Consider the following 230,686-nt stretch of genomic DNA (forward strand, 5'->3'; position numbering starts at 1 on the left):
GCAAAATGGCACCGTGACGGCGTGGTTCAGCTAATCAGCGTGGCGAAACACCACGGCATCCTCGAAGAGGAAGCGCGCGAATGGGCCGAGAAGGAAGGGCTTTATCACGAGCACGGCGTGATCGAACGCGCCGCGCGACATTGCCTGGATAAAATCGACAAACCACCGGAATGGCTCACCCAACGTATCAAGCAGCAAGGCTAATCGAATCGCATACAATCGGATCACATGCAAAAAGGCCCTGCCGTTTGGCAGGGCCTGTCTTTTTGACCGAATCGTACAAACGATTCGCCGCACCCCGATCAAACACCGGGGTCAATGATTCAGATGCGGAAGTCCTCGAGCTTCTTGCCCTTGTTGAGCTCATCGACCAGCCAGTTGGGCCGCTTGCCGCGCCCCGACCAGGTCTGCGACGGGTTGGCCGGGTTCATGTACTTGGCCGGCAACTTCTTGCCCGCCTGCTTGCTGCCCTTCTCCAAACCAAAGATATCGGCCACGGTGGTATTGAGCTCGCTGGCCAGCGCCTCGGCCTCGCGGCGCAACTCCATGACGCGCTGCTTGCTGCGCTCGCGCAGGGCCTGCTCGGCGTCATTGACCAGTTTCTTCAGTTCATCGGCGGAAAGGTTCTTTACGTCGAATTGACTCATCTGGATAGGTACCCCTGAAAAAAGTAATGGCCGGAATGGGATTTACTCGAATCCACATTCTTTCCGGATAAAGCCGCGCTTTCCATGGCCCGGCCCAATGCTTCGAGAATCTAGCCCATTAAATCAAACAGGTCAACGCCTGACGAGTCATAACCGCCACCCCGTGAAAACCTCGCGATTACCTGAAAGGTTTCGGCGAAACCATCTCCTCATCGAAAACCGTGAAACGGCCTGCCACTTATTTTCGGTCAGAACGACGATTGTCACGACAAAATGCATTAAGTAGTCGGCCGGCAGATAGCCAAAAGGGCCGCAAGGCGACCCCTTAATAAAAGCACGGCATGTCTTATCTCGGTGTCAGCCGGCGCGCAACGTCACATCCGACGCCAGCCGCTCTGAGGACGGCACGATCAGGCAAAGAGATCGAGGACCAGGCGCCCCTGGATCGATTCCTCATCCCAGTCATCCGTGCCGTCGGCGCTGGCCATGGCCGTCTGGCCACTCTGAGCGCCGTCACCGGATTCGCCACCCGCGCCGCCCTGACCATTATCGTCGGCATCGGCCAGTTGCTGACCGAAATCGCTTTCCTGGCCGAGGCCGACCTCGACTTCGCTATTGGCGAGCCCCGCTTCCTGCAGCCACTCCTTTAATCGCGGCAGCTGTTGCTCGAGCAGGCCCTGGGCGGTGGCATTGGTTGCCGTCAGGGCAATACGAGTTTCATCGCCCTGGGTTTCGATGGCAATCTTCAGCGGCCCCAGGTCCGCGGGGCGCAACTCGATACTGGCCTTGGATACGCCCTTGCCGACCATCCACTGGATCTGCTGGCCCAGTTGCGCGGGCATCTGCGGATTTGGCGTACCGGCTGCGGCCTGCCCCGTGAATATGCCCCCCGCCGCGCTGCCGCCGGACGACATCGACGCCTGGCTGGTACCCAGGCCCGTCGACGCGGTCTGGACGGCACCGGACGCGAGATCCGCCTCGGAACGCGCCTGGCGCCCCTCCAACCCATTCAGCGACGACCAATGGGTCAACGGTACCCGCTCACGCTCAGCCTGGGATGGCTCGCGCCCGGTCAGACCCAGGGCGGCACTCACCGGCCCACCGGTCCAATCGGCGTCTCGCTTCGCCTCACTTCCAGCACCACCGACCAACCGGGCCGACTCGTTCGGCCGGCGGCCATTCTCGGCAAAGCGCCAGAAACCATCCCAGGATGACTGACCCTCGCCACGAGATGCCGCCAGACCCTGGGCGACTCGTGCCTCTCCGCTAGCGGCCGACTCCGCACGGCGCACGGCTTGCTCGAGTGCCTGCAACTGGCCGAGCAGACCCGGCGCCATGGCACCACCCTCGGACTGCGCATCGGCCAGACCGTCACGCAGTGCGGCCAGGCGCTCCGTCAAACCCTGCAATGCATCCGGCGACGGTGACGCGGCATTACCGATCGATTGACGCAAGCGGGCAAGGGCATCGGCCAACTCCTTCACCTGGTCGCCCAGTCCGGCCATCAAGTCATCCGGCACCCCACCGGCAGGGCCGGACGAGCCGGCGGCTACACCACCCCCACGCCAATCGGCGCCCGGCGACATGCCCAGACCATTGCCCGGACCATCGCCGGAGTCATCCCAATGGCCCTGCGCACCGCCATCTCCCGACGCGCCGTTCAGGCGGGCGCCACGACCGTCAAGCAGCCCGGCCAGTTCATCCAGTGCCGACTGAACCTCGCGACCGATCTCCGTGGTGGCCTTCTCACCCGACTGGGCCGCGCCCTGCGACCGGCCGGCAAGAACCTCGCGCAACTCGGCCAGTTGATCGGCCAACCCCGCGAGCGCCTGCTCGAAGTCGCCCCCATCCCCGCCGACACCTTGCCCGGCGATCGCCAGACTCTCCGACGAGGCAACCGCGCCGCGCGACAAACCGCCCTCACCGTCTGTCTTGAAACGCCCCTGCGCGGAGGCCATCAGGCGCGCGAACTCCTCGCGCCCACCGCCGCCAAGGCCTGCGGCCATCCGCCCGGCCTTGCCGTCGGCACTGCCCAGCAGGCGACCTAGCGACTCGATCGTCGTCTTGCCTTCACCGATCTGACTCATTGCATTCCCCCTGTTCCGCCCCCGCGCGCGGCCTTGGCCGCGCCGTGCTGATCCATCACCTGTTGCTCGGCCCGATCGGCACGCCGCCGGATCGAGTCGCGGTAGCGCTGACTCAGACGATCGACCGATTCATTGCGTGCATGCGCCTCACGGGAGTCGTTTGCCCGCTTGCTCAATTGTTCCTCGAGATCGCGGACCACCTTGCGCTGGTGCTCGATGGTCTCCTCGATCCGGGCCATGAACTGGCGGTAGTTCTGCAGCGCAAAGGCCCGGTTGCGGCCCTCGGCCGCGAATCCCAGATTGTTGGTGTATTCGGTGAAATAGCCTTCCAGGTCGGCAAGACGCTGGCGCTGCGCGTCCAGTTCACGCTGCGCCTCGCGCCGGCGGCGGCTGGCCAGGTCGGCCTGATGCCCCATCACTCGGCCGGCGTTGCCCAGGGACTTGAGTCGTTGTGCGTCACTCATGCTCGGCTACCCCACTCAATCGGAATGCAGCAGGTCGACCAGCGCATCGATGCTGGAAGCCATGTCCGCCGGCTCGTTCATGGGCTGCGACAGGAACGCCTCGAGGTCGGGCTGGATGTCGATCACACGGTCCAGCCGCGCATCCTGCCCACGGCGATAGGCGCCCACGGCAATCAGGTCGCGATTCTCGCGGTAGGTGGCTGCCAACTCCTTGAATCGCCTCATCAAGGATAGATGATCCGGGTCGACCAGCTTGGGCATCAGCCGGGAGATCGAGGCCTCGACGTCGATCGCCGGGAATCGACCGCGCTCGGCGATCTCGCGCGAGAGCACGATGTGCCCATCGAGGATCGCCCGCGCGGCATCGGCCACCGGGTCGTTCAGGTCGTCACCCTCGACGAGCACGGTGTAAAAGGCGGTGAGACTGCCCTGGCGGTTCTCGCTGTTGCCGGCACGCTCGACCAGCTTGGGCAGGTGCGCGAACACCGAGGGCGGATAGCCCTTGGTCGCCGGCGGCTCGCCGATCGCGAGACCGATCTCCCGCTGGGCCTGCGCGTAGCGGGTCAGCGAATCCATCAAGAGCAACACGTCGAAACCCTGGTCGCGGAAATGCTCGGCGATCGAGCTGGCCAGGTTCGCGCCGTGCAAACGCATCAAGGCCGAGCTGTCGGCGGGCGCGGCCACCACGACGGCTCGCGCTCGCGCCTCGTCATCCAGAATCTCGCTGACGAATTCGGCTACCTCGCGGCCCCGTTCGCCGACCAGCCCGACCACGATGATCTGCGCGCGGGTGTAGCGGGTCATCATGCCGAGCAGCACACTCTTGCCCACACCGGAGCCCGCGAAGATACCCATGCGCTGGCCGCGGCCGACCGTCATCAGGGCATTGATCGCTCGCACGCCGACGTCCAGCGGCTCGGTGATCTCGCGGCGCTTCAAGGGGTTGATCGGCCGGCCATGCAGGTTGACCGAGGCATCCCCGGTCAACCGCTCGCCGTCGTCGATCGGCCGGCCACGGGCGTCGAGCACCCGGCCGAGCAGTTGTTCGCCCATCGGCACGCGGCTGGCCGCGCCGAGGTTCTTGACCCGGCAGCCCGGACCGACGCCCTGGGTGGTCTCCAGTGGCATCAGATACGTTGCCTCCTCGGAAAACCCGACCACCTCGGCCTCGAAGGTCCGCCCCTGCGGGTCGGTCACCTCGCATTGATCGCCGATCAGTGCCGAGAGACCGCGGGCCTCCAGCGCCAGGCCCACCACGCGCACGATTCGCCCCTCGGAGGCCGCCGCCGGGGCATCCACCCGCGCGGTCGTCCCCATCAGGCGCCGCGCCCAGTTCAGCGAGACATCGGCACTGGGATCGCGCAGTCCGGGATCAGTCATCGTCGCGCTCCTCCGATCGCGGGGCATCGCTCGCGGGTGCCGAGTCGTGATCGGTACCCGGATCGGCATCCGACCCATCCGTCCGATCCGACGAGGTCTCGTTGGGTTGTGCCGGGGCCTCGGCCGGTTCGCCGGACCGATCGGATCCCGATGGCGTGGCGGCCGTTTCCGGGACGGGCTGGTCCGGGCCGGGGTAGACCCGACCGATCAGGTGATCGAGCGTGGCCGCCCAGCGATTGGCCAGGCTGGCATCCACCCGGGCATCGCCCGACTCGACGATCACCCCGCCGGCACTGACAGCGGCATCGGCGCGCAGATCGAGGCGCTCGAAACGCGCATCGTCGATCAGCTCGCGCAGGGCCGCCTCGTCGGCCGGTGCGCAGCGCAGGGTCACCGAACGGACCGATACCGGCAGGGCCGCCAGGGCCTCGCGGGCGATCGACGGCAGGCCACTGTTGTCGGCCTGGACCTCGCGGGCCACCATCACCCGGGCGATCTGGGTCGCCAGGGCCGTGAGCTGTTCGGTGACCTCGTCGTCGAGCAAGGCCAGCGGCCGCTCCAGGTGCGAGAGCCAGCCGCGCAGGCGGTTCTCGATTGCCTGGATCTCTTCACGCGCGGCGGCCAGGCCCTCCTGGTAGCCGGCATCGCGTCCCTTCTTCAGACCCGTCTCGTAACCGCGTTTCTCCGCCTCGGCTCGCGCCTCGGCCAGTTCCTCGGCGGTGGCCGGATCGACCTGGTCGCCCGCCTCCTCGACCGGCTCGGCGCTGAAATCCGGCAGCTCCCAGGCATCCACCAGCTCCTGCCAGTCGGTGGCCTCGAGCGGGCGGGTCAGGGTCGGGGCGTCGTCAGATGAACTCATCGCCACCTCCGCCACCCAGGGCGATCTTGCCTTCGTCGGACAACTGACGGGCAACCTGCAGGATTTCCTTCTGCGCGGCCTCCACGTCGGCCAGGCGCGTCGGTCCGAGCGTTTCGAGGTCGTCGCGCATCATCTCGGCGGCACGACGCGACATGTTGCCGAAGATCTTTTCCTTGAGCTCGGAATCCGCGCCCTTCATCGCCAGCAGCAGCTTGTCGGCCGGTACCTCTCGCAGCAGCACCTGCAGACTGCGATCCTCGACATCGACAAGGTTGGCGAAGACGAACATCAGGTCCTCGATCTGGGTACCCAGTTCCTCGTCAGTCTCCTTGACGCGTCCCATCAGCTCCTCTTCCACGTTGGATTCGAGGAAGTTCATGATGCCGGCGGCGATCTTCACGCCGCCGACCTTGGAGGACTTGCCACCCTGGGTGCCGGATGCCTGACGCTCCATGATGTCGTCGAGCTCCTCGAGGGCCTGGGGGGATACCCCCTCGAGGTGGGCGATCCGCAGGACGATGTCGGTGCGGGTGTTCTCCGGCAGCATCTGCAGGATCTCCGCGGCCTGGTCGCTTTCCAGGTGCGAAAGCACGATCGCGATGATCTGCGGATGCTCGTAGCGGATGATCTCGGCGATCGAACGCGCGTCCATCCACTTGAGAAATTCGAGGTTGCGGCGATTGCCCTGCGACGAGATGCGCTCGAGCAGACCCGCCGCCTTGTCCTCGCCCAGCGCCCGGTTGAGCACATTGCGGATGTAGTCATTCGAGCCCAGGGCGAGGCCGGTCTGGTTTTCCAGGTCGTCGGAGAATTCGTCGAGCGCCGCCTGGATCTGCGGGCGGGTGACGTTCTTCAGGACCGCCATGGCCTGGCCGATCTTCTGCACCTCGCGCGGGTCGAGTTGACCGAAGATGTGTGCCGCGGACTCCTCACCCAGCGCCATCATCAGAATGGCCGCCTTTTCCGGCCCCTTGAGGCCGACGAGCGGGCTTTCCTGCGGGAAATTCGTGTCGGGTGACTGGGCCATGGGAAATTAGTTCTCCTCGTGGGTCCACTGCTTGATGACCGCAGCGACCGCCTTGGGATCGTGGTTGACGCTCTTGCGCAGCTGGCGCAGCTTGTCGGTGTAGCTGGCATTGCCGATCAACTCGGGGACGTTGGAGAGGTCATCCTCGTCGTATTCCTCTTCCTCGGCCCGCGCGCGGCGCTCGTCCGGGTATTGCGTCGGCATAGTGTACTGCGGGCCCTGCTGTCCGGACTGATCGCTGAGCTCGGTCGACGTGACGACGCGCTCGCGACGGCTCTCGGCGAGCATCTTCAGCAGCGGACGGGCCACCAGCAGGAACACCAGCAGCATTGCCAAGCCAATGCCGGCATTCTTCAGGGTGCTCCAGAACCAGCCCTGCTCCCAGACCGGCGTGGTCACCGGCTCGATGTCCTGGTCGACGAACGCGAAGGTGCTCAGGGTGACTTGATCGCCACGAGCCTCGTCGATACCCACCGACTGGGCCACCAGCGCTCGCATCTGTTCCAGGCGCTCGGTTCGGGCCTGGGCGGCGGCTTCGGCGGCCGCCTCGTCCTCGGCATCGGCCGGGGCACCACTGCCGGTGGCGTTCTCGTCGAGCAAGACGGCAACGCTGAGCTTTTCGATCTGCCCACTGGCGAATTGGGTATGCTCGATATTGCGATCGACGTTGTAGTTGCGCGTCTCGTTGCGATCGCTGTCGATCGGCGTCTGCACCAGCGTCTGGAATTCCTCGACCGTCAGGTCCTGCGGCGGAGCCAGGCCGCCCTCGCCGCCATCCGGGTTGACCTCGCCGCCGCCCGGCGGTTGGTTGGCAATCGCGCCAGGCACCCCCACGACGCCCTCGCCTCCACCCAGCGAACGGATGGTCTCGTTGACCTGCTCGCTCAGCAGGATGCCCTCGCCGGGCCCATAGGTCTGGCTGGTGCCCTCGCGGCGCGAAAAGTCGATATCCGCCGATACCTGGGCGCGAACGCGATCCGAGCCGACGATTGGCGCGAGCAGCGACTCGATCCGCCGAGCGTAGGCTTGTTCAAGATTCTGACGGTACTGGAACTGGCGGCTGGTCAGCCCCATGCCCGCGGCATCGTCACTTTGGTTGGTCAGCAGGTTGCCCCCCTGGTCGACCACGCTGACGTTGTCGGGGGACAGGTCGTTGATGCTGGAAGCAACCAGGTGGACGATGCCGTTGACCTGACCACGACCGAGGCTGCTGCCCCCCTTGATGTCGACCACGACCGAGGCGGTCGGCGTCTTGCGATCGCGCACGAACACCGATTTCTCGGGCTGGGCGATATGCACGCGGGCGGCACGGACGGCGCCGATCGTCTGGATCGACCGGGCCAGTTCGGTTTCGATTGCACGCCGGTAGCGCGCCTGTTCGATGAACTGGCTGGTACCCAGCGACTGGTCCTGGTTGAGCATCTCCAGCCCAGTACCATCACCACCCGGCAGGCCCTGCTGCGCCATCAGCATGCGAATCTCGGGCAGTCGGTCGGCACCCACCATCACCGTGCCGTCGTTGGCCAACTCGTAGGGCTCGCCCGCGGCCTTGAGTGCATCGACCACCTCGGCGGAAGACTGGGTATCCAGCGACTGATACAACGGCACCATCGACTTGCCGCTGCCCCAGAGAAAGAAGCCGACCATGAACGAGATCACCGCCGCCAGCGCGATCAGCAGCAACAGCTGACGGAAACTTGACGACTGCGTGAACGCATCCATCTGCCGGATCCAGCGCGGGCTCTCGCCGCTGCCGGTCGGGGTGGTGGTGATAGCAGAACCTTGGGCCATGACGTTTTGTCCGAATCAGGAAAATACGGGTGAAGGGATAGAACGAAGCATTACAACGGCATGTTCATGACCTTCTCGTAGGCCTGAACCAGTCGATTGCGCACCTGCAAAGTCGCCTCGAAGGCCACGGAAGATCGTTGCGAGGCGAGCATGACCTCGGTGAGCGTCACCTGATCGTCACCCGCCTGCAGGCGGTTCTTGAGGTCACCGGTGGTCTGTTGTGCCTCGTTGACCTGCCCGACCGCCTGGGTCAGGGCATCGGCGAAGTTGGTGCGCTCGGCTTCGTTGACGCCCTGCGCGGCCGGATTGATCGCCTCCGGGCCTGCCGGGCGCTGGGTGGCTGCGGTACGCAGCTGCTGCATCTGGGAAAGGATCTGATCGACTGACATGTCGTTGCCGCTCATGGACCCACCTCGTTGACTGTCGCGGATTGACTTGCGCAGTCACTTGCACGAGGTGTGCCAAAAGGGCGAAGGAATCGACCGGTCGCGGCTCAGCCGAGCTGGTACTTGCGCATCTTCTCGACGAGCGTGGTGCGACGGATCCCCAGCAGCCGGGCGGCACGGGCAACCACCGCGTCGGCCTGAGCGAGCGCCGCTCCAATCCAGGCCCGCTCGATGGCTTCGAGTTGGCCCTTCAGGGAGATGCCGTCGTTCGGCAGCGTCAGGTCACAGTCTTCGACCTCCTCCTGAGTCAACGGCAGCCGCGGACCGATGTTCTCGGTCAGCGACCAGATGCTGCGCGGGTCCGGGTCAAGTCGTTCGGCTGGCGCAGCCACGCGAGCGGCGGTCGGTTCGCCCGAGGGGGCGTCGGGCACGGGCTCCGACGGAGCAAGGTGCTGCAGGTGCGGGGGGAGATCGGCGACCCGTGCCGGGCGGTCGCCCGCGACGATGCCGATCCGTTCGAGCACGTTGGCCAGCTCGCGCACATTGCCGGGCCAGTCGTGCCCTTTGAGCACGGAGATCACGGCGTCGGTCAGCGTGGGGGCCGGACGGCCATCGCGGTGCAGCCGCTCGACCAGTGCCGCGGCGATCTCCGGCAGGTCGTCGCGCAGTGCGCGCAACGGCTGCGTCTGAATGGGGAAGACATTGAGGCGGTAATAGAGATCCTGGCGGAACTTGCCCTCGTCGACCATCGAGAGCAGATCGCGGTGCGTCGCGGCGACGATACGTACGTCGGCATCGAACGAGGTGCTGCCCCCGACGCGCTCGAACTTTCGCTCCTGGAGCACACGCAGGATCTTGACCTGCATGGAGAACGGCATGTCGCCGATCTCGTCGAGAAAGATGGTGCCGCCCTGGGCCAGTTCGAAACGCCCCTTGCGCTGGCTGATCGCGCCGGTGAAGGCCCCCTTTTCGTGACCGAACAGCTCCGATTCGAGCAAGTCACCGGGGATGGCCCCGCAGTTGACCGGCACGAAGGGCTTGTCGGCGCGCTCGGAGAGCATGTGGATCATCCGGGCGACCACTTCCTTGCCCGTGCCGGTCTCGCCCAGGGTCAGCACGGTGGCATCCGTCGGCGCCACCTGGGCCACCTCGCGGCGGACGGCCTCGAGTGCCGGGCTGCTGCCGATCAGGCCACGCTTTTCATGACGCAGTCGCTCGCCGTGCCAGCGGCTTTTCATCGGTGCGAGTACCGCCTGCAACGTGTCCAGCGACACCGGCCAAGGCAGTTGGGCCGCCGGCGGCACCGGCGGGACGCCGCCAAGCTCACCCATCACCACCCACGGGGGCTGGGTGGTTGAATCGGTCGCCTCCACCGCACCATCGGCGGCGAACGTTACTCGGCACATCGGCTCATCGGGCCCGGACGGCTTGGGGCCGAAGTGGGTGTCGAAACCGAGCAGCGTCAATTGCTCGTTCAGCAACGACGCCTCGGGCGCCTTGCTGTCAATCCAGCAAAGGGGTTGCGGCCGCGGCATGCTCTTCTCCTGGGTGCTCGGCGGTCAATCGCCGCCGATTCTTGTTGTTTTTTGTTTGTTTTTCCGAGCAAACTGTCGCGCTCGTCCCATGCATGCCCCCCCCTAGCGGAGCGGCCATGACAATCGGCGAGCGAGAAAGTTCCCGAAAAAATTATCTTGCCCCCAGTGGCATGTCAAAACATTGTCACTCTCAAAGAAATTCCGTGAGCTCCCCCTGTAGCTTGTGAGCGACACCGGCTCGTCCTACCATCGACAGGAGCCTCGGCGCACCCAGCCGGCAACCGCCCCCGACCGGAGCCTGCATGAAGATTCTCAAGGTCGAACAGCCCGGTCAGACGACCACCGCGGGGCCGGTCCTCCGCCTGGAGACGGGGCAACGCCTGGCGGCCATTTCGCTGTCGGATGCCCGCCCCGGAGAGCGCGCCATGCTGTCCGTGGCCGGCGGGCAGCTGCAGGTCACCACGCAACACCCGTTGAAGGCCGGTCAGGCGATCGACCTGGTGGTCACTCGACTCGGCGAACAGGTTCACCTGCGGCCGCTCGGACCTCCCCCTGACCCGCGCCAGCTCGATCAGGCGCAGCTGACCCGCAATCTGCTGCAGGCGCTCGCCCGCCTGCCAACCAGCGGCGCGAGCATCGCAACCACCCCAAACGTCGGCCCGAACTTGGGGATGTCACCGACCACTCCCGGCACAGGCACCGCACCAGCCACCCCTCCCGGCAGCCCGACCCAAGCGCCGAGCGGCTCGTCAACGGGGAATGCACCGAACACACTGCGACCAGGCACCCCGCCGAATCAGGCAATGCCCCGGCAGGCCAGCGGCGCCAGCGGGCCCACCGCCGCGTCGATCCCGGCGTCGGTCTTTCAGGCAACTCGATCGAGCGGCGCGGCCGGGCCCACCGAATCGCTGATGCGCGCCGCACTCTCTCAGACGAGCACGACCGGGAGCCAGCCGACCACAGCGGCGAACGCCCCGCCCCCGGGGCAAGCCACGACAACGGCACCAGCGCAGACCATCCCGCCGGGGCTTAATGGGCTGCTGCCACTGCTCTCGGCGCTGCGCGAACCGCGGCTCATCCAGGGGCTGGTCGCCGGCTGGCTGGCCACGCCCACCAATCCCGCCAAACAACCCAACCCGCTGGCCGGGGTAGGCGGGCCGATGCCGACACCCGCGGGTCAGGGATTCGTGGAAACCCCGCTGGGCACCCTGCTCCAGCAAGCTGCCCGCAGCCTGCGCAGCCAACCGGATCTGGCACCGCGTGACCCCGCCGCCCGACAGGCCACTCTCGAATTCATGCAACGACTCGGCGAGCAGGTCGAGCGCAGCCAGTTGGCCACCGCCCTCTCCCAAGGCGCGGCCGGCGCGGCGGCCGGCACCCAGACCGGCCCCAACCAGCCCACCTGGTTGCTGGAGATCCCGCTGCAACTCGCCAACGAGGCACACACGCTGCGGTTGTCGATTCGGGAAGAAGATCACTCGGGCGAGGCGCACATGGGCGGGGGACGCTGGCGCATCGACCTGGCGATGGAGTGGCCGCAACTCGGCCCCCTGCATGCCGCGCTGGTCATGCAGGGCGAGCAGATCGATGTCGACCTGTTTGCCGACCAACCGGAGACGGTACCCGTGCTGGAAACCACGCGCCCGACACTGGCCCGCGCGCTGGCCGACGCCGGCTTCACGCCCGGACGCCTGGGCGCATACCCCGGCCCGCCACCGTCCAGCGCGCAGGCCCGACTGGAGCCCGACACGGCGACGGCCGCCGGTGATTCCGCCCCACGGGGCTTTCTGAGCGAGCAGGCATGAACGACCCGGACCAGGGCAACGCAGACAAGCACAATCGCCCGTCATCCGGCCCGCGGCGGGCGATTGCGCTGTCCTACGACGGCACCGACGTGCCGCAGGTGGTGGCGACCGGGCAGGACGAGCTGGCCCGACGCATCATCGAGGTGGCCCGGGAGTCCGGCGTGCCGGCCGTCGAAGACCCGATGCTCGCCCGTGCGCTGGCCGAGATCGATCTGGGCGAGCACATCCCCGAGGCACTGTTCCGCGCCGTGGCCGAGGTGCTGAGCTATGCGCTCTACGTCAACGACCGCCACGAGGAAGTGCTGCGACGGGCCCGCGAACGGGGCGAGGAGAACGACGGTCGATCCTGATCCGGATCGCCGGGATCAAGGGGCGTCACCACCGGCGTTGAAAATCGGTTACGCACGAAAAAGCCCGCCATGCGAGGCGGGCTTTTTCAAGGCTATGGTGGGGTGACTGATGGGATTCGAACCCACGACCACCGGAATCACAATCCGGGGCTCTACCAACTGAGCTACAGTCACCATCGAAAGGCAGTTGCCGTTCGTGCAGGTGCGCTTATGGCGCGCCCGGCAGGACTCGAACCCGCAACCCTCGGCTTAGAAGGCCGATGCTCTATCCGGTTGAGCTACAGGCGCAAGTTTCGGCTAATTCACTGGTCGGAGTGGAGGGATTCGAACCCCCGACCACCTGGTCCCAAACCAGGTGCGCTACCAGACTGCGCTACACTCCGTTCGCCGTCATCGCGCAAACGCGCCTCGTCCGCCGGAGCGGTTCGACCCGTGCCGGTGACGAAGGTGCGCCATGATAGGCATCGACCGGGGCCAAGTCAATCGCCCCGGGCAGCCTCGGTCGACGGTCAATAGCGACCCGCGCGAATCAAGCCGCCCAGCCCACGATCGTCCAGCGCCTGGTTGAGCAGGGTACGGATCTCGGCCGGGCGTTCGCAACGCATGGCCTGCTCGAGCAGCGCCTGGGCGTCGGCGTGCGAGAAGCTTCGGATTACCCACTTGATGCGCGGCAGCGAGCCGGCACTCATCGACAGCGAGTGAATCCCCAACCCCAACAGCAGCACGGCACCGAGCGGATCACCGGATAGCTCGCCGCAGACGGCGACCTCGCACTTCTGTCGCGCACCCGCGGCACAGACATCGCGAATCGCGGCGAGCACCGCCGGGTGCAGGGCGTCGTAACGTGAGGCGACGCGCTCGTTGTTGCGGTCGATCGCCAGCAGGTACTGGGTGAGATCGTTGGTGCCGATGGAGAGAAAGTCGCAGCGACTGGCCAGCGCATCGGCCTGGTAGACCGCCGAAGGCACCTCGATCATCACGCCGATCTTGGGCCGCTGGATCTCGCCGATCTCCTCGGATACCTCATCGTATGCCTGCGCGATATAGGCCAGCGACTGGTCGAGCTCCTCGACCGCCGAGATCATCGGCAGGAGGATATGCAGGTTATTGAGCCCCGCCGAGGCCTTGAGCATCGCCCGGATCTGGGTGAGGAAGATCTCCGGGTGGTCCAGCACCAGCCGGATGCCCCGCCAGCCGAGAAAGGGGTTGTCCTCGCGGATGGGGAAATACGACAGCGGCTTGTCGCCACCCACGTCGAGCGTACGCAACACCACCGGCTTGCCGGCAAACGTCTCGAGCGCCTCGCGATAGATATGCGCCTGCTCTTCCTCGCCGGGGAACTGCTTGCGGATCTGGAACGGCACCTCGGTGCGGTACAGGCCGATGCCCTCGGCGCCGACGGTCAGCGAGGGCGCCATGTCCGAGAGCAGGCCGATATTGACGTGCATGGCCACGCGCACGCCATCACTGGTCAGCGCCGGCTCGTCGCGCAGGGCGGCGAGCTCTTCGGTCAGCTCGGCCTCCTCGCGGGCCAGCCGTCGCATTTCCTCGCGCAGCGAGCCACGTGGGCGCACGACAACCAGGCCGCGGTAACCATCGACCACCACTTCCTTGTTGCGCAGACGCGAGATCGGCAGGTCGGAGACGCCCATCGCCGCGGGTACGCCCAGCGCACGCGCGAGAATCGCGAGGTGCGATGAGCCCGAGCCGGTCGACGAGACGATGCCCACCAGGCGTTCGGTGGGCACCTCGGCCAGATGCGAGGCGGACAGGTCGTTGCCGACCAGCACGATCTGGTCGGGCCAGTCGGTCGGACCGGCACTCTCGGCATGCAGCTTCTGCAGCACCCGGTTGCCCAGATCGCGGATGTCCTGGGCACGCTCGCGCAGGTAGGCATCGCTCATCTGCTCGAACACCGCGGCGTGCTCGGCGATCGCATCGCGCAACGCGGCGCCGGCCCACTGCCCGGCGCGGATATGTTGCTCGATCGCCTCGACCAGCGAACCACCCGACAGCATGCGGATGTAGGCATCGAACAGCAGGTTCTCCTCCTCGCTGCCCGACGCCCGCGCAAAGTCGATCTTGAGCTGCTCGAATTCCTGGCGGACGGCCTCGATCGCGCTGTCGAGCACGCCCAGCTCGTGGTCGATGTCCTCGACATCGCGATCCTCGACCATCTCCAGCGACTGCCCATCGGCCACTACCACCGCAGTGCCAAACACCACGCCCGGCGATCCCGGCAGCCCGCGCGCCGAGAAGGCCGAATCAAAGCCGCCCGGCTCGTTGCCGGTGCGCATCAGCTCACCGCTGGCCCGGGCGTGGCGAATGGCCGAGGCCAGCTGGGTGGCCAGGGTGACGACGAAGGATTCCTGGTCGTCGGAAAACCGGCGCCGCTCGCGGGCCTGGACGACCAGCACGCCCAGCACATCGCCGCGATGGATGATCGGCACCCCCAAGAACCCGTGATAGGGCTCCTCGCCGATATCGGTGACGAACTTGAAGGCCGGATGGAGCGAGGCATCCTCGAGGTTGATCACCTCGGCCCGGCGCGCGACCAGGCCGACCAGGCCCTCGTCGAGGGCGAGCGAGACCTGCCCCACCATCGACTTGTTCAACCCCTCGGTGGCCTGCAACACGAGGCTGGGCTCGACGGCCTCGGCCTCGTCGCCACCCAGCACGTAGACCGAGCAGACCGAGACGTCGAGCGCCGACTGTACCCGCCGGGCGATCAGGTCGAGCGCGGCCCGCAGATCGGCGGACTTGGAAACCTCGGTAACGATCTGGCGCAGTTCATCGAGCATCGCGATTCCCCGCCGTGGCCAGATCGGCCGATGAGTCCGGTCCACCGCCGCGGCGCTCGAGTTGCTCGGGCAGGCAGTCGTCCGGGCATTCGGCGGGCACGCCCTGGATGAAGGGCGCGAGCTGGTGCAGCGCCTGGAAATAGACGGTGCGCTTGAAGTAGATCACTTCGGGCAGGATCGACCAGAACGGGCGCCATTCCCAGCCGTCGAATTCCGGCTTGTGGGTGGCGTTGAGGTCGAAGGCGCTCTCGTCCGTGCGCAGGCGCAGGAGAAACCACTTCTGCTTCTGACCGATACAGACGGGGTGGACGTGACGACGCACCATGTTGCGCGGCAGCCGGTAGCGCAACCAACCACGGGTCCAGGCCATGACCGAGACATGCTCAGGCAACAGCCCGACCTCCTCGTGGAGCTCACGGTACATGGCCTCCAGGGGCCGCTCCTCGACATTGATGCCGCCCTGGGGAAACTGCCAGGAACGATGGCCGACCCGTTTGCCCCAGAAGACCTCGCCTCGCTGGTTGCACACGATGATGCCGACATTGGGTCGAAAGCCGCTACGGTCAATCACGATTCCACTCTTGCAAAAGTCAGTCGCCTGGAATGGCGGGACGTCGCGCCCCGCAGGGGTAAATCACCGTGTCGACAACAGGCCGTTGGTGATCACCCAAGTGGCATTGATTCTTTCACAAAACCCCGGGGCGATAAACCGACGCCGTCAGCCGGTCGGCGAACCTCGGCTGCAAGCCCCGCCCCTCCTCGATTTGCGGCCTCCTCAACCTTCGATGCGGCGGTTTGACGTCAGGCTGATTGCCGCTCGACAAGCGGCATTCCGGCGGATCGGGAAAAGCCGCAACGCCCGTTCCGGCGGGTCACCTCACCCGGCAAACGACTCGCCAAGTCAGGCACATATATCCCCGGGCCACGATCCGGTCATGTTGGGGTATCATGCGCGCCCGTCGACCCGGAACCCGCCGGGATCCAACGCGACCATGACGGCAGGCGCAGCGCGTCCTGCCGCCAGGAGGCCTTTCGTGAAACTCGCCATCTTCGACCTCGACAACACCTTGCTCGCCGGTGACTCCGATCACGCCTGGGGCGCCTTCATGACCGAACACGGCATTGTCGACGCCGACGATTACGCCCGGCACAACGACGAGTTCCTGCGCCACTACCAGCAGGGCACGCTCGACATCGATGCCTACCTGCGCTTCGCACTCGCCCCCCTGGCCGAGCACCCGGCCGAGGATCTGGAGGCCTGGCGGGCCGAGTTCATCGAGAGGGACATCCGGCCGCTGATCACCCCGGCCGCCCGCGAGCTGGTCGAATCCCACCGGCGCCGCGGGCACACCCTGATGCTGATCACCGCAACGAACGCCTTCGTCACCGGTCCGATCGCCGAAGTGCTGGAAATCCCGCACCTGCTGGCCACCGAGCCGGAACGCCGCAATGGCCGCTACACGGGCCGCTACACCGGCACGCCGACCTTCCAGCACGGCAAGATCCTGGCGTTGGAGGAATGGCTGGAGACCCAACAGGTGCGCCCGGAGGAGACCTGGTTCTACTCCGATTCGCGCAACGACCTCCCGCTGCTCGAGCAGGTCGACCACCCGGTGGCGGTCGACCCGGACCCGGTACTGCGCCGCGAGGCCGAGGCACGCGGCTGGCAGTTGCTGGCGCTCAACGTCGTCGAGGAAACGGCGGAATAGAACGAAAAACGCCCCCGGCATCGTACCGGGGGCGCAAAAGCCTGGCGTTCGAGGCGATCAGGCCGTCGGCAGGGTGACGCCGCGCTGGCCCTGGTACTTGCCACCCCGGTCCTTGTAGGAAGTCTCGCAGACCTCATCGGATTCCAGGAACAGCATCTGCGCCACGCCCTCGTTGGCATAGATCTTCGCCGGGATGGGCGTGGTGTTGGAGAACTCCAGCGTCACATGGCCCTCCCACTCGGGCTCGAGCGGGGTGACGTTGACGATAATGCCGCAACGGGCGTAGGTCGACTTGCCCAAGCAGATGGTCAGCACGTTGCGCGGGATGCGGAAATACTCGACCGTGTGCGCCAGGGCAAAGGAGTTTGGCGGGATGATGCAGACGTCGGAGTGCACGTCGACGAAGCTGCGCTCGTCGAAGGCCTTCGGGTCGACGATCGTGGTGTTGATGTTGGTGAACACCTTGAAATGGGTCGAACAACGCACGTCATAGCCGTAGCTCGAGGTGCCGTAGGACACCATGGGCACTTCGTTGCCCTCGCTGTCCCGGCTGCTGCGAACCTGTCCCGGCTCGAACGGCTCGATCATGCCGTGCTCCTCGGCCATTCGGCGGATCCAGCGATCGGACTTGATACTCATTCGGTCATCCCGTTGAAAAGGCGGCACCGTCGGGCTATCCCGCGGCAAAGCGCGTATGCTTGCGACAAAACAGCGGGTTGTCAACCGGGGCCGCCCAACCCGCCTGCCCCGTCTGGGCGCAACTTTTGCGGCTTGCGCCGGTCTGTTTGAAGGAACCTTTCGACATGCCGTTTCACTCTGAACAAGGGATTTTTCGAAACATGCAAGGCACTCTCCTCAACTTCCCACGTCTCTCCCCGTCGGCAATGAGCTCACGTATGGCGAGCCTGATCGCGGCGCTAGCCGTGGCCCTGCTTCTGGGCGGCTGCGCGAGCGCGCCGGCGACCCAGAACGGCAACAACAGCGCGGGCGAAAGCAGCCAGTCGAGCGACCAGAACGAGAGCTACGACAAGTACGAGACGACCCAGCAAGCGGTGGACTTCCTGGGCGGATCGGCTGAAGGGATCGCCCGCATGATCGACCGCGCCTTCGCGGATTACGGTCGCCCCAACGCCATCATCAAGGGTGAGGAAGGCGGCGGTGCGTTCATCGTGGGCCTGCGCTACGGGATGGGCGAATTCATGGCCAAGGCCGGCGAGAAACAGACCGTCTTCTGGCAAGGGCCATCGGTTGGCTGGGACTTCGGCGGTGATGCCGGCCGAGTGTTCATGCTGGTCTACAACCTGCCCAGCCCGGATTTGATCTTCCAGCGATTTGCGGGCGTCAATGGCTCGGCATTCGTCGTCGGGGGCGCGGGCATGCAGTACCTGCGCAGCCAATCGATCGTGGTCGCACCGATTCGCGTCGGTGTCGGTCTGCGGCTGGGTGCCGGCGTGGGTTACATGCAGTTCACGCAGGACAGGTCCTACAACCCGTTCTGACCCGCACCAGCGCACTTGCCTTAAAAACGCCGGCCCTTCCCCAGGAGGCCGGCGTTTTTCGTCCCGCGTAGCGCTCGGTCTTGCACCGTCCCCCGAATTTCACTATAAGCTAGATGATTACCCCAATTGCCAATACTTATTCTTGAGCCGACACAAGGAGACGTCCATGACGAACGAAAGACGCATCTTCCCTTCACTGCTCGTCGCCACCGTGCTGGGCGTCGTGGCCATGCCGGCCCACGCCGACGCCTCGACCGACGAGGCCGTCCAGGCACAGCTGCAGGACTACAAGGCGACCATGCAGGCCTTCGGCAAGACCCTCAAGGGTGAGCTGCAGGCGGCCATGAAGGAAGGCGGCCCGATGGCTGCGGTCCAGGTATGCAACGAGCGCGCCCCGGAAATCACCGCCGACATGAGCGCGGAAAGCGGCTACACCCTGCGCCGCACCAGCCTCAAGCCGCGCGCGACCGAGCCCACCGACTGGGAGCGCGTCGTTCTCGAAGACTTCGAGGCACGCAAGGCTGCTGGCGCCCCGGTCGATGAAATCGCCTGGCACGAGGTCAAGGAAGTCGACGGGGAGAAGCAACTGCGCTTCATGAAGGCGATTGCCACCGAGGGCGTCTGCCTGACCTGCCACGGCCAGGATGTCGACCCGAAGCTCAAGGCCGAGATCGATCGCCTCTATCCCGATGACCAGGCAACCGGGTTCGAGGAAGGCGACATCCGCGGTGCATTCTCCGTCACCGCCGCGCTCGAGGATTGACTTCCCTTTCTTCGCGGACGATCAAAGACAAAGCCCCGACGTGGCAACCACGTCGGGGCTTTTTCATGCCCGCAACCGATGGCCACCGATGGGCCGGATCAGTCTTCGGGCAGGTCGACGTCGTCGCTGTCGGGCACCTTGCCACCCGGCCCATCGGGCTTCTGACCACGACGTGAGCGTTGGTCGGATTCCGTCTCGTACTCCTCTTCCACCGAGTCGTCCTTCAGCAGGTGCACGTTGGCCGGCGGGGCCGTGCCGTCCTTGTCCACCCCGAAGAACAGCGTGGTATGCGGGAACGGGATCTCGATGCCCGCCTTGTCGAAGTACATCTTCACCAGGCGGTTGTACGCCCGACCGACGGACCACTGGTCCCCCGGCGTGGTCTTGATCATCGTGCGGATATTGACCGAACTATCGGCCAGCGCGACCACGCCCGGAATCTCGATCGGCTCGAGGATATGGGCCTTGAAGTCCGGATCGGCCGCCAGCTCGTCGAACGCCGCCTTGAGCTGGGCAATCGCATCGTCGATGTTCTCGCGGTAGGCGATGCCGTATTCGCCCTTGTGGTAGGCATACTCGCGCATGTAGTTCGAGACGATATCCACCGACGAGAACGGGATGACGTGCACGGTGCCCGACAGGTCGCGAATCGAGACCGACCGGATGGACAATCGCTCCGCGGTGCCAGTCACGCCGGCCACCGTGATCACGTCGCCGGTGTTGATGGCGTTCTCGATCTGGATGAACACACCGGTGATGACGTCCTGAACCATCTTCTGAGCACCGAAACCGATCGCCAGACCCAGCACGCCGGCACCGGCGAGCAGCGGCCCGATATTCACGCCCAGCTCCGAGAGGATGATCATCGCGGTGATGGTGACCAGGGCGATCGCGATGGCGTTGCGAAACAGGGACAGGAGCGTCTGCAGCCGCGCCGAGGGCATGCCCACGTCGCTGTTGAGCTTCGCCTCGATCAGGCCGGTGGCGACCAGCCAGACCAGCAAGGCGATGATCAGCACGATCGTGATGTCGATCACCGCGGCAAGCAACCACCGCCCGTTGTCACTGGCAAGCCAGGCAAACATGTCGACCAGGTGCCAAACCGACAGCACACCGAACACCGCAACGACCCCAATGACGATGCGCACGATCCGCAGGATCAGCGGCACGTAGGTATTCAACCGCAACTGCAGGGTAGGCATGCGCAGGAGCAGCCCCTCGGGCACCGGCACGCCACGCCCGATCCACTGGGTCAGCATCGCGGCGACGAAGATGGCCGCGCCGACGATAATGACGGTATTGAAAGTCGCCAGGACGACGAACGGCAAGGCCTCGCCCGGCCGGGTGATGGCCACGACGAACACGCCGGTCGCGTAAATCATGGCCAGCCAGTGCCAGCTGGCACCCAGCAGATGGAAGGCCCAGGAGGCGACCGGCTGGCGACTGCGCTCACCTCGCGCGACCAACGCGCCGCGCACCATGCCCCGCGCCTTCCACAGCCGGCTCCAGGTATAGGCCAGTGCCACCAGTGCCACGCCCCAGCCGACGGCGTTGGCCAGATCATCTCGATCGGCCAGCTCAATGGCCGGCACCAGCATGATTCCGGCGTAGCCGGTAAACCAGACCACACGCGAAAGCCAGCCGGACCAGAATCGCGAATCGTCCTTCGACAGCCGGAACAAGCGCAGCCCGGGTGACGCCGGTGCGAATGCCGTGCTCACCAGCAATCGGGCGACCTCGACCACGATAAAGGCCTGCAACGCCAGACCGAGCACGCTACCGGTGGTTTCATCACCATCGGCCAGCCACCAGACGCTCGCCTGTGCCGCCACGTAGGCCACCGCCAGAAACACAAACCCCAGCGCGAGGCTGGCGAGCACCGCCACCCCGGTGCGAAGGAGCCGATGGCGCGTACTCGCCGACTGCGCATAGGCATCCAGACGTCGCCAGATACCGCCGAGCAGCTGCCGGCCTATTGCCAGCACCAGGTAGGCGATAGCAAGCACCGCGACCGTCCGCCAGGCGATCTGCCCGACCGACACCCAGTCCACGTCCAGTCCGCCCTTCGCCAGGCGCGAGACCGAACCAGCCATGTCGGCCACGGTCCCCGAGACCACGTCCACGAGACCCGAGGCGATGCCGTCGGTGGCCCCCGAGGCATCGGTGGCCTGCTCGGACGAGTCGCTCGAGGACTCTCCCTCACCGGAAGACAGCCGCTCCAGCTCCGCGATCAGCTCGTCGCGCTTGGCCGGGTCCTTGAGCAATTCGACCAGACCCGCATAGCGGCCCTCACCACCGGCTTGCGAACCTGCCTCGGCGTCGGCCGACTGCGCCGCCGACTCACCCTGGCCGCCCGCCTGCTGAGCGAGTGCCGGGCCGGCGGCCATCAACAGCAGCGACAGCAGAATTCCCGGCCACCAGCGCCAGCGATGCGACAACGAGGTGGACAGATCGGCAGGAACAGATGACATCAAGTGCTTCTCCGGCATGGGTCGGTAACGGCAGCAAGCCTAGCAAAGGAAAACGCGGACGAACGCGCGCGAGGGGAATCGACGCCGCCCGATCGGGGTCGGGCAAATCAGCTCGCCCCGCCCTCGTGGAACCATTCGTGGATACGAGTGGCAAGCGTTGGCGAGACGCCGGGCACCTTGGCCAGTTCGGCGACGCTCGCCCCCTTGAGCCCACGGATACCGCCGAAATGCTTCAGGAGCGCCTGGCGCCGCTTGCCACCGACACCGGGAATGCGCTCGAGATCCGACTGCGTACGCGCCTTCTGCCGCCGCGCACGATGGCCCGTGATCGCAAAGCGATGGGCCTCGTCGCGCACCTGCTGGATCAGGTGCAGGGCCGGGTCGTGCGGACTCAGATGGTCCTCGACGTACAGCCCCGGCGAGCCCGCCAGTGGCTGGATCAGGCTTTCCTCGCCGGGTCGCCGCTCCGGCCCCTTGGCGACGCCGATGACCCGGACACGATTGGCGAGATCGCGCTCGGCGAGCACGTCGATGGCCTGGGCGAGTTGCCCCTTGCCGCCATCGATCAGCAGCACGTCCGGCAGCACGCCGGATTCGCGCACCGCGCGATCGAAACGACGCGTCAGTGCCTGATGCATGGCGGCGTAGTCATCCCCGGGCGCGACACCCTCGATGTGATAGCGGCGATACTGGTCCTTGCGCGGCCCCTCCGGGCCGAACACCACGCAGGATGCCACCGTCAACTCGCCTTGGGTGTGGGAGATATCGAAGCACTCGATGCGCTCGATCCCGTCCATGGCCAACCATTCGCCCAGCGCCTCGAACCGGCGCGTCAGGCCGCGCCGACTGACCAGCCGCTCGGCCAGCGCGATGCGTGCGTTCTCGCGGGTATCCTCCAGCCAGGCCTTCGCCTTGCCGCGTCGCGGCACCAGCAACTCGACGCGATGGCCGGCCTGCTCGGCAAACACCCGGGCCAGCCATTCGGCGTCCTCCGGCAGGTGGTCGCAGAGGATGCGCCGTGGCAGGTCGCGGTCGCTGTAATAGAGCCCCAGAAAGCCGCTGATCACCTCGCCCGGATCGGCGTCGGCCGGCACGTCCGGGAAAAAATGACGGGTACCCAGGTGCCGGCCATCGCGGATGGTGGCCACACCCACGGCGGTGGCGCCCTGCTCGCTGATCTGCGCGATCACGTCCGCATCCCCCGACATGCCGGTGATGCCCTGTTGCTGGCTGACCGCGCGCAGCATGCCGATCTGGTCGCGCAGGGCGGCGGCAGCCTCGAAATCCAGCGCCTCGGCGGCACGCTCCATGCGGGCCACCAGGTCATCGGTCAGCTTCTGGCTGCGCCCGGAGAGGAACGCCATGGTGTCCTCGACGTCCTGGCGGTATTCCGCCTCATCGACATAGTCCACGCAAGGCGCTTTGCAGCGCTCGATCTGGTACTGCAAGCAGGGGCGTGACCGATTCTTGAACACGCTGTCCTCGCACTGGCGGACCTTGAACACCTTCTCGAGCAGGTTGAGCGTCTCACGCACCGCCCCGGCCGAGGGATAGGGCCCGAAGTAACGCCCCGGGCGCTTGCGCGACCCGCGATGGTACGCCAGCCGCGGGAAGCGGTCGTTGGTGGAGACGTAGATCCAGGGGTAGCTCTTGTCGTCGCGTAGCAGGACGTTATAGCGTGGCCGATGGGCCTTGATCAGGTTACTCTCCAGGAGCAGCGCCTCGGCCTCGGTCTGGGTGGTGGTGATTTCCACCTCATGCACCTGCTCGACCAGTCGGCGGGTCTTGATCGCCGCCGGTGTGCCGCGGAAATAGCTGGAGAGGCGGTTCTTGAGGTTGCGCGCCTTGCCGACGTAGAGGATGTCGCCGTCGGCATTGAGGAAACGGTAGACGCCGGGGCGCTCGGTTACTGAGGCCAGGAAGGCCTTGGCATCAAACCGGTCGGTCATGGGAGCGGGGAAAGATCAGGCCGAAAGGACGGTGCGGCCGGCCTTGACCGCCAGTCGCAGCAGGTCGATGTCGGTGCTGACCCCGAGCTTCTCGTGGATGCGGGCGCGGTAGGTACTGATCGTCTTGGGACTGACGCAGAGCGCCTCGGCGATCAGGGAGTTGTTCTTTCCATCGAGGATCATGCGCAGCACCTGTTGCTCGCGCCCGGACAGCACCTCGAAGGGGTCTTCCTCGGCGCGACCGTTCTGAAGGGCGATCTCCTGGGCGATGCGGCTGGAGACGTAACGTTTCCCCTCGGCGGCCTTGCGGATGGCGCTGATCAACTCGTCAGGATCGGCATCTTTGGTGACGTAGGCGTGCACGCCGCAGTCGAGTACCTGGCGCGCCAGCGTGACGTCGGCCTCGGCGGTCAAGGCGACCAGACCGAGGCGCGGGTGGGCCTGGTGAGCGCGCTTGAGGCACTCGTAGCCGCCCATCCCGGGCATGTGGATGTCGCAGAGAATCGCGTCGATCGCCTCCGAACGCAGCTTGTCCAGCGCGCGCTCGCCGCTGTCGGCCTCGGCAACCACCTCGATGTCACGCACCCCGCCGATCAGGTGACTGATCGCAGCGCGCACCATCGTGTGATCATCAACAATCATGACCCGAATCATCGGCAACCCTTCGTCTTGGTGCGGACACGCCCGTATCGATCCCTCACCGTGCGTCCTGTCCAGCCCGGCAATCTTCCTCCAACCGGACCGAGTGTCCCGTCACGCGCCACCCGGAAGTAGCATCAATCAGCCGGCAATTTACCACTGACTGTAGGGATTTTTAACCAGCGAGACGTTGTAGTACCTGGCGTCATGTGACACCTCTTCGCCCAGCCACGCCGGGTGAGGGAAGGGCTGATCGACGTGTTGAAGCTCCACCTCGGCGACGACCAGACCGTCGTTCTCGCCGTGGAACTCGTCGATTTCCCACAACAGATCGTCTCGCGGCACGAAATGCCGGGTCTTGTCGATCACGGGCCCCGAGGTCAGGTGATCGAGCATCCGTTCGGCATCCGCCAGGGGGATCTCATACTCGAATTCGTCACGCGAAATCCCGAGGGTCCGGCTCTTGATGTTCAACCAGGCACGGCTGCCGGCAATGCGGGCACGTACCGACACCGGCCCCTGGTCGTTGAGATAGCCCTGCACCATGCGCTCGGAACGCTCGATCTCGTTGCGCCAGGCCTCGCTGGCCAGCAGGAACTTGCGTTCGATTTCCTTGGCCATTCGCGTCTCCGGAAGGTCGAAAGCGGATCAGTAGCGCAGCAGCGCCGAGCCCCAGGTAAACCCGCCACCAAAGGCCTCGGTAAGGATGACATCGCCGCGCTTGATGCGCCCGTCGCGCACCGCCACATCCAGTGCCAACGGCACCGAGGCCGCCGAGGTGTTGCCGTGCCGATCGACGGTCACCACCACCCGGTCCATCGACATGCCCAGCTTGCGAGCCGTGGCCTGGATGATACGGATGTTTGCCTGGTGCGGGACGAGCCAGTCGATCTCGTCCGGGCTCATGCCGGCGGCTTCCATGGTCTGGTCGACGATGCGCCCAAGGGTATTCACCGCCATGCGGAAGACCTCGTTGCCACGCATCTCGATGAAGGCGGTGCCGTCGGCGAGCCGCTCCGGGTCGGTGGTTTCGGGGTCTGGCTTGGTGGTGGTCAGCAGCGACTCGTAACTGCCATCGGCGTGGATATCGGTGCGGATGATGCCCGGCTCGTCCGAGGCCTCCAGCACCACCGCGCCGGCGCCGTCGGCGAACAGCACGCAGGTGTTGCGGTCCGACCAATTTACGATGCGCGAGAGCGTCTCTGCGCCGACAACCAGGGCGCAGCGGGCCGCACCGGTCTTGATGAACTTGTCGGCCACCGACAGCGCGTAGACGAAACCGGTGCAGACCGCCTGGACATCGAACGCCGGCGGGCCGTGGATGCCGAGCTTCTGCTGCAACAGGCAGGCGGTGGAGGGGAAGGTGCGATCGGGCGTGGTGGTCGCCACGATGATCAAGTCGACTTCCTCGGGCACGCGGCCGGCGGCCTCGAGTGCGCGTCGCGCGGCTGGCTCGGCCAGATCGGAGGTCAGCTGGCCTTCAGCGGCGATGTGACGCTGCTCGATGCCGGTCCGTTCGCGAATCCAGGCATCGGAGGTATCGACGATCTGCTCGAGGTCATGATTGGTCATGACCCGCTCGGGGAGGTAGCTGCCGGTCCCGGTGATGCGCGAATGGATCATCCGTCAGAGCGCTCCTGAAGCAGTGTCTCCAGCCGCTGGTCGATACGGCGCGGCACGTCCTTCTCGATCTCGCGCAGGGCGACGTCGAGCGCGTTGCCGAAGGCCTCGACACTGGCACCGCCGTGGCTCTTGATGACGATGCCCTGCAGGCCGAGCAGGCTGGCGCCGTTGTAGCGGCCGGGGTCGACGCGTTTTTTCAGGCGCGCAAGCACCGGCATCGCCATCAGGGCGGCCAGGCGAGAGAAGATGCCGCGCTTGAACTCCTGGCGCAGGAAGTGGCTGATCATCTTCGCCACGCCCTCGCTGCTCTTGAGCGCGACGTTACCGACGAAACCGTCGCAGACCACCACGTCGACGCCACCTTTGTAGATGTCATCGCCCTCGACGAAACCGATGTAATTCACCGGTCCCGCCTGGAGCCGTTCGGCGGCGCTCTTGACGGTATCGTTGCCCTTCATCGCTTCGGCACCGACATTGAGCAGGCCGACGCGCGGCGAGGGGTTGTCGTCAAAGGCCTCGACCAGCACGGAGCCCATGACCGCAAACTGGAAAAGGTGCTCGGCGTCGCAATCGACATTGGCTCCGAGATCGAGCACATGAGTGTGCCCGGACTCGTTCGGCAGCGCGGTGCAGATCGCCGGGCGCTCGATACCCGGCAGGGTCTTGAGCACGAACTTGGCCGTGGCCATCAACGCACCGGTATTGCCCGCGCTGACCGCGGCCTGCGCTCGACCATCCTTGACCAGATCGATCGCCAGCCGCATCGACGACGACTTCTTGGTGCGCAGGGCGATTGCCGGCGACTCGTCCATCGCGACCACCTGGTCGGCGTGGACGATTTCGATCCGGTCACGGTCGACACCGGTCTCGTCGGCCAGGTATCGCTCGATCGTGGCCTGGTCGCCGACCAGCAACAGCCCGTCCGACGGATGGCGCGACAGAAAACGGGCAGCGGCACGGACCGTGACTTCCGGTCCGTGATCGCCACCCATCACGTCAATTGCGATCTGGTTAGTCATCGATGCCCCTTGGCCGCGGGAAGCCCGCGCGTGACGACGCTGCCCGAATCACCGACAAGTCGGCGCGGACAGGCCGTGCCGCCCGACAAGCGGGCGGCACGCAGGCATTCGGCGAAGGAAATCAGGCGTTGTCGCCCGACTTGGTGACCACGCGACGGCCACGGTAGAAACCGTCCGGAGTGACGTGGTGACGACGATGGGTCTCGCCGCTGGTCGGATCGATGGACAGCTGGGTGCTCTTCAGGCTGTCGTGGGCGCGGCGGGAGTCGCGCTTGGCGCGGCTGACCTTGTTCTGCTGTACGGCCATGGTTTTCTACCTCCAAAATGATCAAGACGCGCCGGGGCGCGCCTGCTAACTTTCACGTTTTCCCTTTCCGTCGTGGCGTTACCGCCACGACACGAATTTCTTTTGCCCGGGGATCACTCTTTCCCCGGCCCCTTCTTCAACGCGGCCAGGGCCGCGAAGGGGTTGTCGTCGTCCTCGTCGACCGGCTCGGCCAGCTGACCCGACTCGTAAGGCCGATCGGGCGGGATCGGCCCGCAGGGTGTGTCATGCACCGGCATCAGGGGCACGGCCATCAGCAGCTCGTCCTCGATGAGATCGAGCAGCTTGACCCGCCCCTCGCGCCCGAGAATGACCGGCTCGGCTTGCGTCTCGACGTGTTCGGCCTGCTCCTCGCTGAACACGAAGCTCAACCGGGAAGAGGAGGCGACCGGCTGCACCACCGTCTCGCGGCAGCGGGCGCATTCCAGCGCCAACGACGCCTCGATAGCTATCTCGGCGGCCAGCGGATGCACCCCCTGGCCCTCGAAGAAACGTATCCGATACGATAGCCGACCGTCCTCGGGGGCTATGTCACGGCATCGAGTCAATGCCGAAAGCGGCAACTCGCCGGCCCACTCCTCACCCGCCCGGCACGCGGCGCGCACGTCCAGCGGCACGCTCAACTGCCTCACGTCCAACGGCTTGGCATCGGTCTTGCTGTCGTCAGTCGACATCGGCACCATCCTGCGCCAGTGGACCGGAACGCCCCACGGCGCCAACGGCCTTGCAAGCGGGAATCTTAATCCGCTAAGTTTACCGGCTTCTCACACTTTCGCCAAACACAATGCCGCTCCCCAAACCAGACCTGATTCTCGCCTCCGGCTCGGCAACCCGCCGCCACTTGCTCGACCGACTGCAGATCCCCTACACCGTCGACCCCGCCGACATCGACGAGACGCTGGCGGCCAACGAACCCGCCGAGCAGGCTTGCCGACGACTGGCGCGGACAAAGGCCGATCGGGTAGCCGGTCGCCACCCCGATGCCGTAGTACTAGGTTCAGACCAGATGCTGTCTTGGCGTGGCGGTCTGCTGGGCAAGCCCGGCGATGCCGAGACCGCCTGCCGCCAGCTCGCCGAGATCGCCGGCGAAGCCATCGCCTTCCACGTGGCGATCAGCGTCGCCTGCCCGGACGGACGGCGGCTCGACTGGCACGAAACCGTCGAGGCCCGCATGCGGGAACTGACTCACGGAGAGATTGCCCGGTATGTCGAGATCGAGCAGCCCTTCGACTGCGCCGGCAGCATGCGCTCGGAAGGCCTGGGCATCTGCCTGGTTGAGCGCATGGAGAGCCGCGACCCCAGCGCGATACTCGGCATGCCGATGATCGCCACCGCGCGCCTGCTGCGCGAGGCGGGCATCGACCCCTTGCACAGCGGCTGAGGACCGCCGCAGATAACGTTTTCCCGAACGCCACACGGTTGGCATCCCGCCCAATCCAACTTGAGCCTCGGCCGACAACGACACTGGCCGCCCTGCCCACCGGTTGTCGCCGGCAGGCGGGCCGCACTCATGCTCCGCGCGCCCAAGACACATCCGGCATTTGACGCCCCCAGCCCCGTGCAGTAAAAACACCGCTTTCCCAACATCAGGATAGCCACGTGACACTGCTCATCGCCGCCCTGCTCGGCGTCATTCAGGGCATCTTCATGTTCCTGCCCGTCAGTTCGACAGCCCACCTGGTGCTGACCCAGCACTGGCTGATCGAAAAAGGCCATGACCTGCCGCCGCCGGACAGCCCCGAGATGATCCTGTTCGACCTGGTGGTGCATGTCGGCACGCTGGTCTCGATCGTGGTGGTGTTCTGGCCCAGCCTGTGGCGCTTTTCGCACAACGCGGCGACCGGCGCCCTTCACTGGGCCTCGGCCGAGGGTCGACACGAAGGCATGCCCCTCTACGTGCGCTTGTTCCTGCTGGGGATGCTGTCGGTGCTGGCCACCGCGGTGATCGGTTTCGGGCTCAAGACCACCTTCGAGCAGGTGTTCGCCACGCCGGTGATGATCGCCTTCACGCTCACCCTGACCGGCATCCTGCTGTGGTGGACCGACAAGCTGGGGCCGCGCCGGCGCGGCCTCAAGGGCATTAATGCCAAGGTGGCCACCGTCATCGGCGTGGCCCAGGGCTTTGCGCTGGTCCCGGGACTGTCGCGCAGCGCCATGACCATCGTGTTCTCGTTGTTCACCGGCCTCAAGCGCCGCTGGGCCGCCGAATACAGCTTCTTCCTGGCCATCCCCACCATCCTGGCCGCCACCCTGGTGCAGAGCCTCGATGTCTGGGGCAACCTCGGCCTCAATGGCATTAGCCTGATGGCCATGACGGTCGGCTTCGTGGTCTCGGCGCTGGTCGGCATCGTCTCCCTGAAGCTGGTGGTCTACTTCCTCTACCGCGCCCAGCTGAAGATCTTTTCGTTCTATGTCTGGCTACTGGCCGCGGCCGTCCTGTTCGGCTGGATCGACCTGCCTACCTGACGCCCGCACACGACGTCCGATTGCTGCCAGCCTGTCAGCCACGCCTCAGGCCGACGGCCCAGTCCGTTCACCTCGCCCCGCCGGGAAGCCGGCGTGACGACCGGCGCTGGGCTGAAATCCAGCCCAAAGGAAAGCCTCAGTCGTCGGCGCTCAGTATCCCAGCCGCTTGCGCGCGATCTGGTGCAGCTCCGGTGTGGCCGCGGCACAGACCGTCGTGGTGTCCAGACCGACGCCCTTGCCTTCCAGGTCGGTGAACACGCCACCAGCTTCCTGAACGATGATCGACAGCGCGGCGATATCAAGCACGTTGACGTCCGACTCGACGATCAGGTCGATCGCGCCGCGCGCCAGCAGGTGATAGTGGTAGAAATCACCATAGCCGCGGGTGCGGTTGACCTCGGCGACCAGCGTCGCCAGGCCCGCCCAGCCGACCGGCTGCTTGGCCAGCGTCGACAGGTTGCCCACCGACAACGTCGCATCGGCAAGCGTGTCGATCTGACTAACCCGCGCGGCGCGATCCTTGAAGAACGCCCCGCCACCCTTCTCGGCGTAGGCGTACTCACCGAACACCGGCGCGCTGGAGACACCCAGGATGATCTCGTCGCCCTGCATCAGCGCGATCTGCGTGGAGAAGAACGGGTACTCGCGCACGAAGCTCTTGGTACCGTCGATCGGGTCGACCAGCCAGGTGAACTCCGCCTCGGGGCGAGTCTTGCCGGTCTCCTCGCCATAAAAACCGTGGTCCGGAAAGGCGTCCAGGATCACCGCCTTGATCGCCTTCTCGGTTTCCACGTCGGCGACCGTGACCGGCGTGGCGTCTTCCTTGATCTCGATCTCGACGTTCTGCTGCCAGTAGCGACGGACGACGGTTTCGGCGGCGCGGGCGGCGGCCAGCGCGGTTTCGAGGTATTGGCTCTGCATGACGCGTTTCCTGCTTTTACTCTGGATTTCGTGCCGGATGCCGGCGTGATGGCGGGCATTGTATACGAGACCCGCCTCCGTTCGGACGCAAAGCAAACCGGGCATCAACGACGCATGCCGCGCAACCACTTGAAGACGTTGATCAACGACGAAAGCGCCTGGGCCACGTAGGTGAAGGCCGCCGCGCGCAGGATGCGGCGCGCCGGGCGACGATCGGCGCGTTTCAGCAACCCCGCCTCCTTGAGCATCGGCAGGGCACGGTTGAAGCTCGCATCCAGCTCGGTGGGCAGCGTGGCCAGATGGGCGAACACCGGCACGGCCATGGTCATCACCCCGGCGGCAAACATCACCAGCCCGGCGAGCGGCCCCTTCTGGATCACCGAGACCACCGGGATGGCCACCAGGATCCAGCCGGCGATCCGCTGCGCCCACTGGGTACGCTCGACCACCTCCTGACGGCGCAGGAACGGCGGGTATTGTTCGGCATCCTGCAAGGCGTGCCCCACCTCGTGGGCCGCGACCGTGATCGCCGTCAACGAGCGTCCCGAGAAGTGGGCCGGCGACAAGCGCACCGTCCGGTCGGCGGGGTCGTAGTGATCCCCCGATTTGGTCTGCTCGACCTTGACGTATTCGAGGTGGTGCCGGTCGAGCAGGTAGCGGGCCAGATCGGAGCCGCTGAAATCGAATCGATCGGCCGGCTGGCTATGACGGCGCATGACCTGCCCCACCCACCAGCCGGGCAGGTAGGACAACGCGGCCATCAGGCCCAGACCGATCAGCAGACCGACACCCATCAATGCACCTCGAAAATCCGTCGTGAGCCGCGCGAGTGGAAAGCGCCGCGCAGCGAACGACGAGACATATCAGTTGGATAGGCGAGGAGCGAGCGAGCACGCGACGCAGCAATCGGGTGGCGCAACAGGTTTTTCGAGGTGCCCATTAGTCCTCCGGCCGCCCGCGGTCAATCTGATAGATCAAGTCGCCCGACTGCGCCTCGGCACCACTGGACAACTCCAGGTGCAGGAACTTGTTGATGCGATAACGCGTGATCACCTCACCGACTCCATCGAAAACACCCACGGCATAGCGGACCAGCAAATTCTCCCCGATGCGCTTGCCCACGCTCAACTGCGTGCCGCCCACCCCGTCATCGGAGGTCAGGCCGATCTCATCGAAACCGAACACGCTGTTGACCTGCTGGGCGAGGTCATCGCCCTGGCGAATACCCAACCCCGCGATGGCGTTAAGCAGCAGGGAGGCATCGGCGTCACTGCCGGCCGACAGCCGCCGCCCGGTGAGCAGCAGCGACAGGGCATCGCTGGGCGATGTCGGCGGCCGCGAGAATACCTCGGTCTCGGGCGATTCCAACTCGCCGGCAATCGACAGGCCCACCACCGTACCGGCATCGTCGTTGATCTCCCGGGTGGCGACCACGTCCAGACCCGGCGCGGTGAGTGGCCCGGTGAAGATCAGCCGGCCACGTTCCACCGCCAACGTCTGGCCGTAGGTCTCGTAACGCCCGTCTTTCAAGCGAATCTCGCCGAACGCACCGGGTGTTTCACCCGGGCGCACCCGCATCTCCAGCCCGCCCGTCAGGCGCGTGGCGAAGCCCTCACCACGCAGACTGACCTCGTCACCGAGAATCACCTCGATGTCACCGGTCAATGGGTAGGCCGCTCCCTGCTCCTCGGCCTCCTCGCCGACAATCACCAGGTCCTCAGAGTTGCCACGGGCATTTTCGGGCAACTCGCCAAGGTTGGCGATCGCCAAGGGCACGTGAATCGCCCCGCCCAGCTGACCGCCATCCGGCGCCAGGCCGATCGAGATCGCCGGGCGGGCATCCACCGCCAGCGTCGGCAGACGCAGTATTGGCAAGGCTTCGCCGTCCAGTTCGGCCTCCAGTCGCCAGTCGTCGAAGGCCGTGAGGTGGCCATCACCCTCCAACCGGATTCGCCCCCGGCTGGGCGGCGATTCGACCTCGTCGACACGGCGTGCCGAGAACACCGGCCGCGGCGGGGTCTCGGCCTCGCCCAGCAAATCGCCCGTCAGGCGCAGCGCCCCGTCGGGCTCGACCGACAGTTCCAGACTCCCGTCACGGTAATCCGTGCCGGTGGGCAGCGAGGCGAATGCCAGGTCCTCGCCCAGCAAACGCCCCGACAGCCGGGGAGCATCAAGCCGACCCGAGACCGCCAACCGACCACTCAATGCCCCGGCAAGATCGCTGATCGGCACGTCGAGCGGGCCGAACAAGCGATCGACCAGATCGAACAAGCGGGCCAGATCGGCCTCCTGAAGCGAGAGCGCCCCATCGAGCGCCCCATGCCCCAGGCCGGCCTCGCCCTGCCCGTCGAATACCAGCCAATCCTCGAGCCCGCCCTGCAGGGACGCCTCGACCCGTTCGTCAGCCAGGGAGGCCGTCATGCGGGTCTCGGGATAGGTAATCACTTCGCGATCCGCGTCGGTCTCGAGGTCGTCGCGACCGGTAAACCGAATCTCACTGGGCGGCAGGCGCAAGTCCACACTCGCCGACCGTCCCTCGCCCTCGACACGTGCCTCGGCATCGACCGACAGCCGCCCCGGCCACTGGACCGCAGCCCCCTCGTGCGCGGGCCACTGTTGCCACAATGCCTCCAGCGCCAGATCCCCAGCCAATTGCGCCGAGAGCACCTCCCCGGCACGCTCGCCAGACAGGCACAGCGCGCCGGCATCCTCGGTGGCAAGGCCCGTCACGGCAGGCTGCAGGCACAACGACCCGAGTCGCTGCGATGCAGGCCCGACCCACAGATCGGCCGGCGCACGCAGCCGCCAGGGGTGCCCGGCGGGCAGCCCCAGGTCCAGCCGGGTCAACTGCCCCTGCCACCCCATGCCTTGTGCCGCCTCTTGTTCTGCGGCTTGCTGCCAACCACCCCGCGCGCCCAGTCGCAACTCGACCGGACCGTCGACCTCCAGCGTGGCGCGATGCTCGGACGGACTCCCCTCCGCCGCGAATGCCAATCGATCGAACAGCGCCGCGCCCGTGTCCGGTGCAAGCACACCGGCATCCAGCGATATCTGCATGCGCCGCTCTGCCAACGGCGTCTGCCCGTCGGACGGGTCGATCACCGCCGTCGTTCGCGCCCGGTCGAGGGAATAGCCCGCCAGTCGCAATCCATCGATACGCGCGTCGAGCTGTCCTTCCGGAGCGAGGATCGGCCCTGAGGCAGCCAGCTCGACGTGTATGGCGCCACGGGCCGTTTCGGGCTGCAAGGGCGCCAGATCGACGCCAGGCAGCCGCTCGACAAGATCCCAGGGCAATGCCGCCAGATCCGGGACCGCGAGCTTGCCCTGCATGCCATCGAGTCGCCATTGCGCCCAGTCGGGAGCGAGATCCACGGCCCCGGAGGCATCCAGCACGGCGCCCGGCGCGGCGAGGTTCAACCGCTCGATCGCAAGCCGTCCTTCTTCCAGCGCGGCGCCAATCTCCAAGGTCACTGCCCGGCGCTGGTCTTCATCACGACGTTCGACCAGTTCCAGCCGGCCGTCCTCAAGACGTGCCCGAACGGTCGACAGCCACTCGGCGCCGGTCAGGGGTCGATTCCAATCCGGCAGTTCGGCATCGAGCCGACCGCGACTGGCCAGGTGTACCGGGTACGTCCCCTCCGTCCCGCCGGCGAGCGGCAGCGCGTCGATCCGCCAATCGGCGCGCAGGTGACGTTCGGCATCCAGCCGGCCATCCATACGCAACTCGCCACCTCCGGCCTCCCCCGACACCCGTGCCTCGGCCTGGGCGTCGTCGAGAAGCAGGTCGATATCCACGGCCTCGATCGACTCGCCGGCCAAGTCGCCTGACAGGCTTCCCACCGATAGCGATCCCTCGACCGGCAACCAGCCGTCGGCTGCCGCAAGTTCGGTATCGAGATCGAACGAGAGCGACCCCGGGGTGCCCGGCGATGCCCAGGCCGGATTCAGCGACTCGCCCCGACCGGTCAGCTCGACCCGTCCGATCGGCGACCACCCTGCCGTGCCGGAGAATTCCATTCGACCACCCAGCACGTCCGCAACCACCTGGTCGATCGTCAGCATTTCCTGATCAAGACGCAGTCGACCACAGAACGCGGCCGGCAGGCCGTCCGCCCCCATCCAAGCCAACCGAGGGTGCAATCCCATCTCTTCCAGGACATCGCCATCAAACTCGACCTGGCCGGACAACCAGCCCTGCGGATGATCGAGCAGCAAGTCGGCGTGCCCGATCAAGGGCATGTCCCCGGCCGGCTCCAGCGCCACGGCCGCGCGGCCATCCAGCCGAACGCCGTCGGGCAGGCGCAGGTCCAGTTCGTCGAGATCCACTTCCAGTCGCGGGCGCTCGACGCGGGCGTCCAGCAAGGCCGCCAGCCGTCCGCGTGGGACCTCGTAGCGCTGATCGCCCTGCAGGACCACCAGCCGATCGACGACCAGCCGCTCGACCGCAAGCGATATCGGCGGCAGGGAAAGGTCAGTCGGATCGAATGGCTCTCCCGCTGGGGCCGATGGATCGGCCGGCGGCAGGTCGATGCGGACGTCGCGCACGGCAAGCTCCGGAATACGCAGCCCCCTGCGCCACAAGGCCGCCGGATCGATCTGCAAACGGGCCTCACCGATGGTGGCGCTCGCCCCCTGCTCCGGTGCCCACTCGACTTGCTCGAGCACCAGCCCGCGCCAGACGGTGCCTCGGGACTCGCCAATCGACAGCGCCGGCAACTGCCGCTCGGCCTGGGCCAGGGCCCACTGCACCCCGCCGGGGGTGGCGGTAAGCCACCAACTGGCAACGGCCGCCAGGATTACCAACAGCACGGCCGACCAGCCGGCGATCAGCACCAGTCGTCGCACCCAGACCAGCGATGTCAGGAAGGCAGACGCCGTGCTCAAAACGCCGCCCCCAAACCGAGATGCAGCATCGGCAGGCCATCGCTGCCATCCAGAGGCTGGGCAATATCGACGCGCACGATACCCACCGGCGAGCGCCAACGTACACCCACCCCGGCACCGGTCTTGAGCTCGGCCTCGGGATCGGTGTAGGCATTGCCGCTATCGACAAAGGCGGCCAAATACCAGTCATCCCCGACCACCGGGAACATGGCCTCGAGACTGCCAGCGAGCAGGTACTTGCCGCCGATCAGCGTGCCGTCCTCGTCGCGGGGTGAAAGCGACTCGTACTCGTAACCACGCACGGAACGGTCCCCACCGGTGAAAAAGCGCAGCGAGCGCGGCATCTTGTCGAACTGGTCGGTCACGATCACGCCCGCCTCGGCTCGCCCGGCAAAGATCCACTTGCCCACCGGCAGGTAGCCACCGGCGAAGGCCCGGCCACGGACGAAACTGGCTGCCGAGGCGACCGGCTCGGCCGCACCCTGCAACGACACGTCAAACACGACGCCCTCGGCGGGGAACAGTGGGTCATCGAGTCCCTGGTACCCCAACCGGCCACCGACGATGGCAAAGCCGTTGGACTCGGGTGGGTCGTCACCGTAGCGGGTCCGATCGAGCAGGTACTCGGTAAACAGCGATCGCGTCCACCGGTCGGCCTCGCGGACCCACTGCACGCCACTGGCCGCTGCGGTGGTCACGATGTCGTTGTTGTCCTCGCGGGTGACCCGGGCGTAGATGTCATAACGTTCGCGCAGCGGATCGGCGGCCCGCGGAATGGTGTAACTGGTCTCCAGGCGCTGCTCGATCGCCGAGAGTTCGGTGCGGGCCGACCACTGGTGACCCCGCTTGTTGACGTAGCGCCGCTTGATGCCGGCGCCCACGCGCGGCCCGACATCGGTGGCATAGCCGGCGCGCAGTTCGTAGGAGGTGCGCGGGTTGCGGTAGGTGGTGATCTCGACCGGCACCTCGAGGTTCTCGCGCTGATCGAGCCTCGGGCGCACCGATACCGACTCGAAGTACTCGGTGCCGGTCAGGTTGCGGTTCATCGCCAACAGATCGCGGCTGGTGTAGGCCGCGCCGGGCGGAACGCCCGTCAGACGGCGGGCGAGTTCGGGCTCGAGAATGGACTGCTCGATCACTACCTCACCGAAGCGATAGCGCGACCCCGCCTCGAGCGCCAGGGCGATGCGCGCCGACTGCGTGGCCGGATCGACCACGAGTTCCCGCCGGGTGAAACGCGCATCGAGGTAGCCCAGTTTCTGCACGCGAGAGAGGATGCCATCGCGAAGGGCGTCATAAGCGGCCTGGTCGAGGGGCGATCCCTCCTGCGGACGTCGTTCGCTCACGAACTTGCTCACCGAGTCGATTTCGCGGATCGATTCGGGCAGATCGATGCTCACCGACTCGATCGTGGTGACCGGGCCGGCATCGATATCCAGCGCCGGATCACGGCATTCGGCTCGCCGCTGGATGGACGGACGAATGCGGGCGTTGAAGTACCCGTAGGCCTGTAACGCCTCTTCGGCCGCCTCGCTTGCCGCATCCAGGTAACGGCGGATATGGGCGGTGCTGGCCTCGCAGGAGAAGCCGATTCGAGGGACGGACAGGCCGACGTTGGTGATCAGGCGGCTATCGGACAGACCGGTCAGCTGAAACTGCGGGCTCGGGGCGGCCATCGCCGCCCTCGCCCCAAACAGCAACGACATGGCAAGCATCGCCAGGGCGAGCCGGGCCGCGCCTGGACGCGGCATGACCAACTACACCACCTCGGCGAGATCGCCATTCCGTTCCAGCCACGCGCGGCGGTCGGCGGCGCGCTTCTTGGCGAGCAGCATGTCGAACACCTCGATGGTGTCGTCGCCCTCCACCTTCAGCTGGACCAGGCGGCGAGTGGCCGGGGCGAGCGTCGATTCGCGCAGCTGGATCGGGTTCATCTCGCCAAGGCCCTTGAAGCGGGTGACCTGGATCTTGCCGCGGCGCTTTTCCGCCTCGATGCGATCGATGATGCCATCACGCTCGTGCTCGTCGAGCGCGTAGAAGGTCTCCTTGCCGATGTCGACGCGATACAGCGGCGGCATGGCGACGAAGACGTGTCCGGCATCCACCAGCGCGGGGAAATGCCTGAGGAACAGCGCCGAAAGCAGGGTCGCGATGTGCAGGCCGTCGGAATCGGCATCGGCGAGGATGCAGACCTTGCCGTAGCGCAGCTTGGTGAGGTCGTTCGAACCGGGCTCGAGCCCCAGGGCCACGGCGATGTCGTGCACTTCCTGGCTGGCGAGAACCTGGGCCGGATCGGTCTCCCAAGTGTTCAGGATCTTGCCACGCAGCGGCATGATCGCCTGGAAGTCACGCTCGCGGGCCTGCTTGGCCGAGCCGCCGGCCGAATCGCCCTCCACCAGGAACAGCTCGGTGCGCGAGAGATCGGTCGAGGAGCAGTCGGCCAGCTTTCCCGGCAGTGCCGGACCGCTGGTCACGCGCTTACGGGCGACCTTCTTCTCGCTCTTGATACGGTTCTGCGCCGACTCGATCGCGATCTGCGCGATCTTCTCGCCCATGTCCGCGTGCTGGTTGAGGTAGAGCGAGAGCGCATCCTTGACCACGCCGCTGATGAACGTGGCCGACTCGCGCGAGGACAGGCGCTCCTTGGTCTGGCCGGCGAACTGCGGGTCGTGCAGCTTGGCCGAGAGCACGAAGCGCACCCGGTCGAAGACGTCCTCGGGCGACAGGCGCACACCGCGAGGCAGCAGGTTGCGGAACTCGCAGAATTCGCGGATCGCCTCGGTCAGCCCCTGGCGCAGTCCATTGACGTGCGTGCCGCCCTGCAGGGTCGGGATCAGGTTGACGTAACTCTCGGTCAGGCCCTCGCCCGGCTCGGTGGCCCAGACCAGCGCCCAGGCGACCTCCTGGGCCCGCCCGCCGTCCGGGGCCTTCATGTGACCGACGAAGGCCTCCGACGGCAGCACCTCCTGGTCGGCGACACTTTCGAGCAGGTAGTCGCGCAGGCCGTCGGCGTAGCACCAGTCCTCGCGCTCGCCGCTGGCCGCGTCGGTCAGGCTGACCTTGAGCCCCGGGCAGAGTACGGCCTTGGCCCGCAGCACGTGACGCAGCCGGGCCATGTTCATCCGCGGCTGGTCGAAGTAACTGGTGTCCGGCCAGAAGGTGAGCGTGGTGCCCGTGTTGCGCTTGCCGACGGTGTCGATCACCTCCAGCGGGCGGGTCAGCTCGCCGTGAGCGAACTCGATCCGGTGCAGGTTGCCGTCGCGCTTGATGTCGACCACCAGCCGGTTCGACAGGGCATTGACCACCGACACGCCCACCCCGTGGAGGCCGCCGGAGAACTGGTAGGACTTGTCGGAAAACTTGCCGCCGGCGTGCAGCCGCGTGAGGATCAGCTCCACGCCGGAGATGCCGTGCTCGGGGTGCACGTCCACGGGCATGCCGCGGCCGTCGTCGGAAACGGACAGCGCGCCATCCTCGTGGACCACCACGTCGATCGCGCTGGCGTAGCCACTGATCGCCTCGTCGACGCTGTTGTCGATCACCTCCTGGGCGAGGTGGTTCGGCCGGGTGGTGTCGGTGTACATGCCCGGGCGTTTTCTCACCGGGTCGAGACCGGTGAGCACCTCGATCGAGCCGGCGTTGTATTCGGATCGTTCAGCCATAATCAACCGTGCATTCCCTGGGTGGTCGACGCCATGGCGGCCTGGCTGGCCGCCGACGTGCTGCCACGGACCGCCCATCGCGGCCCGCGGCATGAGGGTTCAAAGTGTACACGCCCGCCCGGGACCTGACACCGACCTTGAAAACCCGCCCGGCCATCACCATGTCAGGGCGCAGTCGAACCAACACCCACGAGGATCACCCGACCATGAGCGAAAGCGCGCACGTCTTTTCCGTCACGGCCCAGACATTCCACGAGCAGGTGGTGGAAGCGTCCCGGGAAACCCCCGTGCTGGTGGACTTCTGGGCGGAATGGTGCGGCCCCTGTCGTCAGCTGATGCCACTGCTTTCGCAGATCGTCGAGGACATGGACGGCCAGGTGAAACTCGCCAAGGTCGACACCGAGGCCGAGCAGGCGCTTGCCCAGCAGTTCGGCGTGCGCAGCCTGCCGACCGTGATGCTGTTCGTCGGCGGTCGGCCGGTCGACCAGTTCCAGGGCGCGCTGCCCGAGGGACAGATTCGCGAATTCATCGGTCGGCACGTGCTCTCGGAGATCGACAAGCTGCGCCGGGAGGCCCAGCAGGTGCGTGCCGCCGGCGCCACCGAACAGGCCATGGACCTGCTCAGGCAGGCCAACCAGCAGGAACCGGGGAACGTCGAGGTGCTGCTGGACATCGCCGACCTGATCGCCGAGCAGGGTGACCTCGACCAAGCCTGGCAGATCCTCGAATCCCTGCCCGCGGACACGGCGATGCGCGACGACGTGAAGGAATTCAAGGCCCGCATCGGCATGGCGCGCGCCGCCCAGTCCGGTCCGCCCGAGGACGAATTGCGCGCTCGCATCGAAAGCGACCCGACGGACTGCGAGGCGCGCGAGGCGCTCGCCGCCAAGCTCGCCATCCGCAACGACATCGAGGGGGCATTGGAGCAGAACTACCAGATCATGCTGCGCGATCGGGCCTACAACGAGGACGCCGGTCGACGCGGGTTGATCGACCTGTTCGAAATGCTCGGCGACAGCCACCCGCTCACCCGCCAGTACCGTCGCAAGATGTTCGGGCTGCTGCACTGACGTTCGCGCCGTCGCCTCAAAGCGGCATCTCCCCGTCCCGCTGACCTGGACTCCCGGCCATGCACAGCCATCACGACCACCCTGTCACCGATGCCGCCGGGCGGGCGCTGGGCATCGGCATTGCCCTGAACCTCGCCTTCGTCATGATCGAGGCGGTGGCCGGGATGCTCGGTCACTCCATGGCCCTGCTGGCCGATGCGGCACACAACCTCGGTGACGTGCTCGGACTGCTGCTTGCCTGGGGGGCCAATCGCCTCACTCGACGGCTGGCCTCCCGCCAGTTCAGTTACGGACTCGGCAGCAGCACGCTGCTAGCCGCGCTGATCAACGGCGTGACGCTGGCGCTGGTCTCGCTGTGGATCCTCTGGGAGGCAGGCATGCGGCTGGTTGATCCACCCGCCGTACATGGGCTTCTCGTCATCGGGGTGGCGCTCGCCGGCGTCGTGGTCAACACCGCGACCGCCTGGCTGCTCCTTTCGGGCCAGAAACACGATCTCAACCTGCGCGGCGCCTTCCTGCACATGGCCGCCGACGCGGCCGTCTCGGTGGCCGTCGCGATCTCCGGCCTGATCGTGCTGCTCACCGGGTTTGCACTGATCGACCCGCTGCTGAGCATCCTCGTCAGCCTGGTCATCCTGGTCCCGGCGGTCGGCCTGGTGCGCCGCTCACTGCAATTGGTGCTGCACGGCGTGCCCGAACAGGTCGACCTCGCCGAGGTCGAGCGGCACCTCGCCGCCCTGCCCGGCGTGACCGATCACCACCATTTGCACGTCTGGGCGCTGTCCACCCGCGAGACCGCGTTGAGTGTTCACCTGGTGATGCCCGAACCGCCCGATGACAGCGATGCGTTCCTGCACGAACTCCAGTTAGACCTGCGGCAACGCTTCCGCATCCAGCACGCCACGGTGCAGATCGAGCGGGGCAGTTGCCCCTGTCCGATAGACGCCTAGGGAAACTCTGCACGATTCGATGGCATCTCTGGCTCGCGGGTTTGTTCGCAATCGAGGCGCCGGACCGAAGGCGGGCTCATTGCCCGTCGAGGGACGGCAACGACGAGTGCGGGCAAACCCGCAAGCCCCGTCCGGGCGGGCCTCCAAGGGCCCATCTGCGGCGTTGCAGCCCTTGTAAAGGGGATGGCCCTTCATGGCGGACTGCGCCTTGCACCTGGACCCTTGGAGGTCCCGCAGAGACGTCATCGAATCGTGCAGAGTTTCCCTAGCGCAGCTGAAGGCGGTCGAAGAAGGCCTCCAGCGCCTCGCGCGCACACTCGGCATCCTTGTCGCCGCCCGGCGCGCCACTGATGCCCAGCGCGCCGATGGTCGAGCCGGCCGACTCGATCGCCACCGCCCCATCGAGCACGAGAATGCCGTCGACGTGGTTCATCTCCATGCGGATGTCTTCGCGGTTGGCGCGAAAGGCCCCCGAATCGATCCCGGCCAGGATCACCGCACGAGCCTTGTCGGTGGCGATCTGGCGGGTAAAGCGCGGCGCATGGGTCGCGCGCATCATCACCTGCGGGTCGCCGGACGGATCGACCACCACCGCGGTGACCGCGTAGCCCCGTCGGGTGCAGGCGGCGACCGCCTCCTCGGCGATATCCGCCGCCAGCCCCATGCCGATCCGGTCGCTCGTGACCACGTCCCCCGCCCCATCGGCATGATCCTGGGCCTGCACACAGGCACCAGCCAGCATGAGAACCGGCACCAACACTCGACCAATGGACACTCCCCTCATGGCAAAACCTCCGCTATGGTTGGGAACAACACATGGGTTTCAGCATAGCCGTCCGGCGCAAACGCGGAGTGACCATGGACGATCCCGATCCGACCGACCTCTCAGAAGACGCCCGCGAGGCCCTGCTCGCGCTACGCGAGATCGCGCCATTCGACCGCATCGACCCCGGCATCCTGGCCCGCTCGATGCGCGAGGGCCGCATTCGTCGACTCGAACGTGGAGAGGTGTTGCTGGAGCCCCGCATGGGGCCGCCCGAGACATTCTTCGTGCTGCTTTCCGGCCGCGTGGACGGTCTGGTCGAGGGCTCCGACGGGCAACCGGTCTGGTCGCTGAGCCGGGGCGACAGCTTTCCGCTGGGCGCGCTGATGGAGGGCCGTCCGGTCAGCACCCGCCAGCAGGTAGCCGAACCGGGTAAGGCGGTCACGCTGCCGGCCGATGCCTTCGAGCAGCTCCGGCGCGAGAGCGAGGCCTTTGACGACTTCTGCACCCGGCGCATCGGGCACCTGCTCACCCGCGGCCCGGTGGCCGAGGAAATCGACGACGGGGCCGGCCCTTCCGGTGCGCTGCTCGATCCGGCCACGCCGATCCGCGCCCGGATGGAGTCACGCACGCTGAAACTCGACGGCGACACCACGCTCGCCCGTGCAGCCCGCGCGCTGGAAGCCCACGGCGGCGAGGCGATCCTGGTCCATCTGGCCGACGGCTTTGGCATCGCCACGCTCCGGGATCTCGCCTTCCGCGGGTTGACCCGCCCGGCCGACACCACGCTCGCCGAGATCGCTACACGCGACCCGGTCGGCATCGATGCCGATACCTCGCTGCTCGAGGCGGCCGTCACACTGGCTGAACACGGATTTCATCACCTGCTGGTCACCGAGCGGGGCCGCGATGAGCCGCTGGGCGTGCTCGACGAAGGCGCGCTCTATCGTGTCAATGCAATGACGCCGGGCCTGCTGCATCAGCGCATCGGCCGCGCGCGCGACATCGAGGCGCTGGCCGGCATCCGCCACGAGGTGCCCGGCATCGTCGGCGCCCTGCTCGAATCCGGCTCGGGATTCGCCCCGATCAGTCGGATCGTCAGCGGCATCAACGATGCGATCACCCGACGCGTGATCGGGCTGACCTTCGAGGACGCCCCCCTGCCCGCGGAACTGGAATGGTGCTGGCTCACCTTCGGCAGCGAGGCGCGTTCGGAGCAGACCCTGGCCACCGACCAGGACAACGGTCTGGTCTTCGGCGGATCAATCGATCCCCAGGCGGCCCGCGATCATCTGTTGCCGCTGGCCCGCCGGGTCAACGAGGCCCTCGACCAGCTGGGCTACCCGCTGTGTCCGGGCAACATCATGGCCGGCAATCCGGACCTGTGCCTGTCGGTCGATGAATGGGACAAACGCTTTCGCGACTGGATCGACCAAGGCACGCCCGAGCACCTGCTCAAGGCGAGCATCTTCTTCGACGCACGCGGACTGGCCGGGAGCGAGTCGTTGTTCGATCGGTGGGCGAACGCCTGGCGCGAGCCGGCCAAGAAGAACAGCCGCTTCCGGCGCCAGCTTGCCGCCAACGCCCTGCGCAATCAGCCGCCGCTGACCCTGTTCGGCGGCTTTCGCACCCGTTCTCGTGGAGGTCAGCGCGGCATCGACATCAAGCTCGACGGCGCCACGCCGTTCGTCGATGCCGCCCGTATCGAGGCGCTGGCCCAGGGCTCGGCGGCCACGCGCACCGACCAGCGACTGGCCCTGGTTCCCGAACGCGCCCTGCCGGCCGAGGATCTGACCGCGGCCTACGACTTCATCCAGCGACTGCGACTGCGCCACCAGTACGCGCAGATCCAGCGTGGCGAGTCGCCGGACAATCTGATCGACCCGGACCGGCTCGACGGGCTCACCCAGCGATTGCTCAAAGAGTCCTTTCGCATCGCCCGCAAGCTCCAGCAGCATCTGGCCATCGCCTATCAACTCTGATGATGGGCGCTCAGTAAACGAAGGTTCCCTTTCCCCCCACGGTTCCAGTAGGCTTACCGTGCTCCGGGGTCCGGGCGTGGTGGGTGCGTGATACCCGCCAGGCCCCGACCTCGGCTGGTAGGGAACCTCTGCACGAATGCCATGCCACTCTGGCCTGGCGAGTCGTGCGTGATCAAGGCGCGATGTCGCCGGCGTGCCGGTGGCCACGTCAAGACATCGCAACGCGGAGCACGGGCGACTCGCCAAGCCCCGCAGGGCGCGTCTTGAGCCGGGCACCTGCTGCGTTGCCGTCCTTGACAAGGGAACCACCCTTGCGCTGCGGACGGCCGACTTGCATCTGCCCGGCTCAAGGCGCGCAGAGCGGTATGGCATTCGTGCAGAGGTTCCCAAGGAAGACATAAAACGTTCGGACTCAACCGAAACTCGAGGAGCCACTTATGGAGCAACGTTCCAATCGCGCTGATTACTGGCGTGCCAACCTGAAGGTACTGTTCGGCTGCCTGGCCGTCTGGTTCCTTGTGTCCTACGTATTCGGCATTCTGCTGGTCGATACGCTCAATCAGATCCACCTGGGCGGTTATCCGCTGGGCTTCTGGTTCGCGCAACAAGGCTCGATCTTCACCTTCGTGGTGCTGATCTTCTTCTACGCCTGGCGCATGAACGCCATCGACAAGAAATTCGGCGTCGCCGAAGACTGATAACGCAGGAGCCCAAGACACATGGAACTTCAGACCCTGATCTACCTGGTGGTTGGCGCCACCTTCTTGCTTTACTTCGTCCTCGCGATCGTCGCCCGAGCGGGCACCACCAGCGAGTTCTACGTAGCAGGCAAGGGAATCAACCCCGTCCTCAACGGCATGGCAACCGCCGCCGACTGGATGTCCGCCGCCTCGTTCATCTCGATGGCCGGCCTGATCGCCTTCAACGGCTACTCGGCCTCCGCCTACCTGATGGGCTGGACCGGCGGCTACGTGCTGCTGGCGATGCTGCTCGCGCCGTACCTGCGCAAGTTCGGCAAGTTCACGGTGCCAGAATTCATCGGTGACCGCTTCTACTCGAACACCGCACGCGTCATCGCCGTCATTGCCCTGCTGGTCATCTCGCTGACCTACGTCATCGGTCAGATGAAGGGCGTCGGCGTGGCGTTCTCGCGCTTCCTCGAGACCTCGGTCGAAGTCGGCCTGTTCGCCGGCATGGGCATCGTGTTCGTCTACGCGGTTCTCGGCGGCATGAAGGGGATCACCTACACGCAGATCGCGCAGTACGTGATCATGATTTTCGCCTACACCGTTCCGGCGATCTTCATCTCCCTGCAGCTGACCGGCCACTTCCTGCCGCAGACCGGCACCGGCGCCATGCTGACCGACGGCTCGAACCAGTACCTGCTGCAGAAGCTGGACCTGGTCCTGGTCGACCTTGGCTTTGCCGAGTACACCGGTACGCCGGACCTGATGAACACGTTCCTGCTCACGTTGGCACTGATGATCGGTACCGCCGGTCTGCCGCACGTGCTGGTGCGATTCTTCACCGTGCCGCGTGTCCGTGACGCCCGCAAATCCGCTGGCTGGACCCTGCTGTTCATCGCGATCCTGTACACCACCGCCCCGGCCGTCGGCGCCATGGCGATGTGGAACACCCTCAAGACCGTGCAGGACACCGACCAGATTGGCGCACCGGAGGGCAACCTGCTCTACGCCGAGCGTCCGGAGTGGATGAAGAGCTGGGAGACCACTGGCCTGCTGCAGTTCGAGGACAAGAACGGCGATGGCCGCATCCAGTACTACAACGACAACAACGAAGACTTCGCGGCCATGGCCGAGGAAGAGTACGGCTGGAACGGCAGCGAGCTGACGGTCGACCGCGACATCATGGTGCTGGCCAACCCGGAAATCGCCAATCTGCCCAACTGGGTCATCGCGCTGATCGCCGCCGGTGGTATCGCCGCCGCACTGTCGACCGCCGCGGGCCTGCTGCTGGCAATCTCCTCGGCGATCTCGCACGATCTTCTCAAGGGCGTGTTCATGCCGAACATCTCCGAGAAGAACGAGCTGATGGCCGGTCGGATCTCGATGACCGTCGCGATCATCATCGCCGGCTACCTGGGCCTCAACCCGCCGGGCTTCGCCGCCCAGGTGGTGGCGTTGGCCTTCGGTCTGGCCGCGAGCTCCCTGTTCCCGGCGCTGATGATGGGGATCTTCTCCAAGCGCATGAACAAGCAGGGCGCGATCGCGGGCATGCTGGCCGGTCTGTCCATCACCCTGCTGTACATCTTCTGGTACAAGGGCTGGTTCTTCATCCCGGACACCAACATGCTGCCGGATAACGCAGACAACTGGCTGTTCGGCATCAACCCGACCTCGTTCGGTGCCATCGGCGCGGCGATCAACTTCATCGTGGCGATCCTCGTCGCGAAGATGACGACCCCGCCGCCGCATGAGATCCAGGAACTGGTCGAGGACGTTCGCGTCCCGCGCGCCAGCTAATCACCCGACCGGCAATTGCCGGTCCGAAAAGAACAAACCCCGGGCTAAGGCCCGGGGTTTTTTGTGTCTGCCCGCTTCGTGAAGTGAGCGAGGAAGGTCAGCGCCCGCCGGCAATCACCCAGCCGGTAATCCCGGCGAACATCAGTATCACGCCTGCCGGGGCGAGCATCAGCAGATTCATGAACTGAAGCTTGTCCTCCTCACTGGTGAACACGATCGGCCCGAGCCCGCCGACCACGCCCACCGTCGAGAGGATGGCGCCGATCACCAACATGGCCTTCGACACCCGGGCGAAGCCGGGCTGACGCGAGGGCGCCTCGAAACGGTAGGGATCACCAATGCCCGGCTCGAACTCGTCGTCCGGGTGGTGGGTTGGTTTCTTCTCGGAAGGATCGGTCATCGTGGCACCCTGGTGCAGCGTTATGGAATTTCCACGCTGAGACATTGGCGATTCGCGCAGAGCCTCATCTGGAGAGGGAAATCCTAGCAGGGGCGGACCAATGCACCGAACCCCGGCGGGCGACCACGGCCTTTTTGCTAGACTCACCCATCATATTGCCCCGGCCGGACCGACGGAAAGACTATCGACCCGGTCGTGGACGCGAATCTCCCGTTAACCGCCCATCAGACACGAGGAAGAACACCGTGCTCGAATTCTCCGTAAAGAGTGGCGCCCCGGAAAAGCAACGTACCGCCTGCCTGATTGTCGGTGTCTTCGAATCCCGTCGGCTGACGGCAGCGGCGGAGACCATCGATCAGGTCAGTGACGGCTTTATCACCGCGATCACCCGACGTGGCGACATGGACGGGGAACTGGGAGACACCTTGCTGCTCCACGGCGTGCCCAATGTGCAGGCCGACCGCGTCATGCTGGTCGGTCTGGGCAAGGAGCGCGAGCTCGACACCCGCGGGCTGGTCAAGGCGACCCGCGCCGCTGTCGAGGCACTGCATCACCGTGGCACGGCCGAATGCGTCAGCCACCTCTCCGAGATCGACGTGCGTGGCAGCAGCATGGACCAGGTGCTGCGCCAGAGCATCGTTGCCATCGACGATGTCCTGTATCGCTTCGACGATCTCAAGACCGACCGGGATCTGGGCCCTCGCCGCCCGCTGCGCAAGGTGACCTTTATCCTGCCGACCCGTCGGGAGCTGATGGAGGCCGAGCGCTACGTGCGCGAAGCCACCGCCATCAGCAACGGGATGCGCATGGCCAAGAACCTGGCGAACATGCCGGGCAACCTGCTCACCCCCACTACGATGGCCGAGCACGCGCGCAAGATGACGGAGACTCATCTGCACCTGTCGGTCGAGGTGCTCGACGCCTCGCGCATGGAGTCCCTGGGGATGAACGCGCTGCTGGCAGTAGCCAAGGGGAGCAGCGAGCCGCCCAAGATGATCGTCATGGAACACATGGGGGCCGATGCCGACACCCCACCGATCGTGCTGGTCGGCAAGGGCGTCACCTTCGACACCGGCGGCATTTCGCTCAAGCCCGGCCCGGATATGGACCAGATGAAGTTCGACATGGGCGGTGCGGCAGCCACCATTGGCGTGATGTCCGCCGTGGCCGAGATGCAGCTACCGATCAACGTGGTCGGCCTGGTTCCCACGGTGGAGAACATGCCCGGCAGCGCGGCCCTCAAGCCCGGTGATGTGATCCGCAGCATGTCCGGCCAGACCATCGAGGTGCTCAACACCGACGCCGAGGGCCGGCTGATCCTCTGTGATGCCCTGACCTATGCCTCACGCTACAAACCGGCGGCCATCGTCGATATCGCCACCCTGACCGGAGCATGCATCATCGCCCTCGGCCGCCATCCGAGCGGGCTGTTGTCCAACCACGACCCCTTGGCCAAGGAACTGCTCCGGGCCGGTGAGGCGGCCAACGACCGCGCCTGGCAATTGCCGCTGTGGGACGAGTACCAGGACCAGCTCAAGAGCAATTTCGCCGACATGGCCAACATCGGCGGGCGCGAAGGCGGCAGCATCACGGCCGCAGCCTTCCTCTCACGCTTCGTCAAGGAACATCACTGGGCCCACCTCGACATCGCGGGCACGGCGTGGAAGGTCGGCGATGCCAAGGGTGCGACGGGTCGACCGGTCCCACTATTGGCGGAATTCCTGATGCAGCGGGCCAGCCAGCAGCAGGAAGGAAACGGCGGCGGGGCCGCCTAACCCAGGGACCGCCCACCAGACGCAGAACGCCCCCGGCATGGACCAACCCATGACCGGGGGCGTTTCGTTTCCGCCCGACAAATCCCTGCTTCCGAGTCGACTCAGCCCTCGGCCGCGGCCCGGGCGAGATTGCGTCGGCGCTGCTGGCGCTTCTTTTCCGGCAGGTTGTCGAACAGGCGATCACGCAGGGCGATAAAGAATCGCTCCACGTCCGGGATGCTCACACCCGGCACATCGATCTCGGCAAAGGTGCGGGCATAGAGCTTCTCGGCGCTGGTGCGAATCTCGTCGATCAACGGCAACGCACGCTCGGTCAGGCGGATGATCTTGCAGCGACGGTCCGTGCCGCACTGGACACGCTCGACCCACTCGTCACGTGACAACCGGTCGATCATCGCGACCAACGACGGCCCCTCGATACCCAGTTCTTCCGCCAGCTCCGACTGGATCAACCCCTCCGGGTACAGCGAGAGGATGGCCATGGTGCGCCACTTAGCCTGGCTCAGACCGTGATGGGCAAGCTCGTGATCAAGCAACTGGCGCCAGAGCTGATCGACACGGTGCAACAGCACCGGCACGCGATCCTCGGCACAGATGTCGAATTCCGTTTTCGTATCGGTCATGCGAAGCCCCTTGGTTACCTCGCCGATCTCGTTCAACCGGCAGCACCCCATATCTTGCCAGCCCCGCCGACTACCTCCAACTATTAGCCAGTTAACACATTGCCCATACAGATACTTAAAGGCCACCCGCTGCCAGATGGCAGGGGCGGCCAGGATCATCAGAAACTCACTGGATCAGGCGCGAGGCGTTGTCACTCGCCGAAAATCACGTCCGACGTCACCCCTTCGTTGGCGGCAAACTGCTTGAGCCGGCGCACTGCCTCGAGCTGAATCTGGCGCACGCGCTCGCGGGTGCAACCCAGCAGGCTACCCACCTGCTCGAGGGTCGCCGGCTCGTGGCCGCGCAGGCCGTAGCGGCGCATCAGCACCTCGCGCTGCTTGCCCTCAAGCTTGTCGATCAAGCGATCGAGCAGTTGCATGACGCCGTCGTCCTGCAGCTCGTCTTCGGGCAGTTGGCTATTCTCGTCGGGCACCATGTCGAGCAGGGAAAACTCGCCATCACCCTTGAGGGGACTGTCGAACGAGGATTCCCGCTCGTTGTAGGACATCACCTTGAGGACGTCCTTAACCGGCTTGTCCAGATGTTCGGCGATCTGTTCGGGACGAACATCGCCGTTCTGGCTCTGTGAAATCTTACGTGCGGCCCGGTTATAGGAATGCACTTCCTTGACCACGTGCACCGGCAGGCGAACGGTGCGGGCCTGGTTCATCAGTGCCCGTTCGATCGTCTGGCGAATCCACCAGGTGGCATAGGTCGAAAAGCGGAAACCACGTTCGGGATCGAACTTCTCCACGGCTCGCATCAAACCGAGATTGCCTTCTTCGATCAGGTCGAGCAGGTCGAGGCCCCGATTAATGTAGCGGCGAGCCAGTTTGATCACCAGCCGCAGGTTGCAGACGATCATCTTCTGACGGGCCCATTCCTCGCCGGCCTGGGCTCGGCGGGAAAAGTCGATTTCCTCGGCGGGGGTCAGCAGGCGCTCGGTTTCGACATCCTTGAGGTACAGGCGAACCGGATCCGGGGCCTCGGAGTCGGCCACGTTGAAATTGCGTGCGAACTCCGACGACCCAGCGGCACCGGCTTTGCGGGCCACACCAGGCGCGACCTCGGTTTCGGCCGGATTGGCGGCCAGCTCGTCCACCTTGGCGGGTTCGACCTGGGTAATGCTGTCGTGAACGATTGCCTGTGCCATGTCGTATCCCTCGCTTGATTGCGATTGTCGTTGAGTCAATCTGTGTACAACCTTTGCACAATCAATTGGAGCGATCAATCCCTAAGGAATCGAATAAAACAACATTTCAGTTTCGATATATTGAAACTTAAGCCGAGGAAGCACCTTGCGTGGTCGTACGCAAGCGCGCTTTGCACTGACGAATCAGCGCATATGTGTACAAGACGTGTACACCCCTCCCTCGATGATCAATCGCCGTCCCTGATGATTGCGACATGGGAATCGACAGGAAGTTTTCAAGCGTATCGGCCTTACCCACCGCGAAGCCATAAAACCGACGACCGGAAAGACAAGAAGACAAAAACGAGCGGGGAAGGCGAACGAGGGATGACCGCCTCGTATCGTGTGCTCCGGGCTTGAAGCGCCGATCGCGCGAGCACGTCGAGCGCAGTACGGCTCCTGAACGAGCCGTTATGGCAGGTAGCGCTCGGGGTCGACCGGCTTGCCCTGGCGCCGAATCTGGAACAAGAGATGACCGCCCTGGTCCGGCTTGCGGTGATCGCGGGGCCCGACGCGGGCGATGGTCTGCCCACGGCGAACCTGCTGCCCTTCCGAGACGGCGAGGCTCTTGTTGTAGGCATAGGCCGAAAGCCATTCGGCGTTGTGCTTGACGATGACGAGGTTGCCGTAGCCCGGCAGACCATCGCCGGAATAGACCACCTTGCCGTCGGCAGCCGCCCGCACCGGGGTGTCGATGGAAGCAGCGAGGATCACGCCTTTCTGGGAGGCCGAGCCCTCGGGGAAACGGTGCAGCACTCGCCCCTCCAATGGCCACTTCCATTCCACTGGCGAGGCAGCCGGAGTAGCGCGACGCGACCGGGAGTCGGTGGAAGCGGTTTTCACCGGCGCACTGGTGGTTGGGGCCTTGCTTGCCCGCCCAGCGCTCGCCCCGCCGCCCGGCGGGTTGAGCCGCAGACGCTGGCCAATCTTCAGGTGACGCGGGTTGGAAATACCGTTCCAGCGAGCCAGCCGCTGCCAGTCCACGTCGTTGGCCACGGCGATCGAATAGAGGGTGTCTCCGCCCTTGACGTAATACACGGGCTGGCCGCCCTCCCAGCTGCGGTAATCGGTGGGGGTGGCGCAGCCACTCAACCCAAACAGCCCGGACAGCAAGCTGACCACCAGCATCCGGCGCGCGCGAGACGAGAGGAGAAGGGGCCGCGGGGTACGCATGGGCTACATCAGCTGCCAGACACCGATGGCCATCAGCAGCAGCGCGACGAACAGCCACCCCAGCCATTCGATATAACGGCGCAACGTCGGGGCAATGCGAGGCCCCGCCCAGGCCACCAGACCCGACACGAGAAAGAAGCGCGCACCGCGTCCGACGAACGAGGCGACCACGAAACCGAGCGGATTCATCGTCAACGCTCCGGCGGCAATGGTGAACACCTTGTAAGGAATCGGCGAAAAGCCGGCGACCAGCACCGCCCAGAAACCCCAGTCGGCGAACCAGTCGCGTGCCCGATCGAAACCCTCGGCGTAATGCGACTCAGTCAGCCACGGCTCGATCGCCTCGATCGCCCAGAACCCGATCAGGTAGCCCAGCACACCACCAAGCACGCTCCCCAACGTCGCGATCAACGCAAAGCCCCACCAGCAGCGCGGCCGAGCAAGCGCCATGGGCATGAGCATGACGTCAGGAGGAATCGGGAAAAATGAGGACTCGGCGAAGCTCAGTGCCCCGAGCAAGGCTGGCCCCCGGCGATGGGCCGACCAAGCCAGGACACGGTCATACAGCGGGCCGAACAGCCTCATGGGCACCTCATGCCGACAGGTTCATGCCGGGGGTCGTCACGCAAGGGACCCCGGCAAAAGTGGAACGAACGAGACCAGATCGTACCAGCGCGTCTGGTACTCGTTATCGGCCATTCGCGTAATCACCGTCAGCTTCTGTCCGCCACCCTGGGCCCCGACCGGGATCACCAGACGCCCGCCGACGGCGAGCTGCTCCTTGAGCTCCGGGGGTACGGCATCCGGGGCTGCAGTCACCACGATCGCCTCGAACGGTGCCTGCGACGGCCACCCCTTGAAACCATCGCGATGCATGTAGCGGATATTGAGCAACCCCAGTGCACGATGTCGGGCCTTGGCCTGGTCGAGGAACGCGCCGATGCGCTCGACGGTAAACACCGACTGGCACAACTGGGCCAGCACCGCCGCCTGGTAACCCGAGCCGGTGCCGACCTCGAGCACGCGCGTCAGCCGGGACTCGCCGGCCATGACCAGCTCGGTCATGCGCGCGACGATGTAGGGCTGCGACAGCGTCTGACCCTGCCCGATTGGCAGCGAACAGTCCTCGTAGGAGCGCACGCTCTGCACCTCGTCGACAAAGGCCTCGCGCGGGACGGCAGCCATCGCATCGAGTACCGGCTGCGCACGAATCCCCTGCGACACCAACCGCTCGAGCATGGTCTGGAGCGCCCATTGGTAGTTCCTTCGGATCACAAACCGGCCCTCAGCTCAGCCATTGCTCGAGCGACGGCATCGCCTCGTGACGGGTCATGTCGAAGTGGATCGGCGTGACCGATACCCAACCGTCCGACAGGGCATGAAAGTCCGTGCCCTCGCCGGCATCCTCGGCCTCTCCGGCCGCGCCGATCCAGACGATCTCGCGCCCCCGCGGATCGGTATCCCTGACCAGCTGGCCGGAGGGGTGCCGGCGACCCAGACGCGTGGCGCGCACCCCGCCGATCTGATCGAGCGGCGCGTCCGGTACGTTGACGTTGAGCAGGGTGTACGCCGGCAGCGGGTGATTGCCAAGCCGACGAATCAGCCACTCGACCCAGTGCGCGGCCGAATCCAGGTACTCCGGGGCGAACGACTGGCAGGAGGCCGCGATGGCGGGTAGACCCAGCGCCCGGCCTTCGCTGGCCGCGGCGACCGTGCCGGAATAGAGCACATCGTCACCCAGGTTGGCACCGTGGTTGATGCCCGAGACCACCAGGTCGGGCATTTCGGGCAGCAACCCCTTGATGCCGAGGTGCACGCAGTCCGAGGGCGTGCCATCAATGACCCAGAGTCGCTCTTCGAGCTGGCGCGGACGCAGGGGGCGGGAGAGCGTCAAACTGTTCGACGCCCCGCTGCGATCGCGGTCCGGAGCGACGATCGTCACGGTGGCAAATCGGGCTAGGCGCTCGGCGAGTATGTTCAGCCCCGGGGAGAGATAACCGTCGTCGTTGCTCAGAAGAATATGCATGGATTGCTCGTTTCCGTTTCGTAAGCCACGCCCGAAAAGGGCGCGGCAGGTATTCCCGCAAGGATACCGTCTGCCGGTCGGCAATTCAGCCCGTCAGGGACGCCCTGTACGAATCGGCAATGGCACCGACCCTGAGCGGGGCGCTATCATGCGCCCATGAATGACGAGTCACGCATCGACCCCGAGGATCGCGCGCTGTTTCTCGACGCCGTCGGCCCGGTGGAGCCGGTCGAGGACGAGCGCGTCGAGCCCGAACGCCCGCGCGTCAGCACCCGCCCCCGACGGGATCCAGGTTTCGACGAAATGGTCGACGCCCTTGCCCTCAGCGATCTCGCAGACGCGCCCGAGCAAGGCGAACAGGTGCAGTACGTGCGCCCCGGGGTGCAGAAGACCATCCTGCGTAAACTCAAACGCGGTGGTTACAGCGTCTCGGCATCACTCGACCTGCACGGCCTGACCGTCGACCGTGCCCGTAACGAGGTGGCCGCCTTCCTCCGCAGCGAGCGTGGCGAGATGCGCCGTTGCGTGCGCATCGTCCACGGCAAAGGCTATCGATCCGCGGACGGCCAACCGGTACTCAAGACCCTGCTCAATCGCTGGCTGCCCCAGCGCGATGACGTGGTCGCCTTCTGCTCGGCTCCACCGCACGACGGCGGCACCGGCGCGCTTTACGTGCTGCTGCGACGCCTTAGCCCGGGCGACTGACGGGCGCGATCCGATCCCGGATCACTCGCCGCCAGACGGTCGAGAACGATCGACCTGGAACGGCAAGCGCAGCAGGTACGCGCCCTCCGTACTGTGAATGCTCAGATTGGCGCGCCAATCGCTGCGATCGGTGGTGCAGACCGGCAGGATGATCTCTTCACGGTACGTACCATCGGCCAGCCGATCCAGCCGGTAGGCATTGATGCCCATGTCCATGTCGACCATCTCGAAGTCCACCCGGATCTCTCCCACCGCCTGCGCCGCCTCGCCCTGCGGTAAGACCCGGAAAATCGCCTTCTCCAGCGGCACCACGGTCTCGGGCATGCGGACGAGAAACGAACCCAGTCCGTCGATCTCGATTTCGCAGCCCTCGCCCTTGAGCTGACAGCCGGTCGGTGCCGGCACCTCGGTCAGCGGACCGCTCACCGGTGTGTCGGTAGTTAGCTTGTCCGGCGCCCGCCCCCACAGATAGGTCAACACGCCCAGGATCAGGAGCGTGGCCACCATCCATTTTGCCTGTTTCATGCTCATGCGCGTCTCCACCGGGCGCTCAAAAGATCACTCGCGCCCCGACTCGTTATCGCTGGCGACTCGATGACCGGATCGCCAGCCGCTCCTGAGGCAACTTGAGTCAACATGGGTCGACCCTCACCAGAAGGCCGAGATCGACGCCACCCCGAAACCGCCTCGCCGCCAGATCCGCGGCAGGTCATGCGGCCCCATCCCGCCGAGGGCGTAGACCGGCATGGGCGCCAGGGCCGCCAGCTCACCGAAGCGTTCCCAGCCGATGCCGGTCGCCTGGGGATGCGTGGCGGTGGCCCGGACGGGCGAGACGGTCACCAGGTCCACCGCCAGCTCGCCCGCCCGCGCCATGGTGACCGAGTCATGAACCGCGGCCGTCACCAGACGCCCACGCGCCTGCCAGTCCGCCACCGTTTCCCGCGAGGTCGACAGCAGCCGGCGATGATTCAGATGAACGCCCACGCGCGCATCGAGTCCATCGAGACAGGCGTCGTCGCCCGACGGGTTGACCACCGGCCAGTGACCGGCGGCCAGGGCCGCCTCGGCAAGCGACGTCCAGGGCACGGCCTCTCCGTCCATCTCGGGGCCGGGACGCAGGTTGACCAGCATCGGGGCAGTGAACGACGACAGGCCCGACTCGACCCGCGCCAACCAGGCCGCCATGCCCTCGCGACCGAGCGACGGGGTAATTGCCAGGCAACGCGGCAAAACCAGCGCGTTGACCAACCCGCGGTTGGCGGTCGGCATGGTGGCCAGCCAGTCACCCCGAGTGTCCCGATCAAGCGGTTCGGCGAGCAGGGCCTGCCCTTCGACCGAGCGGGGGCGCCCCGTCCAGGCGGGGACCTCGAAGCCGATCAGTCGCAGACGGCGATCGGGATAATCCCAGTTGAGCGTGATCACCCGTCGGGCACGCCGCACCCGGATGCCGATTTCCTCGTCGAGCTCACGCACCAGCGCGGCCCGCGGGGTTTCGCCATGGAGGCGCTTGCCGCCGGGGAAGGCGCGCAAGCCGGCCAGGTGCTTGTCGTCGGGGCGAACCTCCGCCCAGACACGACCGTCCGGCTCGCGCAGCAGCCCCAGGACAATATCGGTCCGCGGCCGGTCCACCACGATCAGGAGCGGTACTCGGCGTTGATCTTGACGTAGTCGTAGGAGAAGTCGCAGGTCCAGACCTGATCGACGGCCGTGCCACGACCGAGATCGATATGCATGGTGATCTCGGGCTCGGCCATTACCGCGGCCGCCTCCGCCTCGACGTAATCCGGGTCGCGCCCGCCATCGACCACCACGCGCACGTCGCCCAGCCACAGGCTGACGTGGTCGACGTCGAGGTCGTCGATGCCGGCATTGCCCACGGCGGCGAGAATCCGCCCGAGATTGGGATCGGAGGCAAACAGCGCGGTCTTGACCAGCGGGCTGTGCGCAATGGCCTTGCCCACCAGCCGACACTCGGCCCGGTCGCGCCCACCCCTGACCTCGATGGTGACGAATTTGGTCGCCCCCTCGCCGTCGCGCGCCAGTGCCTGGGCGAGAAAGACCGCCACCTCCGCGACCGCGTCACGCAGCGCCACGTAGTTCGGATCGTCGATGCTCGAGACCTCGAGGCTGCCCTCCCGTCCATTGGCAATCAGCATGAAGGCATCGTTGGTCGAGGTGTCGCCGTCGACGGTTACCCGGTTGAAGCTCTCCTCAGTGATCTGGAGGAGCATGGCCTGCAGGACCGGCTTGGGCACCCGAGCGTCGATCCCCATGTAGCCGAGCATGGTCGCCATGTTGGGATGGATCATCCCGGAGCCCTTGGCGATGCCGGTGATGGTCACCGAGGCCCCGCCAATCACGCGGGTCAGCGACCGCCCCTTGGGGATGGTGTCGGTGGTCATGATTGCCGAGGCGGCGCGCAGCCAGTTGTCCTCGACTGCCTCGGCCACCGCCGCCGGCAGGGCGGCAATGATCTTCTCGGACGGCAGGGTCTCCATGATCACGCCGGTGGAAAACGGCCAGACGGCCAGATCGTCACACCCAAGCCGGTGGGCGAGCGTGTGACAGACGGCCTCGGCGCGCGCCATGCCGTCGGCCCCGGTGCCGGCATTGGCATTTCCGGTGTTGATCACCAGCGCGCGCGGAGCGACATCGCTGAAGCGACGCTCCCGGCACATGATCACCGGGGCGGCACAGTAGCGGTTCTGCGTGAACACGCCGGCCATGGTCGCCCCCTCGGGCAGCAGCATCACGGCCAGGTCATCCCGATTCGCCTTGCGCACGCCGGCCTGGGTGATCCCGATGCGAATGCCGGGAATGGGCTGCAATTCCCCGGCTGCCGGGGCGGTCAAACCAACACTCATGCCGTGTTCTCCTGAATCGCTGCGCCGCTCAACTACCAAAGGCCATGTTCAGCAGCTGGTTGGCCGAGGTACCGTTGAGCTGGAGATTCCCCTGTCGAAAGTCGACGGTGGTCGTGACCACGCCATCCTCGACATTGACCCAGCCCTGGGCGACCAACGGGGCAAGTTGCTCTTCGACGATGCCGACCTGCTGCCCCCGCGCCGCCGCGGACTTCTCCAGCAGGGCAATCGGCATCTCGAGGCTCCCCTCGATCACCAGCGCACTGAGCATCGCCATCCACATCATCGGGTTGGGCTCGCCCTTGCTCACGCCGGCCGGCAGTTCGGCGGCAAGCGTGATCTCGGTGTCACCCTCGGCGGTGGTGGCGCGCAACGGCTCGATGGCAATGCGCGGCCCGTGGCTCATCAGGGCAGGCAGTTCGGCGACCACCGCATCGCTGAGGGCCTTTTCGATCGACGCCCCGCGCGCCGCGAGCTCCTGCAGGGTCTCCATGCGCTCGACCAGCGCGCGCACCGCAGCGGCATCCAGTCGATCGACGGCGAGCCGCATCTCGGCATCACGGAACATTTCGTCTTCGATGACGGCCTCACCCACCTCGTAGGCAACAGCAAAGCCCCACTGATCCTCGTCTCGAGCCGAATCGAACCGCAGGATGAAATCCTCGACCTGACCCTGCCCATTCGCCTCGACAATCTCGAGACGATCGATCTCGAACCGGCCTTCACTGTCCCAGACGAAACCATCCTCGGCGACCTGTCCGGAGGCAATCAGGCGAAGCCCTTCGGTGACCATCTCCGAGCCGGTCTCGACGCCCCCGGCCTCGTCATCGACCGCCAGCCGTTCGCCCTCGAGGCGATAATCGAAGCGACCAGCGGCCGTCGTGTCGAGTTCGATGTCCGCCCCCGAAAAGTCGACACCGTCACGCTCCACTGACGGGATGCGACCGGTCGAATGACTGGAGCCAGTCGGGTAGAGGGCGGTGGCGAGGGTGAATTCGGCATCGTCACCGAACACCTCGGCCAGTTCATCGCGCAACTCGGGGTCGGTCGGTTCCCAGGTGGTATGAACGGTGGCGTACCGCCCGTCGATGCCAGGCATCTGGTCGATGCGATGCGTGAGCGTCACGCGCACCGGTTCCTGTTCGGGCAGGCGCAGCAGCAACTCGGACTCGGCACGAGACTCGAGATAACCGCGCTGGTACTCGGTCACCTCCAGTTCCAGCGCGTCACGCGTTCCCGGGAAGCCCTCGACCTCGGCCAGCGTGCGTTCCATCACATGCCCGGTGACGAACGGGGCGGCAGCCAGGATGGCCACCACCACGACTACCACGGCGAGAATCAGACGTTTCATTCCCTGTCTCCTGTCAGACGTTTCCGGACGGGCAGACCGCCCTCAGAGCTTGCCGCAGCAGTGCTTGTACTTCTTGCCCGAACCGCAATGGCACGGATCGTTGCGACCGATCTTGGGGTTATCGCGACGCACCGGGCGGGCGGGTGCCTCACCATCGGCCTCGGCCTGCCCCGACGGGCGAGCGGGAGCGACCGGCTCCTCGGGCTCGGCGAACGTCGAGACCGACTCGTGGCGGGTGCGCAACTGGCTGGGATCGACGCGGGGATTGTCGACCAGCTCGTCGAGCATGGAGGTGATGTCGTCCTGCTCCATGCCCTCGGGGGCAGCGATCTGCAGGCGGGTCAGCGTGCGGACGATCTCGTAGTTCATGTCGTCGAGCATCTTGCCGAACATCTCGAAGGCTTCGCGCTTGTACTCCTGCGTCGGGTTCTTCTGCGCGTAGCCACGCAGCCCGATGCTCTGGCGCAGGTAGTCCATCGCCGCCAGGTGGTCCTTCCATTGCGCGTCGAGCACCTGCAGCAGGACGCCCTTCTCGAACTGGCGCAGGTTGTCCTCGCCCACCAGCTTTTCCTTGGCCGCGTAATGGCGCTGGGCGGTATCGATGATCTTCTCCAGCAGCGTCTCGTCGTGGAGGTCGTCGTCCTCGTCGAGCCATTTCTGGATCGGCAGGTCGAGGCCGAAGTCCTCCTTCAGGTGGGCGGCCAGGCCCTCGACATCCCACATCTCCTCGAGCGCACCAAAAGGCACGTAACGACGGAACCGGTCGGCCAGCACCTCGCGGCGCATCGACTCGATGATCGGGCTGGTGTCGGTGGTCGCCATGACGGCACGGCGCTGCTCGTAGATGACCTTGCGCTGCTCGTTGGCGACGTTGTCGTAGTCAAGCAAGTGCTTGCGCATGTCGAAGTTGTGGCCCTCGACCTTGCGCTGGGCGTTCTCGATGGCGCGCGACACCCAGGGGTGCTCGATCGCTTCGCCCGGCTTCATGCCGAGCTTCTTCATCAGCCCGGAGACGCGATCGGAGGCAAACACCCGCATCAGGCTGTCTTCCAGCGAGAGGAAGAACCGCGTCGAGCCCGGGTCGCCCTGACGGCCGGCGCGGCCGCGCAGCTGGTTGTCGACCCGCCGGGATTCGTGACGCTCGGTGCCAACCACGTGCAGACCGCCGGATTCGAGCACTGCCTCGTGGCGTTGCTTCCAGGAGGCCTCGACCTCGGCCCGCTCTTCCTCGCTGGCATCCGACCCGAGCTCCTGGAGCTCCTGCTCAAGATTGCCGCCCAGCACGATGTCGGTGCCGCGGCCGGCCATGTTCGTGGCGATGGTCACCGCACCGGGACGACCGGCCTCGGCAATGATCTCCGCCTCGCTCAGGTGATTCTTGGCGTTGAGGACGTTGTGCGGGATGCCGGCCTTCTGCAGCGCCTCGGAAACGATCTCGGAGGCGTCGATGGAGGCCGTACCCACCAGGGTGGGCTGACCGCGGTCACGGGCCGCCTGCACGTCCTTGGTGATTGCGCCGTATTTTTCCTCGGCGGTCAGGAAGACCAGGTCACCGTGGTCGATCCGCTGGATCGGACGGTTGGTCGGGATCTGGATCACGTCCAGCCCGTAAATCTCGCCCAGCTCGCGCGCCTCGGTGATCGCCGTACCGGTCATGCCGGCAAGCTTGGGGTAGAGACGGAAGTAGTTCTGGAAGGTGATCGAGGCGAGCGTCTGGTTCTCGGGCTTGATCGTCACCCCTTCCTTCGCCTCGACGGCCTGGTGGAGGCCCTCGGACCAGCGCCGGCCGGCGAGCGTGCGGCCGGTGAACTCGTCGACGATGATCACGTCGTCGCCCTTGACGATGTAGTCGACGTTGCGCTTGTAGATCGCATGCGCCCGCAGGGCCGAGGTCAGGTGCGAAAGCAGCATGATGTTGTGCGAGTCGTACAGCGACTCGCCTTCCTCGAGCAGACCGGCCTGGATCAGCAGTTCCTCGGCCTTGTCGAAGCCCTGCTCGGTGAGGAAGGCCTGCTTGTTCTTCTCGTCGACGGTGAAGTCGCCGCGCTCCTCGTCGGTCAGCGGCGGCTCGTCGTCCTTGGGCTCCTCGCGCGCCTGGCGCTTGAGCTCGGGGATCAGGCCGTTGATGGTGTGGTAGGTCTCGGAGGAGTCCGCGGCCGGGCCGGAGATGATCAGCGGCGTGCGCGCCTCGTCGATCAAGATCGAGTCGACCTCGTCGACGATGGCGAAGACCGGCTCGCGCTGCATGATCTGCTCGGACGAAAACGCCATGTTGTCGCGCAAATAATCGAAGCCGAGCTCGTTGTTGGTCGCGTAGGTGACATCACAGTAATAGGCATCGCGCTTGGCGCGCGCGTCCATTCCCGGCACCACCGTGCCCACGGTCAGGCCGAGTGCGGTATAGACGCGCCCCATCCATTCGGCATCCCGCTTGGCGAGGTAGTCGTTGACGGTGACGACGTGCACGCCCTTTTTCGTGATGGCGTTGAGGTAGACGGCCAGAGTGGCAACCAGGGTCTTGCCCTCGCCGGTCTTCATCTCGGCGACCTTGCCTTCATGGAGCACCATGCCGCCAATCAGCTGGACGTCGAAGTGGCGCATGCCCATCACGCGCCGACTCATCTCGCGGCAGACGGCAAAGGCCTCGGGCAGCAGAGAGTCGAGGCTCTCGCCATCGGCCCAGCGCTGGTGGAATTCCTCGGTGCGTCCTTTCAGCTCGTCGTCGGACAGCGCCTGGGTCGCCTCCTCGAGGGCATTGATCTCCGTGACGCGTTTCCTGAGCTTCTTGACCTGACGGTCATTGCGCGTACCGAAAACCTTTGCTGCAAGCGATCCAATCATGTCCTATCCCGTGTTTCGACAAACCACGCCAATGCGGCGCGCGAAAAATGAGGAACCACCGTGGTCGTCGAGCACCCCGTCGGCCGCGCGAAACGCGACTGGCCTCGGGCTCGGCGAGGCGAAAAGGTGGCGGACCGAATCCGCAGGCAGTTCCTTGGTAAATGCGCTGAATCTTACGGCAGATGCGTGGATAATGATAGGCGGCGGGCCGTGCTTCGCGCCCGTCACAACCCCGTCACGAAAGGCCGCGCGATGAATCTCGAACGCTACCGCCTGAACAACCCCACGCTGGCCGGCATTCTCGACCGGGTCGCCCTGATCCGGGGCTACCAGGCCATCGTCGACGGGCTGGTGCCCGGCCGCTCGGGGATGAGCGTGCAGGTGCTCAATGTCAACGAACAGACGCTGACCATTGGCGTTCCCAGTGCGGCGGTCGCCAGCCGATTGCGTTTCGAGGCCCCCGACCTGCTTGCCCGACTGCACAAGGCACTCGAGGCCCACCCTGGCGCGCCGCGACCGGCGGACATTCGGGTGCGCATCACCTCGGGTCGCCCCCCGATGAGACCGAAGCCTCGCGACCATGATCGACCGGCCTCGCAGGCGGGCAGCCAGGCGCTGCACTACCTGGCCGAGGCACAGTCGGGCAATGATCTATCGCGGGCATTGGAGCGGCTTTCCCGAGCGATCAAGCCGACGCAGGACTGACCCAGCGTGCCCCCGGGTGGCAAGGCCGCCCTGCCCGCGACCTTGTTCAAAGCATCTCGGGCAAGAACTGGTCCCGGCGGTCAATGCGCTGACCGGAGACCATGAACACGCCGTCACCGGTGTAGTGGAGGGTCTCGGGGTAGACCGGTTCGGGCACAACGCGGGCGCGGACAACCTCGAAGACGAAGAAGTTGCGTGCCTCCACCAGGCGATCGTCGACCAGCCGACATTCGAAATTGGCGTGGCATTCGGCCACGTGGGGTGCGGCCACGGCCTCACCCGGTTCGGCAGTCAGATTGAAATGCTCGAACTTGTCGAGCACCTCACCGCGGGTATTGCCGACACCGATGACCTCGTCGACCAGGTCGGCCGTCGGCAGGTTGATCACGCACTCGCCCGAGCGGCGAACCAGGTCGAAGCTGTGGTTGCCCGCGGCAATCACGCAGCCGACCAGCGAGGGCGAGAACGCCATCACCGTATGCCAGCCCAGGGTCATGATGTCGCGCTCGCCGTCACAGGCCGAAGAGACCAACACCACCGGGCCGGGCTCCAGGTAGCGGCGGACCTTCTCCACCGGGAAATCGACTTTGTCCGGATTGCTCATGCCCGGACCTTAGATCAGGCAGGAGACGCATGCCCAGCGCCCAGCTTGGCCCTCAGAGGGCGTGCCAGTCGAAGGCGGAGGGATGGGATCGGGCCGGCAACCGCCCATTGCGCACCAACCCCTCGATCCGAGTGAAGACGTCGGCGCGACCGAAGGGCTTTTTCATGAAATCATCCGAACCGAGACGGTCGAGCACCATGCGGGCCATCGACTGCTCGTCGCCGCTGATCATGATGACCGGCACCTCAGCGGTCGCCGGGTCCTGGCGGAGTCGGCGTAGGGCGGCAAACCCGTTCATGCCGGGAAGCAGGATATCGAGGAAGATCAGATCCGGCGGGTACTGGCGCGCCAGTTGCAAACCGGATTCGGCATCGCCGGCGGCGATCGGTTCGTACTCGTTCTGGCTAAGCATCCGACTCAGGATCTTGACCACGGTCTTGGAATCATCGATCACCAGGATGCGGCATCCTCGCGGCGCCTCGTAACGGCGCCCGCGACGACGATCCCCAGACTTGCGCAGCCCCAACAGGCCGCTCATGCGACGCATGTAGCCCATGACACATCTCCTTGTGGTTGGTTGGCCGCACCGGCCTTCCAAGCCGGCGCGCGTTCGACGATCCTGTCGAAACAAATCGCGACGTAGTGTTACCCAAGCCGCTCACGCTGTCCACTCGGCGGTTGCCTAAATGGACAGCAAAAAAGACCCGGCTCACGGCCGGGTCTTCTCGTTTATTTAACCGATTTCCGATGCGTTTACTCGGCGATCTGCGCCGCCGGGCGGGAGAACGAGACCGGGGGCGGCTCCTCGTTCTCGAAGGTCACCACCTCGTAGGCCGACTCCTGGGCCAGCAGCGCGCGCAGCAGCTGGTTGTTCAGGGCATGCCCCGATTTGTGACCGGTGAAGCTGCCGATCACGCTGCAGCCGAGCAGGTAAAGATCGCCGATGGCATCGAGGATCTTGTGCTTGACGAACTCGTCGCCGTAACGCAGGCCGTCCTCGTTGAGGATGTGTTCCTCGCCGACCACGATGGCGTTGTCGACCGAGCCACCCAGCGCCAGGTTGCGCGAGCGCATCATCTCGAGATCGCTCATGAAACCGAACGTCCGGGCGCGCGCGACTTCCTTGACGAAGCTGGTCGAGGAGAAATCGATCTCCGCCAGGCGCGCCGACTTGTCGAGCACCGGGTGGTTGAAGTCGATCGACATCGCCACGCGAAAGCCTTCATGCGGGTCGAAGCGCACCCAGCGATCGCCGTCGACCACCTCGACCGGCTCGAGAATGCGGATGAAACGCTTGTGGGCGTCCTGCTCCTCGATGCCCGCCGACTGGATCAGGAAGACGAACGGGCTGGCACTGCCATCCATGATCGGCATTTCCGGGCCGTCGATCTCGACCACGCAGTTGTCGATGCCCAGCCCGGCAAGCGCCGACATCAGGTGCTCGACCGTGGAGATCTTCACCCCGTCCTGAACCAGCGTGGTGGACAGCTGGGTTTCGCCGACATTGAAGGCGTGACCCGGGATCGTCGCATCATTGCCGAGGTCGACCCGGTGAAAGACGATGCCGCTGCCGACGGGCGCCGGACGCAGGGTCAAACGGACCTGCTCGCCGGTGTGCAGACCGATCCCCGTGGCGCGGATGGTGTTTCGGAGTGTGCGTTGCTGAACCAAGATCGAAGAACCCAAGCCGGTAAATCGGGTAATTATCGCATGCTAATGGACGCAGAAAAACCGAACATTGCTGGGGGATTACCCGGCATCAGCCAGGCGCGCCCCCGAGATTTGCCGGAAATGCTCAAGGCGGCTGCGTCCGCGTCGCGACCCGTCACCCAAAAAGACAGACCCCCGGGGGTTGCCGGGGGTCTGTCACGGGGCAGTGACGAATTTTGACCGTCAGGCGAGCAGACGGTTCAACCGGCTGACGAAGTCGGCCGAATCGGCCAGCTTGCCGCCCTCGGCGAGCATCGCCTGCCCAAAAAGGACGTGCGCGATGTCGGCAAAACGCGACTCGTCGGACTCGCCCTCGGCCTGCTGGAGCAGGCGGTGGTCGGGGTTGACCTCGAGGATCGGCTTGGACTCCGGCATCGACTGCCCGGCCTGCTCGAGGATACGCTGCAGGTGGAGGCTGACGTCGCCCTCGTCGGTCACCAGACACGCCGGGGACTCGACCAGACGGCGCGAACGGCGCACGTCCTTCACCTCCTCGCCCAGGGTCTCCTTGAGTCGCTTGATCAGCGCTTCGTGTTCGGCCTTTTCCTCCTCGGACTCGTCTTGGTCTTCCTCGTCGACGTCGATCTTCGCCTTGGTGACCGACTTGAGCGTCTTGCCATCGAACTCGGTCAGGTGCGCCATGACCCACTCGTCGACGCGATCGGAGAGCAGCAGTACCTCGATGCCCTTCTTGCGGAAGATCTCCAGGTGCGGCGAGGCCAGCGCGGCCTGGTAGGAATCGGCGATGATGTAGTAGATCTCGTCCTGGTCCTCGGGCATCCGCTCGATGTAGTCGGCGAGCGAGACGGTCTCCTCGCTACTCGCACCATCATCCTGGCCTTTCGTGGAGGCAAAGCGCAGCAGGCCGGCGATCTTCTCCTTGTTGGCGACGTCCTCGCCGACGCCCTCCTTCAAGACGCGGCCGAAGGTCTGCCAGAACTCAGCGTACTTCTCGGGCTCGTTCTTGGCCATCTGCTCGAGCAGCGAGAGCACGCGCTTGACCGAGCCGGAGCGGATCGTGTCGAGCACGCGGTTGGACTGCAGGATCTCGCGCGAGACGTTCAGCGGCAGATCAGCCGAGTCGATCACGCCGCGCACGAAGCGCAGGTAGCGCGGCATCAGTTTATCGGCGTCGTCCATGATGAACACGCGCTTGACGTACAGCTTGACGCCATGGCTCTGCTCGGGCTCGAACAGGTCGAACGGCGCGCGCTTGGGGACGTAAAGCAAAGAGGTGTACTCGACCTTGCCCTCGACCTGGTTATGCGCCCAGGCGAGCGGCGGCTCCCAGTCATGCGAGGCGTGCTTGTAGAACTCGGTGTACTCCTCGTCCGTGATCTCGCTCTTCGACCGGGTCCACAGCGCGTTGGCATCGTTGACGGTGTCCCAGCGCCCCGGGGTCTCGGTCTCGTTGCCGTCCTCGTCCTTGTCGGTCTTGGGTGGCACCCACATCTGGACGGGGAAGTTGATGTGATCCGAGTACTTGCGGATCACCGAGCGCAGGCGGAAGTCGTCGGCGAATTCCTGCTGATCCTCGCGCAGGTGCAGGACGATGCGGGTGCCGCGCTCGGGCTTCTCGACCGTCTCGATGGTGTACTCGCCCTCACCGTTGGAGGTCCAGCGCACACCGTGTTCGGCGCCGACGCCGGCGCGACGGGTGATCAACTCGACGTGGTCGGCAACGATGAAGGCCGAGTAGAAGCCCACGCCGAACTGGCCGATCTGGTTGGCATCCTTCTGCTTGTCGGCCTCGAGCTGCTCGAGGAAGGCCTTGGTTCCCGAGTGGGCGATGGTGCCGATGTGCTCGACCACCTCCTCGTGATTCATGCCAATACCGTTGTCGTCGATGGTGACGGTCTTGGCCTCGCTATCGAAGGACACCCGCACGCGCAGGTCCTTGTCGTCCTCGTAGAGCCCGTCGTCGGCCAGCGCCTCGAAACGCAGCTTGTCGCAGGCATCCGAGGCATTCGAGATCAGTTCGCGGAGGAAGACCTCCGGGTTGGAGTACAGCGAATGGATCATCAGGCGAAGCAGCTGCTTCACCTCGGTCTGGAAGGCATGCGTCTGGGCTTGACTCATGAAAGCGGGTCTCCGTCTTGTCGCTCTGGGTTGTCTCTCGGGCTTCGAATTCGCTCGGGCGGCACCGACCGCCCTGGACGCCGTCGAGATAGGGGCATACCCGAGGATTTCAAGTGGACGCGGTTCAGCCGGCGGACTCGGGGGCGACCGCCGGTTTCCGAGAGCGACCCACATCGGCAGACCGCAGCCATAGCAGGCCGTCGTACTCCCAGACCTTGGGAATGGAGGTTCCAGGCATGGGCCAAGCCCTCCGCCTGCCCTCCAGTCGCGACAGCGCGGAGGCCTCGGACATGGGGGTCACGAACAACGGGTCAGCGAGCCTGGAAAAGCCCGCCTCCAGAAAAAGCGAAACCCCCGTCACCAGTGGTGCGGGGGTTCGTTTCATCGACCGGGGTCGAATCAGCCCAGACGCTCGCGGATACGAGCGGCCTTGCCGGTACGACCACGCAGGTAGTACAGCTTGGCGCGACGGACGTCACCGCGACGCTTGACGTTGATCGCGGCGATCTGCGGGCTGTAGGTCTGGAAGACGCGCTCCAGGCCCTCGCCGTAGGAGATCTTGCGCAGGGTGAACGAGGAGTTCAGGCCGCGGTTGCGCTTGGCAATCACGACACCCTCGAACGCCTGCAGGCGCTCGCGGTCACCTTCCTTTACCCGTACGTCGACGGAAACCGTGTCGCCGGGGCCGAATTCCGGCACCTCGCGGGTCATTTGCTCGGCTTCGATTTTCTGGATGATCTCGCTCATTTTCCGCCACCTGTTATCAATCGCGTGTCTGTTGGCTACCCGGGTTGTCATCGCTACCCGCGAGCCAGTGTCTTTCCAGTGCCGCCCGCTCGTTGTCGGTCGGCCCGTGTTGCAAAAATAGGTCCGGTCGTCGCCGGGCCGTGGTCATCAGCGCCTGCTCCGATCGCCACTCGGCGATTCGCCGATGGTCGCCGCTGGAGAGCACCGCGGGCACCCCGCGTCCTTCCCACTCCGGCGGCCGCGTGTAGTGCGGGTGGTCCAACCGGTCGGCCTCGAAGGAGTCTTCGACCACCGACTGGGCATCCCCAACCACGTCGGGCAAGCGCCTGGCGATCGCATCGACGACCACCATCGCCGCCAACTCGCCGCCGGATAGCACCAGGTCGCCGAGGGAATACTCGACGTCCACCCGGGAGTCGAGCAGGCGCTGATCGAAGCCTTCGTAACGGCCACAGACCAGCACCAGAGGCTGTTCTCGCTCGGCCCAGTCGGCGATCACGTGCCGGTCGAGCCTTTTCCCCTGCGGCGACAGGGCCACGACCAGCGGGCGCCTCGCGCCAGCCTCGTCGACGGCCGCATCAATCGCGCCGCTGATCGGACCGGGCTGCAGCAGCATCCCCGGCCCGCCCCCGAAGGGCCGATCGTCAACTCGACGATTGCGATCGGCCGACCAGTCGCGCGGATTGTAGCCCGTCACGGTCAGGCGTTCTTTCTCGATCGCGGCGCGGACCATGCCGCAGCGGTTCCCCGCGTCCACCAGCTCGGGGAACAGGGTCACCACCGAAATCCGCATCAGAAATCGGGGTCCCAGTCGACCTCGATTCGGCGGGCGTCGATATCGACTGCCCGGATAACCTCGTCAGGGAGGAAGGGAATCAGGCGTTCCCGATCTCCCTGCACGACCAGCACGTCATTCGCGCCGGTCTCCATGATGTCTCGCACCTCGCCCAGCACCTGGCCCGAGAGATGTACCACCTCACAACCCATCAGGTCACGCCAGTAGTATTCGTTCGGGCCAGCCGGCGGCAGCGCATCGCGCCCCACCAGCACCTCGGCCCGCGCCAGCGATTCGATTCCCGTCCGGTCATCGACCCCGGCCAGCTTGACGGTCACCCCCTTGGGATGGAGCGTCAGCTTTTCGATCTGCACCGGGCGCGTTTCGCCGCGCTCGGTGCGCAGGTAGACGTCGCGGTAACGCTTGATATTCTCGATCGGTCGAGTGAATACCTGCAGCCATACCCAGCCCTTGATCCCGTAGGGACGGCCCAGCTGGGCAATGACGACCGGATCGACCGGTCCCGTCGACGCCGTCACCGCTTACTCGGCGGCTGCCGTCGCCTGCTTCTTGCTCTGGCGGACCAGGGAAGCGACGCGCTCGCTGGTCTGAGCACCGCGCTCCTGCCAGAAGGCCAGGCGATCGAGGTCCAGGCGCAGGCGCTCTTCCTGACCACGGGCTACCGGGTTGAAGAACCCGAGACGCTCGACATACGAGCCGCTGTCACGTGCGTTGCGCTTGTCGGTGACGACGACGTGGTAGAAGGGCTTCTTTTTGGCACCAGTACGAGCCAGACGAATCTTGACCATAACGCTTAACGATTCCTGTTGGAGTAGTGACTGCCAGACTGCGTCGACAACGACGCCGACCATGCTCTTGGCCGATCTCGCAGCCTCGGCAATTCACCGAGGGAAATTCAAGTGGCGCGATTTTACGGATTTTTGCGCAGAAATAAAGACCTGCGACCCACCGATTTTCCAGCGGGCAGTTCGCATGCGCACCGTGATTGACGCTCAGGCGTCGTAGGGATCCCGCAGAACGATGGTTTCCTCGCGATCCGGGCCGGTCGAAATCAGGTCGACCGGCGTACCGGTCAACTCCTCGATACGACGGATGTAGGCACGCGCCTCTTCCGGCAGGCCATCGAGATCCTTCACGCCGACGGTGGTCTGCTGCCAACCGGGCATCGACTCGTAAATGGGCACGCAGCGCGAGTAGGTATCGGCGGAGAACGGTGCACTCTCGATGCGCTGACCGTCGATCTCGTAACCGATACAGATCCGCACCTCTTCCATGCCATCGAGCACGTCGAGCTTGGTCAGACACAGGCCCGACAGGCTGTTGATCTGCACCGCGCGGCGCAGCGCGACCGCGTCAAACCAGCCGCAACGGCGCGCCCGACCGGTGGTAGAACCGAATTCGTGACCGCGCTTGGCCAGTCGCTCGCCGATCGCGTCCTCGAGTTCCGTCGGGAACGGCCCGCCACCCACGCGCGTCGTGTAGGCCTTGGTGATGCCGAGCACGTAGTCGAGCTCGAGCGGTCCCACCCCGCTACCGGTGGAGGCACCGCCGGCAGTGGTGTTCGACGAGGTCACGTACGGATAGGTGCCGTGATCGATGTCGAGCAGCGTGCCCTGGGCACCCTCGAACATCAGGTTGCGACCCTCGCTGCGCATCCGGGCAAGGGTGCCGGGCACGTCACCAACCATCGGCGCGAGAATTTCGGCCTGGGCGATCAGGCGATCGAGCGTCTGCTGGAAATCGATCGGCTCGGCGCCGAAATAGTGACGCAATACGAAGTTGTGGTAGTCGAGCACCTCGCCGAGCTTCGCGGCCAGCCGCTCGCGGTGGAAGATGTCCTCAAGCCGGATGCCGCGACGGGCGACCTTGTCCTCGTAAGCCGGGCCGATACCCCGACCGGTGGTGCCGATCTTCTGCTCGCCGCGAGCATGCTCGCGCGCGGCGTCGAGGGCCACGTGATGCGGCAGGATCAGCGGACAGGCCTCCGAGAGCATCAGCCGGTCGGAGGCGGGGACGCCACGCGATTCCAGCTGCTCGATTTCCTCGATCAGGGCATCGGGCGCGAGCACCACGCCGTTGCCAATCAGGCACTTGACCCCTTCGCGCAGGATGCCCGAAGGAATCAGGTGCAGGACGGTCTTCTCGCCATCGATCACCAGCGTGTGACCGGCGTTGTGACCGCCCTGGAAGCGCACGACGGCGCCAACGTTTTCCGTCAGCAGGTCGACGACCTTGCCCTTGCCCTCGTCGCCCCACTGAGACCCGAGGACGACCACACTCTTACCCATGGTCCAATTCACCCGTTAGCTGCCAAGTTTGTGTCTGTCCGTCACCGACGGCCGCCAGTTGTGGCGCACCCTCGGGAATCGATTTGGTCGTGATCACGCGGTAGCCCTGCTCGCGCAGTTCGCCCACGGCCCGATCAAGGGCCACGTCGTTGAGCCGTGCCGGCGCGTAGACCGTCTGCCGCATGGGCGCCTCGTCCTCGCTCTGACCCAGCAGGTCTCGCAGGTCGAGGGAGAAACCCAGCGCCGGGCGCGATCGCCCGAACACCCGGCCGATGTCATCGTAACGACCGCCGCGGGCAATCTCCCGTCCCATGCGCGGCGAGTAGGCCGCGTAGACCAGCCCGGTCTGATAGTGATAGCCGTGCAGTTCGGAGAGATCGACCAGCACCTCGCCGGTGACACGGGCCTCGATCGCCTCAGCTACCGTCGCCAGCCGCTCGAGCGCCGCCTGCCCCTCGGCATCCAGCAAGCCCGTCAGGCGCTGCTTGGCCTCGTCGATCGTGGCCTGCCAGGGACCGTGCAGATCACACAGCGACTCGATCGCCTCGGCCAGCGGCGCATCAAGCGACCAGTCGACAAGCGTCTGGCGAATCTCGGGAACCGCCTTGCGGGTCAACGAGTCACGCAGCTGATCCTCACGACTCCCGTCGAGTCCGGCGGCGCGCACCAGCGCACGAAAGACCCCGACGTGGCCGAGGTCGAGCGTCATCGCCTGGCAACCACCCACTGCCAGCGCCTCGGTCATCAGCGAGATCACCTCGACGTCCGCCTCCGGGCCGTCGCTGCCGAACAGCTCGGCCCCTACCTGCATCGGCGCGCGCGAACCACCCAGCCCGTCGGTCTTGGCGCGGATCACGGTGCCGATGTAACAGAGGCGACGTTCGTCGACCGGCGGCAGGCTGTGGGCATCCATGCGCGCGACCTGCGGCGTCATGTCGGCCCGCACGCCCAACTGGCGACCGGAGAGGCCATCGGTGACCTTGAGGGTCTCGAGATCGAGATCCTCGCCGGTGCCGACCAGCAGGGTATCGATGAATTCAACCATCGGCGGCACCACCAACTCGTACCCCCAACGATCGAAGGTTTCGAGCATGCGGGTGCGAACGCGCTCAATGCGGCGTGCCTGCAGCGGCAGGACCTCGTCGATGCCGGCCGGCAGAATCCAGGGGGACTGATTGCTCATGCTGTTGCTGGTTACGCGTGTGTCGTGAACGGAAGGCCGAGGCGGGCACGGCACGGGGCAAAACCCGCGTATTGTAAACGCGGCACACAAAAAACCCCAGCCCGGGCTGGGGTTTCCTCAAGATCGGGACGAGGGCGACGCTAGCCCCAGACCCAGAGCGCCAGGCCGATCAGCAGCATGACCAGCGCGATGCCCCGCATGCGCGAGTCGGGCGTCAAGGCGATCTGCGCGACCGCCTGGCGATAGGTGCGCGGGCTAATGAACGGCAGCAACGCCTCGATGATCAGCACCAGGCCGAGCACCCGCAGCAGGTCGTCCATCATGCCGAATCGCCCCTATCGCGCCGGCAGCGCGTCACCATCTGCCGAGGCGTCCGACGACTCATCCTTGCCATCCGACAACTGGCCATCCGACGACTGGAAGTAACGGAAGAACGGGCTGTCCGGGCTGAGTACGAAGGTGTCGCTGCCGTTGGCGAAGGCCTTCTCGTAGGCTTGGATGCTGCGATAGAAGGCAAAGAATTCCTCGTCCTGGCCAAAGGATTCGGCGTAGATCTTCGCCGCCTCGGCATCACCCTCACCGCGAATCTCGTCGGCCTCACGCTCGGCCTCGGAGACGATCACGACACGCTGACGGTCGGCATCGGAGGAGATGCGCTTGGCCTGCTCCTCACCACGCGAGCGGATCGCCTTGGCCACGGTCGAACGCTCCTTCTCCATCCGCGAGTAGACCGACTCGCGCACTTCCTCCGGCAACTCGATGCGCATGATACGCACGTCGACGATCTCCAGACCCAGGCCCGAGATGTCCTCGTTGGTGGTCTCGATGACGTTGCGCATGAACAGGTCACGATCCCCGGAGACCACCTCGGCGATGGTCCGGCTGGAGATCTGGCTCTTCATGCTGTCCTTGACGATCTGGTTCAGGCGGCTCTCGGCCACGGATTCCTGACCACGGGTCGCCCGGTAGAAATCGGCCGGATCGGTGATGCGCCACTTGATGTAGTAGTCGACGATCAGGTTTTTCTTCTCGCTCGTCAGGAAGCGCTCCGGCGGAGTGGACAGGGAGAGGATCCGGGTGTCAAACAAGCGCACGGAGTTGACGAACGGCAGCTTGAAGTGCAAACCGGGCTCGAAGTCGGTCTCGATGATTTCACCCAGGCGGAACTTCACGCCCTCCTGGTATTCGGCCACCTGGAAGGTCGCGGTCGCGTAGAGGAACACGATCACGACGATGATCGGCAGCAGCAGGCGCGTCACCCAGTTCATTCGGACCCCCTGGTACGCAGACCGGAACGGTTGTTGTTGGAGCCGCCCGAATTACCTTCGAACGACGTGCCCGTCGAAAGCGACGGCACCGCCAGCGGCGCGCCACTGCGCAGATCATCCTGCATGACGCTCCCATTGGCGCCCGACGGCAGGTTCAGGATGTTGCTGGCATTGTCCGGGTCGACCAGGATCTTGTTGCCCTTGGCGTAGATCTCACCAAGCGTGTCGATGTACATCCGCTCGCGGATGATCGACGGGGCAATCTGGTAAGACGCCAGCAATGCATTGAAGCGCGCAGCCTCACCCTGGGCCTGGTTGATCACGCGGGACTGGTAACCCTTGGCTTGCTCGAGGATCTGCGCAGCGTCACCACGTGCTCGCGGTACGACCTGGTTGGCGTAGGCCAGCGCCTCGTTGATGTAGCGCTGCTCATCCTCACGTGCCCGGATGGCGTCCTCGAAGGCCGGCTGTACCGGCTCCGGCGGCTGCACATCCTGCAGGTTGACCGAACGGACGTTCAGGCCTGTCTTGTAGGACTCGAGCAACTCCTGCATCCGGGTGCGCACCGCATCGACAATCTCGACCCGACCGTCGGTCAGGACGTAGTCCATGCGGCTCGACCCGATGACCTCGCGAATCGCGCTCTGCATGACGTCCTGCAACGTGGCGTTGGGATCACGAACGTTGAACAGGAACTCGACGGGATCGCGAACGGTGAACTGGCTGGAGAGATCGACGTCGACGATATTTTCGTCGTTGGTCAGCACGGTCATGCTGAGCTCGCGGTCACGGTACTCATCGACGTTGACGGTGATCACGTCCGAAATCGGATACGGCGGGTGCCAGTGCGGACCGGGGCCGGCGGTACTGGTGTACTTGCCGAAGGTCAGCACAACGCCGCGCTGGCCTTCGTCTACGATGTAGATACCGGAAATCAGCCAACCGATCAGCACGACGCCGATGATCGCCAGGATCCCCTTCGACCCGCCGGCGTTACCCATGCCGCCACCACCGCCGAAGCGGTCCTTCAGGCGTCCAAGGGCATCGTCGATGTTGGGCGGCTTTCCGCCCCGGCCGCGCGGATTCGACCAGGGATCTTTACCGCCACCCGGCTCGTTCCAGGCCATGGGCTTCTCCAGTGATTGCCGCCGGAGAACCCGGCGGACATGGGTATTCGTTTCGTTCAGGACGTCCTTTCCGCCCGACGGGCAGAAAGCAGCGCCAAAGTGTAGTGGCCGGGGACGGGCGTGGCAACCGCCGCCGCGCCTGCAGTCAGTGACGAGGCTCGCGCGCGGCGAGGATCTCTTCGAAGGGCTCGGGCGGGGCCGGTTCGGGGCCGTCGACCACCATGTCGGCCAGTGCCGGCTCCTTTTTCAGCAACTGCCCCCAGCGAGCCACCGGCAGGTTGATCTCCAGGTGCCAGCCGCTTTCATCGACCTCTTCCTCCAGCACGGCGCCCTCACCCTGCAACTGGGCGTAAAGCCGGCCGTCGGCCATGGGAATGAACAGGCGACGCGTCACGCTACTGGGCTCGAGCCGCTCGGCGAGCGCCTCGCGCAGCTCGTCCATGCCACGACCATCCTTAGCCGAAACCCACACGCGGGTAGGCAACTGGCTGGCATCGCGGTCAACGCGTACTGCCCCGTCCTCGAGCTGGTCGATCTTGTTCATGACGGTCAGGCGCGGCATCTTCCCCGCGCCGATCTCCTCGAGCACCACCTCGACATCCTCGATCTGCCGGTCCCGTTCCGGCGAGGCGGCGTCCACCACGTGCAGCAACAGGTCGGCTTCGAGCGTCTCCTCCAGCGTGGAGCGAAACGCCGACACCAGTTCGTGCGGCAGGTGACGGATGAAGCCGACCGTGTCGGCAAAGACCACGGTCAGCTGCGGCGTCATCTCGACGCGCCGCAGCGTGGTATCCAGCGTGGCGAACAGCTGATCCGCGGCGAAGGACTCGGCCACCGTCATGGCGTTGAACAGGGTCGACTTGCCGGCGTTGGTGTAGCCGACCAGGGCCACGGTGGGCACGTCGGACTGCTGGCGCCCCTTGCGACCCTCAGCGCGCTGACGGCGCACCCGCGCAATCCGTTCCTTGAGCTGCTTGATGCGCCCGCCCAACAGGCGCCGGTCCATCTCGAGCTGGGTTTCACCCGGGCCACGCAAGCCGATCGAGCCGCCGCGCTGGCGTTCGAGGTGCGTCCAGCCGCGCACGAGCCGAGTCGCCAGGTGGTTCAACTGGGCCAGTTCGACCTGCAACTTGCCCTCGTGCGAGCGGGCCCGCTGGGCAAAGATATCGAGGATCAGGCCGGTGCGATCCAGCACGCGGCACTTGACCAGCCTCTCGAGGTTGCGCTCCTGCGAGGGCGAGAGCTGGGCGTTGACGATCACCAGTTCGGCCTCGTGTGCCGCGACCAGCTCCGCCAGTTCCTCGGCCTTGCCCTTGCCGATGAACAGGCGCGGATCGGGCGTCTGTCGCTTGACCTCGCTCTCGACGAGGATCTCCGCGCCGGCCGATCGGGCCAGCTCGCGGAACTCGGCCAGGTCCTCGTTGGAATCCACCGCCCGCTGCTCGACATGCAGCAGCACGGCCCGCTCCCCGCCTTGGTGGCGCTCGAAAAACTCCATCGGGGTTATTCGTCGCCCCCGCCGTCGCGGCCCTCACCCTTGGGCTCGGACTCGATATTTACCGGGCGGGTCGGCACGATCGTGCTGATCGCGTGCTTGTAGACCAGCTGGCTGACGTTGTTCTTGAGCAGGACGACGAAGTTGTCGAACGAGTCGATCTGACCCTGCAGCTTGATGCCGTTGCGCAGGTAGATGGAGACCGGGATGTGCTCGCGACGCAGGGTGTTGAGAAACGGTTCTTGCAGTGACTGGCTTTTGGCCATGGTGATTCCTCTTGTTGGTTGTCCGGCCTCTCGGGCCGGTCGGCCGTTCTCGGCGGCCTGTGCCCCAGTGCTACGGCTGCCGCGACGAGCAGGCAATGGCCGAAACAATGGGGATGCCTGTCGGCAATTCAATCAGTGGGAAGTGTAGGGGAATTCCCCGCCGGCGGCAGACCGGCTCACAGACCCCATCGACGCCTTGGCTCCACGCGCCGGATGCGCGACTCGTTCAAGATACCGGGACGTCGATAAAGTTCATTATGCGCGATTCGATTCGATCGGCCGCCAGGGCATCCATCGCCTCCCAGTTCGGGGCCGAACGCAACCAGGTGCGCTGGCGCTTGGCGAGTTGGCGGGTGGCCGTGATCGCCCGCTCGCGCATGGTGTCGAAATCCCATTCGCCGGCCAGGTGCGCCCAGGCCTGCCGATAGCCGACCGCACGCATCGACGGCAACCCCGGGTGCAGGTCGCCCCTCGCAAAGAGCGCCTCGACCTCGGCAAGAAACCCCGCTTCCAGCATCGCATCGAACCGTTCGGCAACCGCTCGGCGGGTATGGGCCGTGCTCGGCGGCCAGAGCGCCACCGCCAGCAATCGCTCGTCGGCCAATGGGGAGACCGGGGGGTGCTCTGTCTGCCAGTCGCTCAGGCTCTTGCCGGTGGCACGAAACACCTCCAGTGCCCGGCCGATGCGCTGCGGGTCGGTCGCGTGGATGCGGGCGGCCGCCACCGGATCGACCTCGGCGAGCTGGCAATGCATGGCCGGCCAGCCGATTGCCGCCGCCTCCTCGGCCACCGCCTCGCGGATGGCCTCATCGGTCGCCGGCAGGCGGGAAATCCCCTGCAGCAGCGCCTGGAAATACATCATCGTCCCGCCGACCAGCAAGGGCACGCGTCCGGCATCGCGGGCCGCGGCAATCGCGGCCACGGCATCGCGGCAGAACTGCTCGACGCTGTAGGTCTCGGCCGGGTCGCGGATATCCACCAGGGCATGCGGGTAGCGCGCCAGCAGCCCGGCCTCCGGCTTGGCGGTGCCGATATCCATGCCGCGATAGATCATCACCGAGTCGACCGAAATGATCGCCACCGGCAGCCGGTCGGCCAGGCGCATGGCCAGCGCGGTCTTGCCCGAGGCGGTCGGCCCGGCGATGGCCACGATCGGCAGGACGTTCGCGTCCACCGTCACTGCCCCCGCATGAACCAGCGATCGAGTTCCTCGATCGTCAATCGACGCCAGGTCGGCCGACCGTGGTTGCACTGGTCACTACGCTCGGTGCGCTCCATGTCGCGCAACAGGGCGTTCATCTCGGCCACCGTCAGGCGGCGATTCGCCCGCACCGAGCCGTGACAGGCCATGGTGGAAAGGATCTCGTCGATGCGATCGTCCACCACCGCGCGAGGCACGTCGTCCCCGGCCAGCGGTACGCGGCGCATCTCGGCCAGCATCTCGCGCACCAGCGTCTCGATATCCGCCTCGCGCAGCATCACCGGCACCTCGCGCACGCGGACCCGTTCGGGCCCGATCCGGTCCAGCACCACCCCGGCCGCGGCGAAGGCCTCCTGCCAGGTCGCGAAGGCCTCCGCCTCGACGGGCGATACCCCGAGGTCCACCGGCAACAGCAGGGGCGCGGCCGAGAGCGCCTGCTGGCGATAGCTTTGCTTGAGACGCTCGTAGGTGACCCGCTCGGCCGCGGCATGGGCATCCACGATCACCAGCCCGTCGCGATTGCGCGCCAGGATGTAGATCTCGCCCAGGTGGGCGACGGCATACCCCAGCGGGGGGATTTCGGCATCCTCGGGCAGTGGCTCAGCGACTCGGCTGCCCTCGCCCTCCCCGCTCCGACCTTGTTCGAGCAGGGAGAAGTAGCCCTGCGCCGAGCGCCCGCTTCCCGTCGTCGGCACGCCCATGGACGGGCGGGCCACCTCGCCGCCAAATGGCATACCGGGTGCCGACATCCCACTCTGATCGGGGTCGGCGATGCCTGACGACGCAGCACCACCCGGCGCCGCCAGGGCCCGATGCACCGACTGGAACAGGAAATCGTGCACCCCGCGGGCATCGCGAAAACGCACCTCGGCCTTGGTGGGATGGACATTGACGTCGACCGTCGCCGGGTCAAGGCGAAGGGAGAGCACGTAGGCCGGGTGCCGGGCGTGATGCAGCACGTCGCTGTAGGCGCGGCGAATCGCGTGCGCAATCAGCCGATCACGCACCACCCGGCCGTTGACGAAGAACAACTGCTGGTCGGTGGAGGCGCGAGCATACTGCGGGCTGGCCACGAGCCCCTGCAGCGAAAAACCGGAGGCCGACGCGTCGATCTCGCGCGCCTGCTCGAGAAAGCCCTGACCGAGCACGGCGGCGATGCGCTGGTCGACCGTCTCGAGGGTCACCGCCGGCAGGTCGAGCACCGGCCGCTCGTTGTGGATCAGACGGAAAGCCACGTCCGGATTGGCCAGCGCCAGCTTGCGCATCAGCTGATCGACATGGCCAAACTCGGTGCGTTCGGTGCGCAGGAACTTGCGTCGCGCGGGCACGTTGAAGAAGAGATCCCGCACGTCGACCAGGGTGCCGGCCTTCGCCGGCGTGGGCCGCGGCTCGTCGAAGACCCCGGGGGAAAGCTCCCAGCCGTGATCGGCATCACTGGTCCGGGAGACCAGTCGCAGGCGGGAGATTGACTGGATGCTGGCCAGCGCCTCGCCTCGAAAGCCGAAGCTGGCGACCGCCTCGAGATCATCCAGGTCGCGGATCTTGCTGGTCGCGTGCGGCGCGATTGCCAGGGGGAGCTGCTCGGGCGGCATGCCGTGGCCGTTGTCACACACGGACAACTGCTTGACCCCACCGGCAACCACCTGCACCTCGATCCGGTCGGCTCCGGCATCGAGGGCATTTTCCACCAGCTCCTTGATCACGCTGGCCGGGCGTTCGACCACCTCGCCGGCGGCGATCTGGTTGACGAGGGATTGCGGGAGGGCACGGATTTCGGCCATGAGGTCTCTGCGGCGAAAAACGGGCATTGTCGCCCGCGCCGTCGCGCCGAGACAAGCGCCCCGAACCGGGGCGGCCGATCAAAGCATCGCGTAGCGGGTGCCCTGCGGGGCGTGCGCCGTGTAGTAGTTGTTCACGCCCTCGAGGATCGACTGGGCGATCTGACGCTGATAGCTCGAGGAGCGCAGGCGTTCTTCTTCTTGCGGATTGCTGATGAAGGCGCTCTCCACCAGGATCGAAGGGATATCGGGCGACTTGAGCACGGCGAAACCCGCCTGCTGCACATCGTGCTTGTGCAGCTTGGCGATACCGCCGATGCGCTGGAGCACGCGGTCGGCGAAGTCGAGACTCGATTCCAGCGTCTTGGTCTGGGCAAGGTCGAGCAGCACGGAGGCGACATCCTCGTCGTGACCGGAAAGCGACGCGCCACCGACGAAATCGGCACTGTTCTCCTTGGCCGCCAGCCAACGGGCGGCCTCGGAACTGGCGCCGTTCTGGCTCAGGCAGTAGACCGATGCCCCCTTCGCCGAGGCAAGCCGGAAGGCATCGGCGTGTACCGAGATGAACAGATCCGCCTCGTGCCGACGCGCGATCTCGGTGCGCTGGCGCAACGGGATGAAGCGATCATCCTCGCGGGTCATGACGGGGCGCAGCCCGGGAGTCGCGGCAATCAGGTCGCGCAACTGCAGGCCGATATTGAGCACGATGTCCTTCTCGCGGGTACCTCGACGGCCGATGGCACCGGGGTCCTTGCCACCGTGACCGGGATCGATCGCCACCACGAGGTCACGGAACGCGCCGGAACCGGATTGCACCGCCGCTTCCTGTTGCGGCACGTCAGGGCGTTCGGCAATCACGGTGTCCGCGCCACCACCGTGGGGCAAATCAATGACCAGACGATGGGATCCACCGTCGGTGGGCGGCAGGATGATGATTTGCGGGCGCGCCCGCTTCTTGAGGTCGAACACCAAGCGCAGGTCATTACCGTTGCGCACCCCGACGCGCAGACCCTTGACCACCGGCGAGTCCGGGGTCGACGGCATGGAAACGTCTTTCAGATGGGTCGAACGCACGTCGATGACCGCCCGCGCCGGGTTGTCCAGCAACAGCGTGTCGAAGTCGACCGGTTCGGAAATGGCAAAGACGTAGCGGGTAAAACCTTCGTGGCGCCACGCCTGCACGCGGGAAACGTTGACGGCCCGACCGGCCAGCGCCGGCCCGGCAAGGGGAAGACCGAAGGCCGCCACCCCGGTACCGACCGCCGTGCGCAAAAAGCGGCGGCGCTCGGCATTCAGCAAGGCAAGCGCGTCACGGGCAGATTGGGATGAATTGTTCATGCTCCACCTCTGGCAACACAGCCCCAAGAACGTGTCGTTGCGACACTTGCCTACAGTGTGCGCCAAAAAGGGATTTTTTCAACAATTGCAAGAAGATAGCGCTGACTTCTTAACCCGAACCGAGAAGATCGATCACCAAATGTGGCGGCGTCGATCACCACAAAGCACAAGATGATGTGGTTTGGTCAACGTTGGAAAAACACCACACCCGGTCGGGAAACGTGCTTAGGTTGCGGCAAGACGCGCCAACCACGCCTCGCCCAATGGGCTTGACGCCCGACAGACGAGGTCGCGGTATTCCGGCCGATCGGCGCATCCCGAAAGCGAGATTTCGAGATCAGCGACCAACTCGCCATGGGCCTGGCTCAACCATTCCACCAGGAACAGGGCATGATCCGCCTCGTCGCGCACGCCGAGGTAGTCGAGTTCCTCGGGATCGGCCAGTCGATAGAGATCGAGGTGCAGGACGCGACTCGGACCGCCCGGCGGGGGCGTCACGTCGTAGGGCTCGACCAGCGTGTAGGTCGGGCTGCGAATGGTGCCGGTCACCCCCAGGGATCGCAGGAACGCCCGGGCAAACGTGGACTTTCCCGCCCCCAGCTCGCCGCGCAGCGACAGTAAACCGGCCGCTGGCGCCACGGCGGCCAGGGTGGCGGCTAGCGATTCGACCGCCATCTGATCGAGCTCGCGATAGCGGCGTTCGGTCTCAGCGCCCGTCATGACCCCGCCCCCGCGAGGAATCATCGCCGGATGCACAACCCCGCCGCCAGCACGTGCCGACCGGCTCGACCTGGCCGTTGAGCCGGGCGCGGATCACCCCGAAAAGGTCGCTGGCTGCCATGCCCCAATCGCCGCGTGCCTCGGCCTCGAGCTCACCCGCCTCGGCGTGCAGGCAGACACCGAACTCCATCGCGGCGAACCGCGGCAGCCCCATGCCGAGCAACGCTCCGAGCAGGCCGGCCAGCACATCACCCGTGCCGGCCGTCGCCAGTGCGGCGCTGCCTCGCTGGCAGACCGCGACGCGGTCACCATCGGCCAGCACGCTGCCGGCGCCCTTGAGCACCACGCCACATCCGAGCCGCTCGGCGATCGAGCGGGCCACCCCGAGGCGGTCGGCGTTGATGGCGACGGTATCGCATTCGAGCAACATGGCCGCCTCGCCCGGGTGCGGCGTGACCACCGCGCCGCGTTCACGCAGCGAGTTGGGGCCGAGCAGGCACAGGGCATCGGCATCCACCACCAGCGGCAAGGGGCAGTCGCGCAGGGCGCGCCAGACTGTCACCGCCCAGGCGTCCCGCCCCAGCCCCGGTCCGACCACCACGCTCGTCGCCAGGGAGGCCAGGCGCAGCACGTCATGGGCCGTCTCGACCCCGTGCACAATCAGCTCGGGTCGGCCGATATTGAGCGTGGCGGCATGATCGGGATGGGTGGCGACGATCACCTTGCCCGCCCCGGCACGCAAGGCCGCCTCGGCCGCCAGTCGCGCGGCACCGGGCATGCCTCGATTGCCGGCGGCCACCAGCACCGTGCCGAATCGACCCTTGTGCCCATCACGAGCACGCGGCGCGAACCGCAGCCCACCGTGCAACAGTTCGATCGACGTCTCGTCGGCCTCCGGCGGATAACCGAGATCGGCCAGCACCCGCTCACCACAGGCGGCCACCGCGGGTCCGGTCGTCAATCCCCGCTTGATGCCGAGAAAGGTCACCGTGCAATCGGCTGTCAGCGTGAGCGGATCGACCGCACCGGTATTCGCATCGACGCCGGAAGGCAGGTCCACCGCGATCACCCCGGGCCGCTCGGCACGAAAGGAGAGCATCGCATCCACGCGACGCAGAAAGTCCGCCGCCTCGCCCTCGATCGCCCGGGCGAGGCCGATGCCGAACAGGGCGTCGACCACCACGTCGGCTGCTCGCAGCGCCTCGTCGATGGCTGCCGACTCGGTCTGCACCTCGATTGCCGGCACGGCCGTCGACAGTGCCGCCCAGGCATGCGCGGCACTGTCGCGGAATGTCGGATGCCCCCAGCTAAGCAGATCGACCGTCAGACCGGCTTGTTGCGCCAGCCGGGCGATCACCAGCCCGTCGCCGCCGTTCTGGCCCGGCCCGATCAGGATGGCCAGGCGAGCCGCGCCCGGCCAACGGCGGCGCAACTCCGCGAACGCCGCCCCGCCGGCCCGATCCATCAGCCCATAGGCATCCACCCCACCGGCGAACAACGCCTGTTCGTGGGCCTGAATGCTCTCCACCGACCAGGCCCGAACGAGGGCCGGATCGACGACGGGGCGAATGAGCTGCGGGGCGGTGGTCGACATGGTTCAGTCCGGGGCGATCAGCCGAGGATGTCCGGGCGCGGCAGAAAGCCGAGTGCATCGAAGGCGCGCTGGAGCGTCGGCCGGGCCCGCTCGGCCGCGCGCTCGGCACCCTTGGCCAGTATCGCATCCAGCCCCGCCTCGTCGGCGCGGATCTCGCGATAGCGAGCCGTGATGGGCTCGAGATGGGCGATCACCGCCTCACCGGTCTCGACCTTGAGCTTGCCGTAGCCCTCGCCGGCCAGACGATTCTCGATCGATTCGATCGACTCGTCGCCGAAGATCGACAAGAGCGTCAAGAGATTCGACACGCCCGGCTTGTTCTCGGGATCGAAACGGATATCCATGTCCGAGTCGGTCACCGCCTTCTTGAACTTCTTGAGTATCTTCTTCGGCTCGTCGAGGAGTGCCACGTAGCTGGCCTCGCTGGGATCGGACTTCGACATCTTCGCGGTCGGGTCCTGCAGCGACATCACGCGCGCCCCGGCCTTGGGGATGAACGGCTCGGGCACGGTGAAGATGTCGCCGTAGAGCTTGTTGAAGCGCATCGCCAGATCGCGGGTAAGCTCAAGATGCTGCTTCTGGTCGGCGCCGACCGGCACGTGCGTGGCCTGGTAGAGCAGGATGTCGGCGGCCATCAGCACCGGGTAGTCGAACAGGCCGGCGTTGATGTTGGCCTGGTGGCGCTGCGACTTGTCCTTGAACTGGGTCATGCGCTCGAGCTCGCCCATGTAGGTGTAGCAGTTGAGCACCCAGCCCAGCTCGGCGTGCGCCGGCACGTGCGACTGGACGAACAGCGTGCTCTTGTCCGGATCGAGCCCACAGGCGAGATACAGGGCGAGGAAGTCGTAGCAGCGCGAACGGAACTCGGCCGGGTCCTGGCGCACGGTGATCGCGTGCAGATCGACCAGCATGAACAGCGCATCGTGCGTGTCCTGCATGGCCACCCAGTTGCGGATTGCACCGACGTAATGACTGATGAGCAACTGGCCGGAGGGCTGGATGCCGGAGAGCACCACCGGCGGCAAGGCGTTCTTGGACATAAATGTGACTTCTTGAATCGGGTGAATACGGCTGTTCCGGACCGGGCGGGAGAATCCTTCCGCCCGGCCGGGCAAAGGCGGATCATCATAGCAAAGGCCCGACACGGGTCGTCAGGGCTGCTTGCTGCTATAGAGTGAGGGCAAGCCCGCTGCCAGACGACCGAGAGAAGCCCATGACGCCAACCGGAAAGCCGCTCCTTTCGACTGGCACATGAATGCCGTACTTCGCCACAACCATCAAGCGATGGGACGCAACCGCAGAGGCCATGCATGACCGGTGATCAGGCGCTGCTGTTCGCGATCCTCGGCCTGACGCTGGCCGGATTCGCGTGGGGGCGACTGCGTTACGACGTGGTCGCCCTGCTTGCGCTGCTGGCGACCGGGCTGACCGGGCTCGTCCCGCCCGGGGCGATGTTCAGCGGGCTCTCCCACCCGGCGGTCATCACCGTGGCGGCCGTGCTCATCCTAAGCCGGGCATTGCTGAACGCGGGCGTCATCGACGTGCTAGCGCGGAGACTGACCCGGGTCGGCGACCGCCCGGTGGTCCAAGTGATCACACTGACCAGCGTGGTCGCCCTGAGCTCGGGGTTCATCAACAACGTCGGTGCGCTGGCGTTGTTCATGCCGGTGGCCGTATGGATGGCGCGACATGCTGGGCGGTCACCGTCGTTCCTGCTGATGCCGCTGGCCTTCGGCTCGTTGCTCGGCGGCACCCTGACCTTGATCGGCACCCCGCCCAACATCATCATCGCCGCCTACCGGACCGATACCGGCGCGCCAGCCTTCGGCATGTTCGACTTCCTGCCGGTCGGGCTGGCCATCACCCTCGTCGGGGTCGCCTTCATCGCGTTGATCGGCTGGCGTCTGACACCGCAGCGCGACCAGCCGACCGATGGCGGCGAACTGTTCGAGATCGAGAACTACCTCACCGAATTGCGCGTCCCCGAATCGAGCGCCTACGCCGGGCGAAGCGTGCACGAACTGATCGATTCGGTCGCCGACGAGACCGACGTGATGGTCACCGCCCTGCTGCGCGATGACGAACGCCGACGTCTGCCATCGACCTACGAGGTACTCAAGCCCGGCGATATCCTGCTGATCGAGGCCGATTCCGACGGGCTCGAGGCCCTGATCGAGGTCACCGGACTGGAACTGGCGGCCGGCGAATCGAGCGATTCATCGGAGGAAACAGACAAAACAGCCGGCGAACTGACCCTGACGGAGGCGATCGTCGCCCCGAATTCAAGACTGGTGGGAAGTTCGGCCGGCGCGCTGGATCTGCGCGAGCGCTACGGGGTGAACGTGCTGGCCGTCGCCCGGCAGGGCAAGCGACTGAAACAGCGCATCAACCAGATCCGGTTTGTCCCCGGCGACATCTTGCTGCTGCAGGGGCGCGAGGAAAGCCTGCCCGGCGCGATGAACCGACTCGGCTGCCTGCCGCTGGCCTCGCGCGGGCTGAACATTGCCCGCCCGCGTCGCGTCGCACTGGGTGCCGGCATCTTCGCTGCCGGCCTGGCGCTGGTCGCCTTCGATCTGCTGCCGGTCGCCACCGCGCTCGTCGGGGCCGCCGTGGCGATGGTGATCGCCGGGCTGCTGCCCTCCGACGATGCCTACCGGGCAATCGACATGCCGGTGATCGTGCTGCTCGCCGCGATGCTGCCGGTCGGCCAGGCACTAGAAACCACCGGTGGCTCAGCCATGATTGCCGAGGGCCTGCTCGGCATGGCCGACCACCTGCCGGCCTTCCTGATGCTCGCACTGCTGATGGTGGCGGTCATGCTGCTCTCGAACATCGTCAACAACGCCGCCGCCGCGGTGCTGGCCGCCCCGATCGCCATCCAGCTCGCGCAAGGCATGAACGCCTCGGCCGACCCGTTCTTGATGGCGGTGGCCATCGGCGCTTCCTGCGCCTTCCTCACGCCGATCGGCCATCAATCCAACACCCTTGTCATGGCGCCGGGCGGCTACCAGTTCGGTGATTACTGGCGCATGGGATTGCCGCTGTCCCTGCTGGTGGTGATCGTTGCCGTCCCCATGATCCTGTGGGTGTGGCCGCTGGTCGGCTGAGGTGGGCGACAAGACGAACGGCCGCCCTGCCACGCCCCGCCCCACGGCGCGCAGAGCGGTATTGCATTCGCGCAGACCTTCACTTATCCTACGCGGCCTTTGAATTGACCCGCCCGCGTGCCGGCCGCCGGAATGGCTCCGATCCCCTCGGTACGCGCGCAAACAGACGAGTCGCTCAGGAGACAATCATGGCCCGAGTTTGCCAAGTAACCGGGAAGCGCCCGGCGGTCGGTAACAACGTATCGCACGCGAACAACAAGACCCGGCGTCGCTTCCTGCCGAACCTGCACAAGAAGCGGTTCTGGGTAGAGAGCGAGCAGCGCTTTATCAGCCTGCGTGTTTCCAGCCACGGCCTGCGCACGATCGACAAGGTCGGCATCGAGACGGTCATCGCCGAGATGCGTGCCCGCGGCGAGAAGGTCTGAAACACCGCTCACCACCCCGTCCCGTCCGAAAACACGCTCGACAGGTAATACGACATGCGCGACAAGATCCGACTGGTATCCAGTGCCGGCACCGGCCACTTCTATACCACCGACAAGAACAAGCGGAACATGCCGGAGAAGATGCAGATCAAGAAGTATGATCCGGTAGTCCGCAAGCACGTCATCTACAAGGAAGCCAAGATCAAGTAAGGCGCCTGGTCGTCGCCAGACGACCGAGCCTCTCTTGACCGGCCCTTGATGGACCCCGCGAGGACGCCTCGCGGGGTTTCTTCGTGTCATGCCCGAACTACCGGAAGTCGAGACCACCCGCCGCGGCATCGAGCCGTTCGTCGTCGGTCAGCGCATCGACGGGGTCACCGTGCGTGACGCCCGCCTGCGCTGGCCGGTACGCGCGGACCTGGCCGCATTCCTCGCGGGTCGCCCGGTCCAGGCGGTCGAGCGGCGCGCGAAATACCTGCTGCTGCGCCTCGATGACGATGACCGGATACTGATCCATCTGGGCATGTCGGGCAGCCTGCGGCTGGATGATCCGAGCAACCCGCCGCGCAAGCACGATCACGTCGAATGGCGTCTCGACAACGGCAGGGCCTTGCGCTTGCATGATCCGCGACGGTTCGGCGCGGTGCTGACCGACCGGGTGGATGCGCCGCACGAGCGCCTGGAAAAGCTCGGCCCCGAGCCGCTTGGCCCGACCTTCGATGGCGCCTACCTCGCCACCCGGTTCGCCGGCCGGCGCGTGGTCGTCAAGCAGGCAATCATGAACGCCGCCATCGTGGTGGGCGTGGGCAACATCTACGCCTCCGAGGCGCTGTTTCTCGCCGGCATTCATCCCATGACCCCGGCAGGCCGGCTCGACCGCGACGAGTGTCACACCCTTGCCGCCGCAATTAGGCAGGTGCTCGCTGCGGCCATCGAACAGGGCGGCACGACGCTGCGCGACTTCCTCGCCCCCTCGGGCAACCCCGGCTACTTCCGCCAGACACTAAACGTTTACGAGCGCACGGATCAGCCCTGCCGACGCTGTGGCACCGCAGTCGAGCGCACCGTCCTCGGTCAGCGTTCGACCTGGTTCTGCCCAGCATGTCAGCCGGCCCGCGATTAGCCCGAAGCGGCAAGCTGACAGGTTCCCGCTTATTCCCCCTTGATCTCCAGCACTTCCCGCACGATCGCATCTACCTCCTCGGTATCCCAGATAATGCCGGCGTTCACCGAATAGTGAATGCGGCCGTCGGCGGCCACCAGGAACGAGGACGGGAAGGCGAAGGCATCGTACTTCGCGGCCACCTTGCCGTCCGGGTCGACCGGGACCGGGAAGGAGACATCGAAGTCCTGCATGAAATCGCGCAGGTGCTCGGGCGACTGCTTGAACGCGATCGCGTAGATCTTCAATTGATCCGGATATCGACTGGCCAGCCGCTCCATCGACGGGATCTCCTCGACGCAGGCCGGACACCAGGTCGCCCAGAAGTTGACGATCTGCACACCGTCGAAGTCGGGATCGAGGCTCTGGGGATTGCCTTCGAGATCGGTCAACTCAAAGTCCGGTGCCTCCTGTGGCTCGACCGGCTGCAACCCGGTCTGACGATCCACGGGGGTGGTCCGCTCCGGGTCGATCGGACGCACCTTGCTCGGATGATCGGCGGCCGCCAGCAGGGGCATCGACCGCAGGATGTCGCCGGGCAGCGCCTGAACGGCACGGGCCTCGGCCGGGTCGTCCATGACCCTCTCGAGTTGATCGAATGAGTCGAGCTGCGGCTCGTCGAGGTGCATGTGGTAGTAGTCCCGCACTCCGGGGATCACCTGGACGAACAGGTCGCTACCCGCCTGGAGGAAGCGTTCACGCAGATCGAGCAGGCGGTGTCGATACACGCCCCGCTCCGGCTGGAACAGCATCACCGGCAGGTTGGTGGCATCGATGATCGAGAACAGCTCCGGCTCTTCGCCCGCCACCGGCGCGCCTCGATACAGGCTGGGGAAGATCAGCACGGCGCCCGCCAGCGCATCGGGGTCGTTCGTGCGTTGCTGCCACCAGCGCATCCCGCGCAGGGTCGGCACGGCCATCCGGTCGGCGGCCACCACCACGGTGGGCCGGTCTTCCTCGACGGCCCGCCGAATCAGGGCACCGACCGGCTGTCCGTCGACATTGCGGACGTTGACGTCCGACCGCGGCAGAAACAACGAATCCATCACGTCGACCATCCAGACCGTCGCCCCACGCCGTGCCAGCGCATGGGCAACGCTGTCGGGCCCGGCCATGTCGCCGTACTGGTTGACGACCCAAAGCACCAGCGGGCTATCGGCGGACGGCCCCTCCGGCGGCTCGATCACCCGCACCTCAAGCTGCTCGCCGCTCTCGCCGAGGGGAATCGTCAGCTCCGCCCGGGCCCCGCCGGCCACCGCCAACAACAGGCCAGCCACGAGCCCCCCTTGCCACCACATGCGAACTCCCCACGTCATACTCGTACTCCGGGTCATTGCGCATCGCATCGCGCGGCGCGCTCTCGTACAATAGCCAACTGCCCGAAAACCCACGGGCGGAAAATCCTTAGCATGCTAGCAGTTGAACGCCCATGACACACTCGGCCCCCGCCGTTTTCGAAACGCAAATCGACGCCCTGGAACTGATCCATCGGGGCAAGGTGCGCGACCTCTACCGCATCGACGACGAGCGGATGCTGATCGTCACCACCGACCGGGTCTCGGCCTTCGACGTTATCCTGCCCACGCCGATTCCCGACAAGGGCCGGGTGCTCACCGAGATCTCGCGTTTCTGGTTCGAGAAGAGCCGCGACCTGGTGCCCAACCATCTGTGCGGGGCACAGGACCTCGCCGCCATCGTGCCGGACGAGGGACAACGCGCCCAGCTCGAGGGCCGCAGCGTGATCGTGCGCAATCTCAAGGCCCTGCCGATCGAGGCGGTGGTGCGCGGTTACCTGATCGGCTCGGGCTACAAGGACTACCAGGCCACCGGGGCGGTCTGCGGCATCAAACTCCCCAAGGGGTTGCAACTGGCCGACAAGCTGCCGGAAGCAATCTACACCCCGGCGACCAAGGCCGACGTCGGTGACCACGACGAGAACATCGATTTCGCCGAGACCGAGCGCCTGATCGGTCCGGAGATGGCCGCCCAGGTGCGCGACACCGCCATGCGACTGTACCGACTGGCGGCCGACTACGCCGCCAAGCGCGGCATCATCATCGCCGACACCAAGTTCGAGTTCGGCCTCGACGAATACGGCACGCTGCACCTGATCGACGAGGCACTGACACCGGACTCCTCGCGTTTCTGGCCGGCAGACGAATACCGCCCGGGCATCAGCCCGCCGTCGTACGACAAGCAGTTCATCCGCGACTGGCTCGAGACCCTCGACTGGGACAAGACCGCCCCCGGGCCGGCCATCCCCGATGAGATCATTGCCCAGACGCGCGAACGCTACCTGACCGCTTACCGCCGCCTGACCGGCGAGGACCTGCCGAGCATCGCATGATCACTCGAGATCAGTATCCGCGTGGCTGGGTGGTTTTGGCCACCGACACCGGTGTCGGCAAGACCGTCGTGTCTTGCGCGCTCGCCCGCCTGCTGATCGACCACGACCTGCTGCCGCGCATGCGAAAGCCCGTGGAAACCGGCTGCGAGGTCCACGACGGGGAACGACAGCCGGCCGACGGCATCGCCCTGCGCGAGGCCGCCGACGGACGCGAATCACTCGAGACCGTCTGCCCGCTCCGCTACCTCACCCCGGTCGCCGCGCCCGAGGCCGCCCGGCGCGAAGGCGAGACCCTGCAGTTCAAGCGCGACCTCGCCCCGATCCTCGATCAGGCACTGGCCGACCTGAGCACCGAGGAGCGCGTAATCGTCGAGGGCGCCGGCGGCCTGCTCTCGCCGCTGGCCGACGATGCGCTGAACGTGCGTCTGGCCGAATACACGCACCTGCCGGCGATCCTGGTCACCCCCGACCGGCTCGGCACCCTGTCGAGCACGCTGGCAGCCGCCGAATCCCTCGAACGTCGCGGCATCCCGCTGGCAGCCGTCATCCTCAATCGCCGACCACAAGACCCCAGCGACGACGACGCGCCAGACAACCACGCCTCGCTTGTCGAGTGGCTACCTCGGCTGGTGGCACACCCGCCCCCGGTACTGCGCTTTGACCAGGATCAGCAGTGCCTCGCCCCGCTGCTCCGCGGAGACACGTAAGCACGTCCAAACCGCCTAAACACGAAAGGCCGCGCCCAACGTAGGCACGGCCTTTCTTTCATGCAACGCCAAAGCGGCGTGTCACGCCATTCAGCGCACCACCAGCAGCGGCACGTTGGCCTTCATGATCATCTTGGTGGTGGTGCTGCCCAGCACGAGGTAGCGGATCGGGCTGTGGCCGTAGGCGCCCATGGCCAGCAGATCGATGTTCTTTTCCTCGATGTACATCGACACCGCCTCGTCGACCTTGCCCTGACGGATGGCGACCTGCGTGTCGAAGCCGGCCTTCTGCAGCTTGGTATTGGCCGCCTGGATCTTGTCCCAGTTGCCCTGCTTCTCCTCGCCCACCATCAGGATGTGCACCGGCAGACCCTGCAGCAGCGGGGTGTTCGCCGCCATCTCCACGAGCTTGTAGGCCGTCGGGCTACCGTCGTAGGCGATCAGGAAACTCTCGGGACGCTTGAACTCGAGCGGCGTGACCAGGGTCGGCTTGTGGATCATCGACAGGATGCCGGCGAGATGGCTGCCCACGTGCATGGCCACCGCGTCGCCGTCCTTGCCCTGCTTGCCGAGCACCAGCATCTGCATGGCGTCCTGGAGCTCGAGGATCACCTCGGTGATGTCACCGTTACGCAGCAGTTCGGCCGGCTCGTCGAAGCCGCGATCACGCGCCCGGGAGAGCACGTCGGCCAGCAACGCGCGGCCCCGCTCGCGTTCGAGCTTGCCGCGCTTTTCCTCCAGCTCGACCATCTCCTCGAGCAGCTTTTCGCGCCCGCCGAGGGTCATGTTGCCGGAAAGGTTGGTCTTGGCCGGGGCATGCGGGTTGTTGATCGCGTGCAGGAAGGTCAGCGGCGCGGCCAGTGCCTGCGCGGCCCAGACGGCGTAGTCGGTGACGGCCTCGGAGGAGCGCGAGCCGTCGATGCAGGCGAGTACCTGGTCCTTGTTGTCGGTCATGTTCTCGGTTCCCATGTCAGTGCCCCATCAGCTTCTCGGCGGCATCCGGATCGTTGTGCACGCCATGCTTGTCGACGATCGTGGCGGTGGCCTGGTTCATGCCGATGACCTCCACCTCGATACCTTCCCGGCGGAAGTCGACCACCACCTTGTCGAGCGCGTGCACGGCAGTGATGTCCCAGAAGTGCGCCTTGGACAGGTCGATCGACACCTTATCCACGTCGTCCTTGAAATCAAACGACTCGAGGAATTTCTCGGTCGAGGCGAAGAACACCTGCCCGACCACCTCGTAGGTACGATGACGCGGGTCGTTCTCGTCCTCGGACAGGCGCGAGGACACGTGCATGAACTGCCCGACCTTGTTGGCGAAGAACATCGCCGCCAGCAGCACGCCGGTGAGCACGCCATAGGCGAGGTTGTGGGTTGCGACAGTGACGATCACGGTCATCAGCATCACCACGTTGGTGCTCATCGGGTGCTTCTTGAGATCCCGGATCGAGCCCCAGCTGAACGTGCCGATCGAGACCATGATCATTACCGCGACCAATGCTGCCATCGGGATCAGGGTGAGCACCGGCGCCAGGAAGACCACCAGGATCAACAGGTAGATCCCGGCGAGGAAGGTCGACAGGCGCCCGCGCCCGCCGGACTTGATGTTGATCACCGACTGGCCAACCATCGCACAGCCGGCCATGCCGCCCATCGAACCGGAGACGATGTTGGCGATGCCCTGCCCCTTGCACTCGCGTGCCTTGCTGGTCTTGGTGTCGGTCAGCGTATCGAGCAGGTTCTGCGTCATCAGGGATTCGAGCAGGCCGACCACCGCGATCGCCGCCGAGTACGGCAGGATGATCATCAGCGTCTCGAGGTTCAGCGGGATGTCCGGGAACAGGAACACCGGCAGGGTGTCGGGCATCTCGCCCATGTCACCGACGGTGCGCACGTCGATGTTCATTAACCAGGCGATCAGCGTGAGTACCACGATGGTGACCAATGGCGAGGGGATCACGTTGGTGATCTTGGGCAGGCCGTAGATGATCAACAGCCCGGCCGCGGTCATGGCGTAGACGTGCCAGGTGACGTTGGTCAGTTCGGGCAGCTGCGCCATGAAAATGAGGATCGCCAGCGCATTGACGAAGCCGGTCATCACCGAATTGGAGATAAACCGCATCAGCCGGTCCAGGCGGATGTAGCCCGCCGCGATCTGCAGCACCCCGGCGAGTATCGAGGCGGCCAGCAGGTACTCAAGCCCTTGATCCTTGACCAGGGTGATCATCAACAGCGCCGTGGCCGCCGTGGCCGCCGAGATCATCCCCGGCCGACCGCCGGTGAAGGCGATTACCACGGCGATGGCGAACGATGCGTACAGCCCCACCTTGGGATCGACGCCGGCAATGATCGAGAAGGCGATCGCCTCCGGAATCAGCGCCAGGGCGACAACCAACCCGGAAAGGGCATCGCCGCGCATGTTGGAAAACCATTCCTGCTTGATGCGGTACCAGTTCATCGTGACTCTCTGTCCAGCGGGGTTCGGATACGACAGGATCGCCACTCCGCCAGGCTCGCCCGGTTCATCTTTCGCGATGACGACACGATGCCCTGGTTCCGCCATCGACGGGACACTGACCGCCCGACAGACCGGGCAGCAGATGACCATTCCGTGGCGCAATCGGGTTCGTAAGGACGAGTCGGACGAACGGCGGGAACGCCCTCGCGGTCGGATCGGAGGGCGGCGCAGTCCTGCAGACAAGGCCGCGACTCTACCAGACCAGGGACTTGCCTTCACCCGGAGAAGGGCCAGCCCGGGGGCTGGCAACGGCATCAGAAGCGGCGCACGAGTCCCCAGTTGATCGAATAGGCGTCATAACGACCGGTGGTCTGCGAGCGGTCGCTGTAGGAAACGCTCAGGCGGCTGTACCAGTCGCGGTAGATGCCGTTGATCAGCTCCACGGAGACGTCGGTACCGAACTCGTAATCCGACAGGCTGTCGTCGGTGTGCCACCCCGGGCTGAGCGAGACGTTCAACCCGTCGTCGTCGGAGAACTTCCAGTAACCCACCACCGTAAGCGCAAAGCGACGGTAGTTGGACGGGTCGTAGTAGCCGTTGTCGAGATCCTTGTCGTAGTCCTGCCAGTGCGCCGAGACACCCAGATCGAGGTTGAGGCGCTCGGTTCTGAGCATGGCCCGGTATGGGTTGACGAACAGCTCGTTGCGCCGATTGCCGTCATTGAGTCGGCCATGGGCCACTTCGGCATTGACGAAATGACGCAATGTCGGCTGCCACTGAATGCGAGCGCGATGATCCCGCATCGCCAGACCCATCGAGGCGGACCTGGGCGAGATGTCCCAGACGCGACGGGTGGCTGAGAGATCGACCCAGAGGTTATCCAGCGGGCGCAGGTCGGCATACAACCCGTAGAGACCCAAGTCACCACCCCCGCCGTCGATACTGGCCGCACCGACGTCCGCCCCGATCTCGAGCAACGGGCTGAAGCGGTGGCGCGCACCCACCCAGGCCTGTTCGATGTCGATCGAGGTATCGCCTTCCACCCCGACGAACGGGCTGCCTGCCTTCGCGCGGATATCACGGTGCTCGGCACGACCGTAGAGGTAGGTTTCCGGGGTCAATGACCAACGCCCCGTGACCGCGAGTCGACGCAGGCTGATGTCGTCGGCGTCGTCCCGCCAGGCGGCCTCGATGCCCACGTTGGAACGCAGGAAGGCGTGCGTGCTTCGGATCGCGTCGAGCGTGTCCTTGGACTCCGGGCGCAGGCGTTTGAGCGGCTCGAGGGCGGCAATGGCCTCGCTGTGGCGCGGCTCGCCGCGCAGGATCAGCATGCGGGTGTAGAGATGCTCATAGTCGTCGGGGTTCGCGACAAGCAGCTCATCGTTCAGCTCACGCGCCTCGGTCGGGCGATACGCCCAGGCCAACAAGCGGGCGCGCCGGGCGGCCCAGTCGTCGTCCTCGCCATGCACGTCGTGATAGTGGTTCAACGCCTCGGCGGCAACGGCATAATTACCGCGCCAGGTTTCCACCGTGGCGTAATCGAGCAGTGCCTCGGCATCGTCAGGATGCGAGGCGAGATAGTCCCGATACAGCGCCACCGACTCGTCGAGTTCGCCCATTCCGCCGAGTGCTCGGGCGTAGGCCTTCAGGTCCGACGACTCACCCGTGATGGCATGGACCCGGCGGTAAATCTCCGCGACGGCCGCCGTATCTCCGGCCCAGTTGGCCTGGCGGGCACAGGTCCGCAGGATGGCGACATCCTCGGGGGACAGGTCGGCAGCGGCGAGGCAGTGTTCGAGCGCTTGCTCCGGTCGGTCGGCCTGTGCCCAGGCCGCGCTCGCGGCCAATCGAAGGTCGGGCTCCTCAGGCTCAACCGCCACCGCCTCGTCCAGGGCCTCGGCCGCCGCCTGCGCTTGGCCGTCACGTGCCAGCACATCAGACAGGCGTCGCCATAGGTCGACTCGCTCGGGATCGGTCTCCAGCGTGCGTCGATAGATCTCGGCCGCCGCCCCCCAGTCCTCACGCATTTCGGCACTGATGGCGGCATCGGGCACAGCCTGAGCCCATGTCGCCTGCGGACCAAGGACGATAATCGCGCCCAGGGTGGCTGCTGCCAGATGTCCCGCCAGCCTTACCGAGAAACGGGACTGGCGGGGGAAAGGTGTCATTTGCGCCATTTTCTGTTCCCCGTAATCCAGAGATCCGTGGCGAAGCGCCCGATCGTGACCAGGTCGTACAAGAGGCTCGCGTAGCGGATCGGGGTCAGCAGGATGCCCTGAATGAATGCCTTGACGCGCCGCCCCTTCGAGATGGCGGTCAGAATCCCCACCGCGATGGCCATCTCCGCGATCAGGGTGACGATCAGAGGCTCCCACAATTTCAGCAAGAGCATGATCAGCAGTGCCGTCGGGAACGCGATCTTCTCGAAGGCGGCAAGGAACGGGATCCAGCCGGCGGGACGCCCCTCGCGTTCGGTATGGGCCACGCCGAACGGCTGGCGATAGGCCTCGCGGATCTGGCGACGAGCCACCAGTTCCTTCATGTCCGGATCGTGCTTTTCCCGGTAGCGGTGCCGCATGCGGCGTAGCAGTTTGAACGGACTGCCGAGCAGGCCGTCGAAGTAGTAGCAGCTTTGCAGAAACGACGACGACCACATGTAAATCTGCCGCGGCAGATTGCGCATCTCCGGCTCCAACGAATGGGCCTTAACGTCCTGCAACTGGATGTTGCGATAGCCCTCGTTCATGAGGGCAAAGCCAATGAAGATGTCCTCGGAATTGGTCAGGTCATCGCCCAGCACCGGCTCGTACTTGTCGAAGAGGTCCTTGATGTACTTGCGTCGATAGGCAACGGCACAACCCACCGGGTTGGTGATGCTGCCGAAGAACTCCATCTGACCGACATAGACAAACCGCTGCAGGAAGGCATAGAGCTGCTGGCGATAGAGGGCCGTCAGATTGCGGTTCAGTCGGTGCCACCACCCGCCCTGGGGCTGATACAGATCTAAATCCTCGTGCGCCTCGAGAAATGCCCTGATCGCCGGCTCTTCGATGCGCCGTCGCCGGTCCTTCTCGCGCGTGGGCAAGATCACCCCACAGGCGCTGGCGATTCCGACGCCCTTGTAGAGCTCCTCGACGGCACGAGCTATGTAGTTGTCCGAATCCAGATAGGTGTCGGCGTCGAGGATGAATTCGACATCCGCGTCGTACTCGCGCGACTGGCGCTTGATCGTCGGGGTCTTGCCGATCGGATGGTGGCGCTGGATGACCGTCAACGGCATTGCGTGATGCTCGGCGAAGGCCCGCGCATACTCGATGGTCCGGTCCGAGCTGCCATCATCGACCAGGATGATATTCCGCGGCTGCTTCGTTTGCCGTCGCAGCGACTCGAGTGCAAGCACCACATTGGCTTGCTCATTGAGGGCCGGGATGACCGCATCGACCACCGCATCGCGCCAGTCCTCGGCGGGATTGGGATCGGTCTTGTCCGGTCCGCGAAGCAGACCGATGATACTCAGAACCGCGCTCGGACTCAGAACGAAGTAGGGAGTGGTTGCCATGCGCCCTCCTCAGGAGCCTTCAGCTTGTCGCACCCGGGCGATCAGATCATCCAGGGTGGCATCCAATGTCCATTGCGGACGGTAATCAATTAGCCCATGCAGTCGCGTCACGTCCGGGCAGCGATGCGGGATGTCCACGTATTCCTGCCCGTAGGCCACCTCGTACGGAAGGCGCTCGATGCCCGAGCTCGAGCCGGCGCGCTCGATCACGCGATCCGCCAGGGCATTCATGGACAGCTCGTGCTCCCCGCCGACATTGACGATCAACCCTTGGGTGTTCGCCTGCCCGGCCAACTGGTCGAGCATCACGACGGTGTCGCGCACATCGGTGAATGCACGGCTCTGCTCCCCGTCGCCGAAGACCGTCAGGGGCTGGCCGGACACGGCCTGCGAGACAAACCGCGGCACCACCATCCCGTAGCGGCCGGTCTGCCGAGGCCCGACGGTATTGAACAGCCGGACCACCGTCACCGGGATGTCCTTCACACGCGCGTAGGACAGCGCGAACGCCTCGTCGGCAAGCTTGCTGATGGCGTAGTTCCAGCGTGGCGGCGCCTCCGGCTGGATGATCAGGTCCATGTCCTCGGAGAGCCGTGGGTCGATACGGGGGCCGTAGACCTCGGAGCTCGAGGCCACCAGCACCTGCGGCTTCCAACCGCAGCGATCGACGGCACGTAGCAGGCGTTCGCAGCCCGCGATGTTGGTTGCCATCACGCCGATAGGCTGTTCGAGCACCCGGAAAACCCCGACCACGGCGGCCATGTGGTAGACCCGATCGGCCCAGCCAACCGCCTCGCCCAACCCGGGCCAGGTGACGATATCGGCCTCGGTAAAACGGAAGTTCGGGGAATCGAGGTGCAGCGCGAGGTTGTCGCGGGACCCGGTGCTGAGATTATCGACAACATGGACCAGATCACCTTTGGCGAGGTGATGGTCCACCAGATGCGAGCCGATAAAACCGGCGCCGCCAGTGATCAGAACGTGCATCCCGAGCCTCCATTCATACCCGATTGCCGGGGTCGCACGGACAGCGAACCTTGCCATCCGGTTGAAAGTATAGTCGAGCCAACCGCAACCGTATGTAGTTTGCGCGCCACCGAACCGGTTCAACTGCCGGGGGTGGTTCGCCCTGCTATCTTCACTGACGACATGCGGCGTCAACCGGAACGCTGGCGCTACCCCGCCCACCCAATCCGCTTGGGACCAAGCTGACACGGCGTGGCGCAGACAACCCGAACCGCGAGGACCCACCCGATGACCGAACCGACCGTCAACCGCCCCGCCCTTGCGCTGTGGATGATCGCCAGCCTGACCGTGGCCGTCCTGCTGCTGTGGCTCGGCGCCGGTCTCCATCCGCCCGGTGCCGAGAGTGCGCGCACGCTGCCCGCCTCGCCTCTGACCGGCGCCATGGGGTTTGCCTTCCTGCTCGCCTGGGCGGCCTTTGCCTACGCCGCGTCGATCACGACTCCGCATCGGGGAGCCGAGCATGCCGGACTGTGGGCCTCGCTCCTCTTGCCGCTGGCCGTCGTGGTCCTGCTCGGCGCCGGCCAGTCCCTGATTGCCCTGCTGCTCGCGATCGTCTGGCTGGCAACGCTGATCTGGACGGGTTGGCAGCTTGCCCGCCGCGAGGCACTTGCCGGCATCATGATGATGCCGGTGATCGGCAGCGCGATTACCAGCATGCTGCTGTCTTTGACGCTTTGGGTACTACCCTGAAGCGCCACCGGGCATCCCTCGAACCGATGCTCCAAAAAGACGAAGGCCGCCAGATCCAGGATCGGCGGCCTTCTTGCCTTGTAGTTGGCGAACGCGTCAGTCTTCGCGCCAGTGCAGGTCGATCCAGCAGCGCGGCAATGGCTCGCCGGACGGAAACTCCAGATCCTCTTTCTCGAAGCTCTCCTCGTCCTGCATCTCCTCGCCCGCGTGCTGTCGGCCCATCACGCTCGGCAAGGCCGGATCAGCGAGCGTTTCCAGATCGATGATCTCGATCATGTCGTCGTTATCCTTGCGCTTGAGAAACATGCACCGCTCTCCTTGTTCTGGAAGTTGTCTGTAAACCGCTGCGAATCGAACTCATAGGCGTTCCGGCAAGGCAGCGCGGATTTCCTCCGGCGACCGGGCCGAGAAATCCTTGGGCTGATCGGCCACCAGGGCATCCTGCAGCCCCTTGCCCATCTCCACGCGCAACAGGCCGAGAAAGTCGGGTGCGGCCATCAGGTAGAACCGCTCCATCCGCCCCTTCTGCAGCGCTTGATCGAGCTCGGTGACCACCTCGCGAGCGAAGCGCTTGGCCTCCACGTCACGCACGCTGTTGGCCGGTTCATAGGCATGCATCGCATCGCCCTTGCGATCGGTGGTCGAACCCGGCCGGTCGGTCTCCAGATCCGCGTCCGACAATCGGGCCGCGGAATTGGACAAGGAGGTCACCTCCTCGAGCACCCCCTTGGGCGCGGGACGGCTGGAGGGATGCACCTCACTGCCGCGATAGGCCCCACTGTTGTCACGGACCGCGAGAAAACGCGCCCGAGCCTCATCGGCAACCACTACCCAGGTACTCATAGAGCCGACCTCCTTGCTATGTCGTGTTGACCTCCACGAGTGTATACGCAGATCTCGCCCCCTGCCGCGGGAACCCCGGCAAAGCGATCTCGTCCCCGCTGGGCCGGCCGGTATCGCCCACATGCGCGTCGATGTCCCGTCTCTCGACAGGCATGGTCCCAGCACAAAAAACCCCGCCGGATGGCGGGGTTGTCAGGTTCGGAAGGCATTGCCGGATCAGTAGAGCTGCGCCGGGTTGACCGAAGTGGCCCCGTCATCGACATACATGCCGTATTCCTTCATCGAGCCGTCGTACAGGGCGACATCATCGTTACCCATGATCTCGCTCGCTACGAACCAGACACCCGAGGCCAGGTTGCCCGAGTTGCAGTAGGCGATCGCCGCGCCACTCGGATCGAGGCCCTTGAATTCCATGATCGAGCGATAGCTGGATTCCGGCAGGAAATTGGCAGCGGCGCCATCGGCACGCACGAGTACGTCGGTCGGCAGGTTATCGGCGCCAGGCAGGTGGCCAGGCACGGTCTTGGACTTGCTGAATACGCCCAGGTACTGGTTCGGCGGGCGGGCATCCAGCAGCTGGACCTTGCCGTTGGAATCCACCGCCTGGCGCGTCTCTGCATACGTGGCGAGGATCTCGTCACGCTCGTCGGTCGCCACCCAGTCACCGGCCTCGATCTTCTCCGGCTGACCGGTACCGGCGTCAAAGCCTGCGGCCAGCCAGTTGGCCAGACCACCGTCCAGTACGGCCATGTCGTCATGACCGAAGTACTTCATCTGCCAGTACAGGCGAGTGGCCTTGGTGTAATCCGAGCCGGACAGACCCAGCGGCACGATCACCACCGTATCGTCCTTGTCCACGCCCAACGCCTGCACGAAGGATTCGAAGTCGGCCTTCTCGGGGATCAGCTTGCCGACCTTCTTGCCGTTTTCCATGCGCTCGACGCGCACCTTGCCCCAGTCGACGAACCGGGCGCCCGGCACGTGACCGGAAACGACGGACACAACTTTCTTTCCCTTGACGGTCTCGTACTTCGGCGCCATGGCAAACGCCTTTTCCGACCCGGCAATCTGCAGAACCGTGACCTGCTCAAGGTTGTCGTTCAGCCACTGCGGGTCAACCACCGGACCCGGCACATCCAGTGCCCAGGCCCCTTGCGCGATGGCCAGGGCAGCTGCCCCGGCAGGAACTGCGAGAAACCGCTTGAAATCCATATGACTCAACTCCTTCTTCGTGCATCAACAAACGACGCCAGCCGGCGCCGGAAAGGCCGCCCTCAACCGGGCGGGGAAATCAGTTGCGCTTGCATGGCCTCGAGTCGCCGTGACCAATCGGCCAACACCGCCTCCATATCCAACGGACACTCGCTCAGGACATGCCGGTCCCGATCGGCTAGCACCTCCGGATCGGGCCAACCGCCGGAATCGGTCGTCAAGGCACGATCGCGCGCCTCGAGCAATTCGCGGATCTGTGGCATCAGCAGTGCCACCAGGGACGTCAACCACCGCCCCACCAGCCACGATGGACGCGCCCGGTTGATCTCGAATCCGTTGGGCAATTGCGCCAGCAACTGCGCGGCGGGACGGACCGTTTCACCGGTCACCCACCCATTGGTCGTAAACAAGCGCTGCGCATTCCCCTGACGGTCCATCGACACCGCGACCACGTGCGCGAATCCCGGCTCGTCCTCGTCGGCAACGAACAAGTGGAAGTGGCCGTGTTCGTTGGAGGCCCACTCGGCCGGGTCATGCGCGTGATAGTAGAAACGCGCCCCACTGACCGGATCCCGGGCGTCATCCTGGGGAAAGTGCGCCCAGTAGTCGAAGCCCTCTTCCGGGTAATCCCGGAACAATTCGGTGAGAACGGTCTGGTTGTCGGCGGTCAGCGCCGACTGAATCGAGCGCCATTCATCACTGGCCGCCAGACCGGCGTCGAGCCAATCGTCGAGCAAGACATGGAAAGGCGCGTCACTCATCCAGACAACTCAGCCCGTGAGGGACACTCGGTCACTGACCGCCCGGCGCGCAGGGATTGCCGCCACGCCCCGACGGGGCGCAAGGATTGCCACCACGGGCTGAGGGCGCACAGGGGTTGCCGCCCCGAGCCGACGGCGCACACGGATTGCCGCCGCGCGCATCCGGAGCGCAGGGATTGCCGCCCCGAGCCGATGGCGCACAGGGGTTGCCGCCGCGAGCGTCCGGAGCGCAAGGATTGCCACCTCGGGCTGAGGGCGCACACGGATTATCGCCGCGAGCCGAAGGTGCGCAGGGGTTGCCACCGCGGGAAGACGGAGCGCAGGGGTTGCCCCCACGCGCGGAGGGGGCACAGGGATTACCGCCCCGGGTCTGCGCGGCGGCCGATAGCGGCAACATGGTGGTCGCCGCAAGCGAGGCGCCCACGGTGAACGCCATGGCCGGCATGGACAACTTGAGCGCGCGGCGAGCACGCGCTTGTCGGGCGATTTTCTTCGATTCCATCTAATCCACTCTCCTCTAACAAGGGCGGGCAGCCGGGGAGCCATCCCGCAAAATCACGTGGTGCCCCCGACTCAATCGCTGTCGGTGCGCCGCGCGGCGCTGGCTTCGCGACCCAGATCACGACCGAGTTCATCACTCTCGTCAGGGGCACGCCCTTCGGTGATGTCCTCGGCGGTGTACACACCGTGACTGCGCTGCTCGAGTGCACGACCAGCAAAGAAGCCGCCCGCCAGTACCAGCAGCATGGCCGCCACCACCAGCCACGGCGAGACGCCCAACAATTCCGGTACGGTGCGCGCCGATACCTGCGCCCCGTTGACCGCGGCCTGAATGAAATCGCTGTCGTAAACGCCGGCGAAGGCCCAGACACCGATAACCATGCCGAGCATGAACACCAGTCCGTCGATCCGACCACTACCGAGCCCGACCACGGAGGTGCCGGGGCAGTAGCCACCAATGGCGAAACCGGCGCCGATCAGCACGGCACCCAACACGGTGCCCCAGAGATACGTTTCGGCGACGTAGAAACCCTGTGCGCCGAAGGTGTTGTTCGCCTGCAGCAACAGGATGCCGATCGCCGCAACAATGATGGCCGAAAACATGACCTTGAATACCGACCAGTCGGTCAGGCGAAACTGGGCGGTGAGTTTGCAGGGGGAGCCAAAGCCGGCCTGCTCGAGCACGAAGCCGAACAACAGACCGGTGGCCAGTGCGGTACCCGCGGTGCCGTAATCCATTACCAAACCCTCCGCATCAACAGACTGATCAGGATCCCGACCACGAAGAACACGATCAGGAAGACGAAGCCAGCCACGCCCAGCATGGCGGTATTGGACAGGCCGACACCGCTGGTGCAGCCGGCCGCCAGCCGCGAACCGAACCCGGCCAGCAAGCCGCCACCCAGGGCCAGCAACAGACGCGGCGCGACCCCGATGCGACCCGAGCCACGATCAACCTTGACCCGGAAGCGTCCGGAGGAGACCGCCGCGAGGATGGCGCCGATCAGGGTGCCGATGGCGGCAACCACGATCCATGCCGCGAGCGGATTGCCCTGGGCCATCCCACCGAGGTAGGCGTTTTCACGGGTGGCCTCGGGCGCGACCTGAAGGCCGACCTCGGTGGCCACGCGGGCGAAGGCACCGGACGAGCCCATGCCGTTGCCCACCAGCACGAAGGTGAGCAAAACGACCAGGCCGAGCACTATGCCGGCAATAAAGGGGGGCCATAACGGCCGAACTTGGCAAGACATTCCCTGCTGGACCTCCTGGAATCAGCGATTGAAAAAACGTTCCCTGAAGGCCCGCCGATCCGACGGGCCTGTCGACATCAACCTTTAATGGGCGAGTCACCCCGCCATGGCCGCGGCCCGCTAGAAGGCAGCCGCTTCGGCCTCGAGAAACGCCAAGGACGCGTACTTGCCGATGTTCTCGTCGAAGCCATTGGTCACGCGGGCGTAGTACTGCACTCGGTCGTCCTCCAGTGCATATGCCTTGGCCTGATCCGGCCCGGCCATGTCCTCGACGGCCTTCTCGGCGGACTCGTAGATGCCCTGAAAGAAGATGCGGTTGTGTTCGATCAGATCGTTGGCCGGGAAACCGTGCGCCGGAATCCAGAAGGCGCCCGGCACGTTCTGTTCAAGACCGTCGAACGCCTTGAACGTCCCGAGGAAGCTGCCATCGTCCATAAAGGCGATGCGATTGTTCATCGCGATGTCGCCGACATGCACGATCTTCTTCTCCACCAGCTCAAGGCTGATGTCCGACGGGGTGTGAGCGGTGCCGTAGAAGTGGACGCGAATCGTGAGATCGCCGAAGTCGAGTTCGTCGCCGTGGCCGACCACCTTGTTCGGCGGGGTCACCACGGTGCCCTCGATCGCGTTGCCCGTGGAGCGCTCCATCAGGCTGACCCAGAAATCGCCCTGGTTGCTGCGGATGGCCGAAGCGGTCTTTTCGTGCGCGTAGATCGGCACGTCCGGGTTCTCGTTGACGAAGGCGTGGTTACCCAGCCAGTGGTCGCCGTGGTAGTGCGTATTGAAGACCGCCACGATGGGCTTTTCAGTAATTTCACGGATCTGGCGCAAGGCCATCCGGCCGATCTGCAGCGATGCACCGCTGTCGATCACCACGACGCCCTTTTCCGTAATCGCGAAAGTGACATTGCTCATCATCCCCTGGTTTTCCTCGGAGGGGAAACCCCAGGGCGAGACGATCACGTAGACATTTTCGGTGATCTCGGTTGCCGGGATGTCCGGCATCGGCGGCCCTTCGATCACCAGTTCTTCCTCGGCGAACACACGCGAGGACCACGCCAGGGGCGCAGCGGCCAGACCAGCGGTGACCCCGATGTTGCGCAAAAAGCGACGGCGCGTTGCCAGGAACTGCTCTTTGAATTCCATTGCCTTCTCCTCAAATGTGCCCGCCTTCGCCATCGGGGAACCCCCACGCCGGACCCGCCTTTCAAGGCGGCCGATCCGGGGGCGAGCAGGCCAAGTTTATTAGCTGTTTCTAAATAATGATCGCCGTGCCTCGAAATTTCAACGTTGTGGCGATCGACATTGTTGATCCGACGTCAGGTTTACTTCTGTCCACGATGTCGGGCAACTACACTATGATGCCTCATCAGTTTCCGGATAGCGGCGAATTCATGTCCTGCGCCAATCACGACCAGTGCATCGACGATGCCCTCGCCCGCGCCGAGGCGATCTGCGCGCGCTCCGGCGCCCGCCTGACCCCGATTCGGCGCGACGTCCTGCGTGAGGTCTGGTCCAGCCACGAGGCCACCAAGGCCTATGACCTGATCGAACGCCTCTCGAGGCACGGCGACCAGGTCAAGCCGCCCACGGTCTACCGGGCGCTCGACTTCCTGCTCGAACAGGGCCTGATCCACCGCATCGAGAGCCTCAACGCCTTCGTCGGCTGCGAACACCCGCAGGAGCCGCACCAGGCCATCCTGCTGATCTGCGATCAATGCGGCGACATCCTTGAGGAAGACAACCCGGCCGTGCGCGCCGCCCTCGACGAACTCGCCCACCAGACGGGCTTCGCCGCACGCTCGGCGGTAATCGAACTGCGCGGCCTGTGCCGGGCCTGCCGAACCGCCCATTAATCCCATCTCACCCCATCAAACGATCACACCGCATGAGCCCAGCGCCCAACGCCAAGACCATCGCCGCCCTGCGTCGCGACCAGATTATCGACTGCGAATTGCTCGGCCAGCGCCTGACCCTGCATTCCACCTGGGGGCTGTTCTCCCCGCGCGAGATCGACGCCGGCACCCGCCTGCTGCTCGAACACACCCCGATCCCGCCGGCCGGCAGCACCATCGTCGATCTGGGCTGTGGCTACGGCCCCATCGGGGCCACCATGGCCAAGGCCTGCCCGGACGGCCGGGTGATCCTGCTGGACAAGGACTTCGTCGCGGTCGACTACGCCCAGGGCAACCTGGGCCGCAATCGGCTGGCCAACGCCGAGGCCCGGTTGTCCAACGGCCTGTCGGCGGTGGATGGCGAGGGGTTCGATCGGCTCTACTCGAACGTGCCGGCCAAGGTGGGTAAGGAGATGTGGCAGATCATGCTGTTCGACACCTGGCGGGGCCTCAACCGCGGCGGCGAGGTCTGGTTCGTGTCGATCAACGGCCTGCGCGAGTACTTCAAGCGCACGATGAAGGAGCAGTTCGGCAACTACGAGAAGATCAAGCAGGGCAAGACCTACACCGTGCATCGCGCCGTGAAGGAATAAAGGCGGCAGGGCGGTTCGAACCTTCCTCCGGGACTCTCAGACCACTCGTTTGCGGATGCGATAGATCGCGTGCTCGCCGAACCAGTTGGGCAGTGCGCGCAGCAGTGGTGAGCTGCGGCGATTTTGATCGACCACGGCCCGGTCGAGGATCTCGATACCCAACCCCTCGCAGAGCGACTCGAAGTCGCGCAGGGTGCAGAGGTGAATATTGGGCGTGTTGTACCAGGGGTTGGGCAGCGCCTTGGTGGTCGGCATCATGCCCTGCACCCCCAATTGCCAGCGATTGCGCCAGTAACCCATGTTGGGGAAGGTGACGATGCCCTCCGAGGCGATATCCAGCATTTCCCCGAGCAGGCGCTCGGGATGCCGAATGGCCTGGATGGTCTGGCTGACCAGCACGTAATCGAAGCTGTGTGCGCCAAACCAGTCGCGTATGCCGTCATCGAGATCCGCCTGAATGATGTTCAGGTCGGCCGCGACGCCACGGGCAACCCGCTCGTCGTCGACCTCCATGCCCACCCCGCGTACCGAGCGCTCGGCAATAAGGTGGCGCAACAGCGCCCCGTCGCCGCAACCCAGGTCGAGCACACGGGCCCCTTCGCCAATCCAGCCGGTGACGATATCCCAGTCGGGGCGATTCATGCGCCTGTCTCCTCAGTCATGTTGCGGGCAATATTGTCGAAGTAGCCGCGCAGCACCTGGTGGTAGTAGGGAATCGGCATCAGGAACGCGTCGTGTCCCTGGTGCGCCTCGACCTCGGCGTAGGAGACCGACTTGCCCGTGGCCAGCAGCGCCCGAACGATTTCCTTCGAGCGCACCGGCGAGAAACGCCAGTCGGAGGTGAACGACACCACCAGGAAGCGGGCCGTGGCCGGCGCGAGCGCGGTGGCCAGGTCGTCATCGGCCTCGGCGGCCGGGTCGAAATAGTCCAGCGCCTTGGTCATCAACAGGTAGGTATTGGCATCGAAGCGGTCGACGAAGCTGGTGCCCTGGTAGCGCAGATAGGACTCGACCTGGAACTCGACGTCGAAGCCGTACTGCACCTTGCCCGAGCGCAGCTCGCGACCGAACTTGGCCCGCATGGCGTCATCCGAGAGATAGGTAATGTGGCCCAGCATGCGGGCGAGCATCAGGCCACGTCGCGGGATCACGCCGTGTTCGGCGTAGCGCCCATCGTGGAAATCCGGGTCGGTGATGATCGCCTGGCGCGCCACCTCGTTGAAGGCGATGTTCTGCGCCGAGAGCTTCGGCGCCGCGGCGATCACGACCGCGTGGGCAACCGCCTCCGGGTAGCTGATCGCCCACTGCATCACCTGCATGCCACCGAGGCTGCCGCCGGCGACCGCCGCCCAACGGGAAATCCCGAGCCGGCGCATCAGCGCGTGCTGGCTGTTGACCCAGTCGCGCACCGTGAGGATGGGGAAGTCCGGGCCGTAGGGTCGTCCGGTCTCCGGGTTCTCCGACAACGGCCCGGTCGACCCCTTGCAGCCACCCAGGTTGTTCACGCAGACGACGAAGAACCGGTCGGTATCGATCGGCTTGCCCGGTCCGATGGCGGTATCCCACCAGCCCGGCTTGCGGTCCTCGGGGCGGTGCCGGCCGGCGGCGTGATGGTCACCCGACAGCGCGTGGCAGATCAGCACGGCATTGTCGGCCCGCTCGTTGAGCTTGCCGTAGGTCTCGTAGACCAGTTCGTATTCCTCGATCCGGCGACCGCAGTCGAGCAGCAGCGGCGTGTCGATGTGCGCGGTCTGCGGCTCGACCAACCCGACCGAACCCGGCTGGTGCGTCGGGCCGTCGGCCGGCGGATTCTTTGCGGTGGATTCGCTCATCAACGTCCCCTTGGCATTCATCGCGTCGCGTTCAGCCCATCAGCAGGTTGCCGACTACCATCTGGGCGACCTGGATGATCAGCAGCACGGCCAGCGGCGAGAGATCGATCCCGCCGATCGGCGGCAATACGCGGCGAATGGGATCAACCACCGGGTCGGTGAGATCGGCGAGGAAGGCCACGCCGGGCGAGCGATCATTGCCCAGCCAGGAGGCCACCGCGCGCAGCAGCACCGTCCAGAAGAACAGGTTGGTCACCGTCAGAAACGTGAAATAGATCGTGCCGATGAACACCCCGGTACCGGTCATACCCACGCCCTGCATGGCGGTGATCGCCCAGACCATCAACGCCACCATCACCACGCCGAAGACCAGCGCGGCCAGATCGTGGCGACCGACCGGCTTGATCACCGTGCGCAGCGGGTTGAGTACCGGATCGGTGATCTTGACGATCGCCTGGGTGACCGGGTTGTAGAAGTTCGCTTGGAACAATTGCAGGAAATACCGGGCGAAGGCGACGAAGGCCACCAGCTCGAAAAGCACCCGGACCAGAAAAACGCTCGGATCCCCGAAGCTACCGCTCATTCAGAACTACTCGACAGGTTAATGGTTGGGGCCGGCAGGCCGGCCCGAAAACGCCCGGCTCAATCGACCGGATCAATCGACCGGATCAATCGGCCGCGCGATCGTCGACGTCGGCGGCCAGCTCCCGACTGCGGTCACGCGAGGCGCGAATCGCCCGGGCAAAGGCATCGCGCACGCCCGCCTTGTCCAGCGCGGCGATGGCCCGCTCGGTGGTCCCGCCCGGCGAACTGACCCGACGGCGCAACTCGGCCGGCGAGTCGTCTGCAGCCAGGGCCAGCTTGGCGGCACCGAAGACCGTCTCCAGGGTCAGCAGGCGGGCCACGTCAGGCGCCATGCCCATGTCCTCGGCGGCCGCCTGCATCGATTCCATCAGGTAGAAGACATAGGCGGGGCCACTGCCGGACAACGCCGTGACCTCGTCGATCTGCGATTCGTCGTCAAGCCACTGCACCACGCCAACTGCCCGCATCAGCGATTCGGCATCGCTGTGCTGCTCGCGGCTGACCGCCTCGGCGGCGAACAACCCGGCGGCGCCGCAGCCGACCATCGACGGGGTGTTGGGCATCGCACGCACGATCGCGGCATGGCCGTCGAGCCATCGGGCCAGGGCGGCTACCGGGATGCCCGCGGCAATCGAGACCACCAGCTGGCCCGCTGTCAGATGAGGGGCCAGGTCTTCGGCAACCGTCTGCATCACCTGCGGCTTGACCGCCAGCACCACCAGTTGGGCGCCGTCGATGGCCGCGTGGTTGTCCTCGGTCGTCTCCGCACCGAGCTGCTCACCCAGGGCGCGTCGCCGATCGGCATCGGGCTCGGCCACCACGATCGAGGGCCGGGCGCCGGCCGGCGCGTCCTTGAGCATGCCGCCAATGAGTGCGGCAGCCATGTTGCCGCCACCGATGAAAGCTATCCGCGAGGCATTCATTGTCTCACCTGCCCTGTGTGGGTGAATTCTGGACCCAGAAAAATAACACGAATGGCAACCACTGGCCGCGCGCCCTCAGGAATCGCGCTGACCGAACAACGCCGTGCCGACCCGCACGATGGTCGCACCCTCGGCGATCGCTGCCTCGAAATCACCACTCATCCCCATCGACAGGTCGGGCAAGGGCTCGGCCAGTGACGCGTTGAGCGCCGCAAGCTGACCGAAGGCCGCGGTATTCCCCGGTCGCGGGATGCACATCAACCCGCACAGGCGCAGCGTCGGGTATTCGGCACAGGCGGCGACGATGGCGGGCACATCGGCCGGGTCGGCGCCGGACTTGCTCTCCTCGCCGTCGACGTTCACCTGGATCAGGACCTTCAGCGGCGGCAGCGAGAGATCGCGCTGCTCGCCCAGGCGCCGGGCAACCTTGACGCGATCCACGCTGTGGACCCAGTCGAAGTGCGCGGCGATCGCGCGGGTCTTGTTCGACTGGATCGGCCCGATGAAATGCCAGGTCAACGACAGGTCGGCCAGCTCGGGCTGCTTGTCGAGGGCCTCCTGCAGGTAGTTCTCGCCGAAGTCGCGCTGGCCCAGCTCGGCCAGCGCCCGGATCGCCTCGACCGGCTGGCGCTTGCTGACGGCCACCAGCCTGACCTCGCCCGAACCGGCGGGACGATCGGCACTCGCCGCCTCGATGCGCTCGCGGATGCCGTGGTATGCGCTTTCTCGATTTCCCATCTTGCACCTTGTGCGTGTTCGTTTTACCTTGTCTGCAACGAAGGCCGAGCCGCGTCACTGCGGCGCTCCGGGCCTTCGGCAGGCACCACCAATGGACTTGTAACGGGGCCTCCCCCGCAAAGGACGATCGCATGGCCGAATCCCGAGATATCGACTCCCTGCTGATGTTCACCGTCAAGAACGGGGCATCGGACCTCCACCTCTCGGCCGGCGAGCAGCCCCGGGTGCGGATCGACGGCGACATCCGCAAGGTCAACGTGCCGGTAATGGACCACAAGGATGTCCATTCCATGGTGTACGACATCATGAACGACCGGCAGCGCAAGGAGTACGAAGACAACCTCGAGGTCGACTTCTCCTTCGAACTGCGCGGCCATGCCCGCTTCCGTGTCAACGCCTTTAACCAGAACCGCGGCGCGAGTGCGGTCTTCCGCACCATCCCGAGCAAGGTGCTCACCCTAGAGCAGCTCGACGCGCCGAAGGTCTTCCAGGACCTGTGCGACTACCCCAACGGCATCGTCCTGGTGACCGGCCCGACCGGCTCGGGCAAGTCGACCACGCTCGCGGCGATGATCGACTACGTCAACGACCATCGCAACGACCATATCCTCACGGTCGAGGATCCGATCGAATTCGTCCACGAATCGAAAAAATGCCTCGTCAACCAGCGCGAGGTCCATCGCGACACCCACAGCTTCAACGCCGCATTGCGCTCGGCGCTGCGCGAAGACCCGGACGTGGTCCTGGTCGGCGAACTGCGTGATCTCGAAACCATCCGCCTGGCCCTGACCGCCGCGGAGACCGGCCACCTGGTGTTCGGCACGCTACACACCAACTCGGCGGCCAAAACCATCGACCGGATCATCGACGTCTTCCCGTCGGCGGAGAAAGACATGGTGCGCGCGATGCTCTCGGAGTCCCTGCGCGCGGTCATTTCGCAGACCCTGCTCAAGAAGATCAGCGGCGGGCGCGTCGCGGCCCACGAGATCATGCTGGGCACGCCGGCGATCCGCAACCTGATCCGCGAGAACAAGGTCGCGCAAATGTACTCCGCGATCCAGACCGGCCAGGCACAAGGGATGCAAACGCTCGATCAGAACCTCAAGCAGCTGGTCTCGCGCGGCGCGGTTTCCAAGGAACTCGCGCGCGGCCGGGCAAAGAACAAGGACGACTTCAGATAGCGTGCCCAGCGCAATCGTTTGCACTCGGGCGGGTCGCAACGGCGCCGCAAGTGGCAACTCGTAACCTCGCCCGCCTCACCCACACATCTCCGCCATGCCGGCCAGTGCGGCGAGGCGGACAACGCAAGCCGGGAATTCTCGATGGACCGTCAGCAAGCAGCCAACTACGTACAAGCCCTCCTCAAACGGGCCGTTGAACGCGACGCCTCCGACCTGTTCGTCACCGTCGGCGCACCGCCCTCGGCGAAGATCGACGGCAAGGTCGTCCACCTGACCGATCAGAAGCTCTCGGTGGAAAACACCCAGATGCTGGTCCGCTCGATCATGACGGACAAGCAGGTGGCCCATTTCGAGGAATCCCACGAGGCGAACTTCGCCATCGCCCTGCCGGGGATAGCGCGCTTTCGTGTCAATGCGTTCATGCAGCGTGGCAGCGAGGGTATGGTCCTGCGGATGATCCGCTCGGACATCCCCAACTTCGACGACCTCAAGCTCCCCGACGTGCTAGGCGAGATCGCGATGACCGCACGGGGCCTGGTGATCTTCGTCGGCGCCACCAGCTCGGGCAAGTCCACGTCGTTGGCGGCGATGCTCGACTATCGCAACGAAAATTCGCGTGGGCACATCGTCACCATCGAGGACCCGATCGAGTTCGTCCACAAGCACAAGGGCTGTCTTGTCACCCAGCGCGAGGTGGGCGTGGATACCGAATCCTTCGCCGCGGCACTCAAGAACACCCTGCGCCAGGCCCCCGACGTGATCCTGATCGGCGAGATCCGCGACCGCGAGACCATGGACCATGCCATTGCCTTCGCCGAGACTGGCCACCTGTGCCTGGCCACGCTGCACGCGAACAACACCAACCAGGCACTGGACCGCATCATCAACTTCTTCCCCGAAGAGCGGCGTCAGCAGTTGTTGATGGACCTGTCGCTCAACCTCAAGTCGGTCATCTCGCAACGCTTGTTGCGCAAGGCGGATGGCGAGGGCCGGGTTCCGGCCGTCGAGGTACTGATCAACACCCCCCTGATCGGCGACCTGATCTTCAAGGGCGATGTCTCCGAGATCAAGGAAGTGATGAAGCGCTCGCGCGAACTGGGCATGCAGACATTCGACCAGGCCCTGTTCGACCTCTACGACAGCCACCAGGCCGACTACGACGAGGTCATCAGCAAGGCCGATTCCGTCAACGACCTGCGTCTGCGCATCAAGCTGGAAAGCAATCGCGGCCTGCCCAAGAGCCGCCAGGACGACTCCGAAGACGATCTCAAAGTCGAGGCCGACTGACCCGACCGCCAAGGGAAGCTCTGCTCGGCTCAAGACACGCAGAGCCTTATCGGATTCGTGCAGAGCTTCCCTAACTGAACAGGACCCAGCCCCATGAGCCAACTGAGCCTCGAACCCTACCTGAAGCTGCTCGCTGACAAGGAAGGCTCCGACCTGTACTTCTCCAGCGGGACCACGCCCGCGATCAAGATCCAGGGCGAGATGCGCTTTATCGGCAAGGACCGGCTGCGCGCCGGCCAAGTCGAGGAGCTGGCCCGCTCGGTACTCAACCAGCATCAGATCGACGACTTTCTCGAGAACCTGGAACTCAACGTCGCCCTGTCACGACCGGGCATCGGTCGTTTCCGCATGAACGTCTTCATGCAGCGCGGCGAGTGGTCGCTCGTGATCCGCTACATCCAGGCGGAAATCCCGCGCGCGGCCGACCTCAACCTGCCGATGGTGGTCGAGGACCTGATCACCGAACGCCGCGGCCTGATCCTGGTGGTCGGTGCGACCGGCTCGGGCAAGTCCACCACGCTCGCCGCCATGATCGATCACCGCGCCGAGGCGCGCCCGGGACACATCCTGACGGTCGAGGATCCGATGGAATTCGCCTTCAAGCACCGCAACTCGGTGGTCAACCAACGCGAGGTGGGAGTCGACACCCGCTCGTACGCCGCGGCCCTGAAGGAGGCCCTGCGCGAGGCACCGGACGTGATCATGATCGGCGAGGTGCGCGACCGGGCGACCATGGAGCACGCGCTGGCCTACGCCGACACCGGCCACCTTTGCATCAGCACCCTGCACGCGACCAACGCCAACCAGGCGCTCGACCGCATCATCCGCTTCTTCCCGTCCGAGTCGCGCGACCAGTTGCTGATGGACCTGTCGCTGAACCTCAAGGCCATCATTTCGCAGCGCCTGATCATCGGCAGTGGCGGCAAGCGGCTACCGGCGGTGGAAATCCTGATCAACACGCCGCTGATCTCCGACCTGATCAAGCGCGGCGAGGTCGACGCGATCAAGGAGTCGATGGAGAAGAATGCCTCCAGCGGCGCCATGACCTTCGACATGTCGATCCTGGAGCTCTTCAACAAAGGCCTGATATCGCGCGACGAGGCGCTGCAGAATGCCGACAGTCGCAGCAACATGGAATGGTTGATGAGCTTCGGCAGCGGCCAGGACGAACTGAAGGCCGCGGCTGCCGACTCCAGCGGCATCAAGAGCGACAAGTCAGACAGCAACGAACTCCCACCGCTCGACTGATCCCACGCGGCTTGCGTTTGCGCCGACGGGCCCGGATAATTGCCCCCGGTGTGTTCCGCCGCTATTCCTGTAACCTTCAGCGTGTCGGGAAGGGCTTAGCCGCAAGGCATGCTCGCGGGTAATGGCAACGCCCTTGCCAAGAGCCATAACGCCGAGGATGAGCCCTTCGCGGCTCGCCCGACGGGAGCCCGGTTGAATCGGCACTGTCGATTCAACCGGGCTCTGAAGGTCACAGGAATAGCGGCGGGACACACCAATCCTGCGGGTGTAGCTCAATGGTAGAGCAGAAGCTTCCCAAGCTTAAGACGAGGGTTCGATTCCCTTCACCCGCTCCAGTTTTCCCGGACGAAGCCCCGGAGGGGGCGCTGCTTCGGCGCGGCGCCAACACATCTGCCCGCCCCTGATTCATCACCGGCCGCGGGTGGCCCGCCGGCTCGTCCGAATCAGCCGCCTGGTGGCATGATCCTCCCGTGAGCTCGAACCGCTTCGACATCATCGTCGTCGGCGCCGGCATCGCCGGCCTGACCAGCGCGCTCGCGCTGCAGCGCGACGGCGCCAGGGTGGCCGTGCTCGACCGCCATCGCGCTGGCACCGAGGCCTCATGGGCCGGCGGCGGCATCCTCTGCCCGCTGTACGCCTGGCGCTACCCCCAGCCCGTACTGGCCCTCGCCGCCGAGGGCATGCGCCGTTATCCCAATCTGCTCGCCTCGCTCGACTCCAACATCGATCCCGAGCGCTGGGTCAGCGGCATGGAAATCCTCGACCCGGTCGGCGAAGGCGAGACCACCGAGTTGATCAGCGCGACGCTCGCATCGGCCGGGATTGCCCACCAATGGCGCCAGCAAGGGGATGCCCATGCCTTGTGGTTGCCGGAGGTGGCCAACGTGCGCAACCCCTACCTGCTCGACGCGCTTATCGATACCTTGCGCGCCCGCGGCATCAATCTCTACGAGCAATGCGCGGCCGAGGGACTGTTGCTGAATGCTGGACGTGTAACCGGGGTAGCGACCAGCCAAGGGGATCTGCAGGCCGAACGGGTAGTGATCACGGCCGGTGCCTGGAGCGAGGCGCTGATCCCGGGCCTGCCGATGGGCAGCCTGTTCCCGGTTCGTGGACAGATGCTGCGCCTCGAGCCCCGACCGGAGAACGCGCTGGATCGCATCCTGATGGATGACGGCGTCTACCTGATCCCGCGGCGGGACGGCTCGGTGGTGGTGGGCTCGACGGTGGAATACGCGGGCTTCGACAAGACGGTGGATGCCGAGGCGCAGGAGCGGCTGCACGCCCACGCCTGCCGACTCTGGCCGCAACTGGCCGGGGCCCGTATCACGCATCGCTGGGCCGGCCTGCGGCCGGGTTCGAGCGACGAGATCCCGCTGCTGGGGGAGCATCCGTCGATTGCCGGGCTATGGACCAACACCGGCGGCTTTCGCAACGGGCTGGCCATGGCCCCGGCGACCGCCGAACTGCTCGCCGACCGCATGGCCGACCGCCCCACGGCCCTCGACCCGACCCCCTATCGCCTCGAGCGCCTGATCGACGCCTGATGTCGTTCTGACAGAAGGATTAGGGAAGCAGCGCGTTAAAGCGCGTCCTCGTTCTCCTCGCTGGTGCGGATGCGCACCGCGCGCCCCACCGGCGAGACGAAGATCTTGCCGTCGCCGATTTTGCCCGAATAGGCCGCCTTGACGATGGCATCGACGACCGGGTCTTCCTGGTCATCGCTGACGACCACCTCGAGCTTTACCTTGGGCAGGAAGTCGACCACGTACTCGGCACCGCGATAAAGCTCGGTGTGCCCCTTCTGCCGGCCAAAACCCTTGACCTCGGTGGCGGTCAGGCCGTTGATGCCAAGATCCATCAGGGCAGTACGCACATCGTCCAGCCGAAACGGCTTGATAATCGCTTCGATCTTCTTCACGTCGCTATTCTCCAGACAAGGGGATTTCCCCACAGTGTAATGCACCAGCCGGTGCCGTCAGGCGAGATCGATCGGGTCGACATCGATCGACCAGCGCAGCCGTCCACCCAGCCGACGGCTGCCGACCGAATCGTCCACCTGCCACAAGGCACGGTGCAGGGTACTGCGCACCCGCGCGAGCAGTAACAACTGGAAACGATACCGTCCGGCCCGTCTCGCCAGCGGCGCCGGCACCGGTCCCCATACGGACAATTCCTCGCCGAAACCTGCGCGCAACTCCTCGGCGACCTTCATCAGGAACGCGCGGGCAGTATCCGCTTGCGGTGCATCCGCGCGGATCAGCCCGGCAAAGCGCGTCGGGGGCAACTCCGCCTGTTCGCGTTCGGTCAACTGGGCGGCCATCACCGCCTCGTAGTCCTCCGCCAGCAACCGCCGCAGCACCGGATGATCGGGGTCGTGGGTCTGCACCAGTACCTCGCCCGGACGCTCGGCGCGGCCGGCACGCCCGGCCACCTGCAACAGCGACTGGGCAAACCGCTCGGGGCCGCGAAAGTCCGAGGCAAACAACGCCTGATCGGCATTGACCACGCCCACCAGCGTCACCCCGGGGAAATCATGCCCCTTGACCAACATCTGTGTGCCCACCACCAGCCGGGCCTCGCCGCGGGCAATGCGAGCCAAGCTCTCGGCCATCACGCCCTTGCCGGCGGTGGCATCCCGATCCAGGCGCACGATGCCGAACCCCGGGAAGCGCGCGGCGAGCACGTCCTCGAGCTGCTCGGTGCCCAATCCACGCACCGACAGCGGCGCCTGGCACGATGGACAGTCAGCCGGCACGCCCTGCTCGAAGCCGCAGTGATGGCAGCGCAGCCGACCGATCTGCCGGTGCCAGGTCAGAAAGGCATCGCAATGCGGGCACCCGGCGACATAACCGCAGGCATGGCAAAGCAGGCTGGGGGCATAGCCACGCCGGTTGAGATAGAGCATCACCTGCCCGCCATCGAGCAGGTGACGTTCGATCGCCCTCAACAAGGCCGGTGAAAGCCCCGCCTCCATCGTCTGGCCTCGCACGTCCAGGCAATGGATGGCGGGCATGCGCGCCCCGGTGGCCCGTTCACTCAGCCGTAGATGACGATAATGCCCCGCCCAGGCATGGCGCAGGCTTTCCAACGACGGCGTCGCCGAGCCCAATAGAATGGGGATGGCCAGTTGCCGTGCCCGCCAGACCAGCACGTCGCGGGCGTGATAAAGAAATCCCTCCTGCTGCTTGAGCGCGGCGTCGTGCTCCTCGTCGACCACGATCAGGCCCGGCCGGGCCAACGGCACGAAGGCCGCCGAGCGCGTACCGATCACCAACCCGGCGGTGCCAGCGGCAACCGCTCGCCACGCGGCCAGGCGCTCGCCGTCGGCCAGCCCCGAATGCAGGACGGCCGGCCGCACCGCCAGTCGCCGCGCAAAGCGGTCGATCAGTTGCGGGGTGAGCGAGATCTCGGGCACCACCACCAGCACCTGCCGACCGGCGGCCAGTTCGCGCTCGATCAGGGCAAGGTAGACCTCGGTCTTGCCGCTGCCGGTCACCCCGTGGAGCAACCAGGCCTGGAACCCGTCGCCGCCGGAGACGACGGCCTCGACCGCGTCTTGCTGTTGTCGATTGAGGGCAGGCGCCACCTCGCTCCCCGGCTCGGCCGGCACCGGCCACTCGGCGGGCGCCGTGATCCGGGTCGACTCGGCCCAGCCCTTCTCCATCAGCCGACGCCGCACCGCAGCCGGGCCCAACTTGGCGGCCGGCAGGGGTTCCCTCGATGCCGCCAGCGTCTCGAGGGCTTCGCGTTGCCGCTCACCCCGCATCGCTCCATCTCTCAGCGCTTCCCGGCCGGCGGGGGTCGATGCCAGCGCCTCGACCTCAAGACGGCGCTCGCCACGCAGGATCTTGGGCAGGGCGGCGAACACCACGTCTCCCAACGGGTGGTGATAATAGGCCGCCGCCCAGCGCAGGCAGGCGAGCGTCTCGGCATCCAGTAGCGGTGCCGCGTCGAGCACCTCGAGGATCGGCCGGGTCTCCTGCTCGTCGATCGGGCTCGGCTCGATCACCAGCGCCACCCGCTCGGACTGACCGAAGGGCACGCGCACCCGCACGCCGGGCGCGGGCACCGGCCCGGCGTCGAGATCGAAATGATAGGTGAAGCCACCGAAAAACGGCCCCGGCACCACCGCCGTCCAGGCGGTCACGGCGCCGACAGGCGTGTCGGGGCGCACCGGCGCATCGGGGTTGGAATGGGGATTATCGGGGGCGTCGAGATCCATGATGCGGAGGATACCGCAGGCGCGTGGGTCGCCGTTGCCCGGGAATGGGGCGACGCCAGGAAAAGGCATGCAATCATCCAGGCCACCCTGTCACCCTTCCGAGAGCCGCCTGCTTGACTATCCCCGACCGTATGGCATAATCCCGCGCCTTGAATTGATATTTACATCAAGCTCATCCGACCTTATAGCCGAATCGAGGAGTTTACCCGTGGCCAATACCGCTCAAGCCAAAAAGCGCGTTCGCCAGGCGGAGAAAGCCCGCCAGCACAACATGGCAATGCGCTCGCAGGTACGCACCGCCTACAAGGCCGTCATCTCGGCCGTGAAAGACGGTGATGCGGAAAAGGCGCAGCAAGCCTACAGCGCTGCCCAGCCGGTCCTCGACCGGATGGTGACCAAGGGCATTCTCAAGCGCAACACCGCTGCGCGCCGCAAGTCGACCCTGGTCAACCGCATCAAGTCGATCTGATCTCGTCCGGTCAGTAGCGCCCGGGCTTCCCCGTCGCGCCATCACCGGAACGCAAGAGGCCCCGCTTTTCAGCGGGGCCTTTTCTTTTGTGGCAACCAGTCGATTTCAGTCGGCCACGCCGAATTCACGTCGGTAGGCCGCCATCGCCTCGGCCGACTCGGCCAGGCTGGCATCGTTGGCACAGAACTCGATCAACCCGTCGAGGTTGGCAATCGCCACGACATCAAGTGCGTGATCGCGCTTGAGCTCGCCGATCGCCGACAGCTCACCCTGACCACGCTCCTGACGATCCATCATCACGGCCACGCCCACCGCAGTCGCGTCGTTCGCTCGGATCAAATCCAGCGACTCGCGGATCGCCGTGCCGGCGGTGATGACGTCGTCGATGATCAGCACCCTTCCTGCCAATGGCGCCCCCACCAGGTTGCCGCCCTCACCATGATCCTTGGCCTCCTTGCGATTGAAGCACCACGGCACTGGCTCGCCGGTGCGCTCGGCCAGCGCGATGGCCGTGGCCGCCGCCAGCGGAATGCCCTTGTAGGCCGGGCCGAACAACACGTCGAACTCGATCCCGGCATCCAGGATGGCATCGGCATAGAACCCGCCCAAGGCCGCCAACGCCCGCCCGTCGGCGAACGCGCCGGCATTGAAAAAGTACGGACTCACGCGCCCGGACTTGAGCGTGAACTCACCAAAACGGAGCGCCTGATGCTCCACGGCAAACTGGACAAAGGCCTGACGATAATCCTGCACGGGTCGATTTTCCTCGTGATGCAAACGATGGGTGAATGGGCGATTGGGGCGATCAGTACTTGGCCAACCAGATCAATCCGGCGAGTATCAACAAGGAAATACCCCAGAAGGCGAAGGACCAGCGCATCGACCGGCGGGCGCGGGTCTTCTCCGGCCAGTGCCGCGGCGAGATGCCCTTGAGCACGAATACCAGCTTGGCCGACAGATTGATGGCCGCGATGTTGATCGCCAGCATCAGGCCGGCCGAGATCGCATTGTCCCACTGCCCCCAGCCAACGAACAGCCCCAGGGCCGCTGCCGGTGGCATCAGGGCGACGGCCACCATCACCCCGACCAGGCCGGCCGCCGCACCGGAGGTCAGCGACAGCACCGCCGCCGCCCCGGATGCCAAGGCCAGGATCATGGCCGGGTAGCTGACGTCCGTGCGATCGAGCAACTGACTGTTGCTGACCGGATCGAGCACCAGCCCCATCAGCAGGGCCAGCCCGACCGACAGACCCAACCCGACGAGACTCGCCGCGACCGCGCGACGGGACAAGTCGGGGTCGCCGAGCGTGGTCCCCAACGCCAGCGCCAGGTTCGGTCCCAGCAACGGGGCGATCACCATCGCGCCGATCACCACCGCCACGCTGTCCTCGAGCATGCCCATCGCGGCAACAACCGCCGATAACCCGCAGAGCAGCAGGTAGGTCGAGGTGATGGTCCCGCCTCCGGCGACCTCGGCGTAGAGTTCCTCGCGCGAGCGCGCGGCCGTCGACCGGCTCGACTCGGCCTCGCCCTCCTCGTCACCAGCGGCCGGCAGGGTCGCCTGCACGCCGCGGATAATAATGCGCGCGTTCTCGCAGCGATCGAGGATCTGCTGCAGATCGTCGAGCACCTCCTGCTGCCCCTCGGGCCGCACCACCAGCTCGGTGGAGAACCGCTCGTCCTCGAACGAGGAGGTGCGCCACCAGTCGACCACCTCGTGCGAATCGGCAATGCGGGCGATCGCAGCCTTCTCGCTGGCCGGCGCGACGATTTCGATGATCTTGAGGGCCACGCGTGGATCCTTGCGCTGGTGGGAAACGTGGCGCAAACCTTAACCGAAAAAGGCCACCGGCGTCGCCACCGATGGCCTTCGAGTCGGGACTGTCGGGCGGTCAGCCCGCCTCGATCACCCCTTGCCGAGCCTAAGCTCGCCCTCGGTCATGTCGACCGTGACCGTCTCGCCCGGCAGGTACTCGCCCTTGAGGATTGCCTGGGCCAGCGGGTTCTCGAGCCGATGCTGGATGGCCCGCTTGAGCGGCCGGGCCCCGTAGACCGGGTCGAAACCCGCCTCGCCCAGCGCATCCAGGGCGGCATCGGTGAGCGTGAGCCCGATCTCGCGATCCGCCAGTCGCTTGCGCAGATAGTCGATCTGGATGTCGACGATCTTGCGAATCTCGCTGCGATCGAGCGGATGGAAGACCACCACGTCGTCGACCCGGTTGATGAACTCGGGGCGGAAGTGCTGGCCGACGATCTCGAGTACCTCGGTCTTCATCTGCTCATAGTCGGCATCCTGACCGGCGAGTTCCTGGATGCGCTGCGATCCGAGGTTCGAGGTCATCACGATCACGGTGTTGCGGAAGTCCACCGTGCGACCCTGCCCGTCCGTCAGGCGGCCGTCGTCGAGCACCTGCAGCAGGATGTTGAACACGTCCGGGTGGGCCTTCTCCACCTCGTCGAGCAGGATCACCGAGTAGGGCTTTCTCCGCACCGCCTCGGTGAGATAACCGCCCTCCTCGTAGCCGACGTAACCCGGAGGTGCCCCGACCAACCGCGCCACGGAGTGCTTTTCCATGAACTCGGACATGTCGATGCGCACCATCGCCTCCTCGGTATCGAAGAGGAAGGTCGCCAGCGCCTTGGTCAGCTCGGTCTTGCCCACGCCCGTGGGGCCGAGGAACATGAACGAGCCGTTGGGGCGGTTGGGGTCGGACAGACCGGCCCGCGAGCGGCGGATGGCGTCGGACACCGCACCAACCGCCTCGGACTGGCCGATGACCCGTTTGCCCAGCGCCTCCTCCATGCGCAGGAGCTTGTCCTTCTCGCCCTCAAGCATCTTCGAGACCGGGATGCCGGTCCAGCGGGAGACCACCTCGGCGATCTCCTCGGTGCCCACCGTGCTGCGGAACAGCTTCGGCGCCGCGCCCTCGCTCTCTTCCTCCTTGGACTGCGCCTCGACCAGCTCGCGCTCGAGCTCGGGGATGCGCCCGTACTGCAGCTCGGACATGCGGGTCAGGTCGCCGGCGCGCCGGGCAGTTTCCAGTTCGGTCCGCGCCCGATCGAGGGCTTCCTTGATATGGGTGGTGCCGGCCACGGCCGCCTTTTCCGACTTCCAGATCTCCTCGAGGTCGGAGTACTCGCGTTCGAGCTGGTCGACCTCTTCATCCAGGTTGGCCAGCCGCTTCTTGCTGGCCTCGTCGGATTCCTTCTTCAGCGCTTCGCGCTCGATCTTGAGCTGGATCAGGCGGCGCTCGAGGCGATCCATCGATTCGGGCTTGGAATCGATTTCCATGCGGATGCGGCTGGCTGCCTCATCGATCAGGTCGATCGCCTTGTCGGGCAGCTGCCGATCGGTGATATAGCGCTGCGAGAGCTGGGCGGCGGCAACGATAGCCGGATCACCGATCTCGATCCCATGGTGAACCTCGTAGCGCTCCTTGAGCCCGCGCAGGATCGCGATGGTGTCCTCGATACTGGGCTCGTCGACCAGCACCTTCTGGAAGCGACGTTCGAGCGCGGCGTCCTTCTCGATGTTCTGGCGGTACTCGTCGAGCGTGGTCGCGCCGATGCAGTGCAACTCGCCGCGTGCCAGCGCCGGCTTGAGCATGTTGCCGGCATCCATGGCGCCCTCGGCCTTACCGGCGCCAACCATGGTGTGGATCTCGTCGATGAACAGGATCACCCGGCCCTCGGCCTTGGAGATATCGTTCAGGACGCCCTTGAGGCGCTCCTCGAAGTCGCCTCGGAATTTCGCCCCGGCCAGCAGCGTGCCCATGTCGAGGGACAGGACTCGCTTGTCCTTGAGCCCCTCGGGCACCTCGCCGTTGACGATGCGCTGGGCCAGCCCCTCGACGATGGCGGTCTTGCCCACGCCGGGCTCACCGATCAGCACCGGGTTGTTCTTGGTGCGACGCTGCAATACCTGGATGGCGCGACGAATCTCCTCGTCACGACCAATCACCGGATCGAGCTTGCCCTGCTCAGCACGCTCGGTCAGATCCATGGTGTACTTCTCCAGGGCCTGACGGGCGTCCTCGGCGTTCGGATCGTCGACCGACTGGCCGCCACGCAGCTTGTCGATCGCCTGCTCGATCGCCCCCTTGGAGGCACCGGCACGACGCAGGGTCTCGCCCAGCTCGCTCTTGTCCTCGATCACCGCCAGCACGAACAGCTCGCTGGAGATGTACTGATCACTGCGCTTCTGCGCCAGCTTGTCGGTGACATTGAGCAGGCGCGACAGGTCGTTGGAGATGTGCACCTCGCCGGCCTCGCCGCCGGAAACGGCGGGCTGCCGGTCGAGCAGCTCACCCAGTTGCGAGCGCAGCATGTTGACGTTGATATCCGACTGCGTCAGCAAATGACGCACGGTGCCACCTTCCTGGTCGAGCAGCGCCACCATCAGGTGGACCGGCTCGATGAACTGGTGGTCCTGGCCCACGGCCAGCGACTGCGCATCGGCCAGTGCCATCTGGAATTTGGCAGTGAGTTTGTCCATCCGCATGTAAAGCACCTCGTATGCCTTGAATTCGTGTCACTGCGTAGGAATGTAGGCCCGCGACACGGGTATTCAAGGCCTGGCCGGGCGGGAGGGCAGTTCTGACGCATTCACCCACCACCCAACGCCATCGTCGGGTCGGCATCCGTTTCGGCCGCCTCGTGCGCTTTCTCGGTACGCGGGCCGCCCCACACGATCACGTCGAGCGCTCCGTCGGCGTGCTCGACCAGCGCGCTGCCACCTTCGACCCAGTCACCACTGTTGGCGTAGGTCACGCCGTCACACTCGCGGAGATTGGCATGGTGGATATGCCCGCAAACGATCACGTCCACGCCCTCGCGCCGGGCGTGGGCAAACGCCGCGGCCTCGAACCGGACGACATGCGCCATCGCCCCCGGCACCCGGGTCTTGATCGCACGCACAAGGCGCCCGTGCCGATCCGGCCCGCCAAGACGCCTACCGAGCCGATCAAGCCGCAAAAGACACGCGTAACCGAGATCGCCCAGACAGCGCGCCGCCAACGAGGGGGCGATCTCGTCGTCGAATTCATCGCCATGTATCACCAGCGCCCGGCGGCCATCGGCAAGCGTGAGACGCATTTCTCGGTGGATCGACACGCCGGCGAACGTCTGACCGACGAACGCCCGGAAACAATCGTCATGGTTGCCCGGCACGTAGGCGACTCGCGTGCCCGCCTCGACCAGTGCCCCGAGTTGCCGAAACAGCTCGCTCTTGGCCGCCGACCAGCACCAGCGACGGCGCTGCATCTGCCAGATATCGAGCAGGTCGCCGTTGAGGATCAAGGTCTCGCAGTGAATCGAGGCGAGGAAATCGAGCAGCCGGTCGGGACGGGCGTCCGGCGTACCAAGGTGTACGTCGGAAATGATTACCGTGCGATAGCGGGAACATTGGCGGTGGGCTTCCATAAGACACCTCCGTGCTAAAGGGAGCCCGACCGTTATCGCGCAACCAGGTGACCGCTCCATGTCAGCCGGATCACACGTCGACGACACTCACCGCAGCCGGATCGCCAGGGCGGTAACGGTGGCGATGATGACGACCATTCCGAGCCACTGTAACGGGGCGAGCGACTGGTCCAGCACCGTGAGACCGAAGAGCGAGGCGGTGACCGGTTCGACCGCGGCCACCAAGGCCACGGCGACCGGCGTGGCTCGTCTCAGGCCGAGCACGTAGAACACGAACGAAAGGCCCGCGCCGAACAGCCCCAGCAGCAGGAACAGGTGGACATCGTCGGACAGCGAGGCGGCCACGACCTTGCCCGGATCGACCAGCGGTGCCATGACCAGCAGAAACACCAGGAAGGCCACCGCCAGAACCTCCACCGACGAGGTGTGGAGGGCCGCATTCCGAAAGCCGAACAGGAACACCGCGTAGGAGACGCCGGCGGCAATCCCCGCGGCAACACCGGCGAAGGACAGCTCCGACAGATTCTCACCGCCGACAAGCTGGGTCAGCAACGCCACACCCAACAAGACCGAACCGATCGCCGCTACGAACCCGGGGGTCAGCCGCACGGCGCCCGTCGTCAGGGAGACCAGGTAGACGTAGACCGGGGCGGTGTACATGAGTGTCACCGCGACCGCGACATTGGCCTGGGAGATGCTGAGGAAGTAGAAGATAAAGTTGCCCGCGACCCCGAGACCGGCAAACGCCGACCAGAGGATGGCACGCCGGTCCGGGAACGGGATGACGGCGAATCTGGCCAGCCACCAGGCGGCGAAACAGAGAAAGCCGACCACGCCACGGTAGAAGGACACGACCAGCGGGTCCCAGCCCCGCTCGATGAGCACGGCGGCAATCCCGCCGGACACGCCCCAGAGGAAGGCAGCAAGAATGACCAGCGCTATGCCCATGAGCACCCCTCCCCGGCGGGAGACCGACTCCGCCGACAGACGCACGAGCCGACTGGACGAACCCGTACCTCAGTAAACGTAGCAGAGGGGTGCCCGGAACACGTTCCGTTGAAACGCTATCAACGCTCGCGCAAATCCGCGTGACGGCTCACGAGCCGGTCGAGGAACAGGATGCCGTCGAGGTGATCGATCTCGTGCTGGGCAATGCGTGCCTCGAAGCCCTTCATCTTGAAGGTGATCGTGCGCCCCTCGATGTCCTGCGCGGTCAGCTCGATGGTTTCAGCGCGAATCACCTTGCCGGTGTAATCGGGAATGGACAGGCAGCCCTCGCGACCGACGGCAAAGCCCTTCCAGTTGGTGATCGCCGGATTGACCAGGACCAGGGGACCGTTGTTGTCCACCGGGCGTTTGGCACGCGTGGCATCGACCAGGCACAGCCGCTGCATGCGCCCCACCTGCGGCGCGGCAATGCCCACCGCCGAGGGCCCCAGGTCTGCGGTGTGTTGCAGGTGTTCGGCAAATTCCCGCAACTCCGGGTCGAATTGCTCGACCGGCTCGCAGACCGTTTTCAGGCGCTCGTCCGGGTAGGTCAGGATCGGCAGTGGCTCCACGCTCACCCCCGCATCGTTTCGAGCGGGGTGACACGCACGGTCAGCCCCTGATCGGCGAAGCGCGCCACGCACTGCTCGATCGGCTCGATCCCCTGACTGCTCTCACCGTCGATCTGCATGATGTAGATGGGCTTGTCGCTCGAGCCACCCACGTCCGAGCGCAGATCGAGGATGTTCATGCCCGCCTCGAGCAGCGCAGCGGTGACCTCACTGACGATGCCACTGCGATCGGCGCTGTGCACGATCACCGACACGTCCGGCTCGCGGTGCTGGTGCAGGGCCGCGTCGATCTCGTCAACGTGCAGCTTGAGGCCGAAATCGGCGCGGGTGGATTCGAGCAGGCCGGCCACCTCCTCGGGGTTACCGGCGCCGCGCACCATCATCATGATCGCGAACTGGTTGCCCAGACGCATCATCGCCGTCTCGCCGAGCTCGGCGCCCACGCCGAACAACACCCGGGTGACATGGGCGACGATGCCGGGCCGATCCGCCCCAACCAGGGTCAGCAGGAGCCAGGGTTGCGTCATTTCGGTCTTCCTCTTGTCAGTCTTTTTCGCGCCAGACCAAGGTGGCCATCCGGCCGGTCTCGCCCTGGTCGCGGCGATACGAGTAGAACAATTCGGGCAGCGCGTAGGTGTCCCGCTCACCGCCATACACGCGCGTGATCCCCTGCCGACGCAGGCGGGATCGGGCCAGGGCGAACAGGTCGGCGTGGAACCGACCCGGTTCGGCCGCACCACGGAAGGCCGAGGCATCGGCGGGGTATTCGCGCATGAACGCCTCACGCACCTCTTCGCCCACCTCGAAGTGCGCCGGACCGATTGCCGGACCCAGCCAGGCCATCAACTCGTCACCCGCCACCGAGAAACGATCGACAGTATGCTCGATCACGCCAGCGGCCAGACCGCGCCAGCCGGCATGAGCAACCGCGACCTCGCTACCGTCGTGGCTGGCAAGCGTCACCGACAGACAATCGGCGGTCAGCACCGCCAGCACCTCGCCGGGGCGATTGGTATAGGCCGCATCGCCCTCGGGATGATCGGTCGGCACCTCCGGCCCGACAACCGTGGTGCCATGCGTCTGGTTCAGCCAGCGAGGCGGCTCCGGCAGCGCGAGCATCTCGGCCAGCTCGGCCCGATTGGCCGCCACGGCCTGCGCCTCGTCACCGACGTGAGTCGCCAGGTTGAAGCCATCGAACGGCGGCCGGCTGTGGCCGCCGATCCGGGTGGTCACGCCGGCTCGCACGCCGCCCGGCGCCGGCCAGGTGGCCTCGATGAAGCGACTGCCCTCGGGGGCGTCAGTCGGGATCCGTGACATAGATAACCTCGGCCTCTCCTTCGTCGTTGCCGTCGCGATAGTCGCGCAGCAGTTCGATCAATTCGTCCATATCATCCGGCATCGGCGCCTTGAGCGACAGCGTCTCGCCGGTCTCGGGATGAGTGAGCGTCAGCCGCCGGGCATGCAGGGCCTGGCGACCGAAGTCGCGCAGCACATCGACCAACATGTCCTCGGCACCCCGCGGCAGGCGTGGTCGCCCACCGTAAACCGGATCACCCACGATCGGGTGGCGGATGTGCGCCATGTGCACCCGGATCTGGTGCGTGCGCCCCGTCTCCAACTTGACGCGCAACCAGGTGTGCTCGCCGAACTGCTCGACGACCCGGTAATGCGTCACGGCCGGTTTGCCCTGGGCCACGACCGCCTGGCGCTGCCGATCACGGGCATGTCGCCCGATCGGCTCGTCCACGGTGCCACCGGCAATCAGGTGGCCAATCACCACCGCGTCGTATTCACGGCCGATGCGTCGCTCGGCCAGGTCGGCGACCAGCGCCTGAAAGGCCGCCTGGGTCTTGCCCACCACCAGCAGGCCGCTGGTCTGCTTGTCCAGCCTGTGAACCACCCCCGCACGCGGCAGCAAGGCCAGCTCGGGATCGTGGTGAAGCAATGCATTGACCAGCGTACCATCCGGATTGCCGGCCCCGGGGTGAACCACCAGGTCGACCGGCTTGTTGACCACCAGCAGGTGCTCGTCCTCGAAGACGATATCCAGGGGAATGTCCTGGGGACGATCCTCGCTCTGCTGCTCCAACTCGGTCCGCAGAGACAACTCCTCGCCGCCCAGCACGGTGTCGCGCGGACGCATCGACCGGCCGTCCACCGTCACCTGGCCACCCTTGATCCATTCCTGGATACGGCTACGGGAGAAGTCCGGCCACAACTGCGCGGCCGCCTGGTCGAGACGCATGCCCGCCTGCTCGGCGGGAATCAACAAGGTGCGTTCTACATCCATCGATCGGAAATCAGCCATCCAAAGGTCACGGGAGCGCGTCGTGGCGCCGTCCGTCGAGACATGAAAAAGACGGGTAAACACCCGCCATGAGATTGGTTGGTTTTTAGCATCTTATCTGCGAAGATTATCCGCTAACGCTCGCCCCATCAACGCGCCGTACGATGCGCTTTTGGGCGGGCGGCGTCCACTCACTACTGCCAGCGGCCCTTCTCTCCTGATCATGACCCAGCATCGCGACCGTAACCGCCCGGCCACTCGCCGCTCCCTTCCCCGGCACCTTGCCCGCGCGGCCCTGATCGCCGGCATGGTCACGTTCGCCAGTGGCTGCTCCTGGTTCTCGAAGTCCGACGACGATCGCGTGGACCTCTCCGACCCGACCGCCTCGGCCGGCCAGCTCTACCAGGAGGCCAACGAGGCCATGCGCCGGGGCAACTACGAGACGGCCATCAAGAAGTACGAGACCCTGGAAGGCCGCTACCCGTTCGGCGCCTACACCGAGCAGGCCCAACTGGAAGTCGCGTACGCCTACTACAAGTACGACGAACCGGATTCCGCGATCGCCGCCGCGGATCGTTACATCCAGTTGCACCCTCGTGGTGACAATGTGGCCTACGCCCTGTACCTCAAGGGCCTGGCCAACATGAGCCGTGGCGATTCGTTGATCAACAAGATCGCGCCGCCGGACCTCTCCAAGCGCGACCAATCGGTAATCGAGGAGGCGTACAAGTCCTTCTCTCGCCTGGTCGAGCAATACCCCGACAGCCAGTATGTCGACGACGCCAGCCGCCGCCTGATCGACGTACGCAACTCGCTGGCCAAGCACGAGATCCAGGTCGCCGAGTACTACATGCGACGCGGCGCGTGGCTGGCCGCCGCCAATCGGGCGCAATCGGCACTCGACAAGTACAACGGCTCGACCTCGACCATCCCGGCACTGAAACTCCTGATTCGCGCCTACGACAAGCTGGGCCTCGAACAGGAACGTCAGGACGCCGAAGAGATTCTCGAGGCAACGCGTCAGGCCAACGACGAGGACTCCTGAAGCGAGTAATGCGTCTCGGCCGGGTTTCCGGCAAGGCCAAGAAAAGAAAGGGCCGATGGCAATGCCGTCGGCCCTTTCTTTTTGTTCAGCGCCATGCCCCCGCCCCGAAAACGGGGGCACTGCACTTTGCCTGGAAGCGCTTTGCCTGGAAGCGCTTTGCGCGTGGTCAGAAAAAAGCACGCTATATCACGCACCTTGCCCGCCTCAGTGCTACGCTCCAAGAGCAAGGGGCCTGAGTCAACGGCCTCTCTGACCTCCCCAGCATCATGATGTTGCGGACGATACGCCTGTCCACTGGAGGGACCACCGTGATCATCAAGACACTCGCACTCACTCTTCTCCTCCTCGGGTCCGTCGGATTGGCCAGCGCCGATTTCAACGACGCCATGCGCCACTTCGAGCAGCAGGAATACCGCCAGGCATTGCAGCAATTCAGTGACGCGGCCAAACGCGGGGATGCCGATGCCCAGTACATGCTGGGTCGCCTGCATGCGGCCGGCAACGGCACCACCCAGGATTTCGTGCAGGCCCACAAGTGGTACAACCTGGCCGCGTCCCGCGGCCACCGCCATGCCGCCGGCGCGCGAGATGCGCTGGCCGAACGCATGACGTCCTCGCAGATCGCCAGGGCACAGCAGGCGGCGCGGGAGTGGCGGCAGCAAGACGCGGCGGGCTCGCAATCACGGCCTGACATAGATTCCCTGTCGGATCAGGAAACCGTGGTCGAGATTCAGCGCGAGCTCAATCGACTCGGCTACGACGCCGGCCCGACCGATGGCGCCATGGGAAGCCGAACCCGCAACGCCATATACCACTACCAGGCCGACATGGGCATCTCTCAGAACGGCCGCGCATCAAGCGACCTGCTGCAACGCTTGCGCCAAACCGAGACGGACGAGGTGGCCGCGCCCGACACCTCGTCCGAGGTTGCCCTGCGGGACAACTTCAGCGACGGCGATTACCGTCGCAATCCCGCCTGGACGGTGCTTAGCGGAAACTTCGAGGTCAATCAGAACGGCTTGCGGAGCATCGTGGACACACAACAGGTGACCGACCGCGACTCCCGCGGTCTGAGCTCCGACCGACCGGAGGAGATCGGCCTGGCCGTGCTGGGCATGATCCTCGATCAGCGGAGCAATGACCGGCAGGACGAGGCGCCCGCTGCCGTGGAGCCGGCAGAGATCTTTGTCAATGCCCCCGTCGACAACACGTTCAGGATGGAACTGGATTTCGCCTCCCAGCAGCGTCCCGGCAGCCTGGCAGTGGGGCTGTTCCAGGGCAACCGCCCCCAGGGAACCGGCTATCGCCTGATCTACTCCGCCGGCGCGCAGCCGGGACTCAGCCTGATCCGGCTGTTTTCCGGGAATGCCGAGGTCGTGGCCCGCCATGACGGCAGGCTCGATCTCGAGGATGGCCAGTTCCACGGCATCGTCTGGACCCGTGACCGGAATGGACAGATGCAGGTTCGCGTGGACGGCCGGAACCTGCTGAGCGTGCAGGACAACAGCCTGCGCGATCCCTTCCAGGGCTTCGTGATGGCCAACCATGGTGGCGACTACACCCTGCGCCGGATCCGACTCGAAGACTAAGGCGTCCGCCCCGCGCGGCGCACGCAAACCGCGCTGGGCCAAAGGCATCGCCTGTCACTCGAGCGGCTTGTCGGCTCCCGACGAGAATTGCCTCTGGGGCCGGGGATAACCGGGCAACGCACCATCGGGCTAGCGCCTTTCCTCCGGGATCGCCGAATCCCGATCGGCACTCGGCACCTCTCCCCTTTTCTCACCCCAAGACTTACCTTCTGCCGACAGCCTACGCGCTGACCGCGACGACGCCCCCCTCCCCGGCAAGCCCCGTGAGGGCAAATAGCAGGCAGACAAAGCAAAAGCCCCGCACGAGGGCGGGGCTTTCGAGGCGGCCGGCTCGAGGCCGGCAAGGCGTCGGATCAGCGCTTGGAGAACTGTACCGAACGACGTGCCTTGCGCAGACCAACCTTCTTACGCTCGACCTGACGAGCGTCACGGGTCACGAAGCCGGCTTCACGCAGCTTCGGACGGTGTGCTTCGTCATAGTCCATCAGCGCACGGGTCAGACCGTGACGAACGGCACCGGCCTGGCCGCTCGGGCCACCGCCAGCAACGGTCGCGACGACGTCGAACTTGTCGCCCAGTTCCAGCAGTTCCAGCGGCTGGCGAACAACCATCTGGGCAGTTTCACGACCGAAGAAGTCTTCGATGCTCTTGCCGTTGATGGTGATGTTGCCGGTACCCGGACGCAGGAAGACCCGTGCAGAGGATCTCTTGCGACGACCGGTTCCGTAATTCTGTGTCATTGCCATGAGTAGTCTCTCTTAGATCTCGAGCGGCTGGGGCTGTTGCGCCTGATGATTGTGCTCGGCGTTGGCGTAGACCTTGAGCTTGGTGTACATCTGACGACCGAGCGCATTCTTCGGCAGCATCCCCTTGACGGCCAGCTCGATGACGCGCTCCGGGGAACGCTCCATCAGCTTCTCGAAGGTGAAGTGCTTCATGTTGCCGATGAACCCGGTATGGAAGTGATACATCTTGTCGCTGGCCTTCTTGCCAGTGACCTTGATGTCCTTCGCATTGACGATAACGATGTAGTCACCGGTATCGACGTGCGGGGTGAACTCGGCCTTGTGCTTGCCACGCAGGCGGCGGGCGACCTCGGTAGCCAGGCGACCCAGCGTTTTGCCGGATGCATCGATGACGTACCAGTCGCGTTTGACCTCGGCCGGCTTGGCGGAATAGGTTTTCATGGATCGACAGCTCCCAAACCAGAAGCGATACATTGATTTCAAGAGGGCGCGAAGTCTACCCGAAGGCATCGCACCCCGCAAGGCCGATTTTTCAACCGGCCCGAACGTGGAGAACCGCGGAGTATAAAACGCATCGGCGCGGAAAGCGAAGGACTTTCCGCGGCGAAAGCATTCAATTCTTCCTTGGAGATATTCCAGGCAAAAAAAATGCCGGCAGGAGCCGGCAACAACAAGAACCACCAAAGGAGGATAAGCAATTCACGGTATCAAGATATACTAATACTCCACGGGTCGTCAACCCTCGCCCCGCATTTTTCTTCCCGCCCCGTCGGCGCGTCGCCCAACGGCTCGCCACAACGGACACGGCGCCTTGACCGCCCCACCGGGCCACTGCACTCTTTGAACATGAACTCGCCCAACCCGACCGCCTCCGCGGGCCAGCGCCCATCGACCACGCTCGACCAGGCCATCCAGTCGGATGCGCTCGACTGCGTGATGTGCGGGATCTGCGTGCCGCACTGCCCCACCTTCTCCCTGACCCACAACGAGGCCGATGGCCCTCGCGGGCGGATCAGCCTGTTGCTCGGCATCAGCCAGGGCGAGCTGACGCCGGATGCCGATGTCAGCCGGCACCTGGACACCTGCCTGACCTGCCGCGCCTGCGAAACCGTCTGCCCCTCGGGGGTCGCTTACGGACGGCTGATCGACAATGGCCGGACGCGCCTGGCCCAGGAGCCAGCACCCGCGGCGCGGCCGCGCGGCGAGGCGCGGTTCTGGCGCCTGCTGCGCGACCAGTTGCTGACAAGGCGCCGACGACTCGGCATGGCCTGGCAGATGTATCGCGTCATGCAACGACTGGGACTGGGTGGCATGGCCCGTCGATTGGCCGGGCCGATGGGCCGCGCCCTGCCCCGCCAGCTGACCCACGCGGGACCAGCGCAGGCATCGACTCAGGAGATGGCGTCACCCCGTGGGCGCGTAGGCCTGTTCATGGGCTGCACCGGCGCGGCCATGAACGCCCCCGCCGTCGCCGCCGCCCGAGCGGTCATCACCGCGTTCGGCTACCAACCCGTCATCCCGGGCGGTCAGGGCTGTTGTGGTGCCATGCATGCCCACAGCGGGGAACCCGAAGCGGCGGCTCGCCAGCGCCAACGCAACGCGGCCGCTTTCAAGGCGGCCGGCGTCGACGAGGTAATCGTGGTCGGGACGGCCTGCTCGGCCGAACTTGCCGCCTTGCCGGCATCACACGGCCTGACGATCCGCGAGATCACCGAGTGGTTGCTCGCACGCGATCATACCGAATGGCCGGAAATCGCGCGTCTCGATTACCGCGTCGCCGTGCACACGCCCTGCAGCCAGCGCAACCACCTGCGCCAACCCGAGGCGACCCGCCAGCTGCTGGCATGCATTCCGGGGCTGGAATTGCTGGAGATCGACGGCAACACGCGTTGCTGCGGGGCGGCCGGGATGCACGTGCTGCTCTACCCGGAACAGGCCGAGCGCCTGCGCGACCCGAAACTCGCATCCATCAAACAACTGGCGCCCGATGTGGTGGTCAGCGCCAATGTCGGCTGCGCGTCCCACCTGGCGGCGGGCGCGAAGCTGGTCGTCAAGCAGCCGGTGGAGTTGCTCGCCGAGTCAATCCTCGCAGCCAAGCGTTGATCGGTCGCTGATCAGCCGGACGGAACGTCCGCATCGGCCAGGTTCCGGCCATAGAAGATCTCGTACATCTCCTTCTTCAACGCCTTCTCGATCCGGCTGCAGACCTGCGGGCTGTAGTCATCGGTGCCGTGGCCGAACAGGTAGTTGTCCAGATCGAAGTCCTTCAGGAGCATCTTGGTGTGGAAGATGTTCTCCTGGTACACGTTCACGTCGATCATCTGGTAGCGCTCGCGCGTGTCCTCGGACATGTGGTTCTGGATCGAGTTGATCTCGTGATCCATGAAGTGCTTCTTGCCGTGCACGTCGCGGGTAAAGCCACGCACGCGGTAATCGAGCGTCACGATGTCCGAATCGAAGCTGTGAATCAGGTAATTGAGCGCGCGTAGCGGCGAAATCCGCCCGCAGGTGGACACGTCGATGTCGGCCCGAAAGGTGGAGATGCCGTTTTCCGGGTGGCTCTCCGGGTAGGTGTGCACCGTGATGTGGCTCTTGTCGAGGTGAGCCACCACCGAATCACGGGCCAGCTCGCCATCCCCCGGCAACGGTCCCGGCTCCTCGTGGTAGTCGATGCCTTCGGCGATCACCGGCTCCTCGGAGATCAGGATGGTCACCGAGGCCCCCTGCGGCTCGTAGTCCTGCCGGGCGACATTAAGGATGTTCGCCCCGATCATCTCGGTGACATCCGTCAGGATCTGGGTCAGCCGGTCGGCGTCGTAGACCTCGTCGATGTAGGCGATGTACTCGTTGACCTGTGCCCGGGTCTTGGCATAACAGATGTCGAATATCGACATGCTCAGCGTCTTGCTGAGGTTGTTGAACCCGTGCAAGGTGACCGACGGCTCACCCATGACTACCCCCTGAAACAAAGCGCCCGACCTGCCGGCCGGGCGTGTAGATGCGTCGCACGTAAAACCGACGACATGTGATTGCCGCAAAGTGTAAACCGGCGCCGGGAATCGTGTCACCAACCACGCACACCTTCGGCCCGTGACCGGGGCACCGCTGTCGCACCATCGCCACGAGCGCCAGCTGATCCGCCATCACTCCGGTTCGCGAATCTCGAAATCGTGCGTCAGCTCGACCGAGTCGCGCAGCATCGCCGACACGGAGCAGTACTTCTCCGCCGACAGGTCCACCGCCCGCTCGACCTTCTTCGGGTCCAGCCCGCGGCCGACCACCACGTAACGGGTGTGGATGGTGGTGAACACCTTGGGCGCCTTGACGTCCGCCCGCTCGGCGGACAGTTCGATCCAGCAGTCTTCCACCGGCTGGCGCTGCTTGCCCAGGATCATCATCACGTCGATGGCGGTGCAGCCACCCAGGCCCATCAGCACCATCTCCATCGGCCGCGGCCCGGCGTTGCGACCGCCGATCTCCGGCGCGCCGTCCATGACGATGGCGTGTCCGCTGTCGGCCTCGGCCATGAACGCCATGCCGTCGACCCATTTCACTCGTGCCTTCATCACGACTCCCCTATGACTGGTTGAGTTCGAACAGTTCCGCCAGCGCCTCGCCCGGGTCCTCGGCGCGCATGAACGCCTCCCCCACCAGGAAGGCATGCACGTCGTGGCTGCGCATGCGCCGCACCTCCTCGATACGGAGGATGCCGCTCTCGGTGACCACTATCCGGTCGTCCGGGATGTCGTGCAGCAGCTCCAGGGTGACGTCGAGGCTCACATCGAAGCTGCGCAGGTCGCGGTTGTTAATACCGATCAGGCGGGTATCGAGCTGGAGCGCCCGCAGCAGCTCGTCGTGGTCGTGCACCTCGACCAGCACGTCCATGCCCCAGTGGCGGGCGCGGTCGTGCAAGGTGCGCATCGTCTCGTCGTCGAGCGCGGCGGCGATCAGCAGCACGCAGTCGGCGCCCATCGCGCGCGCCTCGTCGACCTGGTAGGGGTCGATCAGGAAGTCCTTGCGCAGCACCGGCAGGCGGCAGGCGGCGCGGGCGGCCTTGAGATACTCGGCATCGCCCTGGAAGAAGTCGCGGTCGGTCAGCACCGACAGGCAGGCCGCCCCGCCCTTCTGGTAGCTCTTGGCGATGGCGACCGGGTCGAACGGGTCGCGCAGCACGCCGCGGCTGGGCGAGGCCTTCTTGATCTCGGCGATCACCGCCGGGCGCTTGTCGGCCACGCGCGTCTCGATGGCGCGCTCGAAGCCGCGCGGACGATCAGCGGCCAGCGCCTGGTCCTCCATCACGGTGGGCGGGGTCACCTGCCGGGCGGCGGCAACCTCGACGCGCTTGCGCGCGATGATCTTCTTCAGGATATCGGGGGTATCAGTCACGGCAGTCACGACCGGGAAGTGTAATGGGTGGGTGGGCCGGGGACGCATCCATCCCCGGCCGGGTAATTCGGGCCGGTATCAGGCCTGGCAGGCTCGGGTCATGGCGACCAGCTGCTCGAGCTTGTCCAGCGCGCGCGCCTCGGCCAGCAGGCGCTGGGCGGTGGCCACGCCGGCGACCAGGTCCTCGGCCAGGTCAGCAGCATAGATGGCCGCCCCGGCATTGAGCGCGATCATGTCGGCGACCGGGCCGGGCTCGCCACCCAGGGCGGCGCGCACGCAGGCCACGCTCTGCTCCGGGCCATCGACGATCAGCCGGTCGAGCGGCTGGCGCGTGATGCCGAAGTCTTCCGGCTCGACGCGGAAGCGGCGCACCGTGCCGTCTTTCAGCTCGGCCACCTCGGTCGCCTCGGCCAGCGAGATCTCGTCGAGCCCGTCGTGGCTGTGCACCACCAGCACGTGGCGCGCGCCGAGGCGCTGCATCACCTCGGCCAGCGGCTCGAGCCAGTCGCTGCTGTACACGCCCAGCAGCATCGCCGGCGCGCCGGCCGGATTGGTCAGGGGCCCAAGGACATTGAACAGGGTGCGCACCCCCAGCTCCTTGCGCGGCACGGCGGCGTGGCGCATCGAGCCGTGGTGGCGCGGGGCGAACATGAAGCCGATGCCCAGCTCGCGCACGCAGCGGGCCACGCAATCGCTGTCGACCTCGAGGTTCACCCCGGCGGTCTCGAGCATGTCGGCACTGCCCGAGCGGCTGGTGACCGAACGGTTGCCGTGCTTGGCGACGTGGCCGCCGGCCGCGGCGACCACGAAGCTCGAGGCGGTCGAGACATTGAACAGTGCCGAGCCGTCACCGCCGGTGCCGACGATATCGACCAGGTGCGGCACGTCCACCTGCACGCCCACCGCCAACTCCCGCATCACCTCGGCGGCCGCCGTGATCTCGTCGATGGTCTCGCCCTTCATGCGCAGCGCGACCATCAGGCCGGCGACCTGCACCGGCGTGGCCTCGCCGGCCATGATCTGGTGCATGACCGCGTACATCTGCTCGCGGCTCAGGTCATGGCGGTCGACGGTGCGGGCAATGGCTTCGCGAATGTCCATGGGATGTTCGGGGTTCCGGCGTGGGTCAGGCGGGAAACGGTAGCACGAGGCGACGATGTTGCGCAGCACTCGAGCCAAGAGGAAAGCGTTTCACCCCCTTGGGGCAGGCGCATCCTCCGAGACAATGACTACCCGCCCAACGCCTTCCCTGTCCGATCTAATCCCTCAGTCGTTGGACTTCCCTTCCTCGATGGCCTCGTCAGCTTCCCTTGCATCGCCAGCGTCTGGCTGAGGCGCCTTATTTTCCGCCAAGCTCTCCGGGTTGTAGTCGAAGACCGCGAAGATAGGAAAGTGGTCGGATCCGATATCGGGAAGTCGACGCAGCTCGGCAAGAAAGAAGTGCCGAGAGGCGAAGACGTGATCCAGCGGATAGCGCAGGAGCCGGCTTCTGGTGTCAAAGGTATTCAACAAACCTCGGCCGACCCGTGGGTCGAGCAATCCTCCGATCCGCTGAAATTGGTGCGTGGTCCGTGACCAGGCCACGTCGTTGAAATCACCGGCAACGATGGCCGGCACGCTCCCCAGTTCCTTCACCTCCGAGGCAATCAGCAGCAACTCGGCATCCCGCACATCGGAATCGACGCGATCGCCGTATTCGCCCTCTTCTCCCGCCGTTTTCTCCCTACTGCTGTCCTGTTCTTCGTCGGGTCTTTCGATACCAGGAGGGCGAGGATGCACGCCATAGACGGTAACGAAGCTCCCTGAACGGAGCCGAACCTGCGCGCGAAACGACGGCACAGCCGGGTCAATCAAGAACCGGACCTCACGATCTTTCAGCTCCAGCCGGGAATAAAGCAGCATTCCGTAATCATTGTCCTGCGGCTGAAGTAGCGTGTAGGGATAGTCGTCTTCCAGGCCGTCGAGCTGTTCAAGCCACCACTGGTCCGGCTCGCTTAACAGGATGATGTCGGGATCGGTATCGCGTATCAGATCACGCAACGCCGCGACGTCACGATTGTCGGAGAGCACATTAAAGACTAGGAGCGATATGCGGTTGGAATCGTCTTCGGCGCGGCTGGCCGACATCTCTTTGGGATAAAGCGCGGTGTAGGGAGCGATGGAAATGAGCTGCCACACCAAGGCCAGCCCGGCCAACGCAGCGAGCGCGTAGTCCCACCCCCCTAATGATCCGTAAAGACGCAGTGCCACATAGCCTGCCAGCGTCAACGCGATCAGTAGGGCGATCTGTACCCGCGGAAAATCGAAGATGCGCACCCACCAGGCGTTGCTGTGGAGCAAGGGAATTGCGGTACCGACGATCAACACCAGCGCAAGCAGACCCACGGCGAGCCGGCATAGGAAAAAGACGATTTTCCTTTCAATTATCACTGACATGATGCCAAGTTTGCTCCGTTTACCGGTCTGATGGCTTCTCGAGCGAGCCACGCTTGAACAAGAAAATCGGCTGGAAGTTCACGTAACACGACTTAAGGGACGCAATCGATCCAAAGCGAAGCAACAGACTCCGCAATTAGAACTGTAAAAAGAAATTCCATACCTTCAAATGTTAGAGATGGAAGTGGATGATCTATTGGGAGTGATGTTGTTTTTTCTAACTCGACCACTTCAGATGGTTCGCCATTAATTTTATGAAGGATACTGAGCAGCTCGACAGATTCATCTGGATCCAAGACTCCATTCTCCAGCATAGAATCGACTTTATTTAATAGATTTATTATTACCGGATTTCTGTATTTTGGCGGGCCTTAACAAGCCGTCTTAAGATAAACCCGGATTCTGATTGGCCTACTTTACCGTCAGCCACAAGACCTTTGCCTATCCCTATCAGCGTATCTATTTGTCTGCCATCGATGCTTTTTCGATTAAACTCGGCAAATAAATCCATCAAGAGCTCTTCGATTTTGCTTGCGCCTAACACCACAAATCAGCCGCGCGGTTTTTTGCGTCGGCTGAATTTGTTTGGTTGGTCATCATGTTATGCCACGTGGTTTTCTGCGTCGGCTGAATTTGGTTGGTTGGCCTTCATGTCATACCTGATCACGGTTATCGAATCTGTCTGCCCCGCAAGGAGTTGCGCGACGGCCCTGTGATTGCCGTCTTCGATATACGCTTCGCCCTCTTCGAGTCGATTTACGGTACATGCTGCTCCGGTGTTCCCGGGACCAGAACAATGATTCTTGCGGGCTGACCTCTGGCTATAGGACGGGGCAACCACCAAAGAAGGGAGCTCGAGAATGAATGGGAGTTTACTTAATCGATGCACTTTGTCATAGAAATAAGGCGCGACGCTTCGATTGTCAGGGTTTCGGACGAGAGAAACAATATCTGCCAGAGTACCGTGCGTAATCTCATGCGGGAGATCGCCGAGCCAGAGCACTGTAACTAGTGACGACATGTCAACAGTCCACCAAGAAATTTGATCCCGTGGCAACTGCTTGAGTGATTTGGACAAACCCATTCTCGAACTGAGAGCATCCGTGAGTTTCTCATCATGAATATGTTCAGCCAACTTGTGAAGTTGACCAACGATATTTGCCAACTGGGCGTCCGTGAAATCGCCATAGCGACCGCCGGTAATATCTTTGAGTTTCCTCTGAACGAAGTTTGCCCGCAGATAAGCGGTCAACGGATGTACTTCCTGGGACAAGAGCCACTTCCTCCTTACTACAAAACCACAAAAAAGCCCCGCGGCCACGACCTCGTTAAATGCATAACTACAAATGGACGTCCCAACCGCGGCTTAACACCCGGCCTCTTTCAGCTTTCCAGGCAGGACAAAGTTCAATATCAATCACGATCTGTTGTTGACATCACACAAGTCCCTTAAGTTAAAGAAAAAGGCCAAAAAGAGAGCATTGCTACCGTTTTTGTGTAAAGCCGCCATACTCTGGTGTTAGACAGTTTTGTTTTCACAGGGCGTCACCGGCCACGCCCCTCCCTGAACCAGGGGGCTATATTCATTTTCAACAATACATTCCACGTCACCGCGCTCAGCGGCCGGCCACTCCATTACGCCATTAGAAACACGCGACGATCGGACAAGCGCATTAGTAGACAGCGACCGACTGGGATTAGTTCACCGCTCTGGGGAACCAAAACCGGTCGTAATTTCCTACTACATTCATTAGGTCTGCCATCAATTTCGAACTAGAACCTTAACCAGGCGCGACAGACGGGCGTATGCCTTAATGCAAATACGCATGACCAGCGAAACGAATCGGATGGGGTGCGACGAGCGTCTGAGGGAAAAAGCAACTCCCGGAGCGGAACAAGGCGGCATTGAGGTGCGCTGGCGGCCCGGCTGCCCTTCGCTCGTGAGGCAAGACACCAAGGGGAATACTCCTTCGATCCGCCTTGGTGAGAATCAGCGGACTAGCCTCCTTACCAGTTAATGCCTACCAGATAGCGACGAAACCATCTGGTCGTTAGCGGACATCCTCTCTGGCAACCGCCTTGCCCGTGCAGAGCCACCGCCCATCGGTATACTATGGCCGCTTTGCGTTTGGTCCCTCTAGGGGCCGCGTCCAGACACGATCTACACAAGAATTCTCATGAGTCAGCCTTCCATCGAAACGCGCTTCGACCTGTCGACCTTCCAGGGCCTGATCCTGGCCTTGCAGAGCTTCTGGGCCGAGCAGGGTTGCGCGGTCCTCCAGCCGCTGGATATCGAGGTCGGCGCCGGCACGTTCCACCCGGCCACCTTCCTGCGCTCGATCGGCCCGGAGCCGTGGCGCGCGGCCTACGTGCAGCCCTCGCGCCGGCCGACGGACGGTCGCTACGGCGACAACCCCAACCGCCTGCAGCATTACTACCAGTTCCAGGTGCTGTTGAAGCCGTCGCCGGACAATATCCAGGACCTGTACCTGGAGTCGCTGACCCGGCTGGGCTTCGACCCGCTGACCCACGACATCCGCTTCGTCGAGGACAACTGGGAGTCGCCGACGCTGGGCGCCTGGGGCCTGGGCTGGGAGGTCTGGCTCAACGGGATGGAGGTGACCCAGTTCACCTACTTCCAGCAGGTCGGCGGGCTCAACTGCGACCCGGTCTCGGGCGAGATCACCTACGGGCTCGAGCGCCTGGCGATGTACCTGCAGGGCGTGGAGAACGTCTACGACCTGGTCTGGTCGCGCTCGGATGCCGGGGTGATTACCTACGGCGACGTCTACCACCAGAACGAGGTCGAGCAGTCGACCTACAACTTCGAGCAGGCCGACACCGCGTTCCTGTTCCAGCACTTCGACCACGCGGAAGGCGAGTGCCTGCGCCTGGTGGAGACCGACCTGCCATTGCCGGCCTACGAGCAGGTGCTCAAGGCCTCGCACGCCTTCAACCTCCTCGACGCGCGTCGCGCCATCTCGGTGACCGAGCGCCAGCGTTACATCCTGCGGGTGCGCACCATGGCCCGCGCCGTGGCCGAGCGCTACTTTGCTGCCCGCGAGGCGCTGGGCTTCCCCATGGCGAACCAGACACAAGGCTGATTACGCGCCGGGCGCACCCGGCCAAATCGGGCCACGCCACGACGACTACGCATTGCCAACAGGTACGGACTTTCATGACTGAGACGGCGGACTTTCTTTTCGAACTGGGCACCGAGGAACTCCCGCCCAAGGCCCTGACCACCCTGCGCGACGCGCTCGAAGACGAGATCCGCGCCGGGCTGCACGAGGCGGGGTTGGCCCACGGCAAGCTCACGGCCTTTGCTGCGCCGCGCCGACTGGCCCTGTTGGTCGACGACCTGGCCCGCGCCACCGATCCCAAGCCGGTCGAGCGCCGTGGCCCGGCGGTCAAGGCCGCCTATGATGCCGAGGGCAATCCGACCAAGGCCCTGACCGGCTTCGCCACTGGCTGCGGCGTGTCGCCCGAGCAGCTCGAGACCATGAAGACCGACAAGGGTGAGTGGCTGGTCCACCGCTACACCGAGCCGGGTCAGAACGCCGCCGACCTGCTACCCGCGATCGTCGAGCGGGCTCTGGACAAGCTCCCCACCCCGAAGCGCATGCGCTGGGGCAGCTCCAAGGCCGAGTTTATCCGCCCGGTGCATTGGGTGCTCGCCCTGCATGGCGAGCAGATCGTCGACATGACCCTGTTCGGTCACGCCGCCGGCAACCAGACCTTTGGCCACCGCTTCCACCACCCGGAGGCGCTCACCGTCACCATCCCGGGCGAGTACGCCGCCACCCTGCAGAAGCAAGGCTTTGTCCTGGCCGACTTCGCCGAGCGACGCGCCCACATCGAGGCGCAGGTCAACGCCGCGGCCACCGAGATCGGCGGCCGGGCCCACATCGAGTCGGGCCTGCTCGACGAGGTGACCGCCCTGGTCGAATGGCCGGTCGCCGTCGCCGGCGAGTTCGAGGCCCGCTTCCTCGATGTGCCGCACGAGGCACTCATGTACACCATGCAGGACGACCAGAAGTACTTCCCGATCCTGGATGCCGACGGCGCCCTGATGCCCTGGTTCATCACGGTGGCCAATATCGAAAGCCGTGACATCGAGGCGGTGCGCCACGGCAACGAGCGCGTCATCCGCCCGCGCTTTTCCGATGCGATGTTCTTCTGGGAAGGCGATCTCAAGACGCCGCTGGAATCGCACCTCGAGTCGCTCAAGCATCTGGTGTTCCAGAAGCGCCTCGGTAGCGTGTTCGACAAGGTGCTTCGCATCGAGCAACTGGCCGAGGCCATCGCCAGGCAGATCGAGGCCGACCCGCAGGCCGCCCGCCGGGCGGCACGATTGAGCAAGTGCGACCTGCAGACCCAGATGGTGGGCGAGTTCGCCGGCCTGCAGGGCACCATCGGCCGCTATCTGGCGACGCACGAGGGCATGGACGAGGACGTCGCGATCGCGCTGGACGACCACTACCGCCCGCGCCGCGCCGGTGACGACCTGCCGCGCGGCGGGGTGGCCCAGGCCGTGGCGCTGGCCGACCGGCTCGACACGCTGATGGGCATCTTCGCCATCGGTCAGGCGCCCACCGGCGCCAAGGATCCGTTCGCCCTGCGTCGCGCGGCGCTGGGCGTGCTGCGCATCCTGGTCGAGCAGGAACTGGACCTCGACCTGGTCGAGCTACTCGAGATGGCGGCCGACGGCATCGCCGACAAGGTGCCCGAGGCGCGCGAGCACGTGATGGGCGTGTTCGAGTTCATCACCGAGCGCCAGCATCGCTACAGCCTCGATCGCGGCATCCGCAGCGACGTGTTCCAGGCCGTCTCGATGACCGGCACCCGCCGGCCGCTGGACTTCGAGCAGCGCATGCGGGCGGTCAACGCCTTTATCGACCTGCCCGAGGCCGAGGCACTGGCCGCGGCCAACAAGCGCATCGGCAATATCCTCAAGAAGCATGACGGCCCGGTACCCGACTCCGTCGACGAGGCGCGCCTGGTCGAACCGGCCGAACAACGGTTGTGGGAGGCGCTCGATGCGATCGGCCCGCGGCTGGAGGGGCTGTTGGCCGAGGGCGACTACACCGCCGCCCTGAGCACGCTGTCCGCGCTGCGCGAACCGGTGGATGCCTTCTTCGACTCGGTCATGGTGATGGCGGAGGACGAGGCGCTGCGCGATAACCGGCTCGCGCTGCTAGCGCGGCTCAATGCCCTGTTCCTGGCCATCGCCGACGTCTCGCAACTGCAGTCGTGAACCAATCGATCGTCCTCATGTGGCTGCGCACGGTCTGTTTTTACGTGCTGGGCACGCTGTCGCTGATCCTGCACATCCCGGTGCTGCTGATCAGCTTCACACGGCCGCTGGAACGGCGTTATTACCGACTGTTCTCCTTCGGTCGCTCGATCCTCTGGCTCGCCCGCCACGTCACCGGCATCCGTTACGAGGTGCAAGGCCTCGACCAGGTGCCCAAGGAAGGCGGCAGCGTCGTACTGCCCAAGCACCAGTCGACCTGGGAAACGATGTTCCTGCCCACGATACTGCGATTGGCGGCCTTCGTGCTCAAGCGTGAACTGCTGCGCATCCCGATCTTCGGCCAGGGACTCCAGGGTATCGAGGCCATTGCCATCGATCGCGCCGCCGGGCGCCAGGCGCTGGAGCAGATCATGGAGAAGGGGGCCGCGGCGCTGGCCCAGGGTCGCGACGTGGTGATCTTCCCCGAAGGCACCCGCACCCGGCCGGGGGCGCGGCCGCACTATCGGATCGGCGGCGCCAAGCTGGCCGTCCATGCAAAGGCCACCGTGATCCCCGTAGCCATCGATTCCGGCTGTCTCTGGCCCAAGGAAGGTTTTCTGATGCGCCCCGGCACGATCCACGTCGTCTTCGGCCCACCGATCGAGACCGAGGGACGCACCGCGAGCGAAGTCAACGCGATCGTCCAGGACTGGATTGAAACCAAGCAGGAAGAACTCTACCAACGCTATGGCTGCCCGAACCGACTTCCAGACACTGCTCGATGACGCCCTGACGGGCCTGCATAATGTCGACACGCCCGCAGGGGGGCTGGGGGAAAAGCTGGCCGAGCACCCCCACCTCGTCTTACGGGGACACCAGTCTGTCGGTGGCGGCTGCATCGCCGATGCCGCCCGGCTGGAAACCGATGTCGCTCCGCTGTTCATCAAGACCCATGCCGACCGCGGCGACGGCATGTTTAGCGACATGTTTCTGGCCGAGGCGCGCGGACTCGAGGCCCTGGGCACCCGCATCCGCACCCCGCAGGTCGTCGCCACCGGCAGCGTGGAGGGCACGGCCTACCTGCTGCTCGAATGGCTCGATCTCGGCCCCGTCAACGACACCGCCCTGGGCGAGGCGCTGGCCGAATTGCATGCCGAACCGCAGCCGGCCTTCGGCTGGCCGGAAGACAACTTCATCGGCGCGATGCCCCAGTTGAGTGGCGAAGACGACGATTGGGCCCGGTTCTACGGTCAGCGGCGCCTCGCCCCGCAACTCGAGTGGGCCGCCGAACGCGGGCTCGCGACCCGCAGCATCGATGCCGGCCAGGAACTGGTCGAGGCGCTGCCCGCCTTCTTCAGCGACTACCGCCCCTACCCCGCCCTGATCCACGGCGACATGTGGGGGGCGAACCACGGCGCGCTGGCCGACGGCACGCCGGTCCTGTTCGACCCGGCCACCTACCGCGCCGATCGCGAGGCCGAGATCGCCATGACCGAACTGTTCGGCGGCTTTTCGCCCGGCTTCTACCGGGCCTACCAGGCCCACCTGCCACTCGATCCCGGCTACCGGGTGCGCAAGACGCTCTATAACCTCTATCACGTCCTCAACCACTTCAACCTGTTCGGCGGCGGCTACGGCAGTCGGGCCGACGGCATGATTCGCCAGTTACTCGCTGAAATCCGCTGAAGGAGGCAACCATGACGAACCAGGCCCGCAGCGCACTGATCACCGGCAACAGCAGCGGCCTCGGGTTGGGTTTGAGCCATGCCCTGCTCGAGCGAGACTTACCGGGTGCACGGCTGCAGTCGACGCGGCTGCGCGGCCCTGGCCGACCGGGTGGTCGACGTGCACTGCGACCTATCCGACCTCGAGGCGATCGGCCCCGCCATGGAACAGTTGCTGGCCGGCGTCGGTCACCTCGACCTCGTGGTACTGAATGCGGGCATCCTCGGCGAGATCGAGGACCTGAGCGGCGTGTCGGTGGAGCGACTGCGCGAACTCATGGACATCAACGTCTGGGCGAACAAGGTGATCCTCGACTGGCTGCTAGCATCGAATATCGCCGTCGACCAGATCGTCGCGATCTCCTCGGGCGCGGCGGTGCTGGGCAACCGCGGCTGGGGTGGCTATGCGCTGTCCAAGGCGACGTTGAACATGCTCTGCCGGCTGTACGCCCACGAATTCCCCGATACCCACGTGGCGGCGATCGCCCCGGGACTGATCGACACCCGCATTATCGACACGCTCTGCGGGTTGTCGGACACCGAGCGCTTCCCCGCCCTTGAACGCATCCACGCCGCCCGCGGCACCGATACATTGCTGTCACCAGCCGCCGCGGCCGAACGGATTCTCGAGGCGCTACCGGGCCTGAAGGAATTCGAAAGCGGCAGTTTCGTCGACCTGCGCCAGATCCTCGCGCCGGAGGAATACGAGGAGCTAAAGAAGGCCTGCACGAATCGATAGCATCTCTGCGGGACCGCCATGGGGTCAGATGCAAGACGCGGTCCGCCGTGAAGGGCCGTCGCCCTTTACAAGGGCCGCAACGCCGCAGATGGCCCCATGGCGGCCCGCCCTACGGGGCTCGCGGGTTCGCCCGCACTCGGCGTTGCCGTCCCTCGACTGGCAACTAGCCCGTCTTCGGTCCGGCGCCTTGATTGCGAACGAACCCGCGAGCCAGAGAAGCCATCGATTCGTGTAGGCCTTCCTAATGGCGGCCCGCAACCGTCCCGGGCAGTAACCGGCAACCCGGCCGCCCACACGGCAAAAAGCCCCGCCGGTAACCCGGCGGGGCTTTTCTGATGTGGCGGAGAGAGAGGGATTCGAACCCTCGAAGGGGCTATAAACCCCTTACTCCCTTAGCAGGGGAGCGCCTTCAGCCACTCGGCCACCTCTCCAACAAGCGCCGCATGGTAGCGGCTTTGACGGCAGGAATCAATGCCGCCGAGACGCGACGGGCCACCTTATCGGGGCGCTCAACCACGCCCTCGAGGGCACGTACAAACGCCACGCGTCGAAAACGGATCGCCCCAAGGCAACCCGAGCATACGACGGCGACGGAATGGCCATGACGGAACGACCTCAGTTCGAGGTGTCGTCTTCTCCGCCCTGCTCCGTTTCGCTCTTGATGCGCTGATAGATTTCCTCGCGATGCACGGCGACATCCTTGGGCGCGTCAATACCGATTCGGACCTGGTTTCCCTTGATGCCAAGCACCGTGATGGCGACGTCGTCGCCGATGCGCAGCACCTCACCAATGCGGCGAGTCAAAATCAACATATGTGGTCACTCTCTGTGTTTTTCTGCCCCACCTGTCTTCCGTCGGGGGCCATGCCGGATATTAGTCGATCAGCTCAAAGATACTTCCGGAGTATCCAGTTCGAAGGCGTCGTGCAGCGCACGCACCGCCAGCTCGAGGTACTTGTCGTCGATCACCACCGAGATCTTGATCTCGGAAGTGGCGATCATGCGGATATTGATCTTTTCCTCGGCCAGCACCCGGAACATCTTCGAGGCAATGCCGGCGTGCGAACGCATGCCCACACCCACCAGCGAGATCTTGACGATGTTGTGGTTGCCGGAGACCTCGCGCGCGCCCAGTTCTTCGGCGGTGGTGCGCATCAGGCCGAGAGCCTTGTCGAAATCGTTGCGATGCACCGTGAACGTGAAGTCGGTGGTGTCATCGGCCCCGATGTTCTGCAGGATCATGTCGACTTCGATGTTGGCCTCGCCGATCGGGCCGAGGATCTTGTAGGCGATCCCGGGGCTGTCCGGCACGCCCTTGATGGTCAACTGGGCCTCGTCCTTGTGGAACGCGATGCCGGAAATTACTGGTTCTTCCACGCCGTCTTCCTCCAGGGTAATCAGGGTGCCGGGGCCGTCCTGGAACGAGGACAGCACCCGTAGGGGCACGTTGTACTTGCCGGCGAACTCCACCGAGCGGATCTGCAGGACCTTCGAGCCCAGGCTGGCCATTTCCAGCATCTCCTCGAAGGTGATCCGATCGAGCCGGCGGGCCTTGGGCACGACACGCGGATCGGTCGTGTACACGCCGTCGACGTCGGTGTAGATCTGGCACTCGTCGGCCTTGAGCGCCGCAGCCAGGGCCACGGCCGACGTGTCCGACCCGCCCCGGCCGAGCGTGGTGATCTGGCCGTGCTCGTCCACGCCCTGAAACCCCGCGACCACGACCACGCGACCGGCATCGAGATCGCCGCGGATGGTGTCGGTATCGATCGACTGGATACGCGCCTTGGTATGGGTGCTGTCGGTGAGGATGCGCACCTGCGCGCCGGTATAGGAGCGCGCGTCCTGGCCGCGCGCCTGCAGGGCCATGGACAGCAGCGCAATGGTGACCTGCTCGCCCGTGGCGACCAGGGTGTCCAGCTCACGCGGGGTCGGCTCGGCCTGAATCTCGTTGGCCATGCCGATCAGGCGGTTGGTCTCGCCACTCATGGCCGAGACCACGACGACCACTGAGTCGCCGTTGGCCACCGAACGCTGCACGCGCTCGGCGACCGCTTGGATACGCTCGACCGTACCGACCGAGGTACCGCCGTATTTCTGTACGATTAACGCCATAGTGTGGTTTTCCTTGGCACCGGCATCACGGCACCAGCTCCTTGTCGCTGACGTGAGAAAGTCAAAGCAGCCGGGCAGTATAAACCGCCCGATTGACTTTTTCATCCATGAGCCGGCTCGCGACCCTTCGACAGCAAACCGGCACCGGGGTTCAGTGCAGCTGGTCGGCCACCCAGGCGCGGGCCGCGGACAGGGCCTCGGCGAGACGCTCGGGCTGGCTGCCGCCCGCCTGCGCCATGTCCGGTCGACCGCCCCCCTTGCCGCCAACCTCGGCGGCGGCGACGTTGACCCAGTCGCCCGCCTTGAAGGTCTTGGTCAGGTCCATGGACAGCCCGGCGACCAGACGCACCTTGCCGTCATCGACGGTACCCAGCAGGATCGCGGCGGTGCCGAGCTTGTCGCGCAACTTGTCCATGCTCTCGCGCAGCGTGCCGGCGTCCGCGCCGGGCAACTCGGCGACCAGCACCTTGGCCGAACCGATGGTCTCGGCACTGTCGGCCAGCTCATCGCCGCTGGCCGAGGCCAGTTCGGCCTTGAGTTTGGCCAGCTCACGCTCGAGCTGACGGGAGCGCTCCAACATCTGCGCAACCCGCTCGGCCGCCTCGGTCTTGGGACCGCGCAGCAATTCGGCAATCTCGCCCACCGTCTGGTCGGCGCTCTCGGCCTCGGCCAGCGCGGCCGCCCCGGTGACCGCCTCGATCCGGCGCACGCCGGAGGCCACGCCCGACTCGGCCAGGATCTTGAACAGGCCGATATCACCGCCGCGACGGGCGTGGGTGCCGCCGCAGAGCTCCATCGAGAACGGCCCCATCGTCACCACGCGCACGGTGTCGCCGTATTTCTCGCCAAACAGCGCCATGGCACCGGCCGCGCGCGCATCGTCGATCGCCATCTCGCGGGTCTCGACAGCGTGATTTTCGCGGACCTGGGCGTTGACCAGTCGTTCAATCTGCCGCAGTTGCTCGCGGGTCACCGGCTTGTCGTGCGAGAAATCGAAACGCAGGGTTTCGGGGCCGACCCGTGAGCCCTTCTGCTGGACGTGATCGCCGAGCACTTCACGCAACGCGGCGTGCAGCAGGTGCGTGGCGGAGTGGTTCAGGCGGATCTCGGCGCGGCGGTCGGCATCGATGTGCGCGGTGACCGCATCCCCCGGGGCCAGGTGCCCGTCGGTGAGCGTACCGTGGTGCAGGAAAACGCCGCCCTGCTTCTGGGTGTCGTGCACGACGAAGCGACCATTGGCCGATTCGATCACGCCGGTATCGCCCACCTGACCACCGGATTCGGCGTAGAACGGCGTACGGTCGAGTGCGATCACGCCGTCCTGGCCTCTCTCGAGCGCCTCGGCCTGGCTGCCCTCGCGGGCCACCGCTGCCACGGTGGCCTCGAGGGATTCGTGCTCGTAGCCAGCAAACTCGGTCGGTTCGTCGGTGCCGATCTTGATCGTCTCGGCGGTGAAATGGCTTGCCGCGCGGGACTGGGCGCGACGCTCGGCCATCTCGCGCTCGAAGCCGGTCTCGTCCACCGACAACCCACGCTCGCGGCCGATGTCCGCGGTCAGGTCCAGCGGAAAACCATGGGTGTCGTACAGCTTGAAGGCCGTCTCGCCGTCTATCGTGCCGCCGGCGGGCAACCCGGCGACCGCCTGCTCGAGCACCTGCATGCCCGAGGCCAGCGTTTGCAGGAAACGCTCTTCCTCGGCCAGCAACACCCGGGCGACCTCGTCTTCGGCCTTGACCAGCTCCGGATAGGCATTGCCCATCTCCTTGACCAACGGCCCGACCAGCTTGTGGAAGAACGGCGCGTCTTGACCCAGCTTGTGGCCGTGACGGGCCGCCCGGCGGATGATCCGGCGCAGCACGTAATCGCGCCCTTCGTTGCCCGGACGCACCCCGTCGACGATCAGAAAGGCGCAGGAGCGGATGTGGTCGGCGATGACCTTGAGCGAGCTCGACTCGCGGTCGGTCGCGCCAGTCGCCTGAGTGGCCGCGTCGATCAGGTGCTGGAACAGGTCGATCTGGTAGTTCGAGTGCACGCCTTGCATGACCGCCGCGAGGCGTTCGAGCCCCATCCCGGTATCAACCGACGGCTTGGGCAGGTCGCTGAGCGTGCCGTCGGCTGCCCGATCGTATTGCATGAAGACGATGTTCCAGATCTCGATGAAACGATCGCCATCCTCGTCGGGCGAGCCCGGCGGGCCGCCGGGGATCTCCGGGCCGTGGTCGTAGAAGATCTCGGAGCAGGGACCGCAGGGGCCGGTATCGCCCATCTGCCAGAAGTTGTCCGACCCGCCGCCCGGCTTGTCGCCGATACGCAGGATGCGGTCCTCGGGCAGGCCGATGTCGTCGCGCCAGTGGGCGAAGGCCTCGTCGTCGGTCGCGTAGACGGTCACCAGCAGGCGCTCGGCAGGCAGCCCCAGGGTCTTGGTCAGGAAGTCCCAGCCATAGCGGATCGCCTCGCCCTTGAAGTAATCGCCGAAACTGAAGTTGCCCAGCATCTCGAAGAAGGTGTGGTGCCGGGCGGTATAGCCGACGTTCTCGAGGTCGTTGTGCTTGCCGCCGGCGCGCACGCAGCGCTGCACCGAGACCGCGCGCGGATTGGCACGCTTCTCCTGGCCGAGGAAGGCCTCCTTGAAGGGCACCATCCCGGCGTTGGTGAACAGGAGCGTCGGGTCATTGGCCGGAATCAACGACGCGGAGGGCACGACCTCGTGACCTCGCTCGGCGAAGAAATCCAGAAAGGACTGACGAATCTCGGCGCTGGTTTTCATGCACGAACCATCTCGGAAAGCGGGAGGACAAAGCGCGGATTGTAGCGCAGTCCGACGCCATTTCCGATGCGCAGGGGGAAGTGTTGGGCCGCCCGCTAGAGGAGGTCCGAATCGGACTCGTCCAACTCGGGCCACCAGCCAGCCAATTCATGGGCAAGATCAGGCGGAAAACCGCGGCGGACGAGGTGCCGATGTCGGCGGGCGCGCTCAGGGAAATCCTCGGCCGGCTCACGAAAGCGGGCGACCAACTGCTCGCGCGCCAACGCCTCCCAGTCCTGCGGCTCGGCGGCGAAGGCCGCGCCAGCTACCGACTCGTCGACACCCTGCTGGGCCAACTCGTTTGCAATACGGTCCGGACCGTAGCGACGCGCCGACCGGGCACGGATCAGGCTTTCGGCGTAGCGTTGATCCGACTGCCAACCCTCGTCGGCCAGACGCTCGAGGACCGGCTCGACCTCATCGGCGGTGAAACCCCGATCGGCCAGCTTGCGGGCAAGCTCCAGCCGGCTGTGCTCGCGCCGGGCGAGCAGGCCGACCGCACGCTTCTCGCAATCGAGCAGGCGGCGTTTCTCGTCGTCCACGGGACGTGGTCGACCTTAGGAGGTCTCGTCGACCGGTGTCTCGTTGGCCTCGAGCTCGGTCTCGGCCGCGACCGGTTTGGGCATCATGATCTCCCGCACCTGGGCCTCGATCTCCTCGGCCATTTCTGGGTTCTCGGCAAGGAACTGGCGTGCATTGTCCTTGCCCTGGCCGATCCGGGTCTCGCCGTAGGAGTACCAGGCACCCGCCTTCTGGATGATGCCATGCTTGGCACCCAGGTCGACCAGCTCCAGCAGGTGCGAAATGCCTTCGCCGTAGAGGATGTCGCAATCGACCACCTTGAACGGCGGCGCCATCTTGTTCTTGACCACCTTGATGCGGGTCTGGTTGCCGATGATCTCCTCGCCCTTCTTCACCGCGCCGACGCGACGGATGTCGAGGCGTACCGAGGCATAGAACTTGAGTGCGTTGCCGCCGGTGGTGGTCTCCGGGCTGCCGTAGGTGACACCGATCTTCATGCGGATCTGGTTGATGAACATCACCATGCAGTTGGTGCGCTTGATGTTCCCGGACAGCTTCCGCAATGCCTGGCTCATCAGGCGCGCCTGCAGACCGACGTGGCTGTCGCCCATCTCGCCCTCGATCTCGGCCTTGGGCACCAGGGCGGCGACCGAGTCGATCACGACCACGTCGACCGCACCAGAACGGACCAGCATGTCGGCGATTTCGAGGGCCTGTTCGCCCGTGTCCGGCTGGCTGACCAGCAGGTCGTCGACGTTCACGCCCAACTTCTCGGCATAGCCCGGGTCCAGCGCGTGCTCGGCGTCGATGAAGGCGCAGGTGCCGCCTTCCTTCTGCGCCTGGGCAATGGTTTGCAGGGTCAGCGTGGTCTTGCCCGAGGATTCCGGCCCGTAGATCTCGACCACGCGGCCACGCGGCAACCCGCCGATGCCGAGCGCGGCATCCAGCGAGATCGAACCGGTGCTGATGGCGGGGACATTCCGTCGCCCCTCGTCGTTCATGCGCATCACTGCCCCTTTGCCGAACTGACGTTCGATCTGTGACAGGGCGGCGCCCAGCGCCTTCTTGCGGTTCTCATCCATCGGTCAACTCCCAACCCTTCGGGCTTGAAATGCAGACATTGAAAGGCGGCCGACCTCCCTGCCGGCCGCCATGAAAATCGGGTTCGATCAGGCCGCGGCCAGGACCGCGCGGATCCGGTCGATGGCCTCGCACAACGCGTCCAGGCTGGTTGCGTAACTCAGGCGAACGTGGCCCGGGGCACCGAAGGCCGACCCCGGCACCACGGCCACACCGGCCTCTTCGAGCAGGTGCTCGGCGAAGGACACGTCGTCGGCGATGCCCAGGGCCGTCATGGCGGCCGAGACGTCGGGGAAACTGTAGAAGGCACCCTGTCCCGGCAGGCAGGTGACGCCCGGCAGGTCATTCAGGGCCTCGACCACGTAATCGTGGCGCTCGTGGAAAGCGGACACCATCGCGTCGATCTCCGACTGGTCACCGGCAATCGCCTCGCAGGCCGCCTTCTGGGCAATGGAGCAGGCACCCGACGTGCTCTGCGACTGGAGCACCTTCATCGCCTTGATCAGGTCGGCCGGACCGGCGGCATAGCCGATCCGCCAGCCGGTCATCGCGTAGGCCTTACTCACGCCGTTCAGCACCACCGTGCGCGGAGCCAGGTCCGGCGCCACCATGGCGATATTCGAGAACGGCTCGTCGGCCCAGAGGATCTTTTCGTACATGTCGTCGGTGGCGATCACGATCTCGGGATGATCGCGCAGGACGTCCGCCAGCTGTCCCCAGTCCTCGCGGGTATAGGCCACGCCGGTCGGATTGGAGGGGCTGTTGAGCATCACCAGGCGGGTCTTGTCGGTGATTGCGGACGCCAGCTGACGCGGGCTCATCTTGAAGCCCTGGTCCTGGCCAGCCGAGACGATCACCGGCTCGCCGCCCGCCAGGCGCACCATGTCCGGGTAGGACACCCAGTAGGGTGCGGTGATGATGGCCTCGTCGCCCGGATTGAGCAGGGCCTGGCAGAGATTGAAGATGCTCTGCTTGCCGCCGGTGGAGACGATGATCTGGTCCAGGCCGTATTCAAGCCCCTGCTCGCTCTTGAGCTTGTCGGCGATCGCCTGGCGCAGCTCGACGATGCCTTCGACCGCGGTGTAGCGGGTAAAGCCGTCGCGGATCGCCTGGATGCCCGCCTCACCAATGTGCTTCGGGGTATCGAAGTCCGGCTCGCCGGCACCGAGGCTGATGATGTCGCGGCCGGCGGCACGCAGTTCGGCGGCCTTGGCGGTGACGGCAAGTGTCGGTGAGGGACGGACCCGGCGGACCCGGTCGGAAAGGTTCATGACGGCAGCTGACTCCCTGGCTAGGCGTTCGCCGGCGGGCGCGGGAACACCGGACCACATTGAAATGATTCGGTGGGCATTTTACCGGAAACGCCAGCCGGTTTCGACGGGAGCAACCGGGACGCGGCCGCCTTAGGTGGCGGACGCCAGTCGCTGGCGCCGGAACTCGAACAGGCAAACGGCCGAGGCCACCGACACGTTCAGGCTCTCGACATTCGGTGCCATCGGGATATGGATCAACTGGTCGCAACGCTCACGGGTCAGACGGCGCAGGCCGCCGCCCTCGGCGCCCATCACCAAGGCGACCGGTTCGCAGGCGAAATCGCTCTCGTAAAGCGAGACCGGCCCCTCGCCCGCCGCCCCGACGATCCACAGGCCACGCGTCTTGAGATCGGCCAGGGTGCGGGCCAGATTGGTCACCTGGAAGAAGGGCAGCCGCTCGGCCGAACCGGCGGACGTCGTGCGCGCAGCCGGGGTCAGGCCACAGGCCCTGTCCTTCGGCGCGATCACCGCGAGCACCCCGGCCGCCTCGGCGGCGCGCAGGCAGGCGCCCAGATTGTGCGGATCGGTGACGCCATCGAGGACCAGCAACAGAGGCACCTGATCGCTACCGTCGAGCAACGCAGCGAGATCCTGCTCGTCACCGGCCTGGCTCAGGGCCACCAGCGCCGCGACCCCCTGGTGTTTCAAGGGCCGGCCATCACTGCGCAGCTTGTCGAACCAGGGCTCGTCACGCGACTCCACCGTGACGCCCGCCCGTTCGGCGAGCGCCTGCAGGCGACGGGCGCGGCGATCATCACGCCCCGACAGGGCGACCCGATCGATGCGCTCCGGGCGCTCGCGCAACGCGGCCTCGACGGCATGAAAACCGCCGATCCAGGTGGGTTCTTGGGAGCGTGCCATCGCGGCGACGATCAGTTGGACGAGTCGTCGGACGAATCGCCGGCCTTGCCCTTGCTTTCGGTGTGGCCTTCGCCCTGACCATCACCTTGGCCGCCGGCGTCACCCCCATCCTGGGGCTTGCGGCGACGGCGGCGGCGCGGACGGCGCTTCTTGGCGCCCCCGTTGCCCTCGTCGCCGGAATTGTCATCCGAGCTCTTCGGGCTTTTCTCCGACTTCTCCGAGCTTTTCGAGGACTTGTCCTCGTCGCTGCCCGAATCGGCACTCGACTGGTCCTCGCCGCCGGCGACTTCCTCGTCTTCCGGCAACATGAAGTCGATCTTGCGCTCGTCCAGATCAACGCGCGCGACCCGGACGTGGATGGTGTCGTTGAGCGAGTAGGTCTTGCCACTGCGCTCACCCTTGAGCGAGACGGTCACCGGATCGAAGTGATAGAAGTCACGCTTGAGAGCGGTGATGTGCAGCAGGCCGTCGACAAAGAAGTCCTTGAGCTGGACGAAAAGACCGAAGCCCAGCACGGATGCCACCCGGCCCTCGTAGACATTACCGACCTTGTCGAGCATGAACTCGCACTTGAGCCAATCGGTGGCATCGCGCGTCGCCTCGTCGGCACGTCGCTCGTTGTTCGAGCAATGCTCGCCGATCAGCAGCATCTCCTCGTGGCTGTACGGGAACTCCTCGGCGGCACCAGTACGCAACACGTGCCGGATGGCGCGGTGGACCATCAGGTCCGGGTAGCGACGGATCGGCGAGGTGAAGTGCGCGTAGTGCTCGTGGGCCAGACCGAAGTGACCCAGATTGTCCGGCGCGTAGACCGCCTGCTGAAGCGAGCGCAGCAGCAGGGTCTGTACGGTGGCGAAGTCCGGACGGTCCTTCGCCTCGGCGATCAGGGCGTTGAAGTCGGCCGGGCTCGGCTTCTCGCCGCCACCGAGCGTCAACCCCTTCTCCTTGAGCGCAGCGCGCAGGTCGTCGATCTTCTCGGCGCCCGGGCGATCGTGGACGCGATAGAGCGACGGGATCTTGCGACGGGCAAGGAAGCGACCAGCGGCAACGTTCGCCGCGATCATGCATTCCTCGATGATCTTGTGCGCGTCGTTGCGCTCGTAGGGCACGATCGCCTCGATCTTGCGGTTCTCGCCGAAGACGATCTTGGTCTCGATGGTGTCGAAGTCGATCGCCCCGCGGGACTCGCGCTCGGCCCGCAGCACCTTGTACAGGTCATGCAGCGCCTCGAGCGGCTTGATCACATGGGCGTGCTTGTCGCGCTCTTGCTGGTCGTTATCGAGCAGCATGGCCGCGACGTTGTCGTAGGTCAGGCGCGCGTGGCTCTTCATCACGCCCTCGAAGAAGCGCGAGCGGATAATCTGCCCCTGGCTGTTGATCAGCATCTCCGCGCACAGGCAGAGGCGATCGACGTCCGGGTTCACCGAGCACAGGCCGTTCGAGAGGATCTCGGGCAGCATCGGCACCACGCGCCCCGGGAAGTAGACCGAGGTCCCACGGCGGAAGCCTTCCTCGTCGAGCGCCGAGCCGATACGCACGTAGTGCGACACGTCGGCGATCGCCACCATCAGGCGGAAGCCCTTCGGGGTCGGCTCACAGAAGACCGCGTCGTCGAGGTCCTTGGAATCCGAGCCGTCGATGGTGACCATCGGCACGTCGCGCAGGTCGACCCGGCCGACCTTGTCTTCCTCGGCGACCTGGTCGCTCATGTGCTCGATGTGGCGCTCCACCTCTTCCGGCCATTCATGGGGAATGCCGTGGGCGCGGATGGCGACGTCGATCTCCATGCCCGGCGACATGTGATCGCCCAGCACCTCGATGATCTTGCCGACCGGCTTGTGCCGCTGGGTGGGCTGCTCGACCAGCGCGACCCGGACGATCTGGCTGTCGCTCGCCCCACCGAGTGCCTCCATCGGGATCAGCACGTCCTGGGTCATGCGGGTGTTGTCGGGGATGACGAACGCCACACCGGCCTCGATCACCAGGCGGCCGACGATCTCGGCATTGGCCCGTTCGATCACCTCGACCAGTGCACCCTCGGGGCGACCGCGGCGGTCCTCGCCGACCACCTGGACCACGGCGCGGTCGCCGTGCAGCAGAGCGCGCATGACGCGCGGCGAGAGGAAGACGTCGTTGCCGCCCTCGTCGGGCACCAGGAAACCGAAGCCGTCGCGGTGACCGATCACCCGGCCACGCACCAGCTCGGCCTTGGTCACCGGCACGTAACCGCCACGGCGATTGCGAATGGCCTGACCATCGCGCTCCATCGCCCGCAGTCGTCGCCGCAGGCCCTCGATACGCTCCTCGTCACCGTCGTAGCCTAGCTCGCTGATCAGCCGGTTGAGCGTGATCGGGCCGTCCTGCTTGCCCAACAGGTCGAGCAGGAACTCGCGGCTGGCCACGGGGTTGTCGTATTTCTCGGCCTCGCGCGGGGCGTTCGGGTCTTCGAGGTTTGAATCGGTCATGGATACCTGAAAAGTGCGTCTGGAAAGTCACTCGCGAAACTCGGCCGTAAATCAACAAGAAATCGGCGGCCTTGGCGAGGGATATAGCGGGGCATGATAAAGCAAAAGCCGTCGGAAAGCCGAGGGTCAAGCCTATATACTCCCACCCCATGTCAGAACACCGTTTCCAGATCGCAACAGACTACCAGCCGGCCGGCGACCAGCCCCGCGCCATCGAGACGCTCGTCGAGGGTCTCAACGACGGGCTGATGCACCAGACCCTGCTCGGGGTGACCGGCTCGGGCAAGACCTTCACGATGGCCAACGTCATCCACGAGGTGCAGCGTCCGGCACTGGTGCTCGCGCCCAACAAGACGCTGGCCGCCCAGCTATACGGCGAGCTCAAGGGGTTCTTCCCGCACAACGCGGTGGAGTACTTCGTTTCCTACTACGACTACTACCAGCCCGAGGCCTACGTGCCGGCCTCGGACACCTTCATCGAGAAGGATGCCTCGGTGAACGAGCACATCGAGCAGATGCGCCTGTCGGCCACCAAGGCCCTGTTCGAGCGCCGCGACGTCATCATCGTCGCCACCGTCTCGTCGATCTACGGCCTGGGCGACCCCGAGGCCTACCTCAAGATGATCCTGCACCTGGTACGCGGTGATCAGGTCTCCCAGCGCCAGATCATCCGGCGGTTGGCCGAGATGCAGTACACCCGTAACGACATGGAGTTTCGTCGCGGCACCTACCGGGTGCGTGGCGACGTGATCGACATCCACCCCGCCGAGGCCGACGACGAGGGGGTGCGGATCGAGCTGTTCGACGACGAGATCGAACAGATCACCCTGTTCGACCCCCTCACCGGCCAGGTGCGCCGCCGAGTGCCGCGCTACACGGTCTACCCATCCTCGCACTACGTCACCCCGCGTGGACGCCTGCTGAGCGCGATCGAGCAGATCAAGGTCGAGCTCGACGAGCGCCTCAAGGATCTCGAATCGCAGGACAAGTTGGTCGAGGCGCAGCGCCTGGCCCAGCGCACCCGCTTCGACATCGAGATGATCCAGGAGCTCGGCTACTGCAACGGGATCGAGAACTACTCGCGTTACCTCTCGGGACGCCAGCCGGGCGAGCCACCTCCCTGCCTCTATGACTACCTGCCATCCGACGCCCTGCTGATCATCGACGAATCGCACGTGACCGTCCCGCAGCTCGGCGGCATGTACAAGGGCGACCGCTCACGCAAGGAAACGCTGGTGAACTTCGGCTTCCGCCTGCCCTCGGCAATGGACAACCGCCCCTTGAAGTTCGACGAGTTCGAGCGCCTGATGCCCCAGACGGTCTACGTCTCGGCCACGCCCGGCCCCTACGAGGAGACGCATGCCGATCAGATCGCCGAGCAGGTGGTCCGCCCGACCGGGCTGGTCGACCCGCAGATCGAGGTCCGTCCGGTCGCCAGCCAGGTCGACGACCTGCTCTCCGAGATTCGCCTGCGCGCCGAGAAAAATCAGCGGGTGCTGGTCACCGTGCTCACCAAGCGCATGGCGGAAGACCTGACCGATTACCTGATGGAGCACGACGTGCGGGTGCGCTACCTGCACTCGGACATCGATACCGTCGAGCGCGTCGAGATCATCCAGGACCTGCGGCTGGGTGAGTTCGACGTGCTGGTCGGCATCAACCTGCTCCGAGAAGGGCTCGACATCCCCGAGGTGTCATTGGTTGGCATCCTGGACGCCGACAAGCAGGGCTTCCTGCGTTCGGAACGCTCGCTGATCCAGACCATAGGCCGGGCCGCCCGCAACCTCGAGGGCAAGGCCATCCTCTACGGCGACACCATCACGGATGCCATGCGCAAGGCGATCGACGAGACCGACCGCCGCCGCGAGAAGCAGCTGGCGCACAACGAAGCGATGGGCATCACGCCGCGCGGCATCCAGAAGAGCGTCGAGGATATTCTCGAGGCCGGTGAATCCCGCATCCCCGGCGCCCGTCCGGGGCGCAAGCGTCGCGGGGCGGACAAGGCAGCCGAAGCACCGGCCGATTACGCCACCCTGTCACCGGCCCAGGCCGCCAAGCGCATCAAGACGCTCGAGGCCGAGATGCACCGCCACGCCCGCGACCTGGAGTTCGAGGCCGCCGCCCAGGCGCGCGACGAGCTGCACAAGCTCAAGGAGGCCTTCTTCGGTGCGACCGAGCCCGGTTACAGCGACGACTGAGGCAACGAGCGATTCGACGCCACGCACGAAAAAGGCCGGTCCCGCGTGGGACCGGCCTTGCTACTGTCTACAGATGCGTTGAGCGATTAGCCGCCCTGGCCACCTTGGCGCATCTTCATGGCTTTCTCGCGCAGCTGCTGCATTTCCTCGGACTGCTTCTCCATCTTGGCGAACAGCTCATTGGCTTCCGGATTGTTTTCCTTCATTACCTGCTCGACGTCACCACGCAGGTCCTGAGCCATGCTCTGCACTTCCTCGTCCTGGAATGCCTGCTGCTGACGCTGCTGGAATTCCTGCTGCTGCTGACGGAAGGCTTCGACCTCTTCCTCGGACGGCTGTTGCTCGCCACCCTGGTACTTGGACATGGTGGCCTTCATCTCCTCGAATTCCTTCTCGGCGTCGTAGCCGCCGCTGGACATCTTTTCGGCGATCTTGGCCTGCAGCGCCTCACGCTTCTGACCCAGCTCCGGGTTGTTCTCGTAGGCCTGCTGCTCCATCTCGCTCAGCTTGGCCTGCGTTTGCTGGAGCTCCTGTTGAACCGAGCGCATCTCTTCCATCAGCTGGCGCTGTTCGTCGGTCATTTCCGGCATCTGACCCTGTGCCGGAGCGCCGCCCTGACCACCGTGCGGTGCGGACTGACCACCCTGCTGGGCCACGGCCGCGCCACTGAAGGCGAGCGCAGCGGAGACACCGGCGGCCATCACGGATTTGCGCAACTTCTGGTTCCAAACGGACATGCAATCACTCCTCATTTAAATGATTCGGCTTTACACGGAATACGTGCCGGGTGCCGAGCCCCGATAGAAAGGTGCGACAGCCGTTTCCTTCGGAAAGTTCCATAATCATGGCGAACCCCGTATATCGGCCGTCGCGAAACCTTCTGCATCGTAGGAGACCGTCAGCCGCTTCGCAACCAGGATCCTTGAACCGAATCATTAGACACCGGGCCGGTTTGCTAAGCTTGCGCCCGGATACAAACCAATCGGAGCAACTGACCCATGATCGACGAACACCACAGTCCGCACGATTTCGAGACCACCTGCCAACGATTGAGTGATGCCGTACCGGCCAATGGGTTTGGCCTGCTGCACACGCATGACATCCACGGCACGCTCAACGCCAAGGGCGTCGACTTCGCCCCGCAATGCCGGGTATTCGAAGTCTGCAATCCCAGGCGTGCCGCCGAGGTGCTTGCCGTTCGAATGGACCTCGCCAACGCCCTGCCCTGCCGCATCGCCGTTTACGAGCGCGACGGGAAGGTCATCGTCTCGATGATCCGCCCAACTGCCATGCTCTCGATGCTGAGCGACGATGCCGCGCTTACCAATGTCGCGACCGAGGTCGAGCAGACGATGAACCGCATCATCGATGAAACGGTCAGCGCCTGACCGCCGCCGACGGCGATGCCGACATCCCCTGAACAAGAAAAAGCCCGCCGAATTGGCGGGCTTTCTACATTGTGACGGACGCATCGCCCGCCGATTGCCGAATTACTCGGCGGCAGCTTCCTCGACGGCCTGTGCCGGCTCGGCGCTACGCTCGACCAATTCGACGTAGGCCATCGGCGCCGCATCACCAGCGCGATAGCCGCACTTAAGAATGCGCAGGTAACCGCCCTTGCGCTCCTTGAACCGCGGACCGACGTCGGAGAACAGCTTGCCGACGGTGCTCTTGTTCCCGACCTTCGCAAAGGCCTGACGACGAGCGTGAACGCTGTCTTCCTTTGCCAGGGTGATGAGCGGCTCGGCGACGCGACGCAGCTCCTTGGCCTTGGGAACCGTGGTCTTGATGACCTCGTGCTCGATCAGGGCATTGGTGAGCGAACGCATCAGCGCCTTGCGCTGTGAGGCGTTACGACCCAACTGCCGACCGGATTGACGATGACGCATGTCAAATACTCCAAAAAATTTCGTTCAAATCTTGGATTCGCTCAGATTCTGGAGCTCGGCCGGCGGCCAGTTCTCCAGTTTCTGCCCGAGGGACAGCCCCTGCTTAGCCAGCACGTCCTTGATCTCCGTCAAGGACTTCTTGCCAAGGTTCGGGGTCTTGAGCAATTCCATTTCCGACCGCTGGATCAGGTCGCCGATGTAATAGATGTTTTCCGCCTTGAGGCAGTTCGCGGAACGAACGGTCAGCTCCAAGTCGTCGACCGGGCGAAGCAGCACCGGATCGACGGACGGGGCCTGCTCTTCGACCGGCTCGGCCTTTTCCGCCTTGAGATCGACCAGCACCGACAGTTGATCGACCAAAATGCCGGCCGCCTGGCGGATCGCATCCTCGGCCGAGATCGAGCCGTTGGTCTCGATATCGAGAACCAGCGAATCGAGGTCGGTGCGCTGCTCGACACGCGCCCGCTCCACCGAGTAGGCGACGCGACGCAGCGGCGAGAACGACGCATCGATGAGCAGACGACCGACCGTCGTTTCCTCGTCGTCACGACGGGCGCTGGCCGGCACGTAACCCATGCCGCGCTCGACCTTGAAGGTCATGTTCAGCTCGGCATCGTCACGCAGGGTCGCGATGACGTGATCCGGGTTCATGATCTCGACCGAATGATCCGCCTTGATGTCGGCGGCGGTCACGGTCCCCGGACCGGTCTTCTTGATGCTCAGCACCGCCTCGTCGCGACCGTGCATGGTGATCGACAACCCCTTGAGATTGAGCAGGATTTCGAGCACGTCCTCCTGGACGCCCTCGAGCGCGCTGTACTCATGGAGTGTGCCTTCGATCTCCGCCTCAGTGACGGCCACGCCCGGGATGGACGAGAGCAGGATACGCCGCAACGCATTGCCCAGCGTGTAGCCAAACCCACGCTCCAACGGCTCCAGCACGACGCGCGCATGGGTGTCGTCGATCGTTTCCACGTCGACCAGGCGCGGCTTGAGAAGCTCTGTAGAACCCAGTTGCATTACGTACCCCCGAAAACCGTTTACTTCGAATACAGCTCGACAACGAGCGATTCGTTGATGTCCGCCGGCAATTCGTCCCGTGTCGGAACGGCCTTGAAGACGCCTTCCATCTTGCTGGAATCGACCGTAACCCACGGCACGACTTCGCGCTGGGCGGCCAGTTCGAGGGCGTCCTTGACGCGTTGCTGCTTCTTGGCCTTTTCGCGCACCGAGACCACGTCTTCCATGGAAACCTGGTACGACGGGATGTTGACCACCTCACCGTTGACCAGCAGGCCGCGATGCGACACGAGCTGACGTGCTTCGGCGCGCGTGGCACCAAAGCCCATGCGATACGCGACGTTGTCCAGGCGACACTCGAGAATCTGCAACAGGTTCTCGCCGGTGGAGCCCTTCATTTGCGCAGCGCGCTTGTAGTAGTTACGGAATTGCCGCTCGAGCACACCGTAGATGCGACGCAGCTTCTGCTTTTCGCGCAGCTGCAGACCGTAGTCAGACACCTTCTGGCGACGGCCGGAACCGTGCTGGCCAGGGGCGCGATCGTGATGGCACTTGTCTTCCAGTGCGCGGACGCCGGACTTCAGGAAAAGATCCGTGCCTTCGCGCCGGGCAAGCTTACAAGTAGGACCGAGATAACGAGCCATAAGTCAAATACTCCTTACAAACGCACCGTCAAACGCGACGCTTTTTGGGCGGACGGCAACCATTGTGCGGGATGGGGGTGACGTCAGTGATCACGCCCACCTTGAAGCCCACGGCGTTGAGCGCGCGGATGGTCGACTCGCGACCCGGGCCGGGGCCCTTGACTTCAACATCGACGTTCTTGACCCCATATACCTTGGCTGCCTCGCCGGCACGTTCGGCCGCAACCTGTGCCGCGAACGGGGTCGACTTGCGAGAACCGCGGAAACCCGAGCCCCCGGAAGTCGCCCAGCTGAGGGTGTTGCCCTGACGGTCGGTGATCGTCACGATCGTATTGTTGAACGACGCATGGATATGCGCGACCGCATCGGTGACGACGCGTTTTACCTTTTTACGGGTACCTTGACTTGCTTTAGCCATTAAGATCCTACTCTCGAAAGAATATTAAGCCTGATTAGCGCTTGACCAGGCGCCGCGGACCCTTGCGAGTCCGTGCGTTAGTGCGTGTGCGCTGTCCACGCAACGGCAGACCACGGCGATGACGCAGGCCACGGTAACAACCAAGGTCCATCAGACGCTTGATGTTCATGGAAACGTCGCGACGCAGGTCGCCTTCGACTACATACTTGCCGACTTCCGCACGCAGGGCCTCAACCTCTGCCTCGGACAGGTCGCGCACCTTGCGATCCTCGGCCACGCCGGTGGCTTCGCAGATCTGCTTGGCGCGGGTCGAGCCGATTCCGTAGATGGAAGTCAGGCCAATGACCACATGTTTCTGAACGGGAATGTTGATCCCAGCAATACGTGCCATCGATATATCACCCCAAAAAAGAGCGCGAAAGCGTAACGCAACGCGCCGTCAATAGCAAACGGAAACGACGGGCCGTGTGATTACAGCCCGTTCTTGAAATGTGCCTTGCGAACCAGGCTGTCGTACTGGTGCGAAACCAGGTGAGACTGCACCTGCGACATGAAGTCCATCAACACGATCACGATGATCAGCAGAGACGTACCGCCGAAGTAGAACGGCACGTTCCAGTACAGGATCAGGAACTCCGGCAGCAGGCAGACCGCGGTGATGTAGATCGCGCCCCAGAAGGTGAGACGGGTCAGCACCTTGTCCACGTAGCGTGCGGTCTGCTCGCCGGGGCGGATCCCCGGAACGAACGCACCCGAGCGCTTCAGGTTGTCTGCGGTCTCGCGGGCATTGAACACCAGCGCGGTGTAGAAGAAGCAGAAGAAGATGATCGCGGCCGCGTAGAACAGCACATACAGCGGCTGACCCGGCGACAACGTGTTGGACAGGTCGGCGAGCCAACCCATGCCTTCCTGCTGGCCGAACCAGTTACCCACCGTCGCCGGGAACAGGATGATGCTCGATGCGAAGATCGGCGGAATGACGCCCGCCATGTTCAGCTTCAACGGCAGATGGGAGGACTGCTGCCCCGCCATGCCCCGACCCTGCTGGCGCCGCGCGTAGTTCACTGTGATCCGGCGCTGACCGCGCTCGACGAACACGACAAACGCAGTAACCGCGAGGATCAGCACGCCCAGGATCAACATCGTGAACACGTGCAGCTCACCGGTGCGGACCAACTCGGCCGTGCCGCCAATAGCGCTCGGCAGCCCCGCGACGATGCCGGCGAAGATGATCAGGGAAATACCGTTACCCACGCCGCGCTCGGTGATCTGCTCGCCGAGCCAGACCAGCAGCATGGTGCCACTGACCAGGGTCAGGGTGGCGATGAAGACGAAGGCGATGCCGGGGGCGAACACCAGCGGCGAACCGCCGACCGACTGACCCTGCAGTGCGATCGACACGCCCAGCGCCTGGACCAGGCCCAGGCCGAGTGTGCCGTAGCGGGTGTACTGGGTGATCTTGCGCCGACCCGCTTCGCCTTCTTTCTTCAGCTTCTCCAGCGACGGCACCACTGCCGTGAGCAACTGCACGATGATCGCCGCCGAGATGTACGGCATCACGCCCAGGGCAAACAGGGACATGCGCGAGAGCGCCCCGCCGGAGAACATGTTCACCATGCCCAGGATGCCGCCGGAGTTCTGCTCGAAAAGCGCCTTCATGACGTCCACGTCGATGCCCGGCAACGGGATGAATGTCCCGATCCGGTACACCACGAGCACCATGATGACGAAGAAAATACGTTGCCGGAGCTCGGTCAAACGACCGGCCCCGGCAAGTGCGCCTATCCCTGAGTTTGCCTGTGCCACTCTTTACTCCGCTGAACCACCGGCGGCTTCGATCGCCTGGCGCGCGCCTTTGCTGATCGCCAGACCCTTGACCTGCAGCTTCTTCTCCACGTCACCCTGAAGGATGATCTTGACGCTCTTGACGTCGTTGCGGATCAGGTTAGCGGCCTTGAGCGACGCGAGCGTGACCTCGCCGTCCAGGCGATTGAGTTCCGCAGTACGGATCTCCGCCCGGTACAGCGACTTGGCCGCACGGAAGCCCATCTTCGGCAGACGACGCTGCAAGGGCATCTGACCGCCCTCGAAGCCGGTCTTGTGGAAGCCGCCGGAACGTGACTTCTGGCCCTTGTGGCCGCGACCGCCGGTCTTGCCCAGCCCGGAACCGATACCGCGACCGACGCGGTTGGCGTCCTTGCGGCTACCCTCGGCAGGGGAAAGTTTGTTCAAACGCATTACTTCGCTTCCTGTACGTCGAGCATGTAGTGGACGCGATTGATCATGCCCCGGTTTTCCGGGGTATCGGCCACTTCCACCTCTTGGTGCATACGGCGGATGCCCAGCCCACGAACGCAGGCCTTGTGGGACTCGAGTCGATTGTTCATCGACCGAACCAGGCGCACCCGGATCTTGCCATTAGCCTTCTGACTCATGCCTCATCCCCCAGGATTTCCTCGACACGCTTGCCACGCTTGGCAGCAACCGCTTCCGGCGACTGGATCTGGGAGAGACCATTGATCGTCGCCCGGATCACGTTCATGTGATTGCGGGTCCCGATGCACTTGGCCAGCACGTTACGAACGCCTGCTGCCTCGAAGACGGCACGCATTGCGCCGCCGGCGATGACACCAGTACCTTCCGATGCCGGCTTCATGAACACCCGACCGGCGCCATGACGACCCTTGGTCTGGTAGTGGAGGGTCCCGTCACGGAGCGGCACGTCAATCATGCTGTTGCGTGCACGGTCCATTGCCTTCTGGATAGCGGCCGGCACTTCTTTTGCCTTGCCGTAGCCATAGCCAACTCGGCCTTCGCCATCACCCACCACGGTCAGCGCGGTGAACGAGAACTGGCGGCCACCCTTGACGACCTTGGACACACGGTTGATCGTGACCAGCTTCTCGATCAGGCCTTCGTTCGAGACGTCTTTTGCGTTACGGCTCATTGCTTCACCTCTTTAGAACTTCAGGCCGGCTTCGCGTGCCGCGTCGGCAAGTGCCTTGACACGCCCGTGGTAAATGAAACCCGAGCGATCAAACGCCACGGACTCGATGCCCTTCTCCAGGGCAGCCTTGGCAATGGCCTCGCCCACCTTCTTGGCGGCGGCCACGTTGCCACCGAATTCGCCGTCGGCGAGTACACCCTTGCCTACCGTGGAAGCAGTAGCGATCACCTGACCTTCCGGTGCGAAGACCTGAGCGTAAGTATGGTTGCTGCTCCGGTGCACGCTCAGGCGATGGACGCCGAGCTGCTTGATCTTGGCCCGGGTGCGACGTGCGCGGCGCAGCCGCTGTTTTGTACTTTCATTCATCGCGTCACCCTCGATTATTTCTTCTTGGCTTCCTTACGCAGGATGCGCTCATCCGCGTACTTGACACCCTTACCCTTGTAAGGCTCCGGCGGACGCAATGCCCGTACGTTGGAAGCCACCTGGCCGACCTTCTGCTTGTCCGCGCCACGGATGATGATTTCCGTCGCCGACGGGGTTTCCGCGGTGACGCCGTCCGGCAGCGGGTAATCGATCGGATGCGAGAAACCCAGCTGCAGGTTCAGGGTCCGACCCTGTACCTGAGCGCGGTAACCGACGCCGACCAGTTGGAGCTTGATCTCGAACCCGTTGGCGACACCGTCGACGCTACCCTGTGCCAGGGAACGCATGGTGCCGGCCATCGGAATGTTGTCATCACTGTTCGGTGCGAACCGGATCTCGTTGTCTTCGAAGGTCACGCCGACCGTCGGGTGAACATTCAGGGTCAGCTCACCGTTCTTGCCCTTGAAGGACAGAACCTGGTCTTCGAGCTTGACCTCGACACCCTTGGGGACCGCGACCGGCTTTCGTGCTACTCGACTCATAAATCCCCCAACCGGTTACGAAACAAAGCAGACGACTTCGCCGCCGATATTGCGACGACGTGCTTCACGGTCCGGCATCACACCTTCGGAGGTGGAAACCACGGCAACACCCAGACCACCAAGCACCTGCGGGAGGTCCTCGGCGCCGAAGAACTTGCGCGACCCGGGACGGGAAACGCGGTTCAGCTTTTCGATGACCGGCTTGCCTTCGTAGTAGCGCAGGGTGACCACCAGTGTCGGCTTCTTGTCGCCCTCGACGCGGATGTCGGCGATGTAGCCTTCGTCCTTCAACGTCTCGGCGACTGCCTTCTTGAACTTGGAGGCCGGCATGCGGACCTCCGGCTTGCGCGCGGCCTGGCCGTTGCGGATGCGCGTCAGCATGTCCGCGATCGGATCATTCATACTCATAACGCGTTCTCCTTACCAGCTCGACTTGCGCAGGCCCGGGATTTCCCCGGACATGGCCAGTTGGCGCAGCTTGTTGCGACCCATGCCAAATTTCCGGTAGACGCCCTTCGGACGACCGGTCAGTGCGCAGCGGCGCACCTGGCGGGTGTAGGAAGAATCGCGCGGCAGCTTGGCCAGCGCGGCGGAGGCCGCCATCTTCTCGTCGAACTCCACTTCGGGGTCGGCGACGATCGCGCGCAGCTTGGCGCGCTTGTCGGCATACTGGCGAGCAAGCTTCTGGCGCTTGACCTCGCGAGCAATCATGCTTTTCTTAGCCATAGTCTCGTTTCGTCTCTGTTAACGACGGAAGGGGAAACCGAAGCCGTCGAGCAATGCCCGGGCCTGGTCGTTGTCCTTCGCGGTCGTTGTGATCGTGATATCCATACCCCGGACCTGATCGACCTTGTCGAAGTCGATTTCCGGGAAGATGATCTGTTCGCGAACCCCGAGGCTGTAATTACCACGGCCGTCAAACGACTTCGGGCTCAGGCCACGGAAGTCGCGGATACGGGGGCTCGCCACATGGATCAACCGATCGAGGAATTCGTACATGGTACGTCCCCTGAGGGTGACCTTGACACCCAACGGCATGCCTTCACGGAGCTTGAAGCCCGCGATCGACTTGCGCGCATACGTCACCACCGGCTGTTGACCGGTGATCAGGCCGAGTTCTTCCACTGCGCTATCGATTACCTTCTTGTCACGAGCGGAATCACCCAGGCCCATGTTCAACGTAATCTTGGTCAGCTTCGGAACGGCCATTACGTTGTCGAGTTCGAGCTTCTTGGCGAGCTCGCCACGCAACGTCTTGGAGTAGTATTCCTGAAGTCGAGCCATTTCTCTGTTTCCTGTTAAGCGTCAACGACTTCGCCGTTGGATTTGAAATAACGAACCTTTCGACCGTCTTCAAGCGTCTTGAAGCCGACCCGGTCGCCTTTTTCGGAGGCCGGATTAAACAGCATCACGTTGGAGATATCAATGGGCTTCTCCATTTCGATGATGCCGCCGGTCCGTCCGATCATCGGATTGGGCTTCTGGTGCTTCTTCACCATGTTGACCCCTTCGACGACCACTCGGGCCCCATCTTCAACGACCCGCAGCACGGTGCCACGACGACCATTGTCTTTACCGGTGACGACGACCACGTCGTCACCTTGGCGAATCTTGCGCATCTCGACCCCCTCTTAAATCACTTCTGGCGCGAGCGAGACGATCTTCATGAACTTCTCGCCACGCAGCTCACGGGTGACCGGGCCAAAGATCCGGGTACCGATCGGCTGCAGCTGGGCGTTCAGAAGAACCGCCGCGTTGCCGTCAAAACGGATCAGCGACCCGTCCGGACGACGCACGCCCTTGGCCGTGCGAACAACCACCGCGTTGTAGACCTCGCCCTTCTTGACGCGGCCACGCGGGATCGCGTCCTTCACGGACACCTTGATTACGTCGCCGATCTCGGCGTAACGACGATGCGAGCCGCCCAGCACCTTGATGCACTGGACCTTGCGCGCGCCGCTGTTATCTGCCGAATTCAGCACGGTTTGCATCTGAATCATGACGAAACTCCTTACTCAGCCGAGCGTTCGACAACGCGGACCAGGGTCCAGGTCTTGTTCTTGGAGATCGGACGCGTCTCGCGAACTTCGACGCGGTCGCCCTGGCGACAGGTGTTCTCTTCGTCATGCACCCGCAACTTGCTGGTGCGCGTCATGTACTTGCCGTACAGCGGATGCTGCACGCGACGCTCGACCGCGACCGTAATGGACTTGTCGCCCTTGTCGCTGACAACCACCCCTTCACGGGTGCGGACATTCTTTTCTTCGGATACCGTCGTCATCTCAGGCACGCTCCTTTTCCGCAATCACGGTCTTGATACGAGCAACATTGCGACGCGCTTCCAGCGCCAGGTGGGTCTTCGCCTCCTGGCCCGTGGCATGCTGCATGCGCAGGTTGAATTGCTCGCGCTTGACGGCCAACAGCTCTTCGCGCAGCTCGTCGACGGATTTCTCACGCAATTCTGTTGCCTTCATCACATCACCAACCGTGTTACGAACGTGGTCTTCACAGGCAGCTTGGCGGAAGCGCGTTCGAAAGCTTCGCGCGCCACCTCCTCGCTGACCCCCTCGATTTCGTACAGCATCTTGCCCGGCTGCACCTTGGCAACCCAGTGCTCGACGCTGCCCTTGCCCTTACCCATACGGACTTCCAGGGGCTTCTGGGTAATCGGGGTGTCCGGGAAGATCCGAATCCAGATCTTACCGCCCCGCTTCACGTGACGAGAGATGGCACGACGGCCAGCCTCGATCTGACGGGAAGTAATATTTCCGCGCTCAAGGGTCTTCAGGCCGAATTCGCCGAAGCTCACCTTGTTGCCGTTATTGGCAACGCCGCGATTCTTGCCCTTGAACTGCTTGCGGAATTTTGTACGTTTTGGCAGCAGCATTTTTCAAAGCTCCACTTCAATTCGTTGATCAGGCGGCCGACTTGCCGTCGTCGCTGCCCGGCACACCGAACACCTCGCCTTTGAAAATCCAGACCTTGACACCGATGATGCCGTAGGTGGTCTGGGCCTCTGCCATGCCGTAGTCGATGTCCGCACGGAGCGTGTGCAGCGGTACGCGGCCTTCGCGGTACCACTCGGTACGCGCGATCTCGGCGCCGCCCAGGCGACCCGCCACGTTCACCTTCACGCCGCCCGCGCCAAGACGCATGGTGGTCTGTACCGCCCGCTTCATCGCGCGACGGAACATGACGCGGCGCTCGAGCTGCTGAGCGATGGACTCGGCAACCAGCTGCGCGTCCAGCTCGGGCTTGCGGATCTCCTCGACGGAGACCTTCACCGCACTGCGCTCGAGACCCAGCATCGGGGCGATCTCGGTACGCAGACGCTCGATGTCCTCGCCCTTGCGGCCGATAACGATGCCCGGACGCGCGGTGTGGATCGTGACGGCGGCCGAACGGGCCGGGCGCTCGATCTGTACACGCGAGACCGAGGCGTCCTTCAGACGCTGACGAATGTACTTGCGAGTACGGACGTCCTGCTCGAGGTAGTCGGAAAAATTCTTGTTGTCGGCATACCAGCGAGAGCTCCAGTCGGAGGAGATCCCAAGCCGGAAGCCTACCGGATGTACTTTGTGACCCATGACTGCTCCTTAGCGCTCGCTGACGACGACTTTGATGTGGCTGGTCCGCTTGAGGATCCGCACACCGCGGCCTTTCGCCGCCGCACGGAATCGCTTCAGGGTCGGGCCTTCGTCAACCATGATCTCGGAGATGCAAAGACGATCGACGTCCGCACCTTCGTTGTTCTCGGCATTCGCGATGGCCGACTCGACCACCTTGCGAATGATCGCGGCACCCTTCTTGGTCGAGAACTGGAGGGACTCCAGCGCGTTTGCGACGTTGACGCCACGCACCTGGTCGGCCACCAGACGAGCCTTTTGCGGGGAGATCCGGGCAAACCGGTGTAGTGCTACTGCTTGCATCACGGAGCCTCCTTAACGCTTGGCTTTCTTGTCGGCGGCATGGCCTCGGTAAGTACGCGTCGGTGCGTACTCGCCGAGTTTCTGGCCAACCATGTTCTCGTTGATCAGCACCGGAATGTGCTGACGACCGTTGTGCACCGCGATGGTCAACCCGATCATGTCGGGAAGGATCATCGAGCGGCGCGACCAGGTCTTTATGGGCCGGCGGCTGTTAGCGGCCGCGGCCTCTTCCACTTTTTTCATCAGGTGGTGGTCCACGAAGGGACCTTTCTTGAGTGAACGTGGCACCTTAAAGCCCTCTTATTGCTCTATTTCTTGTTACGACGACGAATGATGTACTTGTCAGTACGCTTGTTCGTACGTGTCTTGTAACCCTTGGTCGGCACGCCCCAGGGCGTAACCGGATGACGACCGCCGGAGGTCCGACCTTCACCACCGCCGTGCGGGTGATCGACCGGGTTCATGACGACACCACGGACGGTCGGACGGACGCCGCGCCAGCGCTTGGCGCCGGCCTTGCCGAGCTGGCGAAGGCTGTGCTCCTGGTTGGAAACCTCGCCCACCGTGGCACGGCACTCGGAGAGCACCTTGCGCATCTCGCCGGAACGCAGGCGGATGGTGGCGTAGGAACCGTCCCGAGCAACCAGCTGGACGGCGCCGCCGGCACTACGTGCCAGCTGGGCGCCCTTGCCCGGCTTGAGCTCGACCGCGTGGATGGTGGTACCAACCGGGATCGAGTACAGCGGCAGGGCGTTGCCCGGACGAATCGGGGCATCCACGCCGGAAACGATCGCCTGACCCACCTCGACACCACGCGGCGCGATGATGTAACGACGCTCACCGTCGGCGTACTTCAGCAGCGCGATGTGCGCCGAGCGGTTCGGATCGTGCTCAATGCGCTCAACCTGGGCGGGAATGCCGTCCTTGATGCGCTTGAAGTCGATCTTGCGGTAGTGCTGCTTGTGACCACCACCGATGTGACGGGTGGTGATCCGGCCGGCGTTGTTACGCCCGCCCGAGCCGTGCTTCTTCTCGAGCAGCGGCGCGTAGCCCTTGCCCTTGTAGAGCTTGGAGCGATCTACCTCGACGACGCCACGGCGACCCGGAGAAGTCGGTTTTGCAACTTTCAAAGCCATGAGTTGAATCCCCTACTGTTTAGCCGGCCGCGCCGAAATCGATGGTCTGACCTTCGGCGAGCGTGACGTAGGCCTTCTTGGTGTCGGCACGCCGACCCGGCATGCCACGGAACCGGCGGGTCTTGCCACGCTGGTTGACCACCTGAACGGCCTCGACGTTGACCTCGAACACCTGCTCGACCGCCGCCTTGATCTGCGGCTTGGAGGCGGAGGTCGCCACCTGGAACACGTACTGGTTGAACTCGCCGGCGCGGGCGGTCTTTTCGGTGACCACCGGGGCGCGCAGCACGTCGTAAAGCTTTTCCGAATTCATGACAGCCACTCCTCAACCATCTTCAGCGCGCCCTGGGTGATGACGACCTTGTCGGCGTCCACCAGGCTGACCGGATCCAGCGTGCCGGCCGTGCGGTAACCCAGCTCGATCACGTTGCGCGAACCCAGCAGCAATGCCTCATCCATTGCCTCGGTGACGATCAGGCGCTTGCCTTTCTCGACGCCGAGGTCGTTGAGTGCCTTGATGACCTGCTTGGTCTTGGGCGCCTCGACGGTGAGCGACTCGACCACGACCAGGCGGTCCTGGCGCAGCAGCTCGGAGAAGATCGAACGCATCGCGGCGCGGTACGCCTTGCGATTCATCTTCTGCGAGAAATCACGCGGACGGGCGGCAAAGGTGACACCACCGGTGCGCCAGATCGGCCCACGGGTGGTGCCGGCACGGGCGCGGCCCGTGCCCTTTTGACGCCACGGCTTGGTGTTGCCACCGGAGACTTCGGCGCGACTCAGCTGACGCTTCGTTCCGGCGCGACCACCGGCCAGGTACGCGACCACGGCCTGGTGGACCAGCGCTTCGTTGTATTCCCGGCCGAAGACCTGCTCGGAGACATTCAGCGCGGAACCGTTCTTGACTTGGATATCCATACCTGACGACCTCACGCTTTGATCTTGACCGACGGACGAACGAGCACGGCGCCACCGGTGGCGCCCGGAACGGCACCCTTCACCAGCAGCAGACCGTTCTCGACGTCAACGCGAACCACCTTGAGGTTCATCGCGGAGACGCGCTCGTCACCCATGTGGCCGGCCATCTTCTTGCCCTTGAACACGCGGCCCGGGGTCTGGTTCTGACCGATGGAACCCGGCACACGGTGGGACAGGGAGTTACCGTGAGTGGCGTCCTGGGTACGGAAGTTGTGACGCTTCACCGTGCCGGCGAAGCCCTTACCCTTACTGGTGCCGGTGACATCAACGGACGGCACGTCGTTGAAGATCTCGACCGTGATCTCGTTACCCGCTTCGTAGTTACCGAGCACGTCGGCATCAACGCGGAACTCGCGCACGGTACGACCGGCAGCGACCGACGCCTTGGCGAAGTGACCCGCCATCGGCTTGGTCACCCGATTCGGGCGGCGCTCGCCTACGGTTACCTGCAGGGCGGTGTACCCGTCGACATCATCAACTTTCTTCTGAGTCACACGGTTCGGCTCGACCTCGATGACGGTCACCGGCGTGGAAGCGCCAGACTCGTCAAACACTCGGGTCATGCCGACCTTACGACCGACAACACCTAAAGCCATTGTTATTTCCTCTTATGCACTTCGACGCCGATTTCGATTGACCGGATCGCCGGAAAAAACCAGCCCGACGCGGTTTGAGCACGCATCGGGCTGAACAAGAGCGCGGCACTATAACAGAAAACGCGCCGGGCCAAAAGGCTTTTGGCCGGCGCGTTTCAGTTGGCTTGCGGGCGGATCAGTTCAGACGAATCTGGACATCCACGCCGGCGGCCAGGTCAAGCTGCATCAACAGGTCAACCGTCTTGTCGGTCGGGTCGACGATGTCGAGTACGCGCTTGTGGGTGCGGATCTCGTACTGGTCGCGCGCGTCCTTGTTGACGTGCGGCGAGGTCAGCACGGTGTACCGCTCCTTGCGGGTCGGCAGCGGGATCGGGCCCTTGATCCGCGCGCCACTGCGGCGCGCGGTCTCGACGATCTCCGCGGTCGAACGGTCGATCAGACGGTGATCGAAGCTCTTCAGCCGGATGCGAATCGTTTGTCCTGACATACTTAATTACTCGATGATCTTGGAAACGACGCCGGCGCCGACGGTGCGGCCGCCTTCGCGGACAGCAAAGCGCAGACCTTCTTCCATCGCGATCGGCGCGATCAGCGTGACGGTCATCGCCACGTTGTCCCCCGGCATGACCATCTCGGTGCCTTCCGGCAGCTCGCAAGCGCCGGTCACGTCGGTGGTACGGAAGTAGAACTGCGGGCGGTAGCCGTTGAAGAACGGGGTGTGCCGACCACCCTCTTCCTTCGACAGAACGTAGACCTCGGCCTCGAACTGGGTGTGCGGCTTGATGGTGCCCGGCTTGCAGAGAACCTGACCACGCTCGACTTCGTCGCGCTTGGTGCCACGCAGCAGAACGCCGATGTTGTCGCCGGCCTGGCCCTGGTCGAGCAGCTTGCGGAACATCTCGACACCGGTAACGACGGTCTTCTGAGTGTCCTTCAGACCGACGATCTCGATCTCTTCGCCGGTCTTGACGATGCCGCGCTCGACACGACCGGTCACTACGGTGCCGCGGCCGGAGATGGAGAACACGTCCTCGACCGGCATCAGGAAGGCACCGTCGACGGCGCGATCCGGCTCGGGGATGTAGTCGTCCATGGCCTCGACCAGCTTGACGATGGCCGGGGCGCCGATTTCGGAGGTGTCACCTTCCAGCGCCTTGAGGGCCGAACCGGTGATGATCGGAGTGTCGTCGCCCGGGAAGTCGTACTGGGAGAGGAGGTCACGGACTTCCATCTCGACCAGCTCGAGCAGCTCCGGATCGTCGACCATGTCGGCCTTGTTCAGGAACACGACGATGAACGGAACGCCAACCTGACGCGAGAGCAGGATGTGCTCACGGGTCTGCGGCATCGGGCCGTCAGCGGCGGAAACCACCAGAATCGCGCCGTCCATCTGGGCGGCACCGGTGATCATGTTCTTGACGTAGTCGGCGTGACCCGGGCAGTCGACGTGGGCGTAGTGACGCTTGTCGGACTCGTACTCGACGTGAGAGGTCGAGATCGTGATGCCACGAGCCTTCTCTTCCGGCGCCTTGTCGATCTGATCGAACGCCATGCCCTGGCCACCGTAGGTGGTGGACATCACGTGCGTGATCGCCGCGGTCAGCGTGGTCTTGCCGTGGTCTACGTGACCGATCGTGCCGACGTTTACGTGCGGCTTGGAACGTTCAAATTTTTCTTTGGACATGTCTTACATCCTCAACTGGAAACAAATTCAGGAGATCGCGGCGTTATCAGGAATTACCCTTGATGACTTCCTCGACCACGCTCTTCGGGGCCTCGGCATAACGACCGAACTCCATGGAGTAGGTCGCACGGCCCTGGGTCGCGGAGCGCAGGTCGGTGGCGTAACCGAACATCTCGGACAGCGGCACTTCGGCCTTGATCTGCTTGCTGCCGCCGTGCACGTCTTCCATGCCCTGCACCATGCCGCGGCGCCGGTTGACGTCGCCGATGACGTCACCCATGTACTCTTCCGGGGTCTCGATCTCGACCTTCATCATCGGCTCGAGCAATACCGGGTTGGCCTTGGCGCAGCCTTCCTTCGTGGCCATGGAGCCAGCCACCTTGAATGCCATCTCGTTCGAGTCGACCTCGTGGTACGAGCCATCGTACAGCGTGACCTTGACGTCGACCATCGGGTAACCGGCGATGACGCCGTTCTGCAGCTGCTCTTCCGCGCCGCGCTCAACCGCCGGGATGTATTCCTTCGGGACCACGCCGCCGACGATCTTGTTCTCGAACGCGAAGCCACCGCCTTCTTCCATCGGCTCGATGCGCAGCTTGACGTGACCGTACTGACCACGACCGCCGGACTGACGCACGAACTTGCCTTCCTGCTCGACCGTGCCGCGAATCGTCTCGCGGTAGGCGACCTGCGGCTTGCCGATATTCGCCTCGACCTTGAACTCGCGGCGCATGCGGTCGACCAGGATGTCCAGGTGCAGCTCGCCCATGCCAGAGATGATGGTCTGACCGGACTCCTCGTCGGTGCGGACACGGAAGGACGGATCCTCCTGCGCCAAACGCCCGAGGGCCTGCGACATCTTTTCCTGGTCGGACTTGGTCTTCGGCTCGACGGCCACCGCGATGACCGGCTCCGGGAACTCCATGCGCTCCAGGATGATCGGGCTGCTCGGATCGCAGAGCGTTTCGCCGGTAGTGACGTTCTTCAGACCGACGGCCGCGGCGATATCACCGGAATAGACCGACTTGATCTCCTCGCGGGAATTGGAGTGCATCTGGAGAATACGGCCGATGCGCTCGCGGTTGCCACGAGTGGAGTTCAGAACGGCGTCGCCGGCGTTGACGCTACCGGAGTAGACCCGGAAGAAGGCCAGCGAGCCGACGAACGGGTCGGTCATGATCTTGAACGCCAGCGCCGAGAACGGCTCGTTGTCGCCGGTTTTCCGGTAGGCCTCGGTGCCGTCCGGCAGCTCGCCCTTGATGTCCGGCACTTCGGTCGGAGCCGGCAGGAACTCGATGACGGCATCAAGCAGGCGCTGCACGCCCTTGTTCTTGAACGCGGTACCACAGAGCGCCGGGATGATGTCATTCTCAAGCGTGCGCTGACGCAGACCCTGCTTGATCTCGTCGTCGCTCAGCTCGCCGTTCTCGAGGTACTTCTCCATCAACTCTTCGGAGGCCTCGGCAGCGGCCTCGACCATCTGCTCTCGATAGGTCTCGGCGTCGTCCTGCAGCTCTGCCGGAATGTCCCGCTCGTCATAGGTCATGCCCATGTCGTCGGTGTTCCAGTAGATCGCCTTCATGCGGATCAGGTCGACCACGCCCTGGAACTCGTCCTCGGCACCAATCGGGATCACGACCGGCACCGGAACCGCACCGAGGCGCTTCTTCAGCTGGTCCATGACACGGAAGAAGTCGGCGCCCTGGCGGTCCATCTTGTTGACGAACGCCAGGCGCGGGACACGGTACTTGTTCGCTTGCCGCCAGACCGTCTCCGACTGCGGCTGGACGCCGCCGACCGCGCAGAGAACGAAGACCGCACCGTCGAGCACACGCAGGGAACGCTCCACCTCGATGGTGAAGTCGACGTGCCCGGGGGTGTCGATGATGTTCAGGCGGTGCTTCTGGAACTGCTGGTCCATGCCCTGCCAGAACGCGGTGGTCGCAGCGGAGGTGATGGTGATGCCACGCTCCTGTTCCTGCTCCATCCAGTCCATCGTGGCGGCGCCTTCATGGACCTCACCGATCTTGTGGGACACACCCGTGTAGAACAGGATGCGCTCGGAGGTCGTGGTTTTGCCGGCATCGATGTGGGCCATGATGCCGAAGTTGCGATAGCGCTCGAGCGGAGTCGTACGGGACACGAAAAGTACCTCTTAAATAAAGCGTCGGGTTACCAGCGGAAGTGCGCGAAGGCCTTGTTGGCCTCGGCCATGCGGTGCGTGTCTTCACGCTTCTTCACAGCGGAACCACGACCTTCGGCAGCGTCCGACAGCTCACCGGCCATCTTCTGGGCCATGGTCTTCTCGCCACGCTTGCGGGCGGCCTCGATCAACCAGCGCATGGCCAGTGACGAGCGACGCACCGGGCGAACCTCGACCGGCACCTGGTAGGTCGCACCACCAACACGGCGGGACTTGACCTCGACCGACGGGGCGACGTTTTCCAACGCCTTCTCGACGACCTCGACCGGGTGACCCTTGCCCTTGGACTCGATCATGTCCATCGCGTCATACAGCAGACGCTCGGCAACAGCCTTCTTGCCGCTGAGCATGATCATGTTGATAAATTTCGCGACGGTGACGTTGCCGAATTTCGGATCCGGCAGAATCTCGCGCTTGGGGACTTCTCTTCTACGGGGCATCTCAAATCCTACCGTTGATTAGCTCTTCGGACGCTTGGCGCCGTACTTGGAACGACCCTGACGGCGCTTCTCGACACCCTGGGTATCGAGGCTGCCGCGGACGACGTGATAGCGCACACCCGGGAGATCCTTTACACGACCGCCGCGGATCAGCACGACCGAGTGCTCCTGCAGGTTGTGACCTTCACCACCGATGTAACCGGTGACCTCGTAACCCGACGTCAGGCGCACACGGGCAACCTTACGCAGGGCCGAGTTCGGCTTCTTCGGGGTGGTGGTGTAAACGCGCGTGCAAACGCCGCGACGCTGGGGGCAGCGCTCCAGCGCGGGCACGCTGGTCTTTTCGACCATGCGCTTGCGCGGCTTGCGCACTAGCTGATTGATAGTAGCCATGTATCCGTATTCTCCGACCAAAAACTAGCACGACGGGCACAGTTGCCCGCCGTAAAGGGCAGTGATTCTATGCAGTTGCCGCGTTGCTGTCAACGCAAGCTCACTCCTCGTTGCCATTCTCCTCGGCAGTCACCTCGACCTCGGCGGCTTCAGCCGGCGCACCGAACAGGTCGTTGGCCTGATCGAGCGCGGCGTGACGCCGACGGCGACGCTCCTCGTGGTGCGCCAGACCGGTGCCCGCGGGGATGAGGCGACCGACGATGACGTTCTCCTTGAGGCCACGCAGCTCGTCGCGGCCGCCGCGGGTGGCGGCATCCGTGAGCACCCGAGTGGTCTCCTGGAACGACGCCGCGGAGATGAACGACTCGGTCACCAGGGAAGCCTTGGTGATGCCGAGCAGCATCGGCTCGGACTTCGCCGGGAACTTGCCGTCCTTCTCGAGTGCCGCGTTCTCCTCGACCAGCCGCGCCTTGTCGACCTGGTCACCACGCAGGTAACCGGAGTCACCCGACTCGACGATCTCGACCTTGCGCAGCATCTGACGAACGATCACCTCGATGTGCTTGTCGTCGATACCGACGCCCTGCAGGCGATAGACGTCCTGGATTTCCTTGACGATGTAGTTCGCCAGGTCCGCGATACCACGCAGACGCAGGATGTCGTGCGGTGCGAGTTCGCCATCGGCGATGATCTCGCCACGCTCGACGTGCTCGCCCTCGAAGACGTTGATCACACGATACTTCGGGATCAGCTCTTCGTGCTGCTCGCCGTTCTCGTCGGTGATCACCAGCCGCTGCTTGCCCTTGGTTTCCTTGCCGAAGCTGACCGTACCGGTGTGCTCGGCCAGGATCGCGGGCTCCTTGGGCTTGCGGGCCTCGAAGAGATCCGCGACACGCGGCAGACCGCCGGTGATGTCGCGGGTCTTCTGTGACTCCTGCGGGATACGTGCCACGACGTCACCCACCTGCACCTCGGCACCATCGTTGATACCGATGATCGCGCCGGCCGGCAGGACGTAGATCGCGGGAATCTCCGTGCCCGGCAGGTTGACGGGGCTGCCGTCACCATCGGTCAGGGCGATCGCCGGACGCAGATCCTTGGCGGTGCCGGAACGCTGCGACGGGTCGATGATGATCTGCGAGGACAGGCCCGTGATTTCGTCGGTCTCGGTCTTTACCGACTGACCATCGACGAAGTCCGAGAAGCGGGCGAAGCCTTCTACCTCACTGACAACCGGGTGCGTGTGCGGATCCCAGTTGGCCAGCGTGGTGCCGGCGTCGACCTTCTCACCGTCCTTGACGCGGATGACCGAGCCGTAGGGGACCTTGTAGCGCTCGCGCTCACGGCCCTGCTCGTCCAGCACACCCAGCTCACCGGAGCGGGTAACGGCTACCAGGTCGGCGTCACGGTTCTTGACCGTACGCAGGTTGTGCAGGCGAACCGTACCGGTGGCCTTGTTTTCCACGGAACTGGCCGCGGCCGAACGGGAGGCCGCCCCACCGATGTGGAACGTCCGCATGGTCAGCTGCGTGCCCGGCTCGCCGATGGACTGGGCCGCCATGACACCGACCGCCTCGCCGAGGTTGACCGGCTCGCCGCGCGCCAGGTCACGCCCGTAGCACTTGGCACAGACGCCGTGGCGTGCTTCACAGGTGATCGCCGAGCGGACCCAGACCTCGTCGATGCCTGACTGCTCGATCCGCGCAACCATCGCCTCGTCGATCAGCGTGCCGGCCGGCAGCAGGACTTCCTCGGAGCCCGGCACGACCAGGTCCTTGGCAGTCACGCGACCCAGGATCCGGTTGCCCAGACCCTCGACCACGTCGCCACCCTCGATCACGGCGGTCATCTTCAGACCGTCGGTGGTGGTGCCGCAGTCGTCGGAGGTGACCACCAGATCCTGTGCCACGTCGACCAGGCGACGGGTCAGGTAACCGGAGTTCGCGGTCTTCAGGGCGGTATCCGCCAGACCCTTACGGGCGCCGTGGGTCGAGATGAAGTACTGCAGTACGTTCAGACCCTCGCGGAAGTTCGCGGTGATCGGCGTCTCGATGATCGAACCGTCCGGCTTGGTCATCAGGCCACGCATGCCGGCCAGCTGCCGGATCTGCGCCGCCGAACCCCGGGCACCGGAGTCCGCCATCATGAAGATGGCGTTGAACGAGTTCTGCCTGACGTCGTTACCTTCCTTGTCCTTGACGGTATGCGCACCCAGCTGCTCCATCATCGAACGGGAGATGGAGTCGTTGGCGCGCGACCAGATGTCAACGACCTTGTTGTAACGCTCCTTCTCGGTCACGAGACCCTGACCGTACTGGTCCTGGATCTCCTTGACCTCGGCCTCGGCCGCCGCCAGTTCGGCATCCTTGGATTCCGGGACAATCATATCGTCGGAACAGATGGAGATGCCCGAGCGGGTGGCGTACCGGAAGCCCGTGTACATCAGTTGGTCGGCGAAGACCACGGTGTCCTTCAGGCCCAGGTGACGGTAGACGTAGTTGAGCAGGGCCGAGATCGGCTTCTTGCCCATATCCTTGTTGATCTGCGCGAAGGGAATGCCCTCCGGCACGATCCGGTACAGCAGGGCCCGGCCGACGGTCGTCTCGACGATCGCCGTCTTGGACTCGACCGTGCCGTCTTCCTCGCGAGTCCAGTCGGTGATCCGAACGCGCACCAGCGCGCCCAGCTCGACCTGACCGTTGTCGTAGGCGCGCTGCACCTCGTCGAGGTCCGCGAAGATCATGTCTTCGCCACGCGCATTCACCTTGGAACGCGTCATGTAGTAGATGCCGAGCACGATGTCCTGCGACGGCACGATGACCGGCTCGCCGGAGGCCGGCGACAGGACGTTGTTGGTCGACATCATCAGCGCGCGGGCTTCCGACTGCGCCTCGAGCGACAGCGGCACGTGCACGGCCATCTGGTCACCGTCGAAGTCGGCGTTGTAGGCCGAGCAGACCAGCGGGTGCAGCTGGATCGCCTTGCCCTCGATCAGGGTCGGCTCGAACGCCTGGATACCCAGACGGTGCAGGGTCGGCGCGCGGTTGAGCAGCACCGGGTGCTCGCGGATCACTTCCTCGAGCACGTCCCAGACCTCGGCACCCTCGCGCTCGACCAGCTTCTTGGCCGCCTTGATGGTGGTGGCGAGACCACGACGGTGGAGCTTGCCGAAGATGAACGGCTTGAACAGCTCGAGCGCCATCTTCTTGGGCAGGCCGCACTGGTGGAGACGCAGGGTCGGGCCGACCACGATGACCGAACGGCCCGAGTAGTCGACGCGCTTGCCCAGCAGGTTCTGGCGGAAGCGGCCTTGCTTGCCCTTGATCATGTCGGCGAGCGACTTCAGGGGACGCTTGTTGGTGCCGGTGACCGCGCGACCGCGACGACCGTTGTCCAGCAGCGAGTCGACCGACTCCTGCAGCATGCGCTTCTCGTTGCGCAGGATGATGTCCGGCGCGTTGATCTCGAGCAGGCGCTTGAGGCGGTTGTTGCGGTTGATGACCCGGCGATAGAGGTCGTTGAGGTCACTGGTCGCGAACCGACCGCCGTCCAGCGGTACCAGCGGACGCAGGTCAGGCGGCAGGACCGGCAGCTGGGTCAGGACCAGCCATTCCGGGCGGTTGCCGGAAGAGCGGAACGACTCGAGCAGCTTCAGGCGCTTGGTGATGCGCTTGATCTTGGTCTCGGAACCGGTCTCGGCCAGTTCGTCGCGCAGCTTGAGGATCTCGTCGTCCAGCACGATCTCCTTGAGGAGCTTCTGGATCGACTCGGCACCCATGCCGGCCTCGAACTCGTCGCCAAACTGCTCGAGCGCCTCGATGTACATCTCGTCGGTGAGCAGATCGCCCTTGTTCAGGGTGGTCATGCCCGGATCGGTGACGATGAAGGCCTCAAAGTACAGCACCCGCTCGATGTCGCGCAGCGTCATGTCGAGCAGCAGGCCGATACGGCTCGGCAGCGACTTCAAGAACCAGATGTGCGCTACCGGGCAGGCCAGCTCGATGTGGCCCATGCGCTCGCGGCGGACCTTGGAGAGCGTGACCTCGACGCCACACTTCTCGCACACCACGCCGCGGTGCTTGAGGCGCTTGTACTTGCCGCAGAGGCACTCGTAGTCCCGTACCGGGCCGAAGATCTTGGCGCAGAAAAGGCCATCGCGCTCCGGCTTGAAGGTGCGGTAGTTGATGGTCTCCGGCTTTTTCACTTCGCCGAACGACCAGGAACGGATCATCTCCGGGGAGGCCAGCGAGATACGGATGTGGTCGAAGTCCTCTTCGCCGACCTCGTGGTTCATCAGATTAAGCAATTCTTTCATTGACTACCTGCCTAACGTGTTCTGTCACACGGCACCATGGACCCGGGCACCCGCCCGGTTGGCCCATGCCCCGGAAATCACTCGTCGTCTTGTTCCAGCTCGATGTTGATCCCGAGCGAACGGATCTCCTTCAACAGCACGTTGAAGGACTCCGGCATGCCCGCGTCCATACGGTGATCGCCATCGACGATGTTCTTGTACATCTTGTTCCGGCCGTCGACGTCGTCGGACTTGACCGTCAGCATCTCCTGCAGCGTGTACGCCGCACCGTACGCCTCCAGTGCCCAGACCTCCATCTCGCCGAAGCGCTGGCCGCCGAACTGCGCCTTGCCGCCCAGCGGCTGCTGGGTGACCAGACTGTACGGGCCGGTCGAACGCGCGTGCATCTTGTCGTCGACCAGGTGGTTGAGCTTCAGGATGTACATGTAGCCGACGGTGGTCTGACGCTCGAACGGCTCGCCACTGCGACCGTCGTACAGCTGCACCTGGCCGTTCTCCGGCATCTCGGCGAGCTTGAGCATGTGCTTGACCTCGTCCTCGACCGCGCCGTCGAACACCGGAGTCGCCATCGGAACGCCCTTTTTGAGGTTGCCGGCCATCTCGATCAGCTCGTCGTCGGTCAGGCTGTCGAGGTCCACGGTCGGCTCGTCCCGGTGGTTGTAGACCTTGTCGAGGAACGCGCGCAACTCCTTGATCGCCTTTTCGCGCTCGAGCTTGAGGCGCTTCTCGATCTGGTGACCCAGACCGCGAGCCGCCAGGCCCAGGTGCGTCTCGAGGATCTGACCGATGTTCATCCGCGACGGGACGCCCAGCGGGTTGAGGCAGATGTCCATCGGCGTGCCATCTTCCATGTACGGCATGTCTTCCTCGGGCACGATCATCGAGATGACACCCTTGTTGCCGTGACGGCCGGCGAGCTTGTCGCCCGGCTGGATGCGACGCTTGACCGCCACATACACCTTGACCATCTTGAGCACGCCCGGCTGCAGGTCGTCGCCCTGCTGGATCTTGCGCTTCTTGTCCTCGAAGCGCGCCTCGGCGTCGGCCTTCTCGCGCTCGAGCTGCGCCTTGTATTCTTCCAGCGCACCGGCGGCGGCCTCGTCCTCGACGCGGATCTCGAACCACTTGGCCGGATCGACCTTGTTGAGCTGGGCCGCGGTGATCTTGCCGCCGGCCTTCACGCCCGTCGGGCCACCAACGGCGACCTTCCCGAGCAGCAGCTCGCGAACGCGGGCCTGGATGTCGCCCTCGATAATGCGCATGCGATCCTTGAGATCCTTGCGCACCGCGTCGAGATCGGCCTCCTCGATCGAACGGGCCCGGCTGTCCTTCTCGATGCCGTCACGGGTGAAGACACGCACGTCGATGACGGTGCCCTCAATCCCTTGCGGAACGCGAAGCGAGGTGTCCTTCACGTCCGAGGCCTTCTCACCGAAGATGGCTCTGAGGAGCTTTTCCTCCGGGGTGAGCTGTGTTTCGCCCTTCGGCGTCACCTTGCCCACGAGGATGTCGTTCGGGCTGACTTCGGCACCGATGTGCACCACGCCCGCCTCGTCTAGCTTGTTGAGCAGGTTCTCGGCGACGTTGGGGATGTCCGAGGTGATCTCTTCCGCGCCCAGCTTGGTGTCGCGGGCGACGCAGTTGAGTTCCTCGATGTGGATGGTGGTGAAGCGGTCTTCACGCACGACCCGCTCGGACATGAGGATGGAATCCTCGAAGTTGTAACCGTTCCAGGGCATGAAGGCACAGAAGATGTTCTGGCCCAATGCCAGCTCGCCCATGTCGACGGACGGGCCGTCGGCGAGCACGTCGCCCTTCTCGATCCGGTCACCCACCTTCACCAGCGGACGCTGGTTGATGCAGGTGTTCTGGTTCGAACGGGTGTACTTGGTGAGGTTGTAGATATCCACACCGACCTCGCCCTGGGTGGCCTCCTCGGCCTTGACCCGGACCACGACGCGCGAGGCGTCGACACGGTCGACCAGACCGCCGCGCTTGGCAACCACACAGGCGCCGGAGTCGGTCGCGACCACGCGCTCCATGCCGGTGCCGACCAGCGGCTTGTCCGCCTTGAGAGTCGGCACGGCCTGACGCTGCATGTTCGAACCCATCAGGGCGCGGTTGGCGTCGTCGTGCTCGAGGAACGGGATGATCGAGGCCGCCACCGAGACGATCTGCTTGGGCGAGACGTCCATGTACTGGATTTCGGACGGATCGGAGAGCATGAACTCGCCCGACTTGCGTGCCGAGATCAACTCGCCGGTCAGGGTGCCGTCCTCGGCCAGCGGGGCGTTCGCCTGGGCAATGGTGAACTTCTCTTCCTCGTAGGCCGACAGCCAGTCGACGTCGGCGGTCACCTTGCCGTCGACCACCTTGCGGTACGGCGTCTCGAGGAAACCGTAGGTGTTGGTCTGGGCAAACACGGCCAGCGAGTTGATCAGGCCGATGTTCGGGCCTTCCGGTGTTTCGATCGGGCAGACCCGGCCGTAGTGCGTGGTGTGTACGTCACGCACCTCGAAGCCGGCGCGCTCACGGGTCAGGCCGCCCGGCCCGAGCGCGGAGATACGACGCTTGTGCGTGACCTCCGAGAGCGGGTTGTTCTGGTCCATGAACTGCGACAGCTGCGAGGAGCCGAAGAATTCCTTAACCGCGGCCGCGACCGGCTTGGCGTTGATCAGGTCCTGCGGGGTCAGGCCTTCGCTTTCGGCCTGGGTCAGGCGCTCCTTGACGGCGCGCTCGACACGGACCAGGCCGATGCGGAAGACGTTCTCGGCCATCTCGCCCACCGAGCGGATGCGACGGTTGCCAAGGTGGTCGATATCGTCGGTCTTGCCGTTGCCGTTGCGGATGGCGATCAATTCCATCAGCACGTCGAGGATGTCGGACAGGTCGCCGCTTTCCTCGAACCGCTTCTTGGCATCCTCGTTGCCGCCTTCGGCCAGACGACCGAAGTACTTGGCGTCGTAGAGGATGCCCGGACCGGAATCGCCCTCGCGCTCGAGGCGACGGTTGAACTTCATCCGGCCAACCTCGGAGAGGTCGTAACGCTCCTCGGAGAAGAACAGACCATGGAACAGGCCTTCGGCGGCATCCTTGGTCGGCGGCTCGCCCGGACGCATCATCTTGTAGATCTCGACCATCGCTTCGAGCGGGGTGGTCGACGGATCGTTGCGCAGCGTCAGCGACATGTACGGGCCGCGATCGACCTCGTTGTAGTACAGCGTCTTGAACGACTCGATGCCGGCCTTCTGGAAAGTCGCCAGCATCTCCTCGGTGATCTCGTCGTTGGCGTTCGCGATCACTTCACCGCTGTCGGTGTCGACCACGTCCTTGGCCAGCGTACGGCCGACAACGAACTCGGCCGGGACCGGCAGGCTATCGATCTTGGCGTTGTTGAGATCACGCACGTGCTTGGCGGTGATGCGCTTGCCCGCCTTGACCACGGTCTCGCCGTTGACTTCGATATCGAAGGCCGCATCGGTGCCCTTCAGCCGCTCGGGGACCAGCGTGAGGGCCAGCTCCTCGCCGTCGACGCGGAACTCGTCGTGCTCGAAGAAGATGTCCAGCATCTCCTCGTTGTTGTAGCCCAGCGCGCGCAGCAGGATCGACGCCGGGATCTTGCGGCGACGGTCGATGCGAACGTAGACGAGGTCCTTCTGGTCGAACTCGAAGTCGAGCCAGGAGCCGCGGTACGGGATGACCCGCGCGGAGAACAGCATCCGCTTGGAGGTGGTGGTCTTGCCCTTGTCGTGGTCGAAGAACACGCCCGGCGAACGGTGCAGCTGGGAGACGATGACGCGCTCGGTCCCGTTGACGACGAAGGTACCGCTCTCGGTCTGCAACGGGATCTCGCCCATGTAGACATCCTGCTCGCGGATATCCTTGACGACCTTGGAACCCGCCGGGGCTTCCTTGTCATAGATCACCAGGCGCAGCTTGACCCGCAGCGGTGCCGAGTAGGTCAGCCCGCGAATCTGGCATTCGCGCACGTCGAAGGCCGGCTCGCCGAAGTGATAATCGACGTAATCGATTTCAGCATTGCCCGAGTGGCTTGCGATCGGAAACACCGAACCCAGCGCCGCGTGGAGCCCGATGTTGCGGCGCTCCTTCTGCGCCACACCCTGCTGCAGGAAGCCCTCATAGGACTTCACCTGCGTGGTCAACAGATAGGGGACCGGCAGAACCTCGGCACGCTTGCCGAAGTCCTTGCGGATTCGCTTCTTCTCAGTGAATGAATAGCTCATCTACTTTCCTCGTCGGGACAATCTGAGTGTGATCGCCAGCGAACTGGCGATGCACGCCGTGGCGCGCGGGGATCCAATCCCCCTGTGTGGGGCGGCAGCCGGCCGCCCCGGGCAACCTTTCGCGATCAGACCGATAATCCGATCGCGAAAGGACGCCCAACAAGCGCGTAAAGGCCGGCAACCCGAAGGCCACCAGCCTGTACCTGGGTGCTGTGGTTAAGCGACCCTTGCACTCGTTTACTTGAGCTCGACGGAAGCGCCTGCCTCTTCGAGCTTGGCCTTCATGGTGTCGGCCTCTGCCTTCTCGACGCCTTCCTTGATGGTGCTCGGAGCACCTTCGACCAGTTCCTTGGCTTCCTTGAGGCCCAGACCGGTCAGCTCGCGGGTCGCCTTGATGACGGAAACCTTGTTGGAGCCGAACGAGGTCATGACCACGTCGAATTCGGTCTGCTCTTCTGCAGCAGCGGCGCCTTCGCCACCACCGGCTGCCGGAGCGGCGGCAACGGCGGCTGCCGCGCTTACGCCGAACTTCTCTTCCATGTCGGAGATCAGTTCAACGACCTCCATGACGGACATGTTGGAGATCGCTTCGAGGATATCGTCTTTTGTAACTGCCATGATTGAGTACCTGAAAAGTGATGAAAAAGGTTAAGCCGCTTCTTTCTGGTCGCGAATCGCTGCCACGGTACGCACCAGCTTGCCCGAAACCTCGTTGAAGGTACGGGCCAGCTTGGTGACCGGCGCCTGCATGGTCGCCATGAGTTGCGCAAGCGCTTCCTCACGGGTCGGCAGGCTGGCAACGCGTTCAAGAGCGGAAGCCGGGAGGAGTTCGCCACCCAAGGACACGAACTGGACTTCAAGCTGCGACATCTCCTTGGTCGCGTCCTTCATCAGACGCGCCGCGGAGCCCAGGTCGTCCATCGAGAACGCGAGGATGAGCGGGCCACGCAGGGCATCGCTCATGCATTCGTACTCGGTGCCTTCCAGGGCGCGCTTGGCCAGGGTGTTCTTGACGACACGCAGGTAAACACCCTGCTCACGCGCCTTGACGCGAAGCTCGGTGACCTGCGAGACCGTCAAGCCTCGATACTCGACGCCAACCGCCGAGTAGGCCTTGGATGCAACCTCGGCGACTTCTGCGACAACCAACTTCTTGCGATCGAAGGTTAATGCCACGTCTCTTACCTACGGTTGCAAAGGGACAAGCCCTTTTCGTTTGAAACCGATTCGTGCGGTGCACGAATCGCCCTTCTCAACGGCCACCCAGACATGAAATCATCGGGACTCTGACCGTCTGCGCAGGCTTTCTTGATTAAGCGGGAGAGCACGCTCGCCCGCGCCTGCGGTCTTTGACGCCACCGGTAACAATACCGGCAGTCCAAAGAACGTGACCGGCCTCGACACGACGGTCGAGGCCGGTTATTCAGTGAGTTGCGCCGCGGTTATTCCGCGAGCGAACCCTGATCCACCACCAGGCCCGGGCCCATCGTGGTGGAGACGGATACACGCTTCATGTATACGCCCTTGGCCGCGGACGGCTTGGCCTTATTCAGGTCACCGACCAGGGCATTAAGGTTCTCGATCAGCGCCGCCGGCTCGAAATCCACCTTGCCGATGGTGCAGTGGATGATGCCGTTCTTGTCGGTGCGGTAGCGCACCTGACCGGCCTTGGCATTCTTGACCGCGGTGGCCACGTCGGTGGAAACCGTGCCTACCTTCGGGTTCGGCATCAGGCCACGCGGACCCAGGATCTGGCCCAGCTGACCGACCACGCGCATCGCGTCCGGGGAAGCGATGACGACGTCGAAGTCCATGCGACCCTGCTTGATCTCGGCAGCCAGGTCGTCCATGCCGACGATGTCGGCACCGGCTTCGGTGGCGGCCTCGGCGTTCGCACCCTGGGCGAAGACGGCGACACGCACGTCTTGACCGGTGCCACGCGGCAGGACGGTGGACCCACGAACCATCTGGTCCGAACGGCGCGGATCAACGCCCAGGTTGACGGAGACATCAACGGACTCGTTGAACTTGACCGTGGAGACTTCCTTCAGCAGGGCGAAGGCTTCTTCGGCACCGTACTGGCGGTTACGATCGATCTTCTCGGCGATCTGCTTCTGACGCTTGCTCAACTTGGCCATCTCACACACCCTCCACGTTCAGGCCCATACTGCGGGCGCTACCGGCAATGGTGCGCACACGGGCGTCGAGATCCTTGGCCGTCAGGTCCGGCTCTTTGGTCTTAGCAATTTCTTCGAGCTGATCACGGGTAACCGTGCCGACCTTGGTCTTGTTCGGCTCGGCGGAACCGCTCTTGATGCCAACGGCCTTCTTGAGAAGGATCGCGGCCGGCGGGGTCTTCATGATGAAGGTGAACGACTTGTCCTGGTAGACAGTGATCACCACCGGAACGGGAAGACCCGGCTCGATGTTGCCCGACGCGGCGTTGAACTCCTTGCAGAAGCCCATGATGTTGACGCCGTGCTGACCCAGCGCAGGACCGATGGGGGGCGACGGGTTGGCCTGACCGGCAGGCACCTGAAGCTTGATGTAAGCGGAGACTTTCTTAGCCATAATGACCTCTCAAGTGGGTAGTAGCGCCCGGCGCAGGGCCCGGCTCCCCGTGTGTCGACTGATCAGGTCTTCTCGACCTGGTCGAAATTCAGTTCCACCGGAGTGGAACGTCCGAAAATGCTGACCGCAACGCGCAGGCGGCTCTTTTCGTAATTGACTTCCTCGACCGTGCCGGTGAAGTCGTTGAACGGGCCGTCGCAGACACGCACCATCTCGCCGACGTCGAACAGCGTCTTCGGCTTCGGCTTTTCGGTCGAGTCCTTGACCCGGTTGAGGATCTGCTCGGCCTCGCGCTCGGTGATCGGCGTCGGCTTGCCACCGGAATTACCGATGAAGCCCAGCACCCGCGGCACCGACTTGATCAGGTGCCACGCCTCGTCGGTCATGTCGACCTGGACCAGCACGTAACCCGGGAAGAACTTGCGCTCGGAACGACGCTTGACGCCGTCACGCATCTCGACCACTTCCTCGGAGGGAACCAGGATCTCGCCGAACAGATGCTGCAGACCGGCGCGCTCGATGCGCTCGGCAAGCGCCTTCTTGACGCTATTTTCGTACTGTGAGAACGCCTGGACGACGTACCAGCGCATCGCCATGTAAAGCCTCCTAACCGGTAATGCTGCGAACGATCCAACCCAGCAGCGAGTCGACGCCCCAGAGGAACAGGCCGATCAGAATGACGAGCAGGATGACCACGAGGGTCGTCTGCGTCGCTTCCTGACGCGTCGGCCAGACCATCTTCTTGACCTCGAGACGCGAGTCGAAGGTGAACTGCCAGATCGACCGCCCGACAGCCGTGGTGTACGCCACGGCGATCGCGAGCCCCGCACCTGCCACAACAGCCAGGATGCGCAGGAACAACGGCTGGTCATCAAGCAGGTAATAACCCACGATGCCGGCGATGATCAGCAGGATCGCGATCGCGATCTTGGCTGAATCCAGGCCAGACGACGTGGGCTGCACGGACTTTTCCGACATGTTAGGAACTCACGCTTCAAAGACAGCACCCGCCGGCCGGCGAACCGGACCCGGCGGGCACCCCCTGCACGGAAGTGGCAGGGCAGGAGGGACTCGAACCCCCAACCTACGGTTTTGGAGACCGTTGCTCTGCCAGTTGAGCTACTGCCCTAATGTTTTCGCCTACCGCGAAAAAAGAGCGCGAAGTCTATCCGACTCCGCGCCTTGACGCAACCCGTTGCGGGTTACTCGATGATCTTGGAAACGACGCCGGCGCCGACGGTGCGGCCGCCTTCGCGGACAGCAAAGCGCAGACCTTCTTCCATCGCGATCGGCGCGATCAGCGTGACGGTCATCGCCACGTTGTCACCCGGCATGACCATCTCGGTGCCTTCCGGCAGCTCGCAAGCGCCGGTCACGTCGGTGGTACGGAAGTAGAACTGCGGGCGGTAGCCGTTGAAGAACGGGGTGTGCCGACCACCCTCTTCCTTCGACAGAACGTAGACCTCGGCCTCGAACTGGGTGTGCGGCTTGATGGTGCCCGGCTTGCAGAGAACCTGACCACGCTCGACTTCGTCGCGCTTGGTGCCACGCAGCAGAACGCCGATGTTGTCGCCGGCCTGGCCCTGGTCGAGCAGCTTGCGGAACATCTCGACACCGGTAACGACGGTCTTCTGAGTGTCCTTCAGACCGACGATCTCGATCTCTTCGCCGGTCTTGACGATGCCGCGCTCGACACGACCGGTCACTACGGTGCCGCGGCCGGAGATGGAGAACACGTCCTCGACCGGCATCAGGAAGGCACCGTCGACGGCGCGATCCGGCTCGGGGATGTAGTCGTCCATGGCCTCGACCAGCTTGACGATGGCCGGGGCGCCGATTTCGGAGGTGTCACCTTCCAGCGCCTTGAGGGCCGAACCGGTGATGATCGGAGTGTCGTCGCCCGGGAAGTCGTACTGGGAGAGGAGGTCACGGACTTCCATCTCGACCAGCTCGAGCAGCTCCGGATCGTCGACCATGTCGGCCTTGTTCAGGAACACGACGATGAACGGAACGCCAACCTGACGCGAGAGCAGGATGTGCTCACGGGTCTGCGGCATCGGGCCGTCAGCGGCGGAAACCACCAGAATCGCGCCGTCCATCTGGGCGGCACCGGTGATCATGTTCTTGACGTAGTCGGCGTGACCCGGGCAGTCGACGTGGGCGTAGTGACGCTTGTCGGACTCGTACTCGACGTGAGAGGTCGAGATCGTGATGCCACGAGCCTTCTCTTCCGGCGCCTTGTCGATCTGATCGAACGCCATGCCCTGGCCACCGTAGGTGGTGGACATCACGTGCGTGATCGCCGCGGTCAGCGTGGTCTTGCCGTGGTCTACGTGACCGATCGTGCCGACGTTTACGTGCGGCTTGCTACGTTCGAACTTTTCCTTAGACATCGCATCCTCCGCCAACCGGGACAAGCAAATGGGAATGTGGAGCTCATGACCGGATTTGAACCGGTGACCTCGTCCTTACCAAGGACGTGCTCTACCAACTGAGCTACATGAGCAAATATGAGTCGACGGCGTGCCGCCGACGCAATCTCTAACAACAGATACGACCCCGCGGAGGGTCGCGTCGGTCCGTTCCGGAACCGGGTCAGACAACCCGGGTCACAGGACTGGAGCGGGTGATGGGAATCGAACCCACGTCATCAGCTTGGAAGGCTGAGGTTCTACCATTGAACTACACCCGCAGACCGTTTGAATCCCGCAAGCGGTTGCGAGACTCGTCTTGTCTGGTGGTGGGGGCAGGATTCGAACCTGCGAAGGCTGAGCCGGCAGATTTACAGTCTGCTCCCGTTGACCGCTTGGGTACCCCACCCGGGAAGCGCGCCATTCTTCACAAAAAGGACCGGGCTGTCAACACCCGGCCCGCGGCTTGGACATCACGGCAAGGGCGCGCATCGTGATGTCGGCCAACGCCCGCGAAACCACGCTTCGCGAACGTCCTGCCTCTGGTGCCGGCTGTGGGACTCGAACTCACGACCTACCGCTTACAAGGCGGTTGCTCTACCAACTGAGCTAAGCCGGCAATGGGCGCGCATTTTACGCACACGAGCCCCTCTTTGCCAAGCCGACATGCCGCGGGCGACGGGTCAGCGACGCGCTCGCGCCAATCGAACCACGCCGGCGAGCACCAGGTCGGCCTCAAGGCGGTGCTCGAGGGCCGGATCGATCAGGTCAGCCAGTCGATCGGCATCTCCGCCGGCAATGACCGCAAGCAGTGGGCCCTCGTCGGCAAGGCGCTCCTGCCATACGGACAACATCTGGTTCACGCCGGCGGCAATCAGCCAATGACGTCCCAGCTCGATCGCCGTGGCGGTATCGGCCGCCAAACCCAGTCGTCGCGTTGTCTCAGGCACCGGCGCCGCCGTATCACGCGGCTCAGCGAGTGCGCCGGCGCGCTCCAGCGATTCGATCGCCGGGGCCAGCGCGGGCGCCGCCGCGCGCAGGGCCTGCAGCTGGGCACGCCAGCCCGGCAGAATCAGCCCACCGAGGTGCTGACCGTCGGCGGCGAGCACATCCAGGGTGATCGCGGTGCCGGCATTGATGACCGCCAGCGGCCGGTCGGGATGGCGGGCCCGGGCCTCGATCATGGCGCAGAAACGGTCGACGCCGAGGTCGGCGGGCGACTCGTAGGCCACTCGGACGTGGCAGCACTTGCCGGTCACCTCAAGCCAGCGGCACTCGGCCTGCGGGCAGACCTCGGCGATCGCGGTGCCCAGCCAGTCGCGCCGACGTGGCTCGACCACCGAGGCCAGCACGACCTGCTTGGGCGAGCGCCCCTTCTCATCCACCAGCAATGGCTCGAGACGCGTTGCCAGCGCCCCGACGGGATCGGACTCGTTGGCGGCCGGCCAGTCGATGGTGACCGGCTCGACCGTCTTTGGGCTGCGGCGGGCAAGATGTGCCTTGATCCGGCTGTTGCCCGCATCGATGTAACAGTTCACTTCGGTCAGGCCTTCCTTAATAACGTTCAGTATGAGTCGGTCCCGGCGCGCTCGACGAGCACACGCACCCGGTCATGCGTGCCCGCCCGGATCACGCGCCCATCGGCCTGGGCAATCTCCAGATCGCCATCGGGGCGAATCATCCCGGCGATGCCGGTCGCCCGAGCACCATTGCCGTGCTCCACCGCCACCGGCTTGCCGAAACCGTAATGCCGGCGCGAGAGGCGAGCCATCTCGCCCGGCCAGTCGGCGGGGCGAGACATCACGGTCACCGCCGCCTCGACCAGGGCCAGCGCCAGGGCGATGGAATCCCCCCGCCAGCCGTCGCCCGCCTCGCCGATGGCCGATGCCCGATACGCCGCATCCAGCGGGCCGCCAGGCTGGCGCCAGTTGATCCCGACCCCGGCCAGCCAGCAGACCTCGCCACCGAGACGGCGCCGCTCGATCATCAGCCCGCCGAGCTTGCCTTCATTGAGATACAGGTCGTTGGGCCACTTGACGGTCGCCGGCACACCCTGCCCTTGCAGCACCCCGACCAACCGTCCGGCGAGCGCGAGTCCCGGCGGCGCGTCGGGCAACGCCGGACCGGCCGGGACAACCAGCGAGAACCACAGGCCATCGCCCGGTGCGCTCAACCAACGCGCCCCGCGTCGCCCCACCCCGGCGGTCTGTTCTGCCGCCACGACCACGGCAGGGGCAGGCACACCGCCATCGGCCGATTCGACCAAGGCACGCACACGCTCGTTGGTGGAGTCGACACAGTCACGGGCGGACATCATCCAGCCCCGGCGCGCGGCCAATTGCTGCAGCTGCCGGGCAAGCGGGTCGAAATCGAGCGCGGCATCGCGATGCATGACAGACCCCGAAGAAAGCGGGCGAGAGGTGCGCGCCAGCGCATGGCGACATCGGGGTGCCAGAGCGGCAATTGGCCGCCGGCACCCTCAAGTTTTGCGAAACGGGCCCGATTATACTGGCTCGGGCCCACAGAACGAGCCCGCCCGGACAATGCGCGCCCGCCCGCTCGAATTCATCCCGGACCATGCTCGTCACGGGACGAACCACTGAGGAGCCCCTTGGACAAAGCAACCATCATCGGCATCGTCGCGGCCCTGTCCGTCGTGATTCTCGCGATCGGCCTGGGGCAGTACCCGCTCGGGTTCATCAGCATTCCGGGCGCGCTGATCGTGATCGGCGGCACCCTGTCGATCACCCTGGCGATGATCACGTTCCGCCAGTTCGTCCAGTCGTTCGGCGTGGTCAAGCAGGCCTTCATCGACCGGCAGCACAGCCTGACCGGGCTGATCGACGAGATCGAGGAACTGGCTCAGGTCGCACGCCACGACGGCGCGCTGGCCCTGGAAGACCAGGACATCAGCCACCCCTTCATGGAAAAGGGCGTGCGCATGATCGTCGACGGCCAGCCGATGGAAGTGATCGAGCGCACCCTCGATCGCGACATCGAGCTCTCCGAGGAACGCCACGACGGCGGCGTGCAGATGTTCAAGAGCATCTACGACGTGGCCCCGGCCATGGGCATGATCGGCACCCTGGTCGGGCTGGTGCAGATGCTGAGCTCGCTCGATGACCCGTCGAGCATCGGGCCGGCAATGGCCACCGCCCTGCTGACCACCTTCTACGGCGCGCTGATCGCCCAGGCGATCGCCCTGCCGATCATGACCAAGTTGCAGATGCGCGCCACGCAGGAATCCCGCGAGCAGCGCCTGATCCTGGAGGGCATTCGCGGCATCCAGGATGGCATCAACCCCCGCATCCTGCGCGGGCTGCTGGAGACATTCCTGCCCAGCCGCGAACGTCAGGAGGACGACTGAGCCATGGCACGCGCCCGTCGACGCAAGGTCGGGAGTTCCGGCGGCTGGCTGACCACCTACGCCGACATGGTCACGCTGCTGCTGACCTTCTTCGTGCTGATGCTGTCGATCTCGGTGGTCGACGTCGAGCGCTACAAGGCCGTCGCCGAGACCCTGCGCAACTCCTTCGGCAGCCTGCCCAGCGAACAAACGGCCGCCCCGGGGGAATCCGCGGTGGAACTGGCTCCCGGGGCCGCCGATCCCGACAGCACGATCGAGGGGCCACCCCCTACCCAGCTGATCGAGCTGGATGCCCCGCCCACCGCGAACACCCAGGAAGACAACGCCCGCGCGCTGGAGGATCTGCGCCGCCAGCAGCTCGAGGAGCGCGCGACCGAACTGCGCTCGACCATGAGTGATGCGATAGCCGCCGGCGACCTCGAAATCGAGACCACCGACGACACGGTCATCATCCGCATCAAGGAAAACGCCTCGTTCCCCTCGGGCAGCGCCAACATGCAGCGGGCCTTCGAGCCGGTGGTCGACCGGATCGCCGACGACCTGGTCGACAGCGACGACCGCATCGTGGTCACCGGCTACACCGACGACGTGCCAATCCGCTCGGGTCGGTTCCGTTCCAACTGGGACCTGTCGGCCGCCCGGGCCGTCAGCGTGCTGATGTCGCTACGCGACCAGGGCATCGACGCAAACCGGCTCTCGGCGCGCGGCATGGGAGAGAACAATCCCATCGCGCCCAATGACAGCGAGGCCAGCCGCGCACTCAACCGACGCGTCGAGATTGCCCTGATCCCGACCTGGGCGGATGTCGACAAGCCCCAGCTCGACGGCCAGCCCATCGACTAGGGAAACTCTGCACGAATGCCATGCCACTCTGGCTCGGCGAGTCGTTCGTGATCAAGGCGCGATGTCGCCGGCGTGCCGGTGGCCACGTCAAGACATCGCAACGCGGAGCACGGGCGACTCGCCAAGCCCCGCAGGGCGCGCCTTGAGCCGGGCATCTGCGGCGTTGTCGTCCTTGGAAAGGGAACAACCCTTCCGCGGCGGACGAGCGCCTTGCATCTGCCCGGCTCAAGGCGCGCAGAGCGGTATGGCATTCGTGCAGAGTTTCCCCAGGAAAATCCGACCTCAGGCCGTCGTGGAACGGGGCGCCAGCCAGTCGGCGAAACGCGCCTCGGTCTTTATATCCCCCGCGGCGCGCTCCAGGCGATGCTGGTTGAGACACTCGGACGCCAGCGTCAGCGTCATCTCCAGCAACCGCCCCTGGCGGAAGACGTGCAGGGCCAATTGGTCGCCGGCGCGGTGGCGGGCGATGCGCTCGCTCCAGTTGCCGCCGTTCACGGCAAAGCCATCGATCGCAATGATGCGATCATCAACCGCGAGACCCGCGGCCGCCCCCGGACGATCCTCGAACACCAGCGCCACGCGCGCCGCCTGCGGATCGCGTTCATCGACCCGAATGCCGGCATCCGGCCCACCCTGCTCGGCGCGGGGCACCATGGCCACGCCGAAACGCGCCAGCAGCCCGGCGACGTCCAGCATCGCAGTCGAGCGCAGGGCGCGGTCGAAGAACTCACCCATCGGTTCACCCATCGCCGACTCGATCAGCGCCTCGACCTGCTCACCCTCGAGCAGCGGTTGATCCCCGTGGTGCTCCCACAGGCGGCGCATCACGTCCATCAGGCTCGCGCCGCGCTCGCGCAGCATCAGATCGAGCATCAACGCCACGATCGCCCCGCGGGTGTAGTAGCTGACGATCGCGTTCACCGCGTTGGCATCCTGCTGGTAGAAGCGCGTCCAGGCGTAGAAGCTCGACTCCTCCAACGTCTGGCGCGACCACCCCTTGCCGCGCATGGCCCGATTGATGGTTTCCGCCAGGGCGGCGAGGTACTGGGTCTCGTCGATGAGGCCGGCATGACGCACCAGCCAGTCATCGAAGTAACTGGTGAAGCCCTCGAACACCCACAGCAGGCGCGTATGCGCCGGGCGGTCGAGCGGCAGACCGGCGAACGCCGCCGGGCGGATCCGCTTGACGTTCCAGTTATGGAAATATTCGTGGGCGCACAGGCTCAGGAAACGCTGATATTCCTTGCTCACCCCAGCGGCCGTCACCGAGGGCAGGTAGGCCCGCGGGAAGATCAGCGCGGTGGAATCGCGGTGCTCCAACCCGCCGAAACCGGACTCGTCGAGGGCCACCAGAAACAGGTACTCGTCGAAGGGCGCGCCGTCGAACAGTTCGATCTCGGTCTCGCAGATGCGCGCGACATCGGCGGCGATCCGGTCGAAGTCGGTCTCGGGCAGGGCGTTGGTGAACACCATGCGATGCAGCACGCCACCGGCGGTGAACTGGCGCTCGACGAAATCGGCGATCTCGACCGGGTGGTCGATCAGGGCCTCGTAGCCGGCGGCAGCGAAATCGCCGAAGCCCCGCTCGTCGACGGCAATTGCCGGCAGGGTGGTCGCCACGCGCCATTCCTCGGGCAGATCCTGACCGTCGATCACCACCTCGTGGCGCGCCTGCTCGGCGCCGTGCACCCGCAGGAAGACGCTGGTGCCGTTGAAGAATACGTGGCTCGAGTCGACGTGCGCGCTGCGCACCGAGAAGTCGGCGCAGTAGACCCGGTAGTGCACCGCCACCGGCTCGTCGCTCGCGGCCAAGTCCCAGGTCTGCTGGTCGACCGGGGTGATTGCCACCCGCCGACCGCGGGCGTCCTCGGCGTGCTTGCCCACCAGGTGGCGGGCGAAGTCACGCACCAGGTAGCTGCCCGGGATCCACGCCGGCAGGCTCAAACGATAGCCCTCGTCGCTGGCCGGCAGGCGCAGGGTCGCGTCGAGGTAGCGGCTGTGATAGCCGGCAAACTCGATCCGGTAGAACGGTTCGACCCGGGAGACGTTCTGGGGGGCGGTCTCGGTGACGGCAGCGGATTGGCTCATCAGGACTCCTGACTCGACTCTTGGTCCGGCAGATCGGGCACCGACGAATCCTTGGTCATCAGGTGGTGGCCACCCGGGTGGACGCGACCATGCTTGATCTCGTCGGGGTGCGCCTCGCGCACCAGCCCGACCCGGGCGGTGAAGTGCAGGCGAAAGCCGGCCAGCGGGTGGTTGAGATCGACCTTCACGGTCTGGTCGCCTACCTCGAGGATCAGCATCTCGATGCGCCCCTCCGGACCATGGGCCTCGACCATGTTGCCCGGGGCGAGCTCCGCCTGCGCCTCGATGCGCTCGCGCGGCACCTCGATCACGCCCTCGGCGTCGTGCAGGCCGTAGGCCTGTTCCGGCTCGACGGTCACCTCGATCTCGTCACCCTCGGCGCGGCCCTCGAGCGCGGCCTCCAGCCCCGGAATCAGGTTGCCGTGGCCGTGGATGTACTCGAAGCCGCCCACGCGCGTGTCGGCCAGGATCGCGCCATCGTCGTCGCGCATGACGTGGAACACGCGCACCACGCGATCCTTTTCCACCGGGCCACCGCCGGCCGGTTGCCGGTCTTGAAGTCGTTCTTCACTCATTGTTCGTCACTCCGTTAAGAAACCTCTGCGCGATTGTGAGCCCGCTGAAGTTTCCCGGTTCAGATCGCCACGCCGTGCCAGAAGGGAATGGTCAGCAGCGCCAGCAGGGTCGAGGCGCTCGCCGTGGTGGCATAGAGCCCGGTATCCAGCCCGAAGCGGTCGCAAAGCACCAGCCCGAGCACCATCACGGGCATCGCGCCCTCCAGCACCACGGCAGTGAGCGTCTGCCCGCTGGTCCCGACCGCCAGCGCAAATCCCAGCGCGACCAGCGGCATCCACAGCAGCTGGATGGCCACGGCCGGGCTGACGGTCAGCAGTTGCCGGCCGGTCAGTGTCTCCAGGCGCAGGCTCATGCCCAGCGCGACCAGCATGATCGGCACCACGGCCGCACCGAGACGGTCGAGCCACTCGGCCGCCCAGTCGGGCTGCGGCACGCCGGCCAAGTTGAGGCCGGCACCGGCGACCGCCGCCCACAGCGGCGGCACCTTGAGCAGGGTCTTGACCGGGTGGACCTCCTCGTCGCTGTCGCCGAAGCGCGCGGCGAGGAGAATCCCCACCGACAGCAGCAGCGGCGTGCAGGCGAACAGGTCGTACTGGATCGCGACCGCCTGGCCGGCATCGCCGAACAGGCTGTCGAGCAGCGGCAGCCCCATGTAGGTCGCGTTGGGGAAGCTCGCCGCCAGCAGCAGCGCGCCGAACTGCGGCCGGGTGAGCGGCATCAGCCGCCCGACGGCATACATCAGCATCAGCGAGCCGATCACCGCCACGGCGGCCGTGCCGGCGATGCGCAGCGTGTCCACGCCCAGCGGCGCACGCCACAGGACCGCGAACACCAGCGCCGGCAGGAACAGGTAGTAGACCGAGGAGGTCAGGGCCCCGCGGGCGCGGTCGGCGCTCCACCCGCCCAACGGCAGGTAGCGCCAGATGTGGCCCAGGGCGATGGTCCCGGCCATCTGCAGGATGACCGAGATCATCGCCGCCCGACCTCGCCGGGCCGGTCAGCGGACCGACGGATCGGCCGGGCGGGGATCACTCGCCCTTGGCCTCGGCTTCGGCCTTCTCTACCTCGGCGCGCACCTCGTTCATGTCGAGGTCCTTGACCTTGGTGATCAGCTCGTCGAGCGCGTTGCGCGGCAAGGCACCGGCCTGGTTAAACAGCAGGATCTGCTCGCGGAACACCATCAGCGTCGGGATCGAACGGATCTGGAAATGACCGGCAATCGCCTGCTCTTCCTCGGTGTTCACCTTGGCAAAGCCGACCTCCGGGTTGGCCTCGGCGGCCTGCTCGAAGATCGGGCCGAAGGACTGGCACGGACCGCACCAGGGCGCCCAGAAATCCAGCAGCAGGATGTCGTTGTCCTTGAGAAGGCCTTCGAGGTTGTCCGCGGTCGCGGTATGAACGGTCATAAAGACACCTTTGGGTCATGCCGGCGCGCGGGCCGGCCGCATGTCGACCCGGTCGCACCGGGTCACGAAGTCGTGTTGTTCGGGTTGCCGGCCGGGCGACCGGGCGACCCGTCAGCGTTCCCCGCCAAGCCAGGCCTCGACGCGCTCGAGCATCGCCCGGGGGTCGTCGCATTCGAGCAGCGACTGGCGGGCACCAAGCCCCACCGGCAGGCGTTCGGCCAGCCGATGGCAGAGCCACGCCATCCCCGGCACCTCCCGCTCCCCCTCGACCAGCTCGGGATCGAGGCGCGCCAGGGCGTCGACCAGGGCATCGATCCGGGCCTGACGAAGACCGCCAAGGCCGGAGTCGTCCGGCGTCGAGTCGCCCGAGTTGGGGGCATCCTCGCGGAATTCAACCCGGGCACGGACCACGCCGCGCGCATCCACCGCGTGCTCGAGGACGCGAAAGCGCCGCTCGCCCACCACCCGCACCCCCAGCAGGCCGCCGGGCAGGGCCGTGGTATCCACGACACGCGCGGTGGTGCCGACGGTGGCGATCGACGGCGGTCCGTCTTCCAGCCCCACCTCGCTGCCGGCGGTGATGCGCACCACGCCGAAGGGGCGATCCTCGCGCAGGCACTCGCGCAGGAGATCAAGATAGCGCGCCTCGAACAGGCGCAGCGGCAAGTGGCCGGCGGGGAACAGCACCGTCCGCAACGGGAACAGCCCGAGGCGTTCCTCAGCCGCCATCCCGCTCGCCCCAACGGGCATGCAGTTCGTGCGGCACGTCGATCTGGTCGAGGATGCGCGCGACGGTGAAATCGATCAGGTCCTGGATCGTCTGCGGGCGATGATAGAAGGCCGGCGACGGCGGCAGGATCACGGCACCCAGCTCGGCCAACTGCGTCATCTGCCTCAGCGCGATCGCCGTCAGTGGTGCCTCGCGCGGCACAATCACCAGATCGCGACGCTCCTTGAGGCAGACATCGGCGGTGCGCTCGATCAGCGAATCCGACAGGCCGTTGGCGATCGCCCCGAGCGTGCCGGTAGTGCAGGGACAGACCACCATGGTATCCGGCGGGTTGGAGCCCGAGGCGAACGGCGCGGTCCAGTCCTGGCGGGCAAAGCCGGTGACCTGCCCCTCGGCGGCCCCGTAACGCCCACCCAGTTCGGTGGCCAGCGCATCGTGGCGGGCCGGAAAGGGGTCGTCGAGCTCGAGCGCCGCCACCGCGTGGGCGGCCTTCGAGGCAATCAGACTCACCCGGCAATTCGCCGCGATCAGGCATTCGAGCAGGCGTAACGCGTAGGGAAGACCGGAGGCCCCAGTCATCGCCAGGACGACGTGCTCGGTCTCTCTGCGACGGCTCATGCCCTCACCTCGCGCAACGCATCGACCAGCCGGGCCGGGAAAGCACCGAAGCCGCCATTGCTCATCGAGACCACCCAGTCGCCGTCGCGACTGTCGGCCATCACGGTCTCGAGCAGTTGCTCGACCGAATCGGCCACGGCCAGGCGATCGCCCAGATCGGCAAGCGCGGTGGCCAGGTCAAAAGCGAGATCGCCCGGCGCATGCACGACTACCCGATCGGCGGCCGCCAGGGCACCGGCCAGCCTGGCAGCATGCACACCGGCGCGCATGGTGTTTGACCGCGGATCCAGCACCGCGATCAGTCGGGAGCCGGCCGGCATCTGCTCACGCACGGCAGCAAGGGTCGCCTCGATGGCCGTCGGGTGGTGGGCGAAGTCATCGATCACCCGCACCCCACCGGCCTCGCCCTTGAACTCGAGGCGTCGGGCGACCCCGCCGAAGTCCGCCAGTGCCGCCAGCCCCTCGGCGGTCGGAACACCGGCGAACCGCGCCAGCGCCACGGCGGCCATCGCGTTGCGGCGATTGTGCGCACCCTGGATGGAATCGGGCAGGCGCCCGATCGCCTCGCCCTCGCAGAACAGCTCGCCACCGTCCAGCCACCAGCCGGCTCCGGCTGCCGGCTGGTCGGCCAACCGTTCGACCGGCGACCAGACACCCGCGGCCAGCACCCGGTCGATCGCCGGCTCATTCATCGGCGCGATGACCTTGCCCTGCCCCGGCACCAGTCGCAGCAGGTGGGCGAACTGACGCTCGATCGCGGCAAGATCATCAAAGATATCGGCGTGATCGAACTCGAGATTGTTGATCACCAGCCCGCGCGGGCGGTAGTGCAGGAATTTCGAACGCTTGTCGAAAAAGGCCGTGTCGTATTCGTCGGCCTCGATGACGAAGAACGGCGTCTCGCCCAGCCGGGCGCTGACACCGAACCCGCCGGGCACGCCGCCGATCAGGAACCCCGGCGCCATGCCGACCGCATCGAGGATGTGAGCGACCATCGAACTGGTGGTGGTCTTGCCGTGGGTGCCGGAGACGGCCAGCACGAACCGCTGCGACAACACCTGCTCGCCCAACCACTGCGGCCCGGAGCGAAAACGATAGAAGCCGTTCAGGAGCTGATCGATCACCGGCATGTCGCGGCGCATCACGTTGCCGACGATGATCTCGGCATCCTCGGGCAGCAGCGCATCCATGTCCGTTTCCACCGCGATACCGGCCGCGACCAGCTGGTCGCTCATCGGTGGGTAAATGGCGTGGTCGCGACCGGAGACCTCATAGCCCATCTCGCGGGCCAGCAGTGCCAGCGATCCCATGAAGGTGCCGGCGATGCCGAGGATGTGCAATTTCTGGCTGGCAGCGGTCATGTCGGCAACCCCGTCTCGCCGGGGAGCAACTGCACGGCCAACCCCATGTAGACCAGCGAGCTGAGAATGAAGTAGCCCAGCGCGGTGAGCACGCCGATCGCCGCGCCGAAATCGAGCGTGCGGCGATAGATCTGGCCCAGTACCACAAGATTCCAGGCGAACAGGGCGATCATCAGCATCGACCAGAGGCCCAGCTGGGTATCGATGTCCGCCGATTCGGCACCGGTCGGCTGCATTGCCACCAGCGGCCAGGCCACCAGCCCAAGCATGGCCGTCGCGCCGAACAGGGCCGTGAGCATCTGCGGGATGCGCGCGCGATGATTGCGCAACAGCGCCAACCCGGCCGAATAACCGACCAGCACCAACGCATCGGCAGCCAGCAGCATCAATCCCGCACCCAGGCCATCACCCAGGCCGCCGTCGCTGGTGACGGCCAGGTCCAGCAACACGCCGACGACGAGATAAAAGCCCACTGCCATCAGCAGGGGCTGCTGGCCGGCAGGCATGTCCTCGGGACCGGCCCGCAGGAAAAGCAATTGGAAGAAAAGACGGATCAGGGACAACTCGGCACACCCGTTAACGTGGCTCGGCCGGCAGGCGGCCCGAAAAAAGACGGCAGCAAGCTTAGTGCACCCCGCCACGATTCCTGAAACGTTCAGCGGGTCGCCCGTGGGGAACACGGCTGAGTCGACACGGCGGCGTTGCAAACCTTGTCAATGGCCCGGCCACTCACTGCGGCTCGCGCCTTGCCCTGTCGACTCAGCCGCGCTCTGAACGTCACAGGAATAGCGGCGAAGTACACTACCGCAAAACGGGCGCCCCCGTCTGCGCCCTCGACAACTGGGACCCGGCAACCGGGGCCCTAGCGACGCAGGTCGCGCAGGTACCACCACTCGAAGAACCGCTTGGCCCAGTGCAGCAGACGGCATGGCGGGGTGACGAACTGGCGCTTCTCGTTACGGAACACCAGGGTCGCCCGGTCGAGCATGTCCATCACGCAGACCAGCTCCCACTTGAAGGTCCGGTCGGCCGGCTGGCCGTCGAGCTCGGCCACCAGGTTCTCGGCAGCGGCCACGGCCTGAAGATCGGCCATGTGCGCCTGCTTGGGCGCCCAGTCGGGGGCGGGGTAACTGCCGGAATCGCCGGCGACGTAGACCTTGTCCGCCCCTTTGACCCGCGCGTGCTCGTCGGCCTCGATCATGCCGCCCGGCGAGGTCGGGAACGGGGCACTCTCGAGCCAGGCCGGCCCGGTCATGCCCGGCATGAACAGGATCAGGTCGGCGGCGAACTCGCCCTTCTCGGTGACCACGCGATCGGCCTCGAAGCGCTCTGGCTTGGCGCCGATGTGCGTCTGGATATCGAATTTGCGCATCCGGTCGAGCAGGCGGTCGACCGCCGACTCGCCCAGGCGGTTGCCCGGTCGCGGCGACGGGTTGAAGAACACCAGCTTGAACTGGTCGCGGCGCCCCTGCTGGCGCAGCAGACGGTCGATGCCGAACAGCAATTCGAACATCGGCCCGCCGCGCACCGCGGCCGGCTCCTTGGGGTTGCCACCAAAGCCAATGGCGATGGTGCCACCATCCATCTCGCCGAGCCGGTCGTGGATCGCCTCGGCGGCATCGATGCCCTCGCAGAGCGTGATCGCGTGCTCGATGCCGGGCAGCTTCTTGATGAAACGCCCGCCGCTGGCGACGATCAGGCCGTCGTTCTCGACCTCGCCGTTGTCGGTGATCACCCGTCGACCACCGTCGCTGACCCCGGTGACCCGCCCGGCGTGGAACCGCACGTCGAGGCGCTCGAGCAGCGGGCGGATGTCGAACAGAATGTCCTCGCGCCGACGAATCCCCGCGGGCACCCAGATCAGGCTGGGGTAGTACTGGAAGGTGGGCTCTGGGGCGATCAGGGTGATTTCCGCCTGCGGGCGCAGGCGCCGCAGGCGACGCACCGACGTCAGGGCGCCAAAGCCCGCACCGATGACCGAAAGTTTCATGCCATGCCTCCGAGGCCTGTTATCCGTTTCAACCCGTTTCCTTATCTTGGCATAAGGCGTTTCTAATACTCAATCCGGTCGCCGACGTCTCCCCGCCAGCCACCGGGTGACGGGGCGGGCCAGAAACAGCAGCAGCAACACGCCGGCCAGGATGATCGGTGTCCGCGTGTCGAACTTCACGGACAGGAAGTAGTGCAGCACGACCAGGGCCGTCGCCGGATAGACCAGTCGGTGCAGCATCTTCCAACGGCGCCCGAGCCGTCGCATCCAGCCGCGCGACGAGGTGATCGCCAGGGGCACCAGCAGCAGGAAGGCGATCACGCCGAAGGTGATGTGCTCGCGCTCGAGGACGTCCTCCCAGATCGCGGCCAGGTCGAATTGCCGATCGACGACCACCCAGAGCAGAACGTGCAGGCTCGCGTAGAAGAAGGCGTACAGCCCGACCATCCGCCGGTAGTCGATTAGCCCGGCCCGGGGCAGCAGGCGTTGCAACGGGGTGATCGCCAGGCCGATCAGGAGCAGGTAGAGCGCGGTGTCGCCCAGAAAACGCAAGCTGTCGACCACCGGCTCGTAGCCGAGCTGATGGGTGGGAATCGCCCAGGCGAGATAGACAAGGGGCGCCAACTGGGCGAGGAACAGCAGCCACCACGCCGGACGATTCGCCAACCAGGGACGACGCGCGGCCATCAGTAGTGTTTCTTGAGGTCCATGCCCTGGTAGAGGTGGGCCACCTCTTCGGCATAGCCGTTGAACATCAACGTGTCGCGCCGCCCCCAGTCACCGATGCGCCGCTCGGTCGCCTGCGACCAACGCGGGTGGTCAACGTTGGGATTCACATTGGCGTAGAAGCCGTATTCGCGGGGCAAGACCGCCGTCCAACTGGAGGTGGGTTGCTCGTGCACGAGGGTGATCCGCACCAGGGACTTGCCGCCCTTGAAGCCGTACTTCCAGGGCACGACCAGGCGGACGGGCGCGCCGTTTTGCGGCGTGAGCGGGTCGCCGTAGATGCCGGTGGCGAGCAAGGTCAACGGGTGCATCGCCTCGTCGAGACGCAGCCCCTCGACGTAAGGCCAGTCGAGCACGGCGCGCGTCTGTCCCGGCAGCGGATCACCCCGGCGATAGACTGTCTCGAAACGGACGAAACGGGCATCGGCCATCGGCTCGACCCGATCGAGCAGCGCCTTCAAGGGCACACCCTCCCAGGGAATCACCATCGACCAGCCCTCCACGCAGCGCATCCGGTAGATCCGCTCTTCCGGTGCCTGCAGGCCGACCAGGTCATCGATGCTGAACCGCCCGGGGCGGTCGACCAGCCCATCAACCTCGAACTCCCACGGCGAAAGCCGGTCGATCAGGGCAGCGAGGGCGTCGGAATTGCGCGAGGGATCGGTCTTGCCGGTGCCGAGTTCGTAGTAGTTGTTGTAGCCGGTGATCGCCTCCTTGTCGGTGAGCTGTTCGGACAGCGGCTTTTCCTCATCGGCGCGGCCGCACCCGGGCAGGGCCAACGCCGCCCCGGCTCCGAACATCGAGCGAAGGAAGGTACGCCGTGCCTGGCGGTCGGTGGCCAGTTTCGGATCGGTGACTTCCCATTCACCGGGCTCATGGGGCGATCGGATACGGTGACGCATGACAGACCTCGGGTAACGAACGGACCGGGAAGACGAATGCCGATGAGGGCATCAGGCAGGTAGAATTCGCCTCCCGAAGTATCGACGCTAAGACCGCGTTCTGCACGACGCCGTAGGTCGTCGCGACGCACGACCAACCCGCCATGCCCCGATTCGACCGCCCATCGACAACACCGGGCCACAGGAGCCGCGAGCCAATGACCGACACCGCTGCCACTGACCCTCGCCGCGAGGCGGCCCACGCCTTTCTCGAACGGCACGCCCCCGGCTTCGGCGCGCTGCGATCGGCCTCCAGCGATGCCAGCAACCGGCGCTACTGGCGGGCACAGGGCGCGAACGGCAAAAGCCTGGTGGTCATGGATTCGCCGCCCGACAAGGAGCCGCTGGACTCGTTCCTTGATGTCCAGGCGCGACTGGAACAAGCCGGCCTGCCGGTACCGCACATCCATGCCCGCGACCTGGAGGGCGGGTTTCTGCTTCTCGACGATCTGGGCAACGACACGCTGTTTTCCTGGCAGGCGGGGGCGGAGCCCGCGGCCCGCGCGAACGCGCTCGCCGAGTGCCGCATGCAGCTGGTCACCGTGGCCCAGGTCGATCGCGACGATCTGCCGCTCTTCGACGCACCGCGGCTGATCACCGAGATGCAGCTGTTCGACGACTGGTACCGGACCGGCCACCTGGACGTGAATTGGTCGGACGGACAGACCGCGCGTTGGGCAGAGCTGCGTGACCGGATCGCGAGCCGACTGGCCGCCATGCCGCCGGTATTCGTCCATCGCGATTATCACAGCCGCAACTTGATGCGCGGCGAGGCGGGCTGGGCGATCATCGACTTCCAGGACGCGGTGGCCGGCCCCCTGGCCTACGACCTGGTCTCGCTGCTGCGTGACTCTTACATCGATTGGCCCACGGACTGGATCGAACGCGAGATCGTGGCCTTCTGGCAACAGGCGCGCGCTGCCGGCCTGACCGAGGCGGGTCTGGAAGAATTCATCGAGGACTTTGCCTGGGTGGCCGTGCAACGCCACCTGAAGGTGCTCGGCATATTTGCCCGCCTGAGTCGCCGCGACGGCAAGCACGGTTACCTCGACGACCTGCCGCTGACCTGGCGCCACCTGCAATGGGCGCTCGACCGCGCGCCCGAACTCGCGCCACTGCGCGAGCTGATCACTGGACTCGAACCGGAGAACGCCCGTGGCTGAGACGAATGCCCGCAAGACTACGGCCATGATATTGGCCGCCGGTCGCGGCGAACGACTGCGCCCGCTGACCGACCACACCCCCAAGCCGTTGATCGAGGTAGGCGGCAAGCCGCTGATCGAGCATCACCTCGAACGCCTGGCCGCGGCCCGCATCGAGCGCGTGGTGATCAACCTGGCCCATCTTGGCGAACAGATCCGCGCGCATCTCGGAAACGGCGAGCGCTGGGGACTGACGATCGAGTATTCGGTGGAAGGCAAACAGGCCGAGGACGCGCTGGAGACCGCTGGCGGCATTCGCCAGGCACTCGACCGACTGGGAGAGCGCTTCCTGCTGGTCAACGGCGACGTGCTCTCCGACATCGACTACGCCGCGTTGGCCAACCGCCGCTTGGGCGCCGACTGCCGGTTCCACCTGGTGCTGGTCGACAACCCGTCACACAATCCGGGCGGGGATTTCGTCCTCGACGAGACCGGACGGCTCGGGGGCGCATCAACCGCGGCGCTGACCTACTCCGGCATCGCTCTGTTCGACCCCGCCCTGTTCAACGACCTGCCGCCGGGCCGTCAGGCGTTGGGCCCGGTGCTCCGTGCAGCCATCGCCAACGGACTGGGCTGCGCGCACCACCATCGGGGCGAGTGGCTGGACGTGGGTACGCCCGAGCGGCTGGCCGAGGCCGACCGCCGGCTGCGTGCCGAGCGCTAGGGATCAGTAGAAGGCCAGATCGCGCAGGAACAGCGCGATCTGCGGGAAGGAAATCAGCAGCACCGTCATCGTGATCAGCATGATGATGAACGGCGGCGTGCCTCGGACGATGTCCATGTAGGGTCGTCGGAACACCGCCATCGCGGTGAAGATGTCGTAGCCGAACGGCGGTGTCGCCGAGCCGATCGCCGACTGCAATACCACCAGCGTGCCCACCAGCACCGGGTCGACGCCCGATGCGTGGATGGCCGGCATGAAGATCGGTGTGAGCACAAAAATGGCCACGATCGGATCGACGAACATGCAGGCGACGAAGTAGGACACCGCGATCAGGATCAGCAGGTAGGTCGGGTTCGCCGCGACCTGATCGAGGATCGGCCCGAGGAGCTCCGAAGGGATCTGCGCCAGCGAGATGACCCACGAGAACGCCTGCCCGGCCCCGACGAGGATGAACACCACCGCCGTGATCAGCCCGGTCGACAGCGCGATGCCCGGCAGGTCGGAGAGCTTGATCGAGCGGTAGATCACCATCTCCAGGATCACCGCGTAAAGCACCGACATCGCCGCCGCCTCGGTGGGGCTGAACAGCCCGGAATAGATGCCGCCGAGCACCACCACCGGGAAGCCCATGGGCAGGATCGCCCCGCGCAGGGCCTTCAATCGACCGGCCCAGCCGACGCGCTCCTCCGGCGGGATGCCCCATCGGCGCGAGACGTACCAGCTGTAGACCGAGAACATCAGCATGATCGCCACGCCGGGACCGATACCGGCGATGAACAGCTCGCCGACCGAGACGTTCGCGGCCACCCCGTAGATGATCGCCGCAATCGAGGGGGGTATCAGCAGGGCGATATCCGAGGAGTTGACCAGCAGGGCAAGCGTGAAGCTGTCCTTGTAGCCGGCCTTGAGCATCTTCGGGCGCAGTGCGGTGCCGATCGCCACCACGGTGGCCTGGGTGGAGCCGGAGACCGCCCCGAACAGGGTGCAGGTGACCGCCGTGGTGATCGGCAGCCCGCCGCGGCGGTGGCCGATGAAGGCCCGCACCAGATCCAGCAGGCGATTGGCCGTGTGCCCCTTGGTCATGATGTCGGCGGCGAGGATGAACATCGGCACCGCCACCAGCACCGACGGGCGCACACCGCCGATCATCTGCTGCACCAGCTGGTTTGGGCCCACGTCGGGGAAGGAGACCAGCAGCAATGCCAGCGCGCCGACGATCAGCGGCACCATCATGGGAAAGCCCATCAGGAGCAGCAGGAACATCAGGATGAACATCAGGGTCAGCATCAGCGGCTCTCCTTGCTCGGGTCGATGCTCGAATCATCCCGCTGCTCGCCGCTCTCGGCGGCATTGAGATCGGCTTCCTCGTAGACCTCACGCTCCATGAACGAGCGATAGACCTCCTCGGAGGTCAGGTTGCGCACGGTCGTAAGCAGGTATTGCAGGCCGGCGAGAAACAGCCCGATCGGTACCAGCAGGTAGAGGATCCAGATGGGAATCCCCAGCGACGGGGTCGCCTGGCCGATCGACCGCACCTGCATCTCGTAGATCACCGCGTAGTAGGCCAGATAGAACATCACGGCCGCCGAGCCGGTGGTGATGACGATGTTCGCGCCCTTTCGCCACGGACCCTTGAGCTGGTCGTAGATCGCCGACATGCGGATATTGCGTCCGTGGCGCGCGGCCTTGGCCACCCCAACAAAGGTGATGATCACCAGCAGGGCCTGGTTGATCTCGCCGGCGAACGGCAGCCCCTGCTTGAGGAGGTTGTCGCCCAGCACGTTGGCGATATTGATGGTGGCCATCAACAGGATGGCGCCCGAGAGAACGATGTTCTCGATCCAGCCAATGAGCCAGTCCATGCGGACCAGCGCCCGCCCCGGCAACGACCGGGACAGCTTTCCCTGCGCTTGCGGCATTGGTGTTCCCCTTTTGCGCGAGACGCGCACGTCCCGGAATGACGGCGTCGGTTGACGCGGCCCGACGACCGCTCGATGCCGCCCGACCTTCGCGTAGCAGTGTAGTCGCGCCCGACTTTGCCTGTCCAACGGGCCAGGCGGCGGACGTGCTAAGGTCTTGGGGGACTAGAGTGCCCGCCCGTCGTCGGCGTGCGGGTCGCTTGCACCGTGAACGACAAGCAAAACCCCAGGGAGAGACAACGGTATGCAAAGCACACGATTCCTTCACAAGGGCACGCTCTGGATGGGTGCGTTGGCACTTGCCGCCGGCATGGCACTGTCCGGCTGCGGCCAATCCGACGACGGCGCCGAAAGTGCCGAGGGCGAGCAGGTCTGGCGCTTCGCGCTGGAAGAGACCAAGGGCGGCGTGCAGTGGAAATACGCCGAGAAGTTCAAGGAGGAGATCGAGGCCGCGCACGATAACGTCGAGGTCAAGATCTACCCCTACGGCACGCTGGGTAGTTCGCAGGACATCACCCAGCAGATCCAGAACAACACCATGCAGTTCGCCTTCGCCTCGGCGGGCCACGTCGGCTCGACCATCCCCGAGGCGCAGGCATTCACCCTGCACTTCCTCTTCTCGCAGGACGACTCGGTCAACGAGGAGATCTTCGCTGCCAACCCGGTCGTCCACGAGGAACTGGGCGCGGCCTATAACGAGAAGGGCCTCGAGCTGCTGTCGATCGTCCCCGAGGGCTGGATGGTCTGGAGTGCCAACAAGGCAATCGAAACGCCGGAAGACTTCGAGGGCGTCAAGATCCGCGTCAAGCCGTCCGACCTGTTGCTGGCCACCTACGAAGGCTACGGCGCGAACCCGAAGCCGATGGCCTACTCCGAGATCTACGGCGGCCTGCAGCGTGGCCAGATCGACGCGCAGACCCAGCCGATGTTCGCCATCCGTGACATGAGCTTCTACGAGGTACAGGACTACCTGATCGAGGCACGCAACGCGCAGTTCGTGTCCACCGTGATCACGAGCCCGGGCTTCCTCGAGAGCCTGCCGGAAGACATGCAGGCGAGCGTCAAGGAGACCGTCAAGGAACTCGATCCGTTCATCTGGGACGTGCAGAAGACGCTCAACAGTGAAGCGGCCGAGGAGATCAAGTCCAAGAGCGACATCGAGTTCGTCGAGCTGACCTCCGAGCAGGTCGAGACCTTCCGCGAGAGCGTCGAGCCGGTGTTCGACCAGTACGTCGAGATGGCCGGCCCGCGCGGCGAGAAGATCCTCAAGGCCATCCAGGATGCCGTGGCCGAGGGGAACGACGAGTAACCACTCGCCAAATCCCGAAGCCGATCCTTCCCTCGAGGCGCGCCACCCGGCGCGCCTTTTTTCGTGGCCGTCACACCGAGATTGCGCACAACCTGCTGACAAACCCCGACTTTTCCGGCTAGGATTGAATCGACAGACCTTCCCCAACAGGGGTGGTTTTGCGCACGCTCACGGAGAGGGCCGGATCGATGGCGACAGACGGGCCGGACGACACTCGCTGGCTGGCAATCAATGCCGGCTCGTCCTCGCTCAAGCTGGCGATCTTCGATGCGAGCGGCAACCGGACGCACGCGGTCACGGCCGAAGACCTCGGTGATGGCGGCGGCCCACTCGGCGTGGCTCATTCACACGCGCTCGACGAGTTGCTCACTGCCCTGCCACCGGGTGAGGCCGGGCCGTTCCGAGGCATAGCCCACCGCGTCGTGCATGGCGGCGATCGTTTCGATGCCCCCACGGAAATCGATCAGGCGGTGATCGATGCACTGCACGAGATCGAACCGCTCGCGCCGCTGCACAATCCGCTTGCGGCGGCCTGCATCGAGGCCGCGCGCCGCCTCTTTCCGGAAACGCCCCAGTTTGCTCTGTTCGATACGGCCTTTCACCGGGACCTGCCACCGGAATCACGCGACTACGCCCTGCCGGCCTGGTGCCGGGACGAACTCGGCATCCGCCGCTACGGGTTTCACGGCCTCTCTGCCGCCAATGCCTTGCGCCGCATCGCCGAGGCCACCGGTCACCCGCCAGCTCGACTCAACCTGATCGTGCTGCACCTGGGCAACGGGGCGAGCGTCACGGCCATTCGCGGCGGGCACAGCGTGGCCACCTCGATGGGCATGACCCCGCTGGAGGGCCTGGTCATGGGCACCCGGGCCGGCGACATCGACCCGGCCATCCCCGGCGTGCTCGAGCGGCGCGGCGGCCTGTCGAGCGACGAGGTCGACCAGCTGCTCAATCACGAATCCGGCCTGCTCGGGCTGTGCGGCACGCGCGACATGCGCGAGATCCACGACGCGATCGACCGGGGCAGCGAACAGGCGAGCACTGCCCTGGCGATGTACATCCATCGCATCCGCCATTACCTCGGTGGCTACCTGGTCAATCTGGGGCGGCTCGACGCCCTGGTGTTCACCGGCGGCATTGGCGAACACGACATCGTCGTGCGCGAATCGGTCTGCGAAGGCCTCGGCGTAATGGGTCTGGCGCTCGACCCGGCTGCCAACCGCCAAGATGAGCCCGGGGTGCGGGCCTTGCATCAGCCACACAGCCCCAGCAGCATCTGGGTGGTGCCTGCCGACGAGGAATGGGAAATGATCCGGCAGATACAGGAGATTAGATAAGGTCTGCACGAGTCCGGCATCGCCCTGCGGGCCCGGCGAATCGCCCGTGCCGCCGTGGCATCCGATTCGTGCCGCCCTTGCCCAGCTGACATCCGTTCGACACATCCCGTTGCTCTGATGCGGGGCGTGGGTGCCAACATCCACCTCGAACGAACTCGGCTCCCGGAGAACAAGGCCATGCAGCAAAGCGACATCAAGGCGATCGACGGTTTCTGGCGTGCGGCCAATTACCTGTCCGTGGGACAGATCTACCTGCTGAACAACGCGCTCCTGCGCGAGCCCTTGGCCCCGTCACACATCAAGCCCCGCCTGCTGGGTCATTGGGGTACCACCCCGGGGCTCAATTTCATCTACGCCCACATGAACCACCAGATCGCCGCGCGCGATCTCGACGCGATCTTTCTCACCGGGCCCGGCCACGGTGGCCCGGGGCTGGTCGCCAGTGCCTGGCTCGACGGCACCTACTCGGAGGTCTACCCCAACGTCAGCCGCGACGAGCCGGGCATGCAACGCCTGTTCCGGCAGTTCTCCTTCCCCGGCGGCATTCCCTCGCACGTCGCGCCCGAGACGCCGGGCTCGATCCACGAGGGTGGCGAGTTGGGCTACGTGCTCTCACATGCCTTTGGTGCGGCCTTCGACAACCCGGACCTGGTTGTCTACGCGGTGGTGGGCGACGGTGAGGCCGAGACCGGCCCGCTGGCCACCTCCTGGCACTCGAACAAGTTCCTCGACCCGGTGCATGACGGCGCCGTGTTGCCGATCCTGCACCTCAACGGCTACAAGATCGCCAATCCCACCGTGCTCGCCCGCATCCCGGAAGAGGAGCTCAAGGCGCTGCTGCGCGGCTACGGCTACCAACCGTATTTCGTCAGCGGCGACGACCCCGAGATCATGCATCCGGCGATGATGGAAACGCTCGGCCAGGCGCTCGACGAGATCCACGCCATCCAGCAGCGGGCTCGCCAGGAGGGTGACACCACTCGCCCGCGCTGGCCGATGATCGTGCTGCGCACCCCCAAGGGCTGGACCGGCCCCGAGGAGGTCGATGGCAAGCCGGTTGAGAATACCTGGCGGTCCCACCAGGTCCCGATGAAGCATGTTCGTGAACACACCGCCTATCTCGAGATCCTCGAATCCTGGATGAAGAGCTATCGTCCGGAGGAACTGTTCGACGAACACGGCCAACCGTTAGCCTGGCTGACCGCCCGCACCCCGACCGGCCCGCGGCGTATGTCCGCCAACCCGCACGCCAACGGCGGGCTCTTGTCCCGGCCACTCGACCTGCCCGATTTTCGAGACTACGCGATCGCCGTCGACTCACCGGGCCAGACCCAAGCCGAGTCGACCCGCGCCATGGGCCGCTTCCTGCGCGACGTGATCGAACGCAGCCAGGATTCTCGCAACTTCCGCCTGTTCGGCCCGGACGAAACGTCATCCAATCGGCTCGACGACGTTTTCTCCGTCACCGACCGGGCCTGGAACGCCGAGACACTGCCCACCGACGAGCATCTCGCCCGCGGCGGGCGCGTCATGGAGATCCTCTCGGAACACACCTGCCAAGGTTGGCTCGAAGGCTATTTGCTGACCGGCCGCCATGGCCTGTTCGCCTGCTACGAGGCATTCATCCACATCGTCGACTCGATGTTCAATCAGCACGCCAAGTGGCTGGATACCAGCCGCGACATCCCCTGGCGCGCGCCGGTGCCGTCACTCAACTACCTCCTGACCAGCCACGTCTGGCGCCAGGACCACAACGGCTTCTCGCACCAGGACCCCGGCTTCATCGATCTGGTGGTCAACAAGAAGGCGAGCGTGGTCCGCGTCTACTTCCCACCCGATGCGAACTGCCTGCTGTCGGTGACCGATCACTGCCTGAAAAGCCGCGATTACGTCAACGTGATCGTCGCCGGCAAACAGCCCCAACCCCAGTACTTGGACATGGACGCGGCGATCAAGCACTGCACGGCCGGGGTGTCCATCTGGGAATGGGCCAGCAGCGACGACGGCCTCGAGCCCGACGTGGTGATGGCCTGTGCCGGCGACGTGCCCACCGAGGAAATCCTCGCCGCCACCGACCTGCTGCGCCGCCACCTGCCCGAGCTGCGCGTGCGGGTGGTCAACGTGGTCGACCTGATGAAACTCCAGCCCGAGAGCGAGCACCCGCACGGCCTGTCGGATAGCGCCTTCGACTCGCTCTTCACCTTAGATCGGCCGGTGGTCTTCGCCTATCACGGCTACCCGTGGCTGATCCATCGCCTGACCTACCGGCGCACCAACCACCACAACCTGCATGTGCGCGGCTACAAGGAGGAAGGCACGACCACCACCCCGTTCGACATGGCGGTGAAGAACGAGATCGACCGCTACCATCTGGTCATCGACGTGATCGAGCGCGTCCCCGGGCTCAAGGTCCGCGGCGCCCACCTGCGCCAGCAGATGGAACAGCGGCTGATCGAGCACGAGCAGTACATCCGCGAACACGGCGAGGACATGCCTGAGATTCGAGACTGGCGCTGGCCCAGCGTCACGGGGCGCTGACAGTCCAACCGTCGCTATCCCGCACGATGATTCGGCGTTGCCCGACCGATTCTGTAATATAACGACAAACAGATTAAACCGGACAGGGAGAGGCATGGGAAGGGACAAGAACGGTGTCGTCCGAATTCGCCCCGCTGCCGGGCTCCTCCTCGCTTCACTCTTGCTGGTTGCCCCACCCGAGCTCCTCCTGGCCAACGAGCTAGCCGAGTCCAGCCGGACGGCGGCCGTGGCTCTAGCCCACGAAGGCCAGATTGAACGCGCCATCGCACGCCTGGAAGAGCTCGATGCCGCCCATCCGGGTGACCCCCGCATCCTCGCCGATCTACTCATCCTTTACCGCCGGGCCGGCGATAACGTCGCCATCCTCAAGCGCACAGCCGACCTTTCCCCCACCGACATACCAGAATACGCCCACCCTGCCTGGGCCGGCGCCCTGCGTGATGCCCGGCAATTCGAGCACGCAGCCGCCGTGCTACGCGACTCCCATCGCCAGCTCGGCATCCCGGGACGAGTGCGCTACGGAGTAGTCAGCGCAGAGGCCGGCGACACGACCACGGCTATCGAGGTTCTCGGCGACATTGACCCGCTGCCCGAGTCCGCGCGCGAAGTGGCGATGATGGCCTACGGCATGCGCCTATCCGGGCAGGCCCGTGCTGCACTGGCGCTGGCCAACAAGGCCCGGCGGATCAACCCCGACGCGGGGCTACCTTACGTGGAACAGACCTTGGCTCTCTGGCAACTGGGTGCCGCCGAACGTGCACTGAAGGCCGTCGAGGCACGCCCGGCCCGGTTCGAACCCGACGTCCGACTGCAGATCGAAGCCGACGCCATTGCAGCCGACATCCGACAGGCGGTCGCTCGGCGAGACCAATTGCTCGCAGACGCTCGACCGCAAGCGGCCGACGCGATCATGAAAGCCCCACAGCAGCGGCTGGATACCTTTATCGAACGCGCCCCCACGGACCACCCGCAACACCACCGCGCGCTCTACGACCGAATCTACCTGCTGCGGCAAAGAGAGCGGATGCCTGAAGCCATCGCCAGCTGGGAAGCCTTGCCGACCGATTTGGCACCGCCACCATTCGCACGACGGGCCGCCGCGGATGCCTATCTGGCAGAGGAACAGCCCGAAGTGGCACTACCCTTGTACGAATCGCTGCTGCCAGCCCAAGGGCCAGCCGACCTTAGGCTGCTACTCGATCTCTACTACACACTGATTGCGCTGGAAGACTACGGGCGGGCGGCCGAGTTGCGAGATCAGGCGGACAGGACACCCGCGTGGCTTACTATTGCCCCCGGGAGAGAACCCGCCGCCAATTGGGAACGGGTCGATGTCGACCAGCTTTTGGTCAACGATTCCGCCTATCGCCAACAGGATGCCGAGGCCTGGTGGCGCAGTGGCGGACTGGTCAGCACCGCCCCTGCGCATGCGGGTCTCTGGAGTCAGCGCGCCCAGATCGCCCGCTGGCGAGGCTGGCCCGAACGGGCCACGACATTCACGGAACGAGCCGAGGCCTGGGCCCCGGAAGCGCTGGAAACGCGGCTTGCGCGCGCCAGCGTTGCCCGCGACCTCGGTCACTGGGATGTCTGGGAGACGAAGGTCAACCGGCTGGCAGAGGACTTCCCTCACGACGTCCGCGTCCGGCGACACCTTGACGAGCTCGACGACCGCAATCGCTTCTCGATCGAAAGCGAGGTCACCGTCGGCCGCACCCGTGGTGGCGACGCACTGGTCTCCGGCAACGACGATCAGAGCTGGCGCACGCGGCTGAACTCGCCCTGGTCGGGACATGGCATCCGGGCCTTCATCGAGCACCGCCGTGAAACGGCCACTTATGAAGACACCGAAGGCATGCAAGACCGGGTCGCTGTGGGCGTCGAATGGGCGGCCGATCGCAAGCAGGCCTGGGCGGCCGTGCATCGCAACCGCCTCGGCACTGCCGAGCCCGGAGTGGCCGCCGGTTGGTCGCAGTGGCTCAACGACCACTGGCAGTTGAGCGTCGAGGGCGACTCTCATTCCATGGAGACGCCCTTGCGTGCCACGGAGGCCGGCCTTGAGGGCTGGTCGGCGAACGCCTCAATTGACTGGCGCGCTTCCGAATCCTTGTCGGCCTACGCCAGCACCGGTCTGCTCTCCATCGACGACGGCAATCGCCGGTTGTCGCTGGGCACCGGCGTGACCCGCCGGGTTTTGGCTGGGCCGCACCACTCTACCGACCTGGGCGGCGACCTCTTCTACCAGCACAACAGCCAGCCGGACGGGCCGTACTACAACCCAGAAAATTCCAGCAGCGCCTCGGTGCGAATCGACCACGACTGGATCACCTGGCGCCGCTACGATCGCGCCTTCACTCAGCATTTCCATGCTGCTACGGGCATCGGATACCAGGCCGATTTCGGCAGCGACCCCGTGATCGAGCTGCGCTACGAGCACCGCTGGAACCTCAACCGACGCTGGGCGGTGCGTTACGGCGTGGGCTGGTCCAGCATGGCCTATGACGGTGAGCGCGAGCGTCGGCTTTACGGCCTGTTCGGGGTAGAGGGGATCTTCTGATGACACGCTGGATGACACGACTCAGCCTCCTGATCACCGGCCTGCTGCTCACCGGCAACGCCTTGGCCGCCTTTCCCGAAGTGCCGGACGGCGAGTTCATGGCCCTTTGCTATCACGATGTCCGCGATGACGTGATTGCGGGACGCGATGCCGATCCTTACGCCGTCAGCACCGCTCGCCTGGTCGCATGGTTCGACTGGATGGCCGCTAACGGTTGGCAACCGGTCTCGCTGGATCAGATTGCCGAGGCGCGGTCAGGCGGCACACAACTGCCGGAGAACGCTGTATTACTGACATTCGATGATGGTCTGGCCAGCCTACACAGCCATGTCTTTCCGTTGCTGGAGGCCTTCGATTACCCCGCCCTGTTCGCACTACAGACCGGCTGGCTGGAGACCGTCTGGCAAGGCAGCGAAATTACGTACACACCAGAAAACTTCGGTGACAACTCAGCGGAAGTAAAGAAGACCGTCACCACGGTTACCTACAATAACCAACCCCTCGGGGCCGAAGGATTCGTCACTCCGGCCCAGATCAGGGAAATGCAAGATTCCGGTCTGGTCGAGTTCGCCAGCCACAGCCACGACCTGCACCGCGGCATCCTTGGTAATCCGCAGGGCAACAGCCAACCGGCGGCCATCACCCGACGCTTCCACCCAGAGACTGGCGAATACGAGAGCGACGCGGCCTTCCGCCAGCGCATACGAGAGGATCTTCAAAGCAGCCGGGCAATGATCGAATCGCTGACCGGGCGGGCACCCCGCGCCATCGTCTGGCCCTACGGCGCGCATAGTCGGGAAGTGGACGCCATCGCCGCCGAAGTCGGTATGCCCTGGTCGTTCTCGCTAGGGGGCACACCGCTAAACACACCGCAGGCGGAAACGTTTTCCCGAGCACTATTGATGGACGATCCTGACCCCGTCGAGGTCGCCAGCGCAGCACGCCCGGCTGGCGAGCATCCAATTAACCAGCCCTCGCCACAACGCGCGGTGCATGTCGACCTCGACTACGTCTACGACCCCGATCCGAGCCAGACCAATAGCAATCTCGGGATATTGCTTGACCGCATCAAGGCCATGGAGGTCCGCACGGTCTATCTGCAAGCTTTCGCCGATCCCGACGGGGACGGCAATGCCGCCGAGGTGTATTTCCCCAATCGGCATCTGCCGGTGCGGGCCGACTTGTTCAACCGCGTAGCCTGGCAACTGCGCACCCGCGCGGGCGTGCGGGTCTATGCCTGGATGCCTCTGCTGGCCTTCGATCTTCCTGATGCCGAACGCAAGCGGGGACTGTCCGTCAGCCGAGTTGGCTCCGACGGTAAGGCCGTACCGGCCCAAGCGGACTACCGACGGCTGAGCCCCTTTCTACCTGAGTCCGAGCAAATTGTCGGCGAAATCTATGCCGACCTCGGCCGCGCGGCCAGCGGGATTGCCGGGGTGCTGATCCACGACGACGCCTACCTTGCCGCCCACGAGGACCAGAGCGCCTGCCGCAGCGAGGCGCAATGGCCCGGCACGAACACCCCAATCACCGACTGCGACCTGACCCCGAAACGCAAGACGCAGGCCCTGATCGATTTCGGCAAGGCGGTTACGCAACGGCTTGCGTACCAGGTCAACCATTCCCTCGACTTTCGGGTGGGACGCAACCTTTATGCCCGGGTAGTGCTCGATCCAAGCGCCGAGGCCCGCTTTGCCCAATCGCTGCCGGCATTCCTGGAGGCCTACGACGAGACGGTCCTCATGGCCATGCCTTGGCTCGATGGAACAGAACTGCCAGCCGACGTGTGGCTCGACCAGCTCGCGGAGGCTGTCGAGTCGCAGGCCGGCAGTTTCGAGAACGTGGTCTTCGAGCTACAGGCACGCGACTGGCGCGGCGAGGGACGATGGGTGGCCAGCGAAACCCTGCGCGACTGGATGGAGCGTCTCATGCGCCGCGGAGTACTGAATCTGGCCTACTACCCGGATGATTTCCTCAACGATCGCCCCCGCCTCGCACCCACCCGGGAAGGCATTTCCCTCAATGCCTTCCCGCATCGGCGATAGGGGGCCAGGGCATGAACATCAACTGGCTGCTCGACTTCGTGTTCTTCTACCCCCTGGTAATGGCATGGGTGTGGATGATCGGCGGCACTTGGTACTTCTTCCGCTGGGAACGTAGGAAGCATGGCGACCCGGACCACCCGCCGCCGAGCGGACGTACTCCGCCCTGCAGCATCATCATTCCGTGCTTTGACGAAGCCACGGACATTCGGGATACCGTCCACTACGCCCACGCGAGCGAATACCCGGAGTTCGAGATCATCGTCGTCAACGACGGCAGCGAGGACGACACCGGCCGTATACTCGAGGAATTGACCGAGGAATACCCGCGACTGCGGGTGGTACACCTGGCGACCAACCAAGGCAAGGCCATCGCATTGCGCACCGGCGCTCTTGCCGCCAAGCACGAGTTCCTGATCGGCATCGACGGCGATGCCTTGCTCCACCCCAAGGCGGTGGCCTGGATGATGTTCCATCTTGCCTCGGGGCCGCGCGTTGGGGCGGTCACCGGCAATCCACGCATCCTCAACCGCAGTACCCTGCTGGGCAAGCTGCAGGTGGGCGAGTTCTCGGCGACCATTGGCCTGATCAAGCGTGCCCAACGGGTCTATGGACGGATCTTCACCGTCTCTGGCGTTATCGCCGGCTTTCGCCGCACCGCACTCGACCGTGTCGGCTACTGGAGCAGCGACATGGTCACCGAGGACATCGACATTTCGTGGCGGCTGCAGCTCGACCATTGGGACATCCGCTACGAGCCCAACGCGTTGTGCTATATCTACATGCCCGAGACGCTACGCGGGCTGTGGCGACAACGTCTGCGCTGGGCCCAAGGCGGCGTGGAAACAGTGCTCAGACATTCCGGCAGTCTGCTCAAGTGGACCAAGCGGCGGCTCTGGGCGGTGGCCATCGAGTACATCGTCAGCATCCTCTGGGCCTATGCCATGGCTGCTGTACTGGTCATCTACCTGCTAGGCGTAATCGTCGACCTGCCATCGGGCTGGGGCGGCCCGAGCATCATCCCGCAGTGGGCGGGTGTCATCCTCGGCATCACCGCACTGCTGCAGTTTCTGGTCAGCCTGATGATCGATCGGCGCTACGAGATCGATCGACGCTTCTTTCGCAACTACTTCTGGGTGATCTGGTATCCGCTGGCCTTCTGGCTCCTGTCGATGACCACCACCGTGGTGGCTCTACCCAAGGCCATACTTAAACGGACAGGCGAGCGGGCCCGCTGGGTCAGTCCCGATCGTGGGCTGCGGCCACCGAAGGAATGAGGTGATGAAACGTTCCCGCCCCCGCGTTCCGGAAATCATCGAACGCAACGACTTGGAATCCACCGGCAAGCGGCGTGTGGGCCAGTTCGTCAGCTTGGTCGCCTGGGTGGTCTGGATCTACCTGTTCACGCCACTTATTGCCCTGATTGGCTGGGCGCTGGGCGTTGGATTGTTCGAGCGCTACATCCTCGACGATCCCATGGGCACCCTCGAGGCTATGCAAGTCTACGTGCTGGTAATCCTTAGCGCCGGGCTGATTTTCATCGGCTGGGCAAGCTACAACTGGCTGCGTTTTCACAATCGCGAGCGACGCCATGAGCCGCCACCGGTCAGTGCCAACGAGCTAGCGCACCGATTCCACATTTCCCCGGAAGACGCTAGGGAGATCGAATACCAGCGCATCGTGACCGTGCATTTCAACGACGATGCCGAAATCATCGAGATCATCCACGAAAAGCCAACCGATTCAGATACCGACCGGACGACCGCACTCGCCTCGCCGAACGCCGTCCCATCAAGCAGCTGAATGCCACGAGGCAAAGGGGCCCGGCAAACCAAGTTACTGGATCTTCAGATAGGCGTAGCCATCACGCTGCAGATCGGCGATCTTGGCCACACCGGAACCCACCAGGCCGATGCCCTCGTAGAGCTTGTCCTCCGACAGGCCGATCTCGTTGCGGGTGACGTCACAGAGATGCACCTTGACCTCGCGAACGTCAATCAGCGTCTGGAGTCGTCCCTTGAGTTCGTCGCGGCGCTCGTCGAGCGCCTCGTCGGCCGCGTAGGGCGTGCCTTCCAGCGGATCGTCGGTGGCAAACCGGATGCCGAAACCGACCAGCACCAGGTGTACGTCCCAGGGCAGGAGCTTCTGCTCAGCATCGTTGATCAGGTTATTGATCGAGGTGAGCGTGGCGGAGTAACGGGTGGGATCGGCAAAATCGACGTGGTAAACGACCCGCTGAGTGTCATCGGCGTGCACCGCGCCCTGCGCCGACAATGCCAGTGCCGTCGCGGCCAGCGATAGGGTGATCAGGCGCGTGAGGCGTCGGGCCATGGTTGCCCCATGACCCAGAAAATAGGAAAAAGCAGTCATTCCTTTGCTCCCTGTTGCGAGGTGGACAGGGAGCATAGCCGAACATCGACGGTCAACGCCTAGGAGGCACGCTACGACGATCGGGATACTGGCGTTGGGTATGCACGGCCAGCGCGTTGGCGAGATCGACCTCCGGGTTCTCGGCGCAGAAGGTCAGTACCGCCATCTTCGCCGTGGAGGCGGGCTTGCCGGCCTGGATATCGTAGGTATTGCGAAGAATCACGTTGCTCGCGGTGAGATAGCCGGCGATGAAGCCATCCAACTGCCCCTGGCTGCCCGGATGATTCCCCTCGGCGACCGCCACGGCATCCGCACAGGACCAGTTGCCCGGACCGAAGGCGACAAAGCGCCCCTCGACACTCTTGGCGATCGCCGGCGACGGCATGAGTGCCAACGCCACCGCGGCCACCAAGGCCGTGAGCAGCACGCAGTGAACCCCAACGCGCGTTTGATCCGTCCGTGTCATGTCTCGCCCCGCCTACCCGAATTGCAGCTGAAAGCCGCAGTTGGCGATATAGGCCTGCTCGCGCTCGAGGTCAGCCACCGTCAGCGGATGATCGTCGAGCCAGCCCGAGGCGAACGTCAGCTCGAGTTGGTCGCCGTCGGCCCTGGCGCTCACCTGGGCGGGGGCAATGCCCTCGCCCCGGTCGCGGTGGAACAGCACGGCCAGGCGCAGGATGACCGCCAGGCGCATCCCCAGCGGGCGCATGTCCTCGTCGAGCGACTCGAAGCGCGATGGCTTGAACTTGCGACGGTGGGCATGCACCAGGGCGGCCACCGCGGCCTGGGCCGTTCGGGTCAGCCCGGGCATGTCGGCGTGCTCCAGCACGTAGGCGCCATGGTGGTGGTAGCCGGAATGGGAAATCGCCAGGCCGACCTCGTGGACACGCGCGGCGACGTCCAGCCAGGTGGCCAACGGCAAGGCCTCGCTGGTCTCGTCGCTGGTCGCGCCCCAGTTTTCCTCGACCTGACGCCACAAGGCCGCGGTGGTCGACGCCACGCGCTCGGCGTGGGTCGCATCGACGTTGAACATGCGCTGCAACCGCCCGACGGTCAGGTCGCGCACGTCGTCGAAGTCCTCGCGCTCGACCCAGTCGTAGATCAGCCCCTCGCGCAGCGCGCCATCGGAGATCGCCATGCGCTCGATGCCGAGTGCCTCGAACACCGCGCGCATCGCCACTAACCCGCCGACGAACACCGGCTTGCGGTCGTCGGACAATCCGTCGAGTGAGAGTTTGCCGAGGTTGCCGGCCTTGAGCACTGCCTTGCGAAGCGCGTCCAGCCCGGCCAGCGTCAGGCTGCCATCGCCCCAGCCGTTCGCCTCGGCCACCGTGGCCAATGACCGTGCCGTGCCACTGCTGCCCACGGCACGCGCCCAACCCAGCTCGCGGTAAGCGCGCTGGTAGCTCATCAGCTCCAGCTCGGCGCGGCGCTCGGCCTTGAGCATGCGGGTTTTGTCGTATTTGCCGTCGCTGAAATGGTCGTTGGTCAGCCGCACGCAACCGAGCGGCACGCTCTCCATGCGCACCGGCTCGAAACCTTCACCGATGATCAGCTCGGTCGAGCCGCCACCGATGTCGATCACCAGCCGTCGACCGTCGGCCGGCACGTCGCTGTGGGCCACGCCGAGGTACACCAACCGCGCCTCCTCGCGCCCGCCGATAATTTCGATCGGGTGCCCGATGGCCCGCTGCGCACGGCGGATGAACGTCGCGCCATTCTTCGCCGCCCGCAAGGTGTTCGTCCCGACGATACGCACCCGCCCCCGGGGCATGCCCGACAAGCGCTGCCCGAATCGTCGCAGGCAGTCCAGCCCGCGCTCGATCGCCGCACTGGAGAGATAACCGTGCTCGTCCAGCCCGCCGGCCAAGCGCACCATCTCCTTCATCCGGTCGATGACCTGCAACTGCCCCGCCTCGACCCGGGCGACCAGCATGTGAAAACTGTTGGACCCCAGGTCCACCGAGGCGATGACTTCTCCGTCCTGCATGGGCATAGCGTCCCGGCTGCGCGTCGCCTCGCGGGGGTGCAAGGCGAACCTCTGAATGGCTTAACGCCGCGCCAATGCGGCAACTGCTCGCATTATGTCGATTTTACTTCCGGCCAGAAACCCTATCGGGTCAGCACTTGCCAAAGCCAACCAGATTGATTAGCTTGCCCATCATCAACTGAACATCCACACACCATCTCAAGGACGAGAGACGTGGAACTTCCCCGATGCCGCCGAGGCGGCTTCGGCCGGCACATGGCATGGATCGCCGTGTTGCTGGCAGGAGCTGGCTCGCCGCCTGCCGCCGCGCAGGCCACCAGCCCGACCGACGAGTCGCTCCGCCAACAGGAGCGACAGCATGACCTGCGCGAGCGGCTCGAAACCGACCCCGACGTGCGCTTGCCGCGCGAGACGCGCCCCACTTCCCGACTCCCCGCCAACGAAACGCCCTGTGTCGAGATCGACCGGATCCGTCTGTCCGGTGAGCCTCGACCGATTTTCGAGCGCGCCCTCCAGAACGCCCTGAGCAATCTGGATTGGCACCGCGGACGCTGTCTGGGCAGGCAGGGCATTCGCACGATCGTGCGCGAAGCCCAGCAGCAACTGATCGACGCGGGGCTGATCACCACCCGAGTGAGCGTACCGCCCCAGGAGCTCGCCGGGGGCCAGCTATTACTGACGATCTTGCCCGGCCGGGTCGGTGCGATTCGCCCCAGTGACCGATCCGACGAACGCGCCCGACCACACCCGGCCTTCCCCACCCACCGCGGGGCCTTGCTCAATCTGCGCGACCTCGAGCAGGGGCTGGAAAACCTGGAGCGGCTCGACAGCGTCACCGCCGACATCGCCATCGAACCCGGCAAAGCGGCTGGCGAAAGCGACATCGTGGTCGACTGGCAACAAAGCGTTCCCCTGCGGCTCTCGCTCTCCATCGACGATTCGGGCAGCGACGCGACCGGCCGGTTCCTAGGCACCGCGACACTATTCGGCGATCACCTGTTCGGCCTTAACGGCCTGTTCTACGCGAGCGTCACTCGTGATCTGGGCTTGGCAAACCGAGACCGCCCGGGAAGCTCCGACTCGTACGCCATGCACTACTCCGCTCCGTTCGGTTACTGGCGTTTCGGCGCCACCACCAGCCGGTTTTCCTACTACCAGACGATCGCCGGCCTTGACCGGAATTACCGCTACAGCGGCACCGGCGAACGAAAGGAAATCGAGATCTCCCGGGTGGTGCATCGTTCTCAAGCCGGCCGTACGGCTCTCAAGGCGACCGGGTGGCTGCAGACGTTCTCCAATGCGATAGACCAGACCCGAATCACCGTGCAGGAACGCCGCATGGCCGGCTATTCGCTGGGCGTCGCCCACCGACACTTCCTTGGTCGAGCCACGTTGAATCTCGCGGTGAACCACCGCTGGGGCACCGGCATGCTTGGGGCCCACCCGGCACCCGAGGAGGACTTTGGCGAAGGGACCGCCCGAGCCCGCATCACGACGCTGGACGCCCGGCTGGACGCACCCTTCGTGCTGGGCGAGCATCCCCTTCGCTACCGCGGGCGGATTCGAGGTCAGTTCAATCACACCCGCCTGATTCCGCAGGATCGATTCGCCATCGGCAGCCGCCACTCAGTGCGTGGCTTTGGTGGCGAGCTGTTGCTCAGCGGCGATCGCGGTGCGTTCTGGCGCAACGAGCTGCACCTCGAACTCGCCGGTCCTCTGCACCCGTACCTCGCGCTCGACGCCGGGCGCGTGGGCGGAGCGTCGGCTAACGATCTCCCCGGCAAGCATCTGGTCGGGGCGGCGTTCGGCCTGCAATGGCGCTGGAAAAACACCTGGATCGATGCCTGGGCGGCACGCGCCATGGATCGGCCGTCCGCCTATCCGGATCCCGGGCTGCAGGCCGGCTTTCAGGCCGGCATCCACTTCTGATATCGACCACGAGTGCACGACAAGGACACGTCATGACACGCCAGCTTCATACCCGACTGCCACGCCACGCCGCGAGGACACTGATGCTCGCGATGCTCGTGACCCCGACGTTGTCGGCCAGCGAGATCCGCTCGCATCCGGATGCCCATGGCGGGAATCGTCCCAGCATCCACCAGTCCGGCAACGGCACGCCTGTCGTGGATATCACCACGCCTGGTACCGACGGGGTCTCGCACAACGTCTACCAACAACTCGACGTGGACGAACGCGGCGTGGTGTTCAACAACGGTCGGCAGACCAGCGCCACAACCCTCGCCGGGCAGATCGGCGCCAACCCGGCATTAGCCGGCGGCACGGCAGACCTGATCCTCAACGAGGTGCGCGCCGCAAGCCCCAGCCAACTGGCGGGCTACCTGGAAATCGGCGGCGACCCCGCCGACCTCGTAATCGCCAACCCCGCCGGCATCACATGCAACGGCTGCGGTTTCATCAATGCCGAGCGCGCCATGCTGACCACCGGCAAGCCCCGGTTCGACGACGGTCGTTGGAGCGGCCTGGACGTGCGCGGCGGCCGGATCCGCGTCGAAGGCGACGGCATGGATGCCAGCCGCACGGCACAGGCCGACCTGCTCGCACGAGCCATCGAGATCAATGCCGGCATCTGGGCCGACGAGGTCAACGTCATCACCGGCGTCGGCCAATTTGACCTGCGAGGCCGGTTGGTCGGCTCGGCTGCCACGGACCTCCCGCCCCCCGACTGGAGCATCGATACGGGCCAACTCGGTGGGATGTATGCCAACAAGATACGGCTGGTCGCCAACGAACATGGCGTGGGCGTGCGCAACCGGGGGAGCCTGCAGGCGGGTAGCACCGGCCTGATTCTCATGACCGACGGACAGCTGGTCAATCGAGGCATACTGCATTCCGAAGCACGCGCGCGATTAGACGGGTCGTCGATCGACAACCACGGCACTCTGCAAGCAACTGACCAATTAACGGTGACGAGCACCAAGGCATTTACCAATCAGGGTGGTCGTCTCAGCAGCGGGGCGGACCTGACACTTGCGGCCAGCTCAATCGAGAATGACGGCACGCTTCAGGCCGGTGAAGACATAACGCTTGTCAGCGACGGTCGATTGACAAACCATCAGGGCCAGATCCTCGCGGAACGGGATATCACCGTAGCGGCCCGGCGGCTCGACAACAGGGGCGAGATCCACGCCAATGGAACGCTCGAAATACAGGTCGCCTCGACACTCAGCAACCAATCGATCCTGACCGCCGTCGATTCGATGCACCTAACCGCCTCGAACGCCCTCAACCGGGGAGAGCTGCTGACGGGAAACGATTTGCATCTGCTGCTCGACGCCGACCTGGACAACGCGACGGGACGCATTCGGGTTGGGAGAGAGGCCAATGTCTCGGCGAGCTCTTTCGACAATCAGGATGGCCTGCTTCTCGCCGGCCGGGCGATGGGCCTTGAAGCGGATCGCATCGACAACACCGGCGGCACAATCGGGTCCGCTGGATCGCTTCAGGCAAGCAGTCGCACCCTCGACAACTCCGGCGGAGAGCTGCAGGCCGGAGACGGCCTCACACTCGACACGATCACCCTCTCGGGAGCCGGCCGTTGGTCGTCGACCACCGATCTGACGATCCACGTCGCTAGCGACTATGACCACGAAGGCGAGTTACTTGCCGACGAAGATCTCTCGCTCGACATCGATGGCGAACTGACCAACTCGGGCACATTCAGCGCGGCGGGCGCCGCGACCCTGCGAGCCGACGGGGTAACCAACCGCGCCGACGGGAAAATCGTCGCAGGACAGCTTTCGCTCGACGCTAGCGAACGGCTCGACAATCACGGCCTGATCGATGGCGGACAGGTCAGCCTCACGGCAACCCACGTCATCAACCACCCGGGTGCCCGACTCTACGGCACCGATCTATCGATCACCGCCGCAACGTTGCGCAATCTCGGTGACGATACCCAAGCCGCCACCCTCGCCGCCCGTGACCAGATGCGGCTGACCATCGACACGCTCGAAAATCGAGATGAGGCCCTGATCCTTAGCGTCGGCGACATGGCCATTGCCGGCCGCGAGGGCGCCCCGGCCGGGCACCTGCTCAACGACGGCTCGACCATCGAGGCGTTGGGGGTCCTTGCGATCGAGGCCGATCGAATCGAGAACCGCAATGCCGGGCTGGTGACAGCGCAGGTCGACGAGGCGCCGGTCCGGGAGTCCTGGATACAGCTCAGGGGAAGCCAGCGCACCTTCGATGCCGTCGCCTGCAGCAACCTCTATGACGAGAACGTCTGGTGTCAGGGCTACCCACACGAGATTTCCGATTTCACCTGGTTCCGGACCACCGCCATCACCTCGCACACCGAGGTGGTTCGGACCGAGCCGGCTGTGATTCGCGCCGGCGATGACATGACCCTCGTCGGTGACAAGCTCGTTAACACCGACAGCCAGATCATCGCTGGTGGCGAGCTACACGCAGAGCTCGGCGAGCTCGACAACAGCGCCACCCAAGGCCAGGACATCACCCGGCGAAGCGGCACGGCGAGCTTCACCACCGTGGAATCCTGCGGCACGTTCGGCTCGGATCACTGCCGCGAGTGGCACGGCACCTCCGCCTACAACCCCGCCCCGGTATACAGCGCCCGCTACGACCTGCCGACCGTCACCTATACCGAGCGGGCCGGTGCAAACTCTTTAGCCCCCACCCTGCCGTCGCCCGCAAGTGGTTCGGGGTCGCCACTGCCCGAGTTGCCGCAAGCGAGTCTGTTTCGACTCAAACTCGACAATCCCAACGCGCCCCTGGTCGAGACCGATCCGCGTTTCGCCAGCTACCGCCAGTGGTACGGATCGCAGGCCATGCTCGACGCATTGGCCCGTGACCCCGCCTACACCCAGAAACGTCTCGGCGACGCCTTCTACGAGCAGGCACTCGTTCGCGAGCAGGTCATCGAACAAACCGGGCAACGCCGCCTCGCAGGCTTTGCCGATGACGAGGCCCAGTTCCGCGCCCTGATCGACGCCGGCATCACCCTCGGCAAGGATCTCGAGTTGACACCGGGTGTACGCCTGAAAGCCGAGCAACTCGCGCAACTCACCGCCGACATCGTCTGGCTGGAAGAGCAGGACGTCAGCATCGACGGGCAAAGCCGAGAGGTCCTCATCCCGCGCCTGCACCTCGCCGATGGTGCGCCCCGGCCAGCCGGCAACTCGGGACGCATCGCCGCCCAGCAGCTCCAAGTCGCCGTCGACGGCAGCGCCACCAATCGGGGCGATCTCGCCGCACGCGACACGCTTACCCTGTCCGCCAACCGCATCGAGAACCTCGGCGGCACCATCGAGGCCAATCGCACCCACCTCGCGGCCGGCACCGACATCCAGCAACGCGGCGGCGAGATTCGCGGGCAACGGACCTTGTCCCTGGCCGCCGGGCGGGACATCACAGTCGAAGCCGACACCCGCCGCGACGAAATTCGCGACGGCACCAACCACTTTTCCCGCGACCAGATCGTCGACCGTGGTCGCATCGCCGTTACCGGCGACGGCGAGCTGACCGTCACCGCCGGGCGCGACCTGACACTGCAAGCCGCCGAGGTCACACACGACGGCGACGGAGCCACCACCCTGTCCGCCGGACGCGACCTGCGCCTGACCACAACCACCGAGGGGCACGACGAGTCGATCACCTGGGACGCGGACAACCGGCTTGCCCAAGGCACTCGCCGCGAGGTCGGGGCTGTCATCGACACCCAGAGCGATCTCAAGCTGATCGCCGGACGCGATCTCTCCGGACGAGCCGCCAACATCGACGGCGGCGACGACACCGTCACGCTGACCGCGCGCCGCGACATCCAACTGGCCGACGGTGAGGCGACCCGCCACTGGGAGGAAGCTCACCGACTCGAGGACGACAGTTGGGCCTCGAGCACCGTCGCTATCTCGCACGAAACCGCCAACCATCGCCGGAGCCAGGCGTCCCGACTGAGCGGGGGCGCCGTGCGACTCTCCGCCGATCAAGACATCGCCGTACAGGGCAGTCATGTCGACGCTCTTCACGACCTCTCGGTGCTGGCCGGGGACGACATCCGGTTGTTGGCCGGCGAAGAACGTCACGAGGAAAGCCACGTCAGTGACAAGCAAAGATCCGGCTTCACGACGAGCGGGTATAACCGCTCGCGGAGAACCTTTTCGAGGGAGGAGCAACAGATCCACCATGTCGCCTCATCCCTACACAGCCGGCAGGGCGACGTCACGCTACTCGCCGGCCTAGCCGAGATCATCCCGGCCGATGGCGGAGCCGTGGTCGTCGACGGCAGCCGCATCTCCGCCGACGCCGGGCGCTTAGATCTCGCCGGGCAGCACATTCTGCTCACCACCACCCAGGACAGCACCCGCACCAAGGCGGCCCGACTCGAACGGAAGAGCACCTGGGCCTTTGCCACTGGCTTGCCCGAAGGCGCCAAAGACTCGCTCGACGCTGAGCGGCGTCAACTGACCGCCAACGGCAGCACCCTGAGCGGACGCGAGGGCGTCTCTCTTCTGACCAACGGGCTTATAGACGTCACCGCGGCCCGACTCGAATCCTCCGACGGGGGCGTCGACATCAACGGCGGCCAAGTCCACGTCCGCAGCGCCCGCGACAAGCTGTCAGCGACCCGCGACGAAAGCCACGAGAAGACTGGCGTCAGCTGGCGCGACCTCACCGGTATGTTCACTCCCGGTCAGGGCGTCGGCTACGACACCGCGGCGGAACAGGTAGACAGCGAATCCACGCTCGTGCCGGCCACGATCAACGGCCGCAACGTCACTATCCGCAGCATGCAAGACGATATCGATCTCGCCGCCGTGCGGATCGAGGCGACTGGTGACGAAACGGAGCAAGCCGGCGTCCGCATTGATGCCGCCGGCGATTTGTACTTCGGCACCCTCACCACCGAGACCTTCCATCGACGGGACGAGACGCACGAGGATCTCGCGTGGCAAGGTGCCGAGGGCGAGGGTCGATACCACGAGCAAATCCACTACAACCGGCTGAACGCCGAACGAGTCAAGCTAGGGGCCGGCGACCGCGTCACCGCCGACATAACGTCGCACGACCCCATCGAGACACTGGCCCGGACGACTGGCATGGACTGGCTCCGAGCCTTGCGCGACACCCCCTCGTTAACCGACCAAGTCGACTGGCAAGCGGTCAAAGAGGCCCACGAACACTGGTCGTACGACGAGCAGGGGCTCACGCCAGCGGCCTCGACCGTTGTGGCCGCGTTAGTGACCTATTTCACAGCCGGGGCAGGAACGAGCATCGTCAATGCCGCTGCTGGCACTGGAGCCGCCACCACCACGACCGGAACTATTGCCGCATCAATTGTCGAGGCCGCGGTGACCAATTTGGCGACCGAGGCGTCAATCAGCTTCATCAACAACGAAGGAGACATCACAAAAGCTCTGAACGAAATTGGAGACGAAGAAACTCTGCGAACAACCGTATCCAGCATGTTATCTGCCGGGATCAACACCGGATTCGGAAATTCTTACGGAGTAGAGCGCTTCGCAGTCAGCGCAGCTTCCGGTTGCGCAAAGGGTCGGTTATCTAACGAAAGCTGCCGGAAGGGAGCCATTGAGTCAGCCACGATGTCGGGATTGCAATGGACTTCACACATACTGCGCCAAAATCAATTAAATT

The 230,686-nt window shown here is 65.0% G+C and carries 215 protein-coding genes, 10 tRNA genes and 1 pseudogene (2 of these 226 only partly in view); 54 read left to right on the forward strand and 172 right to left on the reverse strand.

All coding sequences use genetic code 11. The features are described from left to right. Positions 1-204: the final stretch of a hypothetical protein gene (locus VWP12_RS00260; RefSeq protein WP_410474134.1), read on the forward strand. It extends 960 nt beyond the left edge of the window; the window shows 204 of its 1,164 coding nt (coding positions 961-1,164); its start codon lies off the left edge, out of view; its stop codon occupies positions 202-204. Positions 205-323: 119 nt separating this feature from the next. On the opposite strand, the gene VWP12_RS00265 is transcribed toward VWP12_RS00260, so the two are convergent. The 9 genes from VWP12_RS00265 to VWP12_RS00305 all read right to left on the reverse strand — a co-directional run bounded on the left by VWP12_RS00265 (position 324) and on the right by VWP12_RS00305 (position 10,176). After that, a complete protein-coding gene (locus VWP12_RS00265; protein ID WP_410474135.1) occupies positions 324-647 on the reverse strand; it encodes an H-NS family nucleoid-associated regulatory protein in 324 nt (107 codons plus the stop codon). Between the two features lie 410 nt (positions 648-1,057). Beyond that, the gene (locus tag VWP12_RS00270; protein WP_410474136.1) at positions 1,058-2,734 is read right to left on the reverse strand and encodes a flagellar hook-length control protein FliK; all 1,677 of its coding nucleotides are present in this window, start codon (positions 2,732-2,734) and stop codon (positions 1,058-1,060) included. Next, positions 2,731-3,198, reverse strand: coding sequence for a flagellar export protein FliJ (locus VWP12_RS00275; RefSeq protein WP_410474137.1), 468 nt, complete (start codon positions 3,196-3,198; stop codon positions 2,731-2,733). Before VWP12_RS00275 ends, VWP12_RS00270 begins: the two co-directional genes overlap by 4 nt. A gap of 15 nt (positions 3,199-3,213) precedes the next feature. Beyond that, entirely contained in the window at positions 3,214-4,578 is a 1,365-nt protein-coding gene (gene fliI, locus VWP12_RS00280) for a flagellar protein export ATPase FliI (protein ID WP_410474138.1), read from the reverse strand. After that, positions 4,571-5,437, reverse strand: a complete 867-nt coding sequence (locus VWP12_RS00285; protein ID WP_410474139.1) for a FliH/SctL family protein — start codon at positions 5,435-5,437, stop codon at positions 4,571-4,573. Before VWP12_RS00285 ends, fliI begins: the two co-directional genes overlap by 8 nt. Next, positions 5,424-6,464 (reverse strand): flagellar motor switch protein FliG, encoded by a 1,041-nt coding sequence (gene fliG, locus VWP12_RS00290; RefSeq protein WP_410474140.1) that lies wholly within the window; start codon positions 6,462-6,464, stop codon positions 5,424-5,426. The genes VWP12_RS00285 and fliG overlap by 14 nt, the downstream gene beginning before the upstream one ends. Before the next feature lie 6 nt (positions 6,465-6,470). Further along, positions 6,471-8,255, reverse strand: a complete 1,785-nt coding sequence (gene fliF / locus VWP12_RS00295) for a flagellar basal-body MS-ring/collar protein FliF (protein WP_410474141.1) — start codon at positions 8,253-8,255, stop codon at positions 6,471-6,473. 50 nt (positions 8,256-8,305) lie between these two features. Next, entirely contained in the window at positions 8,306-8,659 is a 354-nt protein-coding gene (fliE, locus tag VWP12_RS00300) for a flagellar hook-basal body complex protein FliE (RefSeq protein WP_410474142.1), read from the reverse strand. Between the two features lie 89 nt (positions 8,660-8,748). Continuing rightward, positions 8,749-10,176, reverse strand: coding sequence for a sigma-54 interaction domain-containing protein (locus tag VWP12_RS00305; RefSeq protein ID WP_410474143.1), 1,428 nt, complete (start codon positions 10,174-10,176; stop codon positions 8,749-8,751). Between the two features lie 302 nt (positions 10,177-10,478). On the opposite strand from VWP12_RS00305, the gene VWP12_RS00310 reads away from it, so the two are divergent. Together VWP12_RS00310 and VWP12_RS00315 are read left to right on the forward strand one after the other, a co-directional pair. Then, a complete protein-coding gene (locus tag VWP12_RS00310) occupies positions 10,479-11,981 on the forward strand; it encodes a flagellar hook-length control protein FliK (RefSeq protein ID WP_410474144.1) in 1,503 nt (500 codons plus the stop codon). Further along, on the forward strand, positions 11,978-12,331 hold the full coding sequence (locus VWP12_RS00315; RefSeq protein WP_410474145.1) for an EscU/YscU/HrcU family type III secretion system export apparatus switch protein: 354 nt from the start codon (positions 11,978-11,980) through the stop codon (positions 12,329-12,331). The genes VWP12_RS00310 and VWP12_RS00315 overlap by 4 nt, the downstream gene beginning before the upstream one ends. Before the next feature lie 98 nt (positions 12,332-12,429). On the opposite strand, the gene VWP12_RS00320 is transcribed toward VWP12_RS00315, so the two are convergent. From VWP12_RS00320 to VWP12_RS00340, 5 genes are all read right to left on the reverse strand, one after another. Next, positions 12,430-12,505 (reverse strand) — tRNA-His (locus VWP12_RS00320). 37 nt (positions 12,506-12,542) lie between these two features. After that, positions 12,543-12,619 (reverse strand) — tRNA-Arg (locus VWP12_RS00325). 18 nt (positions 12,620-12,637) lie between these two features. Further along, positions 12,638-12,714, reverse strand: a tRNA-Pro gene (locus VWP12_RS00330). A 126-nt stretch (positions 12,715-12,840) separates the two neighbouring features. Then, the gene (ptsP, locus tag VWP12_RS00335; RefSeq protein WP_125197779.1) at positions 12,841-15,132 is read right to left on the reverse strand and encodes a phosphoenolpyruvate--protein phosphotransferase; all 2,292 of its coding nucleotides are present in this window, start codon (positions 15,130-15,132) and stop codon (positions 12,841-12,843) included. Beyond that, on the reverse strand, positions 15,122-15,703 hold the full coding sequence (locus VWP12_RS00340; protein WP_410474146.1) for an RNA pyrophosphohydrolase: 582 nt from the start codon (positions 15,701-15,703) through the stop codon (positions 15,122-15,124). The genes ptsP and VWP12_RS00340 overlap by 11 nt, the downstream gene beginning before the upstream one ends. A 463-nt stretch (positions 15,704-16,166) precedes the next feature. Here VWP12_RS00340 and VWP12_RS00345 point away from each other — a divergent pair, with 463 nt between their 5' ends. Then, complete coding sequence (locus tag VWP12_RS00345; protein ID WP_410474147.1) at positions 16,167-16,841, forward strand: HAD family hydrolase; 675 nt, start codon at positions 16,167-16,169, stop codon at positions 16,839-16,841. Positions 16,842-16,898: 57 nt separating this feature from the next. Here VWP12_RS00345 and dcd read toward each other — a convergent pair whose 3' ends face one another. Beyond that, positions 16,899-17,480, reverse strand: coding sequence for a dCTP deaminase (dcd, locus tag VWP12_RS00350; RefSeq protein ID WP_125197776.1), 582 nt, complete (start codon positions 17,478-17,480; stop codon positions 16,899-16,901). Between the two features lie 200 nt (positions 17,481-17,680). On the opposite strand from dcd, the gene VWP12_RS00355 reads away from it, so the two are divergent. Both VWP12_RS00355 and VWP12_RS00360 read left to right on the forward strand, forming a co-directional pair. Further along, positions 17,681-18,340 (forward strand): DUF1134 domain-containing protein, encoded by a 660-nt coding sequence (locus VWP12_RS00355; RefSeq protein ID WP_410474148.1) that lies wholly within the window; start codon positions 17,681-17,683, stop codon positions 18,338-18,340. A gap of 166 nt (positions 18,341-18,506) precedes the next feature. Then, positions 18,507-19,103 (forward strand): DUF3365 domain-containing protein, encoded by a 597-nt coding sequence (locus tag VWP12_RS00360; protein WP_410474149.1) that lies wholly within the window; start codon positions 18,507-18,509, stop codon positions 19,101-19,103. Between the two features lie 98 nt (positions 19,104-19,201). On the opposite strand, the gene VWP12_RS00365 is transcribed toward VWP12_RS00360, so the two are convergent. The 8 genes from VWP12_RS00365 to VWP12_RS00400 form a co-directional block, all read right to left on the reverse strand. Then, on the reverse strand, positions 19,202-21,574 hold the full coding sequence (locus VWP12_RS00365; protein WP_410474150.1) for a mechanosensitive ion channel domain-containing protein: 2,373 nt from the start codon (positions 21,572-21,574) through the stop codon (positions 19,202-19,204). Between the two features lie 107 nt (positions 21,575-21,681). Then, positions 21,682-23,523: an excinuclease ABC subunit UvrC gene (uvrC, locus tag VWP12_RS00370; RefSeq protein ID WP_410474151.1), complete on the reverse strand. Its 1,842-nt coding sequence runs from the start codon at positions 23,521-23,523 to the stop codon at positions 21,682-21,684. A 15-nt stretch (positions 23,524-23,538) separates the two neighbouring features. Further along, entirely contained in the window at positions 23,539-24,165 is a 627-nt protein-coding gene (locus VWP12_RS00375) for a response regulator (protein WP_410474152.1), read from the reverse strand. Positions 24,166-24,315: 150 nt separating this feature from the next. Next, positions 24,316-24,783 carry a CYTH domain-containing protein gene (locus tag VWP12_RS00380; protein ID WP_410474153.1) on the reverse strand — a complete coding sequence of 156 codons (468 nt, stop codon included), beginning with the start codon at positions 24,781-24,783 and terminating at the stop codon, positions 24,316-24,318. Between the two features lie 27 nt (positions 24,784-24,810). Then, positions 24,811-25,785 carry a beta-ketoacyl-ACP synthase III gene (locus VWP12_RS00385; RefSeq protein ID WP_125197770.1) on the reverse strand — a complete coding sequence of 325 codons (975 nt, stop codon included), beginning with the start codon at positions 25,783-25,785 and terminating at the stop codon, positions 24,811-24,813. Continuing rightward, a complete protein-coding gene (gene plsX, locus VWP12_RS00390; protein WP_410474154.1) occupies positions 25,782-26,804 on the reverse strand; it encodes a phosphate acyltransferase PlsX in 1,023 nt (340 codons plus the stop codon). The genes VWP12_RS00385 and plsX overlap by 4 nt, the downstream gene beginning before the upstream one ends. Positions 26,805-26,925: 121 nt before the next feature. After that, the gene (gene rpmF, locus VWP12_RS00395; RefSeq protein ID WP_125197768.1) at positions 26,926-27,111 is read right to left on the reverse strand and encodes a 50S ribosomal protein L32; all 186 of its coding nucleotides are present in this window, start codon (positions 27,109-27,111) and stop codon (positions 26,926-26,928) included. A gap of 113 nt (positions 27,112-27,224) precedes the next feature. After that, positions 27,225-27,803: a YceD family protein gene (locus VWP12_RS00400; protein WP_410474155.1), complete on the reverse strand. Its 579-nt coding sequence runs from the start codon at positions 27,801-27,803 to the stop codon at positions 27,225-27,227. Positions 27,804-27,913: 110 nt separating this feature from the next. Here VWP12_RS00400 and VWP12_RS00405 point away from each other — a divergent pair, with 110 nt between their 5' ends. Together VWP12_RS00405 and VWP12_RS00410 are read left to right on the forward strand one after the other, a co-directional pair. Beyond that, the gene (locus VWP12_RS00405) at positions 27,914-28,510 is read left to right on the forward strand and encodes a Maf family protein (RefSeq protein WP_410474156.1); all 597 of its coding nucleotides are present in this window, start codon (positions 27,914-27,916) and stop codon (positions 28,508-28,510) included. Positions 28,511-28,728: 218 nt separating this feature from the next. Further along, entirely contained in the window at positions 28,729-29,595 is an 867-nt protein-coding gene (locus VWP12_RS00410; protein ID WP_410474157.1) for an undecaprenyl-diphosphate phosphatase, read from the forward strand. 150 nt (positions 29,596-29,745) lie between these two features. Here the strand turns inward: VWP12_RS00410 and VWP12_RS00415 are convergent, their stop codons facing one another. The 5 genes from VWP12_RS00415 to parE form a co-directional block, all read right to left on the reverse strand. Then, on the reverse strand, positions 29,746-30,516 hold the full coding sequence (locus VWP12_RS00415; protein WP_410474158.1) for an inositol monophosphatase family protein: 771 nt from the start codon (positions 30,514-30,516) through the stop codon (positions 29,746-29,748). A 104-nt stretch (positions 30,517-30,620) separates the two neighbouring features. Continuing rightward, complete coding sequence (locus tag VWP12_RS00420; RefSeq protein ID WP_410474159.1) at positions 30,621-31,310, reverse strand: zinc metallopeptidase; 690 nt, start codon at positions 31,308-31,310, stop codon at positions 30,621-30,623. 145 nt (positions 31,311-31,455) lie between these two features. Further along, entirely contained in the window at positions 31,456-35,400 is a 3,945-nt protein-coding gene (locus VWP12_RS00425) for a translocation/assembly module TamB domain-containing protein (RefSeq protein ID WP_410474160.1), read from the reverse strand. After that, on the reverse strand, positions 35,397-37,151 hold the full coding sequence (locus VWP12_RS00430; RefSeq protein ID WP_410474161.1) for an autotransporter assembly complex protein TamA: 1,755 nt from the start codon (positions 37,149-37,151) through the stop codon (positions 35,397-35,399). The genes VWP12_RS00425 and VWP12_RS00430 overlap by 4 nt, the downstream gene beginning before the upstream one ends. Before the next feature lie 6 nt (positions 37,152-37,157). Then, complete coding sequence (gene parE, locus VWP12_RS00435; RefSeq protein ID WP_410474162.1) at positions 37,158-39,062, reverse strand: DNA topoisomerase IV subunit B; 1,905 nt, start codon at positions 39,060-39,062, stop codon at positions 37,158-37,160. A gap of 161 nt (positions 39,063-39,223) precedes the next feature. Here parE and trxA (VWP12_RS00440) point away from each other — a divergent pair, with 161 nt between their 5' ends. Further along, positions 39,224-40,132 carry a thioredoxin gene (gene trxA / locus VWP12_RS00440; protein ID WP_410474919.1) on the forward strand — a complete coding sequence of 303 codons (909 nt, stop codon included), beginning with the start codon at positions 39,224-39,226 and terminating at the stop codon, positions 40,130-40,132. Positions 40,133-40,191: 59 nt separating this feature from the next. Further along, positions 40,192-41,082 carry a cation diffusion facilitator family transporter gene (locus VWP12_RS00445; RefSeq protein ID WP_410474163.1) on the forward strand — a complete coding sequence of 297 codons (891 nt, stop codon included), beginning with the start codon at positions 40,192-40,194 and terminating at the stop codon, positions 41,080-41,082. A 265-nt stretch (positions 41,083-41,347) separates the two neighbouring features. On the opposite strand, the gene VWP12_RS00450 is transcribed toward VWP12_RS00445, so the two are convergent. Next, on the reverse strand, positions 41,348-41,866 hold the full coding sequence (locus VWP12_RS00450) for a GlcG/HbpS family heme-binding protein (protein ID WP_410474164.1): 519 nt from the start codon (positions 41,864-41,866) through the stop codon (positions 41,348-41,350). Between the two features lie 74 nt (positions 41,867-41,940). Here VWP12_RS00450 and VWP12_RS00455 point away from each other — a divergent pair, with 74 nt between their 5' ends. The 3 genes from VWP12_RS00455 (at position 41,941) to VWP12_RS00465 (ending at position 46,310) form a co-directional block, all read left to right on the forward strand. Next, positions 41,941-43,827, forward strand: coding sequence for a DUF294 nucleotidyltransferase-like domain-containing protein (locus VWP12_RS00455; protein WP_410474165.1), 1,887 nt, complete (start codon positions 41,941-41,943; stop codon positions 43,825-43,827). A gap of 437 nt (positions 43,828-44,264) precedes the next feature. Next, positions 44,265-44,525, forward strand: a complete 261-nt coding sequence (locus VWP12_RS00460) for a DUF4212 domain-containing protein (protein WP_410279937.1) — start codon at positions 44,265-44,267, stop codon at positions 44,523-44,525. Positions 44,526-44,546: 21 nt separating this feature from the next. Further along, positions 44,547-46,310 carry a sodium:solute symporter family protein gene (locus VWP12_RS00465; RefSeq protein WP_410474166.1) on the forward strand — a complete coding sequence of 588 codons (1,764 nt, stop codon included), beginning with the start codon at positions 44,547-44,549 and terminating at the stop codon, positions 46,308-46,310. Positions 46,311-46,407: 97 nt separating this feature from the next. On the opposite strand, the gene VWP12_RS00470 is transcribed toward VWP12_RS00465, so the two are convergent. After that, positions 46,408-46,710 carry a hypothetical protein gene (locus tag VWP12_RS00470; RefSeq protein ID WP_410474167.1) on the reverse strand — a complete coding sequence of 101 codons (303 nt, stop codon included), beginning with the start codon at positions 46,708-46,710 and terminating at the stop codon, positions 46,408-46,410. 245 nt (positions 46,711-46,955) lie between these two features. Here VWP12_RS00470 and VWP12_RS00475 point away from each other — a divergent pair, with 245 nt between their 5' ends. Further along, complete coding sequence (locus VWP12_RS00475; RefSeq protein WP_125197752.1) at positions 46,956-48,485, forward strand: leucyl aminopeptidase; 1,530 nt, start codon at positions 46,956-46,958, stop codon at positions 48,483-48,485. Positions 48,486-48,586: 101 nt separating this feature from the next. Here the strand turns inward: VWP12_RS00475 and VWP12_RS00480 are convergent, their stop codons facing one another. The 6 genes from VWP12_RS00480 to surE form a co-directional block, all read right to left on the reverse strand. Further along, a complete protein-coding gene (locus tag VWP12_RS00480; protein WP_158611692.1) occupies positions 48,587-49,108 on the reverse strand; it encodes a MarR family winged helix-turn-helix transcriptional regulator in 522 nt (173 codons plus the stop codon). A gap of 191 nt (positions 49,109-49,299) precedes the next feature. Continuing rightward, a complete protein-coding gene (rpoS, locus tag VWP12_RS00485; RefSeq protein WP_125197750.1) occupies positions 49,300-50,301 on the reverse strand; it encodes an RNA polymerase sigma factor RpoS in 1,002 nt (333 codons plus the stop codon). A gap of 450 nt (positions 50,302-50,751) precedes the next feature. Next, the gene (locus VWP12_RS00490) at positions 50,752-51,513 is read right to left on the reverse strand and encodes a peptidoglycan DD-metalloendopeptidase family protein (RefSeq protein WP_410474168.1); all 762 of its coding nucleotides are present in this window, start codon (positions 51,511-51,513) and stop codon (positions 50,752-50,754) included. A 3-nt stretch (positions 51,514-51,516) separates the two neighbouring features. Next, a complete protein-coding gene (locus VWP12_RS00495; RefSeq protein ID WP_410474169.1) occupies positions 51,517-52,098 on the reverse strand; it encodes a YqaA family protein in 582 nt (193 codons plus the stop codon). 36 nt (positions 52,099-52,134) lie between these two features. Continuing rightward, a complete protein-coding gene (locus tag VWP12_RS00500; protein WP_410474170.1) occupies positions 52,135-52,788 on the reverse strand; it encodes a protein-L-isoaspartate(D-aspartate) O-methyltransferase in 654 nt (217 codons plus the stop codon). Between the two features lie 10 nt (positions 52,789-52,798). Then, complete coding sequence (surE, locus tag VWP12_RS00505) at positions 52,799-53,539, reverse strand: 5'/3'-nucleotidase SurE (RefSeq protein WP_125197747.1); 741 nt, start codon at positions 53,537-53,539, stop codon at positions 52,799-52,801. 156 nt (positions 53,540-53,695) lie between these two features. Between surE and VWP12_RS00510 the strand changes: the two genes are divergently transcribed. Then, positions 53,696-54,244, forward strand: a complete 549-nt coding sequence (locus VWP12_RS00510) for a Smr/MutS family protein (protein ID WP_410474171.1) — start codon at positions 53,696-53,698, stop codon at positions 54,242-54,244. A 21-nt stretch (positions 54,245-54,265) separates the two neighbouring features. Here the strand turns inward: VWP12_RS00510 and VWP12_RS00515 are convergent, their stop codons facing one another. The 5 genes from VWP12_RS00515 to secA form a co-directional block, all read right to left on the reverse strand. After that, entirely contained in the window at positions 54,266-54,769 is a 504-nt protein-coding gene (locus tag VWP12_RS00515; RefSeq protein WP_410474172.1) for a hypothetical protein, read from the reverse strand. A gap of 123 nt (positions 54,770-54,892) precedes the next feature. Further along, positions 54,893-55,876: a thiamine phosphate synthase gene (locus VWP12_RS00520; RefSeq protein WP_410474173.1), complete on the reverse strand. Its 984-nt coding sequence runs from the start codon at positions 55,874-55,876 to the stop codon at positions 54,893-54,895. Positions 55,877-55,878: 2 nt separating this feature from the next. Beyond that, the gene (gene argJ / locus VWP12_RS00525) at positions 55,879-57,108 is read right to left on the reverse strand and encodes a bifunctional glutamate N-acetyltransferase/amino-acid acetyltransferase ArgJ (RefSeq protein ID WP_410474174.1); all 1,230 of its coding nucleotides are present in this window, start codon (positions 57,106-57,108) and stop codon (positions 55,879-55,881) included. A gap of 28 nt (positions 57,109-57,136) precedes the next feature. Then, entirely contained in the window at positions 57,137-58,459 is a 1,323-nt protein-coding gene (locus VWP12_RS00530) for a DUF945 family protein (RefSeq protein WP_410474175.1), read from the reverse strand. Positions 58,460-58,501: 42 nt separating this feature from the next. Then, positions 58,502-61,300, reverse strand: a complete 2,799-nt coding sequence (gene secA / locus VWP12_RS00535; RefSeq protein ID WP_410474176.1) for a preprotein translocase subunit SecA — start codon at positions 61,298-61,300, stop codon at positions 58,502-58,504. A gap of 252 nt (positions 61,301-61,552) precedes the next feature. Between secA and VWP12_RS00540 the strand changes: the two genes are divergently transcribed. Beyond that, on the forward strand, positions 61,553-62,005 hold the full coding sequence (locus VWP12_RS00540; protein ID WP_410474177.1) for a DciA family protein: 453 nt from the start codon (positions 61,553-61,555) through the stop codon (positions 62,003-62,005). A gap of 46 nt (positions 62,006-62,051) precedes the next feature. On the opposite strand, the gene VWP12_RS00545 is transcribed toward VWP12_RS00540, so the two are convergent. From VWP12_RS00545 to trpS, 21 genes are all read right to left on the reverse strand, one after another. Continuing rightward, entirely contained in the window at positions 62,052-62,609 is a 558-nt protein-coding gene (locus tag VWP12_RS00545; RefSeq protein WP_410474178.1) for a flavin reductase family protein, read from the reverse strand. Between the two features lie 52 nt (positions 62,610-62,661). Further along, positions 62,662-63,165: a response regulator gene (locus VWP12_RS00550; protein WP_410474179.1), complete on the reverse strand. Its 504-nt coding sequence runs from the start codon at positions 63,163-63,165 to the stop codon at positions 62,662-62,664. A gap of 197 nt (positions 63,166-63,362) precedes the next feature. Further along, entirely contained in the window at positions 63,363-64,280 is a 918-nt protein-coding gene (gene lpxC / locus VWP12_RS00555) for a UDP-3-O-acyl-N-acetylglucosamine deacetylase (protein ID WP_410474920.1), read from the reverse strand. Between the two features lie 222 nt (positions 64,281-64,502). Further along, positions 64,503-66,398 carry a molecular chaperone HtpG gene (gene htpG / locus VWP12_RS00560; protein WP_410474180.1) on the reverse strand — a complete coding sequence of 632 codons (1,896 nt, stop codon included), beginning with the start codon at positions 66,396-66,398 and terminating at the stop codon, positions 64,503-64,505. 399 nt (positions 66,399-66,797) lie between these two features. Next, a complete protein-coding gene (gene rplS, locus VWP12_RS00565; RefSeq protein WP_125197734.1) occupies positions 66,798-67,145 on the reverse strand; it encodes a 50S ribosomal protein L19 in 348 nt (115 codons plus the stop codon). Positions 67,146-67,161: 16 nt separating this feature from the next. Continuing rightward, entirely contained in the window at positions 67,162-67,938 is a 777-nt protein-coding gene (gene trmD, locus VWP12_RS00570) for a tRNA (guanosine(37)-N1)-methyltransferase TrmD (RefSeq protein ID WP_410474181.1), read from the reverse strand. Next, positions 67,938-68,459, reverse strand: a complete 522-nt coding sequence (gene rimM / locus VWP12_RS00575) for a ribosome maturation factor RimM (RefSeq protein ID WP_410474182.1) — start codon at positions 68,457-68,459, stop codon at positions 67,938-67,940. Before rimM ends, trmD begins: the two co-directional genes overlap by 1 nt. Before the next feature lie 3 nt (positions 68,460-68,462). Beyond that, positions 68,463-68,729 carry a 30S ribosomal protein S16 gene (rpsP, locus tag VWP12_RS00580; protein ID WP_125197731.1) on the reverse strand — a complete coding sequence of 89 codons (267 nt, stop codon included), beginning with the start codon at positions 68,727-68,729 and terminating at the stop codon, positions 68,463-68,465. Positions 68,730-68,933: 204 nt separating this feature from the next. Then, on the reverse strand, positions 68,934-70,229 hold the full coding sequence (locus VWP12_RS00585) for an adenylosuccinate synthase (RefSeq protein ID WP_410474183.1): 1,296 nt from the start codon (positions 70,227-70,229) through the stop codon (positions 68,934-68,936). Then, positions 70,222-71,412: an ATP phosphoribosyltransferase regulatory subunit gene (locus tag VWP12_RS00590; protein WP_410474184.1), complete on the reverse strand. Its 1,191-nt coding sequence runs from the start codon at positions 71,410-71,412 to the stop codon at positions 70,222-70,224. The genes VWP12_RS00585 and VWP12_RS00590 overlap by 8 nt, the downstream gene beginning before the upstream one ends. Positions 71,413-71,552: 140 nt before the next feature. Further along, positions 71,553-71,735 carry a DUF2065 domain-containing protein gene (locus tag VWP12_RS00595; RefSeq protein WP_125197728.1) on the reverse strand — a complete coding sequence of 61 codons (183 nt, stop codon included), beginning with the start codon at positions 71,733-71,735 and terminating at the stop codon, positions 71,553-71,555. 12 nt (positions 71,736-71,747) lie between these two features. After that, a complete protein-coding gene (gene hflC / locus VWP12_RS00600) occupies positions 71,748-72,680 on the reverse strand; it encodes a protease modulator HflC (protein ID WP_410474185.1) in 933 nt (310 codons plus the stop codon). Next, positions 72,677-73,807 (reverse strand): FtsH protease activity modulator HflK, encoded by a 1,131-nt coding sequence (gene hflK / locus VWP12_RS00605; protein ID WP_410474186.1) that lies wholly within the window; start codon positions 73,805-73,807, stop codon positions 72,677-72,679. The genes hflC and hflK overlap by 4 nt, the downstream gene beginning before the upstream one ends. Before the next feature lie 145 nt (positions 73,808-73,952). Beyond that, complete coding sequence (gene hflX, locus VWP12_RS00610; protein ID WP_410474187.1) at positions 73,953-75,305, reverse strand: ribosome rescue GTPase HflX; 1,353 nt, start codon at positions 75,303-75,305, stop codon at positions 73,953-73,955. A gap of 5 nt (positions 75,306-75,310) precedes the next feature. Beyond that, entirely contained in the window at positions 75,311-75,568 is a 258-nt protein-coding gene (gene hfq / locus VWP12_RS00615) for an RNA chaperone Hfq (RefSeq protein WP_125197724.1), read from the reverse strand. Positions 75,569-75,794: 226 nt separating this feature from the next. Further along, complete coding sequence (gene miaA, locus VWP12_RS00620; RefSeq protein WP_410474188.1) at positions 75,795-76,742, reverse strand: tRNA (adenosine(37)-N6)-dimethylallyltransferase MiaA; 948 nt, start codon at positions 76,740-76,742, stop codon at positions 75,795-75,797. Between the two features lie 2 nt (positions 76,743-76,744). Continuing rightward, positions 76,745-78,550 carry a DNA mismatch repair endonuclease MutL gene (gene mutL / locus VWP12_RS00625; RefSeq protein ID WP_410474189.1) on the reverse strand — a complete coding sequence of 602 codons (1,806 nt, stop codon included), beginning with the start codon at positions 78,548-78,550 and terminating at the stop codon, positions 76,745-76,747. A 78-nt stretch (positions 78,551-78,628) separates the two neighbouring features. Continuing rightward, on the reverse strand, positions 78,629-79,885 hold the full coding sequence (locus VWP12_RS00630; protein WP_410474190.1) for an N-acetylmuramoyl-L-alanine amidase: 1,257 nt from the start codon (positions 79,883-79,885) through the stop codon (positions 78,629-78,631). A 225-nt stretch (positions 79,886-80,110) separates the two neighbouring features. After that, positions 80,111-80,605 carry a tRNA (adenosine(37)-N6)-threonylcarbamoyltransferase complex ATPase subunit type 1 TsaE gene (gene tsaE, locus VWP12_RS00635; RefSeq protein WP_410474191.1) on the reverse strand — a complete coding sequence of 165 codons (495 nt, stop codon included), beginning with the start codon at positions 80,603-80,605 and terminating at the stop codon, positions 80,111-80,113. Further along, on the reverse strand, positions 80,592-82,199 hold the full coding sequence (locus tag VWP12_RS00640) for an NAD(P)H-hydrate dehydratase (RefSeq protein WP_410474192.1): 1,608 nt from the start codon (positions 82,197-82,199) through the stop codon (positions 80,592-80,594). The genes tsaE and VWP12_RS00640 overlap by 14 nt, the downstream gene beginning before the upstream one ends. A gap of 17 nt (positions 82,200-82,216) precedes the next feature. Next, entirely contained in the window at positions 82,217-83,239 is a 1,023-nt protein-coding gene (trpS, locus tag VWP12_RS00645; RefSeq protein ID WP_410474193.1) for a tryptophan--tRNA ligase, read from the reverse strand. 270 nt (positions 83,240-83,509) lie between these two features. Between trpS and VWP12_RS00650 the strand changes: the two genes are divergently transcribed. From VWP12_RS00650 to mutM, 4 genes are all read left to right on the forward strand, one after another. Beyond that, positions 83,510-85,306: an SLC13 family permease gene (locus VWP12_RS00650; RefSeq protein WP_410474194.1), complete on the forward strand. Its 1,797-nt coding sequence runs from the start codon at positions 83,510-83,512 to the stop codon at positions 85,304-85,306. A gap of 188 nt (positions 85,307-85,494) precedes the next feature. Next, positions 85,495-85,731: a 50S ribosomal protein L28 gene (gene rpmB, locus VWP12_RS00655; RefSeq protein ID WP_410474195.1), complete on the forward strand. Its 237-nt coding sequence runs from the start codon at positions 85,495-85,497 to the stop codon at positions 85,729-85,731. Positions 85,732-85,785: 54 nt separating this feature from the next. Beyond that, the gene (gene rpmG / locus VWP12_RS00660) at positions 85,786-85,941 is read left to right on the forward strand and encodes a 50S ribosomal protein L33 (RefSeq protein WP_058574604.1); all 156 of its coding nucleotides are present in this window, start codon (positions 85,786-85,788) and stop codon (positions 85,939-85,941) included. A gap of 88 nt (positions 85,942-86,029) precedes the next feature. Then, positions 86,030-86,854 (forward strand): bifunctional DNA-formamidopyrimidine glycosylase/DNA-(apurinic or apyrimidinic site) lyase, encoded by an 825-nt coding sequence (gene mutM / locus VWP12_RS00665; RefSeq protein ID WP_410474196.1) that lies wholly within the window; start codon positions 86,030-86,032, stop codon positions 86,852-86,854. Between the two features lie 29 nt (positions 86,855-86,883). On the opposite strand, the gene VWP12_RS00670 is transcribed toward mutM, so the two are convergent. Next, positions 86,884-88,209 carry a TlpA family protein disulfide reductase gene (locus VWP12_RS00670; protein WP_410474197.1) on the reverse strand — a complete coding sequence of 442 codons (1,326 nt, stop codon included), beginning with the start codon at positions 88,207-88,209 and terminating at the stop codon, positions 86,884-86,886. A 113-nt stretch (positions 88,210-88,322) separates the two neighbouring features. Here VWP12_RS00670 and VWP12_RS00675 point away from each other — a divergent pair, with 113 nt between their 5' ends. Both VWP12_RS00675 and bioD read left to right on the forward strand, forming a co-directional pair. After that, positions 88,323-89,240, forward strand: a complete 918-nt coding sequence (locus tag VWP12_RS00675; RefSeq protein ID WP_410474198.1) for a phosphoribosylaminoimidazolesuccinocarboxamide synthase — start codon at positions 88,323-88,325, stop codon at positions 89,238-89,240. Next, positions 89,237-89,947 (forward strand): dethiobiotin synthase, encoded by a 711-nt coding sequence (gene bioD, locus VWP12_RS00680; protein ID WP_410474199.1) that lies wholly within the window; start codon positions 89,237-89,239, stop codon positions 89,945-89,947. The genes VWP12_RS00675 and bioD overlap by 4 nt, the downstream gene beginning before the upstream one ends. Positions 89,948-90,037: 90 nt before the next feature. Here bioD and VWP12_RS00685 read toward each other — a convergent pair whose 3' ends face one another. From VWP12_RS00685 to VWP12_RS00705, 5 genes are all read right to left on the reverse strand, one after another. Next, positions 90,038-90,901 carry a universal stress protein gene (locus VWP12_RS00685; protein WP_410474200.1) on the reverse strand — a complete coding sequence of 288 codons (864 nt, stop codon included), beginning with the start codon at positions 90,899-90,901 and terminating at the stop codon, positions 90,038-90,040. 16 nt (positions 90,902-90,917) lie between these two features. Then, on the reverse strand, positions 90,918-92,408 hold the full coding sequence (locus tag VWP12_RS00690; protein WP_410474201.1) for a SulP family inorganic anion transporter: 1,491 nt from the start codon (positions 92,406-92,408) through the stop codon (positions 90,918-90,920). A gap of 314 nt (positions 92,409-92,722) precedes the next feature. Further along, complete coding sequence (locus tag VWP12_RS00695; RefSeq protein WP_410474202.1) at positions 92,723-94,576, reverse strand: tetratricopeptide repeat protein; 1,854 nt, start codon at positions 94,574-94,576, stop codon at positions 92,723-92,725. Continuing rightward, complete coding sequence (locus VWP12_RS00700; RefSeq protein ID WP_410474203.1) at positions 94,573-95,967, reverse strand: glycosyltransferase; 1,395 nt, start codon at positions 95,965-95,967, stop codon at positions 94,573-94,575. Before VWP12_RS00700 ends, VWP12_RS00695 begins: the two co-directional genes overlap by 4 nt. Positions 95,968-95,976: 9 nt before the next feature. Then, the gene (locus VWP12_RS00705; RefSeq protein ID WP_410474204.1) at positions 95,977-96,954 is read right to left on the reverse strand and encodes an NAD-dependent epimerase/dehydratase family protein; all 978 of its coding nucleotides are present in this window, start codon (positions 96,952-96,954) and stop codon (positions 95,977-95,979) included. Between the two features lie 267 nt (positions 96,955-97,221). On the opposite strand from VWP12_RS00705, the gene VWP12_RS00710 reads away from it, so the two are divergent. After that, entirely contained in the window at positions 97,222-97,683 is a 462-nt protein-coding gene (locus tag VWP12_RS00710; protein ID WP_410474205.1) for a hypothetical protein, read from the forward strand. Between the two features lie 96 nt (positions 97,684-97,779). On the opposite strand, the gene VWP12_RS00715 is transcribed toward VWP12_RS00710, so the two are convergent. The 7 genes from VWP12_RS00715 to VWP12_RS00745 form a co-directional block, all read right to left on the reverse strand. After that, a complete protein-coding gene (locus tag VWP12_RS00715; protein WP_125199774.1) occupies positions 97,780-97,989 on the reverse strand; it encodes an acetyltransferase in 210 nt (69 codons plus the stop codon). A gap of 51 nt (positions 97,990-98,040) precedes the next feature. Continuing rightward, positions 98,041-98,526: a host attachment protein gene (locus VWP12_RS00720; protein WP_410474206.1), complete on the reverse strand. Its 486-nt coding sequence runs from the start codon at positions 98,524-98,526 to the stop codon at positions 98,041-98,043. A 216-nt stretch (positions 98,527-98,742) separates the two neighbouring features. After that, positions 98,743-99,738, reverse strand: a complete 996-nt coding sequence (locus VWP12_RS00725) for a sulfurtransferase (RefSeq protein WP_410474207.1) — start codon at positions 99,736-99,738, stop codon at positions 98,743-98,745. A 62-nt stretch (positions 99,739-99,800) separates the two neighbouring features. Further along, the gene (locus tag VWP12_RS00730; RefSeq protein WP_410474208.1) at positions 99,801-100,499 is read right to left on the reverse strand and encodes a DUF6969 family protein; all 699 of its coding nucleotides are present in this window, start codon (positions 100,497-100,499) and stop codon (positions 99,801-99,803) included. Between the two features lie 573 nt (positions 100,500-101,072). After that, positions 101,073-101,738 carry a DUF6691 family protein gene (locus VWP12_RS00735; RefSeq protein WP_410474209.1) on the reverse strand — a complete coding sequence of 222 codons (666 nt, stop codon included), beginning with the start codon at positions 101,736-101,738 and terminating at the stop codon, positions 101,073-101,075. After that, positions 101,738-102,250, reverse strand: a complete 513-nt coding sequence (locus VWP12_RS00740; RefSeq protein WP_322521093.1) for a YeeE/YedE thiosulfate transporter family protein — start codon at positions 102,248-102,250, stop codon at positions 101,738-101,740. Before VWP12_RS00740 ends, VWP12_RS00735 begins: the two co-directional genes overlap by 1 nt. A gap of 120 nt (positions 102,251-102,370) precedes the next feature. Continuing rightward, complete coding sequence (locus VWP12_RS00745; protein WP_125199767.1) at positions 102,371-103,396, reverse strand: MBL fold metallo-hydrolase; 1,026 nt, start codon at positions 103,394-103,396, stop codon at positions 102,371-102,373. Between the two features lie 248 nt (positions 103,397-103,644). Between VWP12_RS00745 and VWP12_RS00750 the strand changes: the two genes are divergently transcribed. Next, on the forward strand, positions 103,645-104,106 hold the full coding sequence (locus VWP12_RS00750) for a transcriptional repressor (RefSeq protein WP_410474210.1): 462 nt from the start codon (positions 103,645-103,647) through the stop codon (positions 104,104-104,106). A gap of 32 nt (positions 104,107-104,138) precedes the next feature. Beyond that, positions 104,139-104,738, forward strand: a complete 600-nt coding sequence (locus VWP12_RS00755) for a class I SAM-dependent methyltransferase (RefSeq protein WP_410474211.1) — start codon at positions 104,139-104,141, stop codon at positions 104,736-104,738. Between the two features lie 36 nt (positions 104,739-104,774). Here VWP12_RS00755 and metW read toward each other — a convergent pair whose 3' ends face one another. From metW to VWP12_RS00780, 5 genes are all read right to left on the reverse strand, one after another. Further along, complete coding sequence (metW, locus tag VWP12_RS00760) at positions 104,775-105,380, reverse strand: methionine biosynthesis protein MetW (RefSeq protein WP_410276672.1); 606 nt, start codon at positions 105,378-105,380, stop codon at positions 104,775-104,777. Next, complete coding sequence (locus VWP12_RS00765; RefSeq protein ID WP_410474212.1) at positions 105,377-106,570, reverse strand: homoserine O-acetyltransferase; 1,194 nt, start codon at positions 106,568-106,570, stop codon at positions 105,377-105,379. The genes metW and VWP12_RS00765 overlap by 4 nt, the downstream gene beginning before the upstream one ends. 31 nt (positions 106,571-106,601) lie before the next feature. Beyond that, positions 106,602-107,153 carry a YggT family protein gene (locus tag VWP12_RS00770; RefSeq protein WP_410474213.1) on the reverse strand — a complete coding sequence of 184 codons (552 nt, stop codon included), beginning with the start codon at positions 107,151-107,153 and terminating at the stop codon, positions 106,602-106,604. A gap of 85 nt (positions 107,154-107,238) precedes the next feature. Beyond that, entirely contained in the window at positions 107,239-108,078 is an 840-nt protein-coding gene (proC, locus tag VWP12_RS00775) for a pyrroline-5-carboxylate reductase (protein WP_410474214.1), read from the reverse strand. A 75-nt stretch (positions 108,079-108,153) separates the two neighbouring features. Next, positions 108,154-108,816, reverse strand: coding sequence for a YggS family pyridoxal phosphate-dependent enzyme (locus tag VWP12_RS00780; protein WP_410474215.1), 663 nt, complete (start codon positions 108,814-108,816; stop codon positions 108,154-108,156). Between the two features lie 131 nt (positions 108,817-108,947). On the opposite strand from VWP12_RS00780, the gene VWP12_RS00785 reads away from it, so the two are divergent. The 5 genes from VWP12_RS00785 to thiO all read left to right on the forward strand — a co-directional run bounded on the left by VWP12_RS00785 (position 108,948) and on the right by thiO (position 114,079). Continuing rightward, entirely contained in the window at positions 108,948-109,997 is a 1,050-nt protein-coding gene (locus VWP12_RS00785) for a type IV pilus twitching motility protein PilT (protein ID WP_125199336.1), read from the forward strand. 141 nt (positions 109,998-110,138) lie between these two features. Further along, the gene (locus VWP12_RS00790; RefSeq protein ID WP_125199335.1) at positions 110,139-111,284 is read left to right on the forward strand and encodes a PilT/PilU family type 4a pilus ATPase; all 1,146 of its coding nucleotides are present in this window, start codon (positions 110,139-110,141) and stop codon (positions 111,282-111,284) included. Positions 111,285-111,377: 93 nt separating this feature from the next. Continuing rightward, positions 111,378-112,532 (forward strand): PilT/PilU family type 4a pilus ATPase, encoded by a 1,155-nt coding sequence (locus tag VWP12_RS00795; RefSeq protein ID WP_410474216.1) that lies wholly within the window; start codon positions 111,378-111,380, stop codon positions 112,530-112,532. 261 nt (positions 112,533-112,793) lie between these two features. Beyond that, positions 112,794-112,867, forward strand: a tRNA-Gly gene (locus tag VWP12_RS00800). Positions 112,868-113,002: 135 nt separating this feature from the next. Beyond that, on the forward strand, positions 113,003-114,079 hold the full coding sequence (thiO, locus tag VWP12_RS00805; protein WP_410474217.1) for a glycine oxidase ThiO: 1,077 nt from the start codon (positions 113,003-113,005) through the stop codon (positions 114,077-114,079). Between the two features lie 35 nt (positions 114,080-114,114). Here the strand turns inward: thiO and VWP12_RS00810 are convergent, their stop codons facing one another. Both VWP12_RS00810 and VWP12_RS00815 read right to left on the reverse strand, forming a co-directional pair. Beyond that, on the reverse strand, positions 114,115-114,453 hold the full coding sequence (locus VWP12_RS00810; protein ID WP_125199332.1) for a P-II family nitrogen regulator: 339 nt from the start codon (positions 114,451-114,453) through the stop codon (positions 114,115-114,117). A gap of 57 nt (positions 114,454-114,510) precedes the next feature. Beyond that, positions 114,511-116,826 carry a primosomal protein N' gene (locus tag VWP12_RS00815; protein ID WP_410474218.1) on the reverse strand — a complete coding sequence of 772 codons (2,316 nt, stop codon included), beginning with the start codon at positions 116,824-116,826 and terminating at the stop codon, positions 114,511-114,513. A 139-nt stretch (positions 116,827-116,965) separates the two neighbouring features. Between VWP12_RS00815 and rpsT the strand changes: the two genes are divergently transcribed. After that, complete coding sequence (rpsT, locus tag VWP12_RS00820; RefSeq protein WP_125199331.1) at positions 116,966-117,226, forward strand: 30S ribosomal protein S20; 261 nt, start codon at positions 116,966-116,968, stop codon at positions 117,224-117,226. Positions 117,227-117,331: 105 nt separating this feature from the next. Here rpsT and pyrE read toward each other — a convergent pair whose 3' ends face one another. The 9 genes from pyrE to rluD form a co-directional block, all read right to left on the reverse strand. Further along, entirely contained in the window at positions 117,332-117,979 is a 648-nt protein-coding gene (gene pyrE / locus VWP12_RS00825) for an orotate phosphoribosyltransferase (RefSeq protein ID WP_410474219.1), read from the reverse strand. Positions 117,980-118,031: 52 nt separating this feature from the next. After that, positions 118,032-119,018, reverse strand: a complete 987-nt coding sequence (locus tag VWP12_RS00830; protein ID WP_410474220.1) for a TIGR00341 family protein — start codon at positions 119,016-119,018, stop codon at positions 118,032-118,034. Between the two features lie 114 nt (positions 119,019-119,132). Further along, positions 119,133-121,721: an ATP-dependent chaperone ClpB gene (clpB, locus tag VWP12_RS00835; protein WP_410474921.1), complete on the reverse strand. Its 2,589-nt coding sequence runs from the start codon at positions 121,719-121,721 to the stop codon at positions 119,133-119,135. Positions 121,722-121,831: 110 nt separating this feature from the next. Continuing rightward, positions 121,832-122,647, reverse strand: coding sequence for a UDP-2,3-diacylglucosamine diphosphatase (locus VWP12_RS00840; RefSeq protein WP_410474221.1), 816 nt, complete (start codon positions 122,645-122,647; stop codon positions 121,832-121,834). An 87-nt stretch (positions 122,648-122,734) separates the two neighbouring features. After that, a complete protein-coding gene (locus VWP12_RS00845; RefSeq protein WP_410474222.1) occupies positions 122,735-123,595 on the reverse strand; it encodes a DMT family transporter in 861 nt (286 codons plus the stop codon). Between the two features lie 119 nt (positions 123,596-123,714). Further along, the gene (def, locus tag VWP12_RS00850; protein WP_410474922.1) at positions 123,715-124,206 is read right to left on the reverse strand and encodes a peptide deformylase; all 492 of its coding nucleotides are present in this window, start codon (positions 124,204-124,206) and stop codon (positions 123,715-123,717) included. Between the two features lie 2 nt (positions 124,207-124,208). Continuing rightward, complete coding sequence (locus tag VWP12_RS00855; protein WP_125199327.1) at positions 124,209-124,733, reverse strand: glycine cleavage system protein R; 525 nt, start codon at positions 124,731-124,733, stop codon at positions 124,209-124,211. Between the two features lie 16 nt (positions 124,734-124,749). After that, complete coding sequence (pgeF, locus tag VWP12_RS00860) at positions 124,750-125,523, reverse strand: peptidoglycan editing factor PgeF (RefSeq protein WP_410474223.1); 774 nt, start codon at positions 125,521-125,523, stop codon at positions 124,750-124,752. Next, positions 125,504-126,514: a 23S rRNA pseudouridine(1911/1915/1917) synthase RluD gene (gene rluD, locus VWP12_RS00865; RefSeq protein WP_410474224.1), complete on the reverse strand. Its 1,011-nt coding sequence runs from the start codon at positions 126,512-126,514 to the stop codon at positions 125,504-125,506. Before rluD ends, pgeF begins: the two co-directional genes overlap by 20 nt. 202 nt (positions 126,515-126,716) lie before the next feature. On the opposite strand from rluD, the gene VWP12_RS00870 reads away from it, so the two are divergent. Further along, entirely contained in the window at positions 126,717-127,538 is an 822-nt protein-coding gene (locus VWP12_RS00870; RefSeq protein WP_410474225.1) for an outer membrane protein assembly factor BamD, read from the forward strand. Positions 127,539-127,846: 308 nt separating this feature from the next. After that, complete coding sequence (locus tag VWP12_RS00875; protein WP_410474226.1) at positions 127,847-129,127, forward strand: peptidoglycan-binding protein; 1,281 nt, start codon at positions 127,847-127,849, stop codon at positions 129,125-129,127. Positions 129,128-129,480: 353 nt separating this feature from the next. Here VWP12_RS00875 and rpsI read toward each other — a convergent pair whose 3' ends face one another. Together rpsI and rplM are read right to left on the reverse strand one after the other, a co-directional pair. Beyond that, positions 129,481-129,873, reverse strand: coding sequence for a 30S ribosomal protein S9 (gene rpsI / locus VWP12_RS00880; RefSeq protein WP_125199322.1), 393 nt, complete (start codon positions 129,871-129,873; stop codon positions 129,481-129,483). 12 nt (positions 129,874-129,885) lie between these two features. After that, positions 129,886-130,314: a 50S ribosomal protein L13 gene (gene rplM / locus VWP12_RS00885; protein WP_125199321.1), complete on the reverse strand. Its 429-nt coding sequence runs from the start codon at positions 130,312-130,314 to the stop codon at positions 129,886-129,888. A gap of 405 nt (positions 130,315-130,719) precedes the next feature. On the opposite strand from rplM, the gene VWP12_RS00890 reads away from it, so the two are divergent. Continuing rightward, positions 130,720-131,976, forward strand: a complete 1,257-nt coding sequence (locus VWP12_RS00890) for a (Fe-S)-binding protein (RefSeq protein WP_410474227.1) — start codon at positions 130,720-130,722, stop codon at positions 131,974-131,976. Between the two features lie 11 nt (positions 131,977-131,987). Here VWP12_RS00890 and speD read toward each other — a convergent pair whose 3' ends face one another. The 6 genes from speD to VWP12_RS00920 all read right to left on the reverse strand — a co-directional run bounded on the left by speD (position 131,988) and on the right by VWP12_RS00920 (position 137,968). Next, a complete protein-coding gene (speD, locus tag VWP12_RS00895; RefSeq protein WP_410474228.1) occupies positions 131,988-132,824 on the reverse strand; it encodes an adenosylmethionine decarboxylase in 837 nt (278 codons plus the stop codon). 192 nt (positions 132,825-133,016) lie between these two features. Continuing rightward, positions 133,017-133,439 carry an OsmC family protein gene (locus VWP12_RS00900; RefSeq protein ID WP_410474229.1) on the reverse strand — a complete coding sequence of 141 codons (423 nt, stop codon included), beginning with the start codon at positions 133,437-133,439 and terminating at the stop codon, positions 133,017-133,019. A 10-nt stretch (positions 133,440-133,449) separates the two neighbouring features. Continuing rightward, on the reverse strand, positions 133,450-134,259 hold the full coding sequence (trpC, locus tag VWP12_RS00905; protein ID WP_410474230.1) for an indole-3-glycerol phosphate synthase TrpC: 810 nt from the start codon (positions 134,257-134,259) through the stop codon (positions 133,450-133,452). 78 nt (positions 134,260-134,337) lie between these two features. Then, on the reverse strand, positions 134,338-135,360 hold the full coding sequence (trpD, locus tag VWP12_RS00910) for an anthranilate phosphoribosyltransferase (RefSeq protein WP_410474231.1): 1,023 nt from the start codon (positions 135,358-135,360) through the stop codon (positions 134,338-134,340). A 165-nt stretch (positions 135,361-135,525) separates the two neighbouring features. Then, positions 135,526-136,695 carry an endonuclease/exonuclease/phosphatase family protein gene (locus VWP12_RS00915; RefSeq protein ID WP_410474232.1) on the reverse strand — a complete coding sequence of 390 codons (1,170 nt, stop codon included), beginning with the start codon at positions 136,693-136,695 and terminating at the stop codon, positions 135,526-135,528. Between the two features lie 601 nt (positions 136,696-137,296). Continuing rightward, positions 137,297-137,968: a hypothetical protein gene (locus VWP12_RS00920; RefSeq protein WP_410474233.1), complete on the reverse strand. Its 672-nt coding sequence runs from the start codon at positions 137,966-137,968 to the stop codon at positions 137,297-137,299. Positions 137,969-138,872: 904 nt separating this feature from the next. On the opposite strand from VWP12_RS00920, the gene glyQ reads away from it, so the two are divergent. The 5 genes and pseudogenes from glyQ to VWP12_RS00945 all read left to right on the forward strand — a co-directional run bounded on the left by glyQ (position 138,873) and on the right by VWP12_RS00945 (position 144,394). Beyond that, positions 138,873-139,799 carry a glycine--tRNA ligase subunit alpha gene (gene glyQ, locus VWP12_RS00925; RefSeq protein WP_410474234.1) on the forward strand — a complete coding sequence of 309 codons (927 nt, stop codon included), beginning with the start codon at positions 138,873-138,875 and terminating at the stop codon, positions 139,797-139,799. 74 nt (positions 139,800-139,873) lie between these two features. Beyond that, positions 139,874-141,952, forward strand: coding sequence for a glycine--tRNA ligase subunit beta (gene glyS / locus VWP12_RS00930; RefSeq protein ID WP_410474235.1), 2,079 nt, complete (start codon positions 139,874-139,876; stop codon positions 141,950-141,952). Further along, positions 141,949-142,716 (forward strand): lysophospholipid acyltransferase family protein, encoded by a 768-nt coding sequence (locus VWP12_RS00935; protein ID WP_410474236.1) that lies wholly within the window; start codon positions 141,949-141,951, stop codon positions 142,714-142,716. Before glyS ends, VWP12_RS00935 begins: the two co-directional genes overlap by 4 nt. After that, positions 142,679-143,617 (forward strand): fructosamine kinase family protein, encoded by a 939-nt coding sequence (locus VWP12_RS00940; RefSeq protein ID WP_410474237.1) that lies wholly within the window; start codon positions 142,679-142,681, stop codon positions 143,615-143,617. Before VWP12_RS00935 ends, VWP12_RS00940 begins: the two co-directional genes overlap by 38 nt. A gap of 11 nt (positions 143,618-143,628) precedes the next feature. Then, positions 143,629-144,394, forward strand: a pseudogene (locus VWP12_RS00945) (SDR family NAD(P)-dependent oxidoreductase). A gap of 338 nt (positions 144,395-144,732) precedes the next feature. Here the strand turns inward: VWP12_RS00945 and VWP12_RS00950 are convergent. The 9 genes from VWP12_RS00950 to rnr all read right to left on the reverse strand — a co-directional run bounded on the left by VWP12_RS00950 (position 144,733) and on the right by rnr (position 155,556). After that, a tRNA-Ser gene (locus VWP12_RS00950) sits at positions 144,733-144,825 on the reverse strand. 184 nt (positions 144,826-145,009) lie between these two features. Continuing rightward, entirely contained in the window at positions 145,010-145,207 is a 198-nt protein-coding gene (csrA, locus tag VWP12_RS00955; RefSeq protein WP_125199307.1) for a carbon storage regulator CsrA, read from the reverse strand. 69 nt (positions 145,208-145,276) lie between these two features. Beyond that, positions 145,277-146,509, reverse strand: coding sequence for an aspartate kinase (locus tag VWP12_RS00960; RefSeq protein WP_125199306.1), 1,233 nt, complete (start codon positions 146,507-146,509; stop codon positions 145,277-145,279). 151 nt (positions 146,510-146,660) lie between these two features. Beyond that, positions 146,661-149,276, reverse strand: coding sequence for an alanine--tRNA ligase (gene alaS / locus VWP12_RS00965; protein ID WP_410474238.1), 2,616 nt, complete (start codon positions 149,274-149,276; stop codon positions 146,661-146,663). A gap of 95 nt (positions 149,277-149,371) precedes the next feature. Continuing rightward, positions 149,372-149,857, reverse strand: a complete 486-nt coding sequence (locus VWP12_RS00970; protein WP_410474239.1) for a regulatory protein RecX — start codon at positions 149,855-149,857, stop codon at positions 149,372-149,374. Between the two features lie 15 nt (positions 149,858-149,872). Continuing rightward, a complete protein-coding gene (gene recA, locus VWP12_RS00975) occupies positions 149,873-150,919 on the reverse strand; it encodes a recombinase RecA (RefSeq protein ID WP_410474240.1) in 1,047 nt (348 codons plus the stop codon). An 87-nt stretch (positions 150,920-151,006) separates the two neighbouring features. Then, positions 151,007-152,188 (reverse strand): pyridoxal phosphate-dependent aminotransferase, encoded by a 1,182-nt coding sequence (locus VWP12_RS00980; RefSeq protein ID WP_410474241.1) that lies wholly within the window; start codon positions 152,186-152,188, stop codon positions 151,007-151,009. A 132-nt stretch (positions 152,189-152,320) separates the two neighbouring features. After that, on the reverse strand, positions 152,321-153,091 hold the full coding sequence (rlmB, locus tag VWP12_RS00985; protein WP_410474242.1) for a 23S rRNA (guanosine(2251)-2'-O)-methyltransferase RlmB: 771 nt from the start codon (positions 153,089-153,091) through the stop codon (positions 152,321-152,323). A gap of 11 nt (positions 153,092-153,102) precedes the next feature. Beyond that, positions 153,103-155,556, reverse strand: a complete 2,454-nt coding sequence (rnr, locus tag VWP12_RS00990; protein ID WP_410474243.1) for a ribonuclease R — start codon at positions 155,554-155,556, stop codon at positions 153,103-153,105. Positions 155,557-155,705: 149 nt separating this feature from the next. On the opposite strand from rnr, the gene uvrB reads away from it, so the two are divergent. Continuing rightward, complete coding sequence (uvrB, locus tag VWP12_RS00995; protein WP_410474244.1) at positions 155,706-157,754, forward strand: excinuclease ABC subunit UvrB; 2,049 nt, start codon at positions 155,706-155,708, stop codon at positions 157,752-157,754. Between the two features lie 86 nt (positions 157,755-157,840). Here uvrB and VWP12_RS01000 read toward each other — a convergent pair whose 3' ends face one another. Beyond that, entirely contained in the window at positions 157,841-158,491 is a 651-nt protein-coding gene (locus VWP12_RS01000; RefSeq protein ID WP_410474245.1) for a hypothetical protein, read from the reverse strand. A 261-nt stretch (positions 158,492-158,752) separates the two neighbouring features. On the opposite strand from VWP12_RS01000, the gene VWP12_RS01005 reads away from it, so the two are divergent. Continuing rightward, positions 158,753-159,142: a DUF302 domain-containing protein gene (locus tag VWP12_RS01005; protein WP_410474246.1), complete on the forward strand. Its 390-nt coding sequence runs from the start codon at positions 158,753-158,755 to the stop codon at positions 159,140-159,142. A gap of 102 nt (positions 159,143-159,244) precedes the next feature. Here VWP12_RS01005 and rplQ read toward each other — a convergent pair whose 3' ends face one another. The 47 genes from rplQ to VWP12_RS01240 all read right to left on the reverse strand — a co-directional run bounded on the left by rplQ (position 159,245) and on the right by VWP12_RS01240 (position 192,872). Next, positions 159,245-159,643, reverse strand: a complete 399-nt coding sequence (gene rplQ / locus VWP12_RS01010) for a 50S ribosomal protein L17 (protein WP_410474247.1) — start codon at positions 159,641-159,643, stop codon at positions 159,245-159,247. Between the two features lie 24 nt (positions 159,644-159,667). Beyond that, positions 159,668-160,663, reverse strand: coding sequence for a DNA-directed RNA polymerase subunit alpha (locus tag VWP12_RS01015; protein WP_125199295.1), 996 nt, complete (start codon positions 160,661-160,663; stop codon positions 159,668-159,670). A gap of 20 nt (positions 160,664-160,683) precedes the next feature. Next, positions 160,684-161,307 (reverse strand): 30S ribosomal protein S4, encoded by a 624-nt coding sequence (gene rpsD / locus VWP12_RS01020; protein WP_125199294.1) that lies wholly within the window; start codon positions 161,305-161,307, stop codon positions 160,684-160,686. A 28-nt stretch (positions 161,308-161,335) separates the two neighbouring features. Then, on the reverse strand, positions 161,336-161,725 hold the full coding sequence (gene rpsK / locus VWP12_RS01025; RefSeq protein WP_125199293.1) for a 30S ribosomal protein S11: 390 nt from the start codon (positions 161,723-161,725) through the stop codon (positions 161,336-161,338). A gap of 34 nt (positions 161,726-161,759) precedes the next feature. Beyond that, positions 161,760-162,116, reverse strand: a complete 357-nt coding sequence (gene rpsM, locus VWP12_RS01030) for a 30S ribosomal protein S13 (protein WP_410474248.1) — start codon at positions 162,114-162,116, stop codon at positions 161,760-161,762. 80 nt (positions 162,117-162,196) lie between these two features. Further along, positions 162,197-163,531 (reverse strand): preprotein translocase subunit SecY, encoded by a 1,335-nt coding sequence (gene secY / locus VWP12_RS01035; RefSeq protein ID WP_125199291.1) that lies wholly within the window; start codon positions 163,529-163,531, stop codon positions 162,197-162,199. A 3-nt stretch (positions 163,532-163,534) separates the two neighbouring features. After that, positions 163,535-163,963: a 50S ribosomal protein L15 gene (rplO, locus tag VWP12_RS01040; RefSeq protein WP_125199290.1), complete on the reverse strand. Its 429-nt coding sequence runs from the start codon at positions 163,961-163,963 to the stop codon at positions 163,535-163,537. Next, a complete protein-coding gene (gene rpmD / locus VWP12_RS01045; protein ID WP_136867496.1) occupies positions 163,963-164,160 on the reverse strand; it encodes a 50S ribosomal protein L30 in 198 nt (65 codons plus the stop codon). The genes rplO and rpmD overlap by 1 nt, the downstream gene beginning before the upstream one ends. Continuing rightward, entirely contained in the window at positions 164,157-164,672 is a 516-nt protein-coding gene (gene rpsE / locus VWP12_RS01050; protein ID WP_125199288.1) for a 30S ribosomal protein S5, read from the reverse strand. Before rpsE ends, rpmD begins: the two co-directional genes overlap by 4 nt. Positions 164,673-164,684: 12 nt before the next feature. Beyond that, a complete protein-coding gene (gene rplR, locus VWP12_RS01055) occupies positions 164,685-165,038 on the reverse strand; it encodes a 50S ribosomal protein L18 (protein ID WP_125199287.1) in 354 nt (117 codons plus the stop codon). A 14-nt stretch (positions 165,039-165,052) separates the two neighbouring features. Beyond that, positions 165,053-165,580, reverse strand: coding sequence for a 50S ribosomal protein L6 (rplF, locus tag VWP12_RS01060; protein ID WP_125199286.1), 528 nt, complete (start codon positions 165,578-165,580; stop codon positions 165,053-165,055). A gap of 15 nt (positions 165,581-165,595) precedes the next feature. Further along, positions 165,596-165,988 carry a 30S ribosomal protein S8 gene (gene rpsH, locus VWP12_RS01065; RefSeq protein WP_410474249.1) on the reverse strand — a complete coding sequence of 131 codons (393 nt, stop codon included), beginning with the start codon at positions 165,986-165,988 and terminating at the stop codon, positions 165,596-165,598. Between the two features lie 12 nt (positions 165,989-166,000). Further along, the gene (gene rpsN, locus VWP12_RS01070; protein WP_125199284.1) at positions 166,001-166,306 is read right to left on the reverse strand and encodes a 30S ribosomal protein S14; all 306 of its coding nucleotides are present in this window, start codon (positions 166,304-166,306) and stop codon (positions 166,001-166,003) included. Between the two features lie 18 nt (positions 166,307-166,324). Further along, complete coding sequence (rplE, locus tag VWP12_RS01075) at positions 166,325-166,864, reverse strand: 50S ribosomal protein L5 (protein WP_125199283.1); 540 nt, start codon at positions 166,862-166,864, stop codon at positions 166,325-166,327. A 14-nt stretch (positions 166,865-166,878) separates the two neighbouring features. After that, positions 166,879-167,199: a 50S ribosomal protein L24 gene (rplX, locus tag VWP12_RS01080; RefSeq protein WP_125199282.1), complete on the reverse strand. Its 321-nt coding sequence runs from the start codon at positions 167,197-167,199 to the stop codon at positions 166,879-166,881. A gap of 12 nt (positions 167,200-167,211) precedes the next feature. After that, the gene (gene rplN, locus VWP12_RS01085) at positions 167,212-167,580 is read right to left on the reverse strand and encodes a 50S ribosomal protein L14 (RefSeq protein ID WP_058574709.1); all 369 of its coding nucleotides are present in this window, start codon (positions 167,578-167,580) and stop codon (positions 167,212-167,214) included. A gap of 11 nt (positions 167,581-167,591) precedes the next feature. Continuing rightward, positions 167,592-167,861 carry a 30S ribosomal protein S17 gene (gene rpsQ / locus VWP12_RS01090; RefSeq protein WP_125199281.1) on the reverse strand — a complete coding sequence of 90 codons (270 nt, stop codon included), beginning with the start codon at positions 167,859-167,861 and terminating at the stop codon, positions 167,592-167,594. A gap of 1 nt (position 167,862) precedes the next feature. Beyond that, on the reverse strand, positions 167,863-168,054 hold the full coding sequence (gene rpmC / locus VWP12_RS01095) for a 50S ribosomal protein L29 (RefSeq protein ID WP_125199280.1): 192 nt from the start codon (positions 168,052-168,054) through the stop codon (positions 167,863-167,865). After that, entirely contained in the window at positions 168,054-168,467 is a 414-nt protein-coding gene (gene rplP / locus VWP12_RS01100; RefSeq protein ID WP_410474250.1) for a 50S ribosomal protein L16, read from the reverse strand. Before rplP ends, rpmC begins: the two co-directional genes overlap by 1 nt. Before the next feature lie 28 nt (positions 168,468-168,495). After that, positions 168,496-169,167: a 30S ribosomal protein S3 gene (gene rpsC / locus VWP12_RS01105; protein WP_125199278.1), complete on the reverse strand. Its 672-nt coding sequence runs from the start codon at positions 169,165-169,167 to the stop codon at positions 168,496-168,498. 9 nt (positions 169,168-169,176) lie between these two features. Next, positions 169,177-169,509 (reverse strand): 50S ribosomal protein L22, encoded by a 333-nt coding sequence (gene rplV / locus VWP12_RS01110; RefSeq protein WP_125199277.1) that lies wholly within the window; start codon positions 169,507-169,509, stop codon positions 169,177-169,179. A gap of 12 nt (positions 169,510-169,521) precedes the next feature. Continuing rightward, positions 169,522-169,797, reverse strand: a complete 276-nt coding sequence (gene rpsS, locus VWP12_RS01115) for a 30S ribosomal protein S19 (RefSeq protein ID WP_322521213.1) — start codon at positions 169,795-169,797, stop codon at positions 169,522-169,524. A 20-nt stretch (positions 169,798-169,817) separates the two neighbouring features. Next, positions 169,818-170,645: a 50S ribosomal protein L2 gene (gene rplB, locus VWP12_RS01120; protein WP_125199275.1), complete on the reverse strand. Its 828-nt coding sequence runs from the start codon at positions 170,643-170,645 to the stop codon at positions 169,818-169,820. Positions 170,646-170,664: 19 nt separating this feature from the next. Further along, entirely contained in the window at positions 170,665-170,958 is a 294-nt protein-coding gene (locus tag VWP12_RS01125; RefSeq protein WP_322521215.1) for a 50S ribosomal protein L23, read from the reverse strand. Beyond that, a complete protein-coding gene (gene rplD, locus VWP12_RS01130; protein ID WP_410474251.1) occupies positions 170,955-171,563 on the reverse strand; it encodes a 50S ribosomal protein L4 in 609 nt (202 codons plus the stop codon). The genes VWP12_RS01125 and rplD overlap by 4 nt, the downstream gene beginning before the upstream one ends. An 11-nt stretch (positions 171,564-171,574) precedes the next feature. Further along, positions 171,575-172,219, reverse strand: a complete 645-nt coding sequence (rplC, locus tag VWP12_RS01135; protein WP_410474252.1) for a 50S ribosomal protein L3 — start codon at positions 172,217-172,219, stop codon at positions 171,575-171,577. Positions 172,220-172,394: 175 nt separating this feature from the next. After that, a complete protein-coding gene (gene rpsJ / locus VWP12_RS01140; RefSeq protein ID WP_125199271.1) occupies positions 172,395-172,706 on the reverse strand; it encodes a 30S ribosomal protein S10 in 312 nt (103 codons plus the stop codon). A 6-nt stretch (positions 172,707-172,712) separates the two neighbouring features. After that, a complete protein-coding gene (gene tuf / locus VWP12_RS01145) occupies positions 172,713-173,903 on the reverse strand; it encodes an elongation factor Tu (RefSeq protein WP_410474253.1) in 1,191 nt (396 codons plus the stop codon). Between the two features lie 46 nt (positions 173,904-173,949). After that, a complete protein-coding gene (fusA, locus tag VWP12_RS01150) occupies positions 173,950-176,046 on the reverse strand; it encodes an elongation factor G (RefSeq protein WP_410474254.1) in 2,097 nt (698 codons plus the stop codon). Between the two features lie 29 nt (positions 176,047-176,075). Then, the gene (gene rpsG / locus VWP12_RS01155; protein WP_058574778.1) at positions 176,076-176,546 is read right to left on the reverse strand and encodes a 30S ribosomal protein S7; all 471 of its coding nucleotides are present in this window, start codon (positions 176,544-176,546) and stop codon (positions 176,076-176,078) included. Positions 176,547-176,564: 18 nt separating this feature from the next. Then, positions 176,565-176,939: a 30S ribosomal protein S12 gene (gene rpsL, locus VWP12_RS01160; RefSeq protein ID WP_125199268.1), complete on the reverse strand. Its 375-nt coding sequence runs from the start codon at positions 176,937-176,939 to the stop codon at positions 176,565-176,567. Positions 176,940-177,039: 100 nt separating this feature from the next. Beyond that, positions 177,040-181,254: a DNA-directed RNA polymerase subunit beta' gene (gene rpoC, locus VWP12_RS01165; RefSeq protein WP_410474255.1), complete on the reverse strand. Its 4,215-nt coding sequence runs from the start codon at positions 181,252-181,254 to the stop codon at positions 177,040-177,042. A 77-nt stretch (positions 181,255-181,331) separates the two neighbouring features. Then, positions 181,332-185,498 carry a DNA-directed RNA polymerase subunit beta gene (gene rpoB / locus VWP12_RS01170; RefSeq protein ID WP_410474256.1) on the reverse strand — a complete coding sequence of 1,389 codons (4,167 nt, stop codon included), beginning with the start codon at positions 185,496-185,498 and terminating at the stop codon, positions 181,332-181,334. A 237-nt stretch (positions 185,499-185,735) separates the two neighbouring features. Further along, positions 185,736-186,116, reverse strand: a complete 381-nt coding sequence (gene rplL / locus VWP12_RS01175; RefSeq protein WP_125199265.1) for a 50S ribosomal protein L7/L12 — start codon at positions 186,114-186,116, stop codon at positions 185,736-185,738. Positions 186,117-186,146: 30 nt separating this feature from the next. Beyond that, complete coding sequence (rplJ, locus tag VWP12_RS01180; protein WP_410474257.1) at positions 186,147-186,674, reverse strand: 50S ribosomal protein L10; 528 nt, start codon at positions 186,672-186,674, stop codon at positions 186,147-186,149. A 266-nt stretch (positions 186,675-186,940) separates the two neighbouring features. Next, a complete protein-coding gene (gene rplA, locus VWP12_RS01185) occupies positions 186,941-187,636 on the reverse strand; it encodes a 50S ribosomal protein L1 (RefSeq protein ID WP_125199263.1) in 696 nt (231 codons plus the stop codon). Position 187,637: 1 nt separating this feature from the next. Next, complete coding sequence (gene rplK, locus VWP12_RS01190) at positions 187,638-188,069, reverse strand: 50S ribosomal protein L11 (RefSeq protein WP_125199262.1); 432 nt, start codon at positions 188,067-188,069, stop codon at positions 187,638-187,640. Positions 188,070-188,131: 62 nt separating this feature from the next. Continuing rightward, positions 188,132-188,665 (reverse strand): transcription termination/antitermination protein NusG, encoded by a 534-nt coding sequence (gene nusG, locus VWP12_RS01195; RefSeq protein ID WP_410474258.1) that lies wholly within the window; start codon positions 188,663-188,665, stop codon positions 188,132-188,134. Positions 188,666-188,675: 10 nt separating this feature from the next. After that, positions 188,676-189,047, reverse strand: a complete 372-nt coding sequence (gene secE, locus VWP12_RS01200; RefSeq protein WP_125199260.1) for a preprotein translocase subunit SecE — start codon at positions 189,045-189,047, stop codon at positions 188,676-188,678. A gap of 75 nt (positions 189,048-189,122) precedes the next feature. After that, positions 189,123-189,198: transfer RNA gene (locus VWP12_RS01205), tRNA-Trp, on the reverse strand. 73 nt (positions 189,199-189,271) lie between these two features. Then, positions 189,272-190,462, reverse strand: a complete 1,191-nt coding sequence (gene tuf / locus VWP12_RS01210) for an elongation factor Tu (protein WP_410474253.1) — start codon at positions 190,460-190,462, stop codon at positions 189,272-189,274. Between the two features lie 37 nt (positions 190,463-190,499). Then, positions 190,500-190,575: transfer RNA gene (locus tag VWP12_RS01215), tRNA-Thr, on the reverse strand. 112 nt (positions 190,576-190,687) lie between these two features. Beyond that, a tRNA-Gly gene (locus VWP12_RS01220) sits at positions 190,688-190,761 on the reverse strand. Between the two features lie 43 nt (positions 190,762-190,804). After that, positions 190,805-190,889 (reverse strand) — tRNA-Tyr (locus VWP12_RS01225). Between the two features lie 134 nt (positions 190,890-191,023). Continuing rightward, positions 191,024-191,099, reverse strand: a tRNA-Thr gene (locus tag VWP12_RS01230). Between the two features lie 64 nt (positions 191,100-191,163). Beyond that, the gene (locus VWP12_RS01235; RefSeq protein ID WP_410474259.1) at positions 191,164-192,018 is read right to left on the reverse strand and encodes a type III pantothenate kinase; all 855 of its coding nucleotides are present in this window, start codon (positions 192,016-192,018) and stop codon (positions 191,164-191,166) included. 26 nt (positions 192,019-192,044) lie between these two features. Then, positions 192,045-192,872: a biotin--[acetyl-CoA-carboxylase] ligase gene (locus VWP12_RS01240; protein ID WP_410474260.1), complete on the reverse strand. Its 828-nt coding sequence runs from the start codon at positions 192,870-192,872 to the stop codon at positions 192,045-192,047. A gap of 219 nt (positions 192,873-193,091) precedes the next feature. Between VWP12_RS01240 and VWP12_RS01245 the strand changes: the two genes are divergently transcribed. Beyond that, positions 193,092-193,847 (forward strand): MotA/TolQ/ExbB proton channel family protein, encoded by a 756-nt coding sequence (locus VWP12_RS01245; RefSeq protein WP_125199615.1) that lies wholly within the window; start codon positions 193,092-193,094, stop codon positions 193,845-193,847. A gap of 3 nt (positions 193,848-193,850) precedes the next feature. Continuing rightward, entirely contained in the window at positions 193,851-194,690 is an 840-nt protein-coding gene (locus tag VWP12_RS01250) for a flagellar motor protein MotB (RefSeq protein WP_410474261.1), read from the forward strand. 282 nt (positions 194,691-194,972) lie between these two features. On the opposite strand, the gene VWP12_RS01255 is transcribed toward VWP12_RS01250, so the two are convergent. The 11 genes from VWP12_RS01255 to msrP all read right to left on the reverse strand — a co-directional run bounded on the left by VWP12_RS01255 (position 194,973) and on the right by msrP (position 205,087). Then, positions 194,973-196,778: a M61 family metallopeptidase gene (locus tag VWP12_RS01255; protein WP_410474262.1), complete on the reverse strand. Its 1,806-nt coding sequence runs from the start codon at positions 196,776-196,778 to the stop codon at positions 194,973-194,975. Continuing rightward, positions 196,778-197,353, reverse strand: coding sequence for an FKBP-type peptidyl-prolyl cis-trans isomerase (locus tag VWP12_RS01260; RefSeq protein ID WP_410474263.1), 576 nt, complete (start codon positions 197,351-197,353; stop codon positions 196,778-196,780). The genes VWP12_RS01255 and VWP12_RS01260 overlap by 1 nt, the downstream gene beginning before the upstream one ends. 59 nt (positions 197,354-197,412) lie before the next feature. After that, positions 197,413-198,327: an AEC family transporter gene (locus tag VWP12_RS01265; protein WP_410474264.1), complete on the reverse strand. Its 915-nt coding sequence runs from the start codon at positions 198,325-198,327 to the stop codon at positions 197,413-197,415. 55 nt (positions 198,328-198,382) lie between these two features. Continuing rightward, on the reverse strand, positions 198,383-198,760 hold the full coding sequence (gene trxA / locus VWP12_RS01270) for a thioredoxin (RefSeq protein ID WP_125199620.1): 378 nt from the start codon (positions 198,758-198,760) through the stop codon (positions 198,383-198,385). Between the two features lie 111 nt (positions 198,761-198,871). Continuing rightward, on the reverse strand, positions 198,872-199,489 hold the full coding sequence (locus VWP12_RS01275) for an LON peptidase substrate-binding domain-containing protein (protein WP_410474265.1): 618 nt from the start codon (positions 199,487-199,489) through the stop codon (positions 198,872-198,874). After that, the gene (locus tag VWP12_RS01280; protein ID WP_410474266.1) at positions 199,479-200,108 is read right to left on the reverse strand and encodes a flavin prenyltransferase UbiX; all 630 of its coding nucleotides are present in this window, start codon (positions 200,106-200,108) and stop codon (positions 199,479-199,481) included. Before VWP12_RS01280 ends, VWP12_RS01275 begins: the two co-directional genes overlap by 11 nt. Then, positions 200,105-201,469 (reverse strand): UDP-N-acetylmuramate:L-alanyl-gamma-D-glutamyl-meso-diaminopimelate ligase, encoded by a 1,365-nt coding sequence (gene mpl, locus VWP12_RS01285; RefSeq protein ID WP_410474267.1) that lies wholly within the window; start codon positions 201,467-201,469, stop codon positions 200,105-200,107. Before mpl ends, VWP12_RS01280 begins: the two co-directional genes overlap by 4 nt. Then, a complete protein-coding gene (locus tag VWP12_RS01290) occupies positions 201,466-202,032 on the reverse strand; it encodes a hypothetical protein (protein ID WP_410474268.1) in 567 nt (188 codons plus the stop codon). Before VWP12_RS01290 ends, mpl begins: the two co-directional genes overlap by 4 nt. A 299-nt stretch (positions 202,033-202,331) precedes the next feature. Then, positions 202,332-203,459 carry an NAD(P)/FAD-dependent oxidoreductase gene (locus VWP12_RS01295; RefSeq protein ID WP_410474269.1) on the reverse strand — a complete coding sequence of 376 codons (1,128 nt, stop codon included), beginning with the start codon at positions 203,457-203,459 and terminating at the stop codon, positions 202,332-202,334. A gap of 69 nt (positions 203,460-203,528) precedes the next feature. Continuing rightward, the gene (locus VWP12_RS01300) at positions 203,529-204,146 is read right to left on the reverse strand and encodes a sulfite oxidase heme-binding subunit YedZ (RefSeq protein ID WP_410474270.1); all 618 of its coding nucleotides are present in this window, start codon (positions 204,144-204,146) and stop codon (positions 203,529-203,531) included. Further along, positions 204,146-205,087: a protein-methionine-sulfoxide reductase catalytic subunit MsrP gene (gene msrP / locus VWP12_RS01305; protein WP_410474271.1), complete on the reverse strand. Its 942-nt coding sequence runs from the start codon at positions 205,085-205,087 to the stop codon at positions 204,146-204,148. The genes VWP12_RS01300 and msrP overlap by 1 nt, the downstream gene beginning before the upstream one ends. A 197-nt stretch (positions 205,088-205,284) precedes the next feature. Between msrP and VWP12_RS01310 the strand changes: the two genes are divergently transcribed. Both VWP12_RS01310 and murU read left to right on the forward strand, forming a co-directional pair. Further along, entirely contained in the window at positions 205,285-206,289 is a 1,005-nt protein-coding gene (locus VWP12_RS01310; RefSeq protein ID WP_410474272.1) for an aminoglycoside phosphotransferase family protein, read from the forward strand. A gap of 25 nt (positions 206,290-206,314) precedes the next feature. After that, the gene (gene murU / locus VWP12_RS01315) at positions 206,315-206,992 is read left to right on the forward strand and encodes an N-acetylmuramate alpha-1-phosphate uridylyltransferase MurU (RefSeq protein WP_410474923.1); all 678 of its coding nucleotides are present in this window, start codon (positions 206,315-206,317) and stop codon (positions 206,990-206,992) included. A 3-nt stretch (positions 206,993-206,995) separates the two neighbouring features. Here the strand turns inward: murU and VWP12_RS01320 are convergent, their stop codons facing one another. Together VWP12_RS01320 and VWP12_RS01325 are read right to left on the reverse strand one after the other, a co-directional pair. Then, positions 206,996-208,279 (reverse strand): TRAP transporter large permease, encoded by a 1,284-nt coding sequence (locus VWP12_RS01320; RefSeq protein ID WP_410474273.1) that lies wholly within the window; start codon positions 208,277-208,279, stop codon positions 206,996-206,998. Further along, entirely contained in the window at positions 208,279-208,911 is a 633-nt protein-coding gene (locus tag VWP12_RS01325) for a TRAP transporter small permease (RefSeq protein WP_410474274.1), read from the reverse strand. The genes VWP12_RS01320 and VWP12_RS01325 overlap by 1 nt, the downstream gene beginning before the upstream one ends. A 244-nt stretch (positions 208,912-209,155) precedes the next feature. Here VWP12_RS01325 and dctP point away from each other — a divergent pair, with 244 nt between their 5' ends. From dctP to pgaD, 7 genes are all read left to right on the forward strand, one after another. Beyond that, positions 209,156-210,220 carry a TRAP transporter substrate-binding protein DctP gene (gene dctP / locus VWP12_RS01330; protein WP_410474275.1) on the forward strand — a complete coding sequence of 355 codons (1,065 nt, stop codon included), beginning with the start codon at positions 209,156-209,158 and terminating at the stop codon, positions 210,218-210,220. Positions 210,221-210,408: 188 nt separating this feature from the next. Beyond that, the gene (locus VWP12_RS01335; protein ID WP_410474276.1) at positions 210,409-211,557 is read left to right on the forward strand and encodes an acetate/propionate family kinase; all 1,149 of its coding nucleotides are present in this window, start codon (positions 210,409-210,411) and stop codon (positions 211,555-211,557) included. A 117-nt stretch (positions 211,558-211,674) separates the two neighbouring features. Continuing rightward, a complete protein-coding gene (locus tag VWP12_RS01340) occupies positions 211,675-214,095 on the forward strand; it encodes a phosphoketolase (RefSeq protein WP_410474277.1) in 2,421 nt (806 codons plus the stop codon). A 94-nt stretch (positions 214,096-214,189) separates the two neighbouring features. Further along, positions 214,190-216,649, forward strand: coding sequence for a poly-beta-1,6 N-acetyl-D-glucosamine export porin PgaA (gene pgaA / locus VWP12_RS01345; RefSeq protein WP_410474278.1), 2,460 nt, complete (start codon positions 214,190-214,192; stop codon positions 216,647-216,649). 11 nt (positions 216,650-216,660) lie between these two features. Next, positions 216,661-218,694, forward strand: coding sequence for a poly-beta-1,6-N-acetyl-D-glucosamine N-deacetylase PgaB (gene pgaB, locus VWP12_RS01350; RefSeq protein WP_410474924.1), 2,034 nt, complete (start codon positions 216,661-216,663; stop codon positions 218,692-218,694). 11 nt (positions 218,695-218,705) lie between these two features. After that, a complete protein-coding gene (gene pgaC, locus VWP12_RS01355; RefSeq protein WP_410474279.1) occupies positions 218,706-219,968 on the forward strand; it encodes a poly-beta-1,6-N-acetyl-D-glucosamine synthase in 1,263 nt (420 codons plus the stop codon). Between the two features lie 4 nt (positions 219,969-219,972). Next, positions 219,973-220,494, forward strand: coding sequence for a poly-beta-1,6-N-acetyl-D-glucosamine biosynthesis protein PgaD (gene pgaD, locus VWP12_RS01360; RefSeq protein ID WP_410474280.1), 522 nt, complete (start codon positions 219,973-219,975; stop codon positions 220,492-220,494). Positions 220,495-220,527: 33 nt separating this feature from the next. Here the strand turns inward: pgaD and VWP12_RS01365 are convergent, their stop codons facing one another. The 3 genes from VWP12_RS01365 to ppx are packed head-to-tail and all read right to left on the reverse strand — an operon-like array spanning position 220,528 to position 223,051. After that, positions 220,528-221,061, reverse strand: a complete 534-nt coding sequence (locus tag VWP12_RS01365) for a DsrE family protein (RefSeq protein WP_410474281.1) — start codon at positions 221,059-221,061, stop codon at positions 220,528-220,530. A 52-nt stretch (positions 221,062-221,113) separates the two neighbouring features. Further along, positions 221,114-221,527, reverse strand: a complete 414-nt coding sequence (locus VWP12_RS01370; protein WP_410474282.1) for a hypothetical protein — start codon at positions 221,525-221,527, stop codon at positions 221,114-221,116. A gap of 12 nt (positions 221,528-221,539) precedes the next feature. Further along, complete coding sequence (gene ppx, locus VWP12_RS01375; RefSeq protein ID WP_410474283.1) at positions 221,540-223,051, reverse strand: exopolyphosphatase; 1,512 nt, start codon at positions 223,049-223,051, stop codon at positions 221,540-221,542. A 213-nt stretch (positions 223,052-223,264) separates the two neighbouring features. On the opposite strand from ppx, the gene VWP12_RS01380 reads away from it, so the two are divergent. Both VWP12_RS01380 and VWP12_RS01385 read left to right on the forward strand, forming a co-directional pair. After that, entirely contained in the window at positions 223,265-224,980 is a 1,716-nt protein-coding gene (locus VWP12_RS01380; protein ID WP_410474284.1) for a ShlB/FhaC/HecB family hemolysin secretion/activation protein, read from the forward strand. A gap of 83 nt (positions 224,981-225,063) precedes the next feature. Continuing rightward, a protein-coding gene (locus tag VWP12_RS01385; protein ID WP_410474285.1) for a filamentous hemagglutinin N-terminal domain-containing protein crosses the window boundary here: on the forward strand, positions 225,064-230,686 show its 5' portion. Its footprint extends 593 nt past the window's final position; 5,623 of the gene's 6,216 nt are visible here — the first part of the coding sequence; it begins with the start codon at positions 225,064-225,066; the stop codon falls past the right edge of the window.

It is taken from the genome of Guyparkeria sp. TX1 (genome assembly GCF_046523965.1).
Taxonomy (GTDB): domain Bacteria; phylum Pseudomonadota; class Gammaproteobacteria; order Halothiobacillales; family Halothiobacillaceae; genus Guyparkeria.

Coding starts and splice junctions, on each gene's coding strand:
- VWP12_RS00265 (WP_410474135.1), bottom strand. CDS start 647: ATGAGTCAATTCGACGTAAAGAACCTTTCCGCCGATGAACTGAAGAAA.
- VWP12_RS00270 (WP_410474136.1), bottom strand. CDS start 2,734: ATGAGTCAGATCGGTGAAGGCAAGACGACGATCGAGTCGCTAGGTCGC.
- VWP12_RS00275 (WP_410474137.1), bottom strand. CDS start 3,198: ATGAGTGACGCACAACGACTCAAGTCCCTGGGCAACGCCGGCCGAGTG.
- fliI (WP_410474138.1), bottom strand. CDS start 4,578: ATGACTGATCCCGGACTGCGCGATCCCAGTGCCGATGTCTCGCTGAAC.
- VWP12_RS00285 (WP_410474139.1), bottom strand. CDS start 5,437: ATGAGTTCATCTGACGACGCCCCGACCCTGACCCGCCCGCTCGAGGCC.
- fliG (WP_410474140.1), bottom strand. CDS start 6,464: ATGGCCCAGTCACCCGACACGAATTTCCCGCAGGAAAGCCCGCTCGTC.
- fliF (WP_410474141.1), bottom strand. CDS start 8,255: ATGGCCCAAGGTTCTGCTATCACCACCACCCCGACCGGCAGCGGCGAG.
- fliE (WP_410474142.1), bottom strand. CDS start 8,659: ATGAGCGGCAACGACATGTCAGTCGATCAGATCCTTTCCCAGATGCAG.
- VWP12_RS00305 (WP_410474143.1), bottom strand. CDS start 10,176: ATGCCGCGGCCGCAACCCCTTTGCTGGATTGACAGCAAGGCGCCCGAG.
- VWP12_RS00310 (WP_410474144.1), top strand. CDS start 10,479: ATGAAGATTCTCAAGGTCGAACAGCCCGGTCAGACGACCACCGCGGGG.
- VWP12_RS00315 (WP_410474145.1), top strand. CDS start 11,978: ATGAACGACCCGGACCAGGGCAACGCAGACAAGCACAATCGCCCGTCA.
- ptsP (WP_125197779.1), bottom strand. CDS start 15,132: ATGCTCGATGAACTGCGCCAGATCGTTACCGAGGTTTCCAAGTCCGCC.
- dcd (WP_125197776.1), bottom strand. CDS start 17,480: ATGAGTATCAAGTCCGATCGCTGGATCCGCCGAATGGCCGAGGAGCAC.
- VWP12_RS00355 (WP_410474148.1), top strand. CDS start 17,681: ATGCAAGGCACTCTCCTCAACTTCCCACGTCTCTCCCCGTCGGCAATG.
- VWP12_RS00360 (WP_410474149.1), top strand. CDS start 18,507: ATGACGAACGAAAGACGCATCTTCCCTTCACTGCTCGTCGCCACCGTG.
- VWP12_RS00365 (WP_410474150.1), bottom strand. CDS start 21,574: ATGTCATCTGTTCCTGCCGATCTGTCCACCTCGTTGTCGCATCGCTGG.
- uvrC (WP_410474151.1), bottom strand. CDS start 23,523: ATGACCGACCGGTTTGATGCCAAGGCCTTCCTGGCCTCAGTAACCGAG.
- VWP12_RS00375 (WP_410474152.1), bottom strand. CDS start 24,165: ATGATTGTTGATGATCACACGATGGTGCGCGCTGCGATCAGTCACCTG.
- VWP12_RS00380 (WP_410474153.1), bottom strand. CDS start 24,783: ATGGCCAAGGAAATCGAACGCAAGTTCCTGCTGGCCAGCGAGGCCTGG.
- VWP12_RS00385 (WP_125197770.1), bottom strand. CDS start 25,785: ATGATCCATTCGCGCATCACCGGGACCGGCAGCTACCTCCCCGAGCGG.
- plsX (WP_410474154.1), bottom strand. CDS start 26,804: ATGACTAACCAGATCGCAATTGACGTGATGGGTGGCGATCACGGACCG.
- rpmF (WP_125197768.1), bottom strand. CDS start 27,111: ATGGCCGTACAGCAGAACAAGGTCAGCCGCGCCAAGCGCGACTCCCGC.
- VWP12_RS00400 (WP_410474155.1), bottom strand. CDS start 27,803: ATGTCGACTGACGACAGCAAGACCGATGCCAAGCCGTTGGACGTGAGG.
- VWP12_RS00405 (WP_410474156.1), top strand. CDS start 27,914: ATGCCGCTCCCCAAACCAGACCTGATTCTCGCCTCCGGCTCGGCAACC.
- VWP12_RS00415 (WP_410474158.1), bottom strand. CDS start 30,516: ATGCAGAGCCAATACCTCGAAACCGCGCTGGCCGCCGCCCGCGCCGCC.
- VWP12_RS00420 (WP_410474159.1), bottom strand. CDS start 31,310: ATGGGTGTCGGTCTGCTGATCGGTCTGGGCCTGATGGCCGCGTTGTCC.
- VWP12_RS00430 (WP_410474161.1), bottom strand. CDS start 37,151: ATGCCGCGTCCAGGCGCGGCCCGGCTCGCCCTGGCGATGCTTGCCATG.
- parE (WP_410474162.1), bottom strand. CDS start 39,062: ATGGCTGAACGATCCGAATACAACGCCGGCTCGATCGAGGTGCTCACC.
- trxA (WP_410474919.1), top strand. CDS start 39,224: ATGTCAGGGCGCAGTCGAACCAACACCCACGAGGATCACCCGACCATG.
- VWP12_RS00445 (WP_410474163.1), top strand. CDS start 40,192: ATGCACAGCCATCACGACCACCCTGTCACCGATGCCGCCGGGCGGGCG.
- VWP12_RS00450 (WP_410474164.1), bottom strand. CDS start 41,866: ATGAGGGGAGTGTCCATTGGTCGAGTGTTGGTGCCGGTTCTCATGCTG.
- VWP12_RS00455 (WP_410474165.1), top strand. CDS start 41,941: ATGGACGATCCCGATCCGACCGACCTCTCAGAAGACGCCCGCGAGGCC.
- VWP12_RS00460 (WP_410279937.1), top strand. CDS start 44,265: ATGGAGCAACGTTCCAATCGCGCTGATTACTGGCGTGCCAACCTGAAG.
- VWP12_RS00465 (WP_410474166.1), top strand. CDS start 44,547: ATGGAACTTCAGACCCTGATCTACCTGGTGGTTGGCGCCACCTTCTTG.
- VWP12_RS00470 (WP_410474167.1), bottom strand. CDS start 46,710: ATGACCGATCCTTCCGAGAAGAAACCAACCCACCACCCGGACGACGAG.
- VWP12_RS00480 (WP_158611692.1), bottom strand. CDS start 49,108: ATGACCGATACGAAAACGGAATTCGACATCTGTGCCGAGGATCGCGTG.
- rpoS (WP_125197750.1), bottom strand. CDS start 50,301: ATGGCACAGGCAATCGTTCACGACAGCATTACCCAGGTCGAACCCGCC.
- VWP12_RS00490 (WP_410474168.1), bottom strand. CDS start 51,513: ATGCGTACCCCGCGGCCCCTTCTCCTCTCGTCTCGCGCGCGCCGGATG.
- VWP12_RS00495 (WP_410474169.1), bottom strand. CDS start 52,098: ATGAGGCTGTTCGGCCCGCTGTATGACCGTGTCCTGGCTTGGTCGGCC.
- surE (WP_125197747.1), bottom strand. CDS start 53,539: ATGCATATTCTTCTGAGCAACGACGACGGTTATCTCTCCCCGGGGCTG.
- VWP12_RS00510 (WP_410474171.1), top strand. CDS start 53,696: ATGAATGACGAGTCACGCATCGACCCCGAGGATCGCGCGCTGTTTCTC.
- VWP12_RS00515 (WP_410474172.1), bottom strand. CDS start 54,769: ATGAAACAGGCAAAATGGATGGTGGCCACGCTCCTGATCCTGGGCGTG.
- argJ (WP_410474174.1), bottom strand. CDS start 57,108: ATGAGTGTTGGTTTGACCGCCCCGGCAGCCGGGGAATTGCAGCCCATT.
- VWP12_RS00530 (WP_410474175.1), bottom strand. CDS start 58,459: ATGAAACGTCTGATTCTCGCCGTGGTAGTCGTGGTGGTGGCCATCCTG.
- secA (WP_410474176.1), bottom strand. CDS start 61,300: ATGATTGGATCGCTTGCAGCAAAGGTTTTCGGTACGCGCAATGACCGT.
- VWP12_RS00540 (WP_410474177.1), top strand. CDS start 61,553: ATGAATCTCGAACGCTACCGCCTGAACAACCCCACGCTGGCCGGCATT.
- VWP12_RS00545 (WP_410474178.1), bottom strand. CDS start 62,609: ATGAGCAATCCGGACAAAGTCGATTTCCCGGTGGAGAAGGTCCGCCGC.
- VWP12_RS00550 (WP_410474179.1), bottom strand. CDS start 63,165: ATGGGCTACATGCGTCGCATGAGCGGCCTGTTGGGGCTGCGCAAGTCT.
- htpG (WP_410474180.1), bottom strand. CDS start 66,398: ATGAGTCAAGCCCAGACGCATGCCTTCCAGACCGAGGTGAAGCAGCTG.
- rplS (WP_125197734.1), bottom strand. CDS start 67,145: ATGAGCGAGATCATCCAGAAAATCGAAGCCGAGCAAATGACCCGCGAG.
- trmD (WP_410474181.1), bottom strand. CDS start 67,938: ATGCGGATTTCGGTGGTGACCCTGTTCCCCGAGCTGGTGGACGCGGGG.
- rpsP (WP_125197731.1), bottom strand. CDS start 68,729: ATGGTCAAGATTCGTCTGGCTCGTACTGGTGCCAAAAAGAAGCCCTTC.
- VWP12_RS00585 (WP_410474183.1), bottom strand. CDS start 70,229: ATGGGTAAGAGTGTGGTCGTCCTCGGGTCTCAGTGGGGCGACGAGGGC.
- VWP12_RS00590 (WP_410474184.1), bottom strand. CDS start 71,412: ATGAGCAATCAGTCCCCCTGGATTCTGCCGGCCGGCATCGACGAGGTC.
- VWP12_RS00595 (WP_125197728.1), bottom strand. CDS start 71,735: ATGATGGACGACCTGCTGCGGGTGCTCGGCCTGGTGCTGATCATCGAG.
- hflC (WP_410474185.1), bottom strand. CDS start 72,680: ATGAACTGGGTGACGCGCCTGCTGCTGCCGATCATCGTCGTGATCGTG.
- hflK (WP_410474186.1), bottom strand. CDS start 73,807: ATGGCCTGGAACGAGCCGGGTGGCGGTAAAGATCCCTGGTCGAATCCG.
- hflX (WP_410474187.1), bottom strand. CDS start 75,305: ATGGAGTTTTTCGAGCGCCACCAAGGCGGGGAGCGGGCCGTGCTGCTG.
- hfq (WP_125197724.1), bottom strand. CDS start 75,568: ATGGCCAAAAGCCAGTCACTGCAAGAACCGTTTCTCAACACCCTGCGT.
- mutL (WP_410474189.1), bottom strand. CDS start 78,550: ATGGCCGAAATCCGTGCCCTCCCGCAATCCCTCGTCAACCAGATCGCC.
- VWP12_RS00630 (WP_410474190.1), bottom strand. CDS start 79,885: ATGAACAATTCATCCCAATCTGCCCGTGACGCGCTTGCCTTGCTGAAT.
- tsaE (WP_410474191.1), bottom strand. CDS start 80,605: ATGACGGGCGCTGAGACCGAACGCCGCTATCGCGAGCTCGATCAGATG.
- VWP12_RS00640 (WP_410474192.1), bottom strand. CDS start 82,199: ATGTCGACCACCGCCCCGCAGCTCATTCGCCCCGTCGTCGATCCGGCC.
- trpS (WP_410474193.1), bottom strand. CDS start 83,239: ATGTCCAAGAACGCCTTGCCGCCGGTGGTGCTCTCCGGCATCCAGCCC.
- VWP12_RS00650 (WP_410474194.1), top strand. CDS start 83,510: ATGACCGGTGATCAGGCGCTGCTGTTCGCGATCCTCGGCCTGACGCTG.
- rpmB (WP_410474195.1), top strand. CDS start 85,495: ATGGCCCGAGTTTGCCAAGTAACCGGGAAGCGCCCGGCGGTCGGTAAC.
- rpmG (WP_058574604.1), top strand. CDS start 85,786: ATGCGCGACAAGATCCGACTGGTATCCAGTGCCGGCACCGGCCACTTC.
- mutM (WP_410474196.1), top strand. CDS start 86,030: ATGCCCGAACTACCGGAAGTCGAGACCACCCGCCGCGGCATCGAGCCG.
- VWP12_RS00670 (WP_410474197.1), bottom strand. CDS start 88,209: ATGACGTGGGGAGTTCGCATGTGGTGGCAAGGGGGGCTCGTGGCTGGC.
- VWP12_RS00675 (WP_410474198.1), top strand. CDS start 88,323: ATGACACACTCGGCCCCCGCCGTTTTCGAAACGCAAATCGACGCCCTG.
- bioD (WP_410474199.1), top strand. CDS start 89,237: ATGATCACTCGAGATCAGTATCCGCGTGGCTGGGTGGTTTTGGCCACC.
- VWP12_RS00685 (WP_410474200.1), bottom strand. CDS start 90,901: ATGACCGACAACAAGGACCAGGTACTCGCCTGCATCGACGGCTCGCGC.
- VWP12_RS00690 (WP_410474201.1), bottom strand. CDS start 92,408: ATGAACTGGTACCGCATCAAGCAGGAATGGTTTTCCAACATGCGCGGC.
- VWP12_RS00695 (WP_410474202.1), bottom strand. CDS start 94,576: ATGACACCTTTCCCCCGCCAGTCCCGTTTCTCGGTAAGGCTGGCGGGA.
- VWP12_RS00700 (WP_410474203.1), bottom strand. CDS start 95,967: ATGGCAACCACTCCCTACTTCGTTCTGAGTCCGAGCGCGGTTCTGAGT.
- VWP12_RS00705 (WP_410474204.1), bottom strand. CDS start 96,954: ATGCACGTTCTGATCACTGGCGGCGCCGGTTTTATCGGCTCGCATCTG.
- VWP12_RS00710 (WP_410474205.1), top strand. CDS start 97,222: ATGACCGAACCGACCGTCAACCGCCCCGCCCTTGCGCTGTGGATGATC.
- VWP12_RS00715 (WP_125199774.1), bottom strand. CDS start 97,989: ATGTTTCTCAAGCGCAAGGATAACGACGACATGATCGAGATCATCGAT.
- VWP12_RS00720 (WP_410474206.1), bottom strand. CDS start 98,526: ATGAGTACCTGGGTAGTGGTTGCCGATGAGGCTCGGGCGCGTTTTCTC.
- VWP12_RS00725 (WP_410474207.1), bottom strand. CDS start 99,738: ATGGATTTCAAGCGGTTTCTCGCAGTTCCTGCCGGGGCAGCTGCCCTG.
- VWP12_RS00730 (WP_410474208.1), bottom strand. CDS start 100,499: ATGAGTGACGCGCCTTTCCATGTCTTGCTCGACGATTGGCTCGACGCC.
- VWP12_RS00735 (WP_410474209.1), bottom strand. CDS start 101,738: ATGGATTACGGCACCGCGGGTACCGCACTGGCCACCGGTCTGTTGTTC.
- VWP12_RS00740 (WP_322521093.1), bottom strand. CDS start 102,250: ATGTCTTGCCAAGTTCGGCCGTTATGGCCCCCCTTTATTGCCGGCATA.
- VWP12_RS00745 (WP_125199767.1), bottom strand. CDS start 103,396: ATGGAATTCAAAGAGCAGTTCCTGGCAACGCGCCGTCGCTTTTTGCGC.
- VWP12_RS00750 (WP_410474210.1), top strand. CDS start 103,645: ATGTCCTGCGCCAATCACGACCAGTGCATCGACGATGCCCTCGCCCGC.
- VWP12_RS00755 (WP_410474211.1), top strand. CDS start 104,139: ATGAGCCCAGCGCCCAACGCCAAGACCATCGCCGCCCTGCGTCGCGAC.
- metW (WP_410276672.1), bottom strand. CDS start 105,380: ATGAATCGCCCCGACTGGGATATCGTCACCGGCTGGATTGGCGAAGGG.
- VWP12_RS00765 (WP_410474212.1), bottom strand. CDS start 106,570: ATGAGCGAATCCACCGCAAAGAATCCGCCGGCCGACGGCCCGACGCAC.
- VWP12_RS00770 (WP_410474213.1), bottom strand. CDS start 107,153: ATGAGCGGTAGCTTCGGGGATCCGAGCGTTTTTCTGGTCCGGGTGCTT.
- proC (WP_410474214.1), bottom strand. CDS start 108,078: ATGAATGCCTCGCGGATAGCTTTCATCGGTGGCGGCAACATGGCTGCC.
- VWP12_RS00780 (WP_410474215.1), bottom strand. CDS start 108,816: ATGGGAAATCGAGAAAGCGCATACCACGGCATCCGCGAGCGCATCGAG.
- VWP12_RS00785 (WP_125199336.1), top strand. CDS start 108,948: ATGGCCGAATCCCGAGATATCGACTCCCTGCTGATGTTCACCGTCAAG.
- VWP12_RS00790 (WP_125199335.1), top strand. CDS start 110,139: ATGGACCGTCAGCAAGCAGCCAACTACGTACAAGCCCTCCTCAAACGG.
- VWP12_RS00795 (WP_410474216.1), top strand. CDS start 111,378: ATGAGCCAACTGAGCCTCGAACCCTACCTGAAGCTGCTCGCTGACAAG.
- VWP12_RS00815 (WP_410474218.1), bottom strand. CDS start 116,826: ATGCCTTTTCCTGGCGTCGCCCCATTCCCGGGCAACGGCGACCCACGC.
- clpB (WP_410474921.1), bottom strand. CDS start 121,721: ATGGACAAACTCACTGCCAAATTCCAGATGGCACTGGCCGATGCGCAG.
- VWP12_RS00840 (WP_410474221.1), bottom strand. CDS start 122,647: ATGGAAGCCCACCGCCAATGTTCCCGCTATCGCACGGTAATCATTTCC.
- VWP12_RS00845 (WP_410474222.1), bottom strand. CDS start 123,595: ATGGGCATAGCGCTGGTCATTCTTGCTGCCTTCCTCTGGGGCGTGTCC.
- VWP12_RS00855 (WP_125199327.1), bottom strand. CDS start 124,733: ATGACGCAACCCTGGCTCCTGCTGACCCTGGTTGGGGCGGATCGGCCC.
- pgeF (WP_410474223.1), bottom strand. CDS start 125,523: ATGTCACGGATCCCGACTGACGCCCCCGAGGGCAGTCGCTTCATCGAG.
- rluD (WP_410474224.1), bottom strand. CDS start 126,514: ATGGCTGATTTCCGATCGATGGATGTAGAACGCACCTTGTTGATTCCC.
- VWP12_RS00870 (WP_410474225.1), top strand. CDS start 126,717: ATGACCCAGCATCGCGACCGTAACCGCCCGGCCACTCGCCGCTCCCTT.
- rpsI (WP_125199322.1), bottom strand. CDS start 129,873: ATGGCAATGACACAGAATTACGGAACCGGTCGTCGCAAGAGATCCTCT.
- rplM (WP_125199321.1), bottom strand. CDS start 130,314: ATGAAAACCTATTCCGCCAAGCCGGCCGAGGTCAAACGCGACTGGTAC.
- VWP12_RS00890 (WP_410474227.1), top strand. CDS start 130,720: ATGAACTCGCCCAACCCGACCGCCTCCGCGGGCCAGCGCCCATCGACC.
- speD (WP_410474228.1), bottom strand. CDS start 132,824: ATGGGTGAGCCGTCGGTCACCTTGCACGGGTTCAACAACCTCAGCAAG.
- VWP12_RS00900 (WP_410474229.1), bottom strand. CDS start 133,439: ATGAAGGCACGAGTGAAATGGGTCGACGGCATGGCGTTCATGGCCGAG.
- trpD (WP_410474231.1), bottom strand. CDS start 135,360: ATGGACATTCGCGAAGCCATTGCCCGCACCGTCGACCGCCATGACCTG.
- VWP12_RS00915 (WP_410474232.1), bottom strand. CDS start 136,695: ATGTCAGTGATAATTGAAAGGAAAATCGTCTTTTTCCTATGCCGGCTC.
- glyQ (WP_410474234.1), top strand. CDS start 138,873: ATGAGTCAGCCTTCCATCGAAACGCGCTTCGACCTGTCGACCTTCCAG.
- glyS (WP_410474235.1), top strand. CDS start 139,874: ATGACTGAGACGGCGGACTTTCTTTTCGAACTGGGCACCGAGGAACTC.
- VWP12_RS00940 (WP_410474237.1), top strand. CDS start 142,679: ATGGCTGCCCGAACCGACTTCCAGACACTGCTCGATGACGCCCTGACG.
- csrA (WP_125199307.1), bottom strand. CDS start 145,207: ATGTTGATTTTGACTCGCCGCATTGGTGAGGTGCTGCGCATCGGCGAC.
- VWP12_RS00960 (WP_125199306.1), bottom strand. CDS start 146,509: ATGGCGTTAATCGTACAGAAATACGGCGGTACCTCGGTCGGTACGGTC.
- alaS (WP_410474238.1), bottom strand. CDS start 149,276: ATGAAAACCAGCGCCGAGATTCGTCAGTCCTTTCTGGATTTCTTCGCC.
- recA (WP_410474240.1), bottom strand. CDS start 150,919: ATGGATGAGAACCGCAAGAAGGCGCTGGGCGCCGCCCTGTCACAGATC.
- VWP12_RS00980 (WP_410474241.1), bottom strand. CDS start 152,188: ATGAACCTTTCCGACCGGGTCCGCCGGGTCCGTCCCTCACCGACACTT.
- rlmB (WP_410474242.1), bottom strand. CDS start 153,091: ATGGCACGCTCCCAAGAACCCACCTGGATCGGCGGTTTTCATGCCGTC.
- rnr (WP_410474243.1), bottom strand. CDS start 155,556: ATGACCGATTCAAACCTCGAAGACCCGAACGCCCCGCGCGAGGCCGAG.
- uvrB (WP_410474244.1), top strand. CDS start 155,706: ATGTCAGAACACCGTTTCCAGATCGCAACAGACTACCAGCCGGCCGGC.
- VWP12_RS01000 (WP_410474245.1), bottom strand. CDS start 158,491: ATGTCCGTTTGGAACCAGAAGTTGCGCAAATCCGTGATGGCCGCCGGT.
- VWP12_RS01005 (WP_410474246.1), top strand. CDS start 158,753: ATGATCGACGAACACCACAGTCCGCACGATTTCGAGACCACCTGCCAA.
- rplQ (WP_410474247.1), bottom strand. CDS start 159,643: ATGCGTCATCGTCAATCCGGTCGGCAGTTGGGTCGTAACGCCTCACAG.
- VWP12_RS01015 (WP_125199295.1), bottom strand. CDS start 160,663: ATGCAACTGGGTTCTACAGAGCTTCTCAAGCCGCGCCTGGTCGACGTG.
- rpsD (WP_125199294.1), bottom strand. CDS start 161,307: ATGGCTCGTTATCTCGGTCCTACTTGTAAGCTTGCCCGGCGCGAAGGC.
- rpsK (WP_125199293.1), bottom strand. CDS start 161,725: ATGGCTAAAGCAAGTCAAGGTACCCGTAAAAAGGTAAAACGCGTCGTC.
- rpsM (WP_410474248.1), bottom strand. CDS start 162,116: ATGGCACGTATTGCTGGGATCAACATTCCCGTTCAGAAACATGTGGTC.
- rplO (WP_125199290.1), bottom strand. CDS start 163,963: ATGCGTTTGAACAAACTTTCCCCTGCCGAGGGTAGCCGCAAGGACGCC.
- rpmD (WP_136867496.1), bottom strand. CDS start 164,160: ATGAGTCAGAAGGCTAATGGCAAGATCCGGGTGCGCCTGGTTCGGTCG.
- rpsE (WP_125199288.1), bottom strand. CDS start 164,672: ATGAGCCGTAACGCAAAAGACGTCTCGAACGAAGGCCTGATCGAGAAG.
- rplR (WP_125199287.1), bottom strand. CDS start 165,038: ATGAATGAAAGTACAAAACAGCGGCTGCGCCGCGCACGTCGCACCCGG.
- rplF (WP_125199286.1), bottom strand. CDS start 165,580: ATGAGTCGAGTAGCACGAAAGCCGGTCGCGGTCCCCAAGGGTGTCGAG.
- rpsH (WP_410474249.1), bottom strand. CDS start 165,988: ATGAGTATGAATGATCCGATCGCGGACATGCTGACGCGCATCCGCAAC.
- rpsN (WP_125199284.1), bottom strand. CDS start 166,306: ATGGCTAAGAAAAGCATGATTGCTCGCGAGGTCAAGCGCCAGAAGCTT.
- rplE (WP_125199283.1), bottom strand. CDS start 166,864: ATGGCTCGACTTCAGGAATACTACTCCAAGACGTTGCGTGGCGAGCTC.
- rplX (WP_125199282.1), bottom strand. CDS start 167,199: ATGCGCAAGATTCGCCAAGGTGACGACGTGGTCGTCGTCACCGGTAAA.
- rplN (WP_058574709.1), bottom strand. CDS start 167,580: ATGATTCAGATGCAAACCGTGCTGAATTCGGCAGATAACAGCGGCGCG.
- rpsQ (WP_125199281.1), bottom strand. CDS start 167,861: ATGACGACGGTATCCGAAGAAAAGAATGTCCGCACCCGTGAAGGGGTG.
- rpmC (WP_125199280.1), bottom strand. CDS start 168,054: ATGAAGGCAACAGAATTGCGTGAGAAATCCGTCGACGAGCTGCGCGAA.
- rplP (WP_410474250.1), bottom strand. CDS start 168,467: ATGCTGCTGCCAAAACGTACAAAATTCCGCAAGCAGTTCAAGGGCAAG.
- rpsC (WP_125199278.1), bottom strand. CDS start 169,167: ATGGGTCACAAAGTACATCCGGTAGGCTTCCGGCTTGGGATCTCCTCC.
- rplV (WP_125199277.1), bottom strand. CDS start 169,509: ATGCAAGCAGTAGCACTACACCGGTTTGCCCGGATCTCCCCGCAAAAG.
- rplB (WP_125199275.1), bottom strand. CDS start 170,645: ATGGCTTTGAAAGTTGCAAAACCGACTTCTCCGGGTCGCCGTGGCGTC.
- VWP12_RS01125 (WP_322521215.1), bottom strand. CDS start 170,958: ATGAATTCGGAAAAGCTTTACGACGTGCTGCGCGCCCCGGTGGTCACC.
- rplD (WP_410474251.1), bottom strand. CDS start 171,563: ATGGATATCCAAGTCAAGAACGGTTCCGCGCTGAATGTCTCCGAGCAG.
- rplC (WP_410474252.1), bottom strand. CDS start 172,219: ATGGCTTTAGGTGTTGTCGGTCGTAAGGTCGGCATGACCCGAGTGTTT.
- rpsJ (WP_125199271.1), bottom strand. CDS start 172,706: ATGTCAGGACAAACGATTCGCATCCGGCTGAAGAGCTTCGATCACCGT.
- tuf (WP_410474253.1), bottom strand. CDS start 173,903: ATGTCCAAAGAAAAATTTGAACGTTCCAAGCCGCACGTAAACGTCGGC.
- rpsG (WP_058574778.1), bottom strand. CDS start 176,546: ATGCCCCGTAGAAGAGAAGTCCCCAAGCGCGAGATTCTGCCGGATCCG.
- rpsL (WP_125199268.1), bottom strand. CDS start 176,939: ATGGCTACTATCAATCAGCTAGTGCGCAAGCCGCGCAAGCGCATGGTC.
- rpoC (WP_410474255.1), bottom strand. CDS start 181,254: ATGAAAGAATTGCTTAATCTGATGAACCACGAGGTCGGCGAAGAGGAC.
- rpoB (WP_410474256.1), bottom strand. CDS start 185,498: ATGAGCTATTCATTCACTGAGAAGAAGCGAATCCGCAAGGACTTCGGC.
- rplL (WP_125199265.1), bottom strand. CDS start 186,116: ATGGCAGTTACAAAAGACGATATCCTCGAAGCGATCTCCAACATGTCC.
- rplA (WP_125199263.1), bottom strand. CDS start 187,636: ATGGCCAAGTTGAGCAAGCGTCAGAAGCAGATCGCCGAGAAGATCGAT.
- rplK (WP_125199262.1), bottom strand. CDS start 188,069: ATGGCTAAGAAAGTCTCCGCTTACATCAAGCTTCAGGTGCCTGCCGGT.
- nusG (WP_410474258.1), bottom strand. CDS start 188,665: ATGGCGATGCGCTGGTACGTCGTCCAGGCGTTCTCACAGTACGAAAAT.
- secE (WP_125199260.1), bottom strand. CDS start 189,047: ATGTCGGAAAAGTCCGTGCAGCCCACGTCGTCTGGCCTGGATTCAGCC.
- tuf (WP_410474253.1), bottom strand. CDS start 190,462: ATGTCTAAGGAAAAGTTCGAACGTAGCAAGCCGCACGTAAACGTCGGC.
- VWP12_RS01240 (WP_410474260.1), bottom strand. CDS start 192,872: ATGCATCGCGATGCCGCGCTCGATTTCGACCCGCTTGCCCGGCAGCTG.
- VWP12_RS01250 (WP_410474261.1), top strand. CDS start 193,851: ATGGCACGCGCCCGTCGACGCAAGGTCGGGAGTTCCGGCGGCTGGCTG.
- VWP12_RS01255 (WP_410474262.1), bottom strand. CDS start 196,778: ATGAGCCAATCCGCTGCCGTCACCGAGACCGCCCCCCAGAACGTCTCC.
- VWP12_RS01260 (WP_410474263.1), bottom strand. CDS start 197,353: ATGAGTGAAGAACGACTTCAAGACCGGCAACCGGCCGGCGGTGGCCCG.
- VWP12_RS01265 (WP_410474264.1), bottom strand. CDS start 198,327: ATGATCTCGGTCATCCTGCAGATGGCCGGGACCATCGCCCTGGGCCAC.
- trxA (WP_125199620.1), bottom strand. CDS start 198,760: ATGACCGTTCATACCGCGACCGCGGACAACCTCGAAGGCCTTCTCAAG.
- VWP12_RS01275 (WP_410474265.1), bottom strand. CDS start 199,489: ATGGCGGCTGAGGAACGCCTCGGGCTGTTCCCGTTGCGGACGGTGCTG.
- VWP12_RS01280 (WP_410474266.1), bottom strand. CDS start 200,108: ATGAGCCGTCGCAGAGAGACCGAGCACGTCGTCCTGGCGATGACTGGG.
- mpl (WP_410474267.1), bottom strand. CDS start 201,469: ATGACCGCTGCCAGCCAGAAATTGCACATCCTCGGCATCGCCGGCACC.
- VWP12_RS01295 (WP_410474269.1), bottom strand. CDS start 203,459: ATGAAACTTTCGGTCATCGGTGCGGGCTTTGGCGCCCTGACGTCGGTG.
- VWP12_RS01300 (WP_410474270.1), bottom strand. CDS start 204,146: ATGGCCGCGCGTCGTCCCTGGTTGGCGAATCGTCCGGCGTGGTGGCTG.
- msrP (WP_410474271.1), bottom strand. CDS start 205,087: ATGCGTCACCGTATCCGATCGCCCCATGAGCCCGGTGAATGGGAAGTC.
- VWP12_RS01310 (WP_410474272.1), top strand. CDS start 205,285: ATGACCGACACCGCTGCCACTGACCCTCGCCGCGAGGCGGCCCACGCC.
- murU (WP_410474923.1), top strand. CDS start 206,315: ATGATATTGGCCGCCGGTCGCGGCGAACGACTGCGCCCGCTGACCGAC.
- VWP12_RS01320 (WP_410474273.1), bottom strand. CDS start 208,279: ATGCTGACCCTGATGTTCATCCTGATGTTCCTGCTGCTCCTGATGGGC.
- VWP12_RS01325 (WP_410474274.1), bottom strand. CDS start 208,911: ATGCCGCAAGCGCAGGGAAAGCTGTCCCGGTCGTTGCCGGGGCGGGCG.
- dctP (WP_410474275.1), top strand. CDS start 209,156: ATGCAAAGCACACGATTCCTTCACAAGGGCACGCTCTGGATGGGTGCG.
- VWP12_RS01335 (WP_410474276.1), top strand. CDS start 210,409: ATGGCGACAGACGGGCCGGACGACACTCGCTGGCTGGCAATCAATGCC.
- VWP12_RS01340 (WP_410474277.1), top strand. CDS start 211,675: ATGCGGGGCGTGGGTGCCAACATCCACCTCGAACGAACTCGGCTCCCG.
- pgaA (WP_410474278.1), top strand. CDS start 214,190: ATGGGAAGGGACAAGAACGGTGTCGTCCGAATTCGCCCCGCTGCCGGG.
- pgaB (WP_410474924.1), top strand. CDS start 216,661: ATGACACGACTCAGCCTCCTGATCACCGGCCTGCTGCTCACCGGCAAC.
- pgaC (WP_410474279.1), top strand. CDS start 218,706: ATGAACATCAACTGGCTGCTCGACTTCGTGTTCTTCTACCCCCTGGTA.
- pgaD (WP_410474280.1), top strand. CDS start 219,973: ATGAAACGTTCCCGCCCCCGCGTTCCGGAAATCATCGAACGCAACGAC.
- VWP12_RS01365 (WP_410474281.1), bottom strand. CDS start 221,061: ATGACTGCTTTTTCCTATTTTCTGGGTCATGGGGCAACCATGGCCCGA.
- VWP12_RS01370 (WP_410474282.1), bottom strand. CDS start 221,527: ATGACACGGACGGATCAAACGCGCGTTGGGGTTCACTGCGTGCTGCTC.
- ppx (WP_410474283.1), bottom strand. CDS start 223,051: ATGCAGGACGGAGAAGTCATCGCCTCGGTGGACCTGGGGTCCAACAGT.